Origin of the sequence: Micromonospora sp. NPDC050276, assembly GCF_044459545.1 — a bacterium.
Lineage (GTDB): Bacteria > Actinomycetota > Actinomycetes > Mycobacteriales > Micromonosporaceae > Micromonospora.
Map to the genome: position 1 here is coordinate 55,412 of NZ_JBITJA010000007.1, position 226,369 is coordinate 281,780.

Consider the following 226,369-nt stretch of genomic DNA (forward strand, 5'->3'; position numbering starts at 1 on the left):
TCGCGGTCAACGTGGTCGCGCGACTGATCACCCGATTCGGTTTCGACGGTGACGACACCGCCGCCGACCGGGTGTCGCTGGCGATGTTCGCGGTGATCGGGCTGATCCTCGCCGTGGTCGCGTTCCGCTGGGGTCGTCGCCGGCCGCTGGCGGACTGGGCGGCCGACATGGCCCTCGTGGTGCCGGTGGCGATGCTGCTCACCGTGTTGGTCGGGCCGCTGCTGGTCGGTAACAACCCGTTCGCCGGCGGTGCCGGGACGTTCTTCGCCCAGATCTGGCTCTACCTGCTCGCCACCGGCGCCGGGCTGCTGATCGGCTACCTGGTGCTCACCGCGCTCGGCCGGGACTACCGCTCTCAGCAGCTCAAGCGGTTCGCCGAGGTCAAGGCCGCGAAGCCTCGCCGGGTCGTCCGCCGCTGACCGCCGGCTAGCCCGGAACACGCTCGGCGCGCCGTTTGATCGACTCGGCTTCCGTGAAGTCGGGCGGTCCTGGGCATCCGGATGCCGCGACTTCCCGAAAATCGAGTCGATCAAGCGCCGTCGGGCCGTCTCGCCCGGTGGCGGTCGGGGTCAGTTGGGGGCGACCCGGGTCAGGTAGGTGTGGTGGGTGGTGAAGCCGAGCCGCTGGTAGAGCGCGACCGCCGCCGCGTTCCGCTGCTCGACCTGAAGGAACGCGTGTGTCGCGCCGCTGGTCCCACCCCAGGCGGCCAGTTCGTTGATCACGCGGCGGGCCAACCCCTGCCGGCGGGCCGAGGGCAGCACCTCGATCAGGCTGAGGCCCAGCCAGCGCCCCTGACCGGTCACCGTGCCGCGGCCGACTGCCACCAGCGCGTCGTCGGCGTACACGTGCGCGAAGCGGACCTGGTCCACGGCGGTGAGCACGTGCCGGGCGGCGTCCGGCAGACCACCCTTGCGGCCGGCGGCGATGGCCAGCCACTCGTCGCTCGGCGCGGTGGCCAGCTCGACGCCAGCGCCGCCCCACCCGCCGGTCGGCGCGTTGGCGGGCGTCGGCGCCAGCAGGGGGAGCGGCGCGGTCTGCACCAGCGTCGGCGGGCGGGAGCCCCAGCCGCGAGCGTCCAGTTCGGCGCCGACCGGCGCGGCGAGTGGCAGCGGTGTGTTGATCAAGGCGGGCTGGCCCAGCTCGGCGTACCAGCGCTCGACCGCGTCGACCGCGGCGGCCAGCGGCCGGTCCGGGTCACCGATCGGTAGTGCCGAGTTGGCCCGCCCGGTCCAGCCCTCGGCCGACCGGAGCAGCCAGTCACCGAGCCGGCCCCGGGTCGGTGCCGGCCACGCCTCGTCGGCGGCCCGTTCCAGGGCCACGACCGCGGCGGCGGTCGGCCGACGGGTCGGCGGTACACGCTTGGCGCGGTGGACCTGGGCCACCGGCACCCGGAGCTGCCCCTGTGCGGTGGCCAGCGTGAGATGAGTCTCGCTCAGCTCGACCAGCTCGCCGAGGGCGTCCGAGAAGAGCGGCCGGCCTTCGCGAATCCCCACAATCCGGCGGACCACGATCCGGTGTCCCACATCCTGCTGTCGGAGCACGATCGACCCCCTCCCCGGCGAGATACTAGGCTCTTACCGTCGCGGGAGATCGCGGCGTGTCTTGCGGAGGAGAAGACCGGTGACCTACATCATCGCCGAGCCGTGCGTGGATGTGCTCGACAAGGCATGCATCGAGGAATGCCCGGTCGACTGCATTTACGAGGGCAACCGGATGCTCTACATCCACCCCGACGAGTGCGTCGACTGTGGTGCCTGTGAGCCCGTCTGCCCCGTGGAGGCGATCTTCTACGAGGACGACGTCCCGGAGCAGTGGAAGGACTACACCGGCGCCAACTACGAGTTCTTCGAGGACCTGGGCTCGCCCGGTGGCGCCTCGAAGATCGGCAAGGTGGAGAAGGACGCCACCTTCGTCGCCGCGCAGCCACCGCGCGGCGAGGGCCACTGAACCGGCCCGCGCCGGTCTCGTCGCGGCTGCCCGAGTTCACCTGGGACACCCTGGACGCCGCGGCCACGCTGGCCGCGGCGCATCCGGAGGGCCTGATCAACCTCTCCATGGGTACGCCGGTCGACCCGGTGCCCGAGGTGATCCGCCAGGCGTTGGCCGACGCGTCCGATGCTCCCGGTTATCCGCTGACCGCCGGCACCCCGGCGTTGCGGGCCGCGATCGCGGCCTGGGTGTCCCGTGCCTGTGGCGCCGGCGTCGACGGGTTCGGCGTGCTGCCGACCATCGGCTCGAAGGAGTTGGTGGCCTGGCTGCCCACGCTGCTCGGCATCGGCCCGGGTGACGTGGTGGTGGTGCCGTCGATCGCGTACCCCACCTACGAGGACGGCGCCCGGCTGGCCGGTGCGACCGTCGTCCGCACCGACTCGCTCACGTCGGTCGGGCCGACCTCGCGGGTCCGGTTGGTCTGGGTCAACTCGCCCGGTAACCCGACCGGCCGGGTGCTACCCGCGGCGCACCTGCGCAAGGTGGTCGACTGGGCGCGCGAACGTGGCGCGGTGGTCGCGAGCGACGAGTGCTACCTGCCGCTGGGCTGGTCGGCTGAGCCGGTTTCGGTGCTGTCTCCGCAGGTCAGCGGGGGCAGCTATGCCGGGGTGCTCGCCGTGCACTCGCTGTCCAAGCGGTCCAACCTCGCCGGCTACCGGGCCGGGTTCGTCGCCGGTGACCCGGCGCTCGTCGCCGAGCTGCTGAAGATCCGTAAGCACGCCGGCATGATCGTGCCCGCGCCCGTGCAGGCGGCCATGGTGGCGGCACTGGAGGACGAGCGACACGCCGAGGAGCAGCGGGAGCGTTACCGCGCCCGGCGGGAGGTGCTCACTGCGGCCTTCACCGGTGCCGGCTTCACCGTCGAGCACTCCGAGGCGGGCCTCTACCTCTGGCTGACCAGAGGTGAGGACTGCTGGCAGACGGTCGACTGGCTGGCCCGACGGGGCATCCTGGTCGCCGCCGGCGTCTTCTACGGCCCGACCGCCGGGCAGTACGTCCGGGTGGCGTTGACCGAGTCCGACGAGCACGTCGCGGCGGTCGCCGGCCGGCTCCGGGCCTGATCCCGGGCGGCCCGGCGATGACCGACGGCAGCATCGAGCGGTACGCCAGGGTGCGCGCGGCCGTGCTCGGCACCGGGCTGATCGGCGGCTCGGTGCTGCTGCGCCTGGCCGATGCCGGCCTGGACGTTGCCGGATGGGACCCGGACCCGGCCACCCGGGAGCGCGCCCAGCGCCGGGGTGTGGTCGCTCCGGCCACGATCGAGCAGGCCGTGGCCGACCGGGACGTGGTCTTCCTCTGCGGCCCGCTGCCCACTCTGCCGCACACCCTGGCCCGGCTGGCCGAGCTGACCGGGCCCGGCTGCGTGCTCACCGACGTCGGCAGCACCAAGGTGCAGGTGACCGAGACGGCCGATCGGCTCGGGCTCGCCCAGCGGTTCGTCCCGGGGCACCCGATGGCCGGGGCGGAGTCCGCCGGCCTGACCGCCGCCTCGCCGACCCTGCTGGCCGGCGCGGCCTGGGTGCTCTGCCCGGCCCCCGGTGCCGCGATGGGCGCCTTTCGCTGGTTGACCGGGCTGCTGGTGGACGTGTTCGACGCCCGGGTCGTGCCGATGTCCGCACCGGCCCACGACTCGGTGGCCGCGCTCGCCTCGCACGTGCCGCACCTGCTGGCGGGTGCGCTGGCCGGGGCGACGCAGCGGGCGCCACTGCGGGACGCGGTGCTGGCGCTGGCCGCGGGAAGCTTCTCCGACGGCACTCGGGTCGCCGGCACTCCGGCGGAACGGACCGCGAACATGCTGCTCGGCAACCGGGATCGGGTGCTGCACGAGTTGGCCGAGGTCCGCGCGTTCCTGGACGGGCTGGCCGCCGCCCTGCGGGCCGACGACGCACAGGCGCTCATCGCCCGGTACACGGAGGCCAGGGCGGCCCGGTCGGCGCTGCTGGACCGGCGGTTCACCGGTCAGACCCGACGGTTCACGGTCGACGGCGACCAGGACGCCGAGGTGACCTGGCTGCGCGAGTTGGGCGGCGCCGGTGGGCACCTGGCGGGGTGTCAGGTCGACCCGGACGCGGTTTCCTACGCCGCGTGGCTCCCCGTGGCTGACTAGGCTGAGGGGCATGGCGGTGGACAGTCCGGTGGTGCAGGTACGCGGCGAGGCGTACCGGGAGGTGCCGCCCGAGCTGGCCCGGTTCGCGGTCACCGCGACAGCCCGCGACCGGGACCGGGAGGCCACGCTGACCCGGTTGGCCGAGCGGGCCGCCGCGATCCGGGTGCTGCTGGACGGCGCCGGGTCGACGGTGGCCCGGCGGGAGACCGGCGCCCTGCGGGTGCGGCCGGAGACCCGGCGCTCGGGTGAGCGGGTGGTCGCCTGGCACGGCAGCGTCACCACCACCGTCACCGTCACCGACTTCACCGCGCTGGGTGAGCTGATGCTCCGGCTGGCCGACCAGGATCAGGTCGAGGTGGCCGGCCCGTGGTGGGAGCTTCGTCCGGACAGTCCCGCCCATCGCGAGGCCCGGCACGCCGCGATCAGCGACGCGCTGCTGCGCGCCCGGGAGTACGCGGAGGCGCTTGGCGCCCAGGTCACCTCGCTGATCGAGCTGGCCGACGCGGGGCCCGCCGACCGGCCGATGTTCGCCCGTGCGGCCTTCGCCGGGGGCGGCGGCGCGGCTGGTGGCCCGCCGGAGCTTGAGCTGGACCCACAGCCGCAGACCGTGCAGGCGGCGGTGCAGGCGCGGTTCACCATCAGCGACCCGGTTCTGGGCTGATGCCGCCGGCCCGGGTGCTCTCCGTCGACGAGCTGATCTCGCGGGCGATGGTGCTTGCCGAGGCCGGCCCGCGACAACTGCTCGGCATCGCCGGTGCGCCGGGCGCCGGAAAGTCCAGCCTGGCGGAGCGGATCGTGGCCGAGGTCGGGTCGGTCGCCCGACTGGTGCCGATGGACGGCTTCCACCTGGCGCAGTCGCAGCTGGTCCGCCTGGGTCGCGCCGACCGTAAGGGCGCGGCGGACACCTTCGACGCCAACGGGTACGTCTCGCTGCTGCGCCGGTTGCACCGGTTGGAGCCGACGTCGGTCTACGCGCCGGAGTTCCGCCGGGACCTGGAGGAGCCGGTGGCCGGGGCGATCGAGGTGCCGCCGTCGGTGCGGCTGGTGGTGACCGAGGGCAACTATCTGCTGCTGCCGGCTTCCCCCTGGCAGGAGATCCGACCGTTGCTGCACGAGGCGTGGTTTCTCGACCTGGACGCCGAGGTGCGCCAGCGCCGGCTGACCGCCCGGCACGAGGCGTACGGTCGGTCACCGGAGCAGGCGCGCGCGTGGGCGCTGGGCAGCGACGAGTCGAATGCCGCCCTGATCACCCCCACCGCCGGCCGTGCCGATCTGGTGGTTCGCCTGTCGGAGCCCCCGGCCGCCTGAGCGAGGCCGCCGGGGGCTCCGGAGCGCCTCACTCGCTGACGCCCCGGTCCGCACGGCTCATGTCCCCGGTGCCGGGCGTCCCGGCGGCGAGGCCGTAACGCAGGAGCACCGCGCCCTTGGCCGAGGTGGCGGGTGGTTCGAGGAGGGTCAGGTTGGCGGGTACCTCGCCGCCGTCGAAGACCTTCTTGCCGACGCCGAGCACGATGGGGAAGATCCACAGGTTGAGCTGGTCGAAGAGGCGCTCGTGCAGGAGGGTCTGCACCAGGTTCAGGCTTCCGATCACGTGGACTTTCTGGTGCTTGTCCCGCACGGCACGGACCGCGCTCGCCAGGTCCGGTCCGAGTTGGGTGGAACCCGCCCAGTCGAGATCCGGGTTGCCGCGTGAGGCGACGTACTTCGGGATGCTGTTGAACAGGTCGGCGATCCCGCCGTCGACGCCACCGCCCTGGTTGGGCCAGTACCCGGCGAAGATGTCGTAGGTCCGGCGGCCCAGCAGCAGTGCGTCCATGCCCCGCATGCCGTCCATCACCTGTCGGCCGCCCGTCTCGTCGAACAGGGGTGCCTGCCAGCCCCCGTACGGGAAGCCCTCGGGGTCCTCCTCCGGACCCCCCGGCGCCTGGGCGACCAGGTCGAGTGTCGCGAACAGGTCGATGTGGATCATGCCCATGCTGCCTCCTCGTGCTACGGCTGATACCGCAACCTAGTCGAGTTCCCGGACCGGCCGGGCCGGGTTGCCGACCGCCACCACGTTGGCGGGCAGGTCCCGGGTGACCACCGCGCCGGCGCCGACGACGGTGTTCGGGCCGATCGTCACGCCGGCCAGCACGATGGCGCCGCCGCCGAGCCAGACGTTGTCGCCGAGGGTGATCGGTTTGGCCGCCTCCCACTTGTCGCGGCGTGGGCCGGGCTCCACCGGATGGGTCGGCGTGAGCAGCTGCACGTTCGGTCCGATCTGGACGTCGGCACCGATGGTGATGGGCGCGACGTCGAGGAAGACCGCGTGGTAGTTGATGAAGCTGCGTGGCCCGATGCGGATCTGCCAGCCGTAGTCGCAGTAGAACGGCGGCCGGACCCAGGTGCCCTCACCCAGCTCGCCGAGGAGGTCGCGCAGCGCCGCGAGGCGGGCCCGCGGATCGGCTGCGGGGCTGGTGTTGAAGCGTTCCATCAGCCGGGCGGCCCGGTCCAGGTCGGCGATGATCTCGGGATCGTCGGCGAGGTACGGCTCGCCGGCGAGCATGCGGTCCTTCATGGAGGTCACCCGGTCGATGATGCCCGCCGAATCCCTCGGGGTTGGCGGGTCCGTCATATTTTCGACCCCTATGTTGCATACCCGGTATGCAGCACTGACGGAGGTCAATGCACCTCTCGTAGGTAAGCCGGACATCACCGGGCGGGGCGTCAGTCGTTGGCGTGCAGCGCGACGTTCAGCTCGATGCCCCGGCCGGTGCGCGGACGGGCCTCCAGCCCGCCGGTGACCGAGTTGCGCCAGAACAGCAGCCCGTCGACGCCGGACAACTCCCGGGCCTTGACCACCCGGCCGTCCGGAAGAGTGATCTTCGACGCGGCGGTGATGTAGCAACCGGCCTCGACCACGCAGTCGTCGCCGAGCGAGATCCCGACGCCGGCGTTCGCGCCGACCAGGCTCCGCTCGCCGATGCTGATCTTGTCGGTGCCGCCGCCGGAGAGGGTGCCCATGATGGAGGCACCGCCGCCGATGTCGGAGCCGTCGCCGACCAGCACGCCCTGCACGATCCGCCCCTCGACCATCGAGGTGCCGACGGTGCCGGCGTTGAAGTTCACGAAGCCCTCGTGCATGACGGTGGTGCCGGCGGCCAGGTGGGCGCCGAGGCGCACCCGGTCGGCGTCGGCGATCCGCACCCCGGAGGGCACCACGTAGTCGGTCATCCGGGGGAACTTGTCCACCCCGTACACCGCCAGGTGGCGGCCGGCGGCCCGCTCGATCACCCGCAGCTCGTCCACCCGCTCCGGCGGGCACGGCCCGGCGGAGGTCCAGGCCACGTTTGCCAGCTTGCCGAAGATGCCGTCCAGGTTGAGCTGGTTGGGTCGCACCAGGCGGTGCGACAGCAGGTGCAACCGGAGGTACGCGTCCGAGGCGTCCTTGATCGGGTCGTCCAGCGAGCCGATCACGGTGACCACCTGCACGGTACGCAGACCGGGCAGGGGCCGGTCGCCGAGCGCGGCCGGCGGCAGGTCGAGCACGTCCGCCTTGTCCTCGCCGGCGACCAGCGGCAGCTCGCCCAGGCCCAGCTTGCCGGTCGGGTACCAGGTGTCGAGCACCTGCTCGTCTGCGGTGACCGTGGCCAGGCCGATGCCCCACGCGGAATCTGCGGACGTCACTGTTACACCTCTCGGTCGCGGCCGGGCTGGCCTCGGCTCGCTCCTCGCGCTGACAGACCTGAAGGTACCGTGCGAACCATGGAGAACCCGCTGACCCCCGAGGTCCTCGCAGATCCGGTGCAGCTAACCCGCGCTCTGGTCGACATAGAGTCCGTGTCCCTGAACGAGAAGGCGATCGCCGACTGTGTCGAGGAGGTGCTGCGGGGCGTACCGCACCTGACGACCCACCGGCACGGCAACACGGTGATGGCCCGCACCGACCTCGGCCGGTCGCAGCGTGTCGTGCTGGCCGGGCACCTCGACACGGTGCCGTTGAACAACAACTTTCCGTCGACCATGCGCGGCGACCTGATGTATGGCTGCGGGACCTCCGACATGAAGTCCGGCACCGCGTACGCGCTGCACCTGGCGGTGACGCTGCCCGCGCCGCGCTACGACGTGACGTACTTCTTCTACGAGGCCGAGGAGATCGAGTCCCGGTACAACGGGCTCAACCTGGTCGCGCAGGCGTTCCCCGAGTGGCTGGAGGCGGACTTCGCGGTGCTGCTGGAGCCGACGTACGGCATCGTCGAGGCGGGCTGCCAGGGCACCATGCGGGCCATCGTGACGACGACGGGTGAGCGGGCGCACGCGGCGCGGTCCTGGCACGGCGTGAACGCCATCCACGCGGCCGGTGAGGTGCTGCGGCGTCTCCAGGCGTACGAGGGGCGGCGGGTCACCATCGAGGGGTGCGACTTCCGCGAGGGTTTGAACGCCGTCCGGATCACCGGCGGCGTCGCGGGGAACGTGATCCCGGACCACTGCGAGATCGAGGTCAACTACCGGTACGCCCCGGATCGCGACCCGGTGGCGGCGGAGGCGCACCTGCGGGAGGTCTTCGCGGGATTCGAGCTGGCCGTGACCGACGCGGCGGCCGGCGCGGCCCCGGGGCTGGAGGCGGCCCCGGCGAAGGAGTTCCTGGCGGCGGTCGGCGCCGCGCCGATCGGCAAGCTGGGTTGGACGGACGTGGCCCGGTTCGCGGCCATGGGCATCCCCGCGCTGAACTTCGGCCCGGGCGACCCCAACCTGGCCCACCACAAGGACGAGCACGTCGAGATCAGCAAGATCCGCGACGGCGCGGCGACCCTGCACCGCTGGCTAGCCCCCGCCTAGCCCCGGCCCCCTCGCCGGCCCTTCCGGTGATCAAGAGGTTTGCGTCAGCCGGGCCCGTTGTCGGCGACGCAAACCTCTTGATCGGCTCCCGATGGGGTGGGGGAGGCGGGGGAGGGGTTCAGATCTCGGGTGCGGCGGCGTTCGGCCACCACGTCTCGGATCCGTCGCTGCATCTGGCGACGGATCCGGATCATCTCGCTGTTGCTGATCACGCTGTCTCCTCCCCCGAAGGCGCGCGCCGGGGCATACCCGGTATGTGAATAGTAAGACGTACGGCAAGGCCGAATAGTTGCCCATGATCCCGAACTATTTCTCGGCGTTCGCTCCCCGCGCACCCGGCCGGTGCTGCTCCACTACGGTTGCCCCATGAGCCAGAGCAACGGGCGGGAGGCCGGTCGCAGCCCCGGACAGGAGCGGCAGCGCGGTACGGTCACGCTGCGCAGAGGAGCGATCACCAGCGGCACCGCCGATCAGCGGTTGCTGGATTCCCGGGGGCGGGGCGACTGGAAGAGCAAGGACGCCTGGCGCGCGCTGCGCATCCTCTCCGAGTTCGTCGAGGGTTTCGACACCCTCGCCGACCTGCCACCGGCGGTCAGCGTCTTCGGCTCCGCGCGCAGCGGGCCGGACAGCGTCGAGTGCCGGCTGGCCGAGCAGTTGGGTGGCGCGCTGGCCCGAGCCGGCTACGCCGTGATCACCGGAGGTGGGCCCGGGGTGATGGAGGCCGCCAACCGGGGGGCCAGCGAGGCCGGTGGGCTGTCCGTGGGGCTCGGCATCGAGCTTCCGTTCGAGCAGGGCATCAACGAGTGGGTCGAGCTGCCCATCGACTTCCGCTACTTCTTCGCCCGCAAGACGATGTTCGTCAAGTACGCCCAGGCGTTCGTGGTGCTGCCCGGCGGGTTCGGCACCATGGACGAGTTGTTCGAGGCGCTCACCCTCGTGCAGACCGGCAAGGTCACCCGGTTCCCGGTGGTGCTCATGGGTGCCGCCTACTGGCGCGGCCTGCTCGACTGGCTGCGCGACACGATGGCCGCCACCGGCAAGATCGGGCCGGTCGACCTGGACCTGATCTGTCTCACCGACGACGTCAACGAGGCGGTCCGGCACATCGTCGCGGCGGAGGCCCTGCTCTCCGCCGAGCAGGAGGCGGTCCGCGCGGAGGCCGTCGCCCGTACCGGGGCGGACCAGCAGGCCGCCGCCGAACAGGCCGCCGAGCAGCCGCGGGACCACAACTGATGGCGGCGATCTGCGTCTTCTGCGCCTCCTCTCGTACCCTCGACCAGCGCTGGCTGGACCTGGCCGCCGAGACCGGCGCGGAGCTGGCCCGGCGCGGCCACACGCTGGTCAGCGGCGGCGGCTGCGTCGGCATGATGGGCGCGGTGGCGGACGGCGCCCGATCCGCCGGTGGGCGCACGGTGGGCGTGATCCCGCAGTCGCTCGTCGATCTGGAGGTCGCCGACCTGGCCTCGGACGAGTTGCTGGTGACCGACTCGATGGCCAGCCGCAAGACCCTGATGATCGACAAGTCGGACGCCTTCCTCACCCTGCCCGGAGGGCTGGGCACCCTCGACGAGCTGTTCGAGGTGTGGACCACCGCCACCCTCGCCCTGCACGCCAAGCCGATGGTGCTGATCGACACCGACGGCTTCTACCGCCCCCTGCTGGACTGGCTCGACGCGCTGACCGACCAGACCTTCCTCAAGCCCGCCGGCCGCGACCTCCTGACGGTGACCACCACCGTCTCCGAAGCCCTGAACGTCCTGGAGTCCCGCCTAACCTGACCGCCCACCCCGGCCCGGTCCGGGCCGGTTCCCGGCCCGTTCGCGGTGATCATGGAGTTGGCGACGTCGCTGTCGGCGTGTCGCGCCGCTAACTTCATGATCGACGGGGTGGGTGGGGTTTGGGTGGGTGGGTTCTGGCGTTTGGTCGGTGTCGTAGGGGTCTGATGGGATGAGCTGATGCAGGCGTACCGGTTGGTGCGGCGGCCCGGAGGGCCGGCGCGGGGGGACGGGGCGACGCCGGGCGACGCTTCCGTGCCCGCCGGACGGTCTGCGGCCGGGGTCGGCGCGCCGGGCGGGCCCGATCGCGTGGCCGAGCCTGAGCTGGCGGTCGGCGGCAGCGGTTGGCGGGCCGATCCGGTGCAGGCCGAGGTGGTCGGGCACACCGACGGGCCGATGCTCGTGCTCGGTGGCCCGGGCACCGGCAAGACCAGCACGTTGGTCGAGGCGGTCGCCGCCCGGGTGGCCGAGGGGGTCGACCCCGAACGGATCCTGGTGCTGACCTTCGGCCGCCGAGGCGCCACCGCGCTGCGGCAGCGCATCGAGGCCCGGGTCGCCCAGGACGGCCACCGGGTGCTGCGCGAGCCGCTGGTGCGCACCTTCCCGGCGTACGCCTTCGGATTGCTCCGCCGCGCCGCGGCCGAGCGGGGCGAACCGTCGCCCCGGCTGCTCACCGGTCCCGAGCAGGATCTGATCATCCGCGAGTTGCTGGACGTGGTCGGCGACGAGCCGGAGGACCCCGAGGACGACCCGGTCGGCTGGCCGACCGACCTGCGCCCCGCCCTGCGCACCCGGGCGTTCGCCGCTCAGCTGCGCGACCTGCTGATGCGCGCCGCCGAGCGTGGGGTGGGCCCGATGGACCTGGCCCGGCTTGGTGAGAAGCTCGGCCGCTCCGACTGGCCGGCCGCCGCCCGCTTCCTCCGGGAGTACGTCGCCGTGCTCGCGCTGCGCGACGTCAGCAACCGGGGTTCCATCGCGTACGACCCGGCGGAGCTGGTCCGGGCGGCCACCGGCCTACTGCGCGACGACGAGGAGTTGCTGGCCGCCGAGCGCCGCCGGCTCGCTCACGTCTACCTCGACGAGTTGGCCGACACCGACCCCGCCCAGCTGGAGCTGCTCTCGGTCATCGCGGGTGGCGGCAAGTCGCTCGTCGCGTTCGCCGACCCGGACTCCTCCACCTACGCCTTCCGCGGTGCCGACCCGGCCGGGGTGACGACGTTCCCGCACCGGTTCCGGACAGCCTCCGGGGCGCCGGCCGCGCAGGTGCTGCTGACCACGTCGTACCGGGCCGGGCCGGGCCTGCTCGCGGCGATCGCCCGGCTGGGCCGCCGGCTGCGTGGTCCGGCGGCGCACCGTCGGCTGCGCCCACTGCCGGACGCGCCGCCCGGCGTGGTCGAGGTGCACACGTTCCGCTCGGCGACCAGCGAGGCCGCCTGGCTGGCCCACGCGCTGCGCTCGGCCCACCTGTTCGACGGCGTGCCCTGGTCGCGGATGGCGGTGCTGGTGCGGTCCACCGCGTTGCAGCTGCCCACCCTGCGTCGGGCGCTGCACGCTGCCGGCGTACCCACCGTGGTGCACGGCGAGGATCTGCCCCTGCACCTGCAACCGGCGGTTGCGCCGCTGCTGCTCCTGCTGCGCTGCGCGCTCGAACCGGAGCGACTCGACGAGGAGGCGGCGGTCGCGCTGCTGCACTCGCCGCTGGGCGGCGCCGACCCGCTGGCCGAGCGACGGCTGCGGCAGGGCCTGCGCGCGCTCGCGCTGGCCGGCGGCGACCGGCGCCCCTCCGGGGAGCTGATCGTCGAGGCGTTACAGGATCCGGAGGAGTTGGCCGGTATCGAGCGGCGCTGGGCGGAGCCGGCGCAGGCGGTGGCCGGGCTGCTGGCCATCGCACGCGAAGCCGCCGCCCGGCCGGGTTCCACCGCCGAGGACGTGCTCTGGGCCGTCTGGCAGGCCAGTGGTCTCGCCGAACGGTGGGCCGGGGCGATCAACCAGGGGCGCCCGGAAGCCGGCGAGGGCGACCTGGCTCGGCGACGTCGGGCCGAGGCGGCTGACCGCGACCTGGACGCGGTGCTGGTGCTCTTCGACGCGGCGGCCCGGTTCACCGACCGGCTGCCCGGTGCCCGCACCGAGGTCTTCCTCGACCACGTGCTCGCCCAGGACCTGCCGGCCGACACCATCGCCCCGACCGCCGACCGGGGTGCGGCGGTACGCCTGCTCACCGCGCACGCCGCGAAGGGCCTGGAATGGGATCTGGTCGCGGTGGCCGGCGTGCAGGAGGGCATCTGGCCGGACCTGCGGCTGCGCGGCAGCCTGCTCGGCTCCGAGCGGCTGGTCGACGTGCTGGCCGGCCGGTCGGTCGACGGCGCGACCGCGGCGAACGTGGTGGGTCAGACCTCGGCGTTGCTGGACGAGGAGCGGCGGCTCTTCCACGTCGCCATCAGCCGGGCCCGGCACCGGCTGCTGGTCAGCGCCGTGGCATCGGCCGCGGTCGGCGGCGACGATCACGAGGAGCAGCCCAGCCGGTTCCTGCACGAGCTGGGCCCGAGCACCCCGCCGAGCACCCCGCCGAGCAACCCGCCCGACCCACCCGGCTCGCCGCCCGGTCCGCGCACCGATCCGTCGTCCGGCGGTGCCCGGGGCGCTGCGGCGGGCGAGACCGGCGACGAGGAGCCGGACCGGCCCGGGGCGCTGCCGGTGACCCGCCCGCCCCGGGCGCTCACCCTGCCGGCGCTGGTCGCGGAGTTGCGTACCGCCATCACCGACCCGGCTGCCCCGGTGGCCCGGCGGCGCGCGGCGGCGGCCGAGCTGGCGCGGCTCGCCGCCGCCGGGGTGCCCGGTGCGCACCCGGACGACTGGTGGGGGTTGCGGGCACTCTCCGACGACCGGCCGCTCGTCGACGACGGAGAGCCGGTGCGGGTCACCCCGTCGGCCATGGAGAGCGCGCTGCGGTGCAGCCTGCGCTGGTTGCTGGAACGGCACGGCGGCAGCGGTCCGACCAGCACGGCGCAGGGGGTGGGCAACCTGGTGCACGCCGCCGCGATGCTCGCCGAGGACGCCAGCGCCGACCGCGGCGCGTTGCTCGACTACGTGGCCGCCCGATTCGACGCGATCGAGCTGGCGGCCCGGTGGATGGCCGGTCCGGAGCGGGAGCGCGCCGAGGCGATGGTCGACAAGCTGCTGCGCTGGCTGGCCACGAACCCGCGTCGGTTACTCGCCATCGAGCACGAGTTCGCGGTCCGGCTGGACGACCCGAACCGGCCCGTCGACCTGACCGGTCGGGTCGACCGGCTGGAGGTCGACGAGGCCGGACGGCTCGTGGTGATCGACCTGAAGACCGGCAAGTCCACCGCGGTCACCGGCACCGACCTGGCGGAGCACCCACAGCTCGGCGCCTACCAGGCGGCCGTGGAGGCGGGCGCGTTCGCCGAGTTCGGTGACGAGTCCGGGGGTGCCGCGCTGGTGCAGCTCGGGACGTCCGCCAAGGACGCCCGGGAGCAGAGTCAACCGGCGGCCAGCGAAGGGCCGGCGGCCGGATGGGCGACGGCGCTGGTCCGGCGGACCGCCGATACGATGGCAGCCGCCACGTTCGCCGCGGTCGCCAACTCGAAGTGCCGGGTCTGTCCGGTGCGCACCAGCTGCCCGGTCTCCGGGCAGGGGCGCCAGGTCGTCGAGCCGCCAACCGTCCGACGCACCCGTGAGGGCGAGGAGTGAGCTTGCGAGCCCCGCAGTCATGAGTCAGCCCACCCTGTTCGGCGCGGGTCCCGCGCCGACGCCCCGGCTCGCGGACTCCGGCCCCCGGTACACGCCGGTGGAGCTGGCCAAGCTGCTGCGGTTGCCGGCGCCCACCCGGGAGCAGGCCGCGATCATCGCCGCCCCGGTGGAGCCGCTGCTGGTGGTCGCGGGTGCCGGTTCGGGCAAGACCGAGACGATGGCCGCGCGGGTGGTCTGGCTGGTGGCCAACTCGTACGTGCGGCCGGAGCAGATCCTCGGGCTGACCTTCACCCGCAAGGCGGCCGGCGAGCTGGCCCATCGCGTACGGACCCGGCTGGACCAGCTGATCCGTCGACTCGGCCGGCAGGGGAGAGACCCGCTGGACGATCCACTCGCGGGTGAGCCCACCGTCTCCACCTACCACTCGTACGCGGGGCGGATCGTCACCGAGCACGGGCTGCGGGCCGGCTACGAGCCGTCGACCCGGCTGCTCACCGAGGCGTCCCGCTGGCAGTTGGTCGACCTGCTGGTGCGCAACTACGACGGCGACATGTCCGAGGTGGACCGGATGCCGAGCACCATCACCGACGCGGTGTTGGCGCTCGCCGGCGAGTTGGACGAGCATCTGGTCGCGCCGGACCAGCTGGCGGCCTGGACCGGTCGGTTCTTCGCCGAGGTGCAGTCCCGGCCGGGTCGGGTGTACGCCGACGTACGCAAGGCCCTCACCCTCCAGCAGACCCGGCTGCGCCTGTTGCCGCTGGTGCGGGCGTACGCCCGGCGCAAGGAGGACTTCGAGGCGATGGACTTCGCCGACCAGCTGGCGCGGGCGGCCCGGGTGGCCCGGGACCATCCGGGGGTCGGTGAGATCGAGCGGGACCGCTTCCGGGTGGTGCTGCTCGACGAGTATCAGGACACCAGCCACGCCCAGGTGGTGCTGCTCAACGCGCTGTTCGGTGGCGGTCACCCGGTGACCGCGGTGGGCGACCCGTGCCAGTCGATCTACGGCTGGCGGGGGGCCAGCGCCGGCACACTGGACCGGTTCCCCACCGAGTTCGCCCGCGCCGACGGTCAGCCGGCCCCGGCGCTGGGGCTCACCACGAGCTGGCGCAACCGCCCGGAGATCCTCCGGGTGGCGAACGCGCTGTCCACTCCGCTGCGGGCGGCGGGTGCCCGGGTGCCGGAGCTGCGCTCCGCGTTGACCGTCCGGGATCCGATCCCGCACCGCAGCCCGGGTGGCGCGGCCGGCGGCACGGTGCACTGCGCGCTGCTGCCCACGTACGCCGACGAGGCCGACTGGATCGCGGACAGCGTGCTCGCCGCCTGGCGTGGCGCGGCCCGGATGCCGGGAGCGGCCCCGGAGCACATCCCGGTGGCCCAACGTCCGACGACCGCCGTGCTGGTCCGGGTCCGCAGCCAGATCCCGGCGATCGAGTCGGCGCTGCGCGAGCGTGGCCTTCCGGTCGAGGTGGTCGGGCTGGGTGGCCTGCTGGACACCCCCGAGGTACGCGACGTGGTCTGCACGCTGCGGGTGTTGGCCGACCCGACCGACGGCGCCGCGCTGCTGCGGTTGCTCACCGGCGCCCGTTGGCGGATCGGGCCGCGTGACCTGGTGGCCTTGCACCGACGGGCTCGGGCCATCGCGAACGCCCGGCGTCAGGTGGCCGCCGACGAGACCGCGGAGATCAGCCCCGACCTGTTGGACGAGGCGACCCTGGTGGAGGCGTTGGCCGATCTCGGGCCGGCGCAGGCGTACTCGGCGGAGGGCTTCGCGCGGCTGCGCGCGTACGGCCGGGAGTTGGCGCTGCTGCGCTACCGACTGGATCAGGCGCTGCCGGACCTGATCGCGGACATCGAGCGGACCATCGGTCTGGACGTGGAGGTCGCGGTGCGGGCCGGCCGGGACGGCGCCGGCGACGCCGGCCTGGCCCGGGGGCATCTGGACGCGCTCGGCGACGTGGCGGCCCGGTTCAGCGGAGAGACGCCCGGCGCGACCCTGTCCGGCTTCCTGTCCTACCTGGCCGCCGCCGAGGACGAGGAGCGTGGTCTGGCGCCGGGTGAGGTCGAGGTCGTGGAGGGCGCGGTGCAGGTGGTCACCGCGCACGCCGCCAAGGGCCTGGAGTGGGACGTGGTGGCGGTGGCCGGGCTCAGTCGTGGGTTGTGGCCGGGGCCGGTCCGCAACTCCGACCACTGGCTGGGTGGGCTGGGTGTGCTGCCGTTCCCGCTGCGTGGCGACGCCGACGGGTTGCCCGAGTTGGCGCTCGACGAGGCGGGGGACCAGCGGGCCGTGGCGCGGGCGGTGACCGACTTCACCGACGCGTGGCGGGCCCACGACGAGCGGGAGGAACGCCGGCTGACGTACGTGGCGGTCACCCGCCCGCGCCGGCTGCTGCTCTGCTCCGGTTACTGGTGGGGGGAGGGCACGAAGCGACCGCGAGGTCCGTCGGTCTTCCTGCGCGAGGTGTACGACGCCTGCCTCGACGGCGGGCCCGGACACCTGATCGACGCGTGGGCGCCGGAACCGACCCCGGACGCGACGAACCCCACGGCCGAGGTGGTGCTGCGCGCGGAGTGGCCGGCCGACCCGCTGGGAGGTCGCCGGCCGGCGCTGGCCGAGGCGGCCGGGCTGGTGCGTCGCCTGATGGCCGACGGCCCGGCATCGGCGCTCCCCGGGCCGGTGGGGCCGGTGCTTCCCGGGCCGGCGGCGGCGATCGGGTCGACGGCCGACCCGGTGGAGCCGGTCCAGCCGGAGGTGGATCCGGAGGTGGCGCGCTGGCAGCGCGAGGCGGACCTGCTGTTGGCCGAACGCGCCGAGCTGACCCGGCTCTCCGGTGCGGTCGAGGTGGCTCTGCCCGGGCAGTTGAGCGTCACCCAGCTGGTCGCGTTGCGGCGCGATCCGGCGGCGCTGGCCCGTACGCTGCGTCGCCCGGTGCCGACCGAACCCAACCCGTACGCCCGTCGAGGCACCGCCTTCCACGCCTGGTTGGAGCAGCGCTTCGGCGCCGACCGCCTGCTGGACCTGGACGAGCTGCCCGGCGCGGCCGACGCCGATGCGGCACCCGACGAGGCTCTGGTCGAGCTTCAGGAGCGGTTCCTGGCCAGCGAGTGGGCCGACCGGTCACCGGTGGAGGTGGAGGTGCCGTTCGCCACGGTGATCGCCGGCGTGGTGGTGCGGGGCCGGATGGACGCGGTCTTCGCCCGGCCGGGTGGTCGGTTCGACGTGGTCGACTGGAAGACTGGCGCGCAGGCCACCGGGCCGGCGGCGGACGTGGCCGCCGTGCAGCTGGCCGTGTACCGGCTGGCCTGGGCGGAGCTGGCCGGTGTGCCGGTCGACCGGGTGGGTGCGGCGTTCCACTACGTTCGGCACGGGGTGACGGTCCGGCCCGCCGACCTGCTGGACGTGACGGGGCTCACCGCCATGATCGCCCAGTTGCCCGAGGATTCCGCCCGAAGTTGACCGCTGCGGGGAAAACCGTGGTAGGTTGACCGGGTTGCAGTTTTGGTTACCAGAGACTCTGTGTGCGCCTGGCGGGATTGTGGCCCCAGGCGCTCTTTGTTGTGTCCGGAGTTCTCCGGGCGGGGCGACCAGAAGCGACAGGCGATTCGCGCATCCCCGCGCGGAGCGCTCCTCTTCGGGCACGCAACAAGTGCGTGTCCGACGTTCCGTCAAGGAGACGAAACACATGGCTATTGGCACCGTGAAGTGGTTCAACGCTGACAAGGGCTTCGGCTTCATCACCCCGGACGGCGGCGGCGCCGACGTTTTCGCCCACTTCTCGGCGATCCAGTCCTCCGGCTACCGGAGCCTGGACGAGAACCAGCGGGTCGAGTTCGAGGTGACCCAGGGCCAGAAGGGCCCGCAGGCGGAGAACATCCGCCCGCTCTGATCTTCGGATCGGTCAGCATTACCTGTCGCGCCCTCCGGGTGTGACGGTGACGGGACCGGCCCGCCCCGCTGCCGCCTGCCTCCGCAGGCGGCGGCCCGGCGGCGGGCCGGCCTGTACTCCCTTCGGTTCGTGCTTGTGAGTCCTGGCGGCCTTTTCCGCTGGTGACAGCGCCGACTTCGGCGCCCTCCCTCGACACGTGCCGCGTCGAGGAAGGCTTTCGCATGACCACAGTTATTCCCTCGTTCGCTCATACCGGTCTGGCGCCGGCGCTGCTCACCGCGCTGACCGCGCAGGGCATCACCGAGCCGTTCCCGATCCAGTCGGCGACGCTGCCCGACTCGCTCGCCGGCCGGGACGTGCTGGGCCGGGGTCGTACCGGTTCCGGCAAGACCCTCGCCTTCGGGCTTCCGCTGCTGTCCCGCACCGCCGGCCGCAAGGCGCGACCGGGTCGCCCGCTGGCTCTGGTGCTGGTGCCGACCCGTGAGCTGGCCCAGCAGGTCACCACCGCCCTGGCCCCGTACGCCCGTGCCGTCGGGCTGCGCTGCGCCACCGTCGTCGGCGGCCTGTCGTTGCAGCGGCAGGCGGACGCGCTGCGCGCCGGCACCGAGGTGGTCGTCGCCACCCCCGGCCGGCTGCACGACCTGATCAACCGGGGCGACGCCCGGCTCGACCAGGTCGAGATCACCGTGCTCGACGAGGCCGACCAGATGGCCGACATGGGTTTCCTGCCGCAGGTCACCAAGCTGCTGGAGCAGGTCGCGCCGCAGGGGCAGCGGATGCTTTTCTCCGCGACCCTGGACGGCGGCGTGGACCGGCTGGTCCGCCGCTTCCTGAGCAACCCGGTCACCCACTCGGTGGACCCGGGCACCGCGACGGTCACCGCGATGACCCACCACGTCCTGCACGTCGACGCCGCGGACAAGCCGGACGCGCTGACCCGGATCGCTGCCCGTGAGGGCCGCACCATCCTGTTCATGGGCACCAAGCACCGCGCCGACCGGCTCGCGCGCCAGCTGCTCTCCAAGGGCGTACGCGCGGCCGCGCTGCACGGCGGCAAGTCCCAGCCGCAGCGCACCCGGATCCTGGAGCAGTTCCGCAACGGTCAGGTGACCGCCCTGGTCGCCACCGACGTGGCGGCTCGGGGCATCCACGTGGACGGCCTGGACATGGTGGTCAACGTGGACCCGCCGACCGAGGCGAAGGACTACCTGCACCGGGGCGGCCGTACCGCCCGGGCCGGCGAGTCCGGCTCCGTGGTCACCCTCGTCCTGCCGGAGCAGCGCCGGGACGTGTCCCGGCTGATGGCCACCGCCGGCATCCGGCCCGAGTCGGTCCAGGTGCGCCCGGGTGACGGGGCGCTGGCCCGGGTCACCGGTGCCCGCGAGCCGTCCGGTGTGCCGGTGACCATCGTGGCCCCGCCGGTGCCTGCCTCTCGGGCACGCACCTCCGGCGGTTCCGCCACCGAGGGTGGCGCCCGGCCGGCGCACCGCGCGTCGGGCCGGTCCCGTCGCCCGCGTCGGCCCCGTACCGTCTGATCTTCTGCGCGTCGACCGACCCGTCCCGCTTCGGCGGGGCGGGTCGGTTTTGTCTGCGCGGTTTCTGGGCCGGTCGGCTGTCCGGGCGGTCCGACCGGGTGGCGGGTCGCGCCGCGCGGCCCCCTCTTCTGAGTCGGTAATCAGCCTGGGCTGCGTCGGCTGGCCGACTGCGCCCCGGCCGGCGGTGGTCGAGGCTGACCGTCGGGGGAAGTCGGGCGGGGGGCCCGGCTCGGAGGGGGTGACCATGGCGGGCGAAGCCGGCTCGGGCGCACTGCGGGAACTGATCCTGGTGGTCGCGGTCGCGCTCGCCGGACTGTTGCTCGCCATGGTTGCGGCCTTCGCACCCTGGCACGCCACCCCGACGGGTAACGCTCCCGCCGGTCTGGTGGAGCTGCGCAGCCCTGGCGACCCGGGCCCCGGCCCGGGGGTCGCGCACGTGGGCTGAGCACCGACCGGCCTACCGGCGCCGGCGGAGGGGCAGGCGCGGTCAGGACCGGTGCGAGGTGTGGTCGGGTCGGCGGGGCACCGGCCCGACCACATCGCCTTCGCGTCCTCCTCGGCGTCCCCTCCCGGCATCGATCTTGCACTTTCGGATGTCGATATGATCCGAATGTCTCTTATGCGGGGACAGTATGTGCAAGATCGCGGAGCGGGAGCGTGTGACGACCGGGACTCACCTTGTGGTGGACGGGTGGGTGAGCAGGTTGGCCAGCGTGGTGCTGTCGACCACCGTGGCGATCGCCCCGTGCACCGCCCTCCAGACGTCGGTCAGCCCCGCGGCCACCCCGTGATAGCCGGCCCGCTCAGCCGGCAGACCGCGCACCGTGGTGAGCGAGCCGCCGACCGCGCGGAGCACGTCCCCGACGGTGATCTCGTCGGGTGGGCGGGTCAGCGTGTAACCGCCGTCGGCGCCGCGATGACTGTCCAGCAGGCCAGCGCGGCGCAGGTCGAGCAGGATGCCCTGGAGGAAGCTGAGCGGGATGTCCTGCACCTCGGCGAGGCTGGCCGCCTTCACCAGCTCACCGACCTTGTCGTCGTCGCGGCCACTGGCGGCGGCGACGGCGAGCATCGCCCGGAGCGCGTAGTCGCTGCGCGCGGAGACGAACACGTCACTGACCAGCCTGGTCCAGTACGCCCCAGCGACGTCGGATCGCCTTGTCCGCCGCGCCGAACGCGGCGTCTACGACGAGGCCGACGACCAGGATGACGATCATGGTGGAGAGCAGCCAGGGTGCGTCGGACAGCTCGCGGGAGTAGGTGAGTTGAGCGCCGAGCGAGGTCTGCGAGATGCCGACCACGAGCAGCTCACCCGCCATCAGGCTGCGCCAGGAGAACGCCCAGCCCTGCTTGAGTCCGGCGACGATCGCCGGCAGGGCGGCCGGTGCGATGACGTACCGGTAGAGGTTGAGCCCGCGGGCGCCCAGGTTACGGCCGGCGCGCAGCAGCAGCGGTGGCACGTAATCCACGCCGGAGATCACCCCGTTGGCGATGGACGGCGCCGCACCGAGCACCACCACGAAGAAGATCGCCTTCTCGCTCAGTTCGAAGAGCAGGATGGCCAGCGGGAACCAGGCGATCGACGGCATGGTCTGCAACGCGGTGATCATCGAGCCGATGGCGGCACGCAGCACCGTGGATCGGGCCACCGCGAGGCCGAGCAGCAGGCCGACGGCGACCGAGAAGACGTACCCGAGGGCGGCCCGGCGCAAGGTGGTGACCAGGCCGTCCCAGAGCTGCGGGCCCTGGGCCTGGGCCACCAACTCGCGGCCGACCTCCAGCGGGCCCGGCAGTGAGTACGGCGGTTTCCAGCCGGAGAGGACCACGAGTTGCCAGGCGGCGATGGCGATGGCCAGCGCGGCGAGCTTGGGCCAGGTGGCCGCCCAGATCCGGGCGCCCCGGGAGACCTCCTTGTCTCGGCCGGCGATCTCCAGCGCGTCGAGGCCGGTGATCTCCGCGTCGGTACGCGCCGAACTGGTGAGGGTGTCATTGGCCATGGCGGCCCACCTCCGTACGAAGCCGCTCGGTGACCTCGGCGGCGATGGCGGCGACCTCGGGGGAGTCGATTCGGCGCGGACGCGGGATGTGCACCTTGGTGGAGTAGATGATCCGGCCGGGCCGGCTGGAGAGCAGGATGATCCGGTCGGCCAACCGGGCCGCCTCGCGGACGTTGTGCGTCACGAAGAGCACCGAGAGCTTGCGCTCGGACCAGATCCGTTCCAGCTCGTCGTGCAGGATGTCCCGGGTCATCGCGTCCAGTGCGCCGAACGGCTCGTCCATCAGCAGCACCGGAGTGTCCAGCGCCAGCGTGCGGGCCAGCGCGACGCGTTGCCGCATCCCGCCGGAGAGCTCGTGCGGGCGCTTGCGGCCGAAGTCGGCCAGGTGCACCGTCCGCAGCAGCTCGGCCACCCGTTCGCGGCGTTCGGCCCGGGGAAGGCGGCGCAGCTTGAGGGGCACCTCCACGTTGGCGTCGACGGTCAGCCACGGAAAGAGCGCCGGCTCCTGGAACATCAGGCCCGGGTTGGCGTCGCCGGCCAGGGTGATCTGCCCACCGCTGACCCGGTCCAGCCCGGCCACCAGGTTGAGCAACGTGCTCTTACCGCAGCCGGACGCGCCGACCAGACAGACGAACTCGCCGGGTGCGACGTCCAGCGACACACCGTCCAGCGCCAGGACGGCGCTCGCCCCACGTCCGTACACCTTGGTCACGCCGGAGAGCGCGACCGCGGTGGTCGCGCTCTGCGGCGTCGTCGTGGTCGACGTCATGGCTGGACGACCTCGGGCTTGCCCTGCGCCGTGAGCGCGTTGTTGAGGTATTTGAGGTCGTACAGGCCCTTGAGGTCCACCGGCTCGGTCAGGCCGACGTCGACGGCGTGGTCGAGCCCGGCCTTGAGCGAGGAGGGAATCGGGTCGTTGGTGAACTCCAACGTCGGCCACGCCTGCTTGATCAGCTTCAGGTCCAGCGGCTTGCCGGTGATCTTGCCGATCGCGTCGGAAATGGCCTGCTGCGCCTCCTCCGGCTTGGTGTTGACGAACTCGTTGGCGGCCACCTGGCCGTCGACCAGCTTCTGCACCACGTCCGGGTGCGCCTTGAGGAACTTGGTACTGACCAGCAGGTTGGTGATGACGAACTTCCTGTCCGGCCACAGGTCGCGCTCGTCGACCAGCACCGTGCCGCCGGCGTTGACCAGGCGGGAGACGAACGGCTCGGGCACCCAGGCGCCGTCGATCGCGCCGCTGTTGAACGTCTCGATCGTCTGGGCGTTCTCCTGCGGCACGATCTTGACGTCACCGCCACCCTCCTTGGTGGTGGTCAGACCCTGCTGCCTGAGCCAGTACCGGATCGCCACGTCCTGGGTGTTGCCCAGTTGCGGGGTGGCGATCTTCTTGCCCTTCAGATCCTGCGCCCCGCTGATGCCGGGCTTCACCACCAGCGCCACGCCGCCGGAGGCTGCGCCGGAGACGACCCGGACGGCCTCGCCCTTGGACTTGGAGAAGGCGTTCACGGTCGGGTTCGGGCCGATGTAGGTGGCGTCCAGCGCGCCGGAGAAGACCGCCTCGATGGCGGCCGGCCCGGCGTTGAAGGTCTTCGGGTCCAGCTTGACGTCGCTGCCGAGCTTCTCCGCGAAGATGCCCTTCTCCACCCCGACGACCGCCGGCGCGTGCGTGATGTTGGGGAAGTAGCCGAGGCGCAGCGTCACCGGGCCGGAGCTGCCGCCCGCGCCCTCGCTGTCGTCGCCGCACGCGGCGGTGCTGCCCAGGGTCGCCGCGCCGAGGGCGGCGAGGGTGGCCAGGGTGACCAACCGGCGCAGGGGAAGCCGTCTCATCGTCCATCCAATCCGCAGTATTCCTACTTAGTTGGTAGGAAGAGTGGGTCAGGCTGCGATCAGCGTCAAGACCCGTCCACATGGCGGGATGATGCGTCTCAGTTATCTCGGTATTTCCTACCAGATTGCTAGGGTAATCGGCATTCGGCATTCGGCGACCGGCAGAGAGGCGAATCCGCGATGACCTTCCACTGGTTCCCGCCCACCTCCGGCGACGGCGACCAGGTCGGTGCCGCCACCGTCACCGCAGGGGCCGCGAGGCACGACCGGGCCGCGCTGGTCGGCAGCTACGCCGAGGTGCCGCCCCTGGTGACGGCCCCGGTCGCGGCGGCTCCGGGAAGGTCGCGGGTGGTGACGGTGTGGACGCGCTAGGGTCGACTCCGTGGCGGCGCGGAGATCCAGAATTCCAGCGACGAAGTATCCGGTCGAGCGGTTCACCCTCGACAACGGTTTGCGGGTGGTGCTAACCCCCGATCGCAGTGCCCCGGTGATCGGGGTGGCGGTGGTCTACGACGTCGGCATCCGCTCGGAGCCGGAGGGGCGCACCGGCTTCGCCCATCTCTTCGAGCACCTGATGTTCCAGGGCTCGGAGAACCTGGAGAAGCTGGCCCACTTCCGGCACGTGCAGGGCGCGGGTGGCACCTTCAACGGCTCCACCCACCTGGACTACACCGACTACTTCGAGACGCTGCCGAGCAACGCGCTGGAACTCGCGCTGTTCCTGGAGGCGGACCGGATGCGCGGTCCCCGGCTGACCGAGGAGACCCTGCGCAACCAGGTCGACGTGGTCAAGGAGGAGATCCGGGTCAACGTCCTCAACCGGCCGTACGGCGGCTTTCCCTGGCTGACCCTGCCACCGGTCATGTTCGACACCTTCCCGAACGCCCACGACGGCTACGGATCCTTCGACGACCTGGAGTCGGCGACCGTCGCCGACGCAGCGGACTTCTTCCGCCGCTACTACGCCAGCGGCAACGCCGTGCTGGCGGTCAGCGGCGACATCGACGTGGCCGAGGCGACCGAGCTGGTCACCCGGCACTTCGGCGACGTCCCGGCCCGGCCGGCACCGCGACGGCCCGACTTCACCGAGCCCGACCTGAGCGCCGAGCGGCGCACCTCGTACACCGACGCCCTGGCGCCGTTGCCGGCGGTGGCCGGCGCCTGGCGCGTGCCGGACCCGGTCACCGATTTCGCCGGCTACCTGCCGTACGTGGTGCTGGCCGAGGTGCTCACCGACGGCGACGCGTCGCGGCTGGTCGAGCGACTGGTGCAGCGGGACCGCACGGTGACCAGCCTCGGCGGGTACCTGGGTTTCATGGGTGATCCGTTCGACGTCCGCGACCCCACCGCACTGCTGTTGCAGGCGCACCTGCCGCCCGGGGGCGATGTGGACAAGGTGCTGCGCACCATCGACGAGGAACTGGACCGGCTGGCCACCGACGGGCTGACCGACGGTGAGCTGGCCCGCACGCAGGCCCGGATGGCGACGCACCTGCTGCGGGACACCGACGCGGTGCTGGGTCGGGCGCTGCGGATGGCCGTGCTGGAGCAGCAACGTGGCGAACCGGGCCTGCTCAACGAGTTGCCCCGGTTGGTCGGCGAGGTCACCGAGGAGCAGGTCCGGGCCGCCGCGGCCACCCTGCGCCCGGAGCGTCGGGCCGCCATCGAGGTCATCGCCGGAGGTGTTCGGTGAGCGCGAGGAGTGAGCCGGTCTTGCGAGCCCCGCAGTCGCGAACGAAGGTTGCACAGTGACGACCACGACCACCGCTCCCGTCGGGCCGCGGACGCTGCCGCCGCTCGGGCCGACCCGCAAGCTCAAGGTGCCCACGCAGGCCGAGCGCACGCTGCCCAACGGTCTCACCGTCATCGCCGTACGCCGGCCCGCCGTACCCCTGGTCGAACTGCGGCTCTGGGTGCCGTTCGGCCGGGTGCACCTGGCCCGCGGCGCGATGCTCTCGCAGACCATGCTCTCCGGCACCGAGTCGATGACCAGCGTGCAGATCGCCGCCGAGTTGCAGAAGGTGGGCGGCGGGCTCTCCGCCGGCGTCGACCCGGACCGGCTGATGCTCTCCGGCGCCGGTCTGGTCACCGGTCTGGACCGGATGCTGGAGCTGCTGGCCGAGGTGCTGACCGGCGCCAGCTACCCGAGCGACGAGGTGGCCACCGAACGGGACCGACTGGTCGACCGGATCCAGGTGGCGCAGAGCCAGCCGGCGCACCTGGCTCGGGAGGCGCTGCTGAAGCGGATCTACGGCCGGCACCCGTACGCGACGCAGACGCCGGAGCCGGGCCAGATCCGCGCGGTCCGGCCGGCGGCGCTGCGCACCCTGCACTCGGAGCGGGTCCATCCGGCCGGCGCGCAGCTGGTGCTGGTCGGTGACGTGCAGCCGGAAAGGGCGCTGGACGCGGCCGAGCGGGCGCTCGGTGGTTGGTCGGGTGCCGGGCGTACGGCCGAGCTGCCGGCGACCCCGCCGCTGGAACCGGGGCCGCTGCTGCTGGTCGACCGGCCGGGATCGGTGCAGTCCTCGTTGCGGATCGCGCTTCCGGCGGTGCCGCGCACCGACCCCGACCACGCCCCGCTGCAACTGGCCAACCTGATCTTCGGTGGCTACTTCTCCTCCCGGTGGGTGGAGAACATTCGCGAGGACAAGGGCTACACGTACGGCTCGCACTCGGTGATCGAGCATTCCGTCGCGGGGTCGGTGCTGGTCGCCGCCGCCGACGTGGCCACCGAGGTCACCGGTCCGGCGTTGCTGGAGACGACGTACGAGCTGGGTCGGTTGGCGTCGCTGCCACCGAAGGCCGAGGAGTTGGAGCAGGCCCGGCAGTACGCCCTGGGCACCCTTCAACTCGGCATGTCCACCCAGGCCGGGCTGGCGGCGTTGACCAGCGCGTACGCGGGCAACGGGCTGCGCCTGGACTTCCTCGCCGAGTACGCGGCGAGGTTGGCGAAGGCGAGCATCGAGGACGTGGCGCAGGCGGCGGCCCGGTACCTGGCACCGGCTCGCGCGGCGATCGTGGTGCTCGGCGACGCGGAACGGGTCACGTCGGGGCTGGCCGCGCTGACCACTGTCCACACGGAGTCACGAGCGTGAGCGAGAGTAGCGGGGTGCTGGCGTGAGCGGGGAGGCGGCGCCGCCGTTGGCGCGCTCCACGCTGGATCGGGCGGCGCACCGGCGCGGCGACTCGCAGTGGTTGACCGAGGCGTGGTTGCGGGCTCGGGTGCTGCTGCTGGATTCGACCGACGAGGGTCGGACGTTGGCCCGTACCGAGACGTCGCCACCGACGTTGGTGCTGTTCGGGGCGGGTGACGTGCCCCCCGGGTCCGAGTCGATGGCGATGTTCCTGGGTGTCGAGCCGGACGGGGTGCCGGTCTTCGCGGTCGACGCGCCGCTGCCGGCGATCCCGGGGACCCGGGCGGTCCACCTCCGGGAGGTGGGCCACCTGCTCGCCGACCGGGAGGCGGGCATCTTCACCACCGCGCTGGCGCTGATCAACTGGCACAACCGACACGGTTACTCGACGAGCACCGGCGCGCCGACTGCGATGGATGAGGCCGGTTGGTCCCGGGTGGACCGTAACGGTGGGCGGATCTGGCCGCGTACCGACCCGGCGATGATCGTGCTCGTGCATGACGGCGTGGACGGCCCGGACGGCCGCTGCCTGCTCGGCAACAACGCCAGCTGGCAGGGCACCCCGGGTGGCCGGCGCTACTCCTGCCTGGCCGGCTACGTCGAGCCGGGTGAGTCGGCGGAGGCGGCCGTGCTGCGCGAGGTCCGCGAGGAGGTGGGCATCGGGGTCGAGCGCATCGGGTACGTGGGCAGCCAGGCGTGGCCGTTCCCCGGCTCGCTGATGCTGGGCTTCCTGGCCACCGCGAGCCCGACCGAGCCGGTGCGGGTCGACCCGTCCGAGATCGCGTACGCCAGGTGGTTTTCCCGCCGGGAGATCGGGGCGGCGTTGGCCGGGCAGACGGTGGACGTGGGCGACGGCGCCCGGCTGATCCTGCCGCCGCCGTCGTCGATCGCGCTGTTCCTCATTCACCGCTGGCTGGATGGCTGGGTGGAAGCCGAGCGGTGAGCACGGTCCCGACCCGTGGCCGCCGTTGCCGCGGCGGTCACGGGCCGGGAACACGGGCCGTCGTGGTCGGTGGGTGCGAGAAACGCGGCGGGGGAGCCGGTCCGACCACGACGGACGACCTGTGCGATCAGGGGCCGGTGCGGCCCGGTTTGTGTCTGAAGGCGGGCCGCGACTCGATCAGCGGCAGGACCTTGACTCGTTGCTTGCCGGCGCGGACCGCGCCGACGGTTGCCAGAGCGCGGGCCAGTAGCAGCGCGGCGTCCCGGTCCTCGGCGTGCACGATCTGCCGTCGCGGCTCGGGCGTGGTGGTCTCGTCGCGAAGTCGGTGGCCGTCCGCCCAGGCGGCGGCGATGTCCCCGTCAGCGACGGCGCGGATGTCGGTGCGAACGATCAGGAACCGCATGAGGGTCTCCGGATGAACCGCGACGGATGAGCCAGTGTGGAAGTTCCACGTATCCGAGGGCCATGTTACGCCCCGTGTTCGTCCCAGCAACTGAAACGCGCCTATCGGTTTCGAGCCTCGTCCGATCGGCGGATGGCTGCTCAGCGGGGTCAGCGGGGTGCAACGCGACGGGGCCGCCGGCAGTGCGCCGACGGCCCCGTACCAGGCACCGAGTCAGTTCAGATCGAACTGGCCCTTCTTTGCTCCGGTGATGAAACCGAGCCATCCGGCGCGGTTGAACAGCAGCACCGGGCCGCCCCGGTCCTTGCTGTCGCGCAGGGCGACCGCCGACGGGCCGGCGGCGAGCGGTGCGACCTCTACGCAGTTGGAGGTCTGGCTGCGGGTGCTGGTACGCCACGGGGCGTCCGCCAACGAGTGGGCGGAGGCGGACGGCGTGTTGCGGATGTCGTTCATGGTTCTGCTCCTGATGTGAAGCGATCCGATGGGACGAGTGGTGCCGCACGTCCCGACGGAAGGTCCCCCGTGGATTACCGGTCCGTCAGCCGCCCCGAGTCCCGGCGGCGTTGGGTCGGCGCCGTTGCCGGCCCGAACGCCACTGTGGAAGGGGGCGCCGCCTCGGTCAGCCGTCCCGTCGCCTCGATCAGCCAGGAGAGGGTGTCCGAGGCGTTAAGAGCCGCCGTGCATAGCCACTCGAACACCACTTTATAGCGATTTAGCGTGATTGACTCCGTCGACATGACGTCGGTGAAGCCACCTTCGATCGCCAACGTCTCCGGATCGAGAGGATCGGCGAACCGATAGACCGAGAACGCGGTCGGCGGAAGGTACCAATTGCCGATCGGGGTGTCCCGGAGCAGCACGTGCAGGGTCACGTTGGGCAGCAGGGCCAGCTCACAGAGTTGGACCAGCTGCTCGTGCAGCACCTCCGGCGGCCCGGCCCGACGGCCGAGAGCCGCCTCTTCCAACACGGCGGTGTAGCGGGGCGCGTGCGGCTCCCGGGTCAGCAGCGACTGGCGGGCCAACCGTGCCTGCACCTCGGTCTCCGGCTCGCCAGGTTCCGGCTCGCCCGCGCTCTCGTCCACCTGACTGGCCGACACGATGCGGAGCTGGGCGTACCCGGGGGTCTGCAACAGGCCCGGCACCAGCACCGGGTTGTACTCGGAGATCTCCGCGCAGCCCGCCTCCAGCTCGGCCCAGCTGCGCTGTTGCTGCGTCATCACCGGGAAGTTCTTCAACCAGCCGCGCATGTCGCCGGCCTCGTTGGTGATGCCAAGTAGCTCGTCGTGCACCGCCTGGTCGGCGCCGTACAGATCGAGCAGGTCCCCGACGTCCTGCGGGTCCGGTCGGCTGCGGCCGTTCTCCAGGCGGGACAGTTTGGACGCGGAGGCCCAACCGATACGCTCGATGACCTGGTCGCCCGTCAGGCCTGCGGCCTCACGCAGGCGGCGCAGCTCGATGCCCAACCGGCGACGACGCAGGATCGGGCTGGGTGCGGCAGGAGGCACAGTGTCCTCTTTCCCGTCGACCGCCGCAGACGCGACGGTAACTGTATGAAATTCGCCCCCCACGGTCAGTATGGACGGCGCGACCGGTGTCGGAGGTTCCGGCGGGGGCGTGTCTTGCGAAAATCGGATCACGGGAATGCCGGACGACGACGGACCCGCGGTCGCGGCCCGTCGACCTCGCCCACCTGGGCAGCCATCCCGCCGGAGGGACCCATGCGCACGATCCTGCGCCGACCCGACTTCCGACTCCTCTTCGGCGGCCTGCTGGCCAGCATGGCCGCCGAGTCGATCCTGCTGCTCGCGCTCGCCATCTGGGTCAAGGATCTGACTGGCTCGAACGGCTTGGCCGGTGCCACGATCTTCGCGGTCATCGCGCCGATGACCCTGGCACCGCTGGTCGGGTGGTTCGTCGACCGCTACCCGCGCCGACCGTTCTTCGTGGCCGCGAACGTGGTCACCGCAGCCCTGCTCGTCCCGCTGTTCACGGTCCGCGACGCGGGCGACGTCTGGGTCGTCTACCTGGTGGCCGCCCTGTACGGGCTGTCGTCCATCACCCTCGGTGCGGCGCTCAGTGGGCTCATCCGCGAGTTGGTGCCGGTCGAGCTGCTGGCCGAGGCGAACGGCGTGCTGCAGACCGTCCGCCAGGGGATACGACTGGTCGGCCCGCTGGTGGGCGCGGCGCTCTACGCGGCGCTCGGCGGGTGGGCGCTGGCCGGGATCGGCATGGTCGGATTTCTGACCGCGGCGGCGGTGGTGACCGCGCTGCCCACCCCGCAACAACTGCCGCCGGCCGCACGGCTGCGGTGGCCGGCCGAGCTGGGTGCCGGCCTGCGACACCTGGCCGGCGAGCCGGCCCTGCGGCGGGCCCTGCTCGGCTACGGGCTCGGGTCGCTGGTGATGGGCTTCAGCGAGTCGCTCATCTTCGCCTACGTCGACCAGGGGTTGAACCGGGACGCCGCGTTCGTCGGCGTGCTGGTCACCGTGCAGGGCGTGGGTGGGTTGCTCGGCGGGCTCTGCTCACCGACGCTGGTCCGCCGGCTCGGAGAGGTCGGCACGCTAGCCGCCGGGGTCGCCTTCTTCTCGCCGGCCGCGCTCGCGCTGGCGTACCCCGATCTGCGGCTCGGGTTCGCGGCGGTGCTGCTGGCCGGGGTCTCGCTCCCGCTGACGATGGTGGGGTTGCACACGCTGATCCAACGCCGGACCCCGCCTCCGCTGGTGGGCCGGGTCGCCGCCGCCACCCAGGCGGTGGTCAGCGGGCCACAGGCGTTCTCCATCGGGGCGGGTGCCCTCCTGGTCGGGTTTCTGGACTACCGGGTGCTGTTCGCGCTGGTCGGGCTGGCCACCCTGGCGGCCGGCAGCTACCTCTGGCGGGGCCGGCACCTGAGCCCGCCGCCCGGCACCCGCCCGCCGACGCCGCCCACCCGCCCCACGCTCCCGGCTCCCCGGCGTCCGGTCGAGGACGCCGACCGTCCCGGGCTTCCGCAGTCCGGCGACCGCCGCCACGGTGACCCGTTGCCGGACACGGCGAGCGGCCGCCCCACCTGGGGCGACCGCTCGCCGAGAATGCACCGGTAGATCAGGCGTTGAGGGTTTCCAGGTGCTGCTTGACCTGGGTGATCGAGGGATTCGTGAGGGCACTGCCGTCGGCGAAGCGCAGCGTCGGCACCGTCTGGTTACCGCCGTTGACGCTCATCACGAACTCCGCGGCCTTCGGGTCCTGCTCGATGTCGACCACCTCGTACCCGATGCCCTCCCGGTCGAGCTGCGACTTCAGCCGGTGGCAGTAGCCGCACCAGGGGGTGGAATACATCGTCAGCATGGTCGGATCCTCCAACTCCTCCGGCCGCGGCTTGCGGATCAAGCCGAGGCTGTTCGCTGCAACGCTCGGGGTAGCTGAGATGATTCCTGGTTGTGGTGGTTCACTCAGCGTCGGAACAGGTGCTCGCCGGGCTGGACCCGGAGCAACGCTCCGCCGTGACCGCACCTGCCGGCCCGGTCTGCATCCTGGCCGGCGCCGGCACCGGCAAGACCCGGGCGATCACCTCCCGAATCGCCCACCGGGCGCTCTCCGGGGAGATCTCCCCCCGGCATGTGCTGGCGGTCACCTTCACCGCCCGCGCCGCCGCCGAGATGCGCAGTCGGCTCACCGTCCTCGGGGTGGGCGGCGTGCAGGCGCGGACCTTCCACGCCGCCGCGCTGCGCCAGGTGCGGTACTTCGCGCCCCGGCTGCTGGCCGGCCGGGCCATGCCCGAGCTGCTCGACAGCAAGGTGCGACTGGTCACCCTCGCCGCCGCCCGGGTCGGCCTGCGCACCGACCGGGCCGCCGCCCGCGACCTGGCCGGTGAGATCGAATGGGCGAAGTCGTCGCTGGTCGAGCCGACGGAGTACGTGGTGGCCGCCGCCCGGGCGCTGCGCGACACCCCGCACGAGCCGGCGAAGGTGGCCGAGGTGTTCACCGCGTACGAGCAGCTCAAACGCTCGAACGGCGTGATCGACTTCGAGGACATGCTGCGGGCCGCGGTGTGGGGTATCGAGGAGCACCCGGACGTCGGCGAGCAGGTCCGTGGTCAGTACCGGCACTTCGTGGTCGACGAGTACCAGGACGTCAACCCCCTCCAGCAGCGGCTGCTGGACGCCTGGCTGGGCGGCCGGGACGACCTGACCGTGGTCGGTGACGCCAGTCAGACCATCTACTCGTTCACCGGGGCCACCTCGGCGTACCTGGTCGACTTCCCTCGCCGGCACCGCCGCGCCACCGTGGTCCGGCTGGTCCGCGACTACCGCTCCACTCCGCAGGTGGTCGGGCTGGCCAACGCGGTGATCTCCCAGGCCCGGGGCACCGAGGCGCGCCTGCGACTGGAGTTGAGCGGGCAGCGCCCGCCCGGCCCCGAGCCGGACCTGCGGATCTTCACCGACGAGCCGGCCGAGGCGAACGCGGTGGCCGCGCGCTGCCGGTCGCTGATCGACGCGGGCACGCCGGCGAAGGAGATCGCCGTGCTGTTCCGCGTCAACGCCCAGTCCGAGGCGTACGAGAAGGCGCTCACCGAGGCCGCTGTGCCGTACGTCGTGCAGGGCGCGGAGCGGTTCTTCGAACGGGCCGAGGTGCGCCAGGCGATGGTCGCGCTGCGTGCCGCCACCCGCTCGATCCCCGGGGAGACACCACTGCCGGCCGCCGTCGTCGAGGCGCTCACCGCGGTCGGCTGGGCCCCCGACGCGCCCCCGGCCGGTGGCGCCGCCCGCGAGCGGTGGGAGGCGCTGTCCGCGCTGGTTCAGCTCGCCGAGGAGTACGCGGCCACGCCTGAGGTCGTGCCGATCGGCGAGGCCGCGTCGGTGGAGCGTCCGGTGACCCTCTCCGACTTCACCGAGGAGTTGGCCCGCCGGGCCGCCCAGCAGCACGTGCCGACGGTGGACGGGGTGACGTTGGCGTCCCTGCACTCGGCCAAGGGGCTGGAGTGGGACGCGGTCTTCCTGGTCGGTCTGGCCGAGGGCACCCTGCCCACCACGTACGCCAAGACCGTCGAGCAGGTCGAGGAGGAGCGCCGGCTGCTCTACGTCGGGATCACCCGCGCCCGGGAGTGGCTCTGGCTGTCGTACGCTGCGGCGCGCTCGCCGGGCGGCCGGGCCCGGCGGCCATCGCGGTTCCTGCCGCAACTGGACCGCTCCGGCGGCACCGAACGGGCGACCGGTGGCGCCGGTCCGGCTCGCCGACCCGAGCGGCGGCGTACCCAGATCGTCTCCTGCCGGATCTGCGGCGCCACCCTGCTCGCCGGCCCGGACCGCAAGCTCGGCCGGTGCCCCACCTGCCCGTCCGACATTGACGATGAGCTGCACGAACGGCTGCGCGAGTGGCGGCAGCGGGTGGCCGGTGCGCAGAAGGTCCCGGCGTACGTGGTCTTCACCGACGCGACGCTCATCGCGTTGGCCGAGCGGCGACCGGGCCGGTCCGAGGAGTTGATCGCCATCGCCGGGATCGGCCCGCGCAAGTTGGGCCTCTACGGGGAGTCGGTGCTGGCCCTCGTGGCAGGTGCCGGGGTGGACGATGTCTGCCCGGAGAAAACTTTCGAAATCTCGTCGTAAATTCGTTTGCCCTCGCCCCGGCGCGAGGAATAGCCTCAGGACACACCACGCGAGCGGCGCCATTCCGGCTGCTCACGGGGGTCGGTCCAGTCGATTCGAGGAACGTGAGGGGGGTGGCACCCGTGGAGATCTTCACCTATGAGCGTCTGGCGGCGATGCCGTCTGTCCACGCTCCGCTGTCGGCTGTCCGGGTGGCCCTTACGGCCGCACGACCGTCGGTTCCGCAGGTGCACCAGGTTCAGGCCGAGCTGATCCTGACCGTCGCGCCCGCCGGAGTCGAGGGGACCAGTGGCTTCACGGGCAATGGCATCCAGATCGCCAAGAAGCGCATGGATGTCCGCGGCGTTCCACCTCGAGGTAAACCGGTCTGACCATCAGACTCCGGCTCACCTCGAGGCCGCGGAACCCGCTTACCGGGATCCGCGGCCTCAGTTTTTTGCCCCGCCGTAAGTACGTCGGAATGCGATCCACGAGATCGAAGTGAGAGAGAGGTGACCGGGAGATGAGTCTGGCGTTGGCCCCCCTCGACATGAGCGTCGAGCTGGAGGCGAACCTGCCCTGCCGGAAGTTCGACCCCGACCTGTGGTTCTCCGACTCGCCCACCGAGCTCGAGCTGGCCAAGTCGCTCTGCGGGGACTGCCCGCTGCGCGTCGAGTGCCTGGCCGGGGCCGTGGAGCGAGCGGAGCCCTGGGGCGTCTGGGGCGGCGAGATCTTCGAGCGTGGCGCGGTTGTCCCGCGTAAGCGGCCCCGTGGCCGTCCGCGTAAGGAGGACCTCGCCCGTGACGCCGCGCTTCGGGTCGAGGCCGAGGCGCGCCTGGCAGCCAGTGGGCTGTCCGAGGTGCGTGGCGCGGTCCGGCTGGCAGCCTGACATGTTCCCGACCCGTACCAACTACGCCGGTGGCACACCGGCAGTGAGTGAGAAGACGATGTTGAACGTTCCGAGTGGAGCTTTCGAGATGCAACTACTCCACGAAGCGTTGACCCGGGCTCGAATGCGCCGGCCTCAGGCCGGTCGTACCACCACGAGCACTGAGGCAGCCCGATCCGCCCGTACCGTCGCCATGACCGGCCGCAACCAGGCGGCCCGCGACCTGGGCGTTCTCTAGTACCAGCCCACGCAGAAGGGCGGGTGCCGACCGGCACCCGCCCTTCCCCATGTCGTCAAGCGACCGGGGCGAAGCCGGGCAGCCAACGCTCCAGGATGCTCCGGTAGGGGGCCTTTGCCTCCAATTGGCAGAGCACCCCGATCGACCCGAGCGTCACTCGGTGGATCAGCAGGTACGACGGTGGCAGGTTGAGCTGCCTGCTCAGCTGGTACGTGGGGGAGCGCGGGCTGGCCAGTCGACCTGCCTCGCCACGCAGCCAGGCCCGGGTGAACCGGAAGCCGTCCGCCGCGATGGGCTCCAGCATGGGTCGGATGAAGTCGAGCACCCCTTCGGCGTCGATCTCGTCGGCCGAGCCGATGAACCCCTCCGACCGCAGCCCGGCCACGACCTCGTCGGCGTCGCCGCGCAGGGCCATCGCGGCGATGCGACCGATCGGCTCCGGCGTACCCTCCGGCATCCGGGCCACCGCACCAAAGTCGATCACGCCGAGCCGGCCGTCGGGCAGCAGCCGGAAGTTTCCCGGGTGCGGGTCGGCGTGCAGCAGCCCAGCCCGCTGCGGCGCGGAGAGGTGCAGGGTGGCCATCAACCGACCCGCCTCGTCCCGGTCCTCCTCGGTGCCCTCGCGGATGATGTCGGCCAGCGGGGTGCCCGTCACCCACTCGGTGACCAGCACCCGGGGCGAGGCGTTGACCACCTCCGGGATGTAGATCTCCGGATCGTCGGCGTACGCGGCGGCGAAGGCGCGCTGCGACTCGGCCTCCAGTTCGTAGTCCAACTCCTCGGTGATCCGTTCGCGTAGCTCGACCAGGAGTGGCTTGACGTCCAGACCGGGCTGGATGGCTCGGAACATCCCGCCCAGTCGGGAGAGCTGCTTGAGGTCGGCGAGCAGTGCGTCACCGGCTCCCGGATATTGGATTTTGACCGCCACGTCGCGGCTGTTCGGCGTGCCCGACTCGTCGAACCCCGGCTCGCGCCACCGGGCCCGGTGCACCTGGCCGATGCTGGCGGCGGCGGCCGGGGTGTCGTTGAACTCGACGAACAGATCCCGCCAGTCGGGGCCGAGCTGCTCGGCCAGCACCTTGTGCACACTGGCGACCGGCAGCGGTGGCGCCGCCTCCTGAAGCTTCGTGAGCGCCTGCCGGTAGGGCGCGGCGATCTCCTCCGGCAACGCCGCCTCGAAGACCGACAGCGCCTGGCCGAACTTCATCGCCCCGCCCTTGAGCTGGCCCAACACGCTGAACAGCTGCTCGGCGGTGCGCTGCTGGATCTCCGCGGAGATCACGTCGGAGGCGAGCCCGGTGACGCGCTTGCCCATCCCGAGAACGGTCCGGCCGGCGAAGCCGAGCGGCAGGGCGGCGAGCTTGGCGGTGCGGGACACGGCGCGGCGCGGGATGTCGGTCACCCGGTCATTGTTACCGACCGGAGGGCCCCGCTGCTGCTCTGCGGCCGGGCTGGTGCGGACACTCGACCCGGTGAGCACTCGCAGGCCGGATGTGGCGGCCATCCCCGTCGACGGAAACGGCCGGCGCCGGTGATCTCCATGGCCCCACCCAGCGTTTCCGGCTGACCTCCGTCGAGCTGGGTCAGCGCCTCGGCCAGCGCGTACCCGCAGGCGGCGAGCAGCGTGCTGGTCGCACCGGCGGCCACCGGGTCGGCGGCGGCGAGTTGGGCGGCGAGCCACGGCCAGTCCGGGTCGCGATCGGCCCGGTGTAGCTCGACGCAGTGTAGGCAGGGTCCGGCGGGCGGGCGGACCAGCGGCCCGATCACCGGTACGCCCTCGCGCAGCGTGATCAGCAGGTGCGGCTGCCGGCGCTGGGCGAGACCGGCGGCGAGCAGCGCGGGTGGCCGGTCCGTCCCGAGCTGGATCACCAGGTCCATCCGTCCGGAATTGCTCGGGTGGGTGCCGGTGCCCGGTGCGGCCCGGTCGACCGCGGCCCGCACCGCCGGTGCCAGCGGGCGGCCCAGTTCGCTGGCGGGGATGCCCGTGCCGACCAGGTCGACGGGGCGGACCGGGCCGGTGAGCTGGGGGATCACCTGCCCGACGCCGGACTGGGCCAGCGCAACGGTCAGCGGCCCGCCGAGCGCCCCGCCGCCGGTGAGCAGGACCCGGGCTGCCCGCCGCCGGCGCAGGACCTGCGCGGGTGTGCCGGGCAGGCGCGCGGACGCCAGGGCCAGCGCGCTGGCCTCCGCCGCGAGTCGGGCCCGGACCGGGCCCGCCAGGTCGCGGGGGAGCAGGCTGTGCGCGGGCACCAACAGGCCGGCCGCCCGCAGGGTGTCGAGCAGGGTACGCGCCTCGTCGGCGCTGACGCGTGCGGTCACCGCCTGGGCCAGCACGACCCGCTCGCTGCGGGTGCCGTCGAGCAGATCGAGCAGGCGGGCGGCGCGGGGGTTGGCCAACTCCAGCAGGACGGCTGGCCCGGGGCCGACGCCGAGCTGCAGGGTGTGCCGGTCGCGCCAGAGCCGGTGGAGGCCGGGCAGCAGTGTGGGGCGAGGCAGTGCGGTGCGGCTCATGGTCACGAATCGTGATCGCAACTTCGCGTTCAGTCGATCGTTGTCCACAGGCGGTTAGGCCGCTGTCCAGCGCTATCCACAGGATTTGGCGAGTTTTCCACAGCCCGCCGCCCGGGGTGTCGGTCACCCGACAGGCAACAGGCCCGGTGGCACCGAGATCCCGAACGGCAACGGGGGCGGGGTGGCCCACCGGCCACCCCGCCCCCGTTCACCCGTTTGGGTCAGACCTTGGCCTTGCCCAGGATGCGGTTCACTGTTGTTCCGCATACCGGACACTTGCCCTTGGCCATGTTCATCCCGGTCTTCGAGACCTCAACGTGCCCCTCGAAGTCCCGCTTCTCCTTGCACTTCACGCAGTAACCGTTGTAGGTCGTCTGGGCCTGGTCGGCCACGGTGCCCTCCTCGTCTCGTCCGCCGGTCAATGCCGTCCCGGCGGGGTGCCCGGCGGCGGGCCACACGGGGCGCCGGCGCTGGGTCTCACTCCACGGCCACCTTCGTGACCGCTGGTCCGCGGACCCTACCCAGGTCTGGGCAGTTCCATGTCAGCTGTGCATCGACACTGTGAGCAAGTCGACGTCGAGAGTGTGCATGGCGAAATAGGTCGGATAAGTCAGTTTGGCGGGGACACGCCGACCAAACCCTGACAGCCACCCGTGCGAGTGCCCCCGCAGCGCATCCGGGACGGTGATCACCTACGGTGGGGAGGTGCCGCGTACCGGCGTCATCGGCGTTCACGAAGGGTGACGAGATGGCGCGATGGCGCCGTCGTCAAGAAATTTTCGGGACGGCTGGCGACCAATCACCATTTTCTGGGCGCGTGTCGTGCGGTTGACTCTTGCGGACCCCTGGTCAGTACGCATTAGCTTTCCTTCGTGACACGTAGTCGAGGCTGCGCGGGCCAGTGATGGCGGGGACGCGCAAGCCGGTCGTCGAGGTGCGGCGCAGCCAGCGCCGACGACGCACGGTGTCCGCGTACCGTGACGGTGAGCGAGTGGTCGTGCTCATCCCCGACCAGTTCTCCCGCGCCGAGGAGAGCGAGTGGGTCGACCGGATGCTCGCCCGGCTCGCCGCCCGGGAGGGGCGCCTCGCCCGCTCCGACGCCGAACTGCTGGCCCGCGCCAACCGGCTCATCGACCTCTACCTCGCCGGGTACGCCACGAAGGCGGTGCCGGCCAGTGTGCGCTGGGTCACCAACCAGAACGGCCGGTGGGGCTCCTGCACCCCGGCCGACCGCAGCATCCGGATCTCGCACCGGGTCCAGGAGATGCCCGAATGGGTGATCGACTACGTGTTGCTGCACGAGCTGGCGCACCTCATCGTGCCCAGCCACAACGCCCGGTTCTGGGCGTTGGTCGGTCGCTACCCCAAGGCGGAACGCGCGCGCGGCTACCTCGAAGGTGTTGCCGCCGCCTCCTGCGCACCTCTGCCAACCTGATCCCCGAGCCCCGCCAGCCCTCGGGGTGCCACCCGCCGCTTCAGGAGCGATCGCCCTAGATCCACTCGCGTTCCTGAAAACCGCGCTGTCGATGAAGCCCGGACACCGCGATTTCAAGGAAACCGAGTCGATCAAGCTAGGCCGGGCCTAGCCGGGCCGGGCTGGGCCGGCGGTGTGCGGCCTGGCCGGCTGGGCCGGCGGTGCGGGGCTTGGCCGGGCTGGGCCGGCGGTCTGCGGCCTGGCCGGCTGGGCCGGCGGTGCGGGGCCTGACCGGGCTGGGCCGGCGGTGTGCGGCCTGGCCGGCTGGGCCGGCGGTGCGGGGCCTGACCGGGCTGGGCCGGCGGTGCGGGGCGGGCGGGGCGGAGCGCTAGGGTCGGGGGATGGCACGACGGGTGGTGGTGGCGTTGCTCGGGCCGGTGCACTGGTCGCCGCCCGGCGTCGACCGGGCCGAATGGCGAGCGGCGCTTGCGGAAGACGTCATCGACCTGCTCGCCACGCTGAACGAGGTGGAGGTCGCGGTCGCGGTGACCCCGGCCGACCGGGCGCTGGCGGACGCGCTGGTCTGGCCCGGCACGGCGGTGTACGAGGTGGCCGAGCCGACGCCGAACGCCGTGTTCGCCGTTCTGGAAGGCTACGACCAGGCTGCGGTGCTGGTGAGTGACGTGCCTGATCTGCCCGCGCTGACCGTCGGCAAGCTGCTACGCCCACTCACCACCCGACCGGTCGCGGTGGCTCCGGTCGAGGGCGGCGGCCCCGGTCTGCTCGGGGTGGCGGTGCGATTGCCCGCGCCGGGCTGGCTACCGACGCTGGAACTGGACACGGCGACGCCGGCGGAGGCGCGCTCCGGCGCTCCGCGACCAGGCGACGTGGCGGTCACTGCCGGCTGGCGACGACTACGCGGCCCGGCCGACCTGGCCACCTTGGACCCGGCCTTCGAGGGCTGGGAAGCGACCCGCGCCCTTCTCTCGGGCTCGGGACGACCCGTCTGACCAGCGGACCCGCCCGGCCCGCCCGACCCCCGGCCCGGCCGACCTGCCAGCCCGCCGAGCACCCGCCACGGGTGCCCGCTATCGATCACGCGGGCACCCGTGGCGCAGGCCGTCCAGGTGCGGACGTCAGGACTTGGTGTCGCCCTCGCCGCCGGTCTCGTCGGACTGACCGGGGGCCTTCTCCTCAACCCCGCCGGGGGCGGTGAAGTCGAAGCTGTCCAGCTCGCTGAGGTCCATGTCGTTCATCGCGAAGGCGACCGGGTCGGCGAAGTCGTCGTCCGACGGAAGCAGGTCGGGGTGGCCCCAGACGGCGTCCCGGCCTTCGATGCCGCGGTGCTGGGTGAGCGCGGCCCAGAGCGCCGCGGCCTCGCGTAGCCGGCGGGGGCGTAGCTCCAGGCCGACGAGCGCCGCGAAGGTCTGCTCGGCGGGGCCACCGGCGGCCCGGCGACGACGGAACGCCTCGCCCAGCCGGACGACGTTGGGCAGCCGCTCGCTGGCGGCGTTGTCCACGACGTGGCACACCCAGCCCTCGACCAGGGCCAGCGCGGTCTCCAGTCGGGCCAGTGAGGCCTTCTGCGCCGGGGTGTCCTCCGGGGTGAAGATGCCCTCCAGGGCGATCGCCTGCATGGACTCCGGGTCGGTCGGGTCGACCCGGCCCATCGCCTCCTCGATCGCCTCCCGGTTGACCCGGATGCCCGAGGCGTACGTCTCGACGGCGCTGAGCACGTGCCCGCGCAGCCACGGGACGTGCTGGAACAGCCGCTGGTGGGCGGCCTCACGCAGTGCCACGTAGAGGCGCACCTCGTCCTCGGGCAGTTCCAGGCCCTCGCCGTACGCCCGGATGTTGGCCGGGATCAGCGCGGCCGTGCCGGCCGGGCCGAGCGGCAGCCCGATGTCGCCGGCGGAGAGCACCTCCGCGGCGAGCGAGCCGAGGGCCTGGCCCAGCTGACCGCCGAAGAGCGCGCCACCGAGGGTGGCCACCATCGACTGCATCGGGCCGAGCTGGGCGCGCGCCTCCGGTGGCACCAGGTCGCCCATCGCGCCGACCATCCGGCTGGCGACCGGGTCGCACAGCTTGCGCCACACGTCCAGCGTCTTGAAGATCCACTCGTTGCGGTTCCACGCAACCGGGGTCTGGATGCCGGAGGGCCACGCCGAGGCGGGCTCCAACCACAGGTCGGCCAGGCGCAACGCCTCCTCGACCGCGTGGCGCTCGTACATCGACACCGCCGGGTCACCGGCGGCCGCGAGCTGGCTGGCTGCTACCTGCCGGGCCAGGTCCCAGTTGACCGGCCCGCTGCCCGGCGCGGAGAGCAGGTGCTGCAACTGCGACATGAACTGCTGCATCTGCGCGGGATCGTTGGGGTCTGGTGGCTGCCCACCCGGGAGCGCGAAACCGAACGGAATATCAGGCACGACATCTACGGTACGCGGACCGCGCCCCAGGTCGCCGCCACTGGCGTTGCGCTGAGGGCGAAGTCCCGCGGCGCATCCGGCGGGTGGCCCGTGCCCGGTCGGTACGCTCTGCGGCATGAGACGTCGTGGCCTGACGGTCCTGCTCGGTGCCCTGTTCACCGCCCTGCTGAGCATCGGGGTGCTTCGGGTGCCGATCCCGTACGTGGTGCTCGGCCCGGGCCCGACGGTCAACACCCTCGGTACGGCCGACGGCAAGGAGGTCATCCAGGTCTCCGGGCGGGAGACCTCGACGTCGGCCGGCCAGCTGCGGTTGACCACCGTGGGGGTGCAGCCCACGGTGCGGTTGCGTGGCGCCATCGCGGGCTGGTTCTCCGACGACGAGGCGGTGGTGCCGCGCGAGCTGGTCTACCCCCCGGGGGAGTCGACGGAGCAGGTTGAGCAGCGCAACGCCGAGGACTTCAAGGCGTCGCAGACCAGCGCGGAGACCGCCGCGCTGCGGGAGTTGGGCTTTCCGGTGCAGGTGGTGATCAAGACGGTGGCCGGGGACGGTCCGGCCGCCGGGACGCTGAAGGCCGGCGACCTGATCACGTCGGTCGACGGCCAGCCGGTGCCGGTGGCCTCGAAGGTCACCGACCTGGTCCGGGCCAAGCCGGCGGGCACGGCGTTGACCATCGGCTACACCCGGGACGGCGTGCCGGCCACCGCCACGGTGACCAGTCGGGAGCAGGACGGCCGACCGCGGATCGGTGTCGAGATCGACCAGCAGCAGCCGCACCCGTTCACGCTCGGCATCGACCTGGGGGACATCGGCGGACCGAGCGCCGGTCTGATGTTCGCCCTGGGGATCGTGGACAAGTTGACCCCGGCCGACCTCACCGGCGGCCAGATCATCGCCGGCACCGGCACCATCGACGACGAGGGTGCCGTCGGCCCGATCGGCGGAATCGCCCAGAAGTTGGTCGGCGCGAAGCGCGCCGGGGCGAAGGTCTTCCTGGTGCCGGCGGACAACTGCGCCGAGGCGGTCCGCAATCCGCAGCCCGATCTGCCGCTGTTGCGGGTGGGCTCGTTGGACGAGGCGATGACCGCTTTGGAGACGCTGCGCGCAGGTGGTCAGCCGACGCGTTGCTGATCGGTGTGACCGTGCTCCGCCACGCTCAGGAACACCCCGTACTCTGGGTGCCTGGTCGGAGCCGATCATATCGAGCGTGCGGAGCCAACAGTGGTCATGCGTAGCAGCAGCCCCCTTCCGAGGATGAGCCGGCGCGGGCGCGTCACCATCGCTGTCCTGGTCGGGGTATTCGTGCTCTTCACCCTGCTCGGCTGGGGTGTGCAGGCGTGGACCGACTGGCTCTGGTTCGACGAGGTCCGCTACACCGAGGTCTTCACCGGTGTCCTGCTCACCCGGCTGGTGCTCTTCCTCGCCGTCGGTCTGGGCATGGCAGTGGTCGTCGGCGGCAACCTGTGGTTGGCCTACCGGTTGCGCCCGCGGCTGCGTCCGCACTCGGTGGAGCAGGCGACCCTGGAGCGCTACCGGATGGCGCTCAGCCCACGGCTGGGCACCTGGATCTCGGTGACCGCCGGGGTGGTCGGGCTCTTCGCCGGCCTCTCCGCCCAGAGCCGGTGGGGCCAGTGGCTGCTCTTCCGCAATGGTGGTGACTTCGGGATCAAGGACCCGGAGTTCGGGGTGGACATCGGCTTCTACGTCTTCCAGTTGCCGTTCTGGCGTTACCTGCTCGGGGTCGCCTTCACCGCGGTGGTGCTGGCCGTGATCGGCGCGTTGGCGGTGCACTACCTCTTCGGTGGGGTCCGCCTACAGGGCGTCGGGGACCGGATGAGCAACGCGGCGCGCGCACACCTGAGCACCCTGGTCGCGGTCTTCGTGCTGTTGAAGGCCGTCGCGTACGTGTTGGACCGGCGGGCGATGCTGCTGGAGTACAACGAGGGCGCCAAGCTGTACGGCGCCGGCTACGCCGACGTCAACGCGTTGCTGCCGGCGAAGGAGATCCTGGCCTACATCTCGATCGTGGTCGCGATCGCGATCATCGTGTTCTCCAACGCCTGGATGCGGAACCTGGTCTGGCCGGGGATCTCGCTGGCGCTGCTCGGCGTGTCCGCGGTGGCCATCGGCGGCATCTACCCCTGGGCGGTGCAGACCTTCGAGGTCAAGCCGAGCGCCAAGGACAAGGAAGCGCCGTACATCCAGCGCAGCATCGACGCGACGCGGGCGGCGTTCGGGTTGGGGATCACCGAGACGACCCCGTACGCGGCGAACAACCTCACCCCACCGGGCAACCTGGCCACCGACACGTCGGTGGTGTCGAACGTGCGGCTGCTCGACCCGCAACTGGTCAGTGAGACGTACACCCAGCTTCAGCAGGTGCGGGGCTTCTACGACTTCGGCCCCAAGCTGGACATCGACCGGTACGGGGTGAACGGGAAGGTCTCCGACTACGTGGTCGGCGTCCGGGAGATCAACTACGGCGAGCTGACCGACCAGCAGAACACCTGGATCAACCGGCACACCGTCTACACCCACGGTTACGGGTTGGTGGCCGCCCCGGCCAACCAGGTGGTCTGCGGCGGGCAGCCGTTCTTCGTGTCTGGCTTCCTCGGCGAGAAGGCCCAGGAGGCGTGCTCCTCGCAGACCGAGCAGATCCCGGCCAAGCAGCCGCGCATCTACTACGGCGAGCGGATGGCGGCCGACGACTACGCCATCGTCGGGCAGTCCGACCCGAACAGGAAGGCCGAGTTCGACCGGCCGGTCGGTGATGGCGGCGGCGAGTCATACACCTACACCGGTGAGGGCGGCGTAAAGATCGGCTCCTTCACCCGGCGGTTGCTGTACGCCATCAAGGAGCAGGAGTCGAACTTCCTGCTCTCCGAGGCGGTCAACAAGGACTCCAAGCTGCTCTACGTGCGCAACCCGCGGGACCGGGTGGAGAAGGTAGCGCCGTTCCTCACCCTGGACGGCGACCCGTACCCGGCGGTGGTCGACGGTCGGGTGCAGTGGATCGTGGACGGCTACACCACGGCGGCCACCTACCCGTACGCCGAGAAGGTCAACCTGCAGACCGAGACCACCGACGAGTTGACCAACCGGGGCACCTTCCAGCTGGCCCGGGAGGACGTCAACTACATGCGCAACTCGGTGAAGGCCACCGTCGACGCGTACGACGGCACCGTGAAGCTCTACGAGTACGACGACACCGACCCCGTGCTCAAGGCGTGGAACAAGGCGTTCGGTGGGGACCTGATCAAGCCGAAGGCGGAGATCCCGGTCGAGCTGAGCGAGCACCTGCGCTACCCGGCGGACATGTTCAAGGTGCAGCGCAACCTGCTCACCAAGTTCCACGTGACCAACCCGGGTGACTTCTACTCCGCACAGGACTTCTGGCAGGTGCCCAACGTGCCGGACGCTCCGGACAGCGGTCAGAAGCAGCCCCCGTACTACCTGTTCACCCAGTTCCCAGGGCAGGAGAGCCCCCGCTTCCAGCTCACCTCGGCGGTCACCCCGAACGGCCGGCAGAACCTCGCCGCGCTGATCTCCGGGTCGTACGTCGACGGGCAGCCCCGACTCGAGGTGCTGGAGTTGCCGGATCAGACCCGGATCTCCGGCCCGGTGCAGGTGCACCAGCAGATGACCAACAACGCGAACATCCGTCAGCAGCTCAACCTGCTCTCCAGCAACCAGGCGCAGGTGCAGTACGGCAACCTGCTCTCGTTGCCGTTCGCCGACGGGATGCTCTACGTCGAGCCGGTCTACGTGAAGAGCAACCAGCAGGACGCGTACCCGCTGCTGCAGAAGGTGCTGCTCTCGTACGGTGACGGTGGCTCCTTCGTGGCGCTCGCCGACAACATCAACGACGGCATCAAGCAGTTGGTCGAGCAGGGTAAGAAGGCCGGGCAGGGCACGTCGCCGCCGCCGACAACCGGGGGCAACCCGACGACGCCGACGCCGACGCCGTCGGGCACGGCGACGCCCACGCCAACGCCGACGGCGACCCCGAGCGCCGGCACCCCACCGCCGACCGGTGACCTGGCTGCCGCCGCGGACCGGGTGCAGGCCGCGATCACCGAGGTCCGGGCCGCGCAGGCGTCCGGTGACTTCGAGCGGTACGGGCGTGCGCTGAAGGCTCTCGACGAGGCGCTCACCGCGTTCCAGCAGGCGCAGCAGGCCGCCGGTGCGCCGAGCGTCAGCCCGAGCGCCGGCGGCTGACCGGACACCGCCGGACGTTCCTCGCCGAGCCCTCGTCGCTCGGACCGCTCAGGTCCGAACGACGAGGGCTCCGCCGTGCCCTGATCTGTGCGTATCTGTCACGTCACCGACAGCACCGTCCAGCCCCGCAACCTGCGACTCCGGTCCGCCGTCCTCAATGCAACGGGGCGGGAAACGAGGGGGTCAGCCGTGCGGGACGCGCAGAGCTTTGATGACTTCTACCGCAGCACCGCGCGGCGGATGATGCGGTACGGCTATGCGGTCGCTGGCGACCACAGCGAGGCGCAGGACCTGGTGCAGGAGGCGTACACCCGGGCCTGGCGGCAGTGGGGGCGACTGTCGTCGCATCCCGCGCCGGAGGCGTGGCTGAGGCTCGTGGTGTCCCGGCTGGCGACCGACCGTTGGCGGCGTCTGCACCACTGGCGGGCGGTGCTGAATCGGACCGGGCCACCCGCCGTCGCGCCCCCGCCGAGCGAGGACGGGGTGCTCCTGGTCGGCGCGCTCCGGCAGCTGCCCGCCGCGCACCGGCAGGCGCTCGCGCTGCACTACCTCTTCGACATGTCGGTGGACGAGATCGCCCGGGAGACCGACGTCCCGGTCGGCACCGTGAAGTCCTGGCTGTCCCGAGGCCGGTCCCGGCTGGCCGCTCTGCTGCCCGACCTCTGCACCGTGGAGTTGGAGGCGAACGATGTCAGTTGAACTCTCCGATTTGTACCGGTCGCTCAGCACTGTCGCGGACGGCCACGAGCTGACCCATCCCGAGTCGCTTCGGCGGTTCGCCGACCGGCGGGCGCGAGCCCGGATCGCCGGCTCGACGCTCGCGGTGGCGCTGCTCGTGGGCGGGGTGGCCGTCGGCGGTCGGCTGGCGTACCCGGCGGACAATTCCGCGCCGCTGCCGCCGCCCGCCGACACGCCTGGCCCGGTGCCGACCGGGGCGACTCCCCGGCCGTCGCCGACGCCGCCGGCAGCACCGCTGTCGACACCACCGGCCCCGCCGCTGTCGCGGACCTCTGCGATCGGTACGCCGTCGCAGCCGGGCACCGGCACGGCGGCACCCCGGCCGCCGACTGCTATCCCGGATCGCGCCTTCTTCGTGCTGGCGGCGGCGAACCGGACCGGCATGGAGTCACAGGTGGAGGGCCCGGCGCTGCCGCTGCTCTGCGGGACGCGGCTCTCCAGCGACTCGGCCATGCTCCAGCGTCGCGGCCGGTATCTGGCCTACAAGTTGCCGCAGACGCCGACGGGGAACGTGCCGGACGGCAGCTACCGGCACACCATCACCATCTACCGGGCGGGTCGCGCCGACGACGCGGTGCGGGAGTTGCGGCAGGCCGTGCGCGATTGTCCCGACCAGAAGCTCCCGGACGACAGTAGGACCTGGCGGCAGCGGCTGCTGGCCTCGGCGACGTACGGCGACGAGTCGGTGCTGTTCGAGATGCGCGCGCCGATGCCGGACGGGATGGGCGAGCCAGGTACGGAGGAGGTGCGGTTGGTCCGGGCGGTCCGGCTCGGCGACGTGGTGACGGTGCTCTGGGAGCAGGGTTGGGAGCACACGACAGCCGTTCGGTCCCAGTTCGACGCCGACAGCCGGCGGGCGGTGGCAGCGATCGGTCGGTGGCTCGACGGATAGCGGTATCGGTGTCGTTTTGCGGTGCCCCGGGTCGGTGCGCTACGGTTATCGAGCCGACGCGGGGTGGAGCAGCTCGGTAGCTCGCTGGGCTCATAACCCAGAGGTCGCAGGTTCAAATCCTGTCCCCGCTACGAGAGAAACACCAGTTCGAAGCCCGTCCCGGGAGCACCGGGGCGGGCTTCGACTTTTCCCGGCACGCTCCGCAGTGCCGGATGCGGCGGTGGGCGACCCCGCTGATCATCGCCCGGAACGGGTGGGTTAGTCTTAACCAGTCGACGCGGGGTGGAGCAGCTCGGTAGCTCGCTGGGCTCATAACCCAGAGGTCGCAGGTTCAAATCCTGTCCCCGCTACCACGGAAAGTGATATGAGTCCGGCCCCCACAGTGTGGGGGCCGGACTTGTTTGCCGCCCGGTTCCGGCGAGGGGCCACCGAGGGGCCGGCGCCGACGAGGCGCCGACCCCCTGCGGGTCCTAGCGGAACCCGAAGGCCCGGGTGACGGTCTGGGTGACGGCGGCACCGTTGCGCTGCTTGGCGGTGACCCGGATCGACACGAAGTCGGCCCGGTGCGGCGCGTTCAGGGTCGCCTGCCAGGTGCCCTTCTTCTCCTTCAGGTCCTGCCGTTGCCAGGTCGCCCCGTCGTCGTAGGAGACCTCCAGACCGAGCGCGGAGACGGCGTCCCGAGCCGCGGTGCTGCCCACCACCACGGGAGTGATCGAGAAGTCGGTCCGGCGCTTCGCCCGGCCCGCGAGGTCCACGTCCGTTCCGTAGTCCAGCTGGACCAGCGGAACGGCCTGCACCTCCGGGCCGCCGCCGGAGACGAAGCTCCACTCGGTGTGCGTGGCGGTCGAGTACGGGCTGAACTCGGGCTTGCTCCTGGTCTCCACGACCAGCCGGTACGGCAGTTTCTCCGGCGACAGGTCACCCGCGCCGACCTCCGGCCAGCCGTTGAACTGGGTCAGCTGCTTGTCGCCCTGATAGAACGTGACGATCTGGGTCAGGCTGGCCCCGCCGCTGTGTGCGGCACCCGCGTCGCCGAACCCCTGGATGTAGGCGCTCATGGCGGTCTCGCCGCGGAACGGGATCTCGGTGCTGAGCAGGCGTGGCCGGGTGATCGGCCCGAACCAGCGGTCCTTCTGGACGCTGCCCGGCCGGTAGGCGATGGCCTCCGTGTTGGACCGCGCCCAGTCGGCGACGGCGGCGTACTGCATCCACTTGATGCCATTGCCGGCGGAGACCCAGTCGGTCCGCGGCCCTGGTGCGACCGGCTCGAACGGGAACGGGCGTGCCGCCGCGTACTCGTACGGCGGGAAGTCCATCCGCGTCTCGCTGGACTGCTTCCCCGGCGGTGGGGAGAAGGTGAGGTCGATCCGGGCGAGGTTGCGGGGGTCGGTCTTGGCGGACGGGTCGTTGGGCACCCCGCCGCGGTGGTAGTCCACCAGGTCGTACAGGTACTTCGCCCGGGGGTGGGCGACGACGACCAGCCGTACCGCGTTGCGGCCGGCAGCGGTGATCTTCTGGATCAACGCTTCGCCCTCGTCCCTGGTCACCGAGGCGACCGGGATCGGGCCGGTCGTCACGGCGTCGGGGTTGCCGTACCAGTCGCTCTTGCGGCCCGCGCGGTCGTTGACCACGACGAGCAGCGCCGCACCGGCGGTGTGCGCCGCCGCTGCCTGGTCCGTGGGGGTCACCGAATCGTTGGCGCGTACGACCACGGCCTTGCCGCGCGCGGACAGGCCGGTGTAATCGGCCTTCCCGCCCGTGCCGGCGAACACGGCGTCCAGGCGCGAGGTGCCGTCGGGCAGCGGCGGTGAGCCGGGCTGCGTGAGGGGCTCGCTGAGGTGCCGACCGTTGTAGTTGATCGCCAGTGGCGTCTGCTCGGCCCGGATCCGGGTGGTGAAGACGAAGCTGCCCTTCTTCACCTTGTCCTTGGTCGGGAGGGCCCACAGGCTGTCGTAGGCGGCACCGGGCCAGAAGGTCTCGCGCAGAGCGCTCCAGTCGGTGGGTGTCGGCTCGGGTGCGGTGAAGGAGCGGTAGACGTCGATCCTGCTGTTGGTGACGGCGGTCGGTTGGGGCGTCGCCACCTTCACCTGGCGTGCCCGCGCGGCGTCGAGTTCCACGACCCGGTTGGTCGTCAGCTCGACCTCGGGAGCGGTCAGCATCGCGAGCCCGAGGGAGCCGGGCCCGTGCAGGCCCTCCACGTCCGCCGCCGTGACGACCGTGTAGGAGCCGGGGGCCAGGCGGCTGGTGAGCTTTCCGTCCGGGACCCACATGAAGGACGAGCCGGTCTCGGCGCTGACGACCTCGACCTCGCCGCTCATCGGCCGGCCGGCGCGGTCCTTCAGGTGGATGGTGAGGTCGTACTTCTTGGACTCGACGGCGACGCCGACGGCCGTGTGCACCTGGCCGGCCGGGAAGCGGGCCGTGACCTGGGCGGAGTATCGGCCGGCGGGGAGGCCCGCGGGGGCCACCACCACGTCGGCCGTCGCGGTCCCACGAGCGGGCACCGTGACGCGGTCGGTGGCTGCCGTGAACGTCTGTGCGGGGGAGGTGCCGCGGTCGACGGACAACTCCAGGGTGATCGTGCTGGACGTCGTGTTGGTGTAGGTGATGGTCCGCTTGATCGGCTGCGGTGTGCTGCCCGGCGACCACTTGACGAGTCCGGCGTCCACCGACCCGGTGGCGACGACCTGGTCCTGGTGGTACGCGGCGGCGACGTTCAGCCGACCGCTGCCGGCCTGGTAGGCGTTGTAGTCGGGGGTGCGGACGCTGGTGCTCATCAGCGCGTCCTTGATCTGCCGCGCGGTCCAGGTCGGGTGCTTCTGCACCAGCAGGGCGGCGGCCCCGGCGACGTGCGGCGCCGCCATCGAGGTGCCACTGTCGACGTAGTAGTAGCCCTCGCCCCAGCTGATGTGCTGCGAGCGCGCCGCCAGCACGTCGACGCCGGGCGCGGTCATGTCGGGCTTGAGCGCCTCGTCGTTCATCCGGGGGCCGACGCTGGAGAAGCCCGCCAGGTGGTCGGAGGTGTCCACCGCGCCGATGGTCAGTGCGGCGTCCGCGGTGCCCGGCGCACCGAGGGTGTACGGATCGGGTCCGCTGTTGCCGGCGGCGACGACGAAGAGCGCACCCGTCTCGGCGGTCAGCTGGTTGACGGCCTGGCTCAGCGGATCGTCCTGGGTGTGCCAGGCGCTCACACCCAGGCTCATGTTGATCACCTTGGCGTGTTCGGTCCGCGCCGCCCACTCCATGCCCGCGATGATCCCCGAGATCGACCCGCTGCCGAACTCGTCGAGGACTTTGCCGACCACCAGGTCGGCGTCGGGAGCGACGCCCCGTTCCTTACCGCCGGAGGCGGCGCCGGTTCCGGCGACGGTGGAGGCGGTGTGGGTGCCGTGCCCGTTCCGGTCGATCACGTCCTGGCCGGGGATGAAGCTCCGGGACGCCACCACCCGGTCCGCGAGGTCCGGGTGGGTGGTGTCCACGCCGCTGTCCAGGACGGCGACCCGGACACCACTGCCGGTGCCCCCCGCCGCCCAGGCCGCGGGCGCGCCGATCTGGGCGGTGGTGTCGGCGAGCGTGGCCTTCGCCTTGCCGTCGAGCCACACCTTGTCGACGCCGGCCGTGAAGGAGGGCGCCGGCGGGGCCGCACTGCGGGCCGTCGCTGACTGGCCGCCGCCGGTGAGGGCCGACCAGAAGTCGGCGGCCTGCGAACGGCGGGTGCGAATCGCCTCGCCACGGACGGAGGGAAGCTCCAGCGTGGTCTGCGCGCCGGGCAGCGTGGTGCCGGTCCGGAGCTTCGCCGAACCCGTGGTGCGGGTGACGATCAGGGGGAGTTCGCTGGTCTGCGCGTCGCTGTAGCCCTGGGCGATGAGCTGGGTGACGTCGAACAGTTGCTTGTCGAGTCGACCGGTCGCGAGGTAGGGCACCGCCTCGTCGGGGTACACATAGGTGTCCCCGCCCTCGGTGGAGATGCGTACGGTGCCGGTGGCGCCCGGTGCGCGTTTGACGTCCACCGTGGGGGTTGCGCCGTGGGCGCCCGGGGTGACCGTCACCCGGTCGCCGGTGATCAGGGTGACCGTGACGGGTGCGCGGTCCGCGTTGCCGGTCGGGACGGGTGTCGTCGGCGGCGGTGGGGGTGGTGGGGCACCCTGAGCCGCCGTGGGGGTGAGGAGTGCGGCGACGAGGGTGACGCCGACCGCTGCCGCCGCAGATCTTCGGGTGCGAGAGATCCGCGCACTGTCTAAAAAGTTGACCATGCGGCGAATCCGATCACCTCCGGAGATTCATGTAAAGATCATCGTCTTTGCGGGGACGTTGCGAGGACGTTGCGCGGTGGTCGCAGTGCTCCCGGAAGATCTCGGTTCCGTGATTCGGCGTGGACCGACGTGCCGAGGTTGCGCCCTTGGGCGAGGATGGGCGCATGTCTTCATTCGGTAGATGGTGGGGCCGCCTGAGCGCGGTCTTCGGTGCGGTCGTACTGGCGGTCTTCGTGCCCGTCGCGGCCTGGGCGTCCACGGGTACCGGCGAACTCGTGGTGGAGGCCGCCCGGCGGCGTGGCCGGGGTGGCTTCGGCGTCCTTCCGCTGCTCTGCTGCCTGGTAGTGGTCGCGATCGTGGTGTTCCTGGTGCTGCGCCTGATGCGCAACCGTCGGGGTGGTCCGCCGCGCTGACCAGGCCGAGGCAGACCGCGGGTCACCAGCGGCCGGCCCGGGGCCGGCCGCCGGTGCTCACACCGCGAGAGCCGCGATGGCCTGGGACAGGAAGCGCGCGGTGGCCTCCCGGGTGCCGTCCCGCTTGACGCGGATGCGCTCGGCGGCGGTGACCAGCAGGGTGCGCACCTTGGCGTGCCCCTTGGGCGGCGGCGCCGGCGCCGGCCCGAGCAGGTCGGCGATGCTGGCGGCGAACGCGGCGGCACGTTTCTGGGCCGGGTCGGTGATGCTGCCCTCCGCGTAGCGGCGGACCGCGGAGCTGGCGTTCAACCCACGCTCGTGACCCAGGACGGTGCCGGCCTCGCCGTTGGTGGTCAAAAAGTTGATCACGTCGGCGACGGCGTCCGGGTGACGGGTGCCCCGGAACCCCGCCCAGTACATCGACGCCCGCGCCCACTGGGCGCCGGGCGGGCCGGGCAAGCCGACGATGCCCAACTCCGACTCGGTCAGTCGTTGCAACTCCGGTAGTTGGTGTGACCAGGCGAAGGACGCCGCGGTCAGCCCGGTCACCACCAGTTGCCGGGCCGGCTCGCCGCTGTCGGCCTGCTCGACCAGCGCCGCGCCCGGGGTGGCCCGCCCCCGGCGGGCCCGCTGCCACAGCTCGAACCACGCGATCAGTTCGTCCGCGCCGAATCCGAGCTGGTTGCCCCGGTAGAACTCGCCGCCCTGCGACCGCAGCCAGAGCCAGAGCGCCCGGTAGTCGCCGGACCCGTCCATCGTGCCGGCCACCCGGCCGTCGCTGGCCTCAGTGACCTGTTCGGCCCAGGAGAGGTAATCGGCCCAGCTCATCCCGGCGCGCGGCTCGGGCATCTTCAGCTCCCGCAGCAGGTCCCGGTTGAAGACCACGCCGGCGTGGGTCTGCCCGGCGGCCACCGCCATCGTCCGCCCCTCCACCGTGCCGTAGCGGATCAGACCCTCCGACAGGCCCCGCAGATCCAGCCGGTGGTCGGCGACCCGGTCGGTGAGGTCGAGGATGACCTTGCGTTGGGTGTACTCGGTCAGCATGGCGTCGTCGATCTGGATCAGGTCCGGGATGTTTCCGCCAGCCGCCTGGGTGGCCAGCCGGTCGTAATAGCCGTCGGCACCCTGCCAGGTCACCCGGAAGGTGACCCGGGGGTTGCGATCCGAGTAGAGCCGCAACACCTTCTCGGTGAGCTCGGCCCGCTTGGTGCCGCCCCACCAGAAGACCGACAGCTCGACCGGCCCGTCCTCGGGCGAGGTGGCGGCGCCGTCACTGCACCCCGCCAACCCGCCGGACGCGAGCAGAGGCGCGCCGAGCAGCGCGGTGAGCAGTCGGCGCCGGCCCGGGTCGGCGCCGAGGCGGTCGATCGGGGGTCGAACAACGGGCACGGGGGTCTCCTGGACCTGCGGGAGTGGCGGTCGGACCATTCACGCAGGGAGCGCACGAAGGTGTCAACGTCCGTCCGGTCACCCTCGGCGTCGGTGGTCGAATCCGGCCTATCCGATGGGGCGTGGTGTACTAGGGCGCGTGGAACTTCTGCACTCAGGCAAGGTTCGGGACGTCTACGCCGACGGCGACGACCTGATCCTGGTGGCCTCGGACCGCATCTCGATCTACGACGTGGCCCTGCCGACGCCGATTCCGGACAAGGGTCGCCTGCTCACCGCGCTCTCGCTCTGGTGGTTCGAGCAGCTCTCCGACCTGGTGCCGAACCACGTCATCTCGAGCACCGACGTGCCCGCCGAGTTCGCCGGGCGGGCCATCCGCTGCCAGCGGCTGGACATGGTCCCGGTCGAGTGCGTCGCTCGCGGTTACCTGACCGGCGGCGGCCTACGGGAGTACGAGCAGACCGGCGCGGTCTCCGGCGTACCACTGCCGCGAGGGCTCGGCGAGGCGTCGATCCTGCCCGAGCCGATCTTCACGCCGTCGAGCAAGGCGCCGATGGGCGAGCACGACGAGCCCATCACGTACGACGACGTGGTGGACAAGGTCGGCCAGGCCACCGCCGAGCGGCTTCGGCAGATCACCCTCGACGTCTACCGGCGCGGCGCGGAGCTGGCCGCCGACCGGGGCATCCTGATCGCCGACACCAAGATCGAGCTGGGCTGGGCGCCGGACGGCACCCTGGTCCTCGCCGACGAGCTGCTCACCTCCGACTCGTCGCGGTTCTGGCCGGCCGAGTCGTACCAGCCGGGCCGGGTGCAGTTCTCCTACGACAAGCAGTACGTGCGGGACTGGGCCACCGGCGGCGGCTGGAACAAGCAGGCCCCGGCCCCGGACGTGCCCGACGAGGTGGTCGAGGCGACCCGCGCCCGCTACGTCGAGGTGTACGAGAAGCTGACCGGCAACCGCTGGGAGTGACCGGGACACCGCGCTTTCACCGCTCCTGCTGGACCTGACCGTCGTCACCGCCGAGGATGAACCCGTCACCCTTCGTGGAGTCTGGGGCGGTCGGATGAACGGCGACATGTGGATCAGGGCGCTCAAGGCGGCCCGAGCCGGTGCGGGCGTCTCGCAGGAGGCTCTCGCGGAGCTGATCAGGTGGAGTCCGTCCACCATCGCGGCGATCGAGACCGGGCGGCGCCGGCCCACCCCGCAGTTCGCCGAGGCGGCGGACGCGGCGCTGGACACCGGCGGGCTGCTGGCCGAGTTGCTGGCGGTGGCGGCCCGGCAGGAGTCGCCGGCCTGGTTCGCGCCGTGGCGGGCGATCGAGGCCGAGGCGGTCGCCCTTCGCACCGTTCAACCGTCGCTGGTACCGGGTCTGCTCCAGACCGAGGCGTACGCGCACGCGGTGCTCAGCGCCCAGGGCACCCACACCCCGGAGCAGGTCGACCAGCTGGTCGCTGGCCGGCTCGCCCGCCAGGAGCTGCTGGCCGGCCCGGCCCCGAAGCGGTTCACCGCGGTCGTCGACGAGACCGCGCTGCGCCGCGTGGTCGGCGATCGGGACGTCCAGCTCGCCCAGTTGGAACGGCTGGTCGAGCTGGCCACCCTGCCCCACGTCCGGCTCTACGTGATCCCCGCCGGCGCGGGCGCGCACCCCGGGCTCGCCGGCGGCTTCGTGCTGGCCAACCTGCCCGACGGCGACGAGGTGGCCTACATCGACGGGGTCTTCGGCCAGATCGTCGACCGGCCCGACACCGTGGATACCATCAGGACGATGTGGGACACCCTGCTGGGCGAGGCCCTGCCGGCGAGCGTGTCCGTCGAGCTGATCGGAAAGCTGGTGAACGAGCTGTGAACTCCGCCCCCACCCCTCGGTGGCGCGTGTCGACTCGGAGCGGCAACGGCGGCGACACCTGCGTCGAGGTGGCCGACAATCTCCCGGACCAGGTGCTGGTCCGGGACTCCACCGACCGCGCCGGCGCCGTCCTCACCTTCGCGCCGGCGGCCTGGCGCGCGTTCGTGGCGCGGGTCCGCACCGGCCGCTGAGGTCACTCCACCCAGTCGAGGGTGCGCTGCACGGCCTTGCGCCACTGGTGCAGCTCCTGCTCGCGCAGCTTCGGGGCCATGGTCGGCTCCCACTGCGCGTCGGAGCGCCACTGGGCCCGCAGGGTGGCCAGGTCCGGCCAGAACCCGACCGCCAGCCCGGCCGCGTACGCAGCGCCCAGACAGGTGGTCTCGGTGATCCGGGAGCGGACCACCGGCACGTCGAGTACATCGGCGAGGAACTGCATGAGCAGGCCGTTGGCAGTCATCCCGCCGTCGACCCGGAGTCGGCGCAGCGCCACATCGGAGTCGGCGTTCATTGCGTCGACCACCTCGCGGGTCTGCCACGCCGACGCCTCCAGCGCCGCCCGTGCCAGGTGTCCCTTGGTGATGTAGCCGGTCAGGCCGGCGATCACACCGCGGGCGTCGCTGCGCCAGTGCGGGGCGAACAGACCCGAGAACGCCGGCACGACGTAGCAGCCGCCGTTGTCGTCAACGGTGCGGGCCAACTCCTCCACCTCGGCGGCCGTGGAGATCAGCCCGAGGTTGTCCCGCAGCCACTGCACCAGCGAGCCGGTGACCGCGATCGCGCCTTCGAGGGCGTACGCCGGTGGTTGGCCCTCGATCCGGTAGGCGACCGTGGTGAGCAGGCCGTGTGTCGACGGAACCGGGCTGGCGCCGGTGTTGAGCAGCAGGAAGCTACCGGTGCCGTAGGTGCACTTGGCCTCGCCCGGCTGGAAGCAGGTCTGCCCGAACAGGGCCGCCTGCTGGTCGCCGAGCGCACTCGCCACCGGCACCCCGGCGAGCACCCCGGTGGCCGTGCCGTACACCTCGGCGGAGCAGCGGATCTCCGGCAGCATCGCCGCCGGGACCCCCATCGCGTCCAGCAGCTCCGGCGCCCAGTCGAGGGTCGTGAGGTCCATCAGCATGGTCCGGCTGGCGTTGGTCACGTCGGTGACGTGCTCGCCGGTCAGCTTCCAGATCAGCCAGCTGTCCATGGTGCCGAAGAGCACCTCGCCGCGCTCGGCGCGCTCGCGCAGGCCGTCGACCTCGTCGAGCAACCAGCGCAGCTTCGGCCCCGCGAAGTAGGTGGCCAGCGGCAGCCCCGTGCGGACCCGGAACCGCTCCTCGCCGTACGCCGAGGCCAGCTCGCGCAGCAGCGGCCCGGTCCGGGTGTCCTGCCAGACGATGGCGTTGGCGACCGGGCGGCCGCTGACCCGGTCCCACACGACGGTGGTCTCCCGCTGGTTGGTGATGCCGACGGCGGCCAGCCCGGCCGCGTCGATGTTCGCGGCCCCCAGCGCCTCGGCGACCACCTGCTGGACGTTGTCCCAGATCTCCTCGGCGTCGTGCTCCACCCAACCCGGCTGGGGGAAGAGCTGCCGGTGCTCGCGTTGGGCCACGGCGACGATGTCCCCGGCCCGGTCGAAGACGATGCACCGCGAGGAGGTGGTGCCCTGATCGATGGCGGCGACGTACTGGGGGGTCACCGCAGCACCGTACCCGGACCGGCGGCGCGGTGCGACCTGCGTCACGGTGGGTTCCGGCCCGCCGCGGTCCGGGACCATCCGCGTCGCCTACGATGTGCGAACGTGCGCGACATCGCCGTTTTCAGTGGAACCGCCCATCCCGACCTGGCTGCCGAGATCTGCGCCCACCTGGGGGTGCCGCTGCATCCGGTGCGGGTCTCCCGGTTCGCGAACGACTGTCTGGAAGTGCAGTTGCAGGCCAACTGCCGGGAGCGGGACGTCTTCCTGATCCAGCCGCTGGTGCCGCCGGTGCAGGAGAACCTGGTCGAGCTGTTGCTGATGATCGACGCCGCCCGGGGTGCCTCCGCCGGCCGGATCACGGTGGTGCTTCCGCACTACGCGTACGCCCGCTCCGACAAGAAGGACGCGCCGCGGATCTCGATCGGCGCCCGGCTCGTCGCCGATCTGCTCACCTCGGCCGGGGCGGACCGGGTGCTCGCCATGACCCTGCACTCGCCGCAGGTGCACGGCTTCTTCAGCGTCCCGGTGGATCACCTGCACGCGCTGCGCGAGTTGGCCACCCACTTCCGGCGCTACGACCTCAGCAATACCGTGGTGGTCTCACCCGACCTGGGCAACGCCAAGGAGGCCGCGGCCTTCGCCCGGCTGCTCGGCACGCCGGTCGCGGCCGGGGCGAAGCAGCGGTTCAGCGACGACCTCGTCAAGATCAGCGCGGTGATCGGCGACGTGACCGACCGGGACGTCATCGTGCTGGACGACGAGATCGCCAAGGGCAGCACGGTGGTCGAGCTGATGGAGCATCTGCGCGGCCTGAAGGTCCGCTCGATTCGGCTCGCCTGCACACACGGCCTCTTCTCGGGCGACGCGTTGCAGCGGCTCAGCGATCAGGACGGCGTCCTGGAGATCGTCTGCACCAACACGGTGCCCATTCCGGCCGCTAAGCGGGTCCCCAAGTTGCAGGTCCTGTCGGTGGCCCCCGCCCTGGCCGAGGCGACGCGCCGAATCCACAACGGGGAATCCGTCTCCGCGCTCTTCGCCTAACTCACGACCCCGCCCACGCCCCCACGCCCCCACGCCCCCACGCTCCCCGCGATCTTGCGGTTTGTGTTGCCGCAATGGGCGTTTCCGAATGGTTTGCCGGCGCAGAAAGTGCAAGATCGCCGAGCGGGGCGGGGTGGGGCGGGGCGGGGTGGGGTGGGGTGGGGTGGGGGGTTTAGTGGGGGGTGTGGTTGTGGTGGTTGGTCAGGCCGGTGGTGACGCGAACGGTGGTGCCGGCGGTGCCGGTGACGACCTCCATCGCGTCGGTCAGCTCGCGGGCCAGCCAGAGGCCCCAGCCGCCGGCGGTGTCCGGGGCTGGCCGACTGCGGTCGCCCAACCGCTGCGGGCTGATTCCCCGCCCGTGGTCGGCGACCTCGCAGACCAGCAGGCCCGACTCCTGCCAGAGCCGCAGCCAGCCGCGCCCGCCGCCGTGCCGGACCGCGTTGGTGATCAATTCGTTGATCGCGAGCACGAAATCGTCCAACCGCTGGCCGCTGAGGCCGGAGGCATGCGCGCAGGAGGTGACCGAGTGTCGAATCTCGGTCACCTGAGCCTGGTCGAAGGCTTCGGCGATCAGGAGGGCAGGTTCGATGGGCACAACCGTACGCGGTGCGTGCGGATCTGCGTTCGTCATGGGCCCGTCCCGGCGGCGGATCTCGGAGTATTTCGCGGCTTTTCCACCGTACGTCAGGGTTTCCCGAACCGCACTCGCTGCTCGCCGTGCCGCTGGCCCGGTTGTGGCATCCTGACCGCCATGCCGTCGCCGCCAGGTGGATTCGAGGTGCCGCTGTGGCGTGCGCTCACCGTGTTCAGGCTGGCCTCACTGGCGTACGTCTGCGTGCTCGCGGTGCGCGACGCCGACCGGTACGCCCACCCGTACGCCGTCGGCGCCCTGATCCTGGTGATGATGGCGTGGACCGGGGTCACCGCGGTCGGGTACGCCCGACCGGCCTGGCGGCGCTGGCCACTGCTGCTGGCCGACCTCGGGGTGGTGCTGGCCGTCGTCCTGGCCACCCCGTGGGTGGTCGGTCGGGCCGCGCTCAGCCACGGCGTACCCACCATGGGGGTTGCCTGGATGGCCGGCCCGGTGCTGGCCTGGGCCGTCGCTGGCGGGCGTCGACGCGGCACGGTCGCCGCGCTGCTGGTCGCCGGCGCGGACCTGGCCACCCGGGAGCGGATCGGCCAGTCCTCGTTCACCGGCGTGATCCTGATGCTGCTCGCCGGAGTGGTGGTCGGCCACGTCGCCCGGCTCGCGGCGAGCGCCGAGGAGCGGCTGCAACGGGCGGTGGAGTTGGAGGCCGCCACCCGGGAGCGGGAGCGGCTGGCCCGGGGCATCCACGACTCGGTGCTCCAGGTGCTGGCGCTGGTGCAGCGGCGCGGCGCCGACCTGCCCGGCGAGGCCGGCGAGCTGGCCCGACTGGCTGGCGAGCAGGAGGCCGCGCTGCGGGCGCTGATCGCCGGCGCCGGCCCGGCCGCCACCAGCATCCCGGACGCCGCCGAGGCGGTGGACCTGCGAACCCTGCTCGGCCGGTACGCCTCGGCGGCGGTGGCGCTCTCCGCCCCGGCCACCCCGGTGCCGCTGCCCCGGCGGGTGGCCGGCGAGTTGGCCGCCGCGACCGGCGCGGCCCTGGACAACGTGGGGCGGCACGCCGGCGGGCGGGCCTGGGTGCTGATCGAGGACGAGGGGGAGACGGTGACCGTGTCGATCCGCGACGAGGGGCCGGGGATCCCGGACGGCCGGCTGGCCGAGGCGGCGGCCCAGGGTCGGCTGGGTGTGACCCAGTCGATCCGTGGCCGGGTGGCCGACGTGGGCGGGACCGTCCGGATCGTCTCCGCTCCCGACGCGGGCACCGAGATCGAGCTGACTGTGCCGAGGTCGCGGTGAACCCGACGCGCGTGATGGTGGTCGACGACCATCCGATGTGGCGGGAGGGCGTGGCCCGCGACCTGACCGAGGCCGGGTTCCTGGTGGTGGCGACCAGCGGCGAGGGGCGACAGGCCATCCGGGTGGCCGCCGCCGCCCGGCCCGACGTCGTCGTCCTCGACCTGCAACTACCGGACATCTCCGGCGTCGAGGTTATCCTCGGGCTGCGCGCGGCGCTGCCCGACGTGCGGGTGCTGATGCTCAGCGCCAGCGGTGAACAGCAGAGCGTGCTCGACGCGGTCAAGGCCGGAGCGACCGGTTACCTGGTGAAGTCGGCCGCGCCCGCCGAGTTCCTGGAGGCGGTCCACCGCACCGCGGCCGGCGACGCGGTCTTCACCCCCGGCCTGGCCGGGCTCGTTCTCGGCGAGTACCGCCGGCTGGCCGCCGGGCCGGGACGGGCGACCGGCCCGGCCGGCGACGCCGGGTCCGCCGCGCCCCAGCTCACCGAACGGGAGACCGAGGTGCTGCGGCTGGTGGCGAAGGGGATGTCGTACAAGCAGATCGCGCAGCGCTTGGGGCTGTCGCACCGCACGGTGCAGAACCACGTGCAGAACACCCTGGGCAAGCTGCAACTGCACAACCGGGTCGAGCTGACCCGGTACGCCATCGAGCGTGGCCTGGACGACTGAACGGAGTCAGACCGAGCGCGGCGGTTCCGTCTCGTGGATGGCCAACTCCTCGGCGGTCGCCCCGCCCCCGGCCGAGCCCGCGTCGTACGCCACCGAATCGGTCTCCTGGTCGGTGTGCGACCCCTCGTCCGGTTCGACCAGCCGACCCACCGTGGCGTCGGCCACCGTGCCGAGCTGACCGTGGTCGTAGAGGGACACCGGCGAGTTCGGGTCCGAGGTCGGACCCGGATCCATCACGTCGGCGTCCAACTGAGCCTCCGCCGCGGCTTCCAGATTATCCGCCTCGAAGGCGATCTTCGGGTCGATCGTCCCGGCCAGCGGGTCGTCCGCCGGGCGTTCGTAGACCTCACGATCGAGCTTGTAGTCCAACGACTCGCCGTCGAGCTGCTCCTCGGCGGTCGTCCCGAACCGGTCCACCGCCACCGGCGTCCGGTCGCCGGGCAGTTGGGCCGGGTCCGGACCGTCCGCCTCGCGACCGGTGAAAACGTCGTCGTTGGCGGTCGAGTCGTCATCGGCGGTGTCGGGCAGCCCTTGCGCCTCGGTGTCGGACACGGGGGTCGGGTACTCGTTGTCGCGCATGTCTGATCACTACCCGCTGCCCTCCCGCCATAACCGGGCGACCTTCGCTGGTACGGCGCCGAACCAGGCACCGGCGGCGAAAGCCCCGTCAGACGGCCTCGTCCTCCGGATGCAGCACGCACCAGACGACCTTGCCGTCCGGTACGGCGCTGCTGCCCCAGCGGCGGGTCACCGTGTCGATCAGCAGCAGCCCTCGGCCGCCGGCCCGGTTCGGTGGGGATATTCCGGCGAACGTCGGCCGACGCGGGGAGTGGTCCCGCACCGCCAGGTGCAGGGTGTTCCCCTGGGGTGCCAGCCGCACCGTCATCGGGGTCCGGGCGTGCGCCACCACGTTGTTGACCATCTCGGTGACCGCGATGCACGCCGGGTCGGTGAGCACCGCCATGCCCCAGCGCTCGCAACCGGTGCTGACCAGCTCGCGCGCCTGACGGGCGGCTCCCACCGCCGGTTCCAGTTCGGCGGTGAGCACCGCCGCCAGTGACGTCGCCGCGACAGCGGCCAACGCGCCGTCCAGCGTCGGCCAAGCCGGCACGTCCGCGAACGCGGCGTCCGGTTGAGCGGGCCGGTCGACCGTCGGGTCACACAGCAGCAGGTCCGCGGCGGGCCAGTCGGTGACCTCCCGGCGAACCTCGGCGAAGACGCCCCGCCCGGCTGGGTCGGCGACCCGCAGACCGGTCACGTCGGCCACCACCGGACCGGGCCGGTCGGAGAGGCGGGCGAGCAGCGCGCCGCGTACCGCCTCGGCTCCGGCCGCGTCGAGCACACCGGTCAGCCGGACCACCGCCGACGACTCGTCGACTTCCACCAGGCAGCTCGACATGATCGCCCCATTGTGCGCGCCGGTGACGGTCAGCGCATTCGGGCGTTCGACATCGGCCATCAGCGGTCCGACCGGGCGCGGCGGTTGATGGCGGCCATGGTGCCGACGGCGGTGCCGGCGGCGGCGAGACCGAAGGCGGCGGTCATCCGCACCACCTGTCGCCGCCGACCGTGCCAGCCCCCGTCCCGGCGGGCGTGTCCCTCGGCGTGGAACACGTTGCCGCTGCTGTCCACCCGGGCGCCCGGGCCGAACTGGGTGCGATGGACGTACCAGCCGAGGGTGCGTTCCACCAGCGCCGGTGCCAGCCGCCACTGCAGGCCCACCAGTCGGGCCGCGCCACCGGCGTACGCCTCCCGGCGGGGTCGGCGCAGCAGCCGGACGATGGTCTCGGCGACCACCTCGGGTGGGTAGATCGGAGGCGGCGGCACCAGTTCCCGGCCGCTGTGGTTGGCCGCGTGCCGGAAGAACGGGGTGTCGATGGTGGCCGGCAGAACGGTGCAGACGGAGATCTGGCCGCGGCCGGTGACCCGCAGCTCCTGCCGGACCGTGTCGGCCAGGCCCCGGATGCCGTGCTTGGTGGCGTTGTACGCCGACTGGTACGGCATGGCCACTTCGGCCAGCACCGAGGCGTTGTTGATCAGCACGCCGCCGCCGGCCGCGCCCAGGTAGGGCAGGGCCGCCTTGATGCCGTGCACCGCCCCGAGCAGGTTGACCTCCAGCACCCGCCGGAATTCGGCGACCGGGATCTCGTCGAACAGACCCACCGCGCTCACCGCGGCGTTGTTCACCCAGGCGTCGATCCGGCCGAACTCGGCCGCCGCCTGGTCGGCCAGCCGGCGAACCGACTCCAGATCGGTCACATCGGTCGGCACGGCCAGCGCCCGACCGCCCAACTCCCAGCAACGCTGGGCGACCTGTCGCAGGGCCGGCTCACTGCGGGCGGCCAGCACGACGGCGGCACCCCGGCGGGCCAACGCGTACGCGGTCGCCGTGCCGATCCCGCTGGACGCGCCGGTGATCACCACGGTCGAATCGTCGAGGCTGCGGGTCAGCGGCATTCTTCAGCGGTACCCCCACCCGGGCCTGGTCATACCAATGACGGGTTGTCGATCATCGTCGAACCGCGGAGCGCTGTGCCTTCTGTGCTTGCTGTTGCGCAAGTGTCGGTGGCACTCGCGGGGACTCTTCCTGATCTGCCAGGTTTCGGCTCCGGCTCACGGGGTTAATGGGACGCTCTGACCGGGAGGACCACTGCCGAGGAAAGATCGCAGGGAGGTGACCCATGCGCGTCGGCCTCGTCTGCGCGCACGCCAGTTCTTACCGCCATGCCGACGGTCCACCGGTCGGCACCCGACAGCACATCGCGCGGGTCGCCGCCGAGCTGGCCGATCGAGGCCACGACGTCCGGCTCTACGAGCGTCGGGACGACCCAGGGCTGCCGGTGATGACGGAGATCGACGGCTACCAGGTGCATCAGGTGCCCGCAGGTCCGCCCACCCCACTACCCACCGCCGAGCTGATTCCGTACGTGACGGAGGTCGGCCGCTGGTTGGCGGACGAGTGGTCCGGTGCCTGGCGGCCCGAGGTGGTGCACGGGCACTACTGGGTGGGCGGCCTGGCCGCCGCGCACGCGGTTCGGGAAACCGACATCCCGGTGGTGCAGACGTTCCACTCACTCGGGGTCGAGCAGCTGCGTCATCTGGGCGGTCACTACGACGGGCCGGGGGAGCGGATCACGCTGGAGCGTGCGCTGACCCGGGCGGTGGACATCGCCGTGGCCCAGTCGAACGACGAGGTCGACGAGCTGACCCGGATGGGTCTGCAACGCAGCTCGGTCGCGTTGGTGCCGGCCGGGGTCGACATCGAGCAGTTCCATCCCGACGGTGAGGCGGCGCCGCGTGAACAGCGGCCCCGCATCCTCTCGGTGGGCTCGCTCGCCCCGGGGCACGGCCAGGAGGACCTGATCCGGGCCATGCGGCTGGTCGGTGACGCCGAGCTGGTGATCGCCGGTGGGCCGCCGGTCGACCAGTTGGCCAACCACGCCGAGGCGCGACGGCTGCGTGAGCTTGCCGAGCAGATCGGCGTCCTCGACCAGGTGCGGCTCGTCGGGGCGGTGCCGCACGACCAGATGGCCACCTGGTACCGGTCGGCGGACGTGGTCGCCTGCACCCCGCACTACTCCTCGGCCGGGCGGGTCTCACTGGAGGCGATGGCCTGCGGTGTCCCGGTGATCGGCTACGCGATGGGCGGGCTGGCGGACGCCGTCGTCGACGAGGTCACCGGCCGCCTGGTACCCCCCGGCGACGTGCGGGCCCTCGGAGTGTCGCTGCGCCGGCTGCTCGCCGACAACGCCGGCCGGTTCGCGTACGGGCACGCCGCGGTGGACCGGGTGCGCAGCAGCTACACGTGGGAGCGCACCGCCGGTGCGTTGGAGCGCCTCTACGAGCGGGTGGTGAGCCGCCGCAAGCCGGTCGAGGCCTGAGGGTGGTGCCGGACGGTCAGCCTGGCCGCCCGGCACCGACCATCGCGGGGTCCCGAGGGCGGGGCACCGAGCGCTGCTGCTGCGGTTCGGCGTACCGGGTCAGGCCGATCACCGCGGCCAGGGTGACCAGGAAGCCGACCGCGGCCAGCCACTCCCGCCCCGGCCAGATCTTGTCGTTGAGCAGCAGCAGGCCGACGACCGCGGCGGGCACCGCTCCGGCGGCGTCCATCGCGGCGACCGCTGCGGTCGTCGAGCCGCGCTGCATGGCCAGACCGAGCAGCAGCTGACCGACGATCGAGTGGGCGATCAGCAGGTAGAACAGCGGGTCGGCGAGGAACGCCTCGGCGGAGGGCGCGGACGCCAGTGGCCGGGCGGCGACCGCCGCCGAGCTGAACGCCAGCCCGGCCAGTGAGCCGAGGGCCACCGAACCAGGTGCCCCGTGCAGCCGGACGGCGAAGACGCCGAGCACCGCGATCACGCCGAGCGCCACCAGCAGGGCGATCGAGCCGGCGGTGCCGAGCTGCTTCGACGGCGCCGGCCGGGCGGACAGCACCAGCGCGGTGATGCCCGCGAAGAGCAGCGCCAGCAGCACCACCTCCGCCGCCGGTAGCCGCCACTTCAACACCAGCACGCCGAGGATGGCGGTCACCCCGAGCCCGGCGGCCACGCTGGCCTGCACGAGGAACAGCGGCAGATCCCGGCGGGCCAGGAACGCGAGCACGAAGCCGCCGATCTGGCAGCCGAGCCCGACCAGGTACGTCCGGTGCCCGGCGAGGCGCAGCAGCAGGCCCGGATCGAAGGTGTGGTGGACGGTGGTGCGGGCCGCCGCGACCGACTGGAGCAGGTTGGCGAAGCCGTACGCGACGATCATCGCCGCGAGGAAGCACCAGCCGGAGGAGACCACCTGGCGAGGATAGAGGTTGCCGGGGGTCAGCGCTCGGCTGGTCGATCGAGGCGGGCGAGGATGTCGGCGTGCAGCACACCGTTGGTGGCCACCACGCTGCTGTCGGTGCCCGGAGCGTCGGTGGGCGCCGGTCGACCGGCCAGATCCGTGACGGTGCCGCCCGCCTCGGTGACGATCGGGACCAATGCCGCCACGTCCCACAGCGACAACTCCGGCTCGGCCATCACGTCGAGTGCTCCCTCGGCCAACAGCATGTAGCCGTAGAAGTCGCCGTACGCCCGGGTGCGCCAGCTGGCCCGCATCACGTCCAGCACCGCGTCGAGCCGTCCGGCGCTCTCCCAGCCGGTCAACGACGAGTAGCAGAAGCTGGCATCCGCGATCTCGCGTACCGCCGACACGCCGATCCGCTCGCCGGCCGTGGGGCCCGGCCCGGCGTACGCGCCCGCGCCCGCACTGGCCCACCAGCGCCGTCCGAGCGCCGGTGCGGACACCACGCCGACCGCCGGCCGGTCGCCGTCGTAGAGCGCGATCAGGGTGGCCCAGATCGGCACGCCACGGACGAAGTTCTTGGTGCCGTCGATCGGGTCGATGATCCACCGGCGGCCGTCCGGCTCGGTGGACGGACCTGCGCCGTACTCCTCACCGAGCAGCCCGTCGGCCGGCCGGTGTGCGGCCAGCAGGGCACGGATCTCCCGCTCCACGGCGGTGTCGGCGTCGGAGACCGGCGTCAGGTCGGGCTTCGCCTCGACGCGCAGGTCGAGCGCGCGGAACCGGGCCGTGGCGATGGCGTCGGCCCGGTCGGCGAGCAGGTGGGCGAGGGCGAGATCGTCGGCGTACCCGGTCATGCGGGCAACCTAGCCGACGCCCGTCGGGTCACTCGTCAGGCCCGCGTCGGTCGCCCTCGCCGGGCCCACGCTGGTCGCTGTCACCGCGCGAGTCACCCTCGCCGGCCCGGGAGGCGAGCAACCGACGGTACGAGGCCAGCCGGCGCGGGTCGGCCTTACCGGCCGCCACCCAGGCGTCCAGCCCGCAGTCGGCCTCGTCGGCCGTGTGCTGGCAGTTCGGCGGGCAGTCGACGGTGCCTTCGACCAGGTCCGGAAAGCCGTGCAGCAGGCTGTCGGCCGAGACGTGCGCCAACCCGAAACTACGGATCCCGGGAGTGTCGATGATCCAACCCGGGTCGGTGTCGACGCCGGGCACCGGTGGCAGCCGCAGCGCCACCGCGCTGGTGGAGGTGTGCCGGCCCCGGCCGATCGCGCTGACCACGCCAACCGCGCGGGCGGCGTCCGGGACGAGGCGGTTGACCAGCGTCGACTTGCCCACGCCGGAATGCCCGACGAGCACCGAGACCCGGCCACTGAGCAGCGCGCGCAGCGCGCCCAGGTCGGAGTCGGGGCGGTTGAGCACGTACGGCAGCTCCAGTTCGGTGTAGTAGCCCAGCACCTCCTCCGGCCCGGCCAGGTCGGCCTTGGTGAGGCAGAGCAGCGGCTCGACGTCCGCGTCGTACGCGGCCACCAGGCAACGGTCGATGAACCCCGTGCGCGGCGGCGGGTCGGCCAACGCGCTGACGATCACCAGCTGGTCGGCGTTCGCCACCACCACGCGTTCCAGCCGACCCTCGGCGGTGGTCTCGTCGTCGTCGGCGGTGCGGCGCAGTACCGAGCGGCGCTCGGCGATCCGGACGATGCGGGCGAGGGCACCCTCCGCGCCGGACGTGTCACCGACCAGGCTGACCCGGTCACCGACCACCACCGACTTGCGGCCCAGCTCGCGGGCGCGCATCGCGGTGACCGTGGGCAACTCGGCACCAACCACGCCGCGCTCGGCTCCGGACAGCACGCACTGGTAGCGCCCCCGGTCGACCGCGATGACGAACCCGTCGACCGCGTCGGCGTGCTGCGGGCGGGTGCGCGTACGCGGGCGCGACGACTTTCCGGGCCGGACCCGTACGTCGTCCTCGTCGTACTCCCGCCGTTTGGTCGCCAGGACCTGTCCTCTTCTCGCGTCAGCTCTTGCCGGTCACCATCGCTGACCATAGTGCCGGGAACTCGGGCATGGTCTTGGAGGTACACCCCACGTCGTCCACCTCGATGCCGGGAACGGCCAGCCCGGCCACCGCCGCGGCGTGCGCCATCCGGTGGTCGTGGTAGGTGCGGAAGACCCCGCCGCGCAGTGGCCGGGGCCGGATCTCGAGCCCGTCCGGTGCTTCGGTGACGTCCGCCCCGAGCGCGGTGAACTCGTGCGCGAGCGCGCTCAGCCGGTCGGTCTCGTGGCCACGGATGTGCCCGATGCCGGTGAAGACCGACGGCGAGTCGGCCAACATGGCCAGTGCAGTCAGCGCCGGGGTCAGCTCGCTGACGTCGGAGAGGTCGGCGGTCAGGCCGTGCACCACGCCGGTGCCCCGGACGGTGAGCCCGTTGGTGGAGAGGGTGACCTCGCCGCCCATCCGGTGCAGCAGTGAGCGGAGTTGCTCGACCGGCTGCGCGCTGCTGTGCGGCCAGCCCTGCAGGGTCACCTCGCCGCCGGTTACCAGGGCGGCGGCGAAGAACGGCACCGCGCCGGAGAGGTCCGGCTCGATCGCCCAGCCGCGCCCGGTGAGCGGGCCCGGCTCGACGGTCCACACGTCGGGGGTGGTGTCGTCGACGGCCGCGCCGGCGGCGCGCAGCATCTGCACCGTCATCCGGAGGTGCGGCGCGGAGGGCACCGGTGGGCCGACGTGGCGCACCACGACACCCCGGTCGAAGCGTGCAGCGGCCAGCAGCAGCCCGGAGACGAGCTGGCTGGAGGCGGACGCGTCGATCACCACCTCGCCTCCGGTGACCCGGCCGGTGCCGAGCACGGTCAGCGGCAGGCTGCCCGTGCCGCTGACGTCGATCCGGACGCCGAGCGAGCGCAGCGCGCCGATCAGCGGCCCGAGTGGGCGAGTGCGGGCCTGCGGGTCGCCGTCGAAGGTGATCTGCCCGTCGGCCAGCCCCGCCACCGGTGGCAGGAACCGCATCACGGTGCCGGCCAGCCCCACGTCGACGTGGGCGGGACCGACCAGCGGGTGCGGTCGGACCAGCCAGCGCTCGTCGTCGCTGATCGAGACGTGCGCGCCCATCCCCCGCAGGCCGGCGGCCATCAACTCGGTGTCGCGGGCGCGCAGCGGCCCGGCCAGTGTCGACGGGCCGGCGGCCAGCGCGCTGAGCACCAGGGCGCGCGCGGTCATCGATTTGGAACCGGGTAGGCGCAGCGTCGCCGCCACCGGGTCGGATGCGGTCGGTGCGGTCCACGGCTGCGGCGGCCGGGTCGCGGTCAGGTTCCCCACGGTTACATTCTGCCGTGTCGGCCGGTGTGCGGCGGTGCCCGGCGTTCGTACTCCCGGTTGGCGGGACAGCCGACCGGGCCTCCGACGCGTTAGCGTGTGCCCCATGTGCGGCAGGTACGCGACGACCCGGAGCTCCGGTGAGCTGAGCGCGCTGTTCGAGTCGTCCGACGAGACCGACGGCCTGGTCCGGGCGGATCACAACGTCGCGCCGACCGATCCGGTGCCGCTGGTCCGGGTCAGCCCGGAGGGGCACCGCAGCCTCTGTGTCGGCCGCTGGGGTCTGCTGCCGCACTGGTCCCGTTCCGCCTCGGCAGCCGCCCGCATGATCAACGCGCGGGCCGAGACGGTGGCCACCAGCCGGGCGTACGCCGGGTCCTTCTCCCGTCGGCGCTGCCTGGTCCCGGCCGACGGCTGGTACGAGTGGGTCCGTCTGCCCGACGGCGGACGACAGGCGTATTTCATGACTCCCCGGGACGGTTCGGTGCTCGCGCTGGCCGGCATCTGGTCGGTCTGGGGGTCCGGTTCCGACGCCCGGCTCACCTTCAGCGTGCTGACCACCGCGGCGCTCGGCGACCTGGCCGAGGTGCACGACCGGATGCCGGTGCTGCTGCCGCCGCAGCGGTGGTCGTCGTGGCTGGCACCGACCGACGAACCGGAACGACTGCTCGCTCCGGCCTCGGCGGAGCAGTTGGCGGGGCTGGAGATCCGCCCGGTGGGCGCCGCGGTGGGCGACGTTCGCAACGACGGGCCGCACCTGACCGCCCGGGTGGCGGTGGCGCCGACGGTGGCACCCCAGGAGTTGACCCTGTTCTGACGTGGGCGCATCGTCGACCGCCGATTTGCCAGGGTTCCGCGTGATTCGTCGCCTGGTTATTCAGTCATGTTCCCGGCAGACCCTTGTCCCGGTGTCGCGAAGTGCGATAGAACACAGCGCCGGTAGTGGCCGTCGATTCGCACGGGGCGGACGACGTCCACCGATCTTGCCGGTCCCACGGGGGAGGTGGGTGGATGACACGGGCACGTATGCCGCGCCCGCACGAGGTGGCTGCGGCGCGGCGGGACCCGCGACTGCTGCGGGCCGTGCGGGAACGGCGACAGGACGACGCGTGGCGCACCAGAGGCACCTGTCAGAGCGTCGATCCGGAGACATTCTTTCCGGCACCGAACGAGCCGGCGGACGCCGCCGTAGCGCTGTGCCGCACCTGTGACGTGCAGGGGTCCTGCCTGGCCTGGGCCCTCGACGTCGGTGACTGCCATGGTGTGTGGGGGGCCACCACGCCGCGTGAACGACGGGCGATGCTGGTCGCCTGGCGTGGCGAGGTCGACCCCGACCCGGACGCCATCGACGACGCCGGTCCGCCGGTGCGGGATCGGCTGCTCGCCCTGGTCCCGCTGAGCTGATCGGCGGCCCGGTTCGCACCCGTCGCCCATCCGGCGGCGCAGAATGGGTCGGTGCCAGCCAGCGACGAGATCGACACCCCGCGCGGTCCAGCGCGGATCGACACCGACCTGCCGGTCCGCCCGGCCAGCGCCCTGCTCGTTCTCGGGCACGGTGCGGGCGGCAGCGTGGACGCGCCCGACCTGCTCGCGGTCCGGGACGCGTCGATCGCGGCCGGCCTGGCGGTGGTCCGGGTGACCCAGCCCTACCGGGTCGCCGGTCGACGTGCGCCGGCGCCGGCAGGCCACCTCGACGAGGCCTGGTCGGCGGTGCTCGCCGTGCTGCGTGACCGGCACGCCGACGTGCCGGCGGTGGTGGTCGGCGGTCGGTCCAGCGGCGCACGGGTGGCCTGCCGCACGGCCCGTGCGGTGGGCGCGGCCGGCGTGGTCGCGTTGGCCTTCCCGCTGCACCCGCCCGGCCGGCCGGAACGCTCGCGGGCCGCCGAACTGGGCACCGGCCTGCCGACGCTTGTCGTCAACGGCGACCGGGACCCGTTCGGGACGCCCGAGCCGGGGCCCACCGTGCAGGTGGTGAGCCGTCCGGGCGAGACGCACGACCTGCGCCGGGATCCGGTCGGCACCGCGTCCGCGGTGCGGGACTGGCTGTACGCCCAGGGCTGGGCGACCGACTGACCCGTCGGCGCCGGCGCGCCCGCGCGACCGTTTCCGGTGCCGGGCACGGGTCGTTGCATCCGATGGTGCCGCCGGCCCGATCCGGACAGGCGGCATCAGTCCTCCCAGGCCCTTCCTGGTCCCAGCGCCGGCCGCCGTCGGGGCCGGGACCAGGAACGGGGAGGGCCGGCCGGAATGCCCCAGTGGTCATCTCGCGTTACAACCCCCGGACGAGTTTTCTGCGAGGGGGGTGACCGGTGCCAACCGAGACACGAAGCCTGGAACGGGACGAACGGGACGCCCGGCAGCTGAAGCGGCTGCTGGATGGCCCGGAGTGGCCCGCGACGGCGGGACCGGGCGGGGTGGGTGCGGTGAGCACGGGCACACCAGCCGGAAGTGAATCTGCGGGTAGGTCCGTGCGCGTATCCTCGGCGGGAAAGCATCCGACGCGAGGGGATGTGCGGTTGACCACCGAGAAGACGGACGAGCGCAGGGCCCGATTCGAGCGGGACGCGATGCCATTCGTCGATCAGCTCTACGCTGCTGGGCTGCGGATGACGCGCAACCCGGCGGATGCCGAGGACCTGGTCCAGGAGACCTACCTGAAGGCGTACGCGGCCTTCCACCAGTTTGAGCAGGGCACGAACCTGAAGGCCTGGCTCTACCGGATCCTGACCAACACCTACATCAACTCCTACCGTAAGCGGCAGCGTCAGCCGATCCAGGCGCCCACCGAGGAGATCACCGACTGGCAGCTCGCCGAGGCCGAGTCGCACACCTCCAGCGGGTTGCGCTCCGCCGAGACGGAGGCACTGGACCGGCTGCCGGACAGCGACGTCAAGGAGGCCCTCCAGCAGTTGCCGGAGGAGTTCCGGCTGGCTGTCTACCTCACCGATGTCGAGGGCTTCTCCTACAAGGAGGTCGCGGACATCATGGGCACGCCGATCGGCACCGTGATGTCGCGTCTGCACCGGGGCCGTCGTAATCTGCGCAAGCTGCTCGAGCGCTACGCCGGGGAGCGGGGCTTCAGTGCGGCCCGCTCGTCGAAGGGCTCGACCGCCGCCGCTGCCGGCCGGGAGGTGTGACGTGAGCTGTGGGGAGCCGCACGAGACGGACTGCCGCGAAGTGCTCGCGGAGGTGTATCTCTACCTTGATCTGGAGTGCGCCGACGAGCGGCGCTCGCTGATCCGGCACCACCTGGACGAGTGCGGGCCCTGCCTGCGCGAGTACGGGCTGGAGCAGGAGGTGCGGGCGCTAGTGGCGCGCTGCTGTGGCAACGAGACCGCGCCGGACGAGCTGCGCGAGCGGCTGCGCGTCAAGCTCACCGAGCTGGTGGTCTTCGAGACCAGCGACTCCCGTGAGCTGGCCGACTGAGCGTCGGCACCTGGCAAGACCGGTGGCCCGGGTCGATGTCGACCCGGGCCACCGGTGTACCCGGCTTCGGCCGGGTCGGGCTGATCGGCGACGGGCAGCCGGCCCGTCGACCCGTTCAGGAGTTGGGACGCTTGCCGTGGTTCGCGGCGCTCTTCTTACGAGCCTTCTTCTTCCGGGACTTCTTCGCCATAGCTGACCTCCTCGTGGTGGATCGGATCCGTCCTGCGCACGACCTCGGCGCCGATGCACCCACCGGCGGTCCGGCGGCGGGTCCGACCCGCTGATGGTAGTGCGGTCGGCACCTGCCGCCTTCCCCAGGGCGGGCCTGCCATCCCGGCCGAGCCGCTGCGCGCCCACCGCCGATCGACGCATGATTGGATACGTCGGCAGGCACATCGCGAAGAGGGAGGGTCTGGACATGGCCGAGGAGATCCGCGCTGAGATGGTGGCCAACGTCTGGAAGGTCGTCGCCACCGCGGGTGACACCGTGGCCGAGGGCGACACCCTGGTGATCCTCGAGTCGATGAAGATGGAGATCCCGGTCATCGCCGAGTCCGATGGTGTGCTCCAGCAGCTCGCCGTGCACGAGGGCGACGTGGTGCAGGACGGTGACCTGATCGCGGTGATCGCTTGACCAGGCTGCGGGTCCGTGGCGCCGAACCGGCCGACTTTCCGGCGGTGGCCCGACTGACCGTGGCCGCGTACGAGGCGGACGGCCAGCTCAAGGGCGAACACGGGTACGGCGAGGTGCTGGCCGACGTGTCGACCCGGGCGGCCAGCGGCGAGGTGCTGGTGGCGGTCGACGAGGTGACCGACGCGGTGCTCGGCTCGGTCACGTTCGTGCTGCCGGGCACTCCGTTCGCGGAGCTGTCCGGGCCGGGCGAGGCGGAGTTCCGGATGCTCGCGGTCGACCCGGGTGCCCAGGGCCGCGGTGTCGGTGCGGCGCTGGTCGAGGCGTGTGTCGACCGGGCGACCGAGCTGGGCTGCACGGCGGTGGTGATCTGCGTTCGGGCCGGGATGGCCGATCCGGCGCACCGGCTCTACGCGCGGCGCGGGTTCGTCCGCTGGCCGGAGAAGGACTGGACGCCGCTGCCGGGCGTGGATCTGCTCGGCCTGCGCCTTGACCTGACGCGCGGCTGAGTCGTCGACCGGTGAGCTGACGTCGGCCAGGTCAGGCGTCGGGCTGGGTGCCGATGGCGGCCAGCAACTCGTCGGCGACCTCCAGCGCGAGCTTGCGGCGTTCGTCGTCGCTGATGTGCGGTGCGCGGACCGCGAACCAGCTGGTGTGCACCGCGAAGATTGACAGCGCGGCGCGCAGTTGGGCGGCGGGGGAGTCGTCGCCCCGGCAGAGCGCGTCGGCCAGCTCCAACATCCGACCGCGCATCTTCTGGCCGGCGGAGAGGCTCTTGAGCGCGGTCTGGTTCTGCTCGAAGAAGCGCATCACCGACGGCTGGGTGCCGTCGAACATCGTGTCGGCGTACCGGGAGATCAGCTCGCGCCGGGTGGCCAGCGTGGCGGGCTGCGTCTCGGCCCAGGCGATCAGCGCGTCCATCCCCTCCAGCCGGTCCTCGACGAAGCTGGCGACGATGTCGTCCTTGCTCTTGAAGTGGTAATAGAGCGCGGCCTTGGTGACGTTGAGGCGCTCGGCGATCTCGCGCAGCGAGGTCTTCTCGTACCCCTGCTCGGTGAAGAGCTCGAGCGCGACGGACTTGATCCGTTCCCGCGTCCCGCCTGTGCTCTCGCTCACCCACGCCCTCCAAATGGCTTGACCGTTGTTCGTACCCAACTTACCGTGCGGCTAGTAAGGTGACTAGCCGGGCGGCAAGTAAGTACGGCAATCCTCGGGGGGAGCTTACCCATGACTCAGGCAACCCAGGCCGGCACGCGACCCAACAACATTCGGGTCGTGCTGTTCGGGCTGATGATCGCGATGATGCTCGCGATGCTCGACAACATGATCGTCAGCACCGCGCTACCGCGGATCGTCGGCGAGTTCGGTGGCCTCAACCACTTCACCTGGGTGGTCACCGCGTACGTTCTGGGCACCACCGTCTCCACCCCGATCTGGGGCAAGCTCGGTGACCTCTACGGCCGCAAGTCCGTCTTCCTGACCTCGGTCATCACCTTCCTCGTCGGGTCCGCCCTCTGCGGCATGGCCGGCTCCGGGATGTTCGGTGGCCCGGAGGACGGCATGGTCCAGCTCATCGCCTTCCGTGCCGTGCAGGGCCTCGGCGCCGGCGGCCTCATGGTCGGTGTGATGGCGATCATCGGTGACCTGGTCCCGCCCCGCGAGCGTGGGCGCTACCAGGGCATGATCGCCGGCATCATGGCCATCGCCATGGTCGCCGGTCCGCTGGTCGGTGGCTTCATCACCGATCACCTCTCCTGGCGCTGGGCGTTCTACGTGAACCTGCCGCTGGGCGGCGTCGCGTTGCTCGTGCTGATCACCACCATGCACCTGCCGAAGTACCGCACCGAGCACCGGATCGACTGGCTCGGCGCCGGGTTGCTCTCGGTCGGCATCACCGCGATCGTGCTCATCACCACCTGGGGCGGCAACGAGTACGACTGGACGTCGCCGCAGATCCTCGGCCTGGCCGTGCTGGCCGTGCTCGCGTTGGTGGCGTTCGGCCTGGTGGAGCGCCGGGTCCAGGAGCCGATCCTGCCGTTGGCGCTCTTCGCCAACCGCAACTTCGCGTTGATCTCGGTGATCGGCTTCCTGCTCGGCTTCGCGATGTTCGGCGCGATGAACTTCCTGCCGCTCTACCAGCAGACCGTGCAGGGGGCGTCGGCGACCAACAGCGGTCTGCTGCTGCTGCCCCTGATGTTCGGCATGCTGGTCGTGTCGCTGGTCATCGGTCGGGCGATCACCAAGAACGGCAGGTACCGCGCGTACCCGATCATCGGTGGCGTGGTGATGACGGGCGGCATGGCGTTGCTGTCCATGCTCGACACCGACACCAGCAAGCTGATGTCCTCGCTGTACATGGTCGTGCTCGGCGTCGGCATGGGCTTCCTCATGCAGACGTCGATGCTGATCGCGCAGAACAGCGTGGAGCAGAAGGACCTCGGCGCGGCCAGCGGCGCGGCGACCTTCTTCCGGTCGATCGGCGGCTCGTTCGGCATCTCGCTGTTCGGCGCGATCTTCGCCAACCGGCTGGCCAACTCCGAGGGCGGCCGGGCCTTCGGTGGCGGTGAGGCCGGCGCCGGGATGGACCTGGCGAAGCTCAAGGAGCTGCCCGCCCAGGCGCGCGAGGCGGTGCTCGGCGGTCTCTCCGACGCCATCTCGCACGTCTTCCTCTGGGCGGTGCTGTTCTCCATCGTGATCCCGGTGCTCGCCTGGTTCATCAAGGAGATCCCGCTGCGCACCGCGAACGAGGCACCTCCGCAGGCCACTCCGGAGGAGGAGGCCGAGGTCGCCCTCGGCAAGGCCGCCCCGGTCGCCTGATCCAACCCCCCAGAACCCCCGCGATCTTGCACTTTGTGCGCGTGCATAAGCACTGTTTCCGACAAAACGGCGACAGTAAGTGCAAGATCGCGGGGGTTGGCGGGGTGCGCGGGGGCGGGAGGTTAGCGGCGGAGCAGGCGTTGCCAGAGGCGGCGCAGCGGGTTGCGGGGGCGGGGGAGTCGGGGGGAGTGGGTGCCGATCAGCCTGGTGGCCAGGGCCGTGGTCGCCGGGTCGAGCTGCGGGGCGGCGAGGGCCAGGTGAGCCAACGAGGCGGCGATCGGGACGGGTCGGGTGCGGGCCACGGCAGCCGCGTCGGCCAGTCGCTCCGCCACCACCCGCGCCACGTCGGGCCGTACCGAGGGGTCCACCCATGCGGCGGTGACCAGGGCGAACAGCGCCGCCTCGGTGACCCAGTCCTCGACACCCCAGATCAGGTCAAGCAGCACCCGACGCCGGGTCGAGCCCTCCCACGGCTCGTCGGTGCGGTGATGCAGCAGCCCCAGGCAGGCCCACACCTGCACCCCACGGACCCAGACCGACGGGTCATGGGCGGCCAGCAGCCGACCCACCGCGTTCGCCGGCGCGGCCGGCGGATGCACCAACAGCCCGAGCAGGTCGGCCAGGTCGAGGCCGGCCAGGCCCACGGCCGCGTCGTACGCCGCCGGTGGGTGCGGCCAGGCTGGGTGGGCGATCTGCCCGATCCGTTCGACCGCCGTCGCCGAGGGCGCCGGCAGCGCGGGCGTCGGGACCGCGTCCGTGTAGTGCCACAACCGCTGAGCGGACGCCCGTCGGGGCTCGCGCGGGTCCGGCTCCGGTGTGCCGACGACCTCGATCCGCAGCCCGGGGGCGGTGGCGATCGCCGTCCCGACCGCGCTCGGTGGGGCGGCTGCGGGTAGGCGTACGGCGCCGCCGAGACCGTTGTCGTCGTCGGCCACCGCCTGGCGCAGCGCGTCGACCAGTGGACCGCCGGCCGGGGTGAGCTGACCGAGCCAGGGTCGACCTCGGCAACACTGGGCCAGGTCGCCGTGCTCGTGGGTGTCGTCCGGGTGGTCGCGCACGAAGTCGGCGAGCGCGACCAGGTGGGCCAGGTCGCCATCGCGCAGGTGCCGCAGGCGGTGGGCGGTGTGCACCGCACAGTCGAACGACGGATCGCGCGCCAGCGCCCGCTCGGTCCACTCCAGCGCCTCGTCCAGCCGGCCGATCTCCGCCAGGGTTCCGGCGATGTCCGCGTAGATCGCCAGGTCGTCGGGGTCCAGCTCGACGGCCCGACCGAGGGCCGCGAGGCCGTCGCGGGTCCGGCCCGAGCTGCGGTACGCGTACCCGAGCCACACCTCGCCCATCTTCGAGGGCTGCACGCGTACCCCTCGGGTGGCCCAGCGGACCGCCAGCTCGACCTCGCCGAGACGCCGGGCCAGTGCGGACCCCGCGCCCAACAGCAGGCCGTGCTCGGCGTGCACGGTGGCCGCGTTGCGGGCGAGTGTGAGGTACGGCGTGAGAGGGGCCCGGCCGACCCGCGGCACCGGGTCGGGCAGCGCGGCGCAGACCTGCATGAGGACACGGGCGACGTGCTCCGGGTCCAGCCGTTCGGCCAGCTCGGGCGCGGTGACCCAGGGCACCGCGGCCCACTCGGTGCCGGGCGCGTAGGTGGTCGCCGCGGCCAGCAGCTCCAGCCCTTCGGCGGGGCGGCCGGCGGCGGCGAGGAGGTGGGCGCGGGCGACGACCGCGCCGACGAAGGTGTGGTGGTTGATCGGAAAGAGGTCGAGCCCGCCGCCGCTGGTCGCGGCGAGCCGGGCCAGCGTCTCGTGCACCTCCGGGAGGGTGGGGGCACGAGCCAACGCGCCGGCCAGGTGGCCGGCGGCGTGGTGCAGGTCGCCCTCGTCGAGTGCCAGCCGGGCCAGCGCCAGCTCCTCCGTCGCGGAGAGCGCGGGGTCGTCCGTTCCCTCGGGCACGTCGTCCTCTCGTCGCACGGGCTAGACCGGGTACCTCGGGACAAGCCTAGTTGATATTGAGATTATTCGGTGATCATCTGCGCAGTCCTGCTCGTTCGATTGCTGAGATACGATGAAAAGTGCAAGACTGAGCAAGAATCGCGCGGCTACCGCGCAGGGGGAGGGGCTTCCGTGACACGTGCAGGGGCTGGAATGGCCGCCGACATCGACGAGCAGCCGGCTGGCTACGCGCGCCTGCTCTCCGCTGCCAACGCCGCGGAGATCGCCCGGGTGGCGGCGGTCATCGCCGAACGTCGACCGCGGCACGTGGTCTTCACCGCACGGGGCACCTCCGACCACGCCGCGCTCTACGGGGCCTACCTGACCGAGATCCGGCTCGGCCTGCCCGCCGGGCTCGCCTCACCCAGCGTCGTCACCCTGTTCGGGGCCCGCCCCGACCTGTCCGACGCGCTGGTCGTCGGGGTCAGCCAGAGCGGCGGCTCGCCCGACCTGGCCGAGGTGCTGCGCGCCGCCCGAGCCTCCGGGGCGCTGACCCTCGCGGTGACCAACGCCCCCGACTCGCCGCTGGTCGACGTGGCCGAGCTGAGCGTCGACATCGCGGCCGGGCACGAGCGGGCGGTGGCCGCCACCAAGACGTACACCGCCGAGTTGCTTGCCCTGCTGATGCTGGTGGAGGGGATCCGGGGCGGCGACGGCGTGCTCCCGGCAGTCGAACGGGAGGCGCTCGCCGCGCTGCCCGAGCTGGCCGAGCGCACCCTGGCCGACGACACCCCGGCTCGGCTCGCCCCGCGCTACCGGTTCGCCCGCCAGCTGGTCACCACCGGCCGGGGGTACGCCTACCCGACCGCCCGGGAGGCCGCGCTGAAGCTGATGGAGACCTCGTACCTGCCCGCGCTCGCCTTCTCCGGCGCCGACCTGCTGCACGGCCCGCTCGCGATGACCGACCCGGAGGTCCCGGTGCTCGCCGTGGTCGGCTCCGGCCCCGGCGGCAGGTCGATGGGCGAGGTGCTGCCCCGCCTCGGCGAACGCCGTGCCGACGTCGTGGTGGTCGGCTCCGCCGACGTGCCGGGTGCCACCCGACTGGCCGTCCCCGAGGTCGACGAGCGGTACGCCCCGCTGCTGGACATCCTGCCGATGCAGCGGTTGGCGCTGGCCCTGGCGCTCACCCGGGGCGAGGACCCGGACGCGCCGCGCGGCTTGAAGAAGGTCACCGCGACGATGTGAGGCGCGGCGTGGCACCCTGGTCACCGTGTCCACGCTGCGCGACCTCGCCGAGGAGCACACCCATCTCCGTCCGGCCGACATCGACCACCTGCACCGGATCGCCGGCGACTGGCAGCTGCTCTCCGATCTGTCCTTCGCTGACCTGCTGCTCTGGGTGCCGGTCGACGCCGAGGGCACGTTCCTCTGTGTCGCCCAGGTCCGTCCGACCACCGCACCCACCGCCTATCAGGACGACCAGGTGGGTCGGATCGTCGGCGGGTCGGAGGTGGCCCACCTGGGGGTGGCGTACTCCCAGGGCCGGATCTGGCGCGAGGGCGACCCGGTCTGGTACGGCGACGTGCCGGCCCGGCACGAGGCGATCCCGGTCCGGCTGCGTACCGCCGAGGGGGAGGCCGGCGAGGTGATCGCCGTGGTCGGGCGGGACACCAACCTCTCCACCGCACGTACGCCCAGCCAGCTGGAACTCAACTACCTGACCACGGCCGACGACCTGGCGCAGATGATCGCGGACGGCACGTTTCCGCCGCCGAGGCATCCGGGCGAGACCACCTCGGCGCCCCGGGTCGGCGACGGCCTGGTCCGGCTCGACGCCGGCGGCAAGGTCACCTACGCCAGCCCGAACGCGCAGTCCGCGTACCGCCGCCTGGGTTACGCCTCGCACCTGGTGGGTGAGGACCTGGCCGCGCTGCACCGCCGGTTGGCCGGTGACCCGCTGGACGGCACCGAGGCGGCGAACGGCATCCTGGCCGCGCTGCGCGGCGAGGCGCCGCCCCGCCGGGAGATCGACGCCCGAGGCGCCACGATGCTCACCCGGGCGCTGCCGCTGATGCCGGCCGGGGTGCCGATCGGCGCGCTGGTGCTGGTCCGGGACATCACCGAGGTCCGGCGTCGGGACCGGGCGCTGATCACCAAGGACGCCACCATCCGGGAGATCCACCACCGGGTGAAGAACAACCTCCAGACGGTGGCCGCGCTGCTGCGGCTGCAGGCCCGCCGGGTGGCCATGCCGGAGGCCCGGGTCGCGCTGGAGGAATCGGTCCGTCGGGTCGCCTCGATCGCCCTGGTGCACGAGACGCTCTCCATGTCCAGCGACGAGGCGGTCGAGTTCGACGGCATCGTGGACCGGGTGGCCAGCGCGGCGACCGAGGTCGCGGCGACCGAGGTGAGCGTCGGCATGCGGCGGCGAGGCAGCTTCGGGGTGTTGCCGGCGGAGATCGCCACCTCGCTGGTGATGGTCCTCAACGAGTTGCTGCTCAACGCCGTCGAGCACGGCTTCCCGTCGGCCGACGAGGCGGAGGAGGAGGCCCCGGCACCCGCCGCGTCGGGCATGGTGCCGGTCGGCGCCGCCGAGGTCGATCCGTCGCAGCGGCCCGAGGTGGTGGTCTCGGCGCACCGGTTCCGCAAGATGTTGCACGTCTCGGTGACCGACAACGGGCGCGGCCTACCACCGGAGTTCGACGCCGAACGCGGCAGCCGGCTCGGCCTCCAGATCGTCCGGGCCCTGGTCACCGGTGAGCTGCGGGGCACCATCGAGCTGCGTGCCGGCGCCAACGGCGGCACCGAGGCGATGCTGGTCGTCCCGCTGGCGCGCAACGCCCAGGACGGCCGCTCGCAGGCCTGAGCCGCCTCCCGCCAGGCCGGATCAGCGATCGGGGCGGTGGGTCAGCAGGGCAACGGTCAGGCCGGGGCGCTGCCAGACCTGGGCGACCGTGAAGTCCGCGCGCAGCGCGGCACCCTTCGCGTCGGGCACGGCGGCCAGCGGTTCGGGGTGCCGGCCGGCGACGACGAGCCACACCCGTGTCGTGCCGGCCAGGCACGGTGCCGGTTGGGGACACTCGGCGGCCCACAGGTCGCCGCGACGCACCTCGTCCTCGGTGACCAGCACGTCCCGTGGCGGGTCGCCGAGGTGGTACTCGATGCCCAGGTCGAGGAAGAGCCAGCTGTGCCGGGGCGAGTAGACCACCGCGTCTCCCGGCCGCTGGCCGTCGGCGATCACCCGTGCCGCCCCCGCGTAGTCCACCGGCGCGCTGCGCGGCCATTCGTGGGTCCGTCGCAGCGCGGCCTGGTCGGGTAGGCCGAGCAGCCCGGCCAGGACCACCACGACGAGCGCGGCCGGCACGGCCCCGGCGGCCAGCGCCGCGCCCGCCAGCAGGCACGCGAAGGGCACCACGAAGACCAGGTACCGGGGCACCCACAGCGGTACGACCGTGCCAGCGGCGAAGAGCAGCAGTACGGGCAGCAGCACCGCGCTGACCGGCAGCAGGGCGCGCCGCCCGAGTCGGGCCGCACCCAGCGCGGCGACCCCGACCAGCAGGCCACCCACCACACTGCTCTGGGCCACGCCGCCGGGCAGCGCGCTCAGGTCGTCCAACCGAGCCAGGTGGACCCAGTTCAACTGCCGGGACTGCTGGGTCCGGGCCTTGACCAGCAGCGGGGCGGCCAACAGCACGGCCGGCAGCACGGCCACCAGCCATCGCCACACCCGCCGATCCCGCTCGGCGTCACGGTGGCCCGGCGCAGCCACGCCGGCCGCGCCCGGGCCACGCCACCAGGCGACGAGGACGACCAGCGCGTGCGCGGCGAGGAGGGTGAGCGCGATCAGATGGATGAGCCCGAGAGCGGCGGCGACGACGGCGTAACCGGCCCACCGGGCCCAGCCCGGTCGACGCAGCGCGGTCACCAGCAGCAGGGTGGCCAGCACGGCGAGCATGGTGGCCAGCGCGTACGGGCGGGCCTCCTGCCCGTAGCGGGAGGTGCCGGGGAGCACCGCGAACAGCAGCCCGGCGAGCAGGCCACCGCGCCGGTCGGCGAGCCGCGCGCCGAGCACGGCGAGCAGCCCGGCCGCCACGGTCATCGCCAGCACCGCCGGTAGCCGCAGGGCGATCGTGGAGTCGCCGACGACCCTGGTCCAGCCGTGCATCAGCAGGTAATACGGCCCGGTGGCGGCGTCGATGGTGCCGGCCAGCCGGGCCAGATCGGCGGGCGAGCGCGTCGCCGCGCTCCACGTCGCCAGCTCGTCGCGCCAGAGCTGGGCGGAGCCCAACCCGGTCAGGGTGATCGCCAGGGTCACCAGCGCCGGGGGGAACCAGACCGGCAGGCGGCGCAGCTGCTCCCACGTCGCCCCGACCGACCTCTCGGACAATTGCCCCACGGTCCGAGCCTGCCACGGCCACCCCCTCCGTGGGCGTCACCCGGCGGCAGGGTCGGCCGACCTCCGGCCCGTGATGTGGGATCCAGCACGCGGACATTGGCCGGCCCCCATGGGGTGTGGCAGCATGGGCTCCATGACCGCCGCAGTCGTCCGCCGCTTCGTGGCACGTCGCCACGTTGATTACGGCCGCGTGCGCAGCGCGATCTGTCCGGCCTACTGACGACGCCCGACCAATCTGTCTCGGGCGCGCTCCGCGCCGGCTGTCTGAAGACACCGTTGTCCCGCCCGCTTCGCCGGGCCGGCCGCCGCGCCCCGCGTACCCCGAGGCACCGCAGACAACGGAGGACGCCGCGATGGCGGTCAGCAGCACCCCGGCCCGTTCCGAGGACCCGACGGCTCGCCCGGCCCGAGCGCCGCGCCGGCCGCGGGGTGAGGGTCAGTGGGCGCTCGGCCACCGCGAGCCGCTCAACCCCAACGAGCGGATCAAGAAGGACGACGACCCGCTCAACGTGCGGGCCCGCATCGAAACCATCTACGCGCACCGCGGCTTCGCCTCGATCGACCCGCAGGACCTGCGCGGCCGATTCCGCTGGTGGGGCCTCTACACCCAGCGCAAGGCGGGCATCGACGGCGGACGCACCGCCGTGCTGGAGCCGCACGAGCTGGAGGACGAGTTCTTCATGCTCCGGGTCCGCATCGACGGCGGCCAGCTCAGCCTGGCCCAACTCCGGGTGATCGCGGACATCTCCCGGGAGTTCGCGCGGGACACCGCCGACATCACCGACCGGCAGAACATCCAGTACCACTGGATCCGGGTCGAGGACATGCCGGAGATCTGGCGTCGGCTGGAGTCGGTCGGCCTGCAGACCACCGAGGCGTGCGGCGACTGCCCGCGCATCGTGCTGGGCAGCCCGGTCGCCGGGGTGGCCCGCGACGAGCTGCTCGACCCGACCCCGGCAATCGACGAGATCGTCTCCCGCTACGTCGGGGACAAGCAGTTCTCCAACCTGCCCCGCAAGTTCAAGACCTCGATCTCCTGGCTGGTCGACACCCCGTACGAGTCGAACGACATCGCCTTCCTCGGTGTCGACCACCCCGAGCACGGGCCCGGCTTCGACGTCTGGGTCGGCGGCGGCCTCTCCACCAACCCGATGCTCGCCAAGCGGCTCGGCGTCTGGGTGCCGCTGGCCGAGGTGCCCGACGTGTGGGCCGGTGTGGTCGGGATCTTCCGCGACTACGGCTACCGCCGACTGCGCAACCGGGCCCGGCTGAAGTTCCTGGTTGCCGACTGGGGCGTGGAGCGCTTCCGCGAGGTCCTGGAGAAGGACTACCTCGGCCGTACGCTGCTCGACGGTCCGGCACCCGTCCTGCCGTCCAAGCCGGTCGACCACGTGGGCGTGCACGAGCAGGCCGACGGGCGGCACTACGTGGGCGCCGCCCCGGTCGTCGGGCGGGTCTCCGGCGCGCAGCTCAGCCAGCTGGCCGACGTGGTCGAGGCGCACGGCAGCGACCGGGTGCGACTCACCCCGTACCAGAAGCTGCTGGTGCTCGACGTGCCGTCGGAGCGGACGGAGTCGCTGGTCGACGCGCTGCGCGGGATCGGTCTGGAGGCCCGGCCGTCGGCCTGGCGGCGCGGCACCATGGCGTGCACCGGCATCGAGTACTGCAAGCTCGCCATCGTCGAGACGAAGGCCCGTGGCGAGGAGTTGGTGGCCCGGCTGGAGCAGCGGCTACGCGACTTCGACGCGGACATCTCCATCCACATCAACGGCTGCCCGAACGCCTGCGCGCGGACCCAGGTGGCCGACATCGGGCTCAAGGGTCAACTGGTGGTCGGCCCGGACGGCCGGCAGGTCGAGGGCTTCCAGGTGCACCTGGGCGGCGGGCTGGGCATGGCCCAGGGGCAGACCGCCGGTTTCGGCCGCAAGCTGCGCGGCCTGAAGACCACCGCCGAGGAGCTTCCGGAGTACGTCGAACGGCTGGCCCTTCGCTACCTGGCCGGCCGCAGCGAGGGCGAGACGTTCGCCAACTGGGTGATCAGAGTCGACGAGGAGGAACTGCGGTGAGCAGCGAGAACCGAGCGGCACCTCTGTACTGCCCGTACTGCGGCGAGGAAGACCTGCGGCCGCACGAGGCGGGGCACGGCGCCTGGGAGTGCCACGCCTGCACCCGGGTCTTCTCGGTGAAGTTCACCGGGCTGCTCAGCCGGACGGTGACCCGGTGAGCGCGAGGAGTGAGCTTGCGAGCCCCGCAGCCGCGAGCGAAAAGCCAGCTCGGTTGAGCCTCGTCTCGGCCGCGAGCCTTCGCCTGGTGGGCCCGGGCGGCGCGACGCCGGCCGACCCGGCCCGGCGCAGCCCGGACGAGCTGCGGGCGCTGGCCGAGCAGGCCGCTCGGGACCTGGAGGGCGCCCCGGCACTGGAGATCGCCCGCTGGGCGGCGCAGACCTTCGGTGAGCGGTTCTGCGTGACCAGCTCGATGGCCGACGCCGTGCTGGCACACCTGGTGTCCCGGGTGGCCCCGGGGGTGGACGTGGTCTTCCTCGACACCGGCCTGCACTTCCCCGAGACGCTGCGGGTTCGCGACGAGGTCGCCCGGACGCTGCCGGTGAACGTCCGGTCGATCCGGCCCCGACTCACCGTCGGTCAGCAGGACGGTCAGTACGGCCCCCGGCTGTTCAACAAGTCGCCGGACGACTGCTGCCAGCTGCGCAAGGTGGAGCCGCTGGAGCGGGCGCTGACCGGGTACGACGCCTGGGCCGCCGGGCTGCGTCGGGACGAGTCGCCGACCCGGGCCAACACGCCGGTGGTGACCTTCGACGCGCGGCGCGGCAAGGTCAAGGTCAACCCGATCGCGGCGTGGTCGCAGGCAGATGTGGACGCCTACATCGCCCGCTTCAACGTGCCGGTCAACGAGCTGTTCAAGCAGGGTTACAGGTCGATCGGCTGCTGGCCGTGCACCCGCCGCACGAAGGCCGGCGAGGACGCGCGGGCCGGCCGGTGGGCCATGTTCGAGAAGACCGAGTGCGGGCTGCACGTCTGACCTCCCCGGCGACGACCCTGACCGGCCCCGACGCGGCCGGCGGGGCGGATCCGGTGGTGCTGGTCGCGCACGGCAGCCGTGATCCTCGAGCGGCCGATGCCACCCGGGCACTGGCTCGGGCCGTGTCGGCGGCTCGGCCGGGCACGCCGGTGTGGGCGAGCTGGCTGGACCACACCGAGCCGGGCCCGACCGAGGTGCTGCGCGAGCTGGCCATGGCCGGTCATCGTCGGACGGTGCTGGTGCCGCTGCTGCTGACCGCCGCGTACCACCATCGGGTGGACATTCCGGCGGCGGTCGCCGCAGCGGCACAGGCCGGCCCACCGCTGGCGGTACGGGTGACCGACGTGCTCGGCCCGACGGACGGAACGCCCGATCCCGGGTTGCTGGCCGGGCTGCGTCGTCGGCTGGCTGAGACGCAACCGGGTGGCTGGGACGTGTTGCGTCGGGGTGGCTGGGACGCGTTGCGTCGGGGTGGCTGGGACGCGTTGCGTCGGGGTGGCTGGGACGCGTTGGTGCTGGCCGCCGCGGGCACCCGGGACGCGCGGGCGCGTCGTTCGGTGGGTCGGGTCGCCGATGCGCTCGGCGTGGAGTTCGGGGTGCCCTGCCGGGTGGCGTACGCCTCGGCGGCTCCACCGGCGGCCGGCGTGGCGGTGTCCCGGCTGCGGGCGTCCGGCGCGCGTCGGGTCGCGGTGGCCGCGTACTTCCTGGCACCGGGGCTGTTTCACGACGCGGTGGCCGAGGCGGCTCGGGCGGCGGGCGCGGTCGCGGTGGCCGCGCCGTTGACCGACGCGCCGGAGTTGGTCGAGTTGGTGCTGCGTCGGGTCGACGACCGGCCCGTGCCGGCGTCGACGGGGTGACCGGTGCCGGCGCGGGTCATCGGGTGCCGGGACAGCGGAACGCCCCGGCGGGCGGACCCACCGGGGCGTACAGCTGTGTCGTTGGGGATCAGGCGGTGTGAGCGCGCAGCACCCGGAGACCGCCGCGCCGCTTGACAGCGCGCCGCTCCTCCTCGCTCATTCCGCCCCAGACGCCGGCGTCCTGACCAGACTCGAGTGCCCACTGCAGGCACTGGTCGGTCACGGAGCAGCGCCGGCAGACGGCCTTGGCCTGCTCGACCTGCAGGAGAGCCGGTCCGGACGTCCCAATCGGGAAGAACAGCTCCGGGTCCTCGTCGCGGCAGACAGCATGGTGACGCCAGTCCATGGCGGCAACACTCCTCATTCTGGATGGGTGGCAAATATTGCTTGTCGTGCTTTTCCTATATGCATCCGCAGTGCCGATGTAACAGTTAGCGTTCGTCCATTCGGCAGTGCGTGAGCAGGCTGTTAGCACCGGGGACCTGCTGGAACAGCTCAACCTGACGAGCATATCCAGGCGATGTCTCGGTAACTCAAGTTCGCTTGTGAATACTTTCACGAACAGTCGTGATGTCAAGGGTGACGCTCGGAAAAACTCCGGGCGGTGAGCAAGCCCACAACCCATTTGTCCGGGTTCCAGTGCTTTCCTGGTTACCCGCCGTGCCACAGTCGAGGATCAATATAGTACAGTCCGCGTGACATTGCTGACATTTCCGGCACCTGCCCCTCGGTGTGGCGGCGACCGTGTCGACCGGATGTGGCCACCGTGTCGACCTAGGGCAGTACCCGAGAGCTAGCAGATTACTCTCAGTGCGGCGGGAACGGAGGTGAATCTGACTTTCTCCCGCTCGCCGAGATAGTCCCCGTCCAGCTGGAACGCCTGCGGGCGGCTGGAGACCAGCGTGAACTCCGCTGTGTCATGGAGACGTAACACCTGCCGGCCGCGCGGATTCGGTTGCCGGGACAGGAACTGCGTCACTGTCCGTGTTGTGCTAGCCACCCGGAGCTGACGCAATGCCAGCACGTCCAGCCCGAGGTCGAACGACGCCGCCGGGTTCGGGTTGACCTCCCGGTCGCCCAGGTATGTCCAGGGTGCGGTGTTCTGGATGATGACGGTGGCCAGCTCGGTCTCCGCCGGCTCGCCTGGACGCTCCAGGACGATCGCCGGGTGCCGTCGGTCCGAGGCGAAGAAGTACTGGTTCATGATCGAGCGCAGATAGAGCGAGGGCGTGGACACCCGGCCCTTGCGCCGGGCCTGCTCCACCCGGTGGATCACCGCGGCGTCCAGGCCGAAGCCGGCGCAGAAGGTGAAGTAGCGGTCGTCGGCGCGGCCCAGCCCAACCGTCCGGCTCCGACCCAACCGCAGCCCTTCCAGGATCATGCTGGTGGCCTCCGGCCACTCCCGGGGCAGCCCCACCGCGCGGGCGAACACGTTGGTCGAACCGCCGGGGACGGTCGCCAGCGCGGGCAGGCGCTCGGCCATCGGGGCACCGTCGGCGCGAGCCGGCGGTTCGGCCGTCATCAGGCCGTTCACCACCTCGTTCACCGTGCCGTCACCACCCAGGGTGACGACCAGGTCGACCCCCTCGGCGGCTGCTTCCCGGGCCAGCGCCACGGCGTGCCCCCGCCGCCGGGTGTAGCGCACGCTGAGGTCGACTTCGCTGCGCAGCGCCCGGACAAGCACGTCCCGGCTGCGTTCGCTGGTAGTGGTGGCCTTCGGATTGACCACCAGGACGGCCCGCATGGGCGGCACTGTACCTCTCGGCAGCCCGGGTATCGTGGCGCGCGTGACCATCGACTCGGACCCGATTCCCGTCACGCTCCGCTGGGCGGTCCGGCTGCTGTGGGCGGAAGCGGCTGTCGTCGGGCTGGTCGCCGTCTGGCTGATCTGGGCCGACCTCACGGCCACCCGCACGGATCTGTTGGCGGCGTTGCTGGTGACCGCGTTCGCCATCGGGGCGGCGGTTGTGCTCTGGGCGCTGGGCCGCGCGCTGCTGCGCCGTCAGGCGGGCGCACGCGCCCCCGCGATCGTGCTTCAGCTGATGCTGCTGCCGATCGGGTGGTTCATGATTCAGGCCGGGTTGGGCTGGCTGGGCGTGCCGCTGATGGTGCTCGGTCTGGGCGTGGGTTGGCTGCTGGTCAGCCCGCCGACGACGCGTGCCCTCGGCTTCGAGTGACCGTGCCGGCCCGTCCCGGGTCGGTCAGTAGCCGCCGGAGCGGCGGGTGAGCAGCGCGATCGTGGCCCGACCGTCGGTGGACGTCGCCGACGCCGAGGTGGTCAGCGCGGTGAGCACCTTCCAGGCGAAGGACGACTCGGCGGGCAGGGTGGCACCGCGCACGGTCGGCACCGTCACCTCCACGGTCAACGCGTCCTCGGTGACGACGAAGCGGCACTCCAACTCGGCGTCTCGGGTGGCGATGGCGAGCAGCATGGCGCACGCCTCGTCGACGGCGATCCGCAGATCCTCGATCTCGTCGAGCGCGAACTGCAATCGGGCCGCGAGACCGGCGGTGGCGGTGCGAAGCACGCCGAGATAACCGCCGTCGGCGGGCACCGTGAGGTGCACCACGTCATCGTCGGTCACTGGCTGGCCAGTCAGTTGAGTCACGCCTCATCCCCCCGGTCGGGGACTCTACCCGGTCAGTCGTCGGTACATGTGCCGGCGGTGCTGGCGTGATCGGCCAACTCGCGCAGAGCGTCGCCGCTGAGCCGGTAGGGAAGCCACTCGTTCATCTGCTCCGCGCCGATCGAGGCGTAGAAGCCGGCGGCCGGATTCCAGTCGATCATCCACCACTCCAGCCGCTGATAGCCGCGTCGTACGCAGATGTCGGCCAGCGCGGCGAGGAGCAGTCGGCCGGCTCCGGTGCCCCGGGCCGCCGGCCGGACGTAGAGGTCCTCCAGGTGGATGCCGTGCACGCCGGCCCAGGTGGAGAAGTTGAGGAACCACAGCGCGAAGCCGACCGGCTCGTCGTGCTCGTCCACCGCGACGTGGCCGAACAGAGCCGGATCCTTGCTGAAGAGCGCCGAGGTCAGCTGCTCGGCGGTCAGGTGGCACTGCTCCGGGGCGCGTTCGTACTCGGCCAGCTCGTGCACCATGGCGACGATGGCCGGCACGTCCTCGGGACGTGCCGGCCGGATCGTCGGGATGACCGGTGAGGTCACGCCTTCTTGGTCTCCCAGAAGATCTTCGAGATCTCGTCGATCTTCGCGAGCAGCTTGTCGGCGGTGGCCGGGTCGAGGCTGCCCTTGACGCCACCGGCGCCGGCGAGCTTGGTGGCCTCGTTGAACAGGCTGTGCAGGTTCGGGTACTTCTCGAAGTGCGGCGGCTTGAAGTAGTCGGTCCAGAGCACCCAGAGGTGGTGCTTGACCAGCTCGGCGCGCTGCTCCTTGATGATGATGGCGCGGGTGCGGAACTCCGGGTCGGTGTTCGACTGGTACTTCTCGCAGATCATTTTGACCGACTCGGCCTCGATCCGGGCCTGAGCCGGGTCGTAGACACCGCACGGCAGGTCGCAGTGAGCGCTCGCGGTGACGCGGGGCGCAAGGATGCGCGGAAGTCGCATCGGGATCCTCCATGGGAAGTTTGCGATGATCAAAGGCGACATTACTCCTGGGAATGCTCCCCGAACCGGGTGGAGGTGAAACCAGTGACCACCGATCACCCGGCTGAGGCGCCGCGGTTGCGCAGACCGCTCACCGCCGTCCTGGTGACCGGCCCGTCCATGGCGCCGACGCTGCGCCACGGCGACGCGGTACTGGTCCGCCTCGCTGGTCGCCCGATCCGAGCCGGTGACGTGGTGGTCGCGGTCTTCCGGACCCGGCCCGATCTGCTGGTGGTGAAGCGTGCGGTCCGGCCGCAGGACGGCGGCTGGTGGCTGCGGGGCGACAACGACCTGATCGCCGACGACTCCCGGGCCTACGGGGTGGCCGACGTACGCGGACGGGTGGTGGCCCGCTACTGGCCGCGCCCCAGACGGATTCCTCGTCGTCGGTTATGACCCTGCTCACATCCGAGGGGTGGTGCCGACACTATGCTCGGAAAGTGCCCGGGTGACCCCCCGCACCGCGTGCCCCCGCTCGCCGCCCACCTCGCGGCGAGGCCGGCCGCCTCACATCTGCTCGACAGATCCTGGAGTCACCACCATGTCTTCGTCCACCGTGGACCCTGCTGATCCCGTCTTCCTGCTGCACCGGGGCGGCAAGATGGCCGTCACCTCGACCGTGCCGCTCACCAGCCGGGAGGACCTCTCCCTGGCGTACACCCCGGGGGTGGCCCGGGTGTGTGAGGCGATCGCCGCCGACCCCGCCCTGGTGGACGACTACACCTGGGTGTCGCACACGGTCGCGGTGGTCACCGACGGCTCGGCGGTGCTCGGGCTGGGCAACATCGGCCCCCGCGCCGCGCTGCCGGTGATGGAGGGCAAGGCGGTGCTGTTCAAGCAGTTCGCCGGGGTGGACGCTGTGCCGGTGTGCCTGGACACCCAGGACGTGGACGAGATCGTCGCCGTGGTGCGCGCGCTGGCCCCCTCGTTCGGCGGGATCAACCTGGAGGACATCAGCGCGCCGCGCTGCTTCGAGATCGAGCGCCGGCTCGACGAGGCGCTGGACATCCCCGTCTTCCACGACGACCAGCACGGCACCGCGATCGTGGTGCTCGCCGCGCTGCGGAACGCCGCGACGCTGCTCGACCGCAAGCTCGGCGACCTGCGGGTGGCGGTGAGCGGCGCGGGCGCGGCCGGCGTGGCCGTGACGAAGATGCTGATCGCCGGCGGCGTCAACCCCGACCAGGTGGTGGTCTGCGACTCCAAGGGGATCATCGGCCGGCACCGCACCGAGCTGACCGGCACCAAGGCCGAGCTGGCGGCGAGCACCAACGCCGACGGCCGGCACGGCGACATCACCGAGGCGCTGCGCGACGCGGACGTGTTGGTCGGAGTCTCCGGTGGGCAGATCCCCGAGGCGGCGGTGGCCGGGATGGCGCCCGGCGGGATCGTGTTCGCGCTGGCGAACCCGACCCCGGAGGTGCACCCCGAGGTGGCCGCCCGGCACGTCGCGGTGGTCGCCACCGGCCGAAGTGACTACCCCAACCAGATCAACAACGTGCTGGCCTTCCCCGGGGTGTTCCGTGGTGCGCTGGATGCGGGCGCCACCCGGATCACCGAGGCGATGAAGGTCGCCGCCGCGGACGCCATCGCCGGGGTGGTGGCGGAGTCGCTGACCGCCGACGCGATCGTGCCGTCTCCGCTCGACCCGCGCGTCGCGCCGGCCGTGGCCGCGGCGGTCGCCGAAGCCGCCCGCCGCGACGGCGTCGCCCGCCGCTAGCTCGCATGGGCCGGAGGCGCTCCGGCGCGGCATGCGCCGCCGGCCTGTGCGTCGGGCGCCTTCTTAACGAGCGCTCAGCTTGTTACCGTGCCGATCATGCGTGCTGCCTTTGCCTCCCGCTTCGACGACGCCGATCCGCTCGCCGCGCTCACCGTCGGCGAGCGGCCCGAGCCGACCCCTCCGGCCGACGACTGGGTGACCGTGCGGTTGCGGGCCACCTCGCTCAACCACCACGACCTCTGGTCGCTGCGCGGGGTGGGTCTCACCGACGCCCAGCTGCCGATGATCCTCGGCTGCGACGCGGTCGGGTTGGACCCGGAGGGGCGCCCGGTGGTGGTGTACCCGGTGGTGGTCACTCCGGGTGACCCGCGCGGGGTTTCCATCCTCTCCGAGCACTTCCCCGGGACGCTCGCCGAGCGGGTGGCCGTACCCCGGTCGAACTTGATCCCGCTGCCCGACGGCATGGCGGCGACCGACGCGGCGTGCCTGCCCACGGCCTGGCTGACCGCCTGGCGGATGCTGACCACCAAGGGCCGCGTCGCGGACGCGGACAGCGTGCTGGTACAGGGTGCCGGGGGTGGCGTGGCCACCGCGGCCGTCGCGCTCGCCGTCGCGATGGGCAAGCGGGTGTACGCGACCAGCCGCGACGCGGTCAAGCGGGACCGGATCTCGGCCCTCGGCGCCACCGCCGTGGAGCCCGGCGCCCGGCTGCCGGAACGGGTCGACGTGGTGATCGAGACGGTCGGCGCGGCCACCTTCGACCACTCGCTGAAGTCGGCCGCGCCGATGGCCCGGATCGTGGTCTCCGGTGCGACCGCCGGGCACGAGCCGTCGGTCAACCTGCGCCGGGTCTTCGCGATGCAGCTGGAGATCCTGGGCACCTCGATGGGCACGCCCGGCGAGCTGTACGAGCTGTTGGCGTTCTGTTCGGAGAACGAGGTGCGCCCGCTGGTGGACAGCGTCATCCCGTTCAGCCGGGTCGAGGACGCCTTCGCCCGACTGCACTCCGGCGACGCCTTCGGCAAGGTCGTCATCGACCACACCGCCTGACGCGGCCTGGTCTCCGGGCGTTCGCGGCAAGATCGGTCGACCGGCGGACGTCAGAGGTGGTCGTCGAAGGTGGCGATGTCGCCGCGCGTCGCGTCGGCGGAGATGCGCTTCTTCGCGTCCGCGTCGCCGTAGAGCGACCAGCGCAGAAACTCGACCGACGTGTCCGAGACGACCCGCAGCGTCGCGCCGTCGCTGAGCAGAGCCCGCCCGTGGTCGCCCTTGGGCAGGCTCAGCATCGCCTTCGGCCAGGGCACCTTGTCGTACGCGGCCTTGCCCGCCGCGTACTCGACCACCTCGTCCAACTTCCCGTGCACGAACAACTGTGGCGCGGCCGCCCCGGCGAACGCGGTGCCCACGCCGAGCGCCGTGCCGGCGAACACCACGCCCGCGTCCAGCCGCTCGTCCCGGCTCGCGGTGAAGAGACCGATGGTGGTCACCCCGCCCGCCGAGTGCCCGGCCGCGGCCACCCGCTCGCCGTCCAACCGGCCGCGCAACCCGTCGCCGGCCTTGCCGTCCAACGCCAACACCTGATCCAACGCGTACGACACGTCGGCGGGCTGGTTGAGCACGTCGAGCACGTTGTTGTCCGCGCCCCGGGAGGTGTGCGGGAAGGCCGGCGCGGCCACCACGAAACCCGCCGCCGCCCAGCGGGTCAGCAGGGTGGCGTAGTCGTCCGGCCGCCCACCCAGGCCGTGACTGAACATCACCACCGGAAACCGGCCCGTCGCCGCCGTCGCCGACCGCTTGGCCGCGCCGCCGGACTGCCCGGCCGCCGGGTACCAGAGCGTCGTCGGCAGCGCGCGGCCGTCCCGCTTCAGCTTCAGCTGGCGTACGCCGACCGCGAAGGCGCGTTCCGGGGCCTTGCCGGCGGGGACCTGCGGTGTCGGCGTGGCGGCGGTCTTCGGCTCGACCGGCGGCGCCGGCCCGCTCCGGTTCGGGCGATCGTCCGCTGAGCAGCCGACCAGACCGGCCAGGAGCACGGCGCTGGCCAGCAGTGCGGGAGTGACACGACGCGACATGAATCCGATTGTGCCCTGTCCGGCAGGCCGGTCCGGCGGGCATGGCGGGCTGTGTCCTTCCGATCACCCAACGCTCGCGGCAGGGGCCGGGCGGGACTCGTAACGGGTCAGGGTGGGGGAGTGGGCGTCGGCGGGGAGGCGGGCACCGGCGGCTCGGTCGCCGTAGAGGGTCCAGCGCAGGAAGTCGGTGGTGGTGGCGAGGACCGGGGCGAAACCCGGATGCCCCGGCGTGAGGTACGCGCCGTGGTCCTGGCCGAGCAGGCTGAGGAACGCGGCCGGTCCGGGGGTACGCGCGTACGCGGCCCGGCCGACCGTCACCGGCACCACCGGATCTGCCGTGCCGTGCACGAAGAGCACCGGCGCGGCCGGCCCGGCGAAGCTGCCCGGCAACCCGCCGCCGGCGATCACGATGCCCGCGCGCAGCCGGGCGGGGTGGCCCGAGCTGAACATGCCGGAGGTGGTGAAGCCGCCCGCCGAGTGCCCGGCGGCGGCGACCGAGGTCAGGTCGAGGTGCCCGGCGAGCGGGTCGGCCCGGTTGCGGTCGAGGTTGCCCAGGTACCGGATCAGTCGCCAGGCGTCGGCCGGCTGGTGGCGTACGTCGGCCCGGGTGAAGTGGGCGGCACCCCGCCGGGTGTGCGGGTACGCGGGTGCGGCCACCACGAAACCGGCCGCCGCCCAGCGGGTGGTCAGGCCGGCGTGCAACTCGGGCAGGCTGTCCAACCCGTGGCTGTAGATCACCACTGGGAACCGCCCGGCCGCCGCCTGATCGGTCGACTCCGGGTACCAGATCGTCACCGGCAGGGGGCGCGCCGAGCGCGGATCGAGGGTGAGCGTACGCACGCCGACGGCGTACAACCCCTCGGGCGCTCGGCGCGCCGACACCGGCCCGGCGGCACCGCCGGCCACCGCCGTGGCAGGCGCGCAGCCGGCCAACAGCGCTGTCACCAGTACGGCGATCAGCCGGCCCGCCGCCATCGTTTCACGGTAGGTGCCCGGGCGGGTGCAGCGACCCCGCCGTCCGGCTCGGGTGCACCCGTCACCCGGTCGGGTCAGCTCCGCCGGCCGGGTCCACCCCTGGGACGTCGTGGGCCGGGGACGGTGCCGCGTGACCAGCTTCGCTAGGGTCACCGACATGCCTGAGAACTACACGGACCCCAGCGGCAACACCGAGGCGTTCCGCGCCTTCACTCAGACGCCGGAGGCCGCTGCGCCGACGGAGGCGCCATCCCGCCTGCCGCTCATCATCGGTGTGGCAGTGGTCGTCGTCGTGCTGGTGGCACTCGTCGCCTGGCTGGCGAGCAGCTGATCAAGTCGCCTGGCTGGCGACCGGCTGAGCGGGCGTTATCGGCTCGTGCGCACCCCCGGGGCTCCCGGGGGTGCGTGCCTGAGTGGGGTCAGGCGGCCCCGACCACGTCCCGGGTCTGCCGGGCGATCTCCCGCTCCTCGTCGGTGCGGATGACGCACACGCTCACCTCGGCGCCGTCGGGCGAGATCACCCGGTCGCCGTCGCCGTCGTTGCGGGCGTCGTCCACGGTGATGCCGAGCCGTTGCAGGCCGGCCAATGCGGCGGCCCGCACCGGTGCCGCGTGCTCGCCGACGCCGGCGGTGAAGGCGATCGCGTCGACCCGGCCGAGCAGCGCGTAGTACGCCCCGACGTACCCGGTGATGCGCCGGCAGTACACGTCGAAGGCCAACTGCGCCGCCGGGTCCCCGGCCGCCCGACGTTGGAGCACCTCGCGCATGTCGTTGGCACCGGTCAGCCCGAGCAGGCCACTGCGGTGGTTGAGCAGGTCGTCGATGTCGTCCACCGACAGCCCACCCTCCCGGCGCAGGTGGAAGATCACGGTCGGGTCCAGGTCGCCGCTGCGGGTGCCCATCACCAGCCCCTCCAGCGGCGACATGCCCATCGAGGTGGCGACGCTGCGACCGTTCGACACCGCGCAGGCGCTGGCTCCGTTGCCCAGGTGCAGGGTGATCGTGTTGAGCTGCTCGTACGGGCGACCCAGCAGCTCGGCGGTGCGGCGCGACACGTACGCGTGCGAGGTGCCGTGGAAGCCGTACCGGCGGATGTCGTACCGCTCGGCGGTGTCCCGGTCGATCGCGTACGTCGCGGCTGCCTCCGGCAGGGTGTGGTGGAACGCGGTGTCGAAGACGGCGACCTGCGGGACGTCCGGCAGCGCCGCGCGGGCCACCTCGATGCCGGCCAGGTTCGCCGGGTTGTGCAGGGGGGCGAGCGGCACCAGGTCCTGGATCGCGGCCAGCACGGCGTCGTCGACCAGCACCGGCGCGCTGAACGTCCGGCCACCGTGCACCACCCGGTGCCCGACCGCGGCCAGCCCGGTGAGGTCCAGCCCGGCCAGGATCTGCCGGATCGCCTCGCCGTGGTCCTTCGGGCCGCCGCCGGGCTCACCGATCCGCTCGACGGTGCCGTGGTCGAGCACCCGGTCGCCGTCGTAGCGGCGCCACTTCACCGACGACGACCCGCAGTTGAGCACCAGCACCCGACTCATGAGGCCTCCTCGGCGGCCGCCTGGATGGCGGTGATCGCCACCGTGTTGACGATGTCCGGCACAGTGGCGCCGCGGGACAGGTCGTTCACCGGTCGGCGTAGGCCCTGCATGACCGGGCCAACGGCGACCGCCCCGGCGGAGCGTTGCACCGCCTTGTACGTGTTGTTGCCGGTGTTCAGGTCCGGGAAGATGAAGACCGTGGCGTGGCCGGCGACCGGGCTGCCCGGCAGCTTCGTCGCCGCCACCGCCGGGTCGATCGCCGCGTCGTACTGGATGGGCCCCTCGACCAGCAGGTCGGGCCGGCGCTCCCGGACCAGCGCGGTGGCCGCGGCGACCTTCTCCACGTCCGCGCCGGCGCCGGAGCTGCCGGTGGAGTACGACAGCATGGCCACCCGGGGTTCGATGCCGAACCGGGCGGCGGTGTCGGCCGACGAGATGGCGATGTCGGCGAGTTGGGCCGCGTCCGGGTCGCGGTTGACCGCGCAGTCGCCGTAGACCAGCACCCGGTCGGCGAGCAGCATGAAGAAGACGCTGGAGGCCACCGACACGTCCGGCAGGGTACGGATGACCTCGAACGCCGGCCGGATGGTCGCGGCGGTGGTGTGTGTCGCGCCGGAGACCATGCCGTCGGCTCGGCCGGCGGCCACCATCAGCGTGCCGAAGTAGTTTGGCTGGGCCACGATGTCGTGCGCCAATTCGGCGGTGACGCCCCGGTGGGCGCGCAGCCGGGCGTACTCGGCGGCGAAGTCGTCGCGCCATTCACTCGTGACCGGGTCGACCACGTGTGCGCCGCTGACGTCGATGCCCAGCTCGCGGGTGCGCCGGGCGATGTCGTCCGGCCGGCCGAGCAGCGTCAGCTCGGCCACTCCACGGCGCAGCAGGATCTCCGCCGCGCGCAGGATCCGCTCGTCGGCGCCCTCCGGCAGCACCAGGTGCCGGCGCTTCGAGCGGGCTCGGTCGATCAGCTCGTTCTCGAACATCAGGGGGGTGACCCGCGTCGACCGGCTGACCCGCAGCCGGCGGGCCAGGTCGTCGGTGTCCACACAGCGCTCGAACGCGCCGAGCGCGGCCTCCACCTTGCGTGGGTTGGCCGCGCTGGGCCGGCCTTCGATACGGCTGGACGCGGCCACCGTGTCGTAGCTGTCGCTGCGCACCGAGAGCACCGCCAGCCCGGTGTTCAGCCCCTCCACCAGCCGCATGACCCGGGGGTCCGGCTGCTCGCCGAGGGTGAGCACCAGCCCGGCCACCGACACCTGCCCGGCCACGTGCGCGGCGCTCGCGGCGACGAGCAGGTCGGCCCGGTCCCCCGGGGTGATCACGAGGGCGCCCTCGGTGAGGTGGCTCAGCAGGGTCGGCACATGCGCCGCGCCGACCACGAAATCCAGCACGTCGCGACCGAGCGCGGCGCCGTCCCCGGCCAGCAGGGTGGCGCCCAGCGCCGCCGCCACCTCGGCCACTGTCGGCGCCGACACGCTCGGCACCTCCGGGATGGCGTACGTCGGGACCGGCAGGTCGGGCAGCGTCATCGGCTCGGCCACCCGGTTGGCGATCACCGCGAGCACTGTCGTGCCCAGGTCGGCCAGATCGTGGTACGCCCCCCGCACGGCCGACGCGACCGCCGCCGGCTCCTGCCCGAAGCCGTCCACCACCGGCACGACCACGCTGCCGAACTCGGTGGCCAGCCGGGCGTTGAAGGCCAGTTCACGAGGGCGTGCCGGGTCGCCCGGGTCGTCGAAGTCGCTGCCCACCACGACCACGGCCGGGCACTGCCGCTCCACCGCCCGGTACCGCTCGACGATGGCGGAGATCAGCTCCTCCCGTCGGCCGTCGGCCACCAGCGCGGCCGCCTCGGCGTAGCTCGCCCCGGCCAGCTCGGACAGCGGCACCTCGACCCGGTAACGCTCGCTGAGCAGGGCGAGGATCGCGTCCTGGCCTGGGTCGGCGACCAGCGGCCGAAACACGCCGATCCGCCCGACCTGGCGGGACAGCAACTCCGCCAGCCCGAGGGCGATGGTCGACTTGCCCCCGCCCGACCCCACGCTCGTGAGGTAAACACTCCGAGCCACGTCCCCAGCCCCTGCCCGTTGATCAAGAAGTTTGCGTCAGTTCCGGCCCTCATGGTGACCGAAACTTCTTGATCACCGGGTGCGGAACACGATTAGGCGTCGTCGTCGGGGTCGTCTAGGCGGGCCAGGTAGGTGGCCAGGCGTTCGATGGGGGTTTCGAAGTCGGGGTTGAGGTCGACGAAGTCGCGCAGACGTTCGCCGAGCCACTCCAGGGTCACCTGCTCGTCGCCCCGGCGCTCGACCAACTCCTCGATGCCACGGTCGGTGAAGTACATGGGTACATCCTCTTGCTCGGCCCGGGTCGGACCGGGCGGTTGTCTGGGTCAGCCGGTGGGACCTACGAGAGCCGGGGCAGGACCGTGGTGGAAACGGCCCTGCCCCGGCTCTCGTGCGCGCAGGTCAGGTCACGGGCGGGGGAGGGCCGCCTCGATCAGCGCGGTCTGCTCGACCTCGTGGGTCTTGGCCGAGCCGACCGCCGGGGCGGCCGCGGCCGGGCGGGAGATCCGCCGCAGCCGGACGTCCGTGAGGTGCTCCAGCAGGTTGAGCGCGACGAACGACCAGGCACCCTGGTTGGCCGGCTCCTCCTGCACCCAGGCGAAGTCGTCCGCGTTCGGGTACTGCGCCAGGGCGGCCCGGATCTCCTCCACCGGCAGCGGGTACAGCTGCTCGATCCGGAGGATCGCGGTGTCGGTGACGCCGCGCTCCTGGCGGGCCTGGAACAGGTCGTAGTAGACCTTGCCGGAGCAGAGCAGCACCCGCTTCACCGCCTCCGGTGCCGGGGCGGCCGTGTCGCGCAGCACCGGCTGGAAGGTGCCGGTGGTGAAGTCCTCCACCGACGAGACGCAGAGCTTGTGCCGCAGCAGCGACTTCGGCGTGAACACCACCAGCGGCTTGCGCTTCGGCGACAGGGCCTGGCGGCGCAGCAGGTGGAAGTAGTTCGCCGGGGTCGTCGGGATGGCCACCCGCATGTTGTCCTCGGCGCACATCTGCAGGAACCGCTCCGGTCGGCCGGAGGTGTGGTCCGGGCCCTGACCCTCGTGGCCGTGCGGCAGCAGCAGGGTGACGGCGGAGCGCTGGCCCCACTTCACCTCACCGGACGAGATGAACTCGTCGATCACCGACTGGGCGCCGTTGACGAAGTCGCCGAACTGGGCCTCCCAGGCGACGAGGGCGTTGATGTTCTCGACCGAGTAGCCGTACTCGAAGCCCATCGCCGCGTACTCGCTGAGCAGCGAGTCGTGCACGAAGAACCGGGAGCGCTCGCCGTCGCCGGTGAGCGACTTCAGCGGCAGGTAGTCGTCCCCGGTGCGGGAGTCGACCACCGAGGCGTGCCGCTGGACGAACGTGCCACGACGCGAGTCCTGCCCGGCCAGCCGGACGGTGACCCCGTCGTGCAGCAACGACCCGAAGGCGATGATCTCCCCGTAGCCCCAGTCGATGTTGCCCTCGACGGACATCTTGGCCCGCCGGTCCAGCAGCTGCTGGATCCGCTTGTGCGGGGTGAAGCCCTCCGGCAGGTTGATGTGCGCCTCGCCGATCGCCTTCACCACGGACGCGTCGGTGGCGGTGTCGACCTGCGGCTCCGGCTCCTCCTCCCGGCGCGGCCGGTTGAGCTGGCGCGGCGCCGAGGCGGCATCCCGGGTGGCCTTGAAGACCTTCTCCAGCTGCGCCTGGTAGTCGCGCAGCAGCTCCTCCGCGTCCTCCACGGTGATGTCACCGCGACCGATCAGCTCCTCGGTGTAGAGCTTGCGGACCGAGCGCTTCGAGTCAATGATCTTGTACATCTGTGGGTTGGACATCGACGGGTCGTCGCCCTCGTTGTGCCCGCGCCGGCGGTAGCAGACCATGTCGATCACGACGTCCTTGTTGAACGTCTGCCGGTATTCGAAGGCCAGCCGGGCCACCCGGACCACGGCCTCCGGGTCGTCGCCGTTGACGTGGAAGATCGGCGCCTGGATCATCCGGGCCACGTCGGTGCTGTAGAGGCTGGACCGGCTGTATTCCGGTGCGGTGGTGAAGCCGACCTGGTTGTTGACCACCACGTGCACGGTCCCGCCGGTGCGGTAACCGCGCAGCTGCGACAGGTTGAGCGTCTCGGCGACCACGCCCTGCCCGGCGAAGGCGGCGTCACCGTGCACCGCCAGCGGCAGCACGGTGTAACCCTCCAGCTTGAGGTCGATCCGGTCCTGCTTGGCCCGGACGATGCCCTCCAGCACCGGGTCGACGGCCTCCAGGTGTGACGGGTTGGCCACCACCGACACCTTGACCGCGTGCTCACCGTCGGGGGTGGTGAACTTGCCGTTCTGGCCCAGGTGGTACTTCACGTCGCCGGAGCCCTGCGTCGAGCGCGGGTCCAGGTGGCCCTCGAACTCCGAGAAGATCTTCTCGTACGGCTTGCCGACGATGTTGGCCAGTACGTTGAGTCGACCCCGGTGGGCCATGCCGATGACGACCTCGTCCAGCCCGCTCTCGGCGGACGACTCCAGCACCTCACCGAGCAGCGGGATCAGCGACTCGCCGCCCTCCAGCGAGAAGCGCTTCTGGCCGACGTACTTGGTCTGGAGGAAGGTCTCGAACGCCTCGGCCGCGTTGAGCCGGTTGAGCACGTGCTTCTGCTCGTCGGCGGACGGCTTCTCGTACTTGCGCTCGATCCGCTCCTGGACCCAGCGCCGCTCCTCCGGGTCCTGGATGTGCATGTACTCGATGCCGACCCGGCGGCAGTACGAGTCGCGCAGCACGCCGAGGATCTCGCGCAGCTTCATCCGCTGCCGGCCGGCGAAGCCGTTGACCGGGAACTCGCGATCCAGGTCCCACAGGGTCAGCCCGTGCTGGAGGACGTCCAGGTCGGGGTGCTTGCGGATCTTGAATTCCAGCGGGTCGGTGTCGGCCATCAGGTGACCGCGCACCCGGTACGCGTGGATCAGCTCGTGCACCCGGGCGGTCTTGTTGATCTGACCCTCGGAGTTGACCGCGACATCGCGCATCCAGCGCACGGGCTCGTACGGGATGCGCAGCGCGGTGAAGATCTGGTCGTAGAAGCCGTGCTCGCCCAGGATCAGCTCGTGCATCACCTTGAGGAACTCGCCGGACTGCGCGCCCTGGATGATCCGGTGGTCGTAGGTGCTGGTCAGCGTGATGATCTTGCTGACCGCCAGCTCGGCGAGGGTGGCCTCGGACATGCCCTGGTAGGGGGCCGGGTACTCCATCGCGCCGACGCCGATGATCGCGCTCTGCCCCTGCATCAGCCGCGGCATCGAGTGCACGGTGCCGATGCCGCCCGGGTTGGTCAGCGAGATCGTGGTGCCGGAGTAGTCCTCCATGGTCAGCTCGTTGCGCCGGGCCCGGCGGACCACGTCCTCGTACGCCTGCCAGAACTGCCGGAAGTCCATCTGCTCGCAACCCTTGATGGAGGGGACCACCAGGTTGCGGCTGCCGTCCGGCTTGGCCAGGTCGATCGCGATGCCGAGGTTGACGTGCGCCGGGCGGACCACCGCCGGCTTGCCGTTGGCCTCGGCGAAGGAGTTGTTCATCTCGGGGTGCTGGACCAGTGCCCGCACCATCGCGTAGCCGACCAGGTGGGTGAAGCTGACCTTGCCACCCCGACCACGGGCGAGGTGGTTGTTGATCACGATGCGGTTGTCGACCAGCAGCTTGGCCGGGACCGCGCGCACGCTGGTCGCGGTGGGCACGCTCAGCGAGGCGTCCATGTTCTGGACGATCTTCGCGGCGACACCCCGCAACGGCGTGGTCTGCGGGCCGTCGGCGGTCGGCGCGGCGGCCTTGGCGGCCGGCTTGGCCGGTGCGGCCTTCTCCGCGGGCTTCTCGGCGGTCTTTGCCGGCGCCGGCGCGGCGGCCGGCTTGGCCGGCGCCGACTGGGCGGCGGCCGGCTTGCTGGCCGGCTTGGCCGGGGCGCTCGGCTGGGTGACCGTGGCGGCCGCCTCCGGCTGGCCGTCCGGTTCGGAGGCGGCGGCCGGCTTGTCCGTGGCCTCGGCCGCGCGCGGGGTGCCCGCACCGGGCGCTGGTCGGTAGTCGGCGAAGAAGTCGTGCCAGGCCGAATCGACGCTCGATGGGTCGGCGAGGTAACGCTGGTACATCTCCTCGACGATCCACTCATTCGGGCCGAAACCCGCCAGTGGGTTCTCCTGCGAAGTCTGCTGGGTCGACACGGCCGGTAATCGCCTCTTTCACGCGGGTTTGTGTGTCACGCGGTGTGTCCGTCGCGCCCGATTAGGAGCGCGGACAGGACGGGTTCCAGGCTACGCCGTACCGATCCCGCAGGCATTTCCGCCTCGGTCCCGTGGCCGGTTTCACAGAAGATGCCAGAAGTTCAGCAACGCCTGCGTGGCTCGGTCCGCGACTGCTACGGCGTGCCCGGGGTGACGGCCGTGCCGCCGCCCCGGGACCGTCCGTCAGGAGATGTCGCGCCGACGCATCAGCAGGGTGCCGACCACGCCGGTCACCACCGCGTACCCGATGAGCACGGCGGCGCCAGCCCAGCGGGGCGGGTTGCCGGGGATCTCCGCCCCGGTGACCATCAGCGACGAGGCCAGCGAAGGCACCAGCAGCTGCAGGTTGTTGATCCAGTCGCCCCAGCGCTCGGCCAGGATGCTGATCACCACGATGGCGCCGATCGAGCCGCCCAGGTAGAGCAGGATGCCGGTCACCGTGGCGCCGATCTGGCTGCGGATCAGCACGCCGATGCCGACGCCGAACACCGCCCAGAGCAGGTACGCGAGCAGGTTCAACCCGATCGCCCGCCAGGCCGCGTCGTTGCCCAGTTGCGAGCCCACCCCGACCGCGTTCAGCACCGCCGAACCGGCGACGAGGTTGAGCGCGGTGGTCACCAGCCAGAACAGCAGCGCCAGCACCCCGGCCGCGACCAGCTTGGCGCTCATCACGGCGGTGCGGTGCGGGTTGGTGAGGAACGTGGTGGTCACCGTCTGGTGGAAGAACTCGCTGGTCACCACGATGATGCCGAGCAGCATCACGATCAGTAGGCCGAAGAACTGCCCGGTGGTGAAGAGGTTCGCCGAGAGTGCGTCCGGGTGCGCCGCGGCCTCGAACTGGGCGGCCTGTTCGGCCGACAGATCGCCGATGTTGTTGCTGGTCAGAGCGTCGGCCTGCAACCAGTTGATGAGCAGGGTGAGCGCCCAGAGCGGCAGGCTGATCAGCGCGAAGATCCACCAGGTGCTGGTGGTACGGATCTTGAGTAGCTCGGATCGGACCAGGTTCATCGGATGCCCGCCTTTCCGGCCGTCAGCTCCAGGAAGACCCGTTCCAGATCGGGCCGTTCGGTGGTCAGTTCGTGCAGCTCGACCCCGGCGGCGAGGGCGGACCGGCCGATCGTCGGGGCGTCCACCCCGCCGACCAGCAGTACGCCGTGCTCGTCGGTATCGATGGTCGCCGACTGCGCCTTCAGGGCGGCGGTCAGCGCCTCGGCCTGCGGGGTGCGGACCCGGACCCGGGCACCCTGCGCCATCGACCCGAGTACCTGGTCGACCGGACCCTGCCGGACCAGCTGTCCGGCCGCGATGATGACCACGTCGTCGGCGAGCAGTTGCATCTCCGACAGCAGGTGGCTGGAGACCAGCACCGTGCGGCCCTCGTGGGCGAGGTTCTTGAGGAACCCGCGCATCCACCGGATGCCCTCCGGGTCGAGCCCGTTGGCCGGCTCGTCGAGGATCAGCACGCGGGGGTCACCGAGCATCGCGGCGGCGATGCCGAGCCGCTGCTTCATGCCCAGCGAGTAACCCTTGAACTTGCGCTTCGCCGCCGGGGTCAACCCGACCAGGGCCAACGCCTCGTCGGCCCGCTGCTTGGGCAGACCGGCCGCCGCGCAGATGACCCGGAGGTGGTTGATGCCGGTGCGGCCCTTGTGCGCGCTGGACGCTTCCAGCACCGCTCCGACCTGCCGCAGCGGGTCGGCGAGGTCGGCGTACCGCTGGCCACCGATGGTCGCCGTGCCGGCGCTCGGGGTGACCAGGTTGAGCAGCATGCGCAGCGTGGTGGTCTTGCCGGCGCCGTTCGGGCCGAGGAAGCCGGTCACCCGCCCCGGCGCCACGGTGAAGGACAGGTTGTTCACCGCCCGGACGCTCTTGTACTGCTTCGTCAGACCGGACACCACGATCTGACCGTCGCTGGTGGGGCTTCGCTGCCCGTCAGTCATCGTTCTCCTCCCGTGTGTGGCGTCGAGGTACGCCGTGGCACAGCGTGACGGCCCGTGGCAACAAGGTCAATCAGGCGCGGTCGGTACGTTCGCCTCCGTCGCGGGGTGGAGGCGACTCCTCCCTGCGGACGACGGCCGGGGTTCAGCGGGCGATCCCGGTGCGTTCAGCGGGCGATCCAGGTGGCCCGAGCCGCGCCGAGCAATGCGCCGTCCGGGCCGTACAGGCTGGTGTGCACGAGCGCCTTGCGCCCATCGACGCGCAGCATCGCCCCGGTCACCACGCACTCGTCGCCGGGTGATGGCACCGCTGCGACCACAGCGGCGATCCGACCCAGCAGATAGGGGCGGCCCGGCGTGAGCACCGCCCACCCGCCGGGACAGTCCAGCGCCGCCCAGACCGTGGCCGCGCTGACCCGCTCGGGCACCCGGAACGGCGCGGCGGTTCGCCCGTCCGGCAGCCGGCCGGGAAAGATCCGCAGCCCGTCGGCCCGCTGCGGCCCGCAGACGTAACAGCTGGGGAACGGATGCTCGACCAGGCCGGGGTAGTGGGCCGCGGCGGCCACCGCCGCAGCCAGGTCGACCGGGGGTACGACGACATCGATCGCCCCGGCCGGGCGTACCTCGGCCACCAGCTCGCCGGCCGGATCCCGGACCTCGCCGTCGACGAACGTCAGCTCGGTCTCCAGTGGTGGTGGCCGGCGTAGCGTCACCTCGACCGGGGCCGTGCCGCCCGCCGCGGCGGCGAAGATCCCCGCGCTCCAGCCGCCGTTGCCCGAGCCGGGCGGGCCGTTGTAGCGGGACTCGATGCGCATCGTCGACCTCCGGTGGGGGCGCCCCGGCACCGTCGCCGGTTCGTCCCGCGAGCCTCGCACGGCCCCGGTGGGGCGCATCCGCCGGCCGGCGTTCATCCGATCGACACCAGTGGTCCCCGTGGATGGCAACCGCGCCCCTTACACAGATTCCATGGCCGTTCTGCATGCCGCTGGCGCACCCCTGACGACCAGCGGATACACCCTGCTGATCGCCGACGACCCCACCCAGGTCGCGGCCGCGCAACGCCTGCGCCACGAGGTGTTCGCCACCGAGCTCGGCGCCACCCTCCTTCCCGGCGAGGCCGGGCTGGACGTGGACCCCTTCGACGCGTACTGCGACCACTTGATCGTCCGCGAGGACAGCACCGGCGAGGTGGTCGGCACGTACCGGCTGCTGCCGCCGGGGCGCACCGGCCGGCGGTACGCCGAGGACGAGTTCGACCTCACCGCGCTCGACCCGCTCCGCGACGACCTGGTCGAGACGGGCCGGTCCTGTGTGCATCCGGACCACCGCTCCGGCGCGGTGATCAACCTGATGTGGGCGGGCCTCACCCGTTACCTGCACCTGCGGGGCTCCCGCTGGCTCGGCGGCTGCGCGTCGGTGCCGGTGGCCGACGGCGGGCGCACGGTCGCCGAGGTGTGGAGCCAGGCCCAGACCCGGCACCTGTCGCCGCCGCCGCTGCGGGTGCGCCCGTTGCGGCCCTGGTTCAGCGAGCCGGCCGCCGCTGCCGGTCCGACCGCCGCTGTCCCGGCCGGGCGGGTCGCGATGCCGCCCCTGCTGCGGGGCTACCTCCGGCTCGGCGCGTGGATCTGCGGCGAGCCGTCGTACGACCCGGATTTCGGCTGCGCGGACTTCTACGTCCTCTTTTCCCTGGACCGGATGAACCCGCGTTACCTGCGGCACTTCCTGGGCGGGGAGCAGCGGTGACCGCCGTGCCGCACGACCTGTGGCGGCCCTCCTCGGGCTGCGGCGACGACTGCCTGCCGGCGGCCGGCGAGGTGCCCACGGTGCCGGTGGCCCGCCGGGTGCTGCGGTTGGTCGCCGCGCTCGGGATGCTGCTGGCCGGGGTCGGAGTGGTGCTGCTGCTGCCCGTACTCCCCACGAGGGAACGGCAGGCGGCGGTCAGCGGCTGGGCGCGGGCTACCGCGCGCGCCTTCGGTGTCCGCCTCGTGGTCCGGGGTCGGCTGCCCCGGCGGCGGGCGCTGCTGGTCGCCAACCACGTCTCCTGGCTGGACATTCTCGCGGTGCTGGCGGTTGCGCCCACCCGGATGGTGGCGAAGCGGGAGATCCGCTCCTGGCCGGTGGTCGGTCTGCTGGCCGCGGCGGCGGGGACGGTCTTCGTCGACCGCAACCGGCCGCTGGCGCTGCCGAGCACCGTCGGCCGGGTCGCCGACGCGTTGCGCGCCGGCCGGTCGGTGGCGGTCTTTCCGGAGGGTACGACGTGGTGTGCGGGCGACGGTGCCACCGACTGCCGTCCCGGCGGCGGCTTCCGGCCGGCGACGTTCCAGGCGGCCATCGACGCGGGCAGCCCGGTGGTGCCGTTGCGGCTCAGCTACCGCTGCGACGTCACCGGGTCGACCACCACGGCGGCCGCCTTCCTCGGTGCGGACACCCTGCTGCGGTCGGTGGCACGGGTGGTCGCGGCGCGGGAACTGGTGGTCTCCGTGACGATCGCCGCCGCGCTGCACCCGGCCCGCGACGCCGACCGGCGGTTGCTGGCCCGGGCCGCCGAGTCGGCCGTACACCTGTTGCCCACGGCGGGTGCCGTGACGCGGGCCCGGCTGCGTCCGGTGCCCACCGTTATTCCGGCGGTCGGCCCGCGGGTAGCCCCGGTGATGCCCCATCCCGGACGGGAATTGGACCTGGCGGCCTGACCGGATCAGGGTCAGATTTATGCAGCCCGGTTGGGCTCGGAGTGCCGGCCAACAAGTTTCGCCAGCCATTCGGTAGACGTACCAGAGCGTATTCGGCCCCTCCCGACGGGGAGGGGCCGAATACGTTCAGTTGGCTTCGTGCATTGGAACAGCCTCGCAACAGCCTACGGGTTCAGGTTCTTGCTTGGCCTATTCCTTGTTGTCACGCATATTCGTATCGCGTGATTACGAGATTGTAGGGCTTGTCCCCGAGGCTGCAGAAGGCGACACTGCGGAGGCCGCTGCCAACTACCTGAACAGGCCCCCTCCGAGTGTAGTCGGGCCAGAGTGGGGCGTCGCACTTCATGACTGCCTCGTAGGCGCCAGTGCCGGATGAGCAGTACACCCACCCATCCCGCCCCTCGATACCGGCAGTGCACCCATACGGCAGAGCAGAGGCCGGGCCGACGTTGACCAGCCCGATCGTCCCTGCTGCGATCGTGGTGACGATCGCTGCTCGCAGGGCAGTACGCAACCTGTTCATAAAACCCCCGTTGTTGATGCTCAGAGCGCAACCATGACTAATGCCTAATTCACGGCTTGGGCGCTCTTAGGTGGTTGACAGTATTGCGAGGAGAATGAGGTCCTGTCAATCCCCGTCGAGCGGTAGAACTCGTTTTGGCGTAGGGGTCCAGCGACCATGGGAGTGCGTAGTCCTGGCGTTCCTGCTGCTCAATGGCATTGCCTGGTTGTCGGTGTTGGCCGTGCTTCTGGCGGCGATTCTTGCCCTGGTCCCGGTCCGCAGTGGCGAGAGCGAGGCATTCCTTGGTGCGGGGTGTCCGGCGGATCGCGGGCCGCTGCCTGCCGCTGTGGCCGCCGAGGCCGTCCGCGTCTCGGGCGCGGTCGCCTGTGCCCGGGCGTGTGATCCCTCGACGGCGAGCTGGGCGATGCCAGCCGGCTGGCAAACGCCGCCAGTCGGAGGGCATTCGCGATAGTCTTGCAGTATCGCGATGTATCGCGTTACTATCGCCTCGTCGTAGCGCGTCGGCGCGTCGACGAGGGGAGGATTCCATGGCCGGTTGGACGGTCGACAGCCCGCAACGGCTCACCCTGGACGGTCCGGTCGTCCGGCTGGACGTTCGACTGATCAGTGGGCGACTCAACGTGGTCGCCACCGATGGTCCGACCCGCATCGACGTCACTCAGGTCGGCCGTCGGCCGGTTCTGATCGACCACTCCGACGGCGGGCTCACCATCCGCCAGGAGCGTGGTCGGGGCTGGTCGGACGTCGTGCGTTTCTTCCGGATGATGCACCGCTATCCCCGGGTGGACGTCTCCATCGCCGTGCCCGCCGACGTCCTCGCCGACCTGGGCCTGGTCGCGGGCTCGCTGGTTGCCTCGGGGTTGCGCCGGCAGACGGCGGTCCACGTGACCGCCGGCCAGATCACCCTGATGGGGTTGCGCGGCAGCACCTCGGCGAAGATCACTTCAGGGCCGGTGGAGGCGCTCGGCGTGCGCGGCGACCTCACGCTGGAGACCGTCTCCGGCGAGGTGATCCTCGCCGACAGCGCCGCCGACCGGGTCCGGGCGCAGACCGTCTCCGGCGCCATCACCTGCGACCTGGACAACCCCCGGGGCAGCGAGATCAGGTTGACCACCATCTCGGGCAGCATCACCGTCCGGGTCCGCGAGGACAGCGACCTCGCCGTCCAGCTGAACACCGCCTCCGGTCGAATCACCAGCGGCTTTCCGCAGGTGCGCACCTCGGCGTTCCCACTGCCCAGCAGTGAGGGGGTGCTCGGTGCCGGCGAAGGTAAGCTCTGGGCTTCCGCGACCTCGGGGAGCATCGCCCTGCTCGCCCGAGCGGTCGACCACGACGGGGAGGAGTTGCCGTGACCGCCGTGTTCAGCCACGGGCGGCTCCGGCTCTACCTGCTCAAGCTCCTCGACGACGGCCCGAAGCACGGCTACGAGCTGATCCGGCTGCTGGAGGACCGGTTTCTCGGTCTCTACGCGCCCAGCGCCGGCACCATCTACCCCCGCCTGCAACGGCTGGAGGCCGAGGGCCTGGTCAGCCACACCGCGGCCGGTGGCCGCAAGACGTACGACATCACCGACGCCGGCCGTGCGGAGCTGCGCCAACGGGCCAGCGAGTTGACCGCGCTGGAGGCGGACATCGCGGCCTCGGTGGCGGATCTCTCCAGCCTGGCCGGCGAGATCCGCAGCGAGGTACGCGGCTCGGTCCGCGACCTCAAGCGGGAGCTCAGCGAGGCCACCCGGCAGACCCGGCGGGCGCCCCGGTGGGAGGCCCCCGCACCGCCGCCCCGGCCGACGTCGACACCCGGGCCGCAGGCCGAGCTGCTCGACGAACTCGACCAACGGCTGGCCGCGTTCACCGTCGAGGTGGGCCGGCTGATGCGCGTCCGGCAGTTCAGCGACACCCAGCTGCGCACCGCGATCCGGCTGCTCGACGGCGCCCTGGACGGGCTGCGCCGGCTGCTGCGCTGACCGACGGCGACTCACAGCCTTTTTGCAGGAAGCGTCCAGCGCTGACGCAGTGATGTCACCGATGATGGGCGCATGCCCGCTACCCAGACCGAGGCGCGACTGCTTGTCGTCGAGGACGATCCCAACATCCTCGAACTGCTCTCCGCGAGCCTGCGGTTCGCGGGCTTCGACGTGGCCACCGCGACAAGCGGCAGCGCGGCCCTGCACGCCGCCAAAGACCACCGGCCCGATCTGGTGGTGCTCGACGTGATGCTTCCCGACCTGGACGGCTTCGAGGTCATCCGGATGCTTCGCGAGGGCGGGACGCGTACCCCGGTGGTGTTCCTGACCGCCCGGGACGCCACCGACGACAAGATCCGTGGGCTGACCCTGGGCGGCGACGACTACGTCACGAAGCCGTTCAGCCTGGAGGAGCTGACCGCCCGGATCCGTGCCGTGCTGCGCCGCACCACGACCGGCGAGCAGGCTCCGTCCCGGCTCACCTTCGCCGACCTGGAGTTGGACGAGGAAACCCACGAGGTGCACCGGGCCGGCCAGCGGGTGCAGCTCTCGCCGACCGAGTTCAAGCTGCTGCGCTACCTGATGCTCAACGCCAACCGGGTGCTCTCCAAGGCGCAGATCCTCGATCACGTCTGGAACTACGACTTCCGGGGCGACGACAACATCGTCGAGTCCTACATCTCGTACCTGCGCCGCAAGGTCGACACCACCCAACCACGGCTGATCCACACCCTCCGTGGCGTCGGGTACGTGCTGCGCAAGCCGGCGGCGTGAACGCGGTCCAGCAGGCGAAGGGACGGGTGCGCAGCATTCCGCTGCGGGTCAAGCTGGTCACCTCGGTGCTGGCGCTGGTCGCCATCGCGTTGCTGGTGATCAGCTCGCTGACCGCCTACTTCCTGCGCAACTACCTGGAGGGCCAGGTGGACGGGCAGGTCAGGTCGACCGCTCAGGGCCTCGGCCAGCTGCTCCCGAAGCTGCGCAGCGGTGAGGTCGGCGCCATGCTGCCCAGCGACTACGTCGTGATCGTGGCCGACGAGCAGCAGGTGTACGCCCCCCAGTACGACGGCCGCAGCTTCGACCCCGACCAACTGCCCGCGTTCCCCACCAGTCGCGCGGGTTTCGAGGCCGAGGAGGGCGAGCCGCGGAACGTCCGGTCCCACGACGGCTACACCCGCTGGCGGGTGTACTACGCCCCCCAGCGGGACGGCTCGGTGCTGGCCGTGGGGCAGCCGCTGACCGATGTGGACCGGGCGGTGAAGCAGCTCGTCTGGATCGACCTGCTGGTCGGCGGCGCCGTGCTGATCATGTTGGCCTCGGTCGGCGCAGCGATCGTCCGGACCAGCCTCAAACCCCTCGTCGAGATCGAACGCACCGCCGCCGCGATCGCCGGCGGTGACCTGACCCGCCGGGTGCCCGACCCGGAGCAGGGGCAGGAATATCCAACTTCTGAGCTGGGCCGGCTCTCCCGTGCGCTGAACGCGATGCTCACCCAGATCGAGGCGGCGTTCACCGCCCGAGCCGCCTCGGAGACCTCGGCGCGCTGGGCGGAGAGCGCCGCCCGGGATGCCGCCGCCGCCGCTCAGGCGTCCGAAGCGCGGGCCATCCGGTCCGAGGAGCGGATGCGGCAGTTCGTCGCCGACGCCTCGCACGAGCTGCGGACTCCGCTGACCACCATCCGCGGCTTCGCCGAGCTGTACCGGCAGGGCGCGGCCCGTGACCCGGAGCAGACCGCTGGCCTGCTGCGCCGGATCGAGGACGAGGCGGCCCGGATGGGGCTGCTGGTGGAGGACCTGCTGCTGCTCGCCCGGCTGGACATGGAACGGCCGCTCTCGCTGACCCCGGTGGAGCTGCCGGTGCTCGCCTCGGACGCCGTACAGGCGGCTCGGGCGATGGCACCGAATCGGCGGATCGAGCTGGAGATCGCGCCCGAAGCGGGTCCGCTCGTTGTCTCCGCCGACGACGCGCGGCTGCGGCAGGTGATCGGCAACCTGGTCACCAACGCCCTGACCCACACTCCACCGGAGGCCGAGATCCGGCTCCGGCTGCGTGCCGAACCGGGTGGCTTCGCCGTCGTGGAGGTCGCCGACACCGGCCCAGGACTCTCGGCTGAGCAGGCAGAACGGGTCTTTGAACGGTTCTACCGGGCCGACGCGGCGCGAACCCGGCGGGCCGACGGCAACACCGGCACCGGCCTCGGCCTGGCCATCGTGGCGGCGCTGGTCGCTGCCCACCACGGCTCGGTCGAGGTAGCCGAGACGCCCGGCGGTGGGGCCACTTTCCGGGTCCGGCTGCCGCTGCTGCCACAGGTCGACGAAGCGGGCGAGTGACTTTCAGCCAACTTCCAGGACGGTTCCAGGTTGGTTGCAGTGCTGAGGGAGAAGGTAGTGCCATGACCGAGTTCGAGTCCGACCCGCAGCGCCGGCCGGCCCCCACCGACGCCGAGCCGTCGCATCCCACCGCCGAGCTGCCGCGCGACGAGCGCGTGCAGTCCGACTCTCCAACCACTCCCGTACCGGCCGTTTCGGCCGCCGGTGACCCGCCGGTCGTCTCGACCACCGGCGACCCGGAGACCACGGCTGTCACTCCGGCCGGGTACGTGCCCCAGCCGACCGGCGGCCAGCCGACCGGCTACGAGCCGCCCACCGGGTACGAGCCCCCCGCCGCCACCCCGTCCGCACCGCCGTACCCGGTCTCCGGTCACCCGGCGCCCGGCCAGCCCGGTTACCCACAGCCGACCGCCGGCCAGTACGCCGGTGCCCCCTGGTACGCGGGCCAGCAGTCCGGCTGGGCCGGCGGGGGCCAGCCGGGCGTGACGTACCCCCAACACCAGCAGCACCCCGGGCAGCACGCCCAGCACCCGCAGCACCCCGGGCAGCACCCGGGCCAGCCGGTCCCGCCGTGGGGCCCGCAGGTCGCGCCGCCCGGCAGCGGCCCCCGGCCGGGTCGGATCGCCAAGTTCGCCGGCGCCGGTGTCGCGGTGTTCGCCCTGATGCTCGGTTCCGGCGTGGCCGGTGGGGCGCTCGCGCTCGCCCTCGACGGCGACGGCGGCGGTATCACCCGCACCTACTCGGCGGCTCCCGTGATCAATGGCGCGGACCTGCCGAAGATCGCCGCGTCGGTGCAGGACAGCGTCGTCTCGATCACCACCGACAGCGGTGAGGGCTCCGGGGTGGTGCTCAGCGCCGACGGGTACGTGCTGACCAACAACCACGTGGTCGCCTCCGCCGCCGGCGACACCGTCTGGGTGGTCTTCGCCGACGGCAAGAAGGCCCAAGCGAAGATCATTGGCACCGACCCGAAGACCGACCTGGCCGTGGTGAAGGCCAACGGGGTGAGCGACCTCAAGCCGGCCAAGTTCGGCGACAGCGACGCCATGCAGGTCGGTGACCAGGTGCTCGCCCTGGGCAGCCCGCTCGGCCTGCAAGGTTCGGTGACCTCGGGCATCCTCAGCGCCCGGGACCGCACCATCCGGGCCGGTGAGGGCCAGCAGCAGGACCCGACCCGGCAGAGCCAGCCGGTCAGCTCGATCTCCGGCCTGCTCCAGACCGACGCGCCGATCAACCCCGGCAACTCCGGTGGCGCGCTGGTCAACACCCGGGGCGAGGTGATCGGCGTCAACACCGCCATCGCGACCTCCGGGCAGAGCACCGGCAACATCGGCGTCGGGTTCGCCATCCCCAGCAACAAGGCCAAGGACGTCGCGGGCAAGCTCCAGCGCGGCGAGAAGGTCAGCCACCCGTCCCTCGGGGTCGGCGTCAACCAGGCCGAGGGCGGCGGCGCGCTCGTCGCGTCGATCACCCCGGGCAGCCCGGCCGAGAAGGCCGGCCTCCAGCGGGGCGACGTCGTCACCCGGTTCGGCGACAAGCCGGTCAACGACTCGGACGACCTGGTCGGCGCGGTGCAGGCCGGCAAGGTCGGCGACCGGGTCGAGGTGCAGTTCAAGCGCAACGGTGTCGAGAAGACGGCAACCGTGACGCTCGCCGAGACGTCCTAACCACCAACTGAACCTGCCTCCTCCCTCCGGCGGCGGGTGGCGGGGCCGAGGGGGTCGGCTCCGTCACCCGCCGCTCTTTTCCGCCCGGACGGCGGTTCACCCGGATCGGGTGAACCGCCGTCACCCGTCTGCCCGGCACGTTCGCAAAGGCGAGTCTCGGCGACCGGAACCGGGGGTGAAGTGCCATGACCGAGGTGGTGGGTGTCCGCGACGACCAGCGGATCCAATGCGACGTCCTGGCGGAGTTGGCCTGGGACGCCCAGCTGCAACCGAACGAGATCGGGGTGACCGTCGACCAGGGCGTGGTCACCCTGACCGGGTTCGTGGACGGTGCCGCCCGCGCTTGGGCCGCGACCCGGTGCGCGCAGCGGGTTCGGGGCGTACGGGCGGTGGCCGACGAGATCGAGGTGCGGCTACCCGGCACTCCGGGGCGTACCGACGCCGAGGTTGCCATCGCCGCAGCCCGCGCCCTGGAGTGGGACAGCTTCGTGCCCGCCGAGCGGCTGGACGTGACCGTGGCCAATGGCTGGCTGATGCTGCGCGGTGAGGTCGAGTTCGGGTGGCAGCGACGCGCCGCCGAGGGGGAGGTGCGTCGGCTCGACGGCGTCCGGGGGATCACCAACCTGATCGAGGTACGACCGGCGGCGCCACCGGTCGCCGAGCGGCTGCGTCGGGACGTCCAGCGGGCACTGCTGCGCACGCTCGGCGCCGAGCGGGTGACCGTCGAGGTGGACGGCGACACGCTGGTCCTCGCCGGAGTGGTCCGTTCCTGGTGGGAACGCGACCAGGTCGAACGGGTGGCCTGGTCCGCGCCCGGGGTGCGAGTGGTCCACGACCACCTCCTGGTGGGCGGGTGATCGTCCGCCATGTCCGGTTTAGCCGGGACGCCACTGGGAAACCGCCGCCGACCGTCTCGACCGGCGATGATGCCGTACCGGGCAGCAACGGGGAGGACTCGTGGCCGTGAACCACCCGCCTGCGGGCCGCCTCGGGGAGCGGTCGCTGCGCATCGCGATGGTGGTCCCGCCCTGGTTGTCCGTTCCGCCGCCCGGCTACGGCGGACTTGAGCAGGTCGTCGCCGCCCTGGTGGACGCGCTCACCGGGCAGGGCCATGCGGTGACCCTGTTCGGTGCCGGCGGTGACCATGGCACGGCGGCCGACGGCTTCGTCTCCACCGTCGCCGAGGTGCAGTACGAGCGGCTCGGCGAGTCACTGCCCGAGCTGGCTCATCTGGCCCGGGTGAATCGGCTGATCACTGCGGCCGACTTCGACGTGATCCACGACCACACCACGATCGGCCCGCTGGTCGCCGGCCGCCGGGCCGTGCCGACCGTCGCGACCGTGCACGGAAACCCCGTGGGGGAGTACGGCGACGTGCTCAGCGACATCGACTCGGGCGTCGCCCTGGTGGCGATCTCGCACGCCCAGCGCCAACTGAACCCGAACCTGCCCTGGGCCGGCACGGTGCACAACGCCCTGGACATCCGTGGCTTTCCGCGCAAGCACACGCCCGGCGCAGGGCCGGTGCTGTGGCTGGCCCGGTTCAGCCCGGACAAGGGCCCGGACACCGCCATCCGGGCGTGCCGGGCGGCCGGGTTGCCCCTGCTGCTGGCCGGCAAGTGCAACGAGCCGGCCGAGCGCCGCTACTACGAGCAGGTCGTCGCGCCGATGGTCGACGACGACGTGACAGTCGTGCTCAACGCGGACCGGGCGACGACGCTGCGGATGCTGGTCGACGCCCGCTGCCTGATTATGCCGATCCAGTGGGACGAGCCGTTCGGCATGGTGATGCTGGAGGCGATGGCGACCGGGACACCGGTGGTCGCGCTCAACCGGGGCGCGGTGCCCGAGCTGGTCCGGTCGGGGCTGACCGGGCTCGTCGTCGAGCGGCCGGAGGAACTGCCCGCGGCGTTGCTCGCGGCGGAGCGACTCGACCCGGACGACTGCGTCGCGCACGTCGCGGAGAACTTCTCCGTCAAGCGAATGGCACACGGGTATGCCGACGTCTACCGGCGTTTCGCCCTCGGCCAGTACGACATCCGCGAATCGGCCCGCGTGCCGGCGCGCTGACCCTGCCCTCCGTCGCCGCGTCAGACCCGGGCCGCGCCCAGCTCCGCGATGGCGGCGTCGAGCCGAGACGCGTACCCCGGACTGATGCCGCCCTCACCGAGGCGGACGGAGACCTTCTCGCGCAGCCGGGCCACCGGTGGCGCCAGCTCCGCACGGCCGGACCTGACCGCCACGGTCAGGTTGCGCAGCTCGTTGCGCAGGTCCAGGGCCACGTCGTCACGGATCTCCCCGGCGCCCAGCCCGGCACCGATCAGCCCGTCGACCCGGTTGGCGGCCTCGATCAGGGTGCCCGCGTTGGAGGGGGGCGCGCCGGTGGTCGGCCTCGTCGACGGTGCCGTGCTCGGCGCGGTCGGCGCGGACGACTGGGGGGCCGGCGGGTCGGTCGACCCGGTCGTCACCGGGCCAGCGGAGGGCTGTGCCCGGCGCGTCGGCTGCTGTTCGGGTAGCAGGGCCACCCCGGCCAGGGCCACCCCGACGGCCAGCACCAACAACACGGCCAACCGTCGCCGTGACCAGCCCGACCAGGTCGTTGGCTCGCCCGGGGAGGAGGAGCCCGCGCCGCCTGCCGCTCCGGCGTGCGCCGTCGGTGGGGTCGCCGCCGGGACGCTGGCGGTTGCGCCCACGGGCGACTGCGGTGGCAGGGGCTGGGTGGGCACCCGGATGGTCGCGGTCGGGGGATCGGCCGGCAGCGCATGGTCGCGGAGCGCGGTGGCGACCTGCCGGGCGGTCGGCCGATCGGCCGGGTTCCGGGCGAGGCTGCGCAGGCAGATCTGGGCCACCGGTGGGGGCAGGTCCGGTAGCTCGGCCAACGTCGGCGGCGGCCCGCTGGCCAGCGCGGCGCTGAGCTGCTCCCAGGTGTCCGCCGGATAGGGGACCCGGCCGGTGAGCGCCTCGTGCAGCAGGACGCCGAGCGAGTACACGTCGGTGGACGGCTGGGCCGGCGCGCCGTCGAGGCGTTCCGGGGCCACGTACGCCGGGGTGCCGAAAGTCTCGCCGTCCTCGTCCTCATCGGGCGCGCCGATCCGGGTGGCGATGCCGAAGTCGAGCACCTTGACGCCCGTCCCGGTCATCATCACGTTCGCCGGGGTGATGTCCCGGTGCACGATGCCGAGTCGGTGCGCGGCGGCCAGCGCCTCCGCGACCTGCGCGCCCACCTGGACCGCCTCGGTCCACGGCAACGGCCCCTCGGTGAGCCGCAGCTTCAACTCCTCGCCGCTGAGCAACTCCATCACCACGAACGAGGTGATCGAGCCGTCCGGGTCGACCGTCTCGCCGTAGTCGTGCACCGAGGTCAGGTGCGGGTGCACCAACTGGGCGGCGGCCCGCGCCTCCTCGCGCACCATGCCCCGAAACCGCGCGTCGGCGGCCAGTGACGGGGCGAGCACCTTGAGCGCCACCACCCGGTCCAGCACCTCGTCGCGGGCACGCCAGATGACCGACATTCCGCCGGCGCCGATCTGGTCCAGAAGTCGGTATCTGCGAGCCAACAATCGGCCCGGATGCAGTGCAGCCTTCACGGATCGCACCTGCCTCAGGGGTGGGAGCGGTATCAGGCTGCGCGAATGTGTCCTGCCTGTCAACGCCGTCGCGACCCAGCATCGACGGGCGGTGTCTGCCGTGCGCCGACCGCCGGTCGACAGCGGCCCACCGGTCGGCGGCGGGCCCGTGCCAGGATGAGAGGCATGGCGGGGGGACCGGTGGCGTTCGTGCTCGGCGGCGGGGGTGTGCTCGGCGCGGTCGAGGTGGGCATGTTGCGGGCGTTGTTCCGCGCCGGCATCCAACCCGACATGGTGCTCGGCACCTCGATCGGGGCGGTGAACGGCGCGCTGGTCGCCGCCGACCCGTCCGAGGCGGTGACCGACCGGCTGGTCCGGCTCTGGGCCTCACCCGAGGCGAGCGAGGTGTACGGCGACTCGGTCGCCCGGCAACTGCGCCGTTTCGCCGCCCGCACCCACCTGCACTCGCCCCGGCCGCTGCGCCGCCTGTTGGAGACCGAGCTGGGGGTGGACACCACCTTCGCCGATCTGCGGGTGCCGTTCCGCTGCTGCGCCGCCCACATCGAGCGGGCCGCCGAGCACTGGTTCGACAGCGGTCCGGTGGTGCCGGCGGTCATGGCGTCGGCCTCGGTGCCGGGCCTGCTTCCACCGATGGAGATCAACGGCGCGCACTATGTGGACGGCGGGATCGTCAACTCCATCCCGATCGGCGAGGCGGTGGCCGTCGGCGCCCGCCGGATCTACGTCTTGCAGGTGGGTCGGATCGAACGGGAGCTGACCCCGCCCCGCCGGCCGTGGGAGATCGCGCAGGTCGCCTTCGAGATATCCCGTCGGCACCGTTTCTTCCGCGAGATGGTGGCGCTGCCCGAGGGGGTGGAGGTGCACGTCCTGCCGACCGGCGGGCTCAACCCACGCGACGACACGCCGTGGGCGTACCGGGACATGGCGGCGGTGGGGCGGCGGATCAGTCGGGCGTACACCGCCTCCCGGCGTTACCTCGCCACCCACCGGGAGCCGTGATGCCGCTGCCTCCCCGGTGGCTGCGTCGGTTGTTGCTGGCCCCCGCCGTGGTGCTGCTCGCCTTCCTCGTGGTGACCACGTTGCCGATCTGGGCGCTGCTCGCCGCGGCCGCGTCCCCGCTGGTGCCGGGCCGGTTACGCCCGCTGCGACTGCTCTGGATCGGCTGCTTCTACCTGGTCTGGGACGCCACCGCGCTGCTCGCGCTCTTCGTGCTCTGGGTCGCCTCCGGCTTCGGCTGGCGGACCCGGTCCCCGGCCTTCCAACGCGCGCACTACGTGCTGGCCGGCTGGTTCCTGCGGGTGTTTTTCTGGCAGGCACGTTGGACACTGCGGTTGCGCATCGACGTGGTCGGCACCGACCCGGACACCGCGCTGCCCGGCCGGCCCGAGCTGGTGCTCTGCCGGCACGCCGGGCCGGGTGACTCGTTCATCCTGATCCACGGGTTGGTCAACTGGTTTCACCGGGAGCCACGGATCGTCCTCAAGGACAGCCTCCAGTGGGACCCGGCGATCGACGTGCTGCTCAACCGGTTGCCCAATCGGTTCATCGCGCCGAGCCCGGAGCGCGGCGAGGAGACGGTACACCAGGTCGGACACCTGGCCGCCGGCCTGGACGACAACGACGCCTTCGTGATCTTCCCCGAGGGCGGCAACTTCACCCCCAAGCGACGACTGCGCGCCATCGCTCGGCTGCGTTCCCTCGGCCTGGAACGGATGGCCCTGCGCGCCGAGCGGATGCGCCACGTGGTCGCGCCGCAGCCCGGCGGGATGCTCGCGGGACTGGACGCCGCCCCGGACGCTGGTGTCATCTTCGTCGCGCACACCGGGCTGGACCGGATGCTCACCGTCGCCGACGTGTGGCGGGAACTGCCGATGGACAAGCGGATCGTGATGCGGTTCTGGTCGGTGCCGCCGGAGGACGTACCGACGGGACGGCAGCAGCGCATCGACTGGCTTTTCGACTGGTGGGCGCAGATAGACGCCTGGATCGCCGCCAACCGGTAATCAGCCGCGTAGGGTGCGGTCGTGGACGAGATCTGCGTGGTGACGACGGTGGTGGATGCACGTTCGGTCGCCGATGTGTTGGCGGCTGCGGCCGTCGCCGGCAGGCTCGCCGCCTGCGCCCAGGTGGGTGGTCAGGTGGACAGCACCTACTGGTGGCGGTCCGGTGTGGAGACGAGCACCGAGTGGTCGGTGCAGTTCAAGACCGCGCCGGATCGGCTCACCGCGTTGGTGGACCAGATCCGGGTCAGCCACCCGTACGAGGTGCCGGAGATCCTGGTGTCCAGGGTGGAGAGCGGCAACCCTGACTACGCGACCTGGGTGTACGAGCACACCCGCTCCTGAGTACGCGCACTCTGGGTCGCGTCCCGCTCGGTTGTCGATGATGACCGGGTGGATGACACCCGCTACCCCTGCCCCGCCTGTGGTGCACCGGCCGACCTGAGCGCCGGATGCACCGGCTGTCGGCGTGCGCCCGACCCGATCGCCGCTGAGGTGGTTCGGCTGAGTCGAGAGGTCGCCGAGCTTGAGCCGGAGGTGGAGCGTGCCCGCCACACGTACACCGAGCTGGCCGGACGCCTCGCGGCGGCGTCGCGTCGGCGGGCCGAGCTGGCGGCGGTCGTGCGGGCCGGGTTGGCGGCTCCGGTCGCGGCGCGGCCGGCGTCCCTCGTCGGAGCGGCGCCGGCCATCGGCCCGGGACGTGTCGGGGATTCGACGCCGGGTGCGGCGGAGACGTCGACCCGGACCGTCCAGGGGCTGCTCTTCGTCCTCGGTGGACTGCTGCTGGGCACTGCGGCGGTGGTGTTCACCGCGGTGGCCTGGTCGGCGGTGGGGATCGGCGGGCGGGCGTTGATCCTCGCGGCGTTCACCGCGCTCATGCTGGGCGTACCGCTGCTGGCGGTCCGCCGGGGGCTGCGCGGCACGGCGGAGACGTTCGCGGCGGTGGGGTTGCTGCTGGTGGTGCTGGACGGATACGCGGCCTGGTCGGTGGACCTGGGGGGCGTGGCCGGCTGGCCGGGCACGCGGTACGCCGCGCTGGTCGGGGGGGCCAGCGCGGCGGTCGCCGTGGCGTACGGCCGGTGGAGCAGGTTGACGGGTCCCTGGTTCGCCGCCCTGCTGGCCGCCCAGCCGGTGTTGCCGCTGGTGGCCGCCGAGGCCGGGTGGGGTGCGGCGGGGTGGGCGTTGGTCCTGCTGGGGGTGGCGTTGCTGAACCTGGCCGTGCTGGCCGTGCTGCGCGGCCGGGCCGGGGCGGCGCAGCTGGTCGGCCGGGTGTTGGCCGGCGCCGGCCAGGTCGCCGCGCTGGTGGGTGCCGCCGGATGCGCGCTGGTGCCGCTGCTCGGCGGGCGGGCGGGGGGCTCGCCGCTGCTGGCCGGGCTGCCACTGGTGCTGGTCGCGCTGACCGGGCTCGGTGCGGCCTGGCTGGTCGGGGGGCGGGCGCTGCGGGCGGCGGCGGCCGGGCTGCTGGTGCCGGTGCTCGCCGCCGCCCTGCTGCGCCCGGTGGCCGAGCTGCGGCCGTCACTGTTGCTGCTCGCGGCGGCGACGGTGGCCCTCGGGATGGTCGCCGCGGTGCGCCTCCTGCCCGGGGCGGCCGAAGCGGCGGCGGCCGGTGGGGGCGGTTGGCGGACCGGCCCGCGGGCCGGGGCACTGTTCGTCGCGGCCGGTACGGCGCAGGTGGCCGTGCTGATCACCGTCGGGCTGGCGGTCGCCGCTGTCGGTCGGTCGTTGCCGCCGTGGGGCGGGGCCGGGACGGGCCCGGACCTGGACTGGGGCTGGCAGTTGGCACCCGCCGTGGCGCTGGCGGTGGGCGCGACGATGCTCCTGCTGCCCCGGCCGGTGCGGGCGGTGCTTGCCACGGCGGGAGCGGTGGTGGTGTTGTTCGCCGTTCCCGCCGGTTGGACGGCGTCCTGGCCGCAGGTGGTGGCCATCGATCTGGCCGGCGGGGCCGCGCTGCTGCTCGCCGTGCTGGTCCGCCCGTCGACCGGACCGGCCACCCTGCTCACCCGTGCGATCGGCGGCGGCGCCCTGCTCGGGCACGGGTTGCTGGTCGGCCTGGCCGCGCCGGTCGGTGTCCTGGTGACGCTCGGCGTTCTCGCCGTGGCCGGGCTGGCACTGGCGCTCCGGCGGGGGCTCGGGGCGTACCGGGAGGTGGCCGGCGCGGGTCTGCTGGTCGCGCAGCTCGCGCTGCCCGCGATCGCGGCGGTGGCGTTGTTCGCCGCCGGTGCGCCGCCCTGGTGGCAGGCTCGGCTCGCGTTGGCCGCCGCCGGGCTGCCGCTGGTCGCGGTGCTCGCGGCGCGTCGGCACCGGGCGGAGCTGATCGGGTACGCGGTGACCGGTGCCGTCGTCGCGGTGACCGTGCCCAGCCTCGCGCCGATGGTGGTGGCTGGTGACGAGCCGCTCGCGCTCTACGTCGCGCTGGCGGCGCTGGGCGTCGCGCTCGTCGCTCTCGGGGACCGGTCGAGGGTCGACGTGCGGGATCGGTCGACGGCCGATGGGGGGGACCGGCCGACGACCGACGAGCGGGGGTCGGTCGGCCCGGTGGTGTTGCTGGCGGCGGGTGGAGCCCTGGCGGCGGTCGCTGTCCTGGCGGCCCTGCCGACGGTGCTCACCGCGCTCGTGTCGCCGTACGGCAGCCGGGACCGGGTGTGGTCGGGGGTGCCCACGGTGGCTGCTGACCCGACGGTGCTCCCGGTCGGGATCGCGCTGGTCGTGCTGGCCGTGGCCGCGGCGCTGGCCGGTCGGCGGGTCGGCCTGCCGGTGCTGCCCGCGCTGCCGTTCGGGGCGGCGGCGCTGCCGGTGCTGCTCGTCGCGATCGGCGCGCCGTGGCCGGTGCTGCCGGCCGCCGTCCTGCTCGTCGGCGTGGCCGCGCTGCTCTTCGCCGCGCTGGCCGCGGCCCGTCCGGCGCTCGTACCGATCGCCGTACCGGTGGGGGTGGTGCTGGTGGCCTCCGGTGTGCTGGGTCTGCTGGCCACCCGCGCCGGGACGCTCGCGGCCGAGGGGGTGCTGTTGGTGGCGGCGGTCGCCGTCGCGGTCGGGGCGCGCCGGTTCGAGGTACGGGTCGCCGGTTGTCTCGCCGCGGTGGGTGCGGCGTCCGCGTTGGCGGTGACCGCCCCGCTCGCCGGAGGGCTGCCGTTGCGGGCTGCCGCGTACCCGCTGTTGGCGGTGGCCGCGGTGGTGCTGGCCGCCGCCGTGGTCGCCCCGGCGCGGACCCGGCTGCGGCGGGTGCTGGATGCCTGCGCGCAGGCCGTCGCGCTGGTGGCGGCGGTGCTCGCCGTCGAGGTGGCGCGGCACCTCGCCACCGTCTGCGTGCTCTGGGGTGTCGCCGTCGCGCTGCGACTGCTGCGCCGGGGGGAGCCGGCCGGTCGGCGGTGGGCGTTCGCCGGCATCGCCGCCGGCAGCGAGTTGCTCGGTGCCTGGGTGCTGCTGGCCGCCGGTGGGGTGACCGTGCTGGAGGCGTACACCGTGCCGGCCGCGGCGCTCGCCCTCGGCGCGGGCCTGCTGGCGCTGCGCAGCCGGCCCGGGCTGACCAGTTGGCTGGCCCTCGGCCCGGGGCTGGTCGCGGCGCTGCTGCCCAGCCTCATGTCGGTGCTGGTCGGGGCGGATCCGCAGCCGTGGCGGCGACTGCTCCTCGGCGCGGCGGCGCTGGGCGTGGTGCTGGCCGGCGCGAGCCGCCGCTGGCAGGCACCGGTGCTGCTCGGTGGCGGGGTACTGACGCTGTTGGCGCTGCACGAGCTGGCCCGCGGATGGGATCTGCTGCCCCGGTGGATCTACCTGGGTGTCGGTGGGCTGGCGCTGGTCGGGCTCGCCGCCACCTACGAGCGGCGGCGGCGTGACCTGGCTCGACTGCGCGCCGCGGTGGGCCGGCTGGGCTGAGCCGAACCAGTAGGGGTAGGGCCTGCCCTACCCCCCATTCGGGGGCTGTCGGGGTTACTCAGCGCTACCGCGACCGGGAGACTTGACATAAGGCCCGAACCACTCCGGTACGGGCGCAAGCGGAACGGGAGCAGCGATGGCGCTCGGAGCGGTGGCGGAACCGCCGGTACGACGGCGAGGTAGTGACTACGCACAGTTGTCCCGGAGGATCAGCCAGGCCGGCCTGCTGGAGCGGCGCCCCGGCTGGTATGTCACCCGCATCGTGCTCACCCTCGGCGCCTTCGTGGCCGGCTGGGTGGCCGTGTTCCTGCTCGGCGACTCCTGGTGGCAGCTTCCGCTCGCGGCCCTGATGGCGGTGGCCACCACCCAGGTCGCGTTCCTCGGCCACGACGCCGGGCACCGCCAGATGTTCCGTCGGCGCGGCCCGAGCGAGTTGGTGGGACTGTTCGCCGGCAACGTGGCGGTGGGGATCAGCTACGGCTGGTGGGTCGACAAGCACAACCGGCACCACGCCAACCCGAACCACGAGGACGAGGACCCGGACGTCGGCGCCGGAGCCCTGGTGTGGACGCCCGAGCAGGCGCTGGAGACCCGGGGGATCGGTCGCTGGATGGCCAAGCGGCAGGCGTACCTCTTCTTCCCGATGCTCCTGTTGGAGGGTCTGAACCTGCACGTGGCGAGCATCCGGGCGATCATCGGCCGGGAGCCGAACGGCGGGTACACCGTCCCCATGCGGCACCGGGCGGTCGAGGCGACGCTGCTCGTCGTGCACACCGCCGCGTACGTGGCGCTGCTGTTGGCGGTCATGTCCCCGGTCAAGGCGTTGCTCTTCGCCGTGGTGCACCAGGCGCTGTGGGGCCTCTACATGGGCTGCGCGTTCGCGCCGAACCACAAGGGCATGCCGATGCCGACCGCCGAGGACGAGTTGGACTTCCTGCGCAAGCAGGTGCTGACCTCCCGCAACGTGCGGGGCAGCCGACTGGTGGACACCGCGCTCGGCGGTCTCAACTACCAGATCGAGCACCACCTGTTCCCGAACATGCCGCGCGCCAACCTGCGCCGGGCCCAGCCGATCGTCCGTGCCTACTGCGTCGAGCAGGGCATCCCGTACGCCGAGACCGGGCTGGTCGAGTCGTACCGGCAGGCACTCGGTCACCTGCACGAGGTGGGGCGGCCGCTGCGCGGCTGACGCGAGGGGGGTGGGCGGGGCGGCATCTGATGCCGCCCCGCCCGCGTGTTTGGACGGCCGTCGGGGTCCAGCACACCTAGTCGCCGAGCGCGATGAGAAGGTGCCGCAGGGCGTCATTCGCGGCCCGCACGGTTTCCGCGGGTACGGCATGAAGAAGGGCCGACTGTGCGGCGCTGGCCGCGAGTACCGTCTGCTCCGCCACGTGCGCGCCCTCGGTCGAGAGTCGCACCCAGGAGCTGCGCGCGTCGGACGGGTCGGCTTCGCGCTCGATCAGGCCGGCGTCACCGAGGCGTTTCACCAGGTTGCTCGTGCCGCCGGAGGAGAGCAGCAGTCGTTCGGAGAGGGCCGAGGGGCGCAGCCGGAAAGGGTCGCCGGCGGCACGCAGCACGGCGAGGATCTCGTACTCGGCCCTCGTCAGGCCGAAGCGGGCCAGCTCGGTGTTGACCCGCTCGGCGAACATCGCCGACAGCCGCGCAGCGCGCTTGGACAGCTCGAACTGCGGGCCACCGACCGGCGGCAGTTCGCGCGCCCAGGCGGCCGCGATGCCGTCCACGTGGTCCTTGCTCACGGGGAGATCCTACTTGCGCCGATAAAGCTTTCCGCATAGCTTTCAAGAAAGCTTTTCGAGGAGGCATCAGATGCGCAAGACCTTGCTCAAAGGCGGTCACGTGATAACCGTCGACGGTCCGGAGCGTCCCGACACCGACGTCCTGGTGGCGGACGGGGTGATCACGGCAATCGGCCCGGGCCTACCCGAGCTGGACGCGACGGTCGTCGATGCCTCCGGTTACGTCGTCACGCCCGGTCTCGTCGACGCGCACCGGCATGTGTGGCAGGCGCCGCTGCGCGGCCTCGGTGTGGACATGCCGATGTCCCGCTATCTGCCAGAGGTGTTGGGCGCGGCGCTGCCCGGCTACACCGCGGCCGATGCCGGACGGGCCACCCTGCTCGGTGCGGTCGAAGCACTCGATGCCGGCGTGACCACCGTCTTCGACTGGAGCAACGCGACGCTGACGCCCGCGCACACCGACGCCGTGGTCGACGCGTTCGAGCGGTCCGGAATCCGGGCAGTGGTCGGTCACGGCAATGCCGTCGACGAGGCGGACGTCCGCCGGCTCGCGGCCAGGACCGGCCGGGTGACCGGCGCGTTGGCCATCCTCGGCGGCGAGTACGGCGACTGGGACGAGGCGGTCGCCCAGATCCGGCTCGGTCGCGAACTGGGCGTGGTGGTCTCCATGCACGCGGGCGGTCCGGTCGTGCGACGGCTGCACGACGCCGGTCTGCTCGGCCCCGACCTGCAGTTGGTGCACCTCAACGCGATCCCGGCCGACGACGTGAAGCTCCTGGTCGCCGCCGGTGCCGCAGTCGTGGTGACGCCGACGGTCGAGGCGGTGATGGGTCACGGTCCCTCGGCGTACGGTCGGTTGGCCGACGGCGGCGGGCGCCCCGCGCTCGGTGTGGATGTCGTGATCAACGCGACGCCCGACCTCTTCGAACCGATGCGCGACACGCTGCGCACCGAGCGGCTGCGTGCGGGCAGTGCCGCCGCACCGCCGGCCGCGACGATGTTGCGCGCCGCCACCATCGATGGCGCCCGAGCGGTCGGGCTCGCCGACAGCATCGGCACGATAACCGTGGGTAAGCGCGCTGATCTGCTGCTGTTGGACGGCCTGGCAAACCTCACCGGAGAGCGCGCCGGCGCCGTCGTCTCCTGTCTCACCCCGGCGAACGTGCGGACCGTGCTCGTCGACGGCCACCTCGTGAAGCATGAGGGCCGTCTGCTGCACCACGACCTCTCCGCCCTGCGCTAGTTACACCCCTGCTGCGGCAGGGAGATTGTTGAGTCTGGACGTTCGCGCCGGGGCGAGACCGCCCTGGATCGTGGTGCGGTTCCGGTCAGGCATCGAGTTGTCGGCACGGTGGCGTGTCCGACCCGCCGGACCCGCCACCGGTAGGGTCTGCTCATGGCAGACCTGCTCACCGCGGACGCGGTGCGAGAAGAGCTGGGCCGGTTGCCCGACTGGTCGGGGGACCCGACCGGCATCGGTCGCACTGTTCAGCTCGGCAGTTTCCCGGACGCCATCGCGGTGGTCGACCGGGTGGCGGCGGTGGCCGAGGAGCTCGACCACCATCCCGACATCGACATCCGATGGCGGACCCTGACCTTCCGCTGTGTCACGCACTCGGCCGGTGGGGTCACCCACCGGGACTTCGCGCTGGCCGGGCGGATCGACGACATCGTCCGGAGCGCGGCATGAGATTCGAGATCAGCAAGGTGCTGGACGCCATCGAGGGACGGGTCTGCACCGACCCGTCGCTGGCCCGCGCCGTGGTCGACCTGGCCGAGGTGATCCGCTACCAGGACATCGACGGTGGCCGGCCGGCCAGCCTGCTCCGCCTCGGCATGGTGATCGACGCGCTCTCCCGTGAGTTGGAGGAAGACAGCGTCCAGGTCTACGCGGTGGTGCACCGGGCGCTGCTCTCCGACGCCGACCTCACCTCCAACGAGCGGATGGTCGTGCGCCGGTGGGCCGACGACGGGCTCGTCGAAGTGCTCGACAACCCTGGTGACCGGATGTTGGAGGTCGCCGACCTGCTCGGTCTGCCGGTGCTCAGTCGGGTCCGCTTCGACGGGTTGCGCGGTCGGTTCCCCTGGCTGGTCGAGCAACCCGGTCGGGTGGTCGCCCCGGTGCCCGGGGCCGGCGGGCCGGTGTTCATCGCACACGTCGGTGGTGGGCACTCGCCGGTGGCCGGCAAGCGTTCGCCGACCGGGGTCAAGCTGCTGGCCCGCCAGTGGCGCTGCCCGGAGTCGGGCTGCGCGCTGTTCGGCGGCGGTGGTGGGGGTGGCGCCTTCGCCGACCTGGCCGGGGGTGCCGACCGCAGCCCCGCCGCGCAGCCGCCGCCCGCGCTGCGCAACGGCGTGCCGACCTGTCCCCGGCATGGGGTACGCCTCGGTGACGCCGGCCCCCGTCCGCGTACGGAGGTGCTCGCGGTGCGCGTCGGCGGCCTGGTCCGGCGGCGGTTCGTGCTCAGCGAGGAGCAGCCGATCGTGGCTGGCCGGGCCCCCGAGCAGGACGGCGGGATCATGCTCGGGCAGTGGCTCAACGACGAGGCCCGGCGCTGGATCAGCCGGGGTCACGTCCGCTTCGAGCTGCGGGTCGGCGAGGTCATCGTGACCGACATCAGCACCAACGGCTCCGGCATCCGCCCGGCCGGCTCGATGGCCGAGGCCGACCGGATCCCGCTGGCCCCGCAGCAGTCCCGGGTGTTGGGCGAGAACGACATGGTGGAGCTCTACCCGGGGGTGCAGATCGGCCGGGCCGAGGAGTTGCCCGCCGGTGCCCCGTTCACCCCCACCTCGGTGATGGCCGAGGCCCCGACGATGGCCATGCGCCTACCCCGCCCGTAACGATCCAGCGCTGCCGCGGCGTGCCGACCCCGGTTGATCATGAAGTTATTGCCACGACACGCCGCGGCGCCGGGCAATAACTTCATGATCAACGCGGGCGGGCGGGCTTGGCCGGACGTCGGGTTAGCCCCTGTCGCTCCGCTGCGCGAAGCGGCCCTAATCGGGAGGAAATAGGTCTACTTCCGAGTTAGGCGGCCAGGACCTCGGCGAGCGCGGTGACTGCCAGGTCGATCTCGTCTTCGGTGATCACCAGCGGTGGGGCGAGCCGGATGGTGGAGCCGTGGGTGTCCTTGGCCAGCACGCCGCGCTCCATCAGGCGCTCGCACGCCTCGCGTCCGCTCATCAGCGCCGGGTCGATGTCCAGACCGGCCCACAGGCCACGGACGCGTACGCCGACGAGACCCTTGCCGACCAGCCCCTCCAGGCCGGCCCGCAGCCGCTCGCCCAGCTCGGCCGAGCGGCGCTGGAACTCGCCGGTGGCCAGCAGCCGGACCACCTCGATGGCGACCGCGCAGGCGAGCGGGTTGCCGCCGAACGTGGAGCCGTGCTGGCCGGGCTTGAGCACACCGAGCACGTCGGCGTTCGCGGCCACCGCCGACACCGGCACGATGCCGCCGCCGAGCGCCTTGCCGAGCAGGTACATGTCCGGCACGACACCCTCGTGGTCACAGGCGAACGTCGCACCGGTACGCCCCAGACCGGACTGGATCTCGTCGGCGATGAACAGCACGTCGCGCTCGGTGCAGACCTGGCGTACGCCCGGCAGGTAGCCCTCCGGCGGCACCACCACGCCCTGCTCGCCCTGGATCGGCTCCAGCAGCACCGCGACGGTGTTCTCGTCGATCGCCGCGGTCAACGCCTCCAGGTCGCCGTACGGCACGACCCTGAACCCCGGGGTGTACGGCCCGAAGTCGGCGCGCGCGTCCTCGTCCGTGGAGAAGCTCACGATCGTGGTGGTCCGCCCGTGGAAGTTGCCCTCGGCGACCACGATGTTGGCCTGCCCGGAGGGCACGCCCTTGACCTGGTAGCCCCACTTGCGGGCTACCTTGATCCCGGTCTCCACCGCCTCGGCGCCGGTGTTCATCGGCAGCACCAGATCCTTGCCGCACAGCTCGGCCAGCTCCCGGCAGAAGTCGGCGAACTGGTCGTGGATGAACGCCCGACTGGTCAGCGTCAGCCGGTCCAGTTGGGCGTGCGCGGCGGCGATCAGCTGCGGATGCCGGTGACCGAAGTTCAGCGCCGAGTAGCCGGCCAAGCAGTCCAGGTAACGGCGGCCGTCCACGTCGGTGAGCCAGGCACCCTCGGCGGACGAGATCACCACCGGCAGCGGGTGGTAGTTGTGCGCTGTCCAGCGCTCGGCGTCCCGGACCGCTCCCGGCGTACGCAGGATGTCATCCACGATCACTTGTTTGCCTTTCCCTGACGGAGTCGCAGCGTGCAGCACTTCGGTCCGCCGCCGGCCTTACGTAGCTCGGACAGGTCGACCCCGATGGTTTCGTAGCCCCGGTCGCGCAGCTTGGCGGCCAGGTCGGTGGCCTGCGCGGGCAGCACCACGTGCCGCCCGTCGCTGACCGCGTTCAGCCCCAGCACCTCGGCGTCGGCCATGGTGGCCTGCACCGCGTCGGGGAAGAGCCGGCGCAGCACGGCCTGGCTGCCGGGGGAGAACGCCTCGGGCAGGTACGCCACGGTCCGCTCGTCGAGCACGGTCAGCGCGGTGTCCAGGTGGTAGAAGCGCGGGTCGACGAGCTGCATGGTGATCACCGGGTAGCCGAAGACCTCCTGCAACTGGGCGTGCGAGGCGTGCGCCGTGCGGAAGCCGGTGCCGGCGAGCAGGTGGTCACCGGCCAGCAGCACGTCGCCCTCTCCCTCGTTGACGTGCTTCGGGTCGTACATCTCGAAGCCGGCGGCCTCGAACCAGGCCCGGTACGCCGGCGCCTCGTCGGCGCGCTGCGGGTCCCGGAACTGCACGGCCATCGCCTTGCCGTCGATCACGGTGCCGCCGTTGGCGGCGAAGACCATGTCGGGCAGGCCGGGCACCGGAGTGATTTCCTCGACGGTGTGGCCCAGGTCGCGGTACGTCTGGCGCAGCTGCTCCCACTGCCGGACGGCAAGCGCGGTGTCGACCGGCGCGCTCGGATCCATCCAGGGGTTGATGGCGTAGTCGACGGCGAAGTACGTCGGCCGGCACATCAACAGGCGCTGGCTGGTGGCGTCCATCGTCATTGTCCTGCTCCCAGGGGTCGGGCGCGCCCGGCCACCGTGGCCCACGGGCTGGCGCCGTTGCTCAACGTTATGCGGCCCCAGCGGCAGGATCCACCACCGAGAGTTGCGCATACCGAAGATTCGTTGCGTGTGGGCAGCCCTGGGCTGTGATTCGTTGCGTCAGCGCTCGCCGTACCCCGGAAACACTTCAGGGGCGGCGAACCGCCGCCCCTGAACGGGTGTCGCCCGGCCGGTGAACCACCGGATGAGATCGGGCTGCCGGCGAACCGCCGGCTTTCGCCGGTGCACCACCGGCGAGCGGAACAGTGCCCGCTAGAAACGATCGACAAACTGTGAGTCAAGCCACTCCCGGAAGCGCTGCACCCAGTCGCCATCGGTGGTCGGCCAGTCGAACTGGCCGGTCATCGCGAGCACCCCGATAACGACCGCGGCCAGCCCGATCAGCACGCCGAAGAGCGCGTCGGTCTTGCCCGCGACGTGCCGGCGGCGGGTGGCCATCAGGCCGAGCACCGAGAGCACGGCACCGAACGCGCCGAGCCCGATGCCGTACCCGGCCAGGGTGCCGGTCAGCACGAACATCGCACCAGCGACCGACACGATCAGGCCGAGGGTGGCGAGCAGGCTGGCCCGCGGCTTCGGCCCGCGCGTCACCGGCGGCTCCGGCGCGGTCCGATCGGGGGTCGGGTCGACGGGCCGGTCGGTGGTGACCCGGTCGGTGGTGTCGGGCCGACGGGTGGTGCTGTCGAGGTCGGCGTCCCGCTCGGCGGTGCGCGCCGTGGTCGGGGCGACGGCGGACCGGGGCTCGGTCCCCACCTGGTGGGCGGTGCGGGGCTCGGGTGCGACTGGCGGGGTCGTGCCGTTCACGGGCTCGGGTGCGACCGGGCGGGTCGTGCCGTTCAGAGGCTCGGGTGCGACCGGGCGGGCGGTGCCGGTCCGGGGCTCGGCGTCGACCGGGCGCGCGGTGGCGGCTCGGGCCACCGCCGCCCGCTCGCTGGCCTGCCGCTCGGCCTCGCTGATCCGGCCACCGGTCGTGCCGGCGCTGCCGTACGCCGTCTGGTTGGCGTCCCGGTCGGTGACCACCGGGCGGCCGACGCTGTCGTCGGACTGGCCGGTCTCGGTGACCGGGGTGTCACGGCCGTCCACGCGGCCGTCAAGGTTCTCGTCCCGCGTCGGTGCCGGCTCGGACCGGCGGGACAGCGAAGGAATCCTGACCACTACACACCTCCTGATGAATGCGTGGTGGCCGACAAAGGGTGGCACCCACGCGGTGTCGCCCCTCAAGTACCCACCTGGGCGTTTCCTGACACCAATCCTGGGTATGGCCGCCCCGACCGTGATCGCCGCCGGCCCCCGCCCCGGCCGTGATCGGCCCCGGCCCCGGCCGTGATCGGCCCCCCGGGGCCCCGGCCTTGATCGACTCGTCTTCCTGGAAGTCGGGGTGTCCCGCTCGTCCGAACACCGCGCTTTCCTGAAATCCGAGTCGATCATCGCCTCGGCGCGACTGAGTACCCTTGGCACCTGTGCCAGAGGGACACACCATCCATCGCCTGGCGGCCCGGCACGCCGAGCTGTTCGCCGGGGACAAGCTGCATGCCGCGAGCCCGCAGGGTCGCTTCGCCGAGGGCGCCGCCCGGCTCTCCGGGACCGTGCTGGAGGGGACCGAGGCGTACGGCAAACATCTGCTGCACCACTACGCCGGCGAGCTGGCCCTGCACGTGCACCTCGGGCTGTACGGCAAGTTCACCGACGGACCGGGGGAGCCGCCGGAGCCGGTCGGCCAGCTGCGGCTGCGGCTGACCAGCGACCGGCACTGGCTCGACCTGCGCGGGCCCACGGCCTGTGAGCTGCTCAGCCCACCCGAGGTGGCCGCGTTGCGGAGCCGCCTCGGGCCGGATCCGTTGCGCGGCGACGCCGACCCGGAGCGGGCGTACGCCCGGATCTCGCGCAGCCCCACGCCCCTGGCCGCACTGTTGCTGGACCAGTCGGTGGTCGCCGGCACCGGGTTGATCTTCGTGACCGAGGCGCTGTTCCGGGCGGGGCTGCCGCCGAGGATGCCGGGCCGACAGGTGACCAGAGCCGTCTGGGACGTGCTCTGGGCCGACCTGGTCGGGTTGATGCGGCTCGCGGCCGAGCACGGCCGGATCGACACGGTCCGCGACGTGCACCTGCCGGAGGCGATGGGCCGGCCGGCGCGGGTGGACCGACACGGTGGTGAGGTGTACGTCTACCGCCGCCCCGGCGCGCCCTGCCACGTCTGCGGCACCGAGATCAGCCGCGGCGAGCTGGCCGGTCGCAACCTCTACTGGTGCCGTACCTGCCAGGGCGGCTGACCAGCCGGCGCCTGCCAGGCTGCCCCGGACATGGGGCAGGTCGACAGGTGGCGCCCGGTCACCGCTCGTCGAGCAGCCACCGGACCACCTCGACCTGCTGCGGAAAGACGATGTCGTCGGCGACGCTCCAAGCCAGCGTGTGTCCGATCGTCCAATCCCGGACCCGCTGCCGGTCCAGCCCCAACTCGGTGCTGAGCCGGTCCAGCCGGTGCCGGACGGCGGCCGGTGAGTGCCCCAACTCCGGGCCGCGCACCATCGGCACGACCGAGAACTCCCGCTCCCCGGTCAGCGGCTTCGGGTCGATCGCCAGCCACGGCCCCCGGTCGGCGAGCGCATCGGCGGCGAGGACGTTGCCGGCGTGCAGGTCCTGGTTGACCAGTACCTGCTCGCCCTGGCTCGCCGCCAGGCCGGTGAGCAGGTCGAGCGCGGCGTCCAGCAGGCGCCGCTCGTACGGGCGGCCGGCCCGTTCCCAGGCCCGGGGCATCCGGTCGATCCAGCCGGCGGCCTCCCGCGCCAGCGGGGTGAACGGCGCGCCGGCCGGTCGCCAGAGGCGGGGGAGTAGCCCGATCACCGCGTCCAGCGCTTGGTCCAACGGACGATCGTGCAGGGAAGTGCCGGGTTGGCAGCGTTCCAGCAACAGGGCACGCCGATCCGGGTCGTGGGCGAGCAGCCGGATCGCCCCATCGCCGTTCCAGTGGGCCAACGCGTCGGCCTCGTGCCGGCTTTCCTCGTCGGGGTATTGGAGCTTCAGCACCGCCGCCGTGCCGTCGGGCAGGCTGGCGGGGAGCGCCAGTGAGGCGTACGCGTACCGGAAGGGCGGCCCGATCCGCAGCGACCAGCGCTCGGCGCACTCCGTCAGCCACGTCGGGAGTGTGGCCAGCCAGGTCCGGCCGGCCGGTGACCCGCGTACCCAGTCAAGTCCCTCGGGCAGATCCATCGGGCCCTCCTGCGCTGTGTGCGGCGATTCGTGCCGGCCGCGGCGTGCTTCAGCCGGATCACGGCGTTCACACGGCGGTCCACAGTGGCTAGCGTAGGGCCCGTGCGAATTGGCGTGAACGTACCGAACTTCGCCCCGGGTACGGATCCGGATGTGCTGCGGCGGTGGGCGCAGACGGTTGAGGGTCTCGGCTTCGACCTGCTGATGGTCTCGGACCACATCGTGGTGACCCCGGACGTGGCCGAGCAGTATCCGGCGCCGTTCTACGAGCCGTTCACCACGCTGTCCTGGCTGGCCGGGGTGACCAGCCGGGTCCAGTTGGGGACCACGGTGCTCATCGTCCCGTACCGGCATCCGCTGCTCACCGCGCGGATGGCGGCGAACCTCAACCGGCTCAGCGGCGGCCGGCTCGTCCTCGGCGTCGGCGTCGGCTGGGCTCGGCAGGAGTTCGAGGCGCTCGGCGTGCCGTTCCGGCAGCGTGGTGCGCTGACCGACGAGTACCTGCGTGCCATGCGCGACGCCTGGCGGAACACCGACGACTACGACACGGGTGCGATCCCGATCTGGGTGGGCGGCAACAGCGAGGCCGGCATGCGGCGCGCGGTACTGCTCGGTGACGCCTGGCATCCGTTGCGGGTCACGCCCGGCTGGCTGGCCGACGCGGTTGGGCGGCTGAAGGCCATCGCCGACGACCTCGGTCGCCCGATGCCCGCGCTGATGCCGCGGATCGCGCTCCAGGAGACCCGAGAACCGATCACCGACCCGGACCGGCTCGCCGGTGTCGGCACTATCGATCAGATCATCGCCGACCTCGACCAGTTCCGTCTGCTCGGTGCCGAGACGGTGGTGTTGGACCCGTTCAACGGGGATCTGGCCGAGATCCGCCAACCCGAAGCCGCGTGGCGGACGCTTGCGGCCGTGGCCGCGTACCGCACATCCCAGGAGGAGCGATGACCCCCGACGACGAGACGTTTCTCCGCCGCGCCGTGGAGCTCGCGAGCCGGGCCGGGGCTTGCGGCGAACGCCCGTTCGGCTCGTTGCTGGTCGACGCGGACGGCGTCGTCCTGATCGAGGACCACAACACCGTGGTCTCCGACGCGGACATCAGCGCCCACCCGGAGTTGAAGTTGGCCCGCTGGGCCGCGCGGGAACTCGCCCCCGAGGTGGCCGCCGGCACCACCATGTTCACCAGTTGCCAGCCCTGCGCGATGTGCGCGACCGCGATCGATCGCTCCGGTCTCGGCCGGGTGGTGTACGCCCTGTCGACCGAGCAGTTCGAGGAGGTCAAGCCGGCCACGCCGCCGCTGCCTCCGGTCCGGTACGAGGGGCCGGCGCTGTTCGATGAGGCGCGCCAGCCGATCGACAACTACTACTGATCGACGAGCGGAAGCAACGGCCGGCGGCCAAGCCGGCCGTCACTCAGGGCCGCGTGGTGTGACGCAACCGAAATTGACAGTCGACCGGCCGCCAGAGCAGGGTTGACAGGTGACAACGATGTCAACGGACAAAAACGGAGGAATCCCACATGTGGTTCCTCCGCCGCCCCCGGTGGGCCAGCCGGTTCGTGGCGTTCCGTTGACGGTTTCCCGGCGCGGACCCGGTTCGTCCGCCGATCCTGGCCGTATGCCCCTTCCCTACCCGACGGTGACCAGCTGAGATGACCGACGTGCCCCGATCCGACGCCGAAACGACCCCCGCTGCTGCCGGGTCGCCCGACCTGCCCGATCTGGACGACTTCCTCGCCGACCAGACCCGGACGCTGCTCGACACCGCCCGCCGCGCGGTGCGGCCCGAGGGTGGTTTCTGGTGGCTCACCGACGACCGCACCCCGGATCGCGGCGAACCGATCCACACCTGGATCACCTGCCGGATGACCCACGTGGCCTCCCTCGCCCTTCGTAACGGCGACCCGGACGCCGCCGCCCTGGTCGACCACGGGATCGCCGCGCTCAGCACGCTGCTGCGCGACGACCGGTACGGCGGCTGGTTCGGCGCGGTGGACCAGCAGGGCGTACCCGTCAACGATCGCAAGGCCGGCTACGACCACGCGTTCGTACTGCTCGCCGCGTCCAGCGCCGCGTGCGCCGGACGGCCCGGCGCGGACCGGTTGCTCGCCGACGTGCTGACCGTCGTCCTGGACCGGTTCTGGGATGTCGACGCCGGCGCGGTCCGCGAATCATGGAACCGGGACTGGACGGTGACCGAGGACTACCGCGGCGCCAACAGCAGCATGCACATGGTCGAGGCGTTCCTCGCCGCTGCCGCCGCGACCGGCGACGCGAGTTGGGCCGACCGGGCGCTCCGCATCGCCGAGCACCTGGTGCACGGCGAAGCCGCCCGGCACGACTGGCGGCTGCCCGAGCACTTCAGCGCCGGCTGGACGCCGCTGCCCGACTACAACCGGGACCGGCCCGCCGACCCGTTCCGGCCGTACGGGTCCACCATCGGGCACTGGCTGGAGTGGGGCCGACTGCTGTTGGAGTTGGAGGCGGTGCTGCCGCAGCCGCCTCACTGGCTGCTCGCCGACGCCCGTGCCCTGTTCGCCGCCGCGGTGCGCCGCGGTTGGGCGGTCGACGGCGCGGACGGCTTCGTCTACACCATCGACTGGGACGACCGGCCGGTGGTGCGCTCCCGGATGCACTGGGTTCTCGCCGAGGCCATCGGGGCGGCGATCACCCTGCACCGGCGCACCGGGGATGCGGTCTACCTCGACTGGTACCAGGTCTTCTGGGCGTACGCCCGCCGCAACCTCATCGACCGCACCGGGTGGCGGCACGAGTTGGACGCGCAGAACCTGCCCGCCGATTCGGTCTGGCACGGCCGGCCGGACGTCTACCACGCGTACCAGGCGGTGCTGCTGTCCCGCTCGGCCGGCGGGCTCGGTGGCCCCGGCCCGCTCGCGCCGGGGGAGGTGACCGCGTGATCGTCGTCGCGGGCGAAGCGCTGATCGACCTGGTCGTCACCGCCGAGGGGCGGCGGGCCGTACCCGGGGGGTCCCCGGCCAACGTCGCCGTCACCCTGGCCCGGCTCGACCAGCCGGTCCGGCTGCTGGCCCGGCTCGGCAGCGACGAGTACGGCCGCCAACTCGACGAACACCTGAGCGGCAACCGGGTGGACCTGGGGTGGGCGGTTCGCGCCGAGGAACCCACCTCGGTGGCGGTCGCCACCCTGAACGCCACCGGGCAGGCCAGCTACGAATTCCGGCTGGCCGGTGCGGCGGACTGGCAGTGGACGCCGCAGGAGCTGCCCGAACTCGCCGGCTCACCGGCGGTCGCGCTGCACACCGGGTCCCTCGCGCTCGCGTTGGCACCCGGCGCGGAGGTGCTGGAGGGTCTGCTCGCCCGAGAACGCCAGCGGGACGGGCTCACCGTCTCCATCGATTTCAACCTGCGCCCGAGCATCGTCACGGACCGGGCTGCGGAGCAGCAGAGGGTAAGTCGGCAGGTACGCCTCGCGCACCTGGTCAAGGCCAGCGACGAGGACCTGGCCTGGCTCTACCCGGACCGTTCGGTGGCCGACGTGATGACCGAGTGGCGTGCGGCCGGCGTGTCCTGCGCGGTGGTGACCCGCGGCGGTGAGGGCGCCTGGCTGCTCGCTCCCGACGGCTCGCTGCACGAGGAGCCAGCGGTACGCACCACCGTGGTCGACACCGTCGGTGCCGGCGACTCGTTCACCGGTGGCCTGCTGGCCGCGCTGGCCGACCTCGACGCGCTCGGCGACCAACCCGCCGACCGGCTCGCCGCGGTAACCGGGCAGCAGTGGGCGGAGGTGCTCCGGCGAGCCGCCACCGTGGCCGCGTTGACCTGCGGCCGCCGCGGCGCCGACCCACCGAGCCGCGCCGAAGTAGAAGCCCTCCTAACCGCCACCCCCTAGCCCCCTAGCCCCCTTGCCCCCGCCCACCACCCCCGCGATCTTGCACTTTCTGTCCCGACGAAACGGTCTCAATGCCGCAAGTCGGCAACAGAAACTGCAAGATCGCGGGGGGAGGGGGGTGGGGTTTGGGGTTTGGGGCGCGGTTAGGTTAGGCCGCGTTTTAGTAGTTTGGTGGGGAGGACTGTGGTGGTGGGCGGGGTGTCGTCGCCGGCTACTCGTTGGAACAGTCGCTCGGTGGCGACCCTCGCCAGCTCCCGGGTGTCGTACGCGACGACGGTCAGTGGTCGGGGCATCAGGTGGGCCAGTTCGAAGTCGTCGAAGCCGACCAGTGCCGCGTCGCTGCCCCGCCGGTGCAGCTCCTGGAGGGCACCGACGGTGAGCCGGTTGTTGGCGCAGAAGAACGCGGTGGGCGGGTCGGGAAGGTCGAGCAGCGCGGCGACCGCCCGCCCGGCCTCCTCGGGAGCGATGAGCCGCTCCCGGACCAGCGACTCGTCCGGTGCGACCCCGGCGGCGTCCAGCGCCGCCCGCGCCCCGGCCAGCCGCTCCCGCATCGTGGGTACGCTCGGCGCGCCGAGCAGGAGGCCCACCCGTCGGTGCCCCTCGTCGAGCAGCGCGCCGACCCCGGCCTGGCTGCCGCCCCGGTTGTCCAGCAGCACGGCGTCGGCTTGCAGCCCCTGCGGCGGCCGGTCCAGGAACACCACCGGCATGCCCAACTCGACCTCACGACGCAGGAACGAGTGGTCGAGGCCCGCCGGCACCACCAGCAGGCCGTCGACCCGGCGCTGGGTGAAGTCCTGGAGCAGCGCGCGTTCCCGCTCCGGGTCCTCCTCCGACGACGCGGTGATCAGCATGGTGCCGTGCTCGGCGGCGATCTCGGCGGCGACGCTGGCGATGGTCGCGTAGAACGGGTTGGCGATCTCCTCGATCAGCAGCCCGACGGTGGCGTTGAGCTGCCGGGAGCGCAGGTTACGAGCGATGTCGTTGCGCCGGAAGCCCAGCTCGGCGATGGCGGCCAGCACCCGGCCGACCAACTCCTGCCCCACCGGCTCGTCGTTGACGACCCGGGAGACCGTCTTCAGGCTGACGTCGGCGCGTCGGGCCACGTCGACCATCGTGGGACGCCGACGCGCGGTCGGCCGGGTCGGGGTCTGGGTCACGGGGTGGTCCTCCACGGCGGGCGCGGGTCAGCGGTTGAGCGCGGCGAGCGCGTCGACCGCTTTTCGGGCGGCGATGAGCACCGGATCCCACACCGGCGCGTACGGCGGAGCGTAGCCCAGGTCCAGTGCCGTCATATCGTCCACCGTCATGCCGTTCCACAGCGCCACGGCCAGCGTGTCGATCCGTTTGGCCGCCTCGGACCAGCCGACGATCTGTGCGCCGAGCAACCGGCCGCTGGGGTGTTCGGCGATCAGCTTGACCGTCATCGGCCGGGAACCGGGGTAGTAGCCGGCCCGGTTGGTCGACTCGGCGATCACCGAGACGAACTCGAAGCCGGCGGCCTTGGCATCGCGCTCGCGCAGGCCGGTCCGACCCACCTCCAGGTCGCAGACCTTGGTCACCGCCGTGCCGATCACGCCCATGAAGGTGGCGTACCCGCCGCCGATGTTGATCCCGGCGACCCGGCCCTGCTTGTTGGCGTGCGTGCCGAGCGGCACGTGCACCGGTAGCCCGCTGATCCGGTGCAGCGTCTCCACGCAGTCACCGGCCGCCCAGACCCCGGGGACCCCGGGTACCCGCATCCGGCGGTCCACCCGGATCGCGCCGGTCGGTCCGAGGGGCAGCCCGGCCGCCTCGGCGAGCGCGGTGTTGGGGCGTACGCCGAGGCCCAGGACCACGACGTCGGTCGGAATCGGCCCCTCGGTGGTGACCACGGCGGACACCCGTCCGTCCTTCTCCTCCAGCCCGGTCACCGGCAGACCGCTGCGGATCGTGACACCGAGGCCGCGCATGGCGTCGGCAACCAGCTCGCCCATGTCGCTGTCCACCGTGGACATGGGCTGGTCGCCCGCCTCCACCAGGGTCACCGAGAGGCCGCGTTGGATGAGGGCCTCCGCCATCTCGACGCCGATGTATCCGCCGCCGACCACCACGGCCCGGCGCGGTTGTGGCTCGGCGTCCAGCCAGTCGCGCAGAGCCGCGCCGTCGTCCAGGGTCTGCATGCCGAACACACCGCCAGCCTCGGTGACCGCCCACGGCGGCTTCGTCGGCACCGCGCCAGTGGCGTACACCAGCTCGTCGAAGCGCTCGCGGACCTCGCCGCCACCGTCCAGGTCCCGGGCCACCACCTCCCGGCGTTCCAGGTCGATGGTCGTGACCTCGTGGCGCATCCGGACGTCCATCGCGTACTCCGTGCGGAACGCCAGCGGGTCCCGGGCGATCAACGCCTCCGGGCCGGGCACCAGGCCACTGATCCAGTACGGGATGCCGCACGCCGAGTAGGAGGTGAAGTGGCCCCGCTCGAAAACGACGATCTCCAGGTCGGCACGGCCGCGGCGGCGTCGGGCCTGGGACGCCGCCGACATTCCGGCGGCGTCCCCGCCGATGACGATCAGTCGTTGCGCCACGGGTTCATCCTGTCACGCGCTGATCAGCCGCGGGTCTGCCGTGCGACGTCCTGCACCACGTCGGTGAGTCGGCCGGTGCGCTCGAACACCGCGCGTTGCCGCGCCGCGCCGCTGCCGTGCCGGCGCAACCCGCCCAGCAGGTCGGTCACCTCGGCCCAGTCGTCGTGCTGCTCCAGCGCCGGCCGCATCCGTTCCACGAACCGGTCCAACAGTTCCCAGGCCGGGCGCAGCTCACCGGTGGTGACGTCCACGGCCTCGCCCTCCAAGCCGTCGTGGGCGGCCCGCCAGTGCGCCCCGACCAGCAGGTGGTGGTCGGTCTGCAACGCCGGCCGATCGGCCTCGACATCCGCCATGGCGGTCGCGACAAGTGCCCGGACCAGCGCGGCGACCAGCACCGCGTCGTCCACCGACGGGCAGACGTCGCCGATCCGCAGCTCCACCGTCGGGTACTTGGCCGACAGGCGGGCGTACCAGTAGAGCATCCCCTCGTCGAGCATCACCCCGCTGGAGATCAACTGACGGATCAGCCGCTGGTAGTGCTCGTGCGACTCCAGAAACGGCGTCGGGGCCACCGAGGGCCAGCGCTCCCACTCCACCGAGCGCCAGCTGGCGTAACCGGTGTCCTCGCCGCGGGCGAACGGCGAGTTGGTGGTCACCGCGTGCAGCATCGGCAGCCACGGCCGTACATGGTTGAGCACCTGCACGCCGGTATCCGGGTCGGGCACCCCCACGTGTACGTGCATGCCGTTGTTGCCGGGGCCGGGCACGAGCAGCCGGAACCGTTCGATCATCCGGTCGAAGCGGGGCTTGTCCACCACCGGCGGCACCGGGCCGTCCACCGGGCCGGTGCCGATGGCGAGCAGGCGTACGCCGGCCCGCTCGGCCGCGTCGGAGAGCGCCCGACGCAGTACGCCGAGAGAGTGCCGGATCGACGAGAGCTCCAAGCCGGGCGGGCTGCCGATCTCGATCTGACTGGTCTGGAACTCCCGCTCCACCTGCCCGCGAAGTTCGGCCGGCACCTGCTCCATGACCAGGTCCACGGCCGGGACCGCGGCCCCGGTGTGCGGGTCGACGAGCAGGAACTCCTCCTCGACACCCACGGTGAGCAACCCGGTCGCCGCAGCCATGTCGCTGGGCGCCTCCGCCACCTGACCGGTCATCGAAATCACCCGTCCGTTCCTACCGCTCGCGGTCCCTCCGCGTCGGTCCGCCGTTGGTTACCCAACGTGGCGATGCCGGGAAACGTGGCGGCGGCACGTCGTGCTCGCGGTCGGCCATCGAGCAGGCGGTGCTCCGCCGCCCACAGGCGGTTCCGTCACCGGCCGACCGGTAACGCGGATCAGCGACCGGCGGTCACCGACCGCCGGTCGTCGCGTTCCCGACGCCGGCGAATCTTACGGACCACCCAACTGACCGCCATGACGAGGAAGACCGCGAGGATCGCGTAGTTGAACCAGTCGCTGTAGCGGGCGACGTCCTGCCAACGGCTCCCGAGCGCGTAGCCGGCCCCCACGATGAGGCCGTTCCACACCCCGCTGCCGATGGTGGTCAGCAGGATGAACTCGCCCAACGGCATCCGGTTGGCCCCGGCCGGCACGGAGACCAGGCTGCGGACCACCGGCACCAGCCGGCCGATCAGCACTGCCCACCGGCCGTGCCGCTCGAACCAACGGTCGGCCTTCTCCAGGTCGTCGCGGTCCACCAAGGGGATGCGGTCCAACCAGCGCTTGAGCCGTTCCTCACCGAGCGCCGCGCCGAGCCAGTAGAGCACCAGCGCGCCGACCAGCGAACCGGCCGTCGCGGCCAGCACCACGAGGACGACGTTGAACTCGCCCTCGTGGGCCAGGAAGCCGGCCATCGCCAACACGATCTCGCTGGGGATCGGCGGAACGATGCTCTCCAGCGCCACCAGCAGCGCCACGCCGACCGGGCCCATCGCCTCGATCACCGAGGCCACCCAACCGGTCAACCCGGTGAATTCGGACGGGTCGCCGGTCTGGGCGTACGCCATGGTCGTCCTTCCGGGTCGGCTGTCGGGGATCGGATCGTCATACCCAGCCGATCCCCTCCTACACCTGCGCTCAGTGCTCCGGGTGCAGCGCGGTGTCCGCCAGGCCCTGTCGCCAACCAGTGAACACCACGGTCAGACCGGCGCGGGACGGTGCGCAGCAGAACGGGCCGGCGACGGCCTCGGCCGCCGGGTCCAGCGGGGCGAGCCGGACCAGTCGCCACGGCTCGTCGTCGACCCGCGCGCGGACGGTCAGCGCGTCGCCGGCCCGGCTGACCCGGACGGTCACCTCCCGCCCGGCCCACTCCGGCACCGGCCCCACCGACCAGTCGGAGAACTCCCGGGTCACCACCGCGCCGAGCTGCACCTCGCCGTCACTGATCTCGACGCCGGCCTTGGTCCAGGTCCGTTCGTCGACCCGGACCAACGCGCCGGCCTGGTCGAACTGCGCCGAGAAGTCGAGCCGGAAGCTCACCTCCATGGCGGCGCCGGCCGGCAGTGGCGCCAGCAGGGCCGGGCCGTTGTCATGGACGAAGCCGTAACTGGTTCGCCGCCAGAAGTCGCTCTCCGCCGCGGGCTCGACGATCAGCTCACCGGCCGGGCCCTCCTCGGCGCGCACCGGCGGGTGCAGCCAGCTGCCCCGGGACCAGTCCATCGGTTCGCTCGGCGGTACGAGGTCGTTTCCCATGACAGGCACGATAACCAAGGGTTTGCCGTGGTGATCGTTCGGAGATGTTCCTCCGGCATGGGTGACCGTTGGTATTCCGAAGCCGTCGTCTACTGCCTCGACATCGACACGTACGCCGACTCGGACGGCGACGGGGTCGGTGACATCCGTGGGTTGATCGGGAGGCTGGACTACCTGGCCCGGCTCGGCGTGACCTGCCTGTGGCTGCACCCGATCCACCCGTCGCCCAACCGCGACGACGGCTACGACGCCACCGACTTCTACAACGTGGACCCCCGATTCGGCACCCTGGGCGACTTCGCCGAACTGATGCACCAGGCGCAAAACCGGGGCATCCGCGTGATCATCGACCTGGTGGTCAACCACACCTCCGACGAGCACCCGTGGTTCCAGTCCGCCCGCTCCTCGCCGGACTCGCCGTACCGGGACTGGTACGTCTGGTCCGACACCGAGCCGGACGACCGGCGCCAGGGCATGGTCTTCCCCGGCGAGCAGAACGAGACCTGGAGCTACGACCGGACCGCCAAGGCGTGGTTCTACCACCGGTTCTACAAGTTCCAACCGGATCTCAACTTCGCCAACCCCCAGGTGCGGGCCGAGATCAAAAAGATCATGTCTTTCTGGCTCCAGCTCGGCGTCTCCGGCTTCCGGATGGACGCGGTGCCGTTCATCATCGAGCTGACCGAGCCGGGCAACCCGAACTCGCCGAAGGACTTCGAGTTGCTCACCGAGATGCGCCAGCACGTGCAGTGGCGCCGCGGCGACGCCGTCCTGCTGGCCGAGGCGAACGTGGAGCCGGACCAGCTACCGACGTTCTTCGGTGACGCGAGCGGATCCGGCAACCGGATCCACATGCTCTTCGACTTCATGCTCAACGGGCGACTCATGCTCGCCCTGGCCCGGGAGAACCCGGAGTCGCTGATCGAGGCGCTGCGCGACACCCCGAAGCTGCCGGTCGGTGGGCAGTGGGCAACCTTCCTGCGCAACCACGACGAGATCGACCTGTCCCGGCTGACGACCGAACAGCGCAACCAGGTGTACGCGCAGTTCGGCCCGGACGAGAACATGCGCATCTACGACCGGGGCATCCGTCGCCGGCTCGCCCCGATGCTCGGCAACGACCGGCGGCGCATCGAGCTGGCGTACGCCCTGCAGTTCTCGATGCGCGGCACGCCGGTCCTGCGCTACGGCGAGGAGATCGGGATGGGCGAGGACCTGTCGCTGCCCGGTCGGGAGGCGATCCGTACCCCGATGCAGTGGTCGTACCAGCCGAACGCCGGCTTCTCCACGGCGGACCCGGAGAAGCTGGTCCGCCCGGTGATCGACAAGGGTGAGTTCGGCTACCAGAACGTCAACGTCACCGCCCAGCGCAGCGACCCGAAGTCGCTGCTCGCCTGGTTCGAGCGCATGATCCGTACGCTGCGTGAGGCCCCGGAGATCGGCTCGGGCTCGACCACCCACATCGACGTGGCGATGCCCGCCGGAGTGCTCGCGCACCGGGCCGACGGGCCGACCGGGACGATGGTCTTCGTGCACAACCTGGGTACCGACGACGTCGAGGTGGACCTCAGCAGTCTCGAACCGGAGGCCGACCTGCCGATCGATGTGCTCGCCGACCGGGGCTACGGCGAGTTGGGCAAGCTCGGCGCGGTGAAGGTCTCCGGCCACGGATACCGGTGGATTCGCCTATGCCGGGGTCGGGGGTTCTGACGCTAAGCTCCTCCGATCACCCCAAGTTACTCGGAGGTAATCATGTCGGAGGAGCCCCGCGTCGCCATCGTCACCGGAGCCGCACGCGGCATCGGCGCGGCCACCGCCCGGCGGCTGGCCGCCGACGGGCTGGCCGTCGCCGTGGTCGACATCGAGGAGGCGGCCACCAAGGAGACGGTGGACGCCATCGCCGCCGCCGGCGGCCGGGCGCTCGGTGTCGGCGCCGACGTGTCCGACCGGGACCAGGTCGAGGCGGCGGTGAGCCGGGTCGCCGCCGAGCTGGGCGCACCCACCGTCCTGGTCAACAACGCCGGTGTGCTGCGCGACAACCTGCTGTTCAAGATGACCAACGCCGACTGGGACACCGTGATGGGCGTGCACCTGCGTGGCGCGTTCCTGTTCAGCCAGGCCGCGCAGAAGCACATGGTGGACCGCAAGTGGGGGCGGATCGTCAACCTCTCCAGCACCTCCGCGCTGGGCAATCGGGGCCAGGCGAACTACGCCGCCGCCAAGGCCGGTCTGCAGGGCTTCACCAAGACGCTCGCTATCGAGCTGGGTCCGTTCGGGGTGACCGTGAACGCGGTCGCACCCGGCTTCATCGTCACCGACATGACCGCCGCCACCGCTGCCCGGATGAAGGTCGACTTCGACGACTTCCAGAAGCACGCCGCCGCCGAGATCCCGGTCCGTCGGCCGGGCCGGCCGGAGGACGTCGCGCACACCATCTCGTTCCTGGCGAGCGAGGGGGCGGGCTTCGTCTCCGGTCAGGTCATCTACGTCGCGGGCGGCCCACGGGACTGACCCGTACTCCCGACGAGGGCGCTCCCCTTCCGCGGGGGACGCCCTCGGCGCGGGGTCAGGCGGGTGCGCGGCGGGTGCGCCAGAGCCAGATCAGGCCGAGCACCGGCAACACCAGTGGGATGTAGCCGTACCCGCTACCGAACTGCGACCAGACCGTCTCGTCCGGGAAGAGCTCCTTGTCGGCCAGGCTCAGGACGCCGACCGCGACCACCCCGACCAGCTCCACCGAGCAGCACGCCAGCGCGACCCGACGGCCGGTGTGCCCGGCGCGGGCCAACCCCACCGCCGCGACGATGTAGATGAGCGCGGCCACCGCGGAGAGCAGGTATGCCACCGGCGCCTCGTCGAACTTGGTGGCGATCTGCAGGCCCGCCCGACTCGTCGCCGCGATGGCGAAGAGCAGGTAGACCGCGATCAGCAGCCGACCTGGGCCGGAGTTCGTACGCTGCGTGTCAACCACCGAGCACCTCCCAGGTCTGCTGCAACCGGACCACCACCACCGGGGCCACCAGGCAGACCGCGCACACGATCGCCGAGCCCCAGCGGGTCGGTTCCATCCGGGCCAGCACCCAGGCCAGTGGTGGCAGGCACACCAACGTGACCAGGTAGCCGAAGAAGGCGCCGGGCTCGCCGGGCTGATCTCCGCCGCCGACCGCGACGAGCGCCAGCACGCCCAACACCAGCAACGCCACTTCGAGTACGGCCAGACCGACGAACTGCATCCGGTCCGGCGGCCGGTGGCGTACCGCCGCCACCAGCGCCCACGCCGCGACGAGCAGCGACAGCACGATCGGCACGGTCGCGACGATCCCGTCCACCGGTGAGTCGGTGCCCACGCTGGTCACCGGACCCACCCGGTCGTTGCCTCGGTCACCGGCACAGCCTACTAACCGTCGTAGTAACCGGGTCACGCTGCCTCGCCGCCCTCCGACGCGTGCCACCCACGAAGTGTCCGACGCCCGCTGTGGAGCTGCCCCGCAGGCGGGGCGCGGGAGCGGGCGCTGCGCATCCGGTGTCTGGGGGCGTGTCTGGGAGCGGACGCTGCGCATGCCGTGTCTGGGGGCGGGCGCTGCGCATGCCGTGTCTGGGGGCGTGTCTGGGAACGGACGCTGCGCATCCCGCGTCTGGGGGCGTGTCTGGGAGCGGACGCTGCGCATCCCGCGTCTGGGGGTGCGCCCGGGAGCGGGACCTGCGCGCCCCGCCTGCGGGGCAGCTCGACAGGCATTAACCGGACCATGTCCCACCCGGGCGGCACGGCCCGTGAGCTGCTCCGGTTGGTCGACCCGCCGCCGGTGCCCCTGGCGAGACGACTAGCGTGGATCACGTCCGTGGCGTTGCCGCGGGGTGGGGAAACAGCGGAGGTACACGTGCTGCGGTTCGGTTTGTTCGGCACCGGTCACTGGGCGATCGAGACGCACGGGAAGGCGCTGCACGCGCATCCCGACGCGGAGCTGGTGGGGGTGTGGGGTCGCAACCCGGAGCGGGCCTCGGCGCTGGCCGAGCGGTACGGGGTGCCCGCCTTCGCCGACGTCGACGCGCTGATCGACCAGTGCGAGGCGATCGCCGTCGCCCTACCGCCGGACGTCCAGGCCGACATCGCGGTCCGGGCGGCCCGTGCCGGGCGGCACCTGTTGCTGGACAAGCCGTTGGCGCTCAGCGTGGCCGACGCCGACCGCGTGGTGGCTGCCGCCGAGGAATCCGGGGTCGCCTCGGTCGTCTTCTTCACCCAGCGGTTCCAGCCGAACGTGACCGCGTTCCTCGCCGCCACCTCCGCCGCCGGGGGGTGGCAGCACGGCCGGACGACCGCGTTCGCCTCGATCTTCCAGGACGGCAGCCCGTACGGTGGCTCGCTGTGGCGTCGGGAGCACGGTGCGCTTTGGGACATCGCCCCGCACGCGCTCTCGATCCTCCTGCCGGTGCTGGGCCGGGTGACGCAGGTGGCGGCGATGGACGGGCCGAGTGGGATGGTGCACCTGCTGCTCACCCACGAGGGCGGTGCCACCAGCAGCGCCTCGCTCTCCCTGGATGCCCCGACCGCGTCGATGGCCCGGGAGTTCGTGTTCTACGGCGAGAACGGCATCGAGAACGTGCCGTTCGGCGAGAACGACGCCGCCACCGCGTTCGGCGTCGCCATCGACCAACTCGTCGAACAGGTACGGGCCGGCACCCGGGACCACCGCTGCGACGTCCGCTTCGGCCGCGAGGTCGTCGCCATCCTCGCCGCCGCCGAAACCGCCCGTACCGAATCCCGCACCATCCCCCTCCCCTAACAGCCCCCAACCAGCCCGCGTTGATCAAGAGGTTTGCGTCACGACACGCCGCGCGGCATGACGCAAACCTCTTGATCAACGGGGTGAGGCGGTGGGGGTTGGTTGGGTTTAGGTGGGGATGGACAGGGCGGCGTTTAGTTCGTCGGGGGAGTTGAACTGCTCCGGCGGCAACGCCTGCAACATCTGCAACATCGCCGTGCTGGCGCCGTTCTCCTGGCCCCAGCGGATCAGGTCCTCCCGCGAGACCGGGTAGTCGAGCCCGGCCAGGTACTCCTGCAACTGAACCCCAGTGACGGTCATGTCGGCCGGCTACCCGCTCGCGGTGGCCGTACACCGGTCGTGTCGGCACCCACGAGGGCCCGGCGGCCGGCGTGTCGGCCCGCGACGCGCCCACGGTTTGCCGCAGCGGCGGCCGGGTAGCCGCTGGCATGCTGGTTCAGCGGCTCGGCGCGCCGAGCGATTTCGACCCGTTGCTGGAGCGCGTCCGGGACGCCCGGGTGGTGATGATCGGTGAGTCCACCCACGGCAGCTACGACTACTACCGGTTGCGCGAGCAGCTCACCCGCCGGTTGATCGCGGAGTGCGGCTTCTCCTTCGTCGCCGTGGAGGGTGACTGGCCCGACTGCGATCGGGTGCACCGTTCGGTGACGGCCGCGCCGGGGGGCGCACTCGAACCGCAGTTGGCGCTCGACCAGTTCGAGCGGTGGCCGACCTGGATGTGGGCCAATGCCGAGGTGGCCCGGTTCGCGAGCTGGTTGCGGGCCTGGAACGTGGAGCGGCCGGAGGACCAACGAGCCGGATTCCACGGGCTCGACGTGTACAGCCTCTGGGAGTCGATGCAGGCGATCTTCGACTACCTGGGGGAGGAGGACCCGAAGTCGCTGGAGGCGGCGCAGGACGCGTACCGGTGTTTCGAGCCGTACGGCAAGCGGATCGAGGAGTACGGCGCGGCCAGCCGGTTCGTCTCCGCCCGCTGTGAGGAGGAGGTTGTCCGGCTGCTCGCCCGAACCCGGGAACACGCCCTCTCCGACGGCCCAGATCGCTTCTCGGCCTGGCAGAACGCGGAGGTGGTGGCCGGCGCGGAGCGCTACTACCGGGCGATGGTGGCCGGCGGGCCGGACTCGTGGAACATCCGCGACACCCACATGCAGGACACTCTGGACCGGCTGCTGGACCGGTACGGCCCCGAGGCCCGGGGCATCGTGTGGGCGCACAACACGCACGTGGGAGACGCGCGGGCCACCGACATGGCCGCCGACGGGATGGTCAACATTGGTCAGCTGGCCCGGGAGCGGCACGGCGACGACGCGGTGGCTCTGATCGGCTTCGGCAGCTACCGGGGCACGGTGATCGCCGCACCCCGCTGGGGTTCGCCTCCGGAGGCGATGGTGGTGCCTCCGGCTCGGGAGGGGTCGATCGAGCGGCGGCTGCACGAGCTGATGCCCGAGCGGGCGGTACTGATCTTCGGTGGCGACGACCAGCCGGGCTGGGTCACCGACACCGCGGACCACCGGGCGATCGGGGTCGTCTACGACCCGTCGTTCGAGTCCTGGGGCAACTACGTGCCGACCCGGCTCGGCGACCGGTACGACGCCTTCATCTGGTGCGACGACACCACCGCCCTGCACCCGCTGCCGGTGCCGGCTACCCCCGGCGAGATGGAGACCTACCCGGCGGGCGTCTGACGCAGTGCCTGATCGTGTCGATCATGGAGTTGTGGTGCCGGATGAATGCCTCTGATCGGGGCACTGCGGGCACCACAACTCCATGATCAACCGGGCGGGTGGGTCAGACGTGCGTCGGGGTGCGGTCCTCGAGGTGGGTGCGCAGGCCCTCGCCCTCGATGTCCACGTTGGGCAGTGCGCGGTCGAGCCAGCGGGGCAGCCACCAGGCGCGGTCGCCGAGGAGCGACATCACCGCCGGGACGATGGTCATCCGGACCACGAACGCGTCGATGGCAACGCCAACGGCGAGCGCGAAGCCCATCGACTTGATCACCGGGTCCTCCAGGAAGACGAAGCCCCCGAAGACCGAGATCATGATCAGCGCGGCGGCCGTGACCACCCGCGCGCCGTGCCCCATGCCGCTGATGGTGGCCTGTCGGGCGGTCTCACCGTGGACGAAGTCCTCCCGCATCCGGGACACCAGGAACACCTCGTAGTCCATGGCGAGCCCGAACAGGATGCCGATGAGCAGGATCGGCAGGAAGCTGATCAGCGGGCCCGGCGTGTCCAGACCGACGAGGTCGGCGAGGTGCCCCTGCTGGAAGACGGCCACCGTGATGCCGAACGTGGCGGCGACGGTGAGCAGGAAGCCCAGCGCCGCCTTGACCGGCACCAACAGCGAGCGGAACACCAGCATCAGCAACAGCACCGACAGCCCGACCACCAGTAGCAGGTAGGTCGGTAGCGCGTTGGACAGCTTCTCGGAGACGTCGATGCCGATGGCCGTGACTCCGGTGAGCAGCACGTCCGCGTCGCGGATCCCGCCTACCGAGCCCCGAATGTCGTGCACGAGGGTCTCGGTGGCCTCGTCGGTCGGACCGGTCTTCGGTACCACGCCGAGCAGCGCGGTCCGGCCGTCCGGGCTGAGCTGGGCCGGTGCCACCGCGAGGACGTTCTCGGTGCGCTGGAGCAGGGCCGTCACCTGCGGCACGGCGGCCGAGGTGGCCTGGGGAGTGTCGCCGGCGACCACCACCGCGAGCCGGCCGGTGAAGCCCGCTCCGAAGCCCTCGACGGTCAGGTCGTTCGCCACCCGGGCGGGCGAGCCGACGGCGGCCGTGGCGGCGCCCGGCAGGGCCAGCCGCATGTCCGGCGTGGGCAGCGCGAGCAGGCCCAGGCCGAGCAGACCGACCAGGATCACGGGTACGCGGAAGCGGGTGACCAGGCGCGCCCAGCGGAAGCCGAACCGGTTGCGCTCGTCGGTGCTGGCGGTGACGGCGGGCCGGTCGGCGATGTCCGTGTCGTCCTCGTCGGCAGTCGTGCCGTCGGCGGCGGTGCCTCCGGTGGGAAGGGCGCGCAGCCGGCGGGGGAGCACCCGGCGACCGGCGAAGCCGAGCAGCGCCGGTTGGAGGGTGATGGCGACGAGGACGGCGACGGTGACCGTGCCGGCGGCGGCGAGACCCATCACGGTGAGGAACGGGATGTTCACCACGGCGAGCCCGGCCAGGGCGATGACCACGGTGGCGCCGGCGAAGACCACCGCCGAGCCGGCGGTGCCCACGGCCCGGCCGACCGCCTCCTCCGGGGACAGGCCGTCGAGCAGGTTCTGCCGGTGCCGGGAGGTGATGAACAGCGAGTAGTCGATGCCGACCGCGAGACCGAGCATCAGCGCCAGGATCGGTGCGGTGCTGGTGAGCTGGACGACGCCGCTCAGCGCGAACAGCCCGGCCATGCCGGCGCCCACGCCGATCAGCGCGTTGAGCATCGTCATGCCGGCGGCGACCAGGGAACCGAACGTAATGATCAGGACGATCGCGGCGACCAACACGCCGAGCGCCTCGGTGGAGCCGATCTCCGGCTCACCGCCGAGCACCTCACCGCCCGGGGCGACCTGCCAACCCTGTGCCTTGGCCGCTGCGCCGACCTGCTCGTACGCGGTGCGCTGCTCGTCGGTCACGTCGTCCCCGCCGCTGGCGAACTGCACCTGGACCAGCGCGTACCGGCCGTTGGGCGAGACCGCGCCGACCTGGAGCGGGTTGACCGCGCCGACCACGCCGGGCAGGGTCGAAGCCTGCTGGACCAGCTCCTGCACCACGGCCTGACCCTGCGGGGTGGCCAGTTGGCCGTCGGCCGGCGCCTTGACCGCGATGGTGCCGGTGGCGCCGCTGGCCGCCGGGAACTGGTCGGCCAGCAGGTCGAGCGCACGCTGGCTCTCGGTGCCGGGCATGGTGAAGTTGCTCGCCGTCGGGCCGCGCAGGGTCGCCGCGGCCAGGCCGGCGACGACGAGTACGACGAGCCAGAGCGCGACGACGAGCCGTCGCCGGCGCAACGCGCCCCGGCCGAGCCGGTAGAGCAGGGTGGCCATCAGGAGTCCTTGTCCTCGGTCGTGGGTGGATGGGGCAGGGGTACGTCGACGGGCTCGACGGCCCGGCGGGCGAGGGCGAGCAGGGCGGGGCGCAGTTCGTCGTCGGGGATGTCGACGAACTCGCCGCACGCCTCGGAGATGCCGGCGAGCAGCACCAGGGCGGCGATCCGGGCGCCCGGCCGGTCGGAGTGCCCGGCCAACGCGTCCCGCAGCCGGTCGGAGATCTGCTGGATGTGCGCGAAGGCCGGCTGGCACAGCAGTTCCGGGAACTCGCCGCGCAGCACCGCGATCTCCCGTCGGAACCGGACCGCGAGGTCGACGAAGCCCTCGGCGGCGACCTGCTGGGCGGCCGCGCCGGTCAGGCCGTCGAGTTGGTCGTCGAGGCCGTGCAGCATCTCGATCGCGGGCGCCATCAGCTCGGCGAGCAGGGCTTCCTTGTTGGCGAAGTGGTAGAGCACGGTGGCCTTGGAGCAGCCGACCTCCCGGGCGATGTCCTGCAGGGAGGTGCCGCGGTATCCGGTCACCGTGAACCGCCGCGCCGCCGCGGCGAGGATCTCGCCGTGCGTGTCGGGTACCGCTCTGACCATGGCCGGTCCACCTCCCGCAGACCAGCATGCCTGACCGATCGGTCAGACCCTGACCGATCGGTCAGACGGAAGCGGTGGCGTTCGCCACACACTCGGGCGGTTTATCCGGCGTGCTCGGCGTCGTACCTGGTCCGCGCCTCGGCGATGGCCCGGCGGTGCCGCTCGGCCCAACTGGTCAGCGCGACCAGCGACTCGTAGAGCTCCAGCGCCATCGGGGTGGCGGTGTATTCGACCTTGGGTGGGACGGTCGGGTAGACCGTGCGGTGCAGCAGGCCGTCTCGTTCCAGGTTGCGCAGCGTCAGCGTGAGCATTCGGCGGCTGATGCCCTCGATGTGCCGCTCCAGCTCGGTGAAGCGCACCGGCCCGTTGGAGGCGGCCACCAGGATGCCGATGCTCCACTTGCCGCCGACCCGGTCGAGCACCTGACGGACGGTGCACGCCCGGGCCTGACCCGGGGTGAACGGCACGTTCTCGGCCGTGCAGGTCAGCTCGGCCTGGACCAGCGCGGACACATCGCTGTTCCTCTGGGACATCAAAGTGCCTCCTTCCGCTCCGTTTCATGGTCACAGACGATGACCTCGGTAACAAACCGTGCACCAAGGGGGAGTCTCGTGGAGCGTGTCGTACCGGCCCGCTGGCCGGCGCTGCTGGTGCTCTGCGCCGGCAGCCTGATGATCATCCTGGATGGCACCGTCGTCGCGGTGGCGTTGCCCGCCGTGCAACGCGACCTGGGCTTCACCGCCGCCGGCCTGGCCTGGGTGGTCAACGCCTACCTGGTCGCGTTCGGCGGGCTGCTGCTGCTCGCCGGCCGACTCGGTGACCTGCTGGGCCGGCGGAGGGTCTTCCTGGCCGGCGTCGCGCTGTTCACCCTGGCCTCGCTGGCCTGCGCGCTCGCCACCGGACCGGCCCTGCTGGTGGGCGCGCGGTTCGGGCAGGGTGTCGGTGGGGCGTTGGCCATGGCGGTCAGTCTCGGCATGATCGTCCGGCTCTATCCCGAACCGGCCGAGCGGGCTCGCGCCATCGCCGTCTTCAGCTTCACCGGCGCGGCCGGTGCGTCGGTCGGCACGGTCGCCGGTGGGGTGCTCACCCAGGCCGCCGGGTGGCGGACGATCTTCCTGGTGAACGTGCCGATCGGGGCGGCCATTCTCGTGGCGGCCCTGCGCCGGCTCCCGGCCGAACGGGGGATCGGCCTGCGGGCCGGCCTGGATCTGCCCGGCGCGCTGCTCGCCACCGCCGGTCTGATGGCCGCCGTGCTGGGCATCGTGGGCACGGGCGAGCACGGCTGGACCAGCCCTCGGACGCTCGGCGCGGTGGCCCTCGCGGCGCTGCTGCTCGGCGGGTTCGCGCTGCGCCAGCGGGTGGCGGCGACCCCGCTGGTGCCGTCCCGGGTACTGCGCGTCCCGGGTCTGGTGGCGGCGAACGCCGTGCAGTTCCTCATGGTCTGCGCGTACTTCGGCTTCCAGTTCCTGCTCGCCGTGGAGTTGCAACTGGTGCTGGGGCTGGACGCCGCCGCGACCGGCTGGGCCTTCCTGCCCACCCCGGTCGTGATCGCCGTGGTCTCGCTCGGCCTGGCCGGTCGGCTGATCGCCCGTTGGGGTGCCCGGACCGTTCTGCTGGCCGGGCTCGGCCTGGCGACCGTCGGTTTCTTCCTGCTCGCCCGACTGCCCGCCGACGGCGCCTACGTCGCGGACGTACTCCCCGCGATGCTGGTCTTCGGCGTGGCCGGCGGCCTGACCCTGCCGGCGGTCACCACAGTGGCCATGGCCGGCGCGACCGACACGGATGCCGGACTCGCCTCCGGCCTGGCCAACACCACCCAACAGGTCGGCGGCGCGGTCGGCCTGGCCGCGCTGGCTACCCTGGCCGCTGCCCGCAGCGACGGGCTGCGGGCCGAAGGCTGGGCCGAGACGGCCGCGCTCGCCGGCGGCTACCGGACCGCGTTCGCCGTGGCCGCCGCTCTCGTGGTCGCCGCGTGGCTGGTGGCGCTGGCCACCCTGCCCCGACGCTCGGCCGGGCCGTCGCCGGCCACCGATCCGTCGGCCGGGGCAGCGGTGGGTGCCGGAACCGATTCGTACCGAAGCGCCGCGTCTGGTTGACCGACGGCAGCGGGGCCGGGAGGGTGGTCGGGTGAGCGAGGCTGACGAGACCCGCGACGGCGTGGCCCTGACCAATCTGGACCAGCCGCTGTCCGACCGCGACGACGCGACGAAGCGTGACCTGGTCGACTACCTGGACGCGGTCGGGGACCGGATTCTCCCGCAGTTGCGGGGCCGGCCGTTGTCGGTGATCAGGGTCCGTCCCGGCCAGCCGCCGTTCATGCAGAAGAACCTGCCCCGCTACACCCCGGACTGGGTCCGCCGGGCGCCGGTCTGGGCGGAGGCGTCGCACCGGGAGATCTCGTACGCCCTCTGCGACGACCGCCGCACCCTGCTCTGGTTTGCGAATCAGCGGGCGGTCGAGTACCACCCGACGCTGGCCACCGTGGCGGATCTGCACCGGCCGACCCACCTGGTCCTGGACCTGGACCCGCCGGACGGCGACGGGTTCCGGGCGGCGGTCGACGCGGCCCTGCTGGTCCGCCAGGCGCTCGCCGACGCCAACCTGGCCGGTGCCGTCAAGACCAGCGGCGCCAAGGGCGTGCACGTCTTCGTCCCGGTGACCGACGAACCCACGGCCGAGGAGTTGGCCGCCGCCACCCGGGCGCTCGCCGTCCGCGCCGAGCGGCTCGACCCGGCGTTGGCCACCACGGCGTACATCAAGGAGGACCGGGGTGGCCGGGTCTTCGTGGACGCCACCCGGGCGGGCGGGGCGACCGTGGCCGCCGCGTACAGCCCTCGGCTCCGCCCCGGGATGCCGGTCTCCTTCCCGGTCGACTGGGCCGAGCTGACCCAGGTGACTCCCGCCGACTTCACCATCCGGACCGCGCCGGCGCTGCTCGCCGACGGCGACCCCTGGGCGGCGCTGATGCCGGCCCCGCAGTCGCTCCCCGCCGACCTGGTCGCCGAGGGTCGGACCATCCCGGTGGCCCGGGTGCAGGCCATGCACGAGGGAAAGCGCCGGGCCCGCGCCCGCCGCGAGGCCGGCTGACCGGCTCGTCGATCCCCGCCCGCGCCCGGCGGCCGACCGATTGTCGGTGGGTTGTGGCACGATTTCGCAGGTGAGCAGCAGAGTCGACGCGACCCAGCGACTCGCGGACCTGGCGCGGCTGCGCCGGGTCCGCGACCGGATCGACCGGGAGTACGCGCAGCCACTGGACGTCGAGGCGCTCGCCCGTGGCGCGCACATGTCGGCCGGGCACCTCAGTCGCGAGTTCCGGCTCGCCTACGGCGAATCCCCGTACAGCTACCTCATGACCCGGCGGATCGAGCGGGCGATGGCCCTGCTGCGTCGTGGCGACCTGAGCGTCACCGACGTCTGTTTCGCGGTCGGTTGTTCGTCGCTGGGCACCTTCAGCACCCGCTTCACCGAGTTGGTCGGCGTGCCGCCCAGCGTCTACCGGCGGCAGGCGGCGCAGGCGACGGCGGGGATGCCGTCGTGCGTGGCGAAGCAGGTGACCAGACCGGTCAGGAATCGAGAAGCGCGGGTCACCGAGCCGCAACTAGCGTGACCGGCATGGACATCACCATTCATTCCAGCTTCCTGCCGCACACCGACCCGGACGCCTCGCTGACCTTCTACCGCGACATCCTCGGTTTCGAGGTCCGCCTCGACGTGGGGTACGAGAGGATGCGCTGGATCACGGTCGGGCCGGTCGGCCAGCCCAGCACGGCCATCGTCCTGCACCCGCCGGCCGCCAACCCCGGCATCACCGACGACGAGCGGCAGACCATCCTCGAACTGATGGCCAAGGGCAGCTACTTCGGCGTCAACCTGGCCACCACCGACCTCGACGCCACCTTCGCCAAGCTGGAGGCCAGCGACGCCGAGGTCGTCCAGGAGCCGACCGAGCAGCCGTACGGCGTGCGCGACTGTGCGTTCCGGGACCCGGCCGGCAATATGGTCCGCATCCAGCAAGTGCGCTGAGCCCCGCGCCCGACAGATGGAGACACGATGAGCACGGCCAGCCAGCCGTCCGCGCCGCACGTCGCCGACAGCCACGACCTGATCCGGGTGCAGGGCGCGCGGGTGAACAACCTCAAGGACGTCAGCGTCGAGATCCCGAAACGGCGGCTGACCGTGTTCACCGGTGTCTCCGGTTCCGGCAAGAGCTCGCTGGTGTTCGGCACCATCGCGGCCGAGTCACAGCGGATGATCAACGAGACGTACAGCGCGTTCGTGCAGGGCTTCATGCCGACCCTGGCGCGTCCGGAGGTCGACCTGCTGGATGGCCTGACCACCGCGATCATCGTGGACCAGGAGCGGATGGGTGCCAACTCCCGCTCCACCGTCGGCACCGCCACCGATGCCAACGCGATGCTGCGCATCCTGTTCAGCCGGCTCGGGCAGCCGCACATCGGCCCGCCCAACGCGTACTCCTTCAACGTCCCCTCGGTGAAGGCGACCGGTGCGATCACCGTCGACCGCGGCGCCGGCAAGACGAAGACCGAGAAGGCGACCTTCAACCGTCTCGGCGGCATGTGCCCGCGGTGCGAGGGCATGGGCGCGGTGACCGACATCGACCTGTCGGCGCTCTACGACGACAACCTGTCGCTCAACGAGGGCGCGATCACCATCCCGGGTTACAGCATGGAGGGCTGGTACGGCCGGATCTTCCGGGGCTGCGGCTACTTCGACCCGGACAAGCCGATCGCCAAGTTCAGCAAGCGGGAGCTGCACGACCTGCTGCACCGGGAGCCAACCAAGATCAAAATCGACGGGATCAACCTGACGTACGCGGGCCTGATCCCATCGATCCAGAAGTCCTTCCTGGCCAAGGACATCGACGCGTTGCAGCCGCACATCCGCGCCTTCGTGGAACGCGCGGTGACCTTCACGACCTGCCCCGACTGTGCCGGCACCCGGCTCAGCAAGGAGGCCCGGTCGTCGAAGATCAAGGGAAAGAACATCGCCGACGCGTGCGCGATGCAGATCAGCGACCTGGCCGCCTGGGTACGCGGGCTCGACGAGCCGTCGGTGGCCCCGCTGCTGGCGGGCCTGCAACACCTCCTCGACTCGTTCGAGGAGATCGGGCTGGGATACCTGTCGCTGGATCGGCCGTCGGGCACCCTCTCCGGCGGCGAGGCACAGCGCACCAAGATGATCCGCCACCTCGGCTCCTCGCTCACCGACGTCACCTACGTCTTCGACGAGCCGACGATCGGGCTGCACCCGCACGACATCCAACGGATGAACGAGCTGCTGCTCCAGCTGCGCGACAAGGGCAACACCGTGCTGGTCGTGGAGCACAAGCCGGAGGCCATCGCCATCGCCGACCACGTCGTCGACCTCGGGCCCGGCGCGGGTACGGACGGCGGGACGGTCTGCTACGAGGGCACTGTGGCGGGTCTGCGGGCCAGCGGCACCATCACCGGCCGTCACTTCGACGACCGGGCCGCTCTCAAGGAGACGGTACGGACGCCGACCGGCAAGTTGGAGATCCGGGGCGCGACGGCCAACAACCTTCAGAACGTCGACGTCGACGTACCCCTCGGGGTGCTCGTCGTCGTGACCGGCGTCGCCGGCTCCGGCAAGAGCTCGCTCGTGCACGGGTCGATCCCGGCCGGCGCTGGCGTGGTGTCCATCGACCAGGGCGCGATCCGCGGCTCACGACGCAGCAACCCGGCCACCTACACCGGGTTGCTCGACCCGATCCGCAAGGCGTTCGCGAAGGCCAACGGTGTGAAGCCCGCGCTGTTCAGCGCCAACTCCGAGGGCGCCTGCCCGAGCTGCAACGGGGCTGGCGTCATCTACACCGACCTGGGGATGATGGCCGGCGTCGCCGCCCCCTGTGAGGACTGCGAGGGCAAGCGGTTCCAGGCGTCGGTGTTGGAATACCGTTTCGGCGGTCGCGACATCAGCGAGGTGCTCGCGATGTCCGTGACGGAGGCGGAGAAGTTCTTCGGCGCCGGCGAGGCGCGTACCCCGGCAGCGCACGCCATCCTCGACCGGCTCGCCGACGTCGGGCTCGGCTACCTCAGCCTGGGTCAACCGCTCACCACCCTCTCCGGCGGGGAGCGGCAACGACTCAAGCTGGCCACCCACATGGCCGAGAAGGGCGGCGTCTACGTCCTCGACGAGCCGACCACCGGCCTGCACCTGGCCGACGTCGCGCAACTGCTCGGGCTGCTCGACCGCCTGGTCGACGCCGGCAAGTCGGTGATTGTCATCGAGCACCACCAGGCGGTCATGGCCCACGCCGACTGGATCATCGACCTCGGCCCCGGTGCCGGGCACGACGGTGGCCGGATCGTCTTCGAGGGCACACCCGCGGACCTCGTCGCCTCCCGCACCACCCTCACCGGCGAGCACCTGGCGGCGTACGTCGGCAGCTGACGTCGCCGACCGACCGTCAGGCGACCGGCGGCCGGGCGTGCCGTGCCGTCGTGGCGGCGAGGACCCCGCAGCTGGCGGTGACCAGACCGAGGAGGATCGTGGCCGGGTTGACGTACCCGGGCACGGACGAGCTGACGTACGTGCCGCCGCGGCTGAGGTGGCACTCGAAGCGGAGCGGGAGGAAGCCGACCTGGTAGCCGTCGACCAGGCTTGCCAACTGCGACCCGCCCGACCAGCAGGGTCCGCTCGGTACGGAGCCGGTGCCACCGTCCTCGGCTCGTAGCACCGCGTAGCCGAGGTGGAGCAGCCCCCAGGCGTACACGGCGACGGTGCCCGCACCGGCGAGAAGCGCGGCCGCGCGTAGCCAACCGGGCCGTTCACCGCTCCTGGACACGGCGCGGAGTCCACGGACGGCGAGGGTCACCGCGATGACGGCCCCAGCCAGCGCGGCGAGGAGTAAGCCGAGAAACAGCATGGCGACATTCTTGATCTCGTGACATCGCCGGGTTCCTTCCGGGTGCCCGGGCTTCTGCTGCTCGTGCGAGCCGACGGTGGGTCCGGCACCTGGTGGCAGCGCACCGGCCGTGGGCAGCATCGGCAACCGGCGTTCGCCCCGACCCTGGTGGCGGCGGCTACCCTGCCGGCGGTTGTGCGACCAACACGATGAAGGCTCCTGACCGGATGCCTGGTCAGGAGCCTGTCGTGGTGGTCTTTCTTAGCAAGTGTGCCCCCGGCAGGATTCGAACCTGCGCCACCGCAAAGCACTATGAAACGGACGGCACCGAAGCGATCGTACGTTGCCGAAAAGGTCATTAGCTGCTTTTGGTGTCACAGCCGGTTGTTGCAGGTTGCCGGTGAACAGCGGCATGTCACAGATCTGCAACTGGCGCGTTCGTCGACTGGACAGCTGATCCCGCTGGCTCGTCTGCAGTAGGATTGTCATCTTCGTGAGAGTGCGTCGCGCGGTGATGCTCGGATAGCCAGAGCAAGACGTCAACGACGGCTTGAGCCTGGAGTGCGGCGAGGCGCTTGCCGTGCTCCCCGTCCACAACGTTGATCTCAAAGTCGACCTGGGGTGGTTTCTCGTCCATGAGTCAAACGCTGTCATCCGCCTCGCCGGTCCGCATCACGCGTTCGAATGTCGGAAGGCGTCGAGCACCGACAGCGGACGCTGACTCTTCCTTGCTCAGGCGGTTGGTCCAGAGCGGTACTGGCGCAGCCAGCCGACGTCACCGTCGCCGGCGGTAGCAACCAGCCCGGCGCACAGCCAGATCGTTGCGGGGAAGAGGTCTGGGCCAAGGAAGTTGGAGAGTTGTTCAAAGGTGGGGTTCCGGACGCCGAGTTGCTTCGCCAGAATTCTGTGGCTCTCGCGGTGACCGGCCAGGCTTGCCACGATGGATGCTGGGCCGGCGTATTCGACGCCGAACTCCGTGCCCACCCATTGCACGGCTGCGTCGATGGCGGCCGCAGCCACGCCGTTTTCCTTCATGCTGACTAGGTAGCCGACCCCGCAGGCAATCATAAGCGCCAGTACGCGACCTGTGTCATCGTCCTCAATCCTCAGGATCGACTCGATGATCTGTCGGGGGATGTCGGGTTCCTGCGTGTCGATGATAGCGACGATGAATTGTTCGCAGGTGTCCTCGGCTTCAAGATTGATCGTACCCGATCGCGTCGCTATCGTCCTCGTTCCCTGCTTCGAGGCGTAGGTCGGTTTCGGCAGGTCGGGGTGGCGCTGACTCCAGGCTCAGCCCGCTCGACTGCAAGCAGCTCCGCCTCGACCTCGGCGACCACAGCGGCGGTCAGGTCGGCGTCGCTGGCGGCGTGAAGTGCCCGCCCAGTACGGTTGGCCCACTCTTCTACCGGGTCGTACGACACAACCAACGAGCCGTTGTCGTCAGGCAGGTTCGGCTTGCGCACGTGTTCAAGGACATCTGTGAACCCGTCCCGTGTCTGTTGACGCCGCCAGCCCTCGGTGTTGACTTCCAGGTTGTCAGCGGCGCTGGCGGGGTGGGTGTAGCAGCGCCACAGCGCCTTCGACAATCCGGTCAGCTCCGCCGCGAGCGCCAGCCTCTGCCGCAAGGCCAATGTTGTGGGTAGGCTGGCCACGGTGATTGCGATCGCACCGTGCCCGGTATCCCAGGTTGCAATCAACTCGTCTCGTGTCCCGTCGACCGCATAGCGTGTCATCCGTACGTACCTCATCGCGACCCGCGATAGCCTACCGGCCCAGGCTGTCTATGTCCGTCCCACAACCGGTCTCGAACGCCAGCTATAACGAACGTCGATAGGCATTGATAAGATCATGAGTGTGATCGAACAGTCCGACGAGGTGCGTCGGTGCGGTCGTCCGACCAAGGCTGGCAAGCCGTGTCGAGTGCAGCTCTCCCCGTTCGACGTGGCCTGTGGGACCCACGCAACCGAGCAGAATCGAGCGGTCGCTGAGGCGCACCGACGCGGCAACAGCGAAGGCTTTCGGCAGGGCTGGGAGATGGGTTCCAGCAGCGCGAAGTCCACGATTGAACGCCTGGAACAACGGGTGCGTGAACTCGAACAGCGCCTCGACGACGCCCAGCGCTACTTTGACATGGATGGCGACCAGGTGGTCGAGGTTGACGGCTATGCCTATCGATGGTCCGGGAGCAGACCGCTGGCTGTGGGCGATCGCGTGGTGCTGCCGCAGAACTGGCTCAGCTCCATGAGGAATGGTCCCGGCACTTTCGAGGGTGTGGTAACAAAAATCGGCGCGACATACCGAGGTGAGCTGTCCCGGATCGTTCGGCGAGCTTAAGTTCCGCTCGACGTAACGATCAGAACCGGCAGCGTGGGCTACCTGACCAACGCGAGGCCGTAGCCGCAGTTCGCGGCCCTCAGCGACCATGGCGGCATGGCGATTTTGACTTGCCGCCCCGATGGCGGTTCACGCCGCTCGGGAGCCACAACTCCCGCGACGCCACCCCGCACGCGATCGTGGTCATCGTCTGCCCGCTGCTGACGCCTGTCGCAGATCAGGTCACCTGGCGGACAGCCGGGTTGCAACCTCCAGGCGGATGCGCGAGGTGGCGTGCGCGTGTTGATCAAACGACAGGTCCTCGGCGACGCCGAGGACCTGTCGGGAATTGTTCACCACTTGGTCGCGCCTGGCAGGCCGAACAACAAGAGATCCAGATCTGGAAGCTCGTCGGTGCAGACTTGGGAAAGGCTGTGATACCACGATTGAATACCTGTTCGCCGTCGCTCCGCCTCCACCGACAGGTTCTCGGTCAGCTGCGGCTGGTCGGCGGAGTGAAGGGAAACCGGCAGGGCATTGTGGAGAATCGCCAGCCTGTCATACGCCAGACGGAGCGCGCTCATTTGACGGGCACTGTCCCACGCTCGGAAATCGCCGCCCAGTGGCTTGAGGGCCGTATAGGCATCCCATCCATTCTCGCCAGGCCGATCCACGACGAGAGCGGAGACCACCCTGTGCACCCAGTCGCGATCCGGCTCCACCTCGATCGCGCGTGCACGAGCAGCGTCGGCAAGCATCACTAGGCAGGCGCGGAGCTGCCATCGTTCAAGAGGCTTATCTGATCGATGCCGCCAGATGGCAATTGCCGCGAAGAATCCCAGCAGCGCCGGGCTCGCCGCCATCCATGGACCTCCGCAGTTGCCGCATGGATCGCTACCGGGTAGGTTAAGGCGCCAAGCAGGCCAAGTCGGCGCTCTGTTCGGATCTGTCTTTTGGCTCTGCAACACGTGGCAGTCAGGTGCGTGTATTCGCCGGCCGGATGAGTGACCGTAGCTGACCCGCATCCAACCAGGGCCAGGAAAGTGCACTGGGTCCAACTGCGGAACCTCGGGCAATCCGAGGTAGCCGCCCTCCTTGGTAATCGCAGCCGCGCACGCCTCGACGAAGCCGCTGGCGGCTGACAGTAGGTCGTCGGGAATTCGTCTTGCCAAATAGCCACGGTTCGCCCAGTCCATCGCGTCGGTCAAAGTTGGTGCCAGAGGACCCAGAACTGCTCCTGCTGAGCCATCCGGGATCACCACGCTCGGTGACGAGTCGTCCGCAACAAGCGTGGCGCCAGCCAGTAGATCTCTGGCAAGATCGACTGGCAACCCCTCAAGAGTTCGCAGTGCGGCGGCCTCGAGTTGCTGTCGAACTGGCCGCCACGTGGCGCGTGGCTTGGGTATCGGCCAATCTCGCAGGTCTTCTACGGAATCGATCAGCGATGAATAGTAGCGGGTGTCATATTCATCCGAAATCGGTCGGGTCGGGTCGGCAATCTTCTGCTGCTCGAACTCGGCCCAGCGCTCACGCTGCTCGGCCGCTTCCTTGTCGCGTGTTTCCTGCTCGACCGCTGACAATTCGGGCCATGCTTCCCATGTGCACACGATGCTGCGGCTCGTTACCTCGACCCGTGAGCCACGCCGAAAGGTTTTCTCCGTGCCTGCCGCAGGCTCGAGAACTTCCACGCGAAGCCGTCCGCCGGTGATCTTTTCTCGCACGACTACACGCGAAGCGTCTGGGCTCCAGCTATTCTTCCGATGAGCGTATTCTACGCCTACCTCGACGTCGGCAATTCGCATGGTTGCATACTGCCGCGATCCTTGACCGTTGACAAGCTGGTTGCTCATCCAGGGCTGTTGCATCGATTGAGGGAGGGTTGAGCTGACGGTTTGGCTGGAGCGGGGGGCCATGCAGGACGGATGCGACCTGTCGGTGATCATGAAGTTTACGAAGACCCATGATCTCGGGAAGGACCGCAGCGAGGATGTCATCATCACCCACCGAGATCTGCTGCTGTACCAATCCGCCGACGCGCATCTGCCGGCTGCGGTCACCGATCTCGAACATCGGAGTCTGTTCCTGGCCTTGACCGCCGTGTTCGATTCCCGTGACCCTCGTGGCCGGCGATACCGCCTGGCCAGCATCCTCGTCGTGGCGGTATAACGGTGCTGGCCGGAGCACGCGCCTTTGCTGCGGATGGTGACTGGGTACGGGATCTGGGCGCCCTGCCTGGCAGTGGCTCGGGTTCACCGAGCGGTTACCCGCCGCCACGATGGTGTGGCGGCTGCTGATCCGCGTTGATGCCGAGGCGCTGTCGCGGGTGCTGGCCCGATGGTTGAGGAACCAGGCAGCACCGGTGTGGGGTCCGGACGGCGGTGGCGCCTGGTTGTCGCCGTCGATGGCGTCGTCGTCGCCCGGCTGGCCGACGGACGTCAGGTCCACCTGCTGTCGGCGTACGACACCAGCACCGGTATCGTGCTCGCTCAGGTGCAGATCGCAACGAATTCGACGAAATCCTGGCGCTCACACCCCTGCTCGATCAGGTAGCCGCCCAGCTCGGAGCGCTGCAAGATGTTCTGGTCGTCGCGGATGCGCTGCACGCCCAAGCCGGTCACGTCGACTTGCTCACCACCGCCGGCGCGCGTCTGATGGTTATGGTTAAGGCCAACCAGCCGAGCACGTACACCCAGCTCATAGCCCATCCCGGGGTGCAGATCCCGGTCGGAGCCCAGACCCGCAAGGCTAGCCACGGCCGCAAAGAAACCTGCACCATCAAAACTGTCAGCGTGTCCAACCCGGCGGTATCGCTTTCCCTCATGCCCGGCAGGCGGTTCGGATCACCCTGACCCCGCACGGTCAACGGGAAGGGTGATCGCGGTGTTGGAGCTGGTCGCGCGCAAACCACCCGCGAGACGGCGTACCTGACCGTGTCGCTGCCCGCCGACCAGGCCCAAACCATCGAACCCGGCACTTCGGTACGGTCAGAGTGGCATATCGAGAATCGCCTGCACTACATCCGCGACTTCACGCCGGGTGAAGGGCCCACGGGCGGACCGGCAACGGATCGCCGTCATGGCCACGCTCCGTGACACCTCAATCGGCTACCACCGCACCAACGGCGAACCCAACATCGCCCGAGCCACCCGCCGCGACGGGCGCCGCTCCACCGACCACACTGATGCCAGGACCAAGAGGTACCGGGGAACGCGATAGCTCTGATTGCTCACCCGAGCCTGCGTGGTAGCCAAGATCATCGGTAGCTCGTCGCTCAGGCCAGCGAAGGCGCTGCCCTCCTGTGTTCCGGCGGGACAGTCTGACCTGTTGCTATGCCATCTTTTGAAAGGATGTTGACAACGCGGCACAAGAGCGCCAGTCTTGTCGTGTCACATGAATTTGAAAGGGCTGGACATGACGCAGATTGTGCTCGCGCTGGCGAAGTTCGCCCGCGCGCAAGGCGACCTATACCTCAACCTGGCTGCCGATCTGGAAGCCGCAGCTCAGGTCCCTGACCTCACCGTGGACGCCGAGGTCGAGATCCCCACCGGACGCGGCCAGCGGCAGCAGCAGATCCTCGCCGTGCCCGGTCTCGCCACCGAGACCGGTATGAAGACTGCCGACGTTGCCGCTGCCATCGGCTACGACGGACCGAACACCCATACCTCGCTGCAAGCGCTGCACAAGGCCGGCCTGGTCGAGCCGGTTTCCGGTGCGACTCCGCAACGATGGCGGCTGGCCCCCCGCTATCGCACCACCAGCGTCGTCTTCATGCGTATGGCTTCCCGCGTCCGTGACGGCGAGTGGACGACTTACGGAGACATCTCGATTGCCGTGCGCGGTGACACCAAGGCAGCCCGAGGTGTTGGGCAGGCCGCCGCAGCGCTCGCCAACTTCCCCCATCCCGAACGAATCCTCATGGAGGGCGGGCGCATCAATCCGAAGTGGCGCGACAGTCAGGAGCGTGGGCCGGAATACTGCCGCCAGCTGTTGGAGAAGCAGGGCGTTCGATTCGACAACGATCTCGCCGATGCACGCCAGCGCGTGACCTGGGATGAACTGCGTCGCCGCGACGAGTCCGAACCCGTCACCGAATGACGGCGCGAACGACGTAGCCAGGATGGAGCCCATGGCGCACGGACCGAACACCATCGAGATCAACGGCGCAGCGATGCTTCTTACGACCGTCAGCGGCGGCAACGCGGTTCACCTCACCGTTACCACAGCACCCGCTGCCGGCCGCGAAGCACTACCCGACTTCTACTTCGACGACGGCAACGACCGTGTGCCGGCCGACTATGACCTCGCCGCCCTGCGCGAACGACGATGGTCCGACAAGACACTCTGCGGACGAGTCTGGGCCGTCATGGTGGGAGGCGACGGTGGTGCAGTTGGCCGGCACGGCGACGTAGCGTACGCCCCGACCTGCCGGCGCTGCCTTACCTTGATCGACCGCCACTTCCCGAAACCCGGACCCGACGATCGGCTTGCCCTCGTTGCTCAACTCGCTGCCGACGTGGTTGTGGACCGACGAGGCTTCGTCGAGATCCACCACGTACCTGGTGATCAGCAAGACGCGCTGCGCAGAGCCGTCCGCGCCGCGGTCCGAAAGCGCGCCGATCACCCGGTCCGGACCTACTCGATCAACGGCGTGATTTACGTTGAATGCCAGGCCATGTACGACCGGTACGCCCGCCAGAACGACCGCGAAGCCGCCGATGCCGTGGACGCGGTGCTAAAAGGCGAACCGCCGCCGCAGCGCGAACGCGATTGGGTCATTTCATGGGCCACCTGGGGGGTCGACTGACGCGGGAGCTATGAGACAAGCGAACGGCTCCTCGCCGATCTGGGCGAGGAGCCGTTCATCACGATCCGAGCGAGAACTGAGCCGCAACGGTCAGATACCGATCGATGACCACGCGTTGTTGCAGTTCTGTGACGTGCCCCCGGCAGGATTCGAACCTGCGCCCCCGCCTCCGGAGGGCGGTGCTCTATCCCCTGAGCTACGGGGGCTCAGCGACTGGAGAAGACTAGCAAACCTCCCCTGCGTACGCCGAATCGGTATCGGGTGAGCCGATCGGGTCGGATCGGCCCACCCGGGGCTCAGGCGGCTACCGCCCGCCCGCAGCTGGGCAGCGGGTGCAGGACGATCCGCCGGGGAAGCCGGCGGGGCCACTCGTTGCGGGGCCAGGAGCCGTCCACGATCAGGTGCACGGTGCGCTGCTCCTCGCCGCTGAGCCGCAACACGAAGTCGCGGGGGAGCGGCGGGTCCACCGTCGGCGTGGTGATCATGAAGCGGACCCGACCACGAGACGAGACGGCGGAGATCACGTCGGCGGCCGGCATCGTGCCGCGCAGCCGGACCCGGCCGATCCAGTAGACCTCGGCGAGGTGCTCCTGGGCGGCCCGGGTGATCGCCGGGTACTCGCTGCGGACCCAACGCTCGACCGCGCTGACGCAGAGACCGCAGGCCCGCTCGCGCGGCTCCCGCGGACCCAACCCCCAGGCCCGCAGGTACGCCCCGACCGCCCCGGCGTCCAGCGGCAGGTTGAATCGCTGCTGGACGAGCGTGGTGAGGCTCTGCCGTGTCCACAGCTCCTCGTCCAGGCCGAACTCGTCGGGGTGGACGCCCCGAAGTGTGTCGATCAGTTCGAGTTCCTGTTCGCGGCTGAGCATTCCCGGCTCGCCCTGCCGCTGTCCGCGACGGACGGCTGCCACCGCCCCGTCACCACCGATGGTGTGGCGTCGGCACCAACTGGTGACCGAACGCCGTGCGTCTCTGAGTGCAACCCCCACGTCTTGGGCAACGAGCCCGAATCGCAACTGGTCACGATATGTGGGGAGAAAACTCTCTAAGCAACGTAATCGCCTGTGCCGCGCAAAACGCCCACAGCAGACATGTGGGGGCGTTAGGGGTGCAACGACGGTAGCGTCCGCTTGATCGACTCGGTTTCCTGGAAGTCGGGGTGTCCCGGCCGCGCGGAGAGCCCGGTTCCCTGAAAGCCGAGTCGATCAAGCGGGCCTCGCCCCGGCCGGCGCAGACATGGTGCGGCCCGCGTCTCCGCCGGTGAGTGGCGGTGACGCGGGCCTGGTGCGTACGTCCGATCCGGTCAGCCCTTGGCCGCCTGCGCCTGAAGCTGCCGGAGGTTGTTCAGTTCGGTCTGCTGGGTGTTCTTCATCGTCTGCGCCACCCGCACGACCTCGGCGTTGTCGGTCTCGTCCAGCGCCGCGTCGATCATGTGGATGCCGCCCAGGTGGTGGGCGTACATCAGGGCCAGGAACTGCCGGTCGACCTCGATGCCCTGGGCGTCGCGCAGGGCGGTCATCTGCGCCGGTGTGGCCATGCCCGGCATCAGGCCGTCCTTGACGGTGGCTCCGTCGGACATCCACGACATCGGCGGCTTCGACCCGGTCGGGCTGAGATCCCACTCTCGCAGCCAGGTCTGCATCGCGCCGATCTCGCCCTGCTGCCCGGTGGCGATGTCGACGGCGATCTGCCGCACCTCGGGGAGGGTCGCCGACCGGTACGCGATCAGGCTCATCTCCACCGCCTGCGCGTGGTGGGTCGTCATGTCCCGGGCGAAGCCCGCCTCGACCGAGGCGTCACCGGGTCGGGTGAGCCGCGGGGTGAGCAGACCGCCCGCGTACCCGAGAAGGAGCCCCACCACCAGCATGATGGCGAGCGCCAGCACGCCGTAGCGCGACGCCGGGGCCCGGCCGCCCTCGTCCGGGTCGGCCGGGATCTCGTCGTACTCGCTGTCGGTGGTCGCCGGAGCGGTCATCGCGGTCCTTACTGGGTGGGCTGCTGCTGGAGCTCACGCGGCGTGGTGCCGGTGGCGGTGATGCCGGTGTTGCACAGCGCCGTCGGGCCCTCGACGGAGGCGTTCACCCGCAGGTCCTTGATGAACTCGTCGATCCGCGAGTCGTCGGCGTTGTCGACCTTGAGCTGGTAGCCCCAGGCCTGCAGCGAGATCGGCTTGTCCAGGCCCTCGTACGGGCTCATCAGCATCTTCTCGACGCCGCGCACCTTGCCGGCGAGCTTGTCGACCTGGTCCTGCGGCAGGTCCGGGCGGTAGGTGATCCACACCGCGCCGTGCTCCAGGCTGTGCACGGCGTGCTCGCTGGCGATCGGAGCGTCGTAGACGTCGCCCATGCAGTTCTGCCAGGCGGCGTTGTGTACCCCACCCACCGGCGGCGAGTACTTGTAGGTCAGCGGACCCGACTTGTGCGACTCGTACTTCAGGCTGTCCGGGTCGGACTTGCGGATGTTGGCGATGCCATCGATGGCGTTGGCCCGCTTGTCCCACGGCTTGGAGCCCTGGAACGACGCCCAGGCGCCGTACCCGATGATGCCGGCCACGAGCACGCCCACCGCGACGAACAGCGCGATCGGGCCCCAGGCGCGGCCCTGGCTCACCTTGACCGGGGTGACCGGCTTGCGCGGACCCTTGCCACCGGCCCGGGGGGAGCCCGTCGGCTTGCCGGAACCGGCCTTGGCGCCGGACGTCGGCCGGCCCGCGGCCGGCTTCTTGCCGGTGCTGACCACGGTCGGGCGGCGCTCAGGGCCACCCGGGGTGCTGATGCTCATCGTGCCTCGTCAAGTCGGTCGGTCAGGGGAGTGGCGGGCCGGATGACGCGCAGGGGAGCCGCCGAGTGCCCGAGTCTACCCCCGATAACATGGTTGGGTGACTCCTGCAGAACTAGCCTCGGTCGTCCTTGCCGCCGCCCACGCCGTCTTCGAGCAGCGCGGGCTCGACCGCGCCGCCCTGCCGGCGAGCACGGTGGTGGAGCGACCGCGCAACCCCGAGCACGGCGACTACGCCTCGACGCTCGCGCTGCAGCTGAGCAAGAAGGTGGGCGTGCCGCCGCGGGAGCTGGCGACGGCCCTGGCCGACGAGCTGGGCCGGGCAGCAGGTGTCAAATCGGTGGAAATCGCCGGGCCGGGCTTCCTGAACATCCGGCTCGACGCCGCCGCCGCCGGTCAGCTCGCCCGGGTGATCGTCGAGGCCGGCGCGGAGTACGGCCGCAGTGACCGACTCGCCGGCGAAAAGATCAACCTGGAGTTCGTGTCGGCCAACCCGACCGGGCCGGTGCACATCGGCGGCGTCCGCTGGGCGGCCGTCGGGGACGCGCTGAGCCGGCTGCTGCGGGCCACCGGTGCCGAGGTCGGCACGGAGTACTACTTCAACGACGCCGGCTCGCAGATCGACCGGTTCGCCCGGTCGCTGCTCGCCGCAGCCAAGGGTGAGCCGGCGCCGGAGGACGGCTACGGCGGGGCGTACATCGCCGAGATCGCCACCGAGGTGCAGACCCGCCGGCCGGAGGTGCGCTCGCTCGACGACGACGCCGCCCAGGAGGTCTTCCGGGTCGAGGGCGTCGCGCTGATGTTCGACGAGATCCGCTCCTCGCTGCGCGACTTCGGGGTGGAGTTCGACACCTACTTCAACGAGAAGGACCTGCACGACCGGGGTGAGCTGGACCTCGCCCTGGCCCGGCTGCGCCAGCAGGGGCACCTCTACGAGTCCGAGGGCGCCACCTGGCTGCGCACCACCGACTTCGGCGACGACAAGGACCGGGTGCTGCGCAAGTCCAACGGCGAGTGGACGTACTTCGCCGCGGACTGCGCCTACTACCTGGACAAGCGGGAGCGCGGCTTCGAGCGGGTCGTGATCATGCTGGGCGCCGACCACCACGGCTACATCGGCCGGATGAAGGCGATGGCGGCCTGCTTCGGCGACGACCCGGAGCGCAACCTGGAGATCCTCATCGGGCAGCTGGTCAACCTGCTGCGCGACGGCGCCCCGATGCGGATGAGCAAGCGGGCCGGCACCGTGATCACCCTGGAGGACCTGGTCGACGCGATCGGCGTGGACGCCGCCCGGTACGCGTTGGCCCGCTACTCCAGCGACTCCCCGATCGACATCGACATCGAGCTGTGGACCCGGGCAACCCGCGACAACCCGGTCTACTACGTGCAGTACGTCGCCGCTCGGACGGCGGGCGTGGCCCGTAACGCCGCCGAGGTGGGGTTGGTCCCGGGTGACGCCGACGCGTTCCGGCCCGAGCTTCTCGAACACGAGAAGGAGAACGAGCTGCTGAAGGCGCTCGCCGAGTTCCCCGCCGTGGTCGCGACGGCCGCCGAGCTGCGGGAGCCGCACCGGGTCGCCCGTTACCTGGAGGAGAGCGTCGCCGCCTCCTACCACCGGTTCTACGACAACTGCCGGGTGCTGCCGCTCGGCGACGAGGAGATCACCGACCTGCACCGCGCCCGGCTCTGGCTCAACAACGCCACCCGCACGGTGATCGCCAACGGCCTGTACCTGCTCGGCGTCTCCGCACCCGAGAGGATGTAGCACGATGCGCGCTCATGAGGCTGGTGCGCTGCACGCGGACATCAGCAACCAGGGGCCGGCCTGGCTGCGTACCCCGGCCGACGTCAACGCCCTCGTGCCGGCGCTGTGGCCGCGCAGCGTGACGCGCGGCGCCGACGGCGCGGTCGCCGTCGCGGGCCTGAGCGTCCGCGACATCGCGGCCGAGTTCGGCACCCCGGTGTACGTCCTCGACGAGGCCGACCTGCGCTCGCGCTGCCGCGACTTCCGGGCGGCCTTCCCGACCGAGGACGTCTTCTACGCGGGCAAGGCGTTCCTCTGCCGGGCGGTGGTCCGGATGATCGCCGAGGAGGGCCTGCACCTGGACGTCTGCACCGGCGGCGAGCTGGCCACCGCGCTCTCGGCCGGGATGCCGCCGGAGCGGATCGGCTTCCACGGCAACAACAAGTCGGTCGCCGAGCTGGGCCGGGCCCTGGACGCCGGGGTAGGTCGGATCATCGTCGACTCGTTCACCGAGATCGACCGGCTCACCGCGCTGGCCCGCGAGCGCGGCGTCCGGCCCCGGGTGCTGGTCCGGGTCACGGTCGGCGTCGAGGCGCACACCCACGAGTTCATCGCCACCGCCCACGAGGACCAGAAGTTCGGCTTCTCGCTGGCCGGCGGCGCCGCCGCGAACGCCGCGTTCAAGATCCTCGACGAGGGTGTGCTGGAGCTGCGCGGTCTGCACTCGCACATCGGCTCGCAGATCTTCGACGCCAGCGGCTTCGAGGTCTCGGCCCGTCGGGTGCTCGCCCTCCAGGCGCAGATCCGCGACGCGCGCGGGGTGGAGCTTCCCGAACTGGACCTGGGCGGCGGCTTCGGCATCGCGTACACCACCCAGGACGACCCGGCGACACCGCAGGACCTGGCCAAGCGGCTTCGCAAGATCGTCGATTCGGAGTGCGCGGCGGAGAACCTGGCCGTGCCGCACCTGTCGATCGAGCCGGGCCGGGCCATCGTCGGGCCCGCCGTGTTCACCCTCTACGAGGTCGGCACGGTCAAGGACCTCGACGGCATCCGGACGTACGTCAGCGTCGACGGCGGGATGAGCGACAACATTCGCACCGCCCTGTACGACGCGTCGTACTCGGCCACGCTGGCCTCGCGGGCTTCGGTGGCGCAGCCGATGCTCGCCCGCGTGGTGGGAAAGCACTGTGAGTCCGGGGACATCGTGGTGAAGGATGAATTCCTGCCCGCCGACGTGCAGCCCGGAGATCTTGTCGCAGTGCCCGGCACCGGTGCGTACTGCCGAAGCATGGCCAGCAACTACAACCACGTGCCCCGGCCACCGGTGGTCGCGGTGCGCGACGGCCAGGCGCGCCTGATCGTCCGGCGAGAAACCGAAGATGACCTGCTCGCTTTGGATGTGGGATGACGTCACCTGTGCGCTTGGCGCTGCTCGGCTGCGGCACTGTCGGCCAGGAGGTGGTCCGGCTGCTGCACGAGCAGTCGGCCGACCTGGCCGCGCGGATCGGCGCTCCGCTGGAGATCGCCGGCATCGCCGTCCGTCGGCTCGGCCGGGACCGGGGTGACCTGCCGGTCGACGAGGATCTGTTCACCACCGACGCGCTCGGCCTGATCAAGCGCGACGACGTGGACGTGGTGATCGAGGTGGTCGGCGGCATCGAGCCGGCCCGGAGCTGGCTGGTCGAGGCGCTGCGCGCCGGCAAGAGCGTGGTCACCGCCAACAAGGCTCTGCTCGCCGAGGACGGCGTGGCCCTGCACGAGGCGGCGGCCGAGGGCGGCGGCGACCTCTACTACGAGGCGTCCGTGGCCGGGGCCATCCCGCTACTGCGCCCGCTGCGCGAGTCGCTGCACGGCGATCGGATCAACCGGGTCACCGGCATCGTCAACGGCACCACCAACTTCATCCTCTCCGCCATGGACGCGACCGGCGCCGGCTTCGCCGAGGCGCTTGAGCAGGCCACCGCACTGGGGTATGCGGAGGCCGACCCGACCGCCGACGTGGAGGGCTTCGACGCGGCGGCGAAGGCGGCGATCCTCGCCTCGCTGGCGTTCCACACCCGGGTCGGCGCCGCCGACGTGCACCGCGAGGGCATCACCGAGGTCACCGCTGCGGATGTGGCCAGCGCCCAGGCGATGGGCTGCACGATCAAACTGCTCTGCATCGCGGCCCGGGGCGTCGACTCCACCGGCCGGGAGACGGTCAGCGTCCGGGTGCACCCGGCGATGATCCCGCGCAGCCACCCGCTGGCCAGCGTCGGGGACGCGTTCAACGCGGTCTTCGTGGAGGCGGACGCGGCCGGGCAGCTGATGTTCTACGGTCGGGGCGCCGGTGGCGCGCCCACCGCCAGTGCGGTGCTCGGCGACGTGGTCGCGGTGTCCCGCAACCGGCTCGCCGGGGTGCGCGCGGCCAGCGAGAGCGCGTACGCGGACCTGGCGGTCCGGCCGATGGGTGAGGCGTTGACCCGCTACCACGTGAGCCTCGACGTGGCCGACCGCCCAGGTGTGCTGGCCTCGGTGGCGGGCGTGTTCGCCCGGCACGACGTGTCGATCGCGACCGTGCGGCAGGGCTCGGCCGGTGGGCCGGTGGGCCGCGACGGCGATGCCGAGTTGGTCATCGTCACCCACGTGGCCCCGGACGCGGCGCTCGCCGCGACCGTCGGTGAGCTGCGTGGTCTGGACATTGTCCGGTCGGTGACCAGTGTGCTGCGGGTCGAGGGCGACGCCTGAGTCGTTGCACCATCGACGGGAGGGCTCGCGCGTCCCGCCAGGTGGGTAAGCCGGGGTGTGGCATCGACCGCTCCGGCAGGCTGGTCCAAGGTGGCCGGAGATGCTCGGGCCGGTGCGGCGGTAGAGGCGAGGAGAGCGACATGTGGCGGGGTCTGATCGAGGCGTACCGGGATCGGCTGCCGGTCACCGCGGCCACGCCGGTCGTCACGCTGCACGAGGGGAACACGCCGCTGTTGCCGGCGCCGGTGCTCTCCGCCCGGCTCGGTTGCGACGTGCACCTCAAGGTGGAGGGCGCCAACCCGACCGGCTCCTTCAAGGACCGGGGGATGACCCTCGCGGTGTCCAAGGCGGTCGAGGCCGGCAACAAGGCCATCATCTGCGCCTCCACCGGCAACACCAGCGCCTCCGCCGCGGCGTACGCGGCCCGGGCCGGGTTGACCTGTGCCGTGTTGGTGCCGCAGGGCAAGATCGCGTTGGGCAAGCTGGCCCAGGCGCTGGTGCACGGCGCGAAGTTGCTCCAGGTGAACGGCAACTTCGACGACTGCCTCGCGACCGCAGCCAAGCTCGCCCAGGACTACCCGGTCGCGTTGGTCAACTCGGTCAACATCGACCGGCTGCACGGCCAGAAGACCGCCGCCTTCGAGATCGTCGAGGCGCTCGGTGACGCGCCGGACATCCACTGCCTGCCGGTCGGCAACGCCGGCAACATCGCCGCGTACTGGATGGGTTATTCGGAGGAGTCGGCGGCCGGCGCCACCACCCGGACGCCGAAGATGTACGGCTTCCAGGCCGCCGGCGCGGCCCCGATCGTGACCGGCCAGGTGGTGCCGGAGCCGTCGACCATCGCCACCGCGATCCGGATCGGCAACCCGGCGAGCTGGACCAAGGCGTTGGACGCCCGGGACGCCTCCGGTGGCCTGATCGAGTCGGTGACCGACCGGGAGATTCTCTCCGCATACCGGCTGCTCGCCCGCGAGGTGGGGGTCTTCGTCGAGTTGGGCAGCGCGGCCAGCGTCGCCGGCCTGCTCCAGCAGGCCGCGGCGGGCGCGGTGCCACCCGGTTCCACGGTGGTCTGCACGGTGACCGGCCACGGGCTGAAGGACCCGGAGTGGGCGATCTCCACCGCGCCGGCGCCGCTGACCATCGCGAACGATCCGCTGGCCGCGGCCCGCGCCCTCGACCTGGCCTGAGCGCGCCACCGTTCGGGCGGGGACGGCGGCGGGCCGGCGGCTGCGGACGGTCTGGGGGCGGCGGGGGTCGAGGTACGCGAGTCCGGCACACTTTCGGGTATCCCCGCCCGCATTCTCGTTCAGGAGTGAGCCAGGCCGATGTCGCTGCTCGCCAGATTCAGCCTCGCCAACCGAGGGCTGATTGCCCTCATCGCGGTGGTGACCACGGTGTTCGGAGCGTTCGCCGTACCGTCGCTGAAGCAGCAACTGCTGCCGTCGCTCGAGTTCCCGGCCGCGTTCATCGTGGCTCCCTACCCCGGCGCCGGTCCCGAGATCGTCGAGTCGCAGGTGACCGAGCCGATCGAGAACGCCCTCCAGGGCATCCCCGGGCTGGACAAGGTCACCTCCACCTCCCGCGAGGGGGCGGCCACCGTCCAGGTGACGTACGAGTTCGGCACCGACCTCGACGACGTGGTCAACAAGATGCAGACCGCGCTGAGCCGGATCGACGCCCAGCTGCCGGAGAGCGTCGACCCGCAGGTCATCGCGGGTAGCACCGACGACCTCCCGGCAGTGGTGCTGGCCGCGGCCGGCGCGGCGGACGAGCGGGCGCTCGCCGAGAAGCTGCGCGCGACGGTGGTGCCGGAGCTGGAGGGCATCCAGGGGGTACGCACGGTCGAGGTGACCGGCACCCGCGACAACGTCGTGGTGGTCACCCCGGACCCGGCGAAGCTGGCCGCCGCGCAGATCCAGCCGACGGCGATCGGCGCGGCGTTGAAGACCAACGGCGTGGCGGTGCCGGCCGGCACGGTGACCGACGGCGCGCTGGCCCTCCCGGTGCAGGTCGGCACGCCGATCGCCTCCGTGGAGGAGCTGCGCGGCATCGTGCTCGCCCCGGGCGCGACGCCCGTCCGCCTCGGTGACGTGGCGACGGTCGAGCAGCAGCTCGCTCCGGCCACGGCGATCACCCGGACCAACGGCAAGGACAGCCTCGGTATCGCGGTCACCGCGGCACCGGACGGCAACGCCGTGGAGATCTCGCACGAGATCCGCGACCGGCTCGACGACCTGAAGGACGCCTCCGGCGCGGAGTTGACAGTGGTCTTCGACCAGGCGCCGTTCGTGGAGAAGTCGATCGAGTCGCTGACCACCGAGGGCCTGCTGGGCCTGGTGATGGCGGTCATCGTCATCCTGGTCTTCCTGCTGTCGGTGCGCTCGACGGTGGTCACCGCGGTCTCCATCCCACTCTCCGTGCTGGTGGCGCTGATCGCCCTGTGGATCGGCGACTACTCGCTCAACCTGCTCACTCTCGGCGCGCTGACCATCGCGGTGGGCCGGGTGGTGGACGACTCGATCGTGGTGTTGGAGAACATCAAACGACACCTGGAGTACGGCGAGGAGAAGCGGCACGCCATCATCACCGGCGTCCGCGAGGTGGCCGGCGCGGTGACCGCGTCCACCCTCACCACGGTGGCGGTGTTCGCGCCGATCGCACTGGTCGGCGGTTTCGTGGGCCAGCTCTTCGCGCCGTTCGCGATCACCGTGACGGTGGCCCTGCTCGCCTCGCTGCTGGTGTCGCTGACCGTGATCCCGGTCCTCGCGTACTGGTTCCTCAAGCCGCGTGGCGGCACCGCGGACGACGAGGCGGTTCGGCACGCCGCGGAGGAGAAGGAGCTGCGCAGCCCGTTGCAGCGGGCGTACCTGCCGGTGATCGGGTTCGCCACGCGCAAGCGGTCGACTCGCTGGATCACCGTCGGGCTCGGCCTACTGGTGCTCTTCGGCACCTTCGGTCTTGCGCAGAAGTTGGAGACCAACTTCCTGGACGACTCCGGCCAGGACACCCTCAACATGAGCCAGGAGCTGCCGGCCGGCAGTGGCCTGGCGGCCACCGACGCGGCGGCCAAGCAGGTCGAGTCGGTGCTGTCCCGTACCGAGGGCGTCGAGACGTACCAGGTGACCGCCGGCGGCGGGGACAACCCGTGGGCGGGCGGCGGCGGCAACAATGTCGCCAGTTGGTCTCTGGCGCTCGACGGCGACACCGACGCGAAGCAGATGCGTGAGGTGCTGCGCAAGGAGTTCGACAAGCTCGGCACCGGCGTGGGTGAGATCAGCTTTGGTGGCGGGCAGGAGGCGTCGACCAGCCAGCTGGAGGTGATCGTCCAGGCCAGCGACCCGGAGGTGCTGACCCGGGCCGCCGAGGAGGCGCGGGCGGCGATGGCCGGTGTCCCGGACGTCGAGGACGTCTCCACCAGCCTGGCCGAGCGGGTGCCGCGGGTGGACGTGACTGTCGACCGGGTCGCCGCCGGTCGGGCCGGGCTCACCGAGGCCGCCGTGGGGCAGCTCGTGTCGCAGGCGTTCCGGGGAGCGCCGCTGGGTCAGGTCGCGCTCGACGGCCAGCAGCAGAACGTGGTGCTGCGGCTAGGCACGCAGCCGCCGACGACCGTGGAGCAGCTGCGGGCACTGCCGGTGGGTCCGGTCAAGCTCGGCGACATCGCGCAGGTCACCCAGGGCGAGGGTCCGCAGCAGGTCACCCGGATCGACGGTGAGCGCAGCGTGTCGGTGACCGGCGCGGCGACCGGCTCGAACCTGGGCGCGACCAGCAAGGAGTTGCAGAAGCGGCTGGACGCCATCAACGTGCCGGGGGCGACCTTCACCGTGGGTGGGGTCAGCGCGGATCAGGCGGACGCCTTCGCGGACCTGGGCCTGGCGGTGCTGGCCGCGATCGCGATCGTCTTCCTGATCATGGTGGCCACCTTCCGTAGCCTCACTCAGGCGCTGATCCTGCTGATCTCCATCCCGTTCGCGGCGACCGGCGCGATCGGCCTGCTGTTGATCACCGGAACACCGCTCGGTGTGCCGGCGCTGATCGGCGTGCTGATGCTGGTCGGCATCGTGGTGACCAACGCGATCGTGTTGCTCGACCTGATCAACCAGTACCGGGCGCAGGGCATGGGGGTTCGGGAGGCGGTGGTCGAAGGCGGGCGCCGTCGGCTACGCCCCATCCTGATGACGGCGGTGGCGACCATCTTCGCGCTGCTGCCGATGGCGTTCGGACTGACCGGTGAGGGGGGCTTCATCTCTCAGCCGCTGGCGGTCGTGGTGATCGGTGGCCTGCTCAGCTCGACGCTGCTCACGCTGATCCTGGTGCCGACGCTGTACACGATGGTGGAGTACACCAAGGAGTGGCTGCGCGACTGGCGCGCCCGGCGGCGCTCCGGCGAGCCGGCGGCGACCGCGACGGAGGCCGACGAGGTGACCGCCCTGAACCAGGTCGCGGTGCCGAGTGGCGCGCCGGCCCCGGCCACCGCCGAGGGTGCGCGGCCGGCCGGTCGACCCGCGCCGTCGGCCGCGCTGGTGGAGGGAACGGACCAGTTCGAGGTGCTGCGGCTGCCCCGTAGCCGTACCTCGCCACTGCCTCCGTCGGAGCCGACCGAGTAGGTCGCACCGCAACTCGGAACGCCCCCGGCCATCCTGCCGGGGGCGTTCCGACTTTCGGCCAACCGAAACACTCCGACCCGACCACCCCATACTTTCCGTGACTTCTTGCATACTCCTCGCAGATGAGTGGAGGCGTGGGTGAGGCGGGACGGGCGGGTGGCCGAGGGCGCGTGCGGGTGGCGCCGACGCGACCTGCTGCGCCGTGGCCTGCTGGTCGTCGGCGGTGTGGCCGTCGGCGCGGGGACGTCCGAAGCATGGTGGATGACCCAGCGCCGGATGCCGATAGCCGGCGGTCCCGCCAGCACCACTCTCGGCAACAGCCGGCAGAATGTCGGCTCGGGCGCGCTGGAGGTCGTCTGGTCGGGGCGGACCAGTCAGCGCCTCGTGGCCCTCACCTTCGACGACGGTCCCGCGCCACAGTGGACCCCGATGGTGCTCGACACGCTGGCCCAGCACCGGGTTCCGGCCACGTTCTTCATGGTCGGAGCGCAGGTCCGCCGGCACGCCGGCGTCGTTCGTGATCGTCTCGCCGGGCACGAGGTGGGCAACCACAGCTGGGCCCACCGCGACCTGGCCGCAATGGACGCCACCGAGGCGTACGACGACCTGCGCCGCAGCCACGACGCGATCGCCGACGCGACCGGCACTTCGCCCGTGCTCTTCCGCCCGCCGTACGGCCACCTGGGCGGGGCCGTGCTGCACGCCGCGGCCCGGCTGGACTACCGGTTGGTGCTCTGGTCGTTGCAGATGGTGGAGCGCGAGTTCCCGGACGATCCGGCCGGCCACGCCCGGCGGATCGTCGCCGACGTGCGCCCGGGAACGATCGTGCTCGGCCACGATGTGGGGGCGCATCGACGGCTGATCGCACTGCGCGGCCTGACCGACATGATCGACGGGCTACGGTCGCGCGGCTACACATTCGTCACGGTCTCGGCGCTGCTGGGAGCCGGTATGGATTCGATACCGACCAGGTAGGGTCGCGCTCCGTGGCGTCCACCCTCTCGGTCCTGACCGGCAATCGGAGCTTCCGCAACCTCTTCCTCGCCGAGTTGGTGGTCTTCGGCGCCGACTGGTTCGTCATGGTGCCTCTGCTGGTGCTGCTGCCACACCTGACCGGCAGCGGAGTCTGGGGCGCACTGGTCCTGGCGGTGGACACCGGCATCGTGGCGTTGCTGCTGCCGTACACCGGCACCATCGCCGACCGCTTCGACCGCCGGAAGATCATGATTGCCGCGAACGTGGCCGCGCTGGCGGGCGTGTTGCTGCTGCTCGGCGTGCGGAACGCCGGAACGGCGTGGCTCGCGTTGGTCGCGATCGGCGTGGTGGCGGTCGCCAAGGCGTTCTACTCGCCGGCCGCCCAGGCCGCGCTGCCCAACGTGCTGGAGCCGCACGAGCTTGCCGCTGGAAACGCCGTCGCCGGCTCGGCCTGGGGCACCATGACCGTGGTCGGGGCCTCGCTCGGCGGCGTGCTCAGCACCGCTGCCGGCCCGTACGCCTGCTTCTGGGTGGCGGCGGCGGGCCTGGCGGCGGCCGCGGGCCTCGCCACGCGGATCCGCCGGCCGTTGCAGGCGCCCCGGAATGCGGACCAACCAGCCCAGCGGACCTGGTCGGCCGTCCGCGAGGCGCTCGGCTACATCGGTCACCGCCCCCGGGTGCTCGCGCTGGTCACGGTCAAGTCGGCGGTGGGCCTGGGCAACGGCGTGCTGACCGTGTTTCCGCTGCTGGCCGGCGTGTACGGCGTCGGCCCGCTGGGCGCCGGCCTGCTCTTCGCGGTGCGCGGCGCGGGGGCCCTGGTGGGGCCGATCCTGATGCGCCGGGTGCTGACCAACCGGGCCTTGCTGCTGCCCGGGCTCGCGCTGTCCATGTCGCTCTACGGCCTGTCCTACCTGGGCACCTCGGTGGTGCGCTGGTTCCCGCTGGTGCTGCTGCTGGTCTTCGTGGCGCACTTCGCCGGCGGCAGCAACTGGGTGATGTCGAACTTCGCTTTGCAGGGCGAAGTCCCGGACCGGTTGCGGGGGCGCGTCTTCGCCACCGACATGATGCTGGCGACGCTGGCGATCTCGGTGAGCCAACTGGCGGTGGCCCTGGTGGTGGACTCGGTGGACGAGCGGGTGGTGCTCGCCGGCTGCGGGTTGATCACCCTCGTGTACGCGGTCGGCTGGCGGATCGCCACCCGCCGGCTCTCGCTCACCGATCCGGCCGCCGAGCCGGCCCCGGACCCGGCTGGCTGAATTCGGCGGTCCCAGGCAGCGGGCGCGGCACCGGTTCGTCGGTGCCGAGCCCTAGCATGAGCGCGTGCCGACGAACCTCACCTCCGGGCCGGTCCGCGTCCGGGTTCCCGCGACCAGCGCCAACCTGGGCCCAGGCTTCGACGCGCTGGGTCTCGCCCTCGGGCTCTACGACGATGTGGCCGCCGAGGTCGCGTCGGGCGGTGTCCGGGTGACGGTGACCGGGCAGGGCGCCGGTGAGCTGCCCGACGATGACCGACACCTGGTGGTGCGGGCCATGCGCGCCGCGTTCGACGTGCTCGGAGCCCACCCCGAAGGGCTGAGCGTGGAGTGCGTCAACCGAATCCCCCAGGCGCGTGGGCTGGGCTCCTCGTCCGCCGCGATCGTCGCCGGGGTGCTGCTGGCCCGCGCCCTGGTCACCGACGGGGAGCACCGACTGGACGACGCCGGCGCGCTCCGGCTGGCCGCCGAGATCGAGGGTCACCCCGACAACGTCGCACCATGCCTGCTCGGCGGTTTCACCGTGGCCTGGTCCGAGCCGGGCGGTGCCCGAGCGGTGTCCCTGCCGGTCGCCGACGGGGTGCGGCCCACCGTCTTCGTTCCGGCGGAACGCGGATTGACCGCGACGGCGCGGGCGGCTCTGCCGACCACCGTGCCGCACGGCGACGCCGCGTTGACCGCCGGCCGGGCGGCACTGCTGGTGCACGCGCTCAGCACGGACCCGAGCCTGCTGCTGCCGGCCACCGTCGACCGGCTCCACCAGGATTACCGCGCAGCCGGGATGCCGGGCACGTCTGCCCTGGTCAGCGAGTTGCGAGCGGCCGGTGTGGCAGCTGTGGTCAGTGGGGCGGGGCCGACTGTCCTGGCGCTCAGCGAGCCTCCAGAGGGCTTCCCAGTGGGAACAGACTGGGAGATCTGGCAGTTACCGATAGACGTCAGCGGCGCGTGGGTCGCGCGGGGTAGACTTGGACACGCCGAGCGGGACCCTGTTGCCGCAGGTCGGAAGAGTTGATTACGCTCTAGACCTAGCACAGCCGCGAAGCACGCGATCTCCTGCGGGGCGGTGCACCCCCGAAGCTCTCGGCGGTCAGCCCGTCTACCCCTGCCAAGGCCCACGCCGCACCGCAGTTTCCACAGGTCGCCGCAGACGGCGAGACCTGCTCACCGACGTTGGTGAGTCGGGATACCGACCGGCTGCTGTGTCACAGACTCCCGCGACGCGTCCTTGCGAGGCGGGTGCACCGAGGCCGCCCGGCCACCTGAGCTCCGACTCCGGGCAGTCCCGGCCTTATCGAGGGAAGGAATCCATTGAGCGACACCACCGACGTGACGTCGGATGTTTCCAACGTCGCTGGCGATGCCACCACCGCCGCTCCCGCCCGTCGTCGGCGTAGCGGCACCGGTCTGTCGGCGATGCTGCTGCCAGAGCTGCAGAGCCTGGCTGCGTCGCTCGGCATCTCCGGCACGGCTCGCATGCGCAAGGGCGAGCTGATCGCCGCGATTTCCGAGCGGCAGGGCGGCAACGCCGCCGGGACCCCTCGACCACGGGCCGAGGTCGCGGCCGCGGCCGCCCCGACCCGGGAGGGGGTGCGCGCCGAGGTACGGGAGACCGCCGACCGGCCGGCCGCCGAGGGGCGTGGCGCCGAGCAGGCGCCGGCCGAGCCGGCCGCCGAGGGGCGTGGCGCCGAGCAGGCGCCGGCCGAGCCGGCCGCCGAGACCGAGGGCCGGAGCCGCACCCGGCGCAGCCGGACCACGGCAGCGGAGGCCCGTGCCACCGAGGCACGCCCCGCTGAGGCGCGTCCGACCGAGGGCCGCGCCGATGAGGCGGAAGCTGGCGAGCGGGCCGACCGTGGCGAGAACCGCCGCGACCGGGCCGAGCGTCCGGAGCGGGCCGAGCGTCCGGAACGCGCCGAGCGTGCCGACCGGGGCGAGCGTGCCGACCGGGGCGAGCGGGGCGAGCGTGCCGAGCGGGGCGAGCGTGCCGAGCGGGGCGAGCGTGCCGACCGGGGTGACCGCGTCGAGCGGGGCGAGCGCAACGACCGGAGCGAGCGCGCCGAGCGCAACGATCGGGGCGAGCGCAACGACCGCACGGAGCGTGCCGACCGGGGTGAGCGGGCTGAGCGCAACGACCGTCCGGAGCGCACCGACCGCGGTGACCGCAACGACCGCAACGACCGTGGTCAGCGGGCCGAGCGGGACAGCGACGACGACGACGGCGAGGGTGGCGGCCGGCGCGGCCGGCGCAGCCGCTTCCGGGACCGTCGCCGCGGGCGCGGCGAGCGTACCGAGACCGGCGCCGACACCGGCGGCCGTGAGCCGCAGGTCAGCGAGGACGACGTGCTCGTCCCGGTGGCCGGCATCATCGACGTGCTCGACAACTACGCCTTCGTGCGGACGACCGGCTACCTGGCCGGCCCGAACGACGTGTACGTCTCGATGTCCCAGATCAAGAAGTACGGCCTGCGCCGCGGTGACGCGATCACCGGCGCGGTGCGGGCGGCCCGCGAGGGCGGCAACAGCGGCGACCAGCGGCGCGACAAGTACAACCCGCTGATGCGGCTGGACACGATCAACGGGATGGAGCCGGAGGAGGCGCGGCGTCGTCCGGAGTTCTACAAGCTCACTCCGCTCTACCCGCAGGAGCGCCTGCGTCTGGAGACCGAGCCACACATCCTGACCACCCGGGTCATCGACCTGGTCATGCCGATCGGCAAGGGCCAGCGGGCACTCATCCAGTCTCCGCCGAAGGCGGGTAAGACGATGGTGCTGCAGGCGATCGCCAACGCGATCACCCGCAACAACCCGGAGTGCCACCTGATGGTGGTGCTGGTGGACGAGCGGCCTGAAGAGGTCACCGACATGCAGCGGTCGATCAAGGGCGAGGTCATCGCGGCCACGTTCGACCGCCCGCCGCAGGACCACACCACGGTGGCGGAGCTGGCGATCGAGCGGGCCAAGCGCCTGGTCGAGCTTGGACACGACGTGGTCGTGCTGCTCGACTCGGTGACCCGGCTCGGCCGGTCGTACAACCTGGCGGCGCCGGCCAGCGGCCGGATCATGTCGGGTGGTATCGACTCCACCGCGCTCTACCCGCCGAAGCGCTTCCTCGGTGCGGCCCGCAACATCGAGAACGGCGGGTCGCTGACCATCATCGCCACGGCGCTGGTGGAGACCGGGTCCATGGCGGACACGGTCATCTTCGAGGAGTTCAAGGGCACCGGCAACGCCGAGTTGAAGCTGGACCGGAAGATCGCCGACAAGCGGACCTTCCCGGCCATCGACATCAACCCGTCCGGTACCCGGAAGGAAGAGGTCCTGCTCGCACCGGAAGAGCTGGCCATCATCCACAAGCTCCGCAAGGTGCTGCACTCGCTGGACTCGCAGGCCGCGATGGACCTCCTGCTGGACCGGCTCAAGCAGTCCCGCACCAACATCGAGTTCCTGATGCAGATCGCGAAGTCGACGCCGGGGGAGTGACCCTCCCCGGGTGACCAACGACGACGAAGGGGCACGGCCGCTGTGGCCGTGCCCCTTCGTCGCTCCCACCAGCGGGCCTGTGTCAACGGGCCCTCAGAAGTCGCCGTCGGCCACCTGGAAGACGGTGAGGCCGAGCGCCCGCCACATCTGGACCACCTGGACGCGGTCGTCGAAGACGCCGGCCACTCGGTAACGGTCCCGGATCTCCCGGTCGTAGATCTCCCGCTTGACGATCGAGTCCTTACGGGAGTCGCCGACGGCCCGCAGGTGCAGGCCCAGGTAGGGCACCCGGACATGTCGGGCCAGCCACGCCTCGGTGGCCGCGCGTGCGGAGGCGTCCCGCCCCGAGCAGAAGACCACCCCGTATCCGGCGGCGTGCATCGCCCGGACCGCCGCGATCACCGCCGTGTTCGGCTGGTCCTCACCCACCCGGGTCATGTCGTAGGGGCTGCGGGAGACGGCCAGCGCGACGGTGCCGTCGATGTCCACCAGAACGATCTCCGGTGGTTCGGCCGACGGCGGGTGCGCCACGGCGGGGAGTCCGGTACGGGCCTCGGGCACCGGCAACGGCAGCGTCCGCCCCTGCAGGTACCGCTCGTGCAGCCGGCGGATCGCGTCCGCGCCGACCCGGTCGGTGACCGGCCGAGCGGCGTCGCGGCGCAGGCACTCGTCCAGCGGTACGTCGGTGAAGTCGTGCACCTCGAAGTCCGCGCCGTGCCGGGCGGCCAGGTCGGCCCAGCCCCGCAGGGTCCTCGCGCGCAGGTTCGTGTCGTCCACGCAGACGTCCGCCCGGGCCCGCAGCAGCGCCTCGACCTGAGCTTGCTGTACGGCGGTCACCTGCGCCTCGGCCCACTGGGTGAACAGCCGCTCGCCGTGCAGCATCCGGCGCAGGTCGTCCCGGTTGACCCGGGAAACGGACGGCTGGAGCGTACGGGCGAACGTCGTCTTGCCCGAGGCGGGCAGTCCCCGGGTGACGATCAGGCGGGTCATCGGCGCACCTCCGGGTCGACGTTCGTACCCCCGGTGGGGTACCCGGCGGCGGTCCGCCGGGTGCGCGAATGCCCTGTCGAGCGGCGGGAATGCGGGCGGGTAGGCACGTGTTGACGATGCCGGACGAGGTGTGCGGCCCGATTACCGGGTGGGCTCAGGCCCATGGCACACTGGTCAATCGGCTACCGGTTCCGGTTCACGCCCGAGCCCGTCGCGTACGGCGCGACGAGCGATGACGGCGACCCGGCGACCACCAACGAGAGGACCGAGGCGAGATGAAGGCAAACGTCCACCCGGAGTACGTGACCACCGAGGTCAGCTGCTCCTGTGGCAACACGTTCACGACCCGCAGCACCGCCAAGGGCGGGGCGATCCACGTCGAGACCTGCAGCGCCTGCCACCCGTTCTACACCGGTAAGCAGCGCGTTCTCGACACCGCCGGCCGGGTCGCGAAGTTCCAGCAGAAGTACGCCAAGGTTCAGGCCAAGAAGGCCAAGTAGCTCCTCGTTCGGCGCCCGCGTCCGGTTCAGCACCGGACGCGGGCGCCGTCCGCATTTCCCTCCCTTTCCGCCCGGCCGCTGGCCTCCCGGCCCGGCCTGGTCGTCGCGCACCGTCGAAGGAGCATCCGCAGCATGAGCAGCGAGCGTCTGGCTGGCCTTCTCGACGAGTACGCGGAGCTGGAGAAGCGGCTGGCGGATCCGGCCATCCACGCCGACCAGGCCACCGCGCGCCGGGTCGGCCGGCGGTACGCCGAGCTGGTGCCGCTGCACAAGGCCGCCGACGAGTTGGAGCAGGCCCGCGCCGATCTGGCTGCGGCTCGCGAGCTGGCCGCCGAGGACCCGTCCTTCGCGGGTGAGGCGGAGTCCATCGCCGGGACCCTGCCGGTGCTGGAGGAGCGTCTCGCCGAGTTGCTCATTCCCCGTGATCCGCACGACGCCAAGGACGTGATTGTCGAGATCAAGGCCGGTGAGGGTGGCGAGGAGTCGGCGTTGTTCGCCGGTGACCTGCTGCGGATGTACACCCGGTACGCCGAGCGGCACGGCTGGGTCACCGAGGTGATCGACGCGCAGGATTCCGACCTCGGCGGGGTCAAGGACGTCTCCCTGTCGATCAAGACCAAGGGTGTGCCGGACGGCGGCAACGGCGTCTGGTCGCGACTCAAGTGGGAGGGCGGCGTGCACCGGGTGCAGCGTGTCCCGGTGACCGAGTCGCAGGGCCGGATCCACACCAGCGCCGCCGGGGTGCTGGTGCTGCCGGAGGCCGAGGACGTCGACGTCACGATCGACCAGAACGACCTGCGCATCGACGTGTTCCGCTCGTCCGGCCCGGGCGGCCAGTCGGTGAACACCACCGACTCAGCGGTGCGGATCACCCACCTGCCGACCGGCATCGTCGTCTCCTGCCAGAACGAGAAGTCCCAGTTGCAGAACCGCGAGCAGGCGATGCGGATCCTGCGGGCCCGGCTCCTCGCCGCTGCCCAGGAGCAGGCCGACGCCGCCGCCTCGGACGCGCGCAAGGCGCAGGTGCGCACGGTGGACCGCTCGGAGCGGATCCGCACCTACAACTTTCCGCAGAACCGGATCACCGACCACCGGATCGGCTACACCGCGTACAATCTGGACCTGGCGCTCGCCGGTGACCTGGACGGGGTGCTGGACGCCCTCGCCGAGGCCGACCGCGCCGCCCGGCTGGCCGGCGACACCGAGCTGACCCGCCGCTGAGCTGAGGCGGTGCGCCCCGTCGATCAAGGACGTGTGGTGGGTGGATTGCCACGCTGTGGGGTTTTCATGAGGCACCACAACTCCTTGATCGACCCGATGAGCCGGGCGATCAGCTCGCGCGGGGGCGGGACTTGGCGCGGAGCATCTCGCGGTCGGCCTGCTCGAAGGCGACGCTGAGCGCGTCGCGCAGCCCGTTGCCGCCGGAGACCTCCGCGAAGCCGATGCTCACCCCGACCGGGGTCCCCGGCACCAGCGACTCCCAGTCCTCCAGCCGGACCGCGGCCTCGATCCGGCGGGCCACCTCGGCGGCCTCGGTCATGCCGGTGTCCGGCAGCACCACCACGAATTCGTCACCGCCGTAGCGGGCCACGAAGTCACCCCGGCGCATCACCCGGTTGATCACGCCGGCGATGCGTTGCAGCACCAGGTCGCCGGAGTGGTGCCCGTGCCGGGTGTTGACCGCCTTGAAGCCGTCCAGGTCGCAGACGCCGATCACCACCCGTTCGCCGCGGGTGACCACGGCGGTGATGTACCGCTCCAGCCGCCGACGGTTGGGCAACCCGGTGAGCGGGTCGGTCAGCGCCTCGCCCTCGAAGCGCGCCGCCTCGCGACGCATCTCCTCGTGGTCGATGCGGGCGGCGATGCCGTCGATGTAGACGTCACGCAGCCGGTCGTTGCGCTGGGCGGCGAGCCGGAACGCCAGCCGGTCGGCCCGGTGGGCCGCCAGGTGGTCCCCGGCTCGGGTCAGCGCGATGCTGCGCAGCCGGGCCGGCTCGGCCGCCCCGAGCGTCTCGTTGGACACCTGGACGGTGTCCAGTCGGGTGACCGCCTCGATCGGCCGCCCGTCGGCGACGGCGAGGCACACCTGCCCGAGCTGACGCAGGTCGCGGGCGCGGGCGCTGTCCCCACCGTGGCTGATCAATCGGGCCGGCGCGGCCCCTTCGGTCGCCACCTGGTCGCCGAGCGCGGCCTGCCGGGCCGCCGCGTACCCGTACGCGGCGAGACTGCTCGGGCGCAGCTGGTTGGCCCGCCCGGCGCGCACGAAGCGGGCCAGGTCGGCGGCCACGTCCCGGAGCACCCGCAGGCAACCGTCGCTGTCGCCGTTGTGGTCCAGGGCCACGGCGTTGCGCAGCCGGATGCCCGGCGCGGCGAACGTCTCCTCCGGGATCCCGGCGGTCAGACCGAGCTGCCGGGCCCGCTCGATGGCGCCCAGGGCGTACCCGTGGAAGCTGAGGTAGCTGTAGGCCATGGCCAGGTCGTGCCAGCCCCAGGCGGTGTCCCGGTCCGGGTCGGTCACCGCGCCCAGCGCCCGGGCGGCCCGGACGAGGTGCATGACGCAACGGTCCAGTGCGCCCTGGTGGTGCGCGGCGAGCGCGGCAAGCGCGTTGAGGTGCCCGTGCAGATAGGGCTCGGCGAGGTCGCGGACCGCCGCCGAGGCCTCTTCGATGGCCCGGGTGAACTCCGCGGTCCGACCGAGATTGATCAGCGCGGAGAGGCGCTGCACCATCGCGTCCGCGCGTGCCGCCGGGTCCGTCGTGGTGCGGATCACACGCTCCAACAGGACGTACGACTCCGCGGAGCGACTGGCCTCCTGCAACGCCCGCGCGTGCGTGAGGGCGTCAACCTGGTCATCGACCCGGTCGAGCCAGCCCACCCGCCAACCTCCTGTCGTGCGCGCCTGGCGCACCCGTTCGTCACGTCGCCCGCGACGCTTCATGATTATGTCGTGAGTACTTTGCCGCAACACCCCCCCGAAGGGACAGGCCCCACCCGGCCATCCGCCGCGGTGGCCCGAGCGGTTCGCGCGCTCGCTGCCGCCGGGGTCGGCTCCGCCCGGGTGGAGGCCGAGGTGCTGGCGGCGTACGTGCTCGGGGTTCCCCGGGGTCGGCTGGCGCTCGCCGACGACCTCAGCGACGAGCAGTTGGCGCGGCTCGACGAGCTGACGCGGCGCCGCGCCGCGCACGAGCCGTTGCAGCACCTCACCGGTCGGGCCGGGTTCCGGCACCTGGAGCTGTCGGTCGGCCCGGGTGTCTTCGTCCCTCGCCCGGAGACCGAGCTCCTGGCCGGCTGGGGCGTCGAGCAGGCCCAGGGTCGGCCCGACCCGGTGGTGGTCGACCTGTGCAGCGGCTCGGGCGCGATCGCGTTGGCGATGGCCCAGGAGCTGCCGGCGGCGCGGGTCATCGCGGTGGAGCGGTCCCCGGCGGCGTTGGCCTGGCTGCGTCGCAACGCGGCGGAGCGGGCTGCGGCGGGGGACCGGCCGATCGAGGTGGTCGAGGCCGACGTGACCGCGCCGGACCTGCTGGCGGACCTGGTGGGCCGGGTGGATGTGCTGCTCTGCAATCCGCCGTACGTGCCGGACGACGTGGTGGTCCCGCCGGACGTGGCCGGGCACGACCCGGCGGAGGCGGTCTTCGGTGGCGCGGACGGTCTGGTGGTGATCCGGCCGGTCATCGCCCGCGCGGCGATGCTGCTGCGCCCGGGCGGCGTCTTCGGCGTCGAGCACGACGACACCCACGGGGCGGCGGTGCCCGGGCTGCTCGCCGAGGATGGCGGCTTCACCGCTGTGGCGGAGCATCTGGACCTCACCGGGCGCCCCCGCTACGCGACCGCGTCCCGACGGGCGGACGGCCAGCACGCCCCGATCGGGGCGGCGTGGCAGACTGACTCCTCGTGATGCTCTACGACTGTCGGTCGCCCGCCGATCGGGACCGCGGCATCGCCGCGGCGATCGAGGCGGTCAAGAACGGCGAGCTGGTCGTCCTTCCGACGGACACCGTCTATGGGATCGGCGCGGACGCCTTCACCCCGTACGCGGTGAAGGCGCTGTTGGATGCCAAGGGCCGGGGCCGGCAGATGCCGCCGCCGGTGCTGATCGGCTCGCGGCACACCCTGGACGGGTTGGTCTTCTCGCTGCCCACCGCCGCCCGGGACCTGGTGGAGGCGTTCTGGCCGGGCGCGCTGACGATCGTGGTCGAGCACTCGCCGAGCCTGCAGTGGGACCTGGGCGACAAGACGGGCACGGTGGCGGTGCGGATGCCGCTGCACCCGGTCGCGTTGGAGGTGCTGCGCGAGACCGGCCCGATGGCGGTCTCGTCGGCCAACAAGACGGGTCAGCCGGCCGCGGTCACCGCCGAGGAGGCGCGTGACCAGCTCAGCTACTCGGTGCGGGCCTACCTGGAGGCCGGGCCCTGCCCGGATCCGGTGCCCAGCACGATCGTGGATCTGACCGGTGTGGTGCCGCAGCTGTTGCGGGCCGGGGCGATCCCACTGGAAAAGCTGCGCGATGTGGTTCCGGATCTTGTCGACGGTCGGGCGGTCTGAGTGCCCCCGTTCACGGTTCTGCACGTCTGCATGGGCAACATCTGCCGCTCGCCGATGGCGGAGCGGCTGCTCGCCCTGGCGGTGCGGGAGCGGCTGACCCGGCGTGCGCAGGACCCGGCTCTGGCCGAGGAACTGGTGCACAGCCACAGCGCCGGCACGGGTGGCTGGCACGCGGGCGAGGAGATGAACCCACCGGCGGCGCGGCAGGTCACCGGCCGTGGTGGAGACGTGGCGGGGTTCGCCGCGCGCAAGCTGCGTTCGGACCACATCGACGCCGCCGACCTGGTCCTGACCGCCACCGCCGACCAGCAGGAGTACGTGGTGGCGCTCCGTCCGGACGCGGCGGCCCGCACGTTCGTGCTGGGTGAGTTCGGCCGGCTGCTGGCCGCGGTGGACGCCGCCGCGCTGCCGTCGGGCGACGCTACCCCGGAGGCGGTGTACGCCCGGGGTGTGGCCCTGGTGGCGGCGGCGCACGACGCGCGGCTGGGCGCGTCCGCGCTGCCCACCGATGATCTGGACGACCCGTGGGGTCGTGGCGACCAGTGCTTCAGCCGGGTCGCCGACGAGATCGAGGAGACGGTCCACCCGCTGGCCGGCGTACTGCTGCCCTGAGCGCGGTGCGAGTTTCCTCCGGGTTTGGGGAAAACCGGGGGCTAACGGGGTGTTCCGGGTCATTCTGAACGGGTCCTAGCGTGACCGGCTCCTGCGGGGAGAGCTGATGATCCGGGCCCAACTCGACAAACTGCTGACCGTGCTGATCGCCGGAGTGCTGGCCGGGTTGGTGCTGGCCGCCGCCGCCCTGCCGGTGGCCCTGGTCTTCGGGATCGGCTTCAGCGCACTGTCGACGCCGTACTCGGAGCTGCCGAACACGCTCCGCACACCGCCCACCGCGCAGCGTTCCAACCTCTACGCCAACGACGGCACCACCCTGATCACCTCCTTCTACCAGGAGGACCGGGTGGACGTACCGCTGCACGAGGTGGCCCCGGTGATGCGCCGAGCGATCGTGGCGGCCGAGGACGTGCGGTTCTACCAGCACAGCGGGGTCGACCTGCGGGGCGTCGTGCGCGCGTTCACCGTCAACAAGCGCGACGGCCAGACCCGGCAGGGCGCCTCCACGTTGACCATGCAGTACGTCCGCAACGTGCTCAGCAACGACCCCCGGCTGACCGAGGCGCAGCGGAACGCCGCCACCGAACTCACCACCGTCCGCAAGCTCCAGGAGATGCGGTACGCGCTCGCGTTGGAGCGGGAGCTCGACAAGGACGAGATCCTGACCCGCTATCTCAACATCGCCTACTTCGGTGCCGGGGCGTACGGCATCGCGGCGGCCAGCAAGCGGTACTTCTCCCGGTCCCCGGCCGAGTTGACCCTGGCCCAGGCGGCTCTGCTCGCCGGCCTGGTGCGCTCACCGGACAGCGACGATCCGATCAACGGCGACGCCGACAGCGCGGTGGCCCGACGGTCGTACGTGTTGGAGCGGCTGGTGGAGACGGGGCAGGTGCCGGCGGACGAGGCGGCGGCGGCGCGTGCCGAACCGTTGCAGCTGCGGCCCAGCGAGACCCCGAACGACTGCACCGGCGTGCCCGAGGCGCACAACGATTGGGGTTTCTTCTGCGACTGGTTCACCCGCTGGTGGAGCAGCCAGTCCGCGTTCGGGTCGACCGCCGAGGAGCGGCAGCGCACGCTGCGCCGGGGCGGCTTCTCCATCGTGTCGTCGCTGGACCCGGGGGTGCAGCGGGCCACCACCGAGCAGGTGCTGAAGATCTATCCGAGGACGAAGGCCGAGGCGGTGCCCACCGCCGTGGTGCAACCGGGCACCGGACGGGTGCTGGCGATGTCGGTGAACCGCGCCTACAGCGTGGCGGACAACCCGGTCGGGCAGAAGAACCGCCCGAACACCGTCAACCAGTTGGTCGCCGGCGGCGGCGCGATCGAGGGGTACCAGGGCGGCTCGACGTTCAAGCTCTTCACCATGCTGGCCGCGCTGGAGTCCGGCCTGCCGCTGTCGACCGACTTCGTGGCGCCGACCCAACTGCTCACCCGCTTCCCGGTGACCGGGGAGGCGAGTTGCGACGGGCGGTGGTGCCCGGCAAACGCCAGCCCGTCGTCGATGGACGGCCCCCGCACCATGTGGAGCGCGTTCGGCCGCTCGGTGAACACCTACTTCGCCTGGCTCACCGAGCGGGTCGGCGCCGACCGGGTGGTGGAGATGGCTGAGCGGCTGGGCATCGTGCTGCGGGCCGAGTCCGACGCCAAGCTGGCCCGGTACGGCGCGAGGGACTGGGGCCCGTTCACCCTGGGGGTGGCCGCGACCACCCCGCTGGACCTGGCCACCGCGTACGCCACGGTGGCGGCCGAGGGCACCTGGTGCGCGCCGCTGCCGGTGGTCTCGATCACCGACGCGGGCGGCCGGCCGGTCGACGCCGCCAAACCGGACTGCCGACAGGTGCTCGACGCCGATGTGGCGCGGGCGGCAACCGACGCGGCTCGCTGCCCGGTCGGCGACCAGTCGATGTACGGACGGTGCGACGGTGCCACCGCCCCCGGGCTGCGGGCGAAGCTCGGCCGGCCGGTGGCGGGCAAGACCGGCAGCTCGGAGCGGTACGAGACGGAGACGGTGGTGGCGTTCACGCCGCAGCTCGCGGTCGCCTCGATGGCCGCGAACCCGGACGATCCGCAGGACGCGGTCGGTCAGGCGGTGCAGGCCCAGATGGTGAACGCGGTCGGCGAGGTGCTCGCCTTCGCCCTGCGTGACCAACCGGTCCGCGACTTCGTCCCGCCCAGCGAACGAACCGCCCTCCACCCCCAACCCCAAGCCGGCAACTAACCACCCACCCCCCGCCCCCACCCCCTCCCCACCCCCGCGATCTTGCACTTTCTGTCGCGACAAAAGGCGCCGAGGCCCTCAAACCGGCAACACAAAGTGCAAGATCGCGGGAGGGCGGGAGGGCGGGAGGGCGGGAGGGCGGGAGGGCGGGAGGGCGGGAGGGCGGGAGGGTGGGGGGTTAGTCCCTGTCGCTCCGCTGCGCGAAGCGGCCCTAATCGGGAGGAAATAGGTCTACTTCCGAGTTAGTGGGGTTTGTTCGGCGTTGCGGGCTATGTTGCGGGCCATTCCGCCGAAGACCACCGCGTGGAACGGGGCCACCGACTTCCAGTAGGCGTGCCCCGGCAGGCCGCGCGGCAGGAAGACGGCGCGCTGCTGGTAGCGGCTGCGGCCGCCGTCGGCCGGCAGCACCCGCATCTCCAGCCAGGCGCGGCCGGGTAACCGCATCTCGGCGCGCAGCCGCAGCAGCTCGCCCGGGACGATCTCCTCGACCCGCCAGAAGTCCAGCGCCTCACCGACCTGGAGCCGGTGTGGGTCGCGTCGACCGCGCCGCAGCCCGACCCCGCCGACCAGCCGGTCCAGCCAGCCTCGGATCGACCAGGCCAGGGGGAACGAGTACCAGCCGTGTTCGCCACCGACGCCCTCGACGACCCGCCAGAGCGTCGTCGGCGACGCGTCCACCGTGCGTTCCCGAACGTCGGTGTACGCGGTACCACCGGACCAGTCCGGGTCGGTGGGCAGTGGCTCGGCGGGCGCGTCCGGGCCACTCGCGGTCGACCAGCGGGTCTCCACCTGGGCGTCGCGCACCTTGGCCAGCGCCAGCGCCACCGCCTCGTCGAAGCTGGTCAGCCCGCCGGGCGGGTCGGGGACGTACCGGGCGATGTCGTGTTCGTGGGCGACCGCCTCGTGGATCAGGCTCTCCACCAGCGGCCGGGCGATCTTGTTCGGAACCGGGGTGATCAGACCGACCCAGTGCGAGGAGAGCGACGGGGTGAGCGGACGGACCGGCACGATGATCCGCCGACGCAGCCCGGCCACCCGGGCGTAGCGCTGCATCATGTCGCGGAAGGTCAGCACGTCCGGCCCGCCGATGTCGAAGCCCCGGTTGACCTCCGCCGGCAACTCGACGCAGCCGGCCAGATAGCGCAGCACGTCGCGGACCGCGATCGGTTGGATCCGGTTGCCGACCCAGCGTGGAGTGACCATGGCCGGCAGTCGCTCGGTCAGGTAGCGCAGCATCTCGAACGACGCCGAGCCGGACCCGATGATCACCGCGGCGCGGAGCACCGCCGTGGGCACCCCGCTGGCCAGCAGGATCCGGCCCACCTCGGCGCGGGAGCGCAGGTGCGGGGAGGGGACCTCCTCGTCGGAGGCCGGTTCCGGGCCGCCCAGGTAGACGATCCGGCGTACGCCGGCCGCGCGGGCCGCCGCCGCGAAGTTGGTGGCCGCGGCCCGGTCGGCCGCCTCGAAGTCGGGCCGGCCCAGCGAGTGCACCAGGAAGTACGCGACGTCCACGTCGGCGAACGCGGTGGCCAGCGTCTCCGGTCGGCTCAGGTCTGCCTCGACGATCTCGGCCGCCGAGGCCCAGGGCACGTCCCGCAGCCGCACCGCCTTCCGGGCGAGGCAGCGCACGGTGTGGCCGTCGGCGAGCAGCAGCGGCGTCAGCCGCCCGCCGATGTAGCCGGTGGCTCCGGTGACGAGGCATCTCACGAGTCTCAGTGTGCGGCCCCCTAGACTCGTTCGCTGTGGAGACCGAGACGAGCACCTTCTGGGGGCCGGATTTCGCGCAGCTCAGGGCCACCGATCCGGAGATCGCCGGGGTGGTCCTCGGTGAGCTGGACCGGTTGCGGGGCGGCCTGCAGCTCATCGCCAGCGAGAACCTGACCTCGCCGGCCGTGCTGGCGGCGCTCGGCTCGACGCTCACCAACAAGTACGCCGAGGGTTACCCGGGCCGGCGCTACTACGGCGGCTGCGCCGAGGTGGACCGGGCCGAGGAGATCGGCATCGCCCGCGCCAAGGAGCTCTTCGGGGCCGAGCACGCCAACCTCCAGCCGCACTCCGGGGCGAGCGCCAACCTGGCCGCGTACGCCGCGCTGGTGCAGCCGGGGGACACGGTGCTGGCGATGGACCTGCCGCACGGCGGGCACCTCACCCACGGCAGCCGGGTGAACTTCTCCGGCAAGTGGTTCCACCCGGTCGGCTACCCGGTCCGGCCGGACACCGAGCAGATCGACTACGACGAGGTACGGGACCTGGCGCGGGCGCACCGACCCAAGCTGATCATCTGTGGGGCCACCGCGTACCCGCGCCTGATCGACTTCGCGCGCTTCCGGGAGATCGCCGACGAGGTCGGCGCGTACCTGATGGTGGACGCGGCGCACTTCATCGGCCTGGTCGCCGGTCGGGCCATTCCGTCCCCGGTGCCGTACGCCGACGTCGTCTGCGCCACCACCCACAAGGTGCTGCGGGGGCCGCGCGGCGGCATGATCCTGTGCCGCGAGTCGCTGGCCCAGCGGATCGACAAGGCGGTCTTCCCGTTCACCCAGGGTGGCCCGCTGATGCACGCGGTCGCGGCCAAGGCGGTCGCGCTGCGCGAGGCCGCCCAGCCGGAGTTCCAGACGTACGCCCGGCAGGTGGTCGGCAACGCCCAGGCGCTCGCCGCCGGGCTGGCCGACGAGGGGATGCGCCCGGTGTCCGGCGGCACCGACACGCACCTCGCCCTGATCGACCTGCGCGAGCTGGGGGTGACCGGCACCGAGGCCGAGCGCCGCTGCGACGCCGCGTCGATCACCCTGAACAAGAACGCCATCCCGTACGATCCGCAGCCGCCGCTGGTGGCCTCCGGCATCCGGGTGGGCACACCGAGCGTCACCACGCAGGGCATGCGCGAGGGGGAGCTGCGGCAGGTGGCGACCCTGATCGCCCGTGCGGTGCGCACCGACCCCGGCGCTCCGGGCGGGGCCGACGAGCTGACCCGGCTCGGTGCCGAGGTGGCTGAGCTGGTCGCGGCGTTTCCGGCGTACCCCCGTGGCTGAGCCCGGGGTGGTCGCGCCGGACACCGACCGGCGGTGGCGGCTGCGGCACCTGCCGGTGTTGCTGGCCGCGTCGGCGGCGCTCGCCGCGGTCGCCGCGGTGGTGGGTGGGGTGACCGGCGGCGCGACGGCCGCGCTCGGCGCGGCGGCCGGCGTGGGCGTCACGGTGCTCAGCTACACCCTCACCACGGTGGTGTTGGCCCGAGCCGACCAGATCAACCCGCAGTTGCTGCTGCCGCTCGGCCTGGGCCTGTACGTGCTGAAGTTCAGCCTGCTGGGTGCGGTGCTGGTGGCGGTGGCGTCGACCGGTTGGGCGGGGTTGGTCCCGCTCTGCCTCGGCATCGTCGCCGGGGTGGCAGTGTGGACGGCGGTGCACATCTGGTGGCTGACCACGGTGCACGCCCGTCGGTCGTCCAGCTGACCCGACGATCGTCCCACCTTTCGGACGCGCGGCAATGTGTCGGCCTCCGGTCATTTTCCGACGGGCGGAAGGGGAGTAGCGTGCCCACAGACGACGGCGCCCACGAGAAGCCCACACAACGACGGTTGTGCGGGGGGTGAGGCACAGCCTCGTCTTCCCGGCTGATATCGTTCGCCCCGTCATGGCTGGTGACCAAACCCCCCGTCCAGCCGGCGAACCGGACGACATTCCGTCCGGCGCCGGTCAGGGTTGGACCGCGCTCAGCTACCTCATCGGAGGCATGCTCGTGTGGGGTTTCATCGGTTGGCTTGTTGACCAGTGGCTCGACACCGGCGGCGTCGCCACCGGGATCGGCGTCGTGCTCGGTATGGCCGGGGGCATCATCCTGGTCGTCCGCCGACTCGGCACGCCTACTTAGGAAGGGACGCGGTGTTCGGACAGGCGAACGTTCTGGCAGCGGGCCAGGCGGGATTCCCACCCACGGTGGACGACTTCTACCTGCCCAGCATCCTGCCCTGGGGTGTGGAGAACTCGTACTGGTTCACCAAGATCACGGCGATGGTCTGGATCGCGGTCGGCGTCCTGATCATCTTCTTCTTGGCGACCTACCGGAACCCGCAGTTGGTGCCGACCAAGAAGCAGTGGTTCGCCGAGTCGATCTACGGCTTCGTGCGCAACAACATCGCGGTCGACATGATCGGGCACGCGGGTGTGCGGTTCGCCCCCTACTTCACGACGCTCTTCTGCTTCGTGCTGCTGACGAACGCGTTCGCGATCATCCCGTTCTTCCAGATCTCGCCGAACTCGCACATCGCCTTCCCGGCGATCCTCGCGATCATCAGCTACGTGCTGTTCAACTACATCGGCATCAAGAAGCACGGCTTCGTCAAATACTTCAAGAACTCGTTGATCCCGCCGGCACCCTGGTACATCCTGCCGCTGCTGATCCCGATCGAGCTCTTCTCCACCTTCATCGTCCGGCCGTTCTCGCTCGCGGTTCGTCTCTTCGCGAACATGTTCGCCGGTCACATGCTCCTGCTGGTCTTCACGCTCGGCGGCTTCGCGATGCTGAGCGCCAATGCCTGGCTGGCTCCGGTCTCGGTGCTCTCCTGGGTGATGACCATCGCGCTCACCTTCCTCGAGTTCCTGGTGATCTGCCTGCAGGCATACGTCTTCACCGTCCTCACCGCCAGCTACGTGCAGGGCGCGCTCGCCGAAGAGCACTGATCCACCGCACCAACCGTTGTCGTCCCGCGTGAGAGTCACGCGTGATAACCAGGAGGAACCACACCAATGGACGCTAGCGTTCTCGCCGCGGTAGAGGGCAGCACCGCCGCCATCGGCTACGGCCTCGCGGCCATCGGCCCGGGCATCGGCGTTGGCCTGGTCTTCGCCGCCTACATCCAGTCGACCGCCCGCCAGCCGGAGTCGTCGCGGATGACCCTGCCGTACGTCTGGATCGGCTTCGCCGTCATCGAGGCGCTGGCGCTGCTGGGCATCGCCTTCGGCTTCATCTGGGCCGGCTGATCCCGCCCCTAGACCGGGAGGTAACCATGTACTTCCTCGCCGCTGAGGGTGGTGAGTCCGCCCACAACCCGATCATCCCGCTCTGGCAGGAGATCGTGGTCGGTTCGGTGGCCTTCGCCGTGCTCTGCTTCGTGCTGATGAAGTTCGTCTTCCCGCGCATGGAGCAGACGTTCCAGGCTCGGGTCGACGCGATCGAGGGCGGCATCAAGCGCGCCGAGGCCGCCCAGGCCGAGGCGAACCAGCTGCTCGAGCAGTACCGTGCCCAGCTCGCTGAGGCCCGGACCGACGCCGCCAAGATCCGTGACGACGCGCGGGCCGACGCCGAGGGCATCCGGCAGGACATCCTCGCCAAGGCGCGGGAAGAGTCCGACCGGGTCATCCAGGCGGGCAAGGACGCGCTCGCCGCCGAGCGGGCCACCATCGTGCGCGAGCTGCGCGCGGAGGTCGGCACGATCGCGGTGGACCTGGCCAGCAAGATCGTTGGCGAGTCGCTGGCCGACGAGGCGCGGCGCAAGGGCACCGTCGACCGGTTCCTGAGCGGTCTCGAGAGCACGGGGGCCCGCTGATGCAGGCCGCCAGCCGGGAGTCGTACAAGGTCGCGGCCGAGCGCCTCGACGCGTACGTCCGCGGCGCGGAGCCGTCGGCGGTGGCCTCCACCGCCGACGCCATCCTCTCCGTGGCGACCCTGCTGCGGCGCGAGCCGCGGCTGCGCCGGGCGCTCTCCGAGCCGGCCCGGTCCGGCGAGGACCGCGGCGCTCTGCTCGGCGACATGCTGGGCGGGCGGATCGGCGCCGACGCGCTCGACCTGCTCGTGTCGCTGGTCGCCGGCCGGTGGTCGGCACCGTCGGAGTTGCTCGACGGCGCCGAGCGGCTGGGCGTGGAGGCGCTGCTGGCCAGCGCCGACAAGGCCGGCGAGCTGGGCGAGGTCGAGGACGAGCTGTTCCGCTTCGGTCAGGTCGTGGCCGGTCAGTCGGCGCTGAGCAACGCGCTCGCCGACCCGGTCGCCCCGGTCGAGCAGCGGGCCACCCTGGCCCGCGAGCTGCTCGCCGACAAGGCCCGTCCGGTCACCGTCCGCCTGGTCGAGGTCGCCCTCGGCGGGTACGGGGGGCGCTCCTTCACCGGTGCGCTCACCCGGCTGGTGGAGCTCGCCGCCGAGCGAACTGACCGGCAGGTGGCGTACGTGACCGTCGCGGCCCCGTTGAGTGACGAGGACGAGCGCCGGCTGGGTGCGAGCCTCAGCGCGATATACGGTCGAGAGGTCTCCGTCAAGCAGACGGTGGACCCCCACGTCCTGGGTGGCGTGAGCGTGCGGGTCGGCTCCGACCTGTACGACGGCACCATCCTGCGCCGCCTCAACGAGACCCGCAACGCGCTCGCGAAGCGCTGATCGGCTTCGCCGCCCCGCGGCTGAGCGGCTTCGCCGCCCAGCGTCGGGGTGGCTGAACCGCGCAGCGCCCGGAATGACAGACGCCATTCGGACCGGTCGGTACTAGGTATCCCGGGCCCCTGAATTTTAAGGAAGCAGAGGATGGCCGAGCTGACCATCTCGACGGAGGAGATCCGCGGCGCCCTGGAGCGCTACGTCTCTTCCTACTCGTCCGACGTCTCCCGCGAGGAGGTCGGCACCGTCGCCGACACCGGTGACGGTATCGCCCACGTCGAGGGCCTGCCCTCGACCATGACCAACGAGCTCCTGGAGTTCGAGGACGGCACGCTCGGCGTGGCGTTGAACCTCGACGTCCGGGAGATCGGCGTCGTCGTTCTCGGTGACTCCGCCAAGCTGGAGGAAGGGCAGCGCGTCAAGCGCACCGAGCGGGTTCTCTCCGTTCCGGTCGGCGACGCCTTCCTCGGCCGCGTGGTCAACGCGCTGGGCGACCCGATCGACGGGCTCGGCGACATCGCCAACGAGGGCTTCCGCGAGCTGGAGCTGCAGGCTCCGAACGTGATGTCCCGGCAGTCCGTCGACGAGCCGCTGCAGACCGGCATCAAGGCCATCGACGCGATGACCCCGATCGGTCGGGGTCAGCGGCAGCTGATCATCGGTGACCGGAAGACCGGTAAGACCACGGTCGCTCTGGACGCGATCCTCAACCAGCGGGACAACTGGCGTACCGGCGACCCGAAGAAGCAGGTTCGCTGCATCTACGTCGCCATCGGCCAGAAGGCCTCCACGATCGCCTCCATCAAGGGGCAGCTCGAGGAGGCGGGCGCGATGGAATACACCACCATCGTCGCCTCGCCGGCCTCCGACCCGGCTGGCTTCAAGTACCTCGCCCCGTACACCGGCTCGTCCATCGGGCAGCACTGGATGTACGGCGGCAAGCACGTTCTGATCGTCTTCGACGACCTGAGCAAGCAGGCCGAGGCGTACCGCGCCGTGTCGCTGCTGCTGCGTCGCCCGCCGGGCCGTGAGGCGTACCCGGGTGACGTCTTCTACCTGCACTCCCGCCTGCTGGAGCGTTGCGCGAAGCTCTCCGACGAGCTGGGTGGCGGCTCGATGACCGGTCTGCCGATCATCGAGACGAAGGCCAACGACATCTCGGCCTTCATCCCGACCAACGTCATCTCGATCACCGACGGCCAGATCTTCCTGGAGACCGACCTGTTCAACCAGGGCGTCCGTCCGGCGATCAACGTCGGTACCTCGGTCTCCCGGGTCGGTGGCGCCGCGCAGGTGAAGCCGATGAAGAAGGTCGCCGGTTCGCTGCGGCTCAACCTCGCCCAGTACCGCGAGCTGGAGGCGTTCGCCGCCTTCGCCTCCGACCTGGACCGGGCCTCCCGGGCCCAGCTGGACCGCGGTTCGCGCCTGGTCGAGCTGCTCAAGCAGCCGAACTACTCGCCGTTCCCGGTGCAGGAGCAGGTCGTCTCGGTCTGGGCCGGCACCGAGGGCAAGCTGGACGACATCCCGGTGGGTGAGGTTCGGCGCTTCGAGTCGGAGTTCCTCCAGTACCTGCGGCACAAGCACCAGGGTGTGCTGGCCGGCATCGCCGACAACCAGTGGAACGATGACATCATCGGCTCGCTGGACAGCGCGATCGCCGAGTTCAAGCAGGTCTTCCTCGGCAAGGAGGACGAGCGCAAGGTCAACGACGCGCCGGCCGCGCCGCTGGAGGGTGACGAGAACCGCGAGACGGTGACCCGCTTCCGCGACGGCGCGACCGACCGCCCGGCCGAGAGCTGATCCCATGGCGGCCCAGGTACGCGTTCTTCGTCAACGGATCCGCTCGGCGAAGTCGATGAAGAAGATCACCAAGGCGATGGAGCTCGTGGCGACGAGCCGGATCGCCAAGGCTCAGGCCCGGGTGCAGGCGTCCCTGCCGTACGCCCAGGCCATCACCGGCGTGCTCACGGCGCTGGCGTCCAACGCGCGGATCGACCACCCGTTGCTCACCCCGCGTGAGCGGGTGCGGCGGGCGGGCGTCCTGTTGGTCACCAGCGACCGTGGCCTGGCCGGCGGTTACAGCTCCAACGCGATCAGGATGGCGGAGTCGCTGATCGCGCGGCTCAAGGCGGACGGCAAGGAGCCGGTGCTCTACGTCATCGGGCGTAAGGGCGTCGGGTTTTACCGGTTCCGCGAGCGGCCGATCGAGGCGAACTGGACCGGGTTCAGCGAGCAGCCGTCGTTCGAGGACGCCCGTACCGTTGGTGAGACGCTGATCAAGGCGTTCACGGCCGGTGCGGACGACGTCGACGGCGGCGCCGGAGCGGACGGGGTGCTCGGCGTCGACGAGTTGCACATCGTCTACACCGAGTTCCACTCGCTCATGACGCAGAACCCGGTCACCAAGGTCATCGGTCCGATGCAGGTGGAGGACCGGCCGCGCTCCGAGGGGTTGCTGCCGGCGTACGAGTTCGAGCCGGAGGCGGAGGCGCTGCTCGACGCGCTCCTGCCGAGGTACATCAACACGCGGATCTACGCGGCGTTGATCGAGTCGGCGGCGAGTGAGTCGGCGGCACGGCGGCGGGCGATGAAGAGCGCCACCGACAACGCCGAAGAGATGATCGAGAAGTACACGCGCGAGATGAACTCGGCTCGCCAGGCCGGGATCACCCAGGAGATCAGCGAGATCGTCGGCGGCGCCAACGCGCTGGCCGCGTCGGGAAGTGAAGTGTGATGACTGCACCAGTAGAGACCAAGACGGCCACGGGTCGCGTGGTCCGGGTCATCGGCCCGGTCGTCGACGCCGAATTCCCGCGCGACGCCATGCCGGCCCTGTTCAACGCCTTGAACGTGAAGGTGAACCTGTCCGGCGGTGAGAAGACGCTGACCCTGGAGGTCGCCCAGCACCTGGGTGACAACCTGGTCCGTGCCATCTCGATGCAGCCGACCGACGGTCTGGTCCGTGGCGCCGAGGTGCGCGACCGCGGCGAGCCGATCACGGTGCCGGTGGGCGACGCGGTCAAGGGCAAGGTGTTCAACGCGATCGGCGAGGTGCTCAACCTCACCGAGGGCGAGACGTTCGAGGCCGACGACCGGTGGGGCATCCACCGCAAGGCCCCGGCCTTCGCGGACCTGGAGCCGAAGACCGAGATGCTGGAGACCGGCATCAAGGTCATCGACCTGCTCGCCCCGTACGTCAAGGGCGGCAAGATCGGCCTGTTCGGCGGCGCGGGCGTGGGCAAGACGGTGCTCATCCAGGAGATGATCACCCGGGTTGCCCGCAACTTCGGTGGTACCTCGGTGTTCGCCGGCGTGGGTGAGCGCACCCGTGAGGGCAACGACCTCATCGCCGAAATGACCGAGTCCGGCGTCATCGACAAGACCGCGCTGGTCTACGGCCAGATGGACGAGCCGCCGGGCACCCGGCTGCGGGTGGCGCTCTCCGCGCTGACCATGGCCGAGTACTTCCGGGACGTGAAGAAGCAGGAGGTGCTGCTCTTCATCGACAACATCTTCCGCTTCACGCAGGCCGGTTCGGAGGTGTCCACGCTGCTCGGCCGTATGCCGAGCGCCGTGGGTTACCAGCCGACCCTGGCCGACGAGATGGGCGAGCTCCAGGAGCGGATCACCTCCGTCCGGGGTCAGGCCATCACCTCCATGCAGGCGATCTACGTGCCGGCGGACGACTACACCGACCCCGCCCCGGCCACCACGTTCGCCCACCTGGACGCGACCACCAACCTGGAGCGGTCGATCTCCGACAAGGGCATCTACCCGGCAGTGGACCCGCTGGCGTCCTCGTCCCGGATCCTCGCCCCGGAGTTCGTCGGCAACGAGCACTTCCAGGTGGCCACCGAGGTGAAGCGGATCCTGCAGCGCTACCGCGACCTCCAGGACATCATCGCCATCCTCGGCATCGAGGAGCTCTCCGAGGAAGACAAGATCACCGTGGCTCGCGCCCGGCGGATCGAGCGCTTCCTCTCGCAGAACACCTACGCGGCGGAGCAGTTCACCGGCGTGCCGGGCTCGACGGTCCCGATCAAGGAGACCATCGAGGCGTTCCGCAAGATCAGCGAGGGTGAGTACGATCACTTCCCCGAGCAGGCGTTCTTCATGTGCGGCGGTCTCGAGGACCTGGAGCGCAAGGCTGAGGAGCTGATGAAGGGCTGACAAGCCCCGTCAAACCCGTAACAAAAAGACTGCCCCGGCAATGCCGGGGCAGTCTTTTGTTCATGTTCGCGCCTTACCATCGTCGCGGTCCGTTACTCGTGGTCGTCACTTCCGAGGCTCCCGAGATACGGTTCGTTCCGCGCGCTCACCTGAACGAGCGTTGATCTTTGCAACCTTTCGGCGACGTGCGCCCGTCTTCCTCGTCGTGGGCGTAACGAACGGAGATGCTCGTGGGTAAGGCCGGCAAGAGTGGCCGCAAGCCGTCCATCTGGCGGGGTGTGCCGCGGTGGGCCAGGATCTGCACGGTGTTCGGCACCGTGCTGACCGTGCTCAGCGGCGCCGTGCTGGTCGGCACCGAGGTGCTCATGGCCCGTTACGAGGGGGCTGTCGGCAAGGCCGACCTGTTCGGCGACCAGGCGGCGGGCGCTCAGGCGAAGAAGAGCGAGATCAAGGGTCCACTCAACATCCTGCTCGTCGGCATCGACCCGCGTACGCCGACGGCCGCGCCACTGGCCGACTCGATCATGGTGCTGCACGTGCCGGCCTCGATGGACCGGGCCTACCTGTTCTCGCTGCCACGTGACCTCTACGTGGACATCCCGCCGTTCAAGAAGGCCGACTTCCCGGGCGAGACCACGAAGATCAACGCGGCTATGTCGTTCGGCAGCAAGGTGCCGGGGGCCAACCCCGACGCGGCACGGGGCTTCGAGCTGCTGGCCACCACAGTGCAGAAGGTGACCGGCATCAAGCGTTTCGACGCTGGGGCGATCATCAACTTCACCGGCTTCCAGAAGATCGTCGACGCCATGGGTGGTGTCGACATGTACATCGAGCGGGACGTGAAGTCCGAGCACAAGCAGCCGGACGGCAAGCCGCGGCCGGGCAACCCTCGCGGGGAGGGCTACATCGGCCCGCAGGCGCTCTACAAGAAGGGCAACCAGCATCTGAGTGGGTGGCAGGCGTTGGACTACGTCCGGCAGCGCTACCCGAAGAACGGCGTCCCGGATTCCGACTATGGCCGGCAGCGCCACCAGCAGCAGTTCGTCAAGGCCATGGTCGGCCAGGCGTTCAGCGCCGACGTGGTGTCCAACCCCATCAAGCTGGACAAGGTGCTCCGCGCCGCCGGCCAGTCACTGATCTTCAACGGTCGGGGTAACAGCGTGGTCGACTTCGGGCTCGCCCTGAAGGACATCCGCCCGAACACGATTGAGATGATCAAGCTCCCCGGTGGTGGCGTCTTCGAGGGTAAGAGGTACCTGGGAGAGCAGTTCCAGGCGGGGGTCCCGGACTTCTTCACCGCCCTGCACAACGAGCAACTCGACCCGTTCCTGCTCGAGCACCCGGAATTCGTGAACAAGGCCAAGTAGTCGGGCCGGCGTTGTCCCCACCCGCGTTGGGCGCGCCGCATCGTCAGGCTAGACTTTCGGCAATCCGTAGCCGCAGCAAGGAGACAGCGTGGCACAGCAGCTTCACGTCGAGCTCGTCGCCGTCGAGGAGAAGGTCTGGTCCGGTGACGCCGAGATGGTCGTCGCCCGGACGACCGAGGGCGAGCTCGGTGTCCTGCCGGGGCACGCGCCGCTGCTCGGCCAGCTCGCCGAGCCCGGCCAGGTACGCATCAAGCTCGCCGGCGGCGAGCAGGTCGCCTACGAGGTGGCCGGCGGCTTCCTCTCGGTGAGCGCCGACGGTGTCACCGTGCTGGCCGAGAGCGCAACCCCGGTCTCCGCGCAGAGCCGCTGAGCCACACCGGGGATGGAGATCGTCGAAGGATTCGGAATCGGCGTTGTCGTCATCCTCGGCGCGCTTCTGATCCTCTTCGTCCGGCGAGCTCTCGTCACCCGTAGCGGTGGCATCATCCGGCTCAGCGTCCGGGTCTCCACCATGCTCGACGGCCGTGGCTGGTCGCCCGGCTTCGGCCGGTTCGCCGGTGACGAGCTGCGCTGGTACCGAATGTTCAGCTTCGCGATCCGGCCCAAGCGGGTGCTCTCCCGAAAGGGCCTGGCGGTGGAGCGCCGCCGGTTGCCCGAAGGTCAGGAACGGTTCTCCATGCCGGCCGACTGGGTGATCCTCCGCTGTACCAGTCACCACGCACCGGTGGAGATCGCCATGGCGCGATCGACCGTGACCGGTTTTCTGTCTTGGCTCGAGGCCGCCCCTCCGGGGGCGGTCTCGCCGCGTATGGCCTCCCAGGACTGGCCGGCTGCCTGAGGCTCGCCTTTGGTTGCTCTTCTGGGTTTCCGGGGGAGCCCGCCCGGCTCCGGGCGGTAAGGCTTGATCCCTGCGCCGGGCGGGCTCCCCCGGAGACCCGTCGTTGCCGCTGTCCGTCGGTCCGGCGTGGGCTCTTGTCACCTGCCGTTACCGATGCAGCCGAGTCCCGCCCCCTCAGCGGTCCGGGGTGGGTTGATCGACTCGGTTTTCTTGATGTCGGGGTGTCCTGCTGGTCGGGATGCCCCGACATCAAGAAACCGGAGTTGACCAAGGCAGTGGTGGGCCTGGCCTGAGGGATCGGCCGGGCCGGTGAGTCGGCCGGGGGTTGAGGAGTCAGGCCGGGCCGGTGAGTCGGACGGGGGTTGAGGAGTCAGGCGGGCCGGTGAGTCGGCTATGGCGACGCGTGGTGGCGGGCAGAGTGGGAATCCACAGCTCGACGTGGTGCGGAGCGCCGTCGGTCAGCGCTTGCCGCCCGGCACCCATAGCACATCTCCTGCCGGATTTGCCGTTCTTGACAGGATAAAGAGCAGATCGGAGAGCCGGTTGAGATACTTTGCCGGGAGCGTGCTGGTTCGTTCCGGATCGTGGCTGACCAGCGCCCACGCCGCCCGCTCAGCACGCCGGGCGACGGTCCGCGCCACGTGCAGCAGTGCCGCGCCCGCGGTGCCGCCGGGGAGGATGAAGGAGTCGAGCTTGCTCAGGCGTGCGTTGTACTCGTCGCACCAGCCCTCCAGGCGCTCGACGTACTCCTCGGTCACCCGCAGCGGCGGGTACTTCGGCTCCGGCTCTACCGGGGTGGACAGGTCGGCGCCGACGTCGAACAGGTCGTTCTGCACCGACCCCAGCACGCCGCGAAGCTCCTCGTCGAGGTTTCCCAGCGCGACCGCGACGCCGATCGCCGCGTTGCACTCGTCGACATCCGCGTACGCGGCGATCCGCGGATCGGTCTTCGGCACCTGCTCGTTGTTGCTCAGCCTGGTCATGCCGGCGTCGCCGGCCTTGGTGTAGATGCGCGTGAGGTGGACGGCCATGACGCACAGCCTACGGATTCCCGACCTGACGATCCCGGCGCGGCCGGACAGCGCCGCCGGTTGGCCGGTGGTGGTGGGCCCCGGCGACGCTGGCGATCCGGCGTTGAACGATGTCGACGTCATTCGGGTGCACGGTGACGCCCGCCTGGTCGGCACCGTGCACGTGGTCGGTGCCAAGAACTCGGCGTTGAAGCTGATGGCCGCCGCGCTGCTCGCACCCGGCCGCAGCGTGATCACCAACGTTCCCCGGATCACCGATATCGCGATCATGGGCGAGGTGCTGCGCCGGCTGGGCTGCGACGTCCAGTTCGACGCGGACGACCCGGTCGACCCGATGGTCGCTCGCGGTGGGGTGGCCCGGTCCCGGTCGGTGACGATCGACGTACCCGAGCAGCCGGGTGTGGACGCCGACTACGACCTGGTCCGACGGTTGCGGGCCTCGATCTGCGTGCTCGGCCCGCTGCTGGCCCGCCGGGGGTACGTGCGGGTTGCCCATCCTGGCGGCGACGCGATCGGGTCGCGGGGGTTGGACATGCACATCTCCGGGCTGACCCGGATGGGCGCGGAGATCTCCGGTGAGCACGGGTTCGTCATCGCCTCCGCCCCGCACGGCCTGCGCGGCGCGGACATCGTGTTGGACTTCCCCAGCGTCGGTGCGACCGAGAATCTGGTGATGGCGGCGGTGCTGGCCCAGGGCACCACGATGATCGACAACGCGGCTCGGGAGCCGGAGATCGTCGACATCTGCACGATGCTCAATCAGATGGGCGCGCGTATCGCCGGAGCGGGGACGTCCACGTTGCGGATCACCGGGGTGCCCGGTCTGCGCCCGGTGCGGCACGCCACGGTGGGGGACCGGATCGTCGCCGGCACCTGGGCGTTCGGCGCGGCGATGACCCGGGGCGACGTGACGGTGACCGGGCTGGACCCGGCCTTCCTGGAGGTCGCGCTGGACAAGGTGGTGGCCGCCGGCGGCCTGGTGGAGACCCGGGGGGACGGCTTCCGGGTCCGGATGGACGAGCGGCCCCGGGCGGTGGACGTGGTGACGCTGCCGTACCCCGGCTTCGCCACCGATCTGCTGCCGATGGCGATCGGGTTGGCCGCCGTCAGCGACGGCGCTTCTCTGATCACCGAGAACATCTTCGACGGCCGGTTCATGTTCGCCAACGAGATGATGCGGCTCGGCGCGGACATCAAGACCGACGGGCATCACGCGGTGGTCCGGGGCCGGGAGCGGCTCTCCGGCGCCCCGGTACGGGCCACCGACATCCGTGCCGGTGCGGGGCTGATCATCGCCGGGCTCTGCGCGGAGGGGGTCACCGAGGTCTCCCACGTGCACCACGTCGACCGGGGCTACCCGGATTTCGTGGCCGACCTGCGCGCGCTCGGGGTGGCGGTCGAGCGGGGGACGACGCCGGAGGAGCCCTCGCTGGAGATCTGACGCCGAGGGCGGCCGGGGGCCGCCACTTAGCCATCGTTCAGGCTCGCCGACTAGGGTGCAGGCAGGCACTCAATCGCAGCGAGGGAGAAGTAGATGGCGGGTCGACTCGCGGTCGTCGGGGCCGGGTTGATGGGTTCCGGCATCGCCCAGGTGGCGGCGCAGGCGGGCTGGCAGGTGACGCTGCGCGATCTGGACGACGCGGCCACCACCCGGGGGCTCGGTGGCATCCGGAAGTCGCTGGAGAAGTTCGCCGAGAAGGGTCGGATCGAGGCGTCCGAGGTCGAGGCGACGCTGGCCCGGATCACCCCGACCACCGATCTGGAGGCGGCGGCGGACGCGGACATCGTGGTCGAGGCGGTCTTCGAGCGGCTGGAGATCAAGCACGAGGTGTTCCGCGCCCTGGACAAGATCTGCAAGTCGGACGCGGTGCTGGCCACCAACACCTCGGCCATTCCGGTCACCCAGATCGCCGCGGTGACCGAACGGCCCGAGGCGGTCGTCGGCACCCACTTCTTCTCGCCGGTGCCGATGATGCAGCTCTGCGAGCTGGTTCGCGGTTACAAGACCAGCGACGCCACCCTGGACACGGCGCGCGCCTTCGCCGAGGAGATCGGCAAGACGGTCGTGGTGGTGAACCGGGACATCGCCGGCTTCGTCACGACTCGGCTGATCTCCGCCCTGGTGATGGAGGCGGTCAAACTGGTCGAGTCCGGGGTGGTGTCCGCGGAGGACCTGGACACCGCCTGCCGCCTGGGCTTCGGGCACGCGATGGGCCCGCTGGCCACCACCGACCTGACCGGCGTGGACGTGCTGCTGCACGCCTCGAAGAACATCTACACCGACACGGCCGACGAGAAGTTCTTCCCGCCGGAGCTGCTCCAGCGGATGGTCACCGCCGGCGACCTGGGCCGCAAGACCGGCAAGGGTTTCTACACCTACTGAGAGTAGGGCCGACCGGGGCGGGCACCCGCCCCGGTCGGCCGCTCAGCCGTCGCGCTTGGTGGTCCAGCGGAACGTGGTCAGGCAGAGCAGCACACCGATCACGCACCAGAGGGCCAGCACCACCGCCACCCGGCCCAGCTCGAACGAGCCGCCCGGCTCCTGCGCGCCGAAGCTCTCTGGCAGGAACACCGACCGCAACCCCTGGCACATCCACTTGAGCGGGAACAGCGCCGCCACCTGCTGCATCCAGGTGGGCAGGTCGGTGAAGACGAAGAACACCCCGGAGATGAACTGAAGGATCAGGGCGACCGGGGTGACCACCGCCGAGCCGCTGCGGGCGGTGCGGGCCAGCGACGAGATCGCGATGCCGCACAGGGTGCACGCGGTCACCCCGAGCACGGCGACCCAGCCGAAGGTGAGCCACTTCGCGGCGGTGCCCGGCAGGTCGAGGTCGAACAGCGCCACCGCGACGGCCAGCAGCAGTGCCGTCTCGGCGATGCCGATCGCCACCACCATGATCACTTTGCCGGCGAACCAGACCCACTTCGGCATCGGCGTGCCCCGGTAACGCTTGAGCACGCCCCGGTCCCGTTCGATCGGGATCCAGATGCCGAGGTTCTGGAAGCTCACCGTCATCAGGCCGGTCGCGATCATGCCGGTGATGAAGTACTGGGTGAACTTGACCCCGCCGCCGATCGTGCCGTCGAAGATCGACGCGAAGATCAGGATCATGATGATGGGGAAACCCATCGTGAAGACCACCGACTCCCGGCTGCGCAGGAACTGGGTGATCTCCAGCCGGCCCTGACGCAGGGCGAGCGCGGCGGCACCCGGCCGTCGGCTGCGGGTCGCGGCGACCGGCGCCGCCGGCTTCGTCGTGGTCGTCATCGCGCGTGTCCGATCATGGTGAGGTAGACGTCCTCCAGGGTCGGCCGGGTCACCGTGAGCCCGGGGACCTCGCCGCCGTAGCGCGCGGCGAGGTCGGCCACGAAGGCCGTCGGCGTCGCGCTCTGGGCGCTCTCAAGGGTCCCTTCCGGGGTACGCCAGGAGATAGTCGCGAGGGCCTCCTGGCGATTGCCCAGCCGGTTGGGCGCGGCGACCTCGACCAGCCGGCCGCCGGCGATCACGCCGACCCGGTCGGCGAGGGCCTCGGCCTCGTCCAGGTAGTGCGTGGTGAGCACGATGGTGGTGCCGGCCGCGGCGAGGTCGCGGATCAGCTCCCAGAACTCGCGGCGGGCCTCCGGGTCGAAGCCGGTGGTCGGCTCGTCGAGGAACAGCAACTCGGGGCGGCCGATGATGCCCAGGGCCACGTCCAGGCGGCGCTTCTGCCCACCGGAGAGCGTGTGCGTACGGGCCTTCGCCTTGTCGGCCAGCCCGACCCGTTCGATCACCTTGGCCGGGTCGTCGGCGTCCGGGTAGAAGCCGGAGAAGTGCCGGATCACCTCGGCCACGGTCAGCTCGTCGAACTCGCCGGTGCCCTGGAGCACGATGCCGACCCGGGAACGCCACTCGGCGTTCGGATTGGCCGGGTCCGCGCCGAGCACGGAGACCTCGCCGGCATCCCGGCGGCGGTAGCCCTCCAGGATCTCCACCGTGGTGGTCTTGCCGGCGCCGTTCGGGCCCAGCAGCGCGAACACCTCGCCACGGCGGACGTCCAGATCCACGCCCGCCACCGCCACGTTGTCGCCGTACGCCTTGCGCAGCCCTCGGACGGAGATGGCCAGCTCGTCATCCATGCCGTCCAGTGTGCGTCCTGACCCGGCCCGGCGGGTGCCCGGGGTGTGGCGGTCCGCGCCACCGCGGGCGCTTGGCACCCGGACGTCCCCGACATGGACCTGTGTGGTTTTCCACAGCACCTTTTACTGAACGGTAACTTAGACTCCGGCCATGGATGAGACGGCATTCCCCGGGCGGCTACCCGAGCGGGACCGCCCGTGGGTGATGCGCACCTACGCCGGCCACTCATCGGCCGCGGCGACCAACGCCCTCTTCCGCCGCAACCTGGCGAAGGGGCAGACCGGCCTCTCGGTCGCCTTCGACCTGCCCACCCAGACCGGGTACGACCCGGACCATGAGCTCGCCACCGGCGAGGTCGGACGGGTCGGCGTGCCGGTGGCCCACCTCGGCGACATGCGGGCGCTCTTCGACGGTCTCCCGCTGGCCGACACGAACACGTCGATGACCATCAACGCCCCGGCGATGTGGCTGCTCGCCCTGTACGGCACCGTGGGGCTGGAGCAGGGTGCCGACCTGACCGGCTGCGCCGGCACCACCCAGAACGACATCATCAAGGAGTACCTGTCCCGGGGCACGTACATCTTTCCGCCGGCGGCGTCGCTGCGGCTCACGGCCGACGTGGTGGCGTACACGCTGCGCGAGATGCCCCGGTGGAACCCGGTCAACATCTGCTCGTACCACCTCCAGGAGGCCGGCGCCACGCCCGTGCAGGAGGTGGGCTTCGCACTGGCCACCGCGGTCGCCGTGCTCGACGCGGTGCGTGACTCCGGCCAGGTGCCCGCCGAGCGGATGGGCGACGTGGTGCAGCGGATCTCGTTCTTCGTCAACGCGGGGGTGCGCTTCGTCGAGGAGATCGCCAAGATGCGCGCGTTCGGCGTGCTCTGGGACGAGATCACCCGGGACCGGTACGGGGTCACCGACGCCCGGCAACGGCGGTTCCGCTACGGCGTGCAGGTCAACTCGCTCGGTCTCACCGAGGCGCAGCCGGAGAACAACATCCAGCGCATCGTGCTGGAGATGCTCGGCGTGACGATGTCCCGCGACGCCCGGGCCCGCGCGGTCCAACTGCCCGCCTGGAACGAGGCGCTCGGCCTGCCCCGCCCGTGGGATCAGCAGTGGTCGCTGCGGATGCAGCAGGTCCTGGCGTACGAGTCGGATCTGCTCGAATATCCCGACCTCTTCGCCGGTTCACACGTGATGACCGCGCTGGTCGACGAGGTTGTCACCGGGGCGCGGGTCGAGCTGGACAAGGTGCTGGAGCTGGGCGGCGTCGTCGCCGCCGTGGAGACCGGCTACCTCAAGAGCGCGCTGGTCGCGTCGCTGGCCGATCGGCGCCGTCGGATGGAATCCGGTGCCGACGTGGTGGTCGGGGTCAACCGGTACACCGAGACCGAACCCTCTCCGCTGACCGCCGCCGGTGCGGGCGCCGTCGAGCAGGTTGATCCCGAGGTGGAGGCGGCCGCCGCGGACGGCGTACGCCGGTGGCGGGCCGACCGGGACGCGGCCGTCGTCGACGCGGCGCTGGCCCGGCTCCGCGCGGACGCCGCGACCACCGCCAACCTGATGCCGGCGACCCTGGAGTGCGTGCGGGCCGGGGTGACCACCGGCGAGTGGGCCGGCGCGCTGCGCCAGGTCTTCGGCGAGTACCGGGCGCCGACCGGCATGACCGGTGCCGCCGGCAGCGGCGGCGAGCCGGGCCTCGCGGCCGTCCGCGAGCGGGTCACCGCGACGGCACGGGAACTGGGCAGCGGCCGGCTGCGGCTGCTGGTCGGCAAGCCCGGCCTGGACGGGCACTCCAACGGCGCGGAGCAGATCGCGGTCCGCGCCCGCGACGCCGGCTTCGAGGTCGTCTATCAGGGCATCCGGTTGACCGCGGGGCAGATCGTCGCCGCCGCCGTGGAGGAGGACGTCGACCTGGTCGGGCTCTCCGTGCTCTCCGGCTCGCACCTGGCCGCCGTGCCCGCGGTGCTGGACGGGCTGCGCGCCGCCGGCCGGGCGGACCTGCCGGTGGTCGTCGGCGGCATCATCCCGGCCCGGGACGCGGACACCCTCCGGGCCGCCGGGGTCGCCCGGGTCTTCACCCCGAAGGACTTCGCCCTCACCGGCATCATCGACGACCTGGTGACGGTCATCCGTCGCGCCAACGACCTGCCCTGATCGGGCCTGCGGGTCAGCCTCGCCGGCCCGTCAGCGGCCGGCGTAGGTCATGCAGTCGGCCATGTCGTTGTCCGGGCCGACCCGGATGGACGCGGCGTGGCACTCCAGCTGCTCGTTGTGCCGGCAGTCGGCGCGCTGGCAGGCGCCCACCTGCGCGATCAGGTTCTCCACGCCGCCCCGGACGGGCGACTCGACGAAGGTGTGGCAGTGCGCGTGATCCATGCTGCCGATCGTGATCGCGAAGGCGTGGCAGTCACCTGACTGGTTGTACGCGCACGCGGCGACGACACATTCCTGGACTCGGGGCATCTCCAACGCTGCGGTCATGCCGACCTCCTCAAGGCTCTTGCCCCGATACTAGGCTTTTGCCGGCCCGCGGAACCCCGGTATGGCGACCCCCGCAGGCCGGCACGCGTCAGACGCGGAAGCCGGCGGCGCGGGCCGCCTCTCGTTCGCGGCGTCGGTCGGAACGGCGGCGCACGAACCAGAAGATGAAGAAGGCCAGGCCGACCAGGAAGACGAGCACCAACACCGGCAGGATGATCGCCGCCAGGGAGACCACCACGCTGGTGGCGTCCTCGGCGGTGCTGGCCACCGGGGCGCCGAACCCGGCGGTGGTCGCGTTGATCACCGGCCGGGCCGCGGACTTGAGCAGGTGCACACCCAGCGCCAGCAGCACGCCGGTGACCACCGGCACCCACTGGTGGGTCGAGAAGAAGCTTCCCGGATCGCTGACCGTCACCGTCTCCGACGAGGAGCCGGCGCCGAAGGCCAGGCCACCGGCAGTGGGCCGGACCACGGTCTGCACCACGTCGTTGATGTGGTCGACCACTGGCACCTTGTCCGCCACCATTTCCACGGCGAGCAGCACGGCCATGATGGCGATGACCCAGCCGTTGCCGAGCCAGGTCCAGCCGGTGGGCAGGTCGATCAGGTCGGTGTAGCGGCCGAGCAGACCGAGGATGAGCAGGGGTATGTAGGCGTTCAGCCCCGCCGAGGCGGCGAGACCGGTGCCGGTGAGGACTTCGAACACGGTCTCAGCATCGCATCGACGCGCCAGTGCCGCTCGCTGGCGACCGGTGGGTGCTCGGCTACCCTCGTCGGGTGCGGTTGGTCATTGCGAAGTGCTCGGTGGACTACGTCGGACGGCTCTCGGCTCACCTGCCGCCGGCCACCCGGTTGCTGATGGTGAAGGCGGACGGGTCGGTGTCGATCCACGCCGACGACCGGGCGTACAAGCCGTTGAACTGGATGAGCCCGCCGTGTCGGCTGGAGGAGGCCCCCGGTGTGTGGCGGGTCGTCAACAAGGCTGGCGAGGAGCTGCGGATCACCCTGGAGGAGATTTTCCAGGACACCTCGTACGAGTTGGGGGTGGATCCGGGCCTGCGCAAGGACGGGGTGGAGGCGCACCTGCAGGAGTTGCTGGCCGCCAACCCGGGCGCCCTGGGTGAGGGGTTCACGCTGGTGCGCCGCGAGTACATGACGGCGATCGGCCCGGTCGACCTGCTGTGCCGCGATGCCAACGCGGGTGCGGTCGCCGTCGAGGTCAAGCGGCGGGGCGACATCGACGGGGTGGAGCAGCTGACCCGCTATCTCGAGTTGATGAACCGCGACCCGCTGCTCAGCCCGGTCGCCGGGGTCTTCGCCGCCCAGGAGATCAAGCCGCAGGCCCGGGTGCTCGCCACCGACCGGGGCATCCGGTGTGTGGTCGTGGACTACGACAAGCTGCGTGGCATCGAGAAGGACGAGTTGACCCTCTTCTGACCGCTGGCGCCGATCCTCGCTGATGATCGGCTTCCGCCCTCACCTTCCGTACATGACCTTGATGGCCTTGACGAGCCGGGCCACGTCGGTCGGAGTCCGTTCGAAGGTCATCGACGGCAGCAGTGACCGGGCGCGACGCCGGGTGATCGCCTTGGCTCGGCCGAACTCGCGCAGCCCGTCCGCCCCGTGGATCCGCCCGAAGCCGGAGTCGCCGACCCCGCCGAACGGCAGGGTGGACATGCCGGCGAAGGTCAGCGTGGAGTTGATCGAGGCCATCCCGGAGCGCAGCCGTCGGGCGATGGCCACCGCCCGTCGTCGGCCGAAGACCGAACCCCCGAGGCCGTACGACAGGGCGTTGGCGCGGGCGACGGCCTCGTCGGCGTCGCGGACCCGGCTGATGGTCAGCGTGGGGCCGAAGGTCTCCTCGCGGACGGCGGCCGAATCCTCCGGGACGTCCACGAGCACGGTCGGGTGGACGTACGGCGGCCGCACGGCGTCCGGGCCGCCGAGCACGGCCCGCCCACCGGAGGTGATCGCGGCATCGATGTGCCGGCGAATGACGTCGATCTGCTTCGGCATGGTGATCGGGCCGATGTCGGTGCCCTCCGGCCCGACGGTCAGCCGACCTGCGCGGGCCACCACCTTGTCGACGAAGGCGTCGAAGACGGCGTCGACGGCGTACACCCGCTCGATGCCGATGCAGGTCTGACCCGCGTTGGTCATGCCACCCCAGACGCACGCCTCGGCGGCCGCGTCCAGGTTGGCGTCGCTGTCGACGATCATGGCGTCCTTGCCGCCGCCCTCGATGAGCACCGGCGTCAGCGTCTCGGCGCAGGCGGCCATCACCTTTCGAGCGGTGGCGGTGGAGCCGGTGAAGGCCAGCTTGTCGACCCCGGAGCGGCACAGGGCGGCACCCACGTCGCCCAGCCCGTGCACGGCGGTGAACACCGGCTGCTCGGGCACCACTTCGGCGAAGCTGTCCACCAGCCACTGGCCGACCGCGGGCGTGTATTCGCTCGGCTTGAGCACCACGCCGTTGCCGGCGGCGAGGGCGTACGCGACGGAGCCGATCGGGGTGAAGACCGGATAGTTCCATGGCCCGATCACACCGACCACGCCGTACGGCTGGTATTCGAGGTGCCCGGAGAACTCGGCGAGGATGAGCCGGGATCGCACCCGACGTGGACCGAGCACGCGGCCGGCGTTGCGGGCGGCCCAGTCGATGTGCTCGATCGCGGTGACGATCTCGACGATGGCGTCGGCCACCGGCTTTCCGCCCTCGACGTGCACCAGCTCGGCCAACTGCTCGATCCGCCTGGCGAGCAGGGCACGCCACCGCAGCATCCGCTCGCGGCGGCCGGTGAAGCCGAGACCGGCCCACCACTCGCCGGCGGTGCGGGCCCGGTCGACGGCCTGCCACACGTCGGCATCCGTGGCGACCGGGAGGCGAGCGGCCTCGGCGCCGGTCGCCGGGCTGGTGGAGACCAGCCGGCCCGCCTCGATGACCGGAACCCCCGGGGCATGCACAGCCGTCATGGCGGAAGTCTAGACCCGAGGATTACTCGCCGGTAGGTCCCGATTCGAGGCGGTGGGACCGGCGTCGCACCGGACGGACCGATCGTTGATCAGTGCAGGTCAGCGTGTTGACAGCGGTCCCGGCCCGCCGAATCGGCGAACAGCAGGTGGCCGGGAGGTGGCGAGAGGCTGACCGGCCGGTGGGTATTGACGACTACCGTCTGGTGGCAGGCTGACGCGCGGAGTGACGGTGTGGGGTGGAGGGCTGACTGTCCATGGAGGAACATCCGGAACTGATGCCGCTGTTGACGGTCGCGGGTGGACCGATGCGCGGAGCGAGCTTTCGCATGGGTACCGAACCTCAGGTGATCGGCCGTGCGCCGACAGGTCAGGTGGTCATCAACGACCCGCACCTGAGCCGTCGTCACGCCGAGGTGTGGCTGGCGCCGGAGGGCCCCTCCCTACGGGACCTCGGCTCCACCAACGGCACCTGGCTCAACGACCGACGGATCACCGAGGTGGAACGAATCTCCGACGGTGACGTGATCCGACTCGGCCGTACCGAGCTGCGCCTGTTCGACCCCGGGGTGGCGCTCACCGATCCGGTGGGGCTCAGCTTCGGCCCGTCCCGGCGGGACGTCCGACTGACGCTGCCCCTGCCGCTGGCCGCACCGCCGGCCACGCGCCGCTGACCGCCTGCGGTCTTCCCGACCCGGGCAGCTGACGCCTGGCGGTCGGCCACACCGGCCGACGCCGCCGGGTGGCGGTGCGACACCTGGACCGGCGGGGTGGGGCGTGGCAGCATGCCGCGGATGGAGACCGAGCAGCGGACCGTGACGGCGAACGGCATCACCCAGGCGGTACGGGTGGCCGGCCCGCCGGACGGCACGCCGGTGCTGCTGATCCACGGCAACTGCTCGTCCGCGCTCTTCTGGGAGCCGCTGGTCCGGCGGCTGCCGCCCACGCTGCGGGTGGTCGCCCCCGACCTGCGGGGGTACGGCGACTCCGAGACGGCCCCGGTGGACGCCACCCGAGGGCTGCGCGACTTCGCCGACGACGTGGCCGCCCTGCTGGACGACCCGACGCTGTTTCACGCCGACGCCCGTCCGGTGGTGGTCGGGCACTCGCTCGGCGGCGGAGTCGCGATGCGGCTGCTGGTCGACCGTCCGGACCGGGTCGGGGCGTTGCTGCTGGCGGCGCCGGTCTCCCCGTACGGCTTCGGTGGGACCCGCGACCTGACCGGCACGCCGACCACCCCCGACTTCGCCGGCACCGGCGCCGGCACGGCGAACCTGGACTTCGTCGCCCGGCTCGCGGCCGGCGACCGGAGCGCGGACACCCCGGCCAGCCCGCGCGCCGTCCTGCGAGCCACCTATGTGGCCGATCCCGCCTCGTTGGGTGCGGACGAGGATCTGCTGCTGGATACGGTGCTCTCCACCGCCACCGGGGACGACAACTACCCGGGCACGGCGGTGCCCTCGGAGAACTGGCCGGGCACCGCGCCGGGGGAGCGCGGGGTGCTCAACGCGCTCGCGCCGACCTGGTTCCGGCTCGCCGACGAGCTGGTGGCCGTCGCCGAAAAGCCCCCAGTCACCTGGGTACGCGGAGACGCCGACGTCATCGTCTCGGACACCTCGCTGTTCGACCTGGCGTACCTGGGTTCGCTGGACCTGGTGCCCGGCTGGCCCGGCGCGGACGCCTGCCCACCGCAGCCGATGATCGGCCAGACCCGGGCGGTGCTGGACCGGTACGCCGCGGCCGGCGGCGCGTACCACGAGGTGGTGCTGCCCGGCTGCGGTCACAGCCCGCACCTGGAGCGCCCGGCGGAGTTCGTCGCGGAGCTGTTGGCCCTGACCGGCGTGGCAGCCGCCGGAACGGCGGTCCAGCTGTCGGCCGGGTAGCGGGCCCGCGGCGCCGTGGGTGAAATATGCCACGGCGTCTCGACAACTCACCGTCACGTGGCAGACTCGCGCGCATAACCTTAGCGGCCGTTCAGCGGTCGTGCGGAGTCTCTGGGGAGGCCGGTCGTGGCGCGCGAGTTCAGCACCGTGGGCGTGGTGGGGCTGGGCACCATGGGTGCCGGCATCGTCGAGGTCTTCGCCCGCAACGGCATCGACGTGGTGGCCGTGGAGATCTCCGCGCCGGCGCTGGAGCGGGGCCGGGCCACCCTCACCGGTTCCACCGACCGGGCGGTCGCCAAGGGCAAGCTCGCCGAGGCGGACCGCGACGCCCTGCACGAGCGGGTGCACTTCGCGGTCGGGCTGGACGCGCTGCACTCCGTCGACCTGGTCATCGAGGCGGTGCCCGAGCACCTGGACCTCAAGCAGCGGATCTTCGCGGAGCTGGACCGGGTCTGCCGACCGGAGGCGATCCTCGCCACCAACACCTCGTCGCTGAGCGTCACCGAGATCTCGGTGGCCACCAGCCGGCCCAACCAGGTGATCGGCATCCACTTCTTCAACCCCGCCCCGGTGATGAAGCTGGTCGAGGTGGTCCGCACGGTCGTCACCGCACCCGAGGTGGTCGCCGACGTCGAGGCGCTCTGCGCCCGGCTCGGCAAGGTCGACGTCACCATCAACGACCGGGCCGGCTTCATCGCCAACGCGTTGCTGTTCGGCTACCTCAACCACGCGGTCGGCATGTTCGAGTCGCACTACGCGACCCGGGAGGACATCGACGCCGCCATGAAGCTCGGCTGTGGCCTGCCGATGGGCCCGCTGGCGCTGATGGACCTGATCGGCCTGGACACCGCGTACGAGATCCTGGACACCATGTACCGGCGCGGCGGGCGGGACCGCCGGCACGCCCCGGTGCCGCTGCTCAAGCAGATGGTGACGGCGGGGCTGCTCGGCCGGAAATCGGGTCGGGGCTTCTACACCTACGAGCGGCCCGGTTCGCCGAAGGTCGTACCGGACGAGGCGACGCCGCTGGACACGGAGTCGGCGCTCGCCGACGGCGCCCGCGCCATCACCAAGGTCGGCGTGGTGGGCTCCGGCACCATGGCCACCGGGATCATCGAGGTGTTCGCGAAGGCCGGCTACGAGGTCGTCTCGGTGACCCGCGGCATGGAGAAGTCCGCGACGGTCTGCGAGGCGGTGAAGACCTCGCTGAACAAGGGCGTGGTGCGCGGCAAGCTCGCCGAGGCGGATCGGGACGCCGCCCTCGGCCGGGTCAGCTGGTCCGCCACGCTGGACCACCTCGCCGACGTCGACCTGGTGGTCGAGGCGGTCGTCGAGGAGCTGAGCGTCAAGAAGGCCCTCTTCGCCAGCCTCGACGAGATCTGCAAGCCGGGCGTGGTGCTGGCCACCACCACCTCGTCGCTGCCGGTGATCGACGTGGCGATGGCCACCCAGCGGCCGGCCGACGTGGTGGGGCTGCACTTCTTCAACCCGGCGCCGGTCATGCCGCTGGTCGAGGTCGTCCGCACCATCCGCACCTCCCCGGAGGCCACCGCCACCGCCCGCGCCGTGTGCGCCGCGCTCGGCAAGACCGGCGTGGTCTGCGGCGACCGGTCCGGGTTCATCGTCAACGCGCTGCTCTTCCCGTACCTGAACGACGCGGTGAAGATGCTGGAGGCCAGCTACTCGACGGCCGATGACATCGACCACGCGATGAAGCTGGGCTGCGGCTACCCGATGGGCCCGTTCGAGCTGCTCGACGTCGTCGGGCTGGACGTCTCGCTGGCCATTCAGCGCGAGCTGTACCTGGAGCTGCGGGAGCCGGGCTTCGCGCCCGCGCCGCTGCTGGAGCACCTGGTCACCGCCGGCTACCTGGGCCGCAAGACCCGCCGCGGCTTCCGCGACCACTCGCACCGCTGACCCGGTCAACGCCTTAGACCTGGTGACCGCTCCGGTCGGCCTCGCCGCCGGAACGTACGCTTGGTGACTGTGAGCCCCCGTCGCAATCGCCCTCGCCGGGACGAGAACGCCAACCTGGACGCCGATCGGGTCCGGCAGGGCGTCGCCTCGGTGCAGCAGTGGACCGACGGCGCCTGGCAGGTACGCGGCATCGGGGCGGGCGCGTCGGTCAAGACGTACCGCTGCCCCGGTTGTGACCAGGAGATCCGACCCGGGGTGGCGCACCTGGTGGCCTGGCCGGCGGACGGCCTGGGTGACCTAACCGATCGGCGGCACTGGCACAGCGGCTGCTGGCGGGCCCGGGACCGGCGCGGCCCGGCGGTGCAGCGCGGCCGGGGCACCCCGCGCTACTGACCGACCCGGGGCGGGGCGCACTTGCGCTCCCGGCCTGAGCGACCCGGGGCGTCTCGCGCTCCCGGCCTGAGCGACCCGGGGCGTCTCGCGCTCCCGGCCTGAGCGACCGGGGGCGTCTCGCGCTCCCGGCCTGAGCGACCTGGGTCACCCTGTTGGTGCCTGGGCGGGCGGCGGCGGCGACTTCGCGACAGACTTGGGCGGTGAGCACAGCGATCCGCGCGTGGTCGATCCTGCCCGGCCGCCGGGAGGACATCGAGCTGCACACCGCCGACGGTCTGCGACTGGTCGGTGAGCTGGCTCTGCCGGCCGACCGGCCGCCGGTGGCCACCCTGGTCTGCCTGCACCCGCTGCCCACCCACGGCGGAATGATGGACAGCCACGTGTTCCGCAAGGCGGCCTGGCGGCTGCCCGCCCTGGCCGACCTGGCCGTGCTGCGGTTCAACACCCGCGGCACCAGCAGCGTGCGCGGCACCAGCGAGGGCGCCTTCGACGGCGCGGTGGGTGAGCGGTACGACGTGGCCGCCGCCATCGAGTACGCGGAGTTCGCCGAGCTGCCCAACATCTGGCTCGTGGGTTGGTCGTTCGGCACCGATCTGGCGCTGAAGTACGGCTGCGACCCGACGATCGCCGGGGCGATCCTGCTCTCCCCGCCGCTGCGCTTCTCCGCCCCGGACGATCTGGCCACCTGGGCCAGCTCGGGTCGTCCGCTGGTGGCGCTGGTGCCGGAGTTCGACGACTACCTGCGCCCGGCCGAGGCGCGGGAGCGGTTCGCCGCCGTGCCGCAGGCCGAGGTGGTCGGGGTGCCGGGCGCCAAGCACCTCTGGGTGGGTGACGCGGAGACCGTGCTCGACGAGATCGTGCGGCGGGTCAACCCGGCCGTCGAGGTGCCGCTGCCGACGACCTGGGACGGCCCGATGGAGGCCGGCGACGTCAGCGCGTACGCCGACCGGACGGTGGCCGCCTTCGCCGACACGCCCGTCCCCAAGCCGGGCGACTGACGGGTCAGCCGCGCTCCTGGCGGGGCAGCACCACCTCGCGCAGGATCAGTTGCAGCGCGGCCACCGTGGGGATGGCGATCAGCGCGCCCACCACACCCAGCAGCGCCACCCCGAGCAGCGCGGCCAGCAGCGCGGCCACCTCGTTGACCTCCACCGAGCGCCGCATCACCTTCGGGTAGATGAGGTAGTTCTCCACCTGCTGGTAGATCAGGAAGAAGACCGCGCAGGCGATGCCGGTGGGCAGGTCCGCCGCGAAGCCGACCAGGCTCACGATCACCGCGCCCAGGGTGGCGCCGATCTGCGGGATCAGGTCGGTCACCGCGACCACGACGGCCAGCGCGAACGGGTACGGCAGGTCGACGATCAGCGCGAACACGAAGGTGATCGCGCCGGCCAGCACCGCGATGCTCAGCGCCCCGACCATGTAAGCGCCCACCTTGGCCAGGATCTCGTCGCCGATCAGCTGCACCCGCTGGCGCCGGGACCGGGGGACCACCGAGTAGCCCAGCGAGCGCAGCCGGTCGAAGTAGGCCAGGAAGTAGATGGTCAACACCAGCACGGTCAGCGTCCGGAACACCGTGCCGAAGATCAGTTGGGCGCCGCCCAGCACCCCGCCGAGCGCCCGTCCGACCGTTTCGGCGTTGGCCGCGCCCTGCACCCGCTCCACCACGTCGTACCGCTCCACCAGGTCATTGACCGTCGGGTTGCGGCGCAACTCGTCGAGCAGGCTCGGGATCTGGTCGATGAACTGCCCCGACTGGGTGACGATCGGCGGGACCAGCGCCACCACGCCGCCGCAGAGCAGCAGCACCACCGTCAACGCCACGAACGCCACCGCCAGGCCGTGCGGCACGCCCCAGCGGCGTAGCCGGACCACCGCCGGGTTGAGGCCGACCGCGAGGAAGAGCGCGATCACCACCAGCACGAGGATGCCGCCGGCGTTGCGAATCCCCAGGTAGAGGGTGTACGCCAGCAGCACGCCCAGCGCACCGGTGAAGCCGATCAGGAAACTGCTGCGGCGCAGGGGTCGCCCTGGCGTACCGAACTTCCCGGACGGGACCGCCGGCGGCTCATCCGGGTCGATCCCCGGCGCGGGAACCGGCACCGGCGGTGGCGTCTCCGCCGATGGTGTGGTTTCCGTCGGCGGTGTGGTTTCCGTCGGCGTTGGCTCCGCCGATAGGGGAGCGGGGGTCACGTCCGGGTCGTCGCCGGGCGGGTCGTGCTGTGGCACCAGGGACCTCCCGGCTCAGGCCGTCGGACGACGGGCGGCGGCCACGAACGCCCGCCACGCGGCAGGCGCGAACACCAGCACCGGGCCGGTCGGGTCCTTGCTGTCCCGCACCCCCACGACCCTGGGCAGATTGTCCGCCACCTCGACACACTCACTATTGCCGCTGCGAGTGGAGGTGCGCCAAACTGCGCCGCTCAGGTGCATGAATCCACTGCTTCCTTCATCAGGTCAATCGAGTGCCGATGAGAAAGCGCTTCGTTTCGAACTGTCTCCCATCGTGAGAGCAGCGTAGCTACGTCACCATCTCGGTCAACCACGACGCCGGCAAGCTGGTTCTCGAGGTTGCCGACCCAGCCACCGTCGGCGCCGCGCGCAAGCGTGAAGGGTCCGGACATCCCGACGTGCACCCCAACGTCGGCGGGAATGACGTGCACGCTGACCGGTGGGCGTTGAGCGCATGCGATCAAATGGGTGAGCTGCTCGAACATGAGACCTCGCATGTGTTCGGCGGAGTGCCGCAACGCACGCTCGTCGACCACGGCGATCAACTGCGGTGGTTCAGGCTGCTGCAGGATGGACTGGCGGTCCAGGCGGGCGTGGACCCGACGTTCCACCTCGTCGTCGCTCAGCAGGTCGTCGCAGCGGATCACCGCGCGGGCGTAGTTCTCGGTCTGAAGCAGCCCGGGGATCAGCGTGGGCTGGAAGCAGCGCAGTTGGTGGGCGGTGCGCTCGGCGTCCAGCCAGGGCCGGAACCAGCTCGGCTGGCCGTCCCGCTCGGCGAGCTTGAGCAGGTAGACGAGCAGGCCGCCGGTGGTCAGCACCTCGTCGGCGCGGGCCAGGAAGAGCCGGTCCAGCGGACGTTGACCCAGCTCCAGCGCGGACACCATCGAGCCGGAGTAGTGCACCAGCCGGCCGAAATCCTCCTGGCTCATGCCGGCGGCGATCCGCAGCCGGCGCAGTTGTGCGCGGATCATGTCGGCCGTCGGCGCGGCGTCGCCTTCCACAGTGCCTCCGCAGGTCGAGGGTCGTCTCCACCGGTCGACCCGGCGGGTCACGTCGTCACCGCAGTCACCCCACCGGAGCCGGCGATGCCTTCCGACCGTAGCCGTGTCCTCAGCAGACTGTCACGTACCGGTTCGTCCCGGACCACTCCGGTTCCCCACCGCGCGGGTCTGCTGTCGCACGGCGGCGCGACCGTGCCCAAGTCGAGGAGATAACCCCATGCCCACGTCTCGCCCTGTCGGCCGGTCGCTGCCCGTCACCTCGGCGTCGCGGTCGTCCGCCGGCTGCACTCCGCCGGGCTCCAGCTCAGGCGGGAGGGCACGTACACCGACGTCCGGGTTACCGCAGCCGCGGCTCGGGCCGTACCCCGTGTTTCCCCGACCCTGCGGCGCGCGGACGCCGCACACCCCGCTGCGACCCATGTGGTGCTGCCGGGCCGACGGCCGGCCGTGGCCCTGCGCGGACGCCCGGCTGTTGCTGAAGGCGGAGTTCGACGAGGACCCGGCCGCGCTGACCATCTATCTTGCCGGGCTCTACCACGAGGCGGCGCACGACCTGTACCAGCTCAATCCCTACGACGGCCCGGCACCCAGGGAACTGTTCGAACGCTTCGTGGCGTGGGGTCCGTTCCGCCGCCCGATCATCGACCCGCCCCCGGACCAGCGGGCCTGATCCACTCGGCATTCAGGAAGTCGGGGTGTCCGGATGGGCGGAACACCCCGACTTTGCTGATCTCGTGTCGATCATGGCCGCCGCGGCGGGCGGCGATCAGTCCTTGTCGAGGGTGACCTTGCTGGGCTTGGCGCTGCGCTCGTCGGTGGTCGGCTTGCTGGGTCGCTTGCCGTTCTCGCCGGTGCTAGTGATCTTGGTGGGCTTGGCACCCCGGCCGCCCTCGCCCGGAACGGCGGCCACGGTCGGCTCCCCGTCCACCCCGGCGCTCGCCGTGCCACCGTCCACGGTGGTCACCGGCTCGGCCACCGGCCGCGCCGTGGGCTGCCCGGCCTCCTCCGCGCCCGCGTTGACCGGCTGCTTGACGTCGGCGGGCTCGGCCTTCAGACCGGTGCCCGTACCCGATCCGGGGGCCGCGCCGGCGGTGACGCTCACGCCGTCGTCCCCGCCGGGCCCGCCCCCGCTCGCGCCGTCCGTGGCGGGCGGCGCGGTCGGGCCGTCGATCGGGCCGGCGACGCTCTGCAACCGCAGCTCGGACATCTGCCGCTGGAGCTCGTCGGACTCCTGCCGGGCCTTCCAGGTCTCCTGCCGCAGATCCGCGAGCTGCTGCTGGGCCTGAGCGATCTCCAGCATGACCTGGGCCAACTGCTGCCGGGCCGCTGCCGACTCCTGCTGGGTCGCCGCCAGGTGCTGCTGGGTGGTGGCCAGGTGCTGCTGCGTGGTGGCCGCGTACTCCTCGAACTGCCGTCGGGACGCCGCGACATGCTCGTCAGCCTTGCGGCGCTTGTCGCTGGCTTCGGCTTCGGCCCGGCTCAGCAGCTCGGCGGCCTCCGCCTCGGACCGCTGGCGCAGCGCTGCCGCGTCCTGCTCGGCCGCCTGGCGGATGCCGGCCGCGCCCTGCTCGATCTCGTTCTTGCGGGTGGTGTACTCGGTCTCCAGCTCGTTCTTGCGGGTGGTGTACTCGATCTCCAGCGCGCTCTTGCGGCCGGAGTATTCGGACTCCAGCTCGTCGCGGCGCGTGGTGAACCCCGTCTCCAGCTCCTGCTGACGGCTGGTGAACCCGTTCTCCAGCTCCTGCTGGCGCGACGCGTGCTGCTTGTCCAGCTCGTCCCGGCGCTTGGCGAACTCCTGCTCGGCCGTGGACCGTCGCTGCGCCAGCTCCCGGTCGGCCGCCTCCCGGCGGGAGTTGACCTCCTGCTCCACCCCGGCCCGCCACGCGCCCAACTCCTGCTGGGTCTGCGCCCGGGTTTGCTGCACGTACGCCTCGGTCTCGGCGCGCATCCGCTGCACGTACGCCTCGGTCTCGGCGCGGCTGCGCTTCGCCGACTCGGTGGCCTGGGTGGTCAGCCGCTCGGCCTCCTGCTGCGCCTTGGCGCGGGTGGCCCGCCCGGCCATCGACGCGTCGTCGATGATCTGCTTGGCCTCCTGCTGCGCCTTGGCGTGCGTGGCCCGCCCGGCCTCGGTCGCGGTGTCGGTGAGCCGCTTGGCCTCCTGGAGGGCCTTGGCATGCACCTCCTTGGCGGCGTCGCGCAGATCGCTGGCCTCCTGCCGGGCGTTGGCCAGCGTCTCGCGGGCCGTCTCGCGCAGCTTGGTGGCCTCCTGCTGGGCCCGGGTGTGAATCTCCTTGGCGGTGTCCCGCAGCTGGGTGGCCTCCTGCTGGGCCTTCGCCAGCGCGTCCTGCGCCGCCTTGCGCAACTGCGCCGACTCGTCCTTGGCCGACCGGAGGGTCGCGTCCGCCTCGGCGCGTTTGGCGGCGCTGTGCCGCTCCTCCTCCGCTCGCCGGGCGGCGAGGGCGATCTCGAAGTCCTTCAGTGCCCGTGCGGCCTGCTCGCGGGCCTCCTCGATGATGTGCTCGGCGGCGGCACGACGGGCCTCGATCTCCCCGTTGGCATCGGCGAGGATCTGCTCGGCCTGCTCCTCCGCGAGAGTGAGGATCGACTCGACCCGCGGGCCGAGATGTCGGAACGAGGCCCGGTCGACCACGTTCATCTGCTTGCGCACCTGGGTCAGGTCGCGCTGGAGAACCTCGACCTGGCCGGCGAGCTTGTGGATCTGTGTGTACGCCTGTTCCCGTTCCGCGGCGAGGGTCGCGATCTCGTGCTCAGCACGCGCGACATAACGGTCGACCTGTTTCTTCTCGTACCCCCGCAGAGCGGACTCGAAGCTGGGCTCCGTCGTCACGTCCCCGCCGAGAGCGAACAGTTCCTCGCCGTGCGACATGCCCCCATCCTCACACGCAACGGGCCCTGCTGGGGCGATACGGACGGGCCTTGTGGGAGCTACTTCACTCCGTTGCAGGCGGGGGATACCACGGGCTGGGAAACGCACACGGCGCGAGGTGGCACCGGTTACCCGGTGTCACCTCGCGCCGTCGATGCCCCGATCTGACGCCTCGCGTCAGCCGGCGGTCTCCGCGGGCACTCGCTCCTGACCACCGTCGGTCTTCTTGGCGTCCGGCTTGGCAGCCGGAGCTGCCTGCCCCGGCATCCCCGGGACGATGCCGGCGAGACCGGAAAGCATCTGACCCAGCTGCGAGGTGACCGCGTCCTTCTGCCGGGTGAGGTCCTCGACCTCGCGGCGGGCGGCCTGCGTGGTCAGCTCCGCCTCGGTGCGGGCCTCGGTGAGCAGGCGCTGCGACTCGGCCTTCGCTTCGTTGAGCGTCTTCTCGGAGTGCGCCTTGGCCTTGTCGATCGTCTCGGCGGCGTTGCGCTCCGACTCGACCCGGCGAGCCTCGGCGCGCTGCTCGATCTCCTTGGCCCGCTCCTGCGCGGCCCGGGCACGCTGCTCGGCCTCGCTGACCATCTTCTGGGTCTGCGCGACCTGGGCGGCGTGCCGCTCGGACTCCTCGCGCTCGGCCTTCTCCCGCCGCTCGGCCAGCTGGAGCTCCAGGGCCTGCAGGTCCTTGTCGCGCTTGTCCCGTGCGTCGGTGAGCAGCTTGGTCGCCTCGGCGCGCTTCTCCTCGGCCTCACGGGCGGCCTTCGCCCGCTGCTGGGTGATCTCCCGCTCGGCGGTGGCCCGGAGGGTGGCGACCTCCCGCTCGACGGTCGACTTCAGCTCGGCCACCTCGTGCGCGGTGACGGTACGCAGCTGCTTGGTCTCACGGTCGGCGTCCGCGCGCAGCGTGTCAGCCTCACGGCGAGCCTGCACCCGCACCTCGGCGGCCTCGCGCTCGGCGGCCGTGCGCAGGTTGCCCGCCTCGCGCTCGGCGCTGGCCTTCATGGCCGCGGCCTCGGCACGGGCCTTGTCGGTGATCTCGCGGGCCTCGAGGCGGGCGGCCGAGAGGATGCCCTCCGACTCACGCTTGGCCTCGTTGCGGTGGTCGTTGGCCTGCTCCTCGGCGAGCCGGAGGATCTGCTCGACGCGGGTGCCGAGCCCGGAGAGGGTGGGCCGGCTGTTCTCTTCGAGCTGCTTGTTCGTGTCGGTGAGCTTCTGCTCCAGCGCACTCATGCGCTGCTCGGCCTGGCGGAGTCGACGCTGGGCGTCGTTCATCCGCTGCTCGGCCTCGGCACGGGCCTGCTCGGACTGGGTCAGCGCGGCGGTCATCCGGCCGAGGAAGTCGTCGACCTGATGGGTGTTGTATCCGCGCAGGCCGACGGTGAAATCTGGCTGCGAGTTCGCGTTATCGAAGAACGCGAGAGGGGAGGACTGCTGCTGGGGCATTGGGACATACTGGCAGACGCCCCAGGGTGCTTCGCAAGAGCGGTGCGCAGCTTTCGTGCCCTCTTTACATGGTCAACTCCCCCGATCGGCGGGGTCGGACCAATC

General features: G+C 71.5%; 213 protein-coding genes and 3 tRNA genes (1 of these 216 only partly in view). 130 read left to right on the top strand and 86 right to left on the bottom strand.

The annotated features are described in order from the left end of the window. Window positions 1-419: the 3' portion of a hypothetical protein gene (locus ACIBF8_RS16680; protein ID WP_396783862.1), read on the top strand. The gene continues 46 nt to the left of window position 1, outside the view; the window shows 419 of its 465 coding nt (coding positions 47-465); the start codon falls outside the window, past its left edge; the stop codon is at window positions 417-419. Window positions 420-569: 150 nt separating this feature from the next. On the opposite strand, the gene ACIBF8_RS16685 is transcribed toward ACIBF8_RS16680, so the two are convergent. Further along, window positions 570-1,541, bottom strand: coding sequence for a GNAT family N-acetyltransferase (locus ACIBF8_RS16685; RefSeq protein WP_396783863.1), 972 nt, complete (start codon window positions 1,539-1,541; stop codon window positions 570-572). A gap of 79 nt (window positions 1,542-1,620) precedes the next feature. Here ACIBF8_RS16685 and fdxA point away from each other — a divergent pair, with 79 nt between their 5' ends. From fdxA to ACIBF8_RS16710, 5 genes are read left to right on the top strand one after another with little or no spacing between them, the layout of a single operon-like run. Next, window positions 1,621-1,947: a ferredoxin gene (fdxA, locus tag ACIBF8_RS16690; RefSeq protein ID WP_007464872.1), complete on the top strand. Its 327-nt coding sequence runs from the start codon at window positions 1,621-1,623 to the stop codon at window positions 1,945-1,947. After that, a complete protein-coding gene (gene dapC, locus ACIBF8_RS16695) occupies window positions 1,944-3,050 on the top strand; it encodes a succinyldiaminopimelate transaminase (RefSeq protein WP_396784302.1) in 1,107 nt (368 codons plus the stop codon). The genes fdxA and dapC overlap by 4 nt, the downstream gene beginning before the upstream one ends. Window positions 3,051-3,067: 17 nt before the next feature. Further along, window positions 3,068-4,096, top strand: a complete 1,029-nt coding sequence (locus ACIBF8_RS16700) for a prephenate dehydrogenase (RefSeq protein ID WP_396783864.1) — start codon at window positions 3,068-3,070, stop codon at window positions 4,094-4,096. A gap of 10 nt (window positions 4,097-4,106) precedes the next feature. Beyond that, the gene (locus tag ACIBF8_RS16705; protein ID WP_396783866.1) at window positions 4,107-4,757 is read left to right on the top strand and encodes an SIMPL domain-containing protein; all 651 of its coding nucleotides are present in this window, start codon (window positions 4,107-4,109) and stop codon (window positions 4,755-4,757) included. Next, complete coding sequence (locus ACIBF8_RS16710; RefSeq protein WP_396783867.1) at window positions 4,757-5,404, top strand: nucleoside/nucleotide kinase family protein; 648 nt, start codon at window positions 4,757-4,759, stop codon at window positions 5,402-5,404. Before ACIBF8_RS16705 ends, ACIBF8_RS16710 begins: the two co-directional genes overlap by 1 nt. Before the next feature lie 28 nt (window positions 5,405-5,432). Here the strand turns inward: ACIBF8_RS16710 and ACIBF8_RS16715 are convergent, their stop codons facing one another. The 3 genes from ACIBF8_RS16715 to dapD all read right to left on the bottom strand — a co-directional run bounded on the left by ACIBF8_RS16715 (window position 5,433) and on the right by dapD (window position 7,762). Then, window positions 5,433-6,071, bottom strand: coding sequence for a dihydrofolate reductase family protein (locus ACIBF8_RS16715; RefSeq protein WP_396783869.1), 639 nt, complete (start codon window positions 6,069-6,071; stop codon window positions 5,433-5,435). Window positions 6,072-6,104: 33 nt separating this feature from the next. Beyond that, window positions 6,105-6,662 (bottom strand): sugar O-acetyltransferase, encoded by a 558-nt coding sequence (locus ACIBF8_RS16720; protein WP_396783871.1) that lies wholly within the window; start codon window positions 6,660-6,662, stop codon window positions 6,105-6,107. A gap of 140 nt (window positions 6,663-6,802) precedes the next feature. Continuing rightward, window positions 6,803-7,762 (bottom strand): 2,3,4,5-tetrahydropyridine-2,6-dicarboxylate N-succinyltransferase, encoded by a 960-nt coding sequence (dapD, locus tag ACIBF8_RS16725; RefSeq protein WP_396783872.1) that lies wholly within the window; start codon window positions 7,760-7,762, stop codon window positions 6,803-6,805. 78 nt (window positions 7,763-7,840) lie between these two features. On the opposite strand from dapD, the gene dapE reads away from it, so the two are divergent. The 8 genes from dapE (at window position 7,841) to ACIBF8_RS16765 (ending at window position 20,264) form a co-directional block, all read left to right on the top strand. Next, window positions 7,841-8,914, top strand: coding sequence for a succinyl-diaminopimelate desuccinylase (gene dapE / locus ACIBF8_RS16730; protein WP_396783873.1), 1,074 nt, complete (start codon window positions 7,841-7,843; stop codon window positions 8,912-8,914). A 366-nt stretch (window positions 8,915-9,280) separates the two neighbouring features. After that, the gene (locus ACIBF8_RS16735) at window positions 9,281-10,147 is read left to right on the top strand and encodes a TIGR00730 family Rossman fold protein (RefSeq protein WP_396783874.1); all 867 of its coding nucleotides are present in this window, start codon (window positions 9,281-9,283) and stop codon (window positions 10,145-10,147) included. Further along, window positions 10,147-10,692 (top strand): TIGR00730 family Rossman fold protein, encoded by a 546-nt coding sequence (locus tag ACIBF8_RS16740; RefSeq protein WP_396783876.1) that lies wholly within the window; start codon window positions 10,147-10,149, stop codon window positions 10,690-10,692. Before ACIBF8_RS16735 ends, ACIBF8_RS16740 begins: the two co-directional genes overlap by 1 nt. 177 nt (window positions 10,693-10,869) lie before the next feature. Then, entirely contained in the window at window positions 10,870-14,400 is a 3,531-nt protein-coding gene (locus ACIBF8_RS16745) for an ATP-dependent helicase (protein ID WP_396783878.1), read from the top strand. A 19-nt stretch (window positions 14,401-14,419) separates the two neighbouring features. After that, entirely contained in the window at window positions 14,420-17,854 is a 3,435-nt protein-coding gene (locus tag ACIBF8_RS16750) for an ATP-dependent helicase (protein ID WP_396783879.1), read from the top strand. A 226-nt stretch (window positions 17,855-18,080) separates the two neighbouring features. Beyond that, the gene (locus ACIBF8_RS16755) at window positions 18,081-18,284 is read left to right on the top strand and encodes a cold-shock protein (RefSeq protein ID WP_007464836.1); all 204 of its coding nucleotides are present in this window, start codon (window positions 18,081-18,083) and stop codon (window positions 18,282-18,284) included. Between the two features lie 221 nt (window positions 18,285-18,505). Beyond that, window positions 18,506-19,819 carry a DEAD/DEAH box helicase gene (locus ACIBF8_RS16760; RefSeq protein ID WP_396783881.1) on the top strand — a complete coding sequence of 438 codons (1,314 nt, stop codon included), beginning with the start codon at window positions 18,506-18,508 and terminating at the stop codon, window positions 19,817-19,819. A 244-nt stretch (window positions 19,820-20,063) separates the two neighbouring features. Continuing rightward, entirely contained in the window at window positions 20,064-20,264 is a 201-nt protein-coding gene (locus ACIBF8_RS16765) for a hypothetical protein (protein ID WP_396783882.1), read from the top strand. A 228-nt stretch (window positions 20,265-20,492) separates the two neighbouring features. Here ACIBF8_RS16765 and ACIBF8_RS16770 read toward each other — a convergent pair whose 3' ends face one another. From ACIBF8_RS16770 to ACIBF8_RS16785, 4 genes are read right to left on the bottom strand one after another with little or no spacing between them, the layout of a single operon-like run. Then, window positions 20,493-20,927 carry an RrF2 family transcriptional regulator gene (locus tag ACIBF8_RS16770; protein WP_396783884.1) on the bottom strand — a complete coding sequence of 145 codons (435 nt, stop codon included), beginning with the start codon at window positions 20,925-20,927 and terminating at the stop codon, window positions 20,493-20,495. A gap of 1 nt (window position 20,928) precedes the next feature. After that, the gene (locus tag ACIBF8_RS16775; RefSeq protein ID WP_396783886.1) at window positions 20,929-21,813 is read right to left on the bottom strand and encodes an ABC transporter permease; all 885 of its coding nucleotides are present in this window, start codon (window positions 21,811-21,813) and stop codon (window positions 20,929-20,931) included. Then, window positions 21,803-22,582 carry an ABC transporter ATP-binding protein gene (locus tag ACIBF8_RS16780; RefSeq protein WP_396783887.1) on the bottom strand — a complete coding sequence of 260 codons (780 nt, stop codon included), beginning with the start codon at window positions 22,580-22,582 and terminating at the stop codon, window positions 21,803-21,805. The genes ACIBF8_RS16775 and ACIBF8_RS16780 overlap by 11 nt, the downstream gene beginning before the upstream one ends. Beyond that, a complete protein-coding gene (locus tag ACIBF8_RS16785) occupies window positions 22,579-23,643 on the bottom strand; it encodes an ABC transporter substrate-binding protein (RefSeq protein ID WP_396783889.1) in 1,065 nt (354 codons plus the stop codon). The genes ACIBF8_RS16780 and ACIBF8_RS16785 overlap by 4 nt, the downstream gene beginning before the upstream one ends. A gap of 180 nt (window positions 23,644-23,823) precedes the next feature. Between ACIBF8_RS16785 and ACIBF8_RS16790 the strand changes: the two genes are divergently transcribed. From ACIBF8_RS16790 to nudC, 4 genes are read left to right on the top strand one after another with little or no spacing between them, the layout of a single operon-like run. Further along, window positions 23,824-24,015 (top strand): hypothetical protein, encoded by a 192-nt coding sequence (locus ACIBF8_RS16790; protein ID WP_396783890.1) that lies wholly within the window; start codon window positions 23,824-23,826, stop codon window positions 24,013-24,015. Between the two features lie 10 nt (window positions 24,016-24,025). Beyond that, complete coding sequence (locus tag ACIBF8_RS16795) at window positions 24,026-25,336, top strand: M16 family metallopeptidase (protein WP_396783892.1); 1,311 nt, start codon at window positions 24,026-24,028, stop codon at window positions 25,334-25,336. A gap of 55 nt (window positions 25,337-25,391) precedes the next feature. Next, the gene (locus ACIBF8_RS16800) at window positions 25,392-26,738 is read left to right on the top strand and encodes a M16 family metallopeptidase (RefSeq protein ID WP_396783894.1); all 1,347 of its coding nucleotides are present in this window, start codon (window positions 25,392-25,394) and stop codon (window positions 26,736-26,738) included. A gap of 22 nt (window positions 26,739-26,760) precedes the next feature. Next, complete coding sequence (gene nudC, locus ACIBF8_RS16805) at window positions 26,761-27,720, top strand: NAD(+) diphosphatase (protein WP_396783895.1); 960 nt, start codon at window positions 26,761-26,763, stop codon at window positions 27,718-27,720. A 127-nt stretch (window positions 27,721-27,847) separates the two neighbouring features. Here nudC and ACIBF8_RS16810 read toward each other — a convergent pair whose 3' ends face one another. The 3 genes from ACIBF8_RS16810 to ACIBF8_RS16820 form a co-directional block, all read right to left on the bottom strand. Beyond that, the gene (locus tag ACIBF8_RS16810; protein ID WP_396783897.1) at window positions 27,848-28,123 is read right to left on the bottom strand and encodes a hypothetical protein; all 276 of its coding nucleotides are present in this window, start codon (window positions 28,121-28,123) and stop codon (window positions 27,848-27,850) included. Window positions 28,124-28,336: 213 nt separating this feature from the next. Continuing rightward, complete coding sequence (locus tag ACIBF8_RS16815; protein WP_396783899.1) at window positions 28,337-28,576, bottom strand: DUF397 domain-containing protein; 240 nt, start codon at window positions 28,574-28,576, stop codon at window positions 28,337-28,339. A gap of 74 nt (window positions 28,577-28,650) precedes the next feature. Next, the gene (locus tag ACIBF8_RS16820; RefSeq protein WP_396783900.1) at window positions 28,651-29,628 is read right to left on the bottom strand and encodes a helix-turn-helix domain-containing protein; all 978 of its coding nucleotides are present in this window, start codon (window positions 29,626-29,628) and stop codon (window positions 28,651-28,653) included. 213 nt (window positions 29,629-29,841) lie between these two features. On the opposite strand from ACIBF8_RS16820, the gene ACIBF8_RS16825 reads away from it, so the two are divergent. Continuing rightward, window positions 29,842-31,203 (top strand): MFS transporter, encoded by a 1,362-nt coding sequence (locus tag ACIBF8_RS16825; RefSeq protein WP_396783902.1) that lies wholly within the window; start codon window positions 29,842-29,844, stop codon window positions 31,201-31,203. Window position 31,204: 1 nt separating this feature from the next. On the opposite strand, the gene ACIBF8_RS16830 is transcribed toward ACIBF8_RS16825, so the two are convergent. Further along, on the bottom strand, window positions 31,205-31,447 hold the full coding sequence (locus tag ACIBF8_RS16830; protein ID WP_030337579.1) for a mycoredoxin: 243 nt from the start codon (window positions 31,445-31,447) through the stop codon (window positions 31,205-31,207). Window positions 31,448-31,539: 92 nt separating this feature from the next. On the opposite strand from ACIBF8_RS16830, the gene ACIBF8_RS16835 reads away from it, so the two are divergent. The 3 genes from ACIBF8_RS16835 (at window position 31,540) to ACIBF8_RS16845 (ending at window position 34,573) form a co-directional block, all read left to right on the top strand. After that, window positions 31,540-33,705, top strand: a complete 2,166-nt coding sequence (locus ACIBF8_RS16835) for an ATP-dependent DNA helicase UvrD2 (protein ID WP_396783903.1) — start codon at window positions 31,540-31,542, stop codon at window positions 33,703-33,705. A gap of 122 nt (window positions 33,706-33,827) precedes the next feature. Further along, entirely contained in the window at window positions 33,828-34,076 is a 249-nt protein-coding gene (locus tag ACIBF8_RS16840; RefSeq protein WP_396783905.1) for a hypothetical protein, read from the top strand. Between the two features lie 131 nt (window positions 34,077-34,207). After that, entirely contained in the window at window positions 34,208-34,573 is a 366-nt protein-coding gene (locus ACIBF8_RS16845) for a WhiB family transcriptional regulator (RefSeq protein WP_396783907.1), read from the top strand. A 293-nt stretch (window positions 34,574-34,866) separates the two neighbouring features. Here the strand turns inward: ACIBF8_RS16845 and ACIBF8_RS16850 are convergent, their stop codons facing one another. From ACIBF8_RS16850 to ACIBF8_RS16860, 3 genes are all read right to left on the bottom strand, one after another. After that, a complete protein-coding gene (locus ACIBF8_RS16850; RefSeq protein WP_396783908.1) occupies window positions 34,867-36,213 on the bottom strand; it encodes an ABC1 kinase family protein in 1,347 nt (448 codons plus the stop codon). Further along, entirely contained in the window at window positions 36,210-37,322 is a 1,113-nt protein-coding gene (locus ACIBF8_RS16855; RefSeq protein WP_396783910.1) for a hypothetical protein, read from the bottom strand. Before ACIBF8_RS16855 ends, ACIBF8_RS16850 begins: the two co-directional genes overlap by 4 nt. A gap of 221 nt (window positions 37,323-37,543) precedes the next feature. Beyond that, window positions 37,544-37,714 carry a DUF5679 domain-containing protein gene (locus ACIBF8_RS16860; RefSeq protein ID WP_167457767.1) on the bottom strand — a complete coding sequence of 57 codons (171 nt, stop codon included), beginning with the start codon at window positions 37,712-37,714 and terminating at the stop codon, window positions 37,544-37,546. 512 nt (window positions 37,715-38,226) lie between these two features. Here ACIBF8_RS16860 and ACIBF8_RS16865 point away from each other — a divergent pair. Both ACIBF8_RS16865 and ACIBF8_RS16870 read left to right on the top strand, forming a co-directional pair. Further along, window positions 38,227-38,757: a M48 family metallopeptidase gene (locus ACIBF8_RS16865; RefSeq protein ID WP_238661599.1), complete on the top strand. Its 531-nt coding sequence runs from the start codon at window positions 38,227-38,229 to the stop codon at window positions 38,755-38,757. A 380-nt stretch (window positions 38,758-39,137) separates the two neighbouring features. Continuing rightward, on the top strand, window positions 39,138-39,746 hold the full coding sequence (locus tag ACIBF8_RS16870; RefSeq protein ID WP_396783912.1) for a hypothetical protein: 609 nt from the start codon (window positions 39,138-39,140) through the stop codon (window positions 39,744-39,746). Window positions 39,747-39,872: 126 nt separating this feature from the next. Here the strand turns inward: ACIBF8_RS16870 and ACIBF8_RS16875 are convergent, their stop codons facing one another. Continuing rightward, window positions 39,873-41,162: a zinc-dependent metalloprotease gene (locus ACIBF8_RS16875; RefSeq protein ID WP_396783913.1), complete on the bottom strand. Its 1,290-nt coding sequence runs from the start codon at window positions 41,160-41,162 to the stop codon at window positions 39,873-39,875. A gap of 115 nt (window positions 41,163-41,277) precedes the next feature. Here ACIBF8_RS16875 and ACIBF8_RS16880 point away from each other — a divergent pair, with 115 nt between their 5' ends. From ACIBF8_RS16880 to ACIBF8_RS16905, 6 genes are all read left to right on the top strand, one after another. Next, the gene (locus tag ACIBF8_RS16880; protein WP_396783915.1) at window positions 41,278-42,291 is read left to right on the top strand and encodes a PDZ domain-containing protein; all 1,014 of its coding nucleotides are present in this window, start codon (window positions 41,278-41,280) and stop codon (window positions 42,289-42,291) included. Between the two features lie 96 nt (window positions 42,292-42,387). Then, window positions 42,388-45,378 (top strand): UPF0182 family protein, encoded by a 2,991-nt coding sequence (locus ACIBF8_RS16885; protein ID WP_396783916.1) that lies wholly within the window; start codon window positions 42,388-42,390, stop codon window positions 45,376-45,378. A gap of 189 nt (window positions 45,379-45,567) precedes the next feature. Then, a complete protein-coding gene (locus tag ACIBF8_RS16890; protein ID WP_396783918.1) occupies window positions 45,568-46,077 on the top strand; it encodes an RNA polymerase sigma factor in 510 nt (169 codons plus the stop codon). Then, the gene (locus tag ACIBF8_RS16895) at window positions 46,067-47,008 is read left to right on the top strand and encodes a hypothetical protein (RefSeq protein ID WP_396783919.1); all 942 of its coding nucleotides are present in this window, start codon (window positions 46,067-46,069) and stop codon (window positions 47,006-47,008) included. The genes ACIBF8_RS16890 and ACIBF8_RS16895 overlap by 11 nt, the downstream gene beginning before the upstream one ends. A 57-nt stretch (window positions 47,009-47,065) precedes the next feature. Then, window positions 47,066-47,139, top strand: a tRNA-Met gene (locus ACIBF8_RS16900). A gap of 145 nt (window positions 47,140-47,284) precedes the next feature. Then, window positions 47,285-47,361: transfer RNA gene (locus ACIBF8_RS16905), tRNA-Met, on the top strand. A gap of 117 nt (window positions 47,362-47,478) precedes the next feature. Here ACIBF8_RS16905 and ACIBF8_RS16910 read toward each other — a convergent pair. After that, on the bottom strand, window positions 47,479-51,261 hold the full coding sequence (locus ACIBF8_RS16910; RefSeq protein ID WP_396783921.1) for a S8 family serine peptidase: 3,783 nt from the start codon (window positions 51,259-51,261) through the stop codon (window positions 47,479-47,481). 164 nt (window positions 51,262-51,425) lie between these two features. Here ACIBF8_RS16910 and ACIBF8_RS16915 point away from each other — a divergent pair, with 164 nt between their 5' ends. Continuing rightward, window positions 51,426-51,674 carry a hypothetical protein gene (locus ACIBF8_RS16915; protein WP_396783922.1) on the top strand — a complete coding sequence of 83 codons (249 nt, stop codon included), beginning with the start codon at window positions 51,426-51,428 and terminating at the stop codon, window positions 51,672-51,674. 57 nt (window positions 51,675-51,731) lie between these two features. Here the strand turns inward: ACIBF8_RS16915 and ACIBF8_RS16920 are convergent, their stop codons facing one another. Beyond that, entirely contained in the window at window positions 51,732-53,063 is a 1,332-nt protein-coding gene (locus ACIBF8_RS16920; protein ID WP_396783923.1) for an ABC transporter substrate-binding protein, read from the bottom strand. A gap of 139 nt (window positions 53,064-53,202) precedes the next feature. Between ACIBF8_RS16920 and ACIBF8_RS16925 the strand changes: the two genes are divergently transcribed. From ACIBF8_RS16925 to ACIBF8_RS16935, 3 genes are all read left to right on the top strand, one after another. Further along, complete coding sequence (locus ACIBF8_RS16925) at window positions 53,203-54,036, top strand: phosphoribosylaminoimidazolesuccinocarboxamide synthase (RefSeq protein WP_396783925.1); 834 nt, start codon at window positions 53,203-53,205, stop codon at window positions 54,034-54,036. 94 nt (window positions 54,037-54,130) lie between these two features. Continuing rightward, entirely contained in the window at window positions 54,131-54,913 is a 783-nt protein-coding gene (locus tag ACIBF8_RS16930; RefSeq protein WP_396783927.1) for a Scr1 family TA system antitoxin-like transcriptional regulator, read from the top strand. Between the two features lie 26 nt (window positions 54,914-54,939). After that, on the top strand, window positions 54,940-55,104 hold the full coding sequence (locus ACIBF8_RS16935) for a DUF397 domain-containing protein (RefSeq protein ID WP_347663237.1): 165 nt from the start codon (window positions 54,940-54,942) through the stop codon (window positions 55,102-55,104). Window positions 55,105-55,106: 2 nt separating this feature from the next. Here the strand turns inward: ACIBF8_RS16935 and glpK are convergent, their stop codons facing one another. Next, complete coding sequence (gene glpK, locus ACIBF8_RS16940; protein WP_396783929.1) at window positions 55,107-56,591, bottom strand: glycerol kinase GlpK; 1,485 nt, start codon at window positions 56,589-56,591, stop codon at window positions 55,107-55,109. Between the two features lie 102 nt (window positions 56,592-56,693). Between glpK and ACIBF8_RS16945 the strand changes: the two genes are divergently transcribed. After that, a complete protein-coding gene (locus ACIBF8_RS16945; RefSeq protein ID WP_354969404.1) occupies window positions 56,694-57,632 on the top strand; it encodes a ribose-phosphate pyrophosphokinase in 939 nt (312 codons plus the stop codon). A gap of 172 nt (window positions 57,633-57,804) precedes the next feature. On the opposite strand, the gene ACIBF8_RS16950 is transcribed toward ACIBF8_RS16945, so the two are convergent. Beyond that, window positions 57,805-58,263 (bottom strand): ATP-binding protein, encoded by a 459-nt coding sequence (locus ACIBF8_RS16950; RefSeq protein ID WP_396783930.1) that lies wholly within the window; start codon window positions 58,261-58,263, stop codon window positions 57,805-57,807. Between the two features lie 120 nt (window positions 58,264-58,383). Between ACIBF8_RS16950 and macS the strand changes: the two genes are divergently transcribed. Then, window positions 58,384-59,514, top strand: coding sequence for a MacS family sensor histidine kinase (macS, locus tag ACIBF8_RS16955; protein WP_396783932.1), 1,131 nt, complete (start codon window positions 58,384-58,386; stop codon window positions 59,512-59,514). A gap of 14 nt (window positions 59,515-59,528) precedes the next feature. Then, the gene (locus ACIBF8_RS16960) at window positions 59,529-60,182 is read left to right on the top strand and encodes a response regulator (RefSeq protein ID WP_396784303.1); all 654 of its coding nucleotides are present in this window, start codon (window positions 59,529-59,531) and stop codon (window positions 60,180-60,182) included. 6 nt (window positions 60,183-60,188) lie between these two features. Here the strand turns inward: ACIBF8_RS16960 and ACIBF8_RS16965 are convergent, their stop codons facing one another. The 3 genes from ACIBF8_RS16965 to ACIBF8_RS16975 form a co-directional block, all read right to left on the bottom strand. Continuing rightward, entirely contained in the window at window positions 60,189-60,761 is a 573-nt protein-coding gene (locus ACIBF8_RS16965; protein ID WP_030336635.1) for a DUF5709 domain-containing protein, read from the bottom strand. 88 nt (window positions 60,762-60,849) lie between these two features. Next, complete coding sequence (locus tag ACIBF8_RS16970) at window positions 60,850-61,641, bottom strand: ATP-binding protein (RefSeq protein ID WP_396783933.1); 792 nt, start codon at window positions 61,639-61,641, stop codon at window positions 60,850-60,852. After that, a complete protein-coding gene (locus tag ACIBF8_RS16975; RefSeq protein ID WP_396783934.1) occupies window positions 61,641-62,639 on the bottom strand; it encodes an SDR family oxidoreductase in 999 nt (332 codons plus the stop codon). Before ACIBF8_RS16975 ends, ACIBF8_RS16970 begins: the two co-directional genes overlap by 1 nt. Before the next feature lie 224 nt (window positions 62,640-62,863). On the opposite strand from ACIBF8_RS16975, the gene ACIBF8_RS16980 reads away from it, so the two are divergent. Then, window positions 62,864-64,063, top strand: coding sequence for a glycosyltransferase (locus ACIBF8_RS16980; protein ID WP_396783936.1), 1,200 nt, complete (start codon window positions 62,864-62,866; stop codon window positions 64,061-64,063). Window positions 64,064-64,079: 16 nt separating this feature from the next. Here the strand turns inward: ACIBF8_RS16980 and ACIBF8_RS16985 are convergent, their stop codons facing one another. From ACIBF8_RS16985 to aroA, 4 genes are all read right to left on the bottom strand, one after another. Beyond that, window positions 64,080-64,934, bottom strand: coding sequence for a hypothetical protein (locus ACIBF8_RS16985; protein WP_396784305.1), 855 nt, complete (start codon window positions 64,932-64,934; stop codon window positions 64,080-64,082). Window positions 64,935-64,993: 59 nt separating this feature from the next. Further along, window positions 64,994-65,812 (bottom strand): histidinol-phosphatase, encoded by an 819-nt coding sequence (hisN, locus tag ACIBF8_RS16990; RefSeq protein ID WP_396783938.1) that lies wholly within the window; start codon window positions 65,810-65,812, stop codon window positions 64,994-64,996. A 28-nt stretch (window positions 65,813-65,840) separates the two neighbouring features. Next, window positions 65,841-66,749, bottom strand: coding sequence for a ribosome small subunit-dependent GTPase A (gene rsgA, locus ACIBF8_RS16995; RefSeq protein WP_396784306.1), 909 nt, complete (start codon window positions 66,747-66,749; stop codon window positions 65,841-65,843). A gap of 223 nt (window positions 66,750-66,972) precedes the next feature. Continuing rightward, complete coding sequence (gene aroA / locus ACIBF8_RS17000) at window positions 66,973-68,274, bottom strand: 3-phosphoshikimate 1-carboxyvinyltransferase (protein WP_396783940.1); 1,302 nt, start codon at window positions 68,272-68,274, stop codon at window positions 66,973-66,975. 103 nt (window positions 68,275-68,377) lie between these two features. Here aroA and ACIBF8_RS17005 point away from each other — a divergent pair, with 103 nt between their 5' ends. From ACIBF8_RS17005 to rsrA, 5 genes are all read left to right on the top strand, one after another. Next, the gene (locus ACIBF8_RS17005) at window positions 68,378-69,088 is read left to right on the top strand and encodes an SOS response-associated peptidase (protein ID WP_396783941.1); all 711 of its coding nucleotides are present in this window, start codon (window positions 68,378-68,380) and stop codon (window positions 69,086-69,088) included. A 194-nt stretch (window positions 69,089-69,282) separates the two neighbouring features. Then, window positions 69,283-69,675: a WhiB family transcriptional regulator gene (locus tag ACIBF8_RS17010; protein WP_396783942.1), complete on the top strand. Its 393-nt coding sequence runs from the start codon at window positions 69,283-69,285 to the stop codon at window positions 69,673-69,675. A 51-nt stretch (window positions 69,676-69,726) separates the two neighbouring features. Beyond that, window positions 69,727-70,344, top strand: coding sequence for an alpha/beta family hydrolase (locus tag ACIBF8_RS17015; RefSeq protein ID WP_396783943.1), 618 nt, complete (start codon window positions 69,727-69,729; stop codon window positions 70,342-70,344). Window positions 70,345-70,580: 236 nt separating this feature from the next. Beyond that, window positions 70,581-71,408: a sigma-70 family RNA polymerase sigma factor gene (locus tag ACIBF8_RS17020; protein WP_396783946.1), complete on the top strand. Its 828-nt coding sequence runs from the start codon at window positions 70,581-70,583 to the stop codon at window positions 71,406-71,408. Between the two features lies 1 nt (window position 71,409). Continuing rightward, complete coding sequence (gene rsrA, locus ACIBF8_RS17025; protein ID WP_030336658.1) at window positions 71,410-71,697, top strand: mycothiol system anti-sigma-R factor; 288 nt, start codon at window positions 71,410-71,412, stop codon at window positions 71,695-71,697. A gap of 115 nt (window positions 71,698-71,812) precedes the next feature. On the opposite strand, the gene ACIBF8_RS17030 is transcribed toward rsrA, so the two are convergent. Further along, entirely contained in the window at window positions 71,813-71,887 is a 75-nt protein-coding gene (locus tag ACIBF8_RS17030) for a 50S ribosomal protein bL37 (RefSeq protein ID WP_369814844.1), read from the bottom strand. Between the two features lie 222 nt (window positions 71,888-72,109). Between ACIBF8_RS17030 and ACIBF8_RS17035 the strand changes: the two genes are divergently transcribed. Both ACIBF8_RS17035 and ACIBF8_RS17040 read left to right on the top strand, forming a co-directional pair. After that, a complete protein-coding gene (locus tag ACIBF8_RS17035) occupies window positions 72,110-72,331 on the top strand; it encodes a biotin/lipoyl-binding carrier protein (RefSeq protein ID WP_030490397.1) in 222 nt (73 codons plus the stop codon). Next, a complete protein-coding gene (locus tag ACIBF8_RS17040; RefSeq protein ID WP_396783948.1) occupies window positions 72,328-72,837 on the top strand; it encodes a GNAT family N-acetyltransferase in 510 nt (169 codons plus the stop codon). Before ACIBF8_RS17035 ends, ACIBF8_RS17040 begins: the two co-directional genes overlap by 4 nt. 31 nt (window positions 72,838-72,868) lie before the next feature. On the opposite strand, the gene ACIBF8_RS17045 is transcribed toward ACIBF8_RS17040, so the two are convergent. Further along, window positions 72,869-73,444: a TetR/AcrR family transcriptional regulator gene (locus ACIBF8_RS17045; RefSeq protein ID WP_396783950.1), complete on the bottom strand. Its 576-nt coding sequence runs from the start codon at window positions 73,442-73,444 to the stop codon at window positions 72,869-72,871. 111 nt (window positions 73,445-73,555) lie between these two features. On the opposite strand from ACIBF8_RS17045, the gene ACIBF8_RS17050 reads away from it, so the two are divergent. Continuing rightward, window positions 73,556-75,145, top strand: coding sequence for an MDR family MFS transporter (locus ACIBF8_RS17050; RefSeq protein WP_396783951.1), 1,590 nt, complete (start codon window positions 73,556-73,558; stop codon window positions 75,143-75,145). Between the two features lie 122 nt (window positions 75,146-75,267). Here the strand turns inward: ACIBF8_RS17050 and ACIBF8_RS17055 are convergent, their stop codons facing one another. Beyond that, entirely contained in the window at window positions 75,268-77,094 is a 1,827-nt protein-coding gene (locus tag ACIBF8_RS17055; protein ID WP_396784308.1) for a tetratricopeptide repeat protein, read from the bottom strand. A gap of 192 nt (window positions 77,095-77,286) precedes the next feature. Here ACIBF8_RS17055 and ACIBF8_RS17060 point away from each other — a divergent pair, with 192 nt between their 5' ends. Continuing rightward, a complete protein-coding gene (locus ACIBF8_RS17060; RefSeq protein ID WP_396784311.1) occupies window positions 77,287-78,318 on the top strand; it encodes an SIS domain-containing protein in 1,032 nt (343 codons plus the stop codon). Between the two features lie 25 nt (window positions 78,319-78,343). Further along, window positions 78,344-79,939 carry a histidine kinase N-terminal domain-containing protein gene (locus ACIBF8_RS17065; protein WP_396783952.1) on the top strand — a complete coding sequence of 532 codons (1,596 nt, stop codon included), beginning with the start codon at window positions 78,344-78,346 and terminating at the stop codon, window positions 79,937-79,939. A 21-nt stretch (window positions 79,940-79,960) separates the two neighbouring features. Here ACIBF8_RS17065 and ACIBF8_RS17070 read toward each other — a convergent pair whose 3' ends face one another. Then, window positions 79,961-81,469, bottom strand: coding sequence for a glycosyltransferase family 39 protein (locus ACIBF8_RS17070; protein ID WP_396783953.1), 1,509 nt, complete (start codon window positions 81,467-81,469; stop codon window positions 79,961-79,963). A gap of 353 nt (window positions 81,470-81,822) precedes the next feature. Here ACIBF8_RS17070 and ACIBF8_RS17075 point away from each other — a divergent pair, with 353 nt between their 5' ends. Genes ACIBF8_RS17075 through ACIBF8_RS17090 form a run of 4 tightly spaced genes read left to right on the top strand, consistent with a single transcriptional unit; the run spans window position 81,823 to window position 85,365 of the window. Further along, window positions 81,823-83,535 carry a nitrite/sulfite reductase gene (locus ACIBF8_RS17075; RefSeq protein ID WP_396783955.1) on the top strand — a complete coding sequence of 571 codons (1,713 nt, stop codon included), beginning with the start codon at window positions 81,823-81,825 and terminating at the stop codon, window positions 83,533-83,535. Continuing rightward, complete coding sequence (locus ACIBF8_RS17080; protein WP_334503463.1) at window positions 83,532-83,693, top strand: hypothetical protein; 162 nt, start codon at window positions 83,532-83,534, stop codon at window positions 83,691-83,693. Before ACIBF8_RS17075 ends, ACIBF8_RS17080 begins: the two co-directional genes overlap by 4 nt. Window positions 83,694-83,746: 53 nt before the next feature. After that, complete coding sequence (locus ACIBF8_RS17085; RefSeq protein ID WP_396783957.1) at window positions 83,747-84,508, top strand: phosphoadenylyl-sulfate reductase; 762 nt, start codon at window positions 83,747-83,749, stop codon at window positions 84,506-84,508. After that, window positions 84,490-85,365, top strand: coding sequence for a sirohydrochlorin chelatase (locus ACIBF8_RS17090; RefSeq protein ID WP_396783958.1), 876 nt, complete (start codon window positions 84,490-84,492; stop codon window positions 85,363-85,365). Before ACIBF8_RS17085 ends, ACIBF8_RS17090 begins: the two co-directional genes overlap by 19 nt. An 88-nt stretch (window positions 85,366-85,453) precedes the next feature. Here the strand turns inward: ACIBF8_RS17090 and ACIBF8_RS17095 are convergent, their stop codons facing one another. Both ACIBF8_RS17095 and ACIBF8_RS17100 read right to left on the bottom strand, forming a co-directional pair. Next, complete coding sequence (locus ACIBF8_RS17095) at window positions 85,454-85,711, bottom strand: WhiB family transcriptional regulator (RefSeq protein ID WP_130404257.1); 258 nt, start codon at window positions 85,709-85,711, stop codon at window positions 85,454-85,456. A 447-nt stretch (window positions 85,712-86,158) separates the two neighbouring features. Next, on the bottom strand, window positions 86,159-87,109 hold the full coding sequence (locus ACIBF8_RS17100) for a diacylglycerol/lipid kinase family protein (RefSeq protein WP_396783959.1): 951 nt from the start codon (window positions 87,107-87,109) through the stop codon (window positions 86,159-86,161). 43 nt (window positions 87,110-87,152) lie between these two features. On the opposite strand from ACIBF8_RS17100, the gene ACIBF8_RS17105 reads away from it, so the two are divergent. Next, entirely contained in the window at window positions 87,153-87,542 is a 390-nt protein-coding gene (locus ACIBF8_RS17105) for a hypothetical protein (protein WP_396783960.1), read from the top strand. A 24-nt stretch (window positions 87,543-87,566) separates the two neighbouring features. On the opposite strand, the gene ACIBF8_RS17110 is transcribed toward ACIBF8_RS17105, so the two are convergent. The 3 genes from ACIBF8_RS17110 to sodN are packed head-to-tail and all read right to left on the bottom strand — an operon-like array spanning window position 87,567 to window position 88,929. Next, window positions 87,567-87,974 (bottom strand): anti-sigma regulatory factor, encoded by a 408-nt coding sequence (locus tag ACIBF8_RS17110; protein WP_396783962.1) that lies wholly within the window; start codon window positions 87,972-87,974, stop codon window positions 87,567-87,569. Between the two features lie 32 nt (window positions 87,975-88,006). Next, window positions 88,007-88,528, bottom strand: coding sequence for a GNAT family N-acetyltransferase (locus ACIBF8_RS17115; protein WP_396783963.1), 522 nt, complete (start codon window positions 88,526-88,528; stop codon window positions 88,007-88,009). Further along, the gene (sodN, locus tag ACIBF8_RS17120) at window positions 88,525-88,929 is read right to left on the bottom strand and encodes a superoxide dismutase, Ni (protein WP_030336684.1); all 405 of its coding nucleotides are present in this window, start codon (window positions 88,927-88,929) and stop codon (window positions 88,525-88,527) included. Before sodN ends, ACIBF8_RS17115 begins: the two co-directional genes overlap by 4 nt. 84 nt (window positions 88,930-89,013) lie before the next feature. On the opposite strand from sodN, the gene ACIBF8_RS17125 reads away from it, so the two are divergent. From ACIBF8_RS17125 to ACIBF8_RS17135, 3 genes are all read left to right on the top strand, one after another. Then, window positions 89,014-89,364: a S24/S26 family peptidase gene (locus tag ACIBF8_RS17125; RefSeq protein WP_396783965.1), complete on the top strand. Its 351-nt coding sequence runs from the start codon at window positions 89,014-89,016 to the stop codon at window positions 89,362-89,364. Window positions 89,365-89,509: 145 nt separating this feature from the next. After that, window positions 89,510-90,688 (top strand): NADP-dependent malic enzyme, encoded by a 1,179-nt coding sequence (locus tag ACIBF8_RS17130; RefSeq protein WP_396783966.1) that lies wholly within the window; start codon window positions 89,510-89,512, stop codon window positions 90,686-90,688. An 87-nt stretch (window positions 90,689-90,775) separates the two neighbouring features. Beyond that, window positions 90,776-91,738, top strand: a complete 963-nt coding sequence (locus tag ACIBF8_RS17135; RefSeq protein ID WP_396783967.1) for a zinc-binding dehydrogenase — start codon at window positions 90,776-90,778, stop codon at window positions 91,736-91,738. Between the two features lie 50 nt (window positions 91,739-91,788). Here the strand turns inward: ACIBF8_RS17135 and ACIBF8_RS17140 are convergent, their stop codons facing one another. Both ACIBF8_RS17140 and ACIBF8_RS17145 read right to left on the bottom strand, forming a co-directional pair. Beyond that, window positions 91,789-92,757: an alpha/beta hydrolase family protein gene (locus ACIBF8_RS17140; protein WP_396783969.1), complete on the bottom strand. Its 969-nt coding sequence runs from the start codon at window positions 92,755-92,757 to the stop codon at window positions 91,789-91,791. 63 nt (window positions 92,758-92,820) lie between these two features. Further along, entirely contained in the window at window positions 92,821-93,732 is a 912-nt protein-coding gene (locus ACIBF8_RS17145; RefSeq protein ID WP_396783970.1) for an alpha/beta hydrolase family protein, read from the bottom strand. A 157-nt stretch (window positions 93,733-93,889) separates the two neighbouring features. On the opposite strand from ACIBF8_RS17145, the gene ACIBF8_RS17150 reads away from it, so the two are divergent. After that, window positions 93,890-94,063, top strand: coding sequence for a hypothetical protein (locus ACIBF8_RS17150; RefSeq protein WP_396783972.1), 174 nt, complete (start codon window positions 93,890-93,892; stop codon window positions 94,061-94,063). Window positions 94,064-94,151: 88 nt separating this feature from the next. Here the strand turns inward: ACIBF8_RS17150 and ACIBF8_RS17155 are convergent, their stop codons facing one another. From ACIBF8_RS17155 to ACIBF8_RS17185, 7 genes are all read right to left on the bottom strand, one after another. After that, entirely contained in the window at window positions 94,152-95,267 is a 1,116-nt protein-coding gene (locus tag ACIBF8_RS17155; RefSeq protein WP_396783973.1) for an acetate/propionate family kinase, read from the bottom strand. Beyond that, complete coding sequence (gene pta / locus ACIBF8_RS17160) at window positions 95,264-97,333, bottom strand: phosphate acetyltransferase (protein WP_396783975.1); 2,070 nt, start codon at window positions 97,331-97,333, stop codon at window positions 95,264-95,266. Before pta ends, ACIBF8_RS17155 begins: the two co-directional genes overlap by 4 nt. A gap of 92 nt (window positions 97,334-97,425) precedes the next feature. Beyond that, window positions 97,426-97,608 carry a DUF6104 family protein gene (locus tag ACIBF8_RS17165; RefSeq protein ID WP_357598804.1) on the bottom strand — a complete coding sequence of 61 codons (183 nt, stop codon included), beginning with the start codon at window positions 97,606-97,608 and terminating at the stop codon, window positions 97,426-97,428. Between the two features lie 129 nt (window positions 97,609-97,737). After that, entirely contained in the window at window positions 97,738-101,499 is a 3,762-nt protein-coding gene (locus ACIBF8_RS17170) for a multifunctional oxoglutarate decarboxylase/oxoglutarate dehydrogenase thiamine pyrophosphate-binding subunit/dihydrolipoyllysine-residue succinyltransferase subunit (RefSeq protein WP_396783977.1), read from the bottom strand. Window positions 101,500-101,742: 243 nt separating this feature from the next. Further along, entirely contained in the window at window positions 101,743-102,567 is an 825-nt protein-coding gene (locus tag ACIBF8_RS17175) for an ABC transporter permease (protein ID WP_396783978.1), read from the bottom strand. Beyond that, the gene (locus tag ACIBF8_RS17180) at window positions 102,564-103,499 is read right to left on the bottom strand and encodes an ATP-binding cassette domain-containing protein (RefSeq protein ID WP_396783980.1); all 936 of its coding nucleotides are present in this window, start codon (window positions 103,497-103,499) and stop codon (window positions 102,564-102,566) included. Before ACIBF8_RS17180 ends, ACIBF8_RS17175 begins: the two co-directional genes overlap by 4 nt. A gap of 164 nt (window positions 103,500-103,663) precedes the next feature. Beyond that, complete coding sequence (locus ACIBF8_RS17185; RefSeq protein ID WP_396783981.1) at window positions 103,664-104,311, bottom strand: hypothetical protein; 648 nt, start codon at window positions 104,309-104,311, stop codon at window positions 103,664-103,666. 151 nt (window positions 104,312-104,462) lie between these two features. Between ACIBF8_RS17185 and ACIBF8_RS17190 the strand changes: the two genes are divergently transcribed. From ACIBF8_RS17190 to ACIBF8_RS17230, 9 genes are all read left to right on the top strand, one after another. Continuing rightward, on the top strand, window positions 104,463-105,239 hold the full coding sequence (locus ACIBF8_RS17190; RefSeq protein ID WP_396783982.1) for a GNAT family N-acetyltransferase: 777 nt from the start codon (window positions 104,463-104,465) through the stop codon (window positions 105,237-105,239). After that, entirely contained in the window at window positions 105,236-106,186 is a 951-nt protein-coding gene (locus tag ACIBF8_RS17195) for a lysophospholipid acyltransferase family protein (RefSeq protein ID WP_396783984.1), read from the top strand. Before ACIBF8_RS17190 ends, ACIBF8_RS17195 begins: the two co-directional genes overlap by 4 nt. Window positions 106,187-107,236: 1,050 nt before the next feature. Next, complete coding sequence (locus ACIBF8_RS17200; protein WP_396783985.1) at window positions 107,237-108,061, top strand: DUF4097 family beta strand repeat-containing protein; 825 nt, start codon at window positions 107,237-107,239, stop codon at window positions 108,059-108,061. Continuing rightward, window positions 108,058-108,672 carry a PadR family transcriptional regulator gene (locus tag ACIBF8_RS17205; RefSeq protein WP_396783986.1) on the top strand — a complete coding sequence of 205 codons (615 nt, stop codon included), beginning with the start codon at window positions 108,058-108,060 and terminating at the stop codon, window positions 108,670-108,672. The genes ACIBF8_RS17200 and ACIBF8_RS17205 overlap by 4 nt, the downstream gene beginning before the upstream one ends. Before the next feature lie 72 nt (window positions 108,673-108,744). Further along, complete coding sequence (locus ACIBF8_RS17210) at window positions 108,745-109,446, top strand: response regulator transcription factor (protein ID WP_110561683.1); 702 nt, start codon at window positions 108,745-108,747, stop codon at window positions 109,444-109,446. Beyond that, the gene (locus tag ACIBF8_RS17215; protein WP_396783988.1) at window positions 109,443-110,999 is read left to right on the top strand and encodes an ATP-binding protein; all 1,557 of its coding nucleotides are present in this window, start codon (window positions 109,443-109,445) and stop codon (window positions 110,997-110,999) included. The genes ACIBF8_RS17210 and ACIBF8_RS17215 overlap by 4 nt, the downstream gene beginning before the upstream one ends. A gap of 62 nt (window positions 111,000-111,061) precedes the next feature. Then, entirely contained in the window at window positions 111,062-112,666 is a 1,605-nt protein-coding gene (locus tag ACIBF8_RS17220) for a trypsin-like peptidase domain-containing protein (RefSeq protein WP_396783989.1), read from the top strand. A 185-nt stretch (window positions 112,667-112,851) separates the two neighbouring features. After that, entirely contained in the window at window positions 112,852-113,523 is a 672-nt protein-coding gene (locus ACIBF8_RS17225) for a BON domain-containing protein (RefSeq protein ID WP_396783991.1), read from the top strand. Between the two features lie 100 nt (window positions 113,524-113,623). Then, entirely contained in the window at window positions 113,624-114,736 is a 1,113-nt protein-coding gene (locus tag ACIBF8_RS17230) for a glycosyltransferase family 4 protein (protein WP_396783993.1), read from the top strand. 20 nt (window positions 114,737-114,756) lie between these two features. Here ACIBF8_RS17230 and ACIBF8_RS17235 read toward each other — a convergent pair whose 3' ends face one another. Next, window positions 114,757-116,253, bottom strand: a complete 1,497-nt coding sequence (locus ACIBF8_RS17235; RefSeq protein WP_396783995.1) for a protein kinase — start codon at window positions 116,251-116,253, stop codon at window positions 114,757-114,759. A gap of 165 nt (window positions 116,254-116,418) precedes the next feature. Here ACIBF8_RS17235 and ACIBF8_RS17240 point away from each other — a divergent pair, with 165 nt between their 5' ends. The 5 genes from ACIBF8_RS17240 (at window position 116,419) to ACIBF8_RS17260 (ending at window position 123,312) form a co-directional block, all read left to right on the top strand. Continuing rightward, window positions 116,419-117,252: a patatin-like phospholipase family protein gene (locus ACIBF8_RS17240; RefSeq protein WP_396783996.1), complete on the top strand. Its 834-nt coding sequence runs from the start codon at window positions 116,419-116,421 to the stop codon at window positions 117,250-117,252. Beyond that, the gene (locus ACIBF8_RS17245) at window positions 117,252-118,256 is read left to right on the top strand and encodes a 1-acyl-sn-glycerol-3-phosphate acyltransferase (protein WP_396783998.1); all 1,005 of its coding nucleotides are present in this window, start codon (window positions 117,252-117,254) and stop codon (window positions 118,254-118,256) included. Before ACIBF8_RS17240 ends, ACIBF8_RS17245 begins: the two co-directional genes overlap by 1 nt. 21 nt (window positions 118,257-118,277) lie before the next feature. Continuing rightward, window positions 118,278-118,598 carry a divalent-cation tolerance protein CutA gene (gene cutA, locus ACIBF8_RS17250; RefSeq protein WP_396784000.1) on the top strand — a complete coding sequence of 107 codons (321 nt, stop codon included), beginning with the start codon at window positions 118,278-118,280 and terminating at the stop codon, window positions 118,596-118,598. A gap of 48 nt (window positions 118,599-118,646) precedes the next feature. Then, entirely contained in the window at window positions 118,647-122,123 is a 3,477-nt protein-coding gene (locus ACIBF8_RS17255) for an SCO7613 C-terminal domain-containing membrane protein (RefSeq protein ID WP_396784002.1), read from the top strand. Between the two features lie 136 nt (window positions 122,124-122,259). Next, window positions 122,260-123,312 carry a fatty acid desaturase family protein gene (locus tag ACIBF8_RS17260; RefSeq protein ID WP_396784004.1) on the top strand — a complete coding sequence of 351 codons (1,053 nt, stop codon included), beginning with the start codon at window positions 122,260-122,262 and terminating at the stop codon, window positions 123,310-123,312. A 76-nt stretch (window positions 123,313-123,388) separates the two neighbouring features. Here ACIBF8_RS17260 and ACIBF8_RS17265 read toward each other — a convergent pair whose 3' ends face one another. Next, window positions 123,389-123,880, bottom strand: a complete 492-nt coding sequence (locus tag ACIBF8_RS17265) for a MarR family winged helix-turn-helix transcriptional regulator (RefSeq protein WP_396784005.1) — start codon at window positions 123,878-123,880, stop codon at window positions 123,389-123,391. A gap of 70 nt (window positions 123,881-123,950) precedes the next feature. On the opposite strand from ACIBF8_RS17265, the gene ACIBF8_RS17270 reads away from it, so the two are divergent. The 3 genes from ACIBF8_RS17270 (at window position 123,951) to ACIBF8_RS17280 (ending at window position 126,721) form a co-directional block, all read left to right on the top strand. Next, window positions 123,951-125,123 (top strand): amidohydrolase family protein, encoded by a 1,173-nt coding sequence (locus ACIBF8_RS17270; RefSeq protein WP_396784007.1) that lies wholly within the window; start codon window positions 123,951-123,953, stop codon window positions 125,121-125,123. A gap of 153 nt (window positions 125,124-125,276) precedes the next feature. Beyond that, window positions 125,277-125,570, top strand: coding sequence for a 4a-hydroxytetrahydrobiopterin dehydratase (locus tag ACIBF8_RS17275; RefSeq protein WP_396784009.1), 294 nt, complete (start codon window positions 125,277-125,279; stop codon window positions 125,568-125,570). Then, on the top strand, window positions 125,567-126,721 hold the full coding sequence (locus ACIBF8_RS17280) for an FHA domain-containing protein (protein ID WP_396784011.1): 1,155 nt from the start codon (window positions 125,567-125,569) through the stop codon (window positions 126,719-126,721). Before ACIBF8_RS17275 ends, ACIBF8_RS17280 begins: the two co-directional genes overlap by 4 nt. A 187-nt stretch (window positions 126,722-126,908) precedes the next feature. Here the strand turns inward: ACIBF8_RS17280 and rocD are convergent, their stop codons facing one another. The 3 genes from rocD to ACIBF8_RS17295 all read right to left on the bottom strand — a co-directional run bounded on the left by rocD (window position 126,909) and on the right by ACIBF8_RS17295 (window position 130,159). Then, window positions 126,909-128,123 carry an ornithine--oxo-acid transaminase gene (gene rocD, locus ACIBF8_RS17285; RefSeq protein ID WP_396784312.1) on the bottom strand — a complete coding sequence of 405 codons (1,215 nt, stop codon included), beginning with the start codon at window positions 128,121-128,123 and terminating at the stop codon, window positions 126,909-126,911. Beyond that, entirely contained in the window at window positions 128,123-128,938 is an 816-nt protein-coding gene (gene ddaH, locus ACIBF8_RS17290; RefSeq protein WP_396784314.1) for a dimethylargininase, read from the bottom strand. Before ddaH ends, rocD begins: the two co-directional genes overlap by 1 nt. Window positions 128,939-129,256: 318 nt before the next feature. After that, window positions 129,257-130,159 (bottom strand): thrombospondin, encoded by a 903-nt coding sequence (locus ACIBF8_RS17295; protein ID WP_396784012.1) that lies wholly within the window; start codon window positions 130,157-130,159, stop codon window positions 129,257-129,259. A gap of 305 nt (window positions 130,160-130,464) precedes the next feature. Here ACIBF8_RS17295 and ACIBF8_RS17300 point away from each other — a divergent pair, with 305 nt between their 5' ends. Further along, a complete protein-coding gene (locus tag ACIBF8_RS17300; RefSeq protein WP_396784014.1) occupies window positions 130,465-131,274 on the top strand; it encodes an Fpg/Nei family DNA glycosylase in 810 nt (269 codons plus the stop codon). Window positions 131,275-131,332: 58 nt separating this feature from the next. On the opposite strand, the gene ACIBF8_RS17305 is transcribed toward ACIBF8_RS17300, so the two are convergent. After that, window positions 131,333-132,211, bottom strand: coding sequence for an aminoglycoside phosphotransferase family protein (locus ACIBF8_RS17305; protein ID WP_396784016.1), 879 nt, complete (start codon window positions 132,209-132,211; stop codon window positions 131,333-131,335). A gap of 102 nt (window positions 132,212-132,313) precedes the next feature. On the opposite strand from ACIBF8_RS17305, the gene ACIBF8_RS17310 reads away from it, so the two are divergent. The 4 genes from ACIBF8_RS17310 to ACIBF8_RS17325 all read left to right on the top strand — a co-directional run bounded on the left by ACIBF8_RS17310 (window position 132,314) and on the right by ACIBF8_RS17325 (window position 136,084). After that, on the top strand, window positions 132,314-133,165 hold the full coding sequence (locus ACIBF8_RS17310; protein ID WP_396784017.1) for an LLM class flavin-dependent oxidoreductase: 852 nt from the start codon (window positions 132,314-132,316) through the stop codon (window positions 133,163-133,165). After that, complete coding sequence (locus tag ACIBF8_RS17315; protein ID WP_396784019.1) at window positions 133,162-133,587, top strand: nucleoside deaminase; 426 nt, start codon at window positions 133,162-133,164, stop codon at window positions 133,585-133,587. Before ACIBF8_RS17310 ends, ACIBF8_RS17315 begins: the two co-directional genes overlap by 4 nt. 281 nt (window positions 133,588-133,868) lie before the next feature. After that, window positions 133,869-135,134, top strand: a complete 1,266-nt coding sequence (locus ACIBF8_RS17320) for an AGE family epimerase/isomerase (RefSeq protein WP_396784020.1) — start codon at window positions 133,869-133,871, stop codon at window positions 135,132-135,134. After that, window positions 135,131-136,084, top strand: coding sequence for a carbohydrate kinase (locus ACIBF8_RS17325; RefSeq protein ID WP_396784022.1), 954 nt, complete (start codon window positions 135,131-135,133; stop codon window positions 136,082-136,084). Before ACIBF8_RS17320 ends, ACIBF8_RS17325 begins: the two co-directional genes overlap by 4 nt. A gap of 143 nt (window positions 136,085-136,227) precedes the next feature. On the opposite strand, the gene ACIBF8_RS17330 is transcribed toward ACIBF8_RS17325, so the two are convergent. The 5 genes from ACIBF8_RS17330 to ACIBF8_RS17350 all read right to left on the bottom strand — a co-directional run bounded on the left by ACIBF8_RS17330 (window position 136,228) and on the right by ACIBF8_RS17350 (window position 141,344). Next, the gene (locus ACIBF8_RS17330; RefSeq protein WP_396784316.1) at window positions 136,228-137,196 is read right to left on the bottom strand and encodes a LacI family DNA-binding transcriptional regulator; all 969 of its coding nucleotides are present in this window, start codon (window positions 137,194-137,196) and stop codon (window positions 136,228-136,230) included. Between the two features lie 72 nt (window positions 137,197-137,268). Further along, entirely contained in the window at window positions 137,269-138,648 is a 1,380-nt protein-coding gene (locus ACIBF8_RS17335) for an FAD-dependent oxidoreductase (RefSeq protein ID WP_396784023.1), read from the bottom strand. A 23-nt stretch (window positions 138,649-138,671) separates the two neighbouring features. Next, on the bottom strand, window positions 138,672-139,808 hold the full coding sequence (locus tag ACIBF8_RS17340; RefSeq protein ID WP_396784025.1) for a glutamate--cysteine ligase: 1,137 nt from the start codon (window positions 139,806-139,808) through the stop codon (window positions 138,672-138,674). 179 nt (window positions 139,809-139,987) lie between these two features. Further along, window positions 139,988-140,659, bottom strand: a complete 672-nt coding sequence (locus ACIBF8_RS17345) for a DedA family protein (RefSeq protein WP_396784026.1) — start codon at window positions 140,657-140,659, stop codon at window positions 139,988-139,990. A 70-nt stretch (window positions 140,660-140,729) separates the two neighbouring features. Continuing rightward, the gene (locus tag ACIBF8_RS17350; RefSeq protein ID WP_396784027.1) at window positions 140,730-141,344 is read right to left on the bottom strand and encodes a DUF1349 domain-containing protein; all 615 of its coding nucleotides are present in this window, start codon (window positions 141,342-141,344) and stop codon (window positions 140,730-140,732) included. Window positions 141,345-141,401: 57 nt separating this feature from the next. On the opposite strand from ACIBF8_RS17350, the gene ACIBF8_RS17355 reads away from it, so the two are divergent. After that, window positions 141,402-143,054: an alpha-amylase family protein gene (locus ACIBF8_RS17355; RefSeq protein ID WP_396784028.1), complete on the top strand. Its 1,653-nt coding sequence runs from the start codon at window positions 141,402-141,404 to the stop codon at window positions 143,052-143,054. A gap of 42 nt (window positions 143,055-143,096) precedes the next feature. Further along, the gene (gene fabG, locus ACIBF8_RS17360) at window positions 143,097-143,855 is read left to right on the top strand and encodes a 3-oxoacyl-ACP reductase FabG (RefSeq protein WP_396784029.1); all 759 of its coding nucleotides are present in this window, start codon (window positions 143,097-143,099) and stop codon (window positions 143,853-143,855) included. A gap of 55 nt (window positions 143,856-143,910) precedes the next feature. Here fabG and ACIBF8_RS17365 read toward each other — a convergent pair whose 3' ends face one another. Both ACIBF8_RS17365 and ACIBF8_RS17370 read right to left on the bottom strand, forming a co-directional pair. Next, entirely contained in the window at window positions 143,911-144,315 is a 405-nt protein-coding gene (locus tag ACIBF8_RS17365) for a hypothetical protein (RefSeq protein ID WP_396784030.1), read from the bottom strand. Continuing rightward, on the bottom strand, window positions 144,308-144,700 hold the full coding sequence (locus tag ACIBF8_RS17370; protein WP_396784032.1) for a hypothetical protein: 393 nt from the start codon (window positions 144,698-144,700) through the stop codon (window positions 144,308-144,310). The genes ACIBF8_RS17365 and ACIBF8_RS17370 overlap by 8 nt, the downstream gene beginning before the upstream one ends. 522 nt (window positions 144,701-145,222) lie before the next feature. On the opposite strand from ACIBF8_RS17370, the gene ACIBF8_RS17375 reads away from it, so the two are divergent. After that, window positions 145,223-146,125, top strand: a complete 903-nt coding sequence (locus ACIBF8_RS17375; RefSeq protein ID WP_396784035.1) for a Gfo/Idh/MocA family protein — start codon at window positions 145,223-145,225, stop codon at window positions 146,123-146,125. A 108-nt stretch (window positions 146,126-146,233) separates the two neighbouring features. Here the strand turns inward: ACIBF8_RS17375 and ACIBF8_RS17380 are convergent, their stop codons facing one another. Then, on the bottom strand, window positions 146,234-146,425 hold the full coding sequence (locus ACIBF8_RS17380) for a DUF2795 domain-containing protein (protein WP_396784037.1): 192 nt from the start codon (window positions 146,423-146,425) through the stop codon (window positions 146,234-146,236). A 128-nt stretch (window positions 146,426-146,553) separates the two neighbouring features. Between ACIBF8_RS17380 and ACIBF8_RS17385 the strand changes: the two genes are divergently transcribed. Then, window positions 146,554-147,810, top strand: a complete 1,257-nt coding sequence (locus tag ACIBF8_RS17385; RefSeq protein ID WP_396784039.1) for an erythromycin esterase family protein — start codon at window positions 146,554-146,556, stop codon at window positions 147,808-147,810. A gap of 103 nt (window positions 147,811-147,913) precedes the next feature. Here ACIBF8_RS17385 and ACIBF8_RS17390 read toward each other — a convergent pair whose 3' ends face one another. The 3 genes from ACIBF8_RS17390 to ACIBF8_RS17400 all read right to left on the bottom strand — a co-directional run bounded on the left by ACIBF8_RS17390 (window position 147,914) and on the right by ACIBF8_RS17400 (window position 151,274). Beyond that, window positions 147,914-150,151 (bottom strand): MMPL family transporter, encoded by a 2,238-nt coding sequence (locus tag ACIBF8_RS17390; protein ID WP_396784041.1) that lies wholly within the window; start codon window positions 150,149-150,151, stop codon window positions 147,914-147,916. Next, the gene (locus tag ACIBF8_RS17395) at window positions 150,151-150,738 is read right to left on the bottom strand and encodes a TetR/AcrR family transcriptional regulator (RefSeq protein WP_396784044.1); all 588 of its coding nucleotides are present in this window, start codon (window positions 150,736-150,738) and stop codon (window positions 150,151-150,153) included. Before ACIBF8_RS17395 ends, ACIBF8_RS17390 begins: the two co-directional genes overlap by 1 nt. Before the next feature lie 101 nt (window positions 150,739-150,839). Next, window positions 150,840-151,274 (bottom strand): winged helix-turn-helix transcriptional regulator, encoded by a 435-nt coding sequence (locus ACIBF8_RS17400; protein WP_396784045.1) that lies wholly within the window; start codon window positions 151,272-151,274, stop codon window positions 150,840-150,842. Between the two features lie 75 nt (window positions 151,275-151,349). Here ACIBF8_RS17400 and ACIBF8_RS17405 point away from each other — a divergent pair, with 75 nt between their 5' ends. The 5 genes from ACIBF8_RS17405 (at window position 151,350) to ACIBF8_RS17425 (ending at window position 157,170) form a co-directional block, all read left to right on the top strand. Continuing rightward, window positions 151,350-152,834: an MFS transporter gene (locus tag ACIBF8_RS17405; RefSeq protein WP_396784047.1), complete on the top strand. Its 1,485-nt coding sequence runs from the start codon at window positions 151,350-151,352 to the stop codon at window positions 152,832-152,834. A 31-nt stretch (window positions 152,835-152,865) separates the two neighbouring features. Then, the gene (locus ACIBF8_RS17410; RefSeq protein ID WP_396784050.1) at window positions 152,866-153,825 is read left to right on the top strand and encodes a DNA polymerase domain-containing protein; all 960 of its coding nucleotides are present in this window, start codon (window positions 152,866-152,868) and stop codon (window positions 153,823-153,825) included. Between the two features lie 70 nt (window positions 153,826-153,895). After that, on the top strand, window positions 153,896-154,345 hold the full coding sequence (locus tag ACIBF8_RS17415) for a helix-turn-helix transcriptional regulator (RefSeq protein ID WP_396784053.1): 450 nt from the start codon (window positions 153,896-153,898) through the stop codon (window positions 154,343-154,345). A gap of 5 nt (window positions 154,346-154,350) precedes the next feature. After that, window positions 154,351-154,761: a VOC family protein gene (locus ACIBF8_RS17420; RefSeq protein WP_396784054.1), complete on the top strand. Its 411-nt coding sequence runs from the start codon at window positions 154,351-154,353 to the stop codon at window positions 154,759-154,761. 27 nt (window positions 154,762-154,788) lie between these two features. Beyond that, window positions 154,789-157,170, top strand: coding sequence for an ATP-binding cassette domain-containing protein (locus ACIBF8_RS17425; protein WP_396784056.1), 2,382 nt, complete (start codon window positions 154,789-154,791; stop codon window positions 157,168-157,170). A gap of 16 nt (window positions 157,171-157,186) precedes the next feature. Here ACIBF8_RS17425 and ACIBF8_RS17430 read toward each other — a convergent pair whose 3' ends face one another. The 4 genes from ACIBF8_RS17430 to ACIBF8_RS17445 all read right to left on the bottom strand — a co-directional run bounded on the left by ACIBF8_RS17430 (window position 157,187) and on the right by ACIBF8_RS17445 (window position 159,360). After that, window positions 157,187-157,645 carry a hypothetical protein gene (locus tag ACIBF8_RS17430; protein ID WP_396784057.1) on the bottom strand — a complete coding sequence of 153 codons (459 nt, stop codon included), beginning with the start codon at window positions 157,643-157,645 and terminating at the stop codon, window positions 157,187-157,189. Between the two features lie 394 nt (window positions 157,646-158,039). After that, entirely contained in the window at window positions 158,040-158,261 is a 222-nt protein-coding gene (locus ACIBF8_RS17435; protein WP_396784059.1) for a hypothetical protein, read from the bottom strand. Between the two features lie 95 nt (window positions 158,262-158,356). Beyond that, the gene (locus tag ACIBF8_RS17440) at window positions 158,357-158,659 is read right to left on the bottom strand and encodes a hypothetical protein (protein ID WP_396784060.1); all 303 of its coding nucleotides are present in this window, start codon (window positions 158,657-158,659) and stop codon (window positions 158,357-158,359) included. Window positions 158,660-158,847: 188 nt separating this feature from the next. After that, window positions 158,848-159,360, bottom strand: coding sequence for a hypothetical protein (locus ACIBF8_RS17445; RefSeq protein ID WP_396784062.1), 513 nt, complete (start codon window positions 159,358-159,360; stop codon window positions 158,848-158,850). Between the two features lie 121 nt (window positions 159,361-159,481). Here ACIBF8_RS17445 and ACIBF8_RS17450 point away from each other — a divergent pair, with 121 nt between their 5' ends. Further along, window positions 159,482-159,961 carry a hypothetical protein gene (locus ACIBF8_RS17450; protein WP_396784064.1) on the top strand — a complete coding sequence of 160 codons (480 nt, stop codon included), beginning with the start codon at window positions 159,482-159,484 and terminating at the stop codon, window positions 159,959-159,961. A gap of 332 nt (window positions 159,962-160,293) precedes the next feature. Here ACIBF8_RS17450 and ACIBF8_RS17455 read toward each other — a convergent pair whose 3' ends face one another. Further along, the gene (locus tag ACIBF8_RS17455) at window positions 160,294-161,661 is read right to left on the bottom strand and encodes a hypothetical protein (protein ID WP_396784066.1); all 1,368 of its coding nucleotides are present in this window, start codon (window positions 161,659-161,661) and stop codon (window positions 160,294-160,296) included. Between the two features lie 190 nt (window positions 161,662-161,851). Here ACIBF8_RS17455 and ACIBF8_RS17460 point away from each other — a divergent pair, with 190 nt between their 5' ends. After that, entirely contained in the window at window positions 161,852-162,106 is a 255-nt protein-coding gene (locus ACIBF8_RS17460; RefSeq protein ID WP_396784068.1) for a hypothetical protein, read from the top strand. Between the two features lie 320 nt (window positions 162,107-162,426). On the opposite strand, the gene ACIBF8_RS17465 is transcribed toward ACIBF8_RS17460, so the two are convergent. Then, window positions 162,427-162,693 carry a hypothetical protein gene (locus ACIBF8_RS17465; RefSeq protein ID WP_396784070.1) on the bottom strand — a complete coding sequence of 89 codons (267 nt, stop codon included), beginning with the start codon at window positions 162,691-162,693 and terminating at the stop codon, window positions 162,427-162,429. 658 nt (window positions 162,694-163,351) lie between these two features. Here ACIBF8_RS17465 and ACIBF8_RS17470 point away from each other — a divergent pair. Both ACIBF8_RS17470 and ACIBF8_RS17475 read left to right on the top strand, forming a co-directional pair. Continuing rightward, on the top strand, window positions 163,352-164,035 hold the full coding sequence (locus tag ACIBF8_RS17470; RefSeq protein ID WP_396784072.1) for a hypothetical protein: 684 nt from the start codon (window positions 163,352-163,354) through the stop codon (window positions 164,033-164,035). Between the two features lie 31 nt (window positions 164,036-164,066). Then, a complete protein-coding gene (locus ACIBF8_RS17475; RefSeq protein WP_396784074.1) occupies window positions 164,067-164,744 on the top strand; it encodes a hypothetical protein in 678 nt (225 codons plus the stop codon). A 134-nt stretch (window positions 164,745-164,878) separates the two neighbouring features. On the opposite strand, the gene ACIBF8_RS17480 is transcribed toward ACIBF8_RS17475, so the two are convergent. From ACIBF8_RS17480 to ACIBF8_RS17495, 4 genes are all read right to left on the bottom strand, one after another. Next, a tRNA-Arg gene (locus ACIBF8_RS17480) sits at window positions 164,879-164,950 on the bottom strand. A gap of 90 nt (window positions 164,951-165,040) precedes the next feature. Continuing rightward, the gene (locus ACIBF8_RS17485) at window positions 165,041-165,733 is read right to left on the bottom strand and encodes a winged helix-turn-helix domain-containing protein (RefSeq protein ID WP_396784317.1); all 693 of its coding nucleotides are present in this window, start codon (window positions 165,731-165,733) and stop codon (window positions 165,041-165,043) included. A gap of 314 nt (window positions 165,734-166,047) precedes the next feature. After that, window positions 166,048-166,719 (bottom strand): DUF305 domain-containing protein, encoded by a 672-nt coding sequence (locus tag ACIBF8_RS17490; protein WP_396784076.1) that lies wholly within the window; start codon window positions 166,717-166,719, stop codon window positions 166,048-166,050. Between the two features lie 8 nt (window positions 166,720-166,727). Beyond that, window positions 166,728-167,525, bottom strand: a complete 798-nt coding sequence (locus tag ACIBF8_RS17495) for a DUF3105 domain-containing protein (RefSeq protein ID WP_396784077.1) — start codon at window positions 167,523-167,525, stop codon at window positions 166,728-166,730. A 97-nt stretch (window positions 167,526-167,622) separates the two neighbouring features. Here ACIBF8_RS17495 and argS point away from each other — a divergent pair, with 97 nt between their 5' ends. The 9 genes from argS (at window position 167,623) to rho (ending at window position 182,311) form a co-directional block, all read left to right on the top strand. Beyond that, window positions 167,623-169,290, top strand: coding sequence for an arginine--tRNA ligase (gene argS, locus ACIBF8_RS17500; RefSeq protein WP_396784079.1), 1,668 nt, complete (start codon window positions 167,623-167,625; stop codon window positions 169,288-169,290). 4 nt (window positions 169,291-169,294) lie between these two features. Beyond that, window positions 169,295-170,680 (top strand): diaminopimelate decarboxylase, encoded by a 1,386-nt coding sequence (lysA, locus tag ACIBF8_RS17505; protein ID WP_396784081.1) that lies wholly within the window; start codon window positions 169,295-169,297, stop codon window positions 170,678-170,680. Window positions 170,681-170,688: 8 nt separating this feature from the next. Further along, window positions 170,689-171,999 carry a homoserine dehydrogenase gene (locus tag ACIBF8_RS17510; RefSeq protein WP_396784319.1) on the top strand — a complete coding sequence of 437 codons (1,311 nt, stop codon included), beginning with the start codon at window positions 170,689-170,691 and terminating at the stop codon, window positions 171,997-171,999. Window positions 172,000-172,139: 140 nt separating this feature from the next. Beyond that, window positions 172,140-173,189: a threonine synthase gene (gene thrC / locus ACIBF8_RS17515; protein WP_396784082.1), complete on the top strand. Its 1,050-nt coding sequence runs from the start codon at window positions 172,140-172,142 to the stop codon at window positions 173,187-173,189. Window positions 173,190-173,327: 138 nt separating this feature from the next. Beyond that, window positions 173,328-176,606 (top strand): efflux RND transporter permease subunit, encoded by a 3,279-nt coding sequence (locus ACIBF8_RS17520; protein WP_396784083.1) that lies wholly within the window; start codon window positions 173,328-173,330, stop codon window positions 176,604-176,606. A 138-nt stretch (window positions 176,607-176,744) separates the two neighbouring features. Further along, complete coding sequence (locus tag ACIBF8_RS17525; protein WP_396784085.1) at window positions 176,745-177,581, top strand: polysaccharide deacetylase family protein; 837 nt, start codon at window positions 176,745-176,747, stop codon at window positions 177,579-177,581. Window positions 177,582-177,592: 11 nt separating this feature from the next. Then, on the top strand, window positions 177,593-178,837 hold the full coding sequence (locus tag ACIBF8_RS17530; RefSeq protein WP_396784086.1) for an MFS transporter: 1,245 nt from the start codon (window positions 177,593-177,595) through the stop codon (window positions 178,835-178,837). Window positions 178,838-178,901: 64 nt separating this feature from the next. Continuing rightward, entirely contained in the window at window positions 178,902-179,846 is a 945-nt protein-coding gene (gene thrB / locus ACIBF8_RS17535) for a homoserine kinase (protein ID WP_396784088.1), read from the top strand. Between the two features lie 296 nt (window positions 179,847-180,142). Next, entirely contained in the window at window positions 180,143-182,311 is a 2,169-nt protein-coding gene (gene rho / locus ACIBF8_RS17540) for a transcription termination factor Rho (RefSeq protein WP_396784089.1), read from the top strand. A 93-nt stretch (window positions 182,312-182,404) separates the two neighbouring features. Here the strand turns inward: rho and ACIBF8_RS17545 are convergent, their stop codons facing one another. After that, window positions 182,405-183,301: an AAA family ATPase gene (locus ACIBF8_RS17545; RefSeq protein WP_396784090.1), complete on the bottom strand. Its 897-nt coding sequence runs from the start codon at window positions 183,299-183,301 to the stop codon at window positions 182,405-182,407. Window positions 183,302-183,576: 275 nt separating this feature from the next. On the opposite strand from ACIBF8_RS17545, the gene rpmE reads away from it, so the two are divergent. After that, window positions 183,577-183,801, top strand: coding sequence for a 50S ribosomal protein L31 (gene rpmE / locus ACIBF8_RS17550; protein ID WP_396784092.1), 225 nt, complete (start codon window positions 183,577-183,579; stop codon window positions 183,799-183,801). Between the two features lie 132 nt (window positions 183,802-183,933). Continuing rightward, window positions 183,934-185,022 (top strand): peptide chain release factor 1, encoded by a 1,089-nt coding sequence (gene prfA, locus ACIBF8_RS17555; RefSeq protein ID WP_396784094.1) that lies wholly within the window; start codon window positions 183,934-183,936, stop codon window positions 185,020-185,022. 109 nt (window positions 185,023-185,131) lie between these two features. On the opposite strand, the gene ACIBF8_RS17560 is transcribed toward prfA, so the two are convergent. Next, complete coding sequence (locus tag ACIBF8_RS17560; RefSeq protein WP_396784096.1) at window positions 185,132-186,676, bottom strand: diguanylate cyclase domain-containing protein; 1,545 nt, start codon at window positions 186,674-186,676, stop codon at window positions 185,132-185,134. Window positions 186,677-186,748: 72 nt separating this feature from the next. Here ACIBF8_RS17560 and prmC point away from each other — a divergent pair, with 72 nt between their 5' ends. The 4 genes from prmC (at window position 186,749) to ACIBF8_RS17580 (ending at window position 191,173) form a co-directional block, all read left to right on the top strand. Continuing rightward, window positions 186,749-187,696, top strand: coding sequence for a peptide chain release factor N(5)-glutamine methyltransferase (gene prmC, locus ACIBF8_RS17565; protein ID WP_396784098.1), 948 nt, complete (start codon window positions 186,749-186,751; stop codon window positions 187,694-187,696). Continuing rightward, window positions 187,696-188,343, top strand: coding sequence for an L-threonylcarbamoyladenylate synthase (locus ACIBF8_RS17570; RefSeq protein ID WP_396784320.1), 648 nt, complete (start codon window positions 187,696-187,698; stop codon window positions 188,341-188,343). The genes prmC and ACIBF8_RS17570 overlap by 1 nt, the downstream gene beginning before the upstream one ends. Next, window positions 188,344-188,955, top strand: a complete 612-nt coding sequence (locus tag ACIBF8_RS17575) for a phosphotyrosine protein phosphatase (protein ID WP_396784099.1) — start codon at window positions 188,344-188,346, stop codon at window positions 188,953-188,955. It begins immediately after the preceding gene. Window positions 188,956-189,061: 106 nt separating this feature from the next. Beyond that, the gene (locus ACIBF8_RS17580) at window positions 189,062-191,173 is read left to right on the top strand and encodes a transglycosylase domain-containing protein (protein ID WP_396784100.1); all 2,112 of its coding nucleotides are present in this window, start codon (window positions 189,062-189,064) and stop codon (window positions 191,171-191,173) included. Window positions 191,174-191,404: 231 nt separating this feature from the next. Here the strand turns inward: ACIBF8_RS17580 and ACIBF8_RS17585 are convergent, their stop codons facing one another. Next, window positions 191,405-192,880: an SDR family oxidoreductase gene (locus ACIBF8_RS17585; protein ID WP_396784101.1), complete on the bottom strand. Its 1,476-nt coding sequence runs from the start codon at window positions 192,878-192,880 to the stop codon at window positions 191,405-191,407. A gap of 35 nt (window positions 192,881-192,915) precedes the next feature. On the opposite strand from ACIBF8_RS17585, the gene glyA reads away from it, so the two are divergent. From glyA to ACIBF8_RS17650, 13 genes are all read left to right on the top strand, one after another. Then, window positions 192,916-194,205 (top strand): serine hydroxymethyltransferase, encoded by a 1,290-nt coding sequence (gene glyA / locus ACIBF8_RS17590; protein WP_396784102.1) that lies wholly within the window; start codon window positions 192,916-192,918, stop codon window positions 194,203-194,205. After that, window positions 194,198-194,623 carry a hypothetical protein gene (locus ACIBF8_RS17595; protein ID WP_396784103.1) on the top strand — a complete coding sequence of 142 codons (426 nt, stop codon included), beginning with the start codon at window positions 194,198-194,200 and terminating at the stop codon, window positions 194,621-194,623. The genes glyA and ACIBF8_RS17595 overlap by 8 nt, the downstream gene beginning before the upstream one ends. A gap of 181 nt (window positions 194,624-194,804) precedes the next feature. After that, entirely contained in the window at window positions 194,805-195,041 is a 237-nt protein-coding gene (locus tag ACIBF8_RS17600; protein ID WP_030488045.1) for an AtpZ/AtpI family protein, read from the top strand. Between the two features lie 11 nt (window positions 195,042-195,052). Then, window positions 195,053-195,850: a F0F1 ATP synthase subunit A gene (atpB, locus tag ACIBF8_RS17605; protein ID WP_396784105.1), complete on the top strand. Its 798-nt coding sequence runs from the start codon at window positions 195,053-195,055 to the stop codon at window positions 195,848-195,850. 66 nt (window positions 195,851-195,916) lie between these two features. Beyond that, window positions 195,917-196,150: an ATP synthase F0 subunit C gene (locus tag ACIBF8_RS17610; RefSeq protein WP_030488047.1), complete on the top strand. Its 234-nt coding sequence runs from the start codon at window positions 195,917-195,919 to the stop codon at window positions 196,148-196,150. Between the two features lie 26 nt (window positions 196,151-196,176). Then, window positions 196,177-196,716, top strand: coding sequence for a F0F1 ATP synthase subunit B (locus ACIBF8_RS17615; protein ID WP_130404094.1), 540 nt, complete (start codon window positions 196,177-196,179; stop codon window positions 196,714-196,716). After that, entirely contained in the window at window positions 196,716-197,537 is an 822-nt protein-coding gene (locus ACIBF8_RS17620; RefSeq protein ID WP_396784107.1) for a F0F1 ATP synthase subunit delta, read from the top strand. Before ACIBF8_RS17615 ends, ACIBF8_RS17620 begins: the two co-directional genes overlap by 1 nt. A gap of 141 nt (window positions 197,538-197,678) precedes the next feature. After that, window positions 197,679-199,331 carry a F0F1 ATP synthase subunit alpha gene (gene atpA / locus ACIBF8_RS17625; RefSeq protein ID WP_396784109.1) on the top strand — a complete coding sequence of 551 codons (1,653 nt, stop codon included), beginning with the start codon at window positions 197,679-197,681 and terminating at the stop codon, window positions 199,329-199,331. 4 nt (window positions 199,332-199,335) lie between these two features. Beyond that, window positions 199,336-200,265, top strand: coding sequence for a F0F1 ATP synthase subunit gamma (locus tag ACIBF8_RS17630; RefSeq protein WP_210785814.1), 930 nt, complete (start codon window positions 199,336-199,338; stop codon window positions 200,263-200,265). Next, window positions 200,265-201,701, top strand: coding sequence for a F0F1 ATP synthase subunit beta (gene atpD, locus ACIBF8_RS17635; RefSeq protein WP_350858522.1), 1,437 nt, complete (start codon window positions 200,265-200,267; stop codon window positions 201,699-201,701). The genes ACIBF8_RS17630 and atpD overlap by 1 nt, the downstream gene beginning before the upstream one ends. Window positions 201,702-201,925: 224 nt before the next feature. Further along, a complete protein-coding gene (locus tag ACIBF8_RS17640; RefSeq protein WP_396784111.1) occupies window positions 201,926-203,068 on the top strand; it encodes an LCP family protein in 1,143 nt (380 codons plus the stop codon). 88 nt (window positions 203,069-203,156) lie between these two features. Further along, window positions 203,157-203,438, top strand: a complete 282-nt coding sequence (locus ACIBF8_RS17645; protein ID WP_030333186.1) for a F0F1 ATP synthase subunit epsilon — start codon at window positions 203,157-203,159, stop codon at window positions 203,436-203,438. A gap of 12 nt (window positions 203,439-203,450) precedes the next feature. Next, window positions 203,451-203,906, top strand: coding sequence for a DUF2550 domain-containing protein (locus ACIBF8_RS17650; protein WP_124857610.1), 456 nt, complete (start codon window positions 203,451-203,453; stop codon window positions 203,904-203,906). Window positions 203,907-204,364: 458 nt separating this feature from the next. Here ACIBF8_RS17650 and ACIBF8_RS17655 read toward each other — a convergent pair whose 3' ends face one another. Then, window positions 204,365-204,937: a cob(I)yrinic acid a,c-diamide adenosyltransferase gene (locus ACIBF8_RS17655; protein WP_396784113.1), complete on the bottom strand. Its 573-nt coding sequence runs from the start codon at window positions 204,935-204,937 to the stop codon at window positions 204,365-204,367. Here ACIBF8_RS17655 and murA point away from each other — a divergent pair. Both murA and ACIBF8_RS17665 read left to right on the top strand, forming a co-directional pair. Continuing rightward, on the top strand, window positions 204,936-206,378 hold the full coding sequence (gene murA / locus ACIBF8_RS17660; protein WP_396784115.1) for a UDP-N-acetylglucosamine 1-carboxyvinyltransferase: 1,443 nt from the start codon (window positions 204,936-204,938) through the stop codon (window positions 206,376-206,378). The two genes, ACIBF8_RS17655 and murA, sit on opposite strands and share 2 nt — an antisense overlap. Before the next feature lie 93 nt (window positions 206,379-206,471). Next, complete coding sequence (locus tag ACIBF8_RS17665; RefSeq protein ID WP_088987891.1) at window positions 206,472-207,320, top strand: 3-hydroxyacyl-CoA dehydrogenase family protein; 849 nt, start codon at window positions 206,472-206,474, stop codon at window positions 207,318-207,320. A gap of 42 nt (window positions 207,321-207,362) precedes the next feature. On the opposite strand, the gene ACIBF8_RS17670 is transcribed toward ACIBF8_RS17665, so the two are convergent. Both ACIBF8_RS17670 and ACIBF8_RS17675 read right to left on the bottom strand, forming a co-directional pair. Then, window positions 207,363-208,208: an ABC transporter permease gene (locus tag ACIBF8_RS17670; RefSeq protein WP_396784117.1), complete on the bottom strand. Its 846-nt coding sequence runs from the start codon at window positions 208,206-208,208 to the stop codon at window positions 207,363-207,365. Next, on the bottom strand, window positions 208,205-209,056 hold the full coding sequence (locus ACIBF8_RS17675) for an ABC transporter ATP-binding protein (RefSeq protein WP_396784119.1): 852 nt from the start codon (window positions 209,054-209,056) through the stop codon (window positions 208,205-208,207). Before ACIBF8_RS17675 ends, ACIBF8_RS17670 begins: the two co-directional genes overlap by 4 nt. Before the next feature lie 151 nt (window positions 209,057-209,207). Here ACIBF8_RS17675 and ACIBF8_RS17680 point away from each other — a divergent pair, with 151 nt between their 5' ends. Beyond that, on the top strand, window positions 209,208-211,214 hold the full coding sequence (locus ACIBF8_RS17680) for a protein meaA (protein WP_396784121.1): 2,007 nt from the start codon (window positions 209,208-209,210) through the stop codon (window positions 211,212-211,214). A gap of 30 nt (window positions 211,215-211,244) precedes the next feature. Here ACIBF8_RS17680 and ACIBF8_RS17685 read toward each other — a convergent pair whose 3' ends face one another. Beyond that, the gene (locus ACIBF8_RS17685; protein ID WP_328652364.1) at window positions 211,245-211,541 is read right to left on the bottom strand and encodes a DUF1540 domain-containing protein; all 297 of its coding nucleotides are present in this window, start codon (window positions 211,539-211,541) and stop codon (window positions 211,245-211,247) included. Window positions 211,542-211,629: 88 nt separating this feature from the next. Next, window positions 211,630-212,247: a DUF4126 domain-containing protein gene (locus ACIBF8_RS17690; RefSeq protein ID WP_396784123.1), complete on the bottom strand. Its 618-nt coding sequence runs from the start codon at window positions 212,245-212,247 to the stop codon at window positions 211,630-211,632. 71 nt (window positions 212,248-212,318) lie between these two features. Here ACIBF8_RS17690 and nucS point away from each other — a divergent pair, with 71 nt between their 5' ends. Continuing rightward, window positions 212,319-212,978 (top strand): endonuclease NucS, encoded by a 660-nt coding sequence (gene nucS, locus ACIBF8_RS17695; protein ID WP_278141394.1) that lies wholly within the window; start codon window positions 212,319-212,321, stop codon window positions 212,976-212,978. A gap of 39 nt (window positions 212,979-213,017) precedes the next feature. On the opposite strand, the gene ACIBF8_RS17700 is transcribed toward nucS, so the two are convergent. After that, a complete protein-coding gene (locus ACIBF8_RS17700; RefSeq protein WP_396784124.1) occupies window positions 213,018-214,514 on the bottom strand; it encodes an aldehyde dehydrogenase family protein in 1,497 nt (498 codons plus the stop codon). 305 nt (window positions 214,515-214,819) lie between these two features. Here ACIBF8_RS17700 and ACIBF8_RS17705 point away from each other — a divergent pair, with 305 nt between their 5' ends. The 5 genes from ACIBF8_RS17705 to ACIBF8_RS17725 all read left to right on the top strand — a co-directional run bounded on the left by ACIBF8_RS17705 (window position 214,820) and on the right by ACIBF8_RS17725 (window position 219,702). Then, window positions 214,820-215,185 (top strand): FHA domain-containing protein, encoded by a 366-nt coding sequence (locus tag ACIBF8_RS17705; protein ID WP_396784322.1) that lies wholly within the window; start codon window positions 214,820-214,822, stop codon window positions 215,183-215,185. A 111-nt stretch (window positions 215,186-215,296) separates the two neighbouring features. Further along, window positions 215,297-216,394, top strand: coding sequence for an alpha/beta fold hydrolase (locus ACIBF8_RS17710; RefSeq protein WP_396784126.1), 1,098 nt, complete (start codon window positions 215,297-215,299; stop codon window positions 216,392-216,394). Between the two features lie 126 nt (window positions 216,395-216,520). After that, window positions 216,521-218,311 carry a 3-hydroxyacyl-CoA dehydrogenase family protein gene (locus ACIBF8_RS17715; protein ID WP_396784129.1) on the top strand — a complete coding sequence of 597 codons (1,791 nt, stop codon included), beginning with the start codon at window positions 216,521-216,523 and terminating at the stop codon, window positions 218,309-218,311. Window positions 218,312-218,374: 63 nt separating this feature from the next. Continuing rightward, on the top strand, window positions 218,375-218,704 hold the full coding sequence (locus tag ACIBF8_RS17720; protein ID WP_036411703.1) for a hypothetical protein: 330 nt from the start codon (window positions 218,375-218,377) through the stop codon (window positions 218,702-218,704). 200 nt (window positions 218,705-218,904) lie between these two features. Further along, the gene (locus ACIBF8_RS17725) at window positions 218,905-219,702 is read left to right on the top strand and encodes an alpha/beta hydrolase (protein ID WP_396784130.1); all 798 of its coding nucleotides are present in this window, start codon (window positions 218,905-218,907) and stop codon (window positions 219,700-219,702) included. 4 nt (window positions 219,703-219,706) lie between these two features. On the opposite strand, the gene ACIBF8_RS17730 is transcribed toward ACIBF8_RS17725, so the two are convergent. The 3 genes from ACIBF8_RS17730 to ACIBF8_RS17740 all read right to left on the bottom strand — a co-directional run bounded on the left by ACIBF8_RS17730 (window position 219,707) and on the right by ACIBF8_RS17740 (window position 221,907). Continuing rightward, window positions 219,707-220,786, bottom strand: coding sequence for an AI-2E family transporter (locus ACIBF8_RS17730; protein WP_396784323.1), 1,080 nt, complete (start codon window positions 220,784-220,786; stop codon window positions 219,707-219,709). Window positions 220,787-220,948: 162 nt separating this feature from the next. Next, the gene (locus tag ACIBF8_RS17735) at window positions 220,949-221,137 is read right to left on the bottom strand and encodes a DUF397 domain-containing protein (RefSeq protein ID WP_396784132.1); all 189 of its coding nucleotides are present in this window, start codon (window positions 221,135-221,137) and stop codon (window positions 220,949-220,951) included. Continuing rightward, the gene (locus ACIBF8_RS17740) at window positions 221,128-221,907 is read right to left on the bottom strand and encodes a helix-turn-helix transcriptional regulator (protein ID WP_396784325.1); all 780 of its coding nucleotides are present in this window, start codon (window positions 221,905-221,907) and stop codon (window positions 221,128-221,130) included. The genes ACIBF8_RS17735 and ACIBF8_RS17740 overlap by 10 nt, the downstream gene beginning before the upstream one ends. 397 nt (window positions 221,908-222,304) lie before the next feature. Here ACIBF8_RS17740 and ACIBF8_RS17745 point away from each other — a divergent pair, with 397 nt between their 5' ends. Beyond that, the gene (locus tag ACIBF8_RS17745; protein WP_396784134.1) at window positions 222,305-222,607 is read left to right on the top strand and encodes a hypothetical protein; all 303 of its coding nucleotides are present in this window, start codon (window positions 222,305-222,307) and stop codon (window positions 222,605-222,607) included. 96 nt (window positions 222,608-222,703) lie between these two features. On the opposite strand, the gene ACIBF8_RS17750 is transcribed toward ACIBF8_RS17745, so the two are convergent. After that, window positions 222,704-224,824 carry a hypothetical protein gene (locus tag ACIBF8_RS17750; RefSeq protein WP_396784135.1) on the bottom strand — a complete coding sequence of 707 codons (2,121 nt, stop codon included), beginning with the start codon at window positions 224,822-224,824 and terminating at the stop codon, window positions 222,704-222,706. Between the two features lie 177 nt (window positions 224,825-225,001). Then, on the bottom strand, window positions 225,002-226,264 hold the full coding sequence (locus tag ACIBF8_RS17755) for a DivIVA domain-containing protein (RefSeq protein WP_396784137.1): 1,263 nt from the start codon (window positions 226,262-226,264) through the stop codon (window positions 225,002-225,004). Between the last annotated feature and the right edge of the window lie 105 nt (window positions 226,265-226,369).

What these genes read in the sequence shown, in the direction of transcription:
- ACIBF8_RS17275 (WP_396784009.1), top strand. Translation starts at nt 125,277, where the DNA reads ATGGCAGACCTGCTCACCGCGGACGCGGTGCGAGAAGAGCTGGGCCGG.
- ACIBF8_RS17130 (WP_396783966.1), top strand. Translation starts at nt 89,510, where the DNA reads ATGTCTTCGTCCACCGTGGACCCTGCTGATCCCGTCTTCCTGCTGCAC.
- ACIBF8_RS17100 (WP_396783959.1), bottom strand. Translation starts at nt 87,109, where the DNA reads ATGCGGGCCGTCCTGGTGGTCAATCCGAAGGCCACCACTACCAGCGAA.
- ACIBF8_RS17705 (WP_396784322.1), top strand. Translation starts at nt 214,820, where the DNA reads ATGCGCGGAGCGAGCTTTCGCATGGGTACCGAACCTCAGGTGATCGGC.
- ACIBF8_RS16715 (WP_396783869.1), bottom strand. Translation starts at nt 6,071, where the DNA reads ATGGGCATGATCCACATCGACCTGTTCGCGACACTCGACCTGGTCGCC.
- ACIBF8_RS17305 (WP_396784016.1), bottom strand. Translation starts at nt 132,211, where the DNA reads ATGGATCTGCCCGAGGGACTTGACTGGGTACGCGGGTCACCGGCCGGC.
- ACIBF8_RS17750 (WP_396784135.1), bottom strand. Translation starts at nt 224,824, where the DNA reads ATGTCGCACGGCGAGGAACTGTTCGCTCTCGGCGGGGACGTGACGACG.
- rsgA (WP_396784306.1), bottom strand. Translation starts at nt 66,749, where the DNA reads ATGCGCGCCCGCGAGCTGGGCCGCAAGTCGGTGGTGGTCGGTGACCGG.
- ACIBF8_RS16825 (WP_396783902.1), top strand. Translation starts at nt 29,842, where the DNA reads ATGCGCACGATCCTGCGCCGACCCGACTTCCGACTCCTCTTCGGCGGC.
- ACIBF8_RS16790 (WP_396783890.1), top strand. Translation starts at nt 23,824, where the DNA reads ATGACCTTCCACTGGTTCCCGCCCACCTCCGGCGACGGCGACCAGGTC.
- ACIBF8_RS16885 (WP_396783916.1), top strand. Translation starts at nt 42,388, where the DNA reads ATGCGTAGCAGCAGCCCCCTTCCGAGGATGAGCCGGCGCGGGCGCGTC.
- ACIBF8_RS17095 (WP_130404257.1), bottom strand. Translation starts at nt 85,711, where the DNA reads ATGGACTGGCGTCACCATGCTGTCTGCCGCGACGAGGACCCGGAGCTG.
- ACIBF8_RS16980 (WP_396783936.1), top strand. Translation starts at nt 62,864, where the DNA reads ATGCGCGTCGGCCTCGTCTGCGCGCACGCCAGTTCTTACCGCCATGCC.
- ACIBF8_RS16965 (WP_030336635.1), bottom strand. Translation starts at nt 60,761, where the DNA reads ATGCGCGACAACGAGTACCCGACCCCCGTGTCCGACACCGAGGCGCAA.
- ACIBF8_RS17655 (WP_396784113.1), bottom strand. Translation starts at nt 204,937, where the DNA reads ATGGCCGTCCACCTCACGCGCATCTACACCAAGGCCGGCGACGCCGGC.
- ACIBF8_RS16975 (WP_396783934.1), bottom strand. Translation starts at nt 62,639, where the DNA reads ATGCCGCTGACCCGCAGCCTCGACGATTCGACCGTGGTGATCACCGGC.
- ACIBF8_RS17395 (WP_396784044.1), bottom strand. Translation starts at nt 150,738, where the DNA reads ATGGTCAGAGCGGTACCCGACACGCACGGCGAGATCCTCGCCGCGGCG.
- ACIBF8_RS17330 (WP_396784316.1), bottom strand. Translation starts at nt 137,196, where the DNA reads ATGGTCGACGTGGCCCGACGCGCCGACGTCAGCCTGAAGACGGTCTCC.
- ACIBF8_RS16705 (WP_396783866.1), top strand. Translation starts at nt 4,107, where the DNA reads ATGGCGGTGGACAGTCCGGTGGTGCAGGTACGCGGCGAGGCGTACCGG.
- ACIBF8_RS17665 (WP_088987891.1), top strand. Translation starts at nt 206,472, where the DNA reads ATGGCGGGTCGACTCGCGGTCGTCGGGGCCGGGTTGATGGGTTCCGGC.
- ACIBF8_RS17610 (WP_030488047.1), top strand. Translation starts at nt 195,917, where the DNA reads ATGGACGCTAGCGTTCTCGCCGCGGTAGAGGGCAGCACCGCCGCCATC.
- lysA (WP_396784081.1), top strand. Translation starts at nt 169,295, where the DNA reads ATGCGCGCTCATGAGGCTGGTGCGCTGCACGCGGACATCAGCAACCAG.
- ACIBF8_RS17165 (WP_357598804.1), bottom strand. Translation starts at nt 97,608, where the DNA reads ATGTACTTCACCGACCGTGGCATCGAGGAGTTGGTCGAGCGCCGGGGC.
- ACIBF8_RS17670 (WP_396784117.1), bottom strand. Translation starts at nt 208,208, where the DNA reads ATGACGACCACGACGAAGCCGGCGGCGCCGGTCGCCGCGACCCGCAGC.
- ACIBF8_RS17075 (WP_396783955.1), top strand. Translation starts at nt 81,823, where the DNA reads ATGGCGGTCAGCAGCACCCCGGCCCGTTCCGAGGACCCGACGGCTCGC.
- ACIBF8_RS17050 (WP_396783951.1), top strand. Translation starts at nt 73,556, where the DNA reads ATGACTCAGGCAACCCAGGCCGGCACGCGACCCAACAACATTCGGGTC.
- ACIBF8_RS17475 (WP_396784074.1), top strand. Translation starts at nt 164,067, where the DNA reads ATGGCGCACGGACCGAACACCATCGAGATCAACGGCGCAGCGATGCTT.
- ACIBF8_RS17445 (WP_396784062.1), bottom strand. Translation starts at nt 159,360, where the DNA reads ATGACACGCTATGCGGTCGACGGGACACGAGACGAGTTGATTGCAACC.
- ACIBF8_RS16985 (WP_396784305.1), bottom strand. Translation starts at nt 64,934, where the DNA reads ATGATCGTCGCGTACGGCTTCGCCAACCTGCTCCAGTCGGTCGCGGCG.
- ACIBF8_RS17490 (WP_396784076.1), bottom strand. Translation starts at nt 166,719, where the DNA reads ATGACCGCTCCGGCGACCACCGACAGCGAGTACGACGAGATCCCGGCC.
- ACIBF8_RS17150 (WP_396783972.1), top strand. Translation starts at nt 93,890, where the DNA reads ATGCCTGAGAACTACACGGACCCCAGCGGCAACACCGAGGCGTTCCGC.
- ACIBF8_RS17155 (WP_396783973.1), bottom strand. Translation starts at nt 95,267, where the DNA reads ATGAGTCGGGTGCTGGTGCTCAACTGCGGGTCGTCGTCGGTGAAGTGG.
- ACIBF8_RS17735 (WP_396784132.1), bottom strand. Translation starts at nt 221,137, where the DNA reads ATGCACCTGAGCGGCGCAGTTTGGCGCACCTCCACTCGCAGCGGCAAT.
- ACIBF8_RS17175 (WP_396783978.1), bottom strand. Translation starts at nt 102,567, where the DNA reads ATGAACCTGGTCCGATCCGAGCTACTCAAGATCCGTACCACCAGCACC.
- ACIBF8_RS16785 (WP_396783889.1), bottom strand. Translation starts at nt 23,643, where the DNA reads ATGAGACGGCTTCCCCTGCGCCGGTTGGTCACCCTGGCCACCCTCGCC.
- ACIBF8_RS16765 (WP_396783882.1), top strand. Translation starts at nt 20,064, where the DNA reads ATGGCGGGCGAAGCCGGCTCGGGCGCACTGCGGGAACTGATCCTGGTG.
- ACIBF8_RS17470 (WP_396784072.1), top strand. Translation starts at nt 163,352, where the DNA reads ATGACGCAGATTGTGCTCGCGCTGGCGAAGTTCGCCCGCGCGCAAGGC.
- ACIBF8_RS17520 (WP_396784083.1), top strand. Translation starts at nt 173,328, where the DNA reads ATGTCGCTGCTCGCCAGATTCAGCCTCGCCAACCGAGGGCTGATTGCC.
- ACIBF8_RS17380 (WP_396784037.1), bottom strand. Translation starts at nt 146,425, where the DNA reads ATGACCGTCACTGGGGTTCAGTTGCAGGAGTACCTGGCCGGGCTCGAC.
- ACIBF8_RS17350 (WP_396784027.1), bottom strand. Translation starts at nt 141,344, where the DNA reads ATGGGAAACGACCTCGTACCGCCGAGCGAACCGATGGACTGGTCCCGG.
- ACIBF8_RS16845 (WP_396783907.1), top strand. Translation starts at nt 34,208, where the DNA reads ATGAGTCTGGCGTTGGCCCCCCTCGACATGAGCGTCGAGCTGGAGGCG.
- ACIBF8_RS17225 (WP_396783991.1), top strand. Translation starts at nt 112,852, where the DNA reads ATGACCGAGGTGGTGGGTGTCCGCGACGACCAGCGGATCCAATGCGAC.
- ACIBF8_RS16915 (WP_396783922.1), top strand. Translation starts at nt 51,426, where the DNA reads ATGTCTTCATTCGGTAGATGGTGGGGCCGCCTGAGCGCGGTCTTCGGT.
- ACIBF8_RS16760 (WP_396783881.1), top strand. Translation starts at nt 18,506, where the DNA reads ATGACCACAGTTATTCCCTCGTTCGCTCATACCGGTCTGGCGCCGGCG.
- ACIBF8_RS17340 (WP_396784025.1), bottom strand. Translation starts at nt 139,808, where the DNA reads ATGACCGGTCAGGTGGCGGAGGCGCCCAGCGACATGGCTGCGGCGACC.
- ACIBF8_RS16810 (WP_396783897.1), bottom strand. Translation starts at nt 28,123, where the DNA reads ATGCGGTTCCTGATCGTTCGCACCGACATCCGCGCCGTCGCTGACGGG.
- ACIBF8_RS17620 (WP_396784107.1), top strand. Translation starts at nt 196,716, where the DNA reads ATGCAGGCCGCCAGCCGGGAGTCGTACAAGGTCGCGGCCGAGCGCCTC.
- ACIBF8_RS17425 (WP_396784056.1), top strand. Translation starts at nt 154,789, where the DNA reads ATGAGCACGGCCAGCCAGCCGTCCGCGCCGCACGTCGCCGACAGCCAC.
- ACIBF8_RS17545 (WP_396784090.1), bottom strand. Translation starts at nt 183,301, where the DNA reads ATGACCCGCCTGATCGTCACCCGGGGACTGCCCGCCTCGGGCAAGACG.
- ACIBF8_RS17200 (WP_396783985.1), top strand. Translation starts at nt 107,237, where the DNA reads ATGGCCGGTTGGACGGTCGACAGCCCGCAACGGCTCACCCTGGACGGT.
- ACIBF8_RS16970 (WP_396783933.1), bottom strand. Translation starts at nt 61,641, where the DNA reads ATGGCCGATGTCGAACGCCCGAATGCGCTGACCGTCACCGGCGCGCAC.
- ACIBF8_RS17320 (WP_396784020.1), top strand. Translation starts at nt 133,869, where the DNA reads ATGACCGACGTGCCCCGATCCGACGCCGAAACGACCCCCGCTGCTGCC.
- ACIBF8_RS17630 (WP_210785814.1), top strand. Translation starts at nt 199,336, where the DNA reads ATGGCGGCCCAGGTACGCGTTCTTCGTCAACGGATCCGCTCGGCGAAG.
- ACIBF8_RS17700 (WP_396784124.1), bottom strand. Translation starts at nt 214,514, where the DNA reads ATGACGGCTGTGCATGCCCCGGGGGTTCCGGTCATCGAGGCGGGCCGG.
- ACIBF8_RS16830 (WP_030337579.1), bottom strand. Translation starts at nt 31,447, where the DNA reads ATGCTGACGATGTATTCCACCCCCTGGTGCGGCTACTGCCACCGGCTG.
- ACIBF8_RS16780 (WP_396783887.1), bottom strand. Translation starts at nt 22,582, where the DNA reads ATGACGTCGACCACGACGACGCCGCAGAGCGCGACCACCGCGGTCGCG.
- sodN (WP_030336684.1), bottom strand. Translation starts at nt 88,929, where the DNA reads ATGCGACTTCCGCGCATCCTTGCGCCCCGCGTCACCGCGAGCGCTCAC.
- ACIBF8_RS17280 (WP_396784011.1), top strand. Translation starts at nt 125,567, where the DNA reads ATGAGATTCGAGATCAGCAAGGTGCTGGACGCCATCGAGGGACGGGTC.
- ACIBF8_RS17185 (WP_396783981.1), bottom strand. Translation starts at nt 104,311, where the DNA reads ATGCGCATCGAGTCCCGCTACAACGGCCCGCCCGGCTCGGGCAACGGC.
- ACIBF8_RS17390 (WP_396784041.1), bottom strand. Translation starts at nt 150,151, where the DNA reads ATGGCCACCCTGCTCTACCGGCTCGGCCGGGGCGCGTTGCGCCGGCGA.
- ACIBF8_RS17740 (WP_396784325.1), bottom strand. Translation starts at nt 221,907, where the DNA reads ATGATCCGCGCACAACTGCGCCGGCTGCGGATCGCCGCCGGCATGAGC.
- ACIBF8_RS17245 (WP_396783998.1), top strand. Translation starts at nt 117,252, where the DNA reads ATGCCGCTGCCTCCCCGGTGGCTGCGTCGGTTGTTGCTGGCCCCCGCC.
- ACIBF8_RS16750 (WP_396783879.1), top strand. Translation starts at nt 14,420, where the DNA reads ATGAGTCAGCCCACCCTGTTCGGCGCGGGTCCCGCGCCGACGCCCCGG.
- ACIBF8_RS17420 (WP_396784054.1), top strand. Translation starts at nt 154,351, where the DNA reads ATGGACATCACCATTCATTCCAGCTTCCTGCCGCACACCGACCCGGAC.
- hisN (WP_396783938.1), bottom strand. Translation starts at nt 65,812, where the DNA reads ATGACCGGGTACGCCGACGATCTCGCCCTCGCCCACCTGCTCGCCGAC.
- ACIBF8_RS16815 (WP_396783899.1), bottom strand. Translation starts at nt 28,576, where the DNA reads ATGAACGACATCCGCAACACGCCGTCCGCCTCCGCCCACTCGTTGGCG.
- ACIBF8_RS16855 (WP_396783910.1), bottom strand. Translation starts at nt 37,322, where the DNA reads ATGAGCCGCACCGCACTGCCTCGCCCCACACTGCTGCCCGGCCTCCAC.
- ACIBF8_RS16950 (WP_396783930.1), bottom strand. Translation starts at nt 58,263, where the DNA reads ATGACGAACGCAGATCCGCACGCACCGCGTACGGTTGTGCCCATCGAA.
- ACIBF8_RS16775 (WP_396783886.1), bottom strand. Translation starts at nt 21,813, where the DNA reads ATGGCCAATGACACCCTCACCAGTTCGGCGCGTACCGACGCGGAGATC.
- ddaH (WP_396784314.1), bottom strand. Translation starts at nt 128,938, where the DNA reads ATGGACGCCACCAGCCAGCGCCTGTTGATGTGCCGGCCGACGTACTTC.
- murA (WP_396784115.1), top strand. Translation starts at nt 204,936, where the DNA reads ATGACGCACAGCCTACGGATTCCCGACCTGACGATCCCGGCGCGGCCG.
- dapE (WP_396783873.1), top strand. Translation starts at nt 7,841, where the DNA reads ATGGAGAACCCGCTGACCCCCGAGGTCCTCGCAGATCCGGTGCAGCTA.
- thrC (WP_396784082.1), top strand. Translation starts at nt 172,140, where the DNA reads ATGTGGCGGGGTCTGATCGAGGCGTACCGGGATCGGCTGCCGGTCACC.
- atpD (WP_350858522.1), top strand. Translation starts at nt 200,265, where the DNA reads ATGACTGCACCAGTAGAGACCAAGACGGCCACGGGTCGCGTGGTCCGG.
- ACIBF8_RS17190 (WP_396783982.1), top strand. Translation starts at nt 104,463, where the DNA reads ATGGCCGTTCTGCATGCCGCTGGCGCACCCCTGACGACCAGCGGATAC.
- ACIBF8_RS17140 (WP_396783969.1), bottom strand. Translation starts at nt 92,757, where the DNA reads ATGTCGCGTCGTGTCACTCCCGCACTGCTGGCCAGCGCCGTGCTCCTG.
- ACIBF8_RS17755 (WP_396784137.1), bottom strand. Translation starts at nt 226,264, where the DNA reads ATGCCCCAGCAGCAGTCCTCCCCTCTCGCGTTCTTCGATAACGCGAAC.
- ACIBF8_RS16870 (WP_396783912.1), top strand. Translation starts at nt 39,138, where the DNA reads ATGGCACGACGGGTGGTGGTGGCGTTGCTCGGGCCGGTGCACTGGTCG.
- ACIBF8_RS16740 (WP_396783876.1), top strand. Translation starts at nt 10,147, where the DNA reads ATGGCGGCGATCTGCGTCTTCTGCGCCTCCTCTCGTACCCTCGACCAG.
- ACIBF8_RS17650 (WP_124857610.1), top strand. Translation starts at nt 203,451, where the DNA reads ATGGAGATCGTCGAAGGATTCGGAATCGGCGTTGTCGTCATCCTCGGC.
- ACIBF8_RS17430 (WP_396784057.1), bottom strand. Translation starts at nt 157,645, where the DNA reads ATGCTGTTTCTCGGCTTACTCCTCGCCGCGCTGGCTGGGGCCGTCATC.
- ACIBF8_RS17495 (WP_396784077.1), bottom strand. Translation starts at nt 167,525, where the DNA reads ATGAGCATCAGCACCCCGGGTGGCCCTGAGCGCCGCCCGACCGTGGTC.
- ACIBF8_RS17060 (WP_396784311.1), top strand. Translation starts at nt 77,287, where the DNA reads ATGGCCGCCGACATCGACGAGCAGCCGGCTGGCTACGCGCGCCTGCTC.
- ACIBF8_RS17640 (WP_396784111.1), top strand. Translation starts at nt 201,926, where the DNA reads ATGCTCGTGGGTAAGGCCGGCAAGAGTGGCCGCAAGCCGTCCATCTGG.
- fabG (WP_396784029.1), top strand. Translation starts at nt 143,097, where the DNA reads ATGTCGGAGGAGCCCCGCGTCGCCATCGTCACCGGAGCCGCACGCGGC.
- ACIBF8_RS17675 (WP_396784119.1), bottom strand. Translation starts at nt 209,056, where the DNA reads ATGGATGACGAGCTGGCCATCTCCGTCCGAGGGCTGCGCAAGGCGTAC.
- ACIBF8_RS17180 (WP_396783980.1), bottom strand. Translation starts at nt 103,499, where the DNA reads ATGACTGACGGGCAGCGAAGCCCCACCAGCGACGGTCAGATCGTGGTG.
- ACIBF8_RS17210 (WP_110561683.1), top strand. Translation starts at nt 108,745, where the DNA reads ATGCCCGCTACCCAGACCGAGGCGCGACTGCTTGTCGTCGAGGACGAT.
- ACIBF8_RS17355 (WP_396784028.1), top strand. Translation starts at nt 141,402, where the DNA reads ATGGGTGACCGTTGGTATTCCGAAGCCGTCGTCTACTGCCTCGACATC.
- ACIBF8_RS17385 (WP_396784039.1), top strand. Translation starts at nt 146,554, where the DNA reads ATGCTGGTTCAGCGGCTCGGCGCGCCGAGCGATTTCGACCCGTTGCTG.
- ACIBF8_RS16755 (WP_007464836.1), top strand. Translation starts at nt 18,081, where the DNA reads ATGGCTATTGGCACCGTGAAGTGGTTCAACGCTGACAAGGGCTTCGGC.
- ACIBF8_RS17710 (WP_396784126.1), top strand. Translation starts at nt 215,297, where the DNA reads ATGCCGCGGATGGAGACCGAGCAGCGGACCGTGACGGCGAACGGCATC.
- rpmE (WP_396784092.1), top strand. Translation starts at nt 183,577, where the DNA reads ATGAAGGCAAACGTCCACCCGGAGTACGTGACCACCGAGGTCAGCTGC.
- ACIBF8_RS17220 (WP_396783989.1), top strand. Translation starts at nt 111,062, where the DNA reads ATGACCGAGTTCGAGTCCGACCCGCAGCGCCGGCCGGCCCCCACCGAC.
- ACIBF8_RS17440 (WP_396784060.1), bottom strand. Translation starts at nt 158,659, where the DNA reads ATGAAGGAAAACGGCGTGGCTGCGGCCGCCATCGACGCAGCCGTGCAA.
- ACIBF8_RS17145 (WP_396783970.1), bottom strand. Translation starts at nt 93,732, where the DNA reads ATGGCGGCGGGCCGGCTGATCGCCGTACTGGTGACAGCGCTGTTGGCC.
- ACIBF8_RS16865 (WP_238661599.1), top strand. Translation starts at nt 38,227, where the DNA reads ATGGCGGGGACGCGCAAGCCGGTCGTCGAGGTGCGGCGCAGCCAGCGC.
- ACIBF8_RS17005 (WP_396783941.1), top strand. Translation starts at nt 68,378, where the DNA reads ATGTGCGGCAGGTACGCGACGACCCGGAGCTCCGGTGAGCTGAGCGCG.
- ACIBF8_RS17580 (WP_396784100.1), top strand. Translation starts at nt 189,062, where the DNA reads ATGATCCGGGCCCAACTCGACAAACTGCTGACCGTGCTGATCGCCGGA.
- ACIBF8_RS17315 (WP_396784019.1), top strand. Translation starts at nt 133,162, where the DNA reads ATGACCCCCGACGACGAGACGTTTCTCCGCCGCGCCGTGGAGCTCGCG.
- ACIBF8_RS16895 (WP_396783919.1), top strand. Translation starts at nt 46,067, where the DNA reads ATGTCAGTTGAACTCTCCGATTTGTACCGGTCGCTCAGCACTGTCGCG.
- ACIBF8_RS16710 (WP_396783867.1), top strand. Translation starts at nt 4,757, where the DNA reads ATGCCGCCGGCCCGGGTGCTCTCCGTCGACGAGCTGATCTCGCGGGCG.
- ACIBF8_RS16930 (WP_396783927.1), top strand. Translation starts at nt 54,131, where the DNA reads ATGAACGGCGACATGTGGATCAGGGCGCTCAAGGCGGCCCGAGCCGGT.
- ACIBF8_RS16700 (WP_396783864.1), top strand. Translation starts at nt 3,068, where the DNA reads ATGACCGACGGCAGCATCGAGCGGTACGCCAGGGTGCGCGCGGCCGTG.
- ACIBF8_RS17680 (WP_396784121.1), top strand. Translation starts at nt 209,208, where the DNA reads ATGGATGAGACGGCATTCCCCGGGCGGCTACCCGAGCGGGACCGCCCG.
- prfA (WP_396784094.1), top strand. Translation starts at nt 183,934, where the DNA reads ATGAGCAGCGAGCGTCTGGCTGGCCTTCTCGACGAGTACGCGGAGCTG.
- ACIBF8_RS17570 (WP_396784320.1), top strand. Translation starts at nt 187,696, where the DNA reads ATGCTCTACGACTGTCGGTCGCCCGCCGATCGGGACCGCGGCATCGCC.
- ACIBF8_RS17685 (WP_328652364.1), bottom strand. Translation starts at nt 211,541, where the DNA reads ATGACCGCAGCGTTGGAGATGCCCCGAGTCCAGGAATGTGTCGTCGCC.
- ACIBF8_RS16960 (WP_396784303.1), top strand. Translation starts at nt 59,529, where the DNA reads ATGGTGGTCGACGACCATCCGATGTGGCGGGAGGGCGTGGCCCGCGAC.
- atpA (WP_396784109.1), top strand. Translation starts at nt 197,679, where the DNA reads ATGGCCGAGCTGACCATCTCGACGGAGGAGATCCGCGGCGCCCTGGAG.
- ACIBF8_RS17435 (WP_396784059.1), bottom strand. Translation starts at nt 158,261, where the DNA reads ATGGACGAGAAACCACCCCAGGTCGACTTTGAGATCAACGTTGTGGAC.
- ACIBF8_RS17345 (WP_396784026.1), bottom strand. Translation starts at nt 140,659, where the DNA reads ATGGCGTACGCCCAGACCGGCGACCCGTCCGAATTCACCGGGTTGACC.
- ACIBF8_RS17270 (WP_396784007.1), top strand. Translation starts at nt 123,951, where the DNA reads ATGCGCAAGACCTTGCTCAAAGGCGGTCACGTGATAACCGTCGACGGT.
- macS (WP_396783932.1), top strand. Translation starts at nt 58,384, where the DNA reads ATGCCGTCGCCGCCAGGTGGATTCGAGGTGCCGCTGTGGCGTGCGCTC.
- ACIBF8_RS17010 (WP_396783942.1), top strand. Translation starts at nt 69,283, where the DNA reads ATGACACGGGCACGTATGCCGCGCCCGCACGAGGTGGCTGCGGCGCGG.
- ACIBF8_RS17615 (WP_130404094.1), top strand. Translation starts at nt 196,177, where the DNA reads ATGTACTTCCTCGCCGCTGAGGGTGGTGAGTCCGCCCACAACCCGATC.
- ACIBF8_RS17240 (WP_396783996.1), top strand. Translation starts at nt 116,419, where the DNA reads ATGGCGGGGGGACCGGTGGCGTTCGTGCTCGGCGGCGGGGGTGTGCTC.
- ACIBF8_RS16910 (WP_396783921.1), bottom strand. Translation starts at nt 51,261, where the DNA reads ATGGTCAACTTTTTAGACAGTGCGCGGATCTCTCGCACCCGAAGATCT.
- ACIBF8_RS17460 (WP_396784068.1), top strand. Translation starts at nt 161,852, where the DNA reads ATGCAGGACGGATGCGACCTGTCGGTGATCATGAAGTTTACGAAGACC.
- ACIBF8_RS16880 (WP_396783915.1), top strand. Translation starts at nt 41,278, where the DNA reads ATGAGACGTCGTGGCCTGACGGTCCTGCTCGGTGCCCTGTTCACCGCC.
- ACIBF8_RS16735 (WP_396783874.1), top strand. Translation starts at nt 9,281, where the DNA reads ATGAGCCAGAGCAACGGGCGGGAGGCCGGTCGCAGCCCCGGACAGGAG.
- ACIBF8_RS16745 (WP_396783878.1), top strand. Translation starts at nt 10,870, where the DNA reads ATGCAGGCGTACCGGTTGGTGCGGCGGCCCGGAGGGCCGGCGCGGGGG.
- ACIBF8_RS17600 (WP_030488045.1), top strand. Translation starts at nt 194,805, where the DNA reads ATGGCTGGTGACCAAACCCCCCGTCCAGCCGGCGAACCGGACGACATT.
- ACIBF8_RS17260 (WP_396784004.1), top strand. Translation starts at nt 122,260, where the DNA reads ATGGCGCTCGGAGCGGTGGCGGAACCGCCGGTACGACGGCGAGGTAGT.